The sequence below is a fragment of the Capnocytophaga sp. oral taxon 878 genome (assembly GCF_002999135.1).
Classification (GTDB): Bacteria; Bacteroidota; Bacteroidia; order Flavobacteriales; family Flavobacteriaceae; genus Capnocytophaga.
The window spans coordinates 57672-288357 of the sequence record NZ_CP027229.1 but is presented as its reverse complement, the minus strand read 5'-3'; the positions used below and the strand labels follow the sequence as shown (position 1 = coordinate 288357).

Here is a 230686-nt window from a genome sequence, read left to right as displayed (position 1 = left end):
ATGATTTGGAAATAGAAACTTGTATCACAACCTGAGTTGGTGAGCTTTAAACGGTATAACCCTGCTGTGTTAAACGAGTAATTGCGATCGGTACTAAATGTAGTCCAGCAATCATCACTGGTTACTCGACAATCCGGATCTGTTACTTGGTTCTGACAGCTGCTGTTGAACATTTGCCACTCAAATGGTGTGTTCTGATAGTTTACTGTAAGCTGCTTAGCGCCGCCTTGACACAAATAGAACTGGCTTGTCCAACTTCCATCGGATGGACATACAACCCCTATGTTTTGTGCTTGTGCTCGAATGGGATCGGTAGTGCTGCTTACCGTTTGGTAGTTGATGGTCTCTGTTACTGTAAACTGTACCCCATGACAAGAAATAGTTTTTACTACTTTATATATGCCTGCTGATGTAGGGGCGTATTGCTGTGTATTGCCCACTACATTACCATTAGGATCATACCACTGATAGGTGGTGAAACCGCCTATAGCCTTAAAGGTTACTTGACCGGTACCACAGAACATCTCCTGACGATTACAATCGGAGGTGTTAATGGTGGTTGTTAATGAGGCTGTATGGCTCATCTCGGCCAGTGGACAGCCTGCTGGACCTCCCTTGTAGGTGGCTGTAAGCTCGGTATATACAAAGTTCTGACATGGAGCAAATAACGCTTCACAGTCTCCTTGTACTTTTAATGGTATGCGGATCACTCGCTCGGGATCACCTAACCTTAATGTGGAATTATTATTATTGGCTCCTATCTCAAATCGCCAAGACTTCGTTACTGAATTATACGAAGAGGTAGGCTGCGGATGCTGCCATGATCCATCTCCCGCTCCACTCAAATCAGGAGCTCCATTGGATACTATAGTAGTGGCGTCGGGCATCTTAACATCTAAGGTAGCACGATTGATGTTCTCCGATCCATCGTTCTGATACCTCAACTCGTAATAAAACTGCTGATTGGGCTGTAACTGTGTAATGGTATTGCCAGAGGCATCGGTGTAACGCTGCTGGGTCTTGAGTTTTAAGGCATTTGATTTGACAGTTATATTGAATGAACACGAAGCCGTATTACCTGCCACATCGGTAAAGGTGTAAATAACCTTTGTAGTACCTATAGGGAAAATATCGCCAGGAGCGTGTGTGCTAGTACGATTGACTAGACCTAAGCACGAAGGTTCGGCTGTAGGTTCTATCCACGATACTGAAGCATCGCATCTACCTATAGAGGCATTAACTGTGATATCATTAGGACAACCATTAGTAATTCTAGGCTTATCGGTAGGAGGCATTACCACAGTAGCGGTTTTGGTATACCAAGTATAATTGGCACAACCTATACCTGGGCGGATGCGATATTCGGCCATATATGAAGTAGTTTCATAAATAGGCTCGGAAAACTTGCTTCCTGTTTTATAAGGAGCTGCTGTAGTTTTGTTGCCATTGGCATCGAGCTTGAACCATCGTATATCAAAGATACTTTCGGGTATACCCAGTAGTTGTACTGTAGCCGTATTACCTTTACAGAAAGGTACGGGACGGTCGATGACTAAAGCAGGATCAAAGGTAGCAGAAGGATCCAAACTGATATACTTAGGTACTGTTTGGCAAACGTGTACTGTTTCGACCAAATAATGTTTGCCTGATGCTAATCCATCAAAGACGTGATAGTAAGTATTATCACTTTCTTGATAGGTGTGTGTTTTAATAGGTGTGGAGGTAGTAGTTCCGGTGGATGTAGCGTTAGGTCTTTCGTAAAGATTAAAAGTAAGAGGGAAAACTACACTTTGCCCTGTAACATCGGCGGCTATCATATAAGTACCTGTACCGGGATCGCACACCAAAGGACTTAAAGTAGGGTTGAGTTTTTCAATAGGTTCTACAACTATATCTTTTTCAAACTCGGTTACTGCTGGGCCAGGTTCTGAAATCCAGTAATAGAGCCAAGTTTTTGAAGTGGTATAGGTTTTTCCTTGAAGAATACTAAGGTTGGCTACTAATTTAACTTTATATTTACCAGGTAGTAAATTGAGGAATGAGCCATTGAAAGGGTTGGCATTCCTGATTAAAGGTTGGCCTAAGGTACCATTAGCATTATATTTTTGTAACGTAATATTGATATATGGGTTATTAAAGCCTCCTTTGCTTTTGTATATCATTTCGGCAACGTTACAGTCTTTTTTAAAGGCTAGTTCCTCGGGTTGATAGTCTGTGCTTAAGAAGTCGAGTTCTTTAGTAGTAGTTTGCCCACACCCATCGGTTACAGTTATTCGGTAACGGCCTGAGGGTAAATTGGTATAACCTGCAATATCATAAGTATCGGTTGCGCTACTAAAGACTTTTTTATTGATAAGTGGGAAAGTGATAGTACGAGGCTGAGCAGCTTCTAAAAATCCTATTTTGGGTGTATAGGTAATAGATTTAGAGCCATCGGCTGGTTCTACTTTTACTTCGAGAGGGCTTACATAGTTTCTGGTATTGAAACGTATCATAAAAGCTCCTGTTTCCTGATGTAGCCCGTAGAGTAGGCTCATATCTTTCCATATATTTTCTAATGAAGGTAAAGAGCCTTGGGGGTATTTAATTTCAATTACTTTTGAGCAAGTTTCAAAGCAGTTGTTGGTATTTTTGTAGGTAAGCCTATAAAATCCTTCGCCGGCATTATCTAGGTAAATGCGGCGGTTCGTCCATCGTGCTTGTCCAGGACCGGCTGTAGCGGCATTGGTCATAGGGACGGTAGTCCAAGGGCCTGAAGCTGAAGGGCCTTTTTCTAACTTAAAATGTTCTATTTTTTCGACATCTATTTTATTATCGTCGTGCCATCTTACAAAGTAGCGATGGGTACCTCCTTGGGTAACATTAGGCATATCTCGGTACTGGCCATAAGGAATTTCATAATAAAGGATTAATTCCTTGGTAGTACTAGAAGAGCAGCCTGCGGGGATGCCCATATTATAGGAATGATTTTTAACGAATAATAACTTGGTATTACAAGTAAGAGGGTCTATTTGATCATTAAAACGTACGGTTTCTTTGATAGTATTTTTACCGCCTTTAATGGTTATTTCTACCACATCGCCTTTTTCGATAATATAATCTTTGAGCCAGAAGCCATAATAGTCAAAAGAACTTGAAATATCAATTACTTTACCAACTTTGGAGGGTGTTGGTGAATTTAAAAAGCGAACTACTGCGGTACCTGGGAGAGTGAAGTAATTATATAAGGCTTGGGCATTAGAAACTCCTTCCTGAACGTACTTACCATCTTCGACCCTTACAATTCTGAATCGAGCTTGATGCTTACCGCAATCGGTATTACTTACGATGAGCTCTCTGAAGTTGTACATTTTGATATTGATACACTCGGGAGTTTGTATTTCGGGAGGTATTGTGATTGGCAAGCGGCGAGTTTCGCCACAGTTAGGGCCAGTGGTGGTTACGTCTTTAATTTGGAGCCTTACTTCTTGATTAGGACTAAGAGGATGTGCTGCTGTACCACGTACCTCGATATAATTATTACCGGTAGGGCGATTAAACCTTTGGGTAGGTACTAGGACGGTATTACCGGTTTCGTCGAGTATTGTTACATCAAAGGGGCCATTACCTCCGCTAGGAATACGGAAACGTACGCCTCCTTGCTTAGTACAAGTAGGAGCTACGCCTTCTAAGCCAAATATGTTCATAGGCACATAACTATTGGTAATAGTTACTGAGCGCTCGACAATGGCTCCTGTTTTAGCGTCACGTACTATGACTTGATAGGTACCTGATTCTAAGTTATTAAGCGTGTATTCGGCTGTACCTCCTGCTGCCACAGGATAGGGTGACATTTTGAAAACATCATCTTTATTTTTGCCCTTAAATTGAATTATAAATTCACCACTTGAGGGCTTACAAACTGCGGGGTACGGTGATGCATCTTTAGCAGTTACTTTAATAGCATTATCGGCATAACAACTTCCTACGATGGGAGTTATCTGCACGTCGATACACTCGATTTGAGCCCAACTGAGCCCAGAGAAGATTAAAAATGTAATTGCTGTAAGAAACTTTTTCATTATTATTTATCCTTAAAAAGTTATATTATTTTGGAGGCTTTTTAGCTACCAAACATAATTAGTGCCACAAAAGTACATCTTTTTTTCTGAGGCAACAAAAGTTATTAAAGTCGGTTTTTATTAGTTGATTAAAAAAGTAATGTAACACATTTATTTTCAATATATTACAATATAGTTAAATTATTGTTAAAGTTAATAATATTATAGTTATTTTAGATTTGGCTTTAGGGAGATGCTTGGCTGCTGGAGCTTACAACTATCCTTCGTTTATAGTTCGTTTATCCTTCGTTTATCGTTCGTTCAAGGTTGGTGGTGTAGTGAAGTACTGTGGGGGAAGAATTATCCTTTGTTATTTGTTGGTTTATCTTTCAAAATAGCTTAGAGAAGCTTGTGATAGAGTTTCGTAAAAATTTTTTTTCTTTTTCATTGTTATTTAGTTTTTATTTCGTATCTTTGCCGCGCTAATGAATACTTAGGGATTCGTGTTAGCCTTATTATCAACATTTAAGATTTTCTTATATTATATGACAACATTAGTAATTTTGGCGGCTGGATTAGGTAGTCGCTTTGGCTCTGACAAACAATTGGAGGATATTCACAATGGCAATGCGCTATTTGATTATGGGATTTATGATGCTATAGAGGCTGGATTTGACAATGTGGTACTTATCATTCGTCACGAAATTGATGATTTGGCACGCCAACACCTACAAAATCGTTTCCCCGGAGTGCCTATCAGCTATGTATATCAAGATGATTTCAATCCTAAAGGAATAGAACGCAAGAAACCTTGGGGTACTGGGCACGCTATGCTATGTGTGAAAGAAGTGGTGAAGAATCCTTTTTTGATTATCAATGCTGATGATTACTACGGTAAAGAAGGATTTAAACTAATGTATAATGCGCTAAATTCGGGTAAAGAAAAGACCTTTTACTCTGGCGGTTACCTACTAAAAAACACTCTTAGTGAGAATGGTACTGTTTCACGAGGTATCTGTGAGGTAGATGATAATCACCATCTGTTATCAATTAACGAAGCTACTAAATTACGCAAAATAAATGATACTACTGCGGTAGATGAAGCTACAGGAATAGAGTACCCTCTAAATACGTTTGTATCAATGAATTTCTGGGGATTTACACACGATGTGCTTGATATAGCTGAACGTTATTTTACTGACTTTGTTATTGAAAACAAAAATGATCCTAAAGCAGAGTTTTACATTCCATTAGTAGTTCAGCACGCTATTAAAGATTATGGGTACAAATTGGAAGTGTTACCTAACCACGATACTTGGTTTGGTATGACTTATCGTGAAGACCTTGCTATGGTGCAGACTGAAATGCAGAAACTTATAGATAGAGGTTGTTATCCTGATAGATTTTAGATAAAATGAAAGTTATGAGCTTTGCCAAAAAGAGCTTTGGCAAAGCTCGTAATTTTAAAATATGTATACCAAGAACTAATTAATAACTAAATAAAATGAAAGAAATAGCTAATCAATTCGATTTAAAAGGAGATATCCTTTCTATTGAACCTTTTGGCAACGGACACATCAACCGTACCTTTTTGGTGAAAACTACCGACGCTAACTATGTATTACAAGGCATTAATGGTAATATTTTTAAAACACCAGATAGCATTATCCAAAATATTGAATTGCTATGGGAAACAGAACCTAACAACCACGTTATATTGCCAATGGTAGCTACTAAAGCAGGAGGCTATTCGGTTACTGCTGATAATGTATTGTGGCGTGTAGTGCCTTTTGCTGAAGGTTTTACCTCATACGAGTTTATTGAAGAGCCTTGGCAGGCAGAAAAAGCTGCTGTAGCATTTGCTACATTTATGAAAACCTTTGCTAATATTGACACTTCTAGGTTAAAGGCTACCATTCCTAACTTCCATGATGGGTACTTGCGCTACCAACAATTAGAAGATGCTTATGCGCAAGCAAGTGCTATACGCAAAGATAAAGCTAAAGACCTATACGCTTTTGCGCAGAGCCATAAGGTAATTTTTGATATTATACAAAAAGAAGTTGATGCACAACGTATTCCTATCCGCGTAACTCACAATGACACTAAAATTAATAATGTACTTATAAACAAGGCTAATCCTGATGATTTTAGAGTGATTGACCTTGATACTGTTATGCAAGGTATCTTGTTGTATGACTTTGGTGATATGGTACGCACTTCAGTAAGTCCTACAGAAGAAAATGAAGCTGATGAAAGCAAAATTATATTCAATACAGACTTTTTTGAAGCTTTGTGCAAGGGCTATTCGGTAATGAATCCTGTAATGACGCAATCTGAAAAAGAAAACATTGTGAATGGTGCTAAATATATGATTTTTATTATTGGTATCCGTTTCCTTGCTGATTATTACAACAATGATGTGTATTACAAAATATCATTCCCTGAAGAAAACTATATACGTGCTCGTAATCAGTTTGCCCTCTTAAAACGCTTAGAAGAAAAAGAAGAAGAACTAAAAGCTATTGCTAAAAAATATTTTAAATAGATATAAGTCGGGAGGTATTAGAGCTAACGACTAAAAACTAATAACTAATAACTAAAAAGAATATGAAACAGTTAGAACAAAAGTTTCAAGAAGTATTCGGTGCTCCTGCCGAAAAACAATTTTTTGCACCTGGACGTGTGAACCTTATTGGCGAACATACTGACTATAATGGCGGTAATGTATTTCCTTGTGCTATTGACAAAGGTACTTATGGTTTGGTTAAAAAACGTACTGACCGCAAATTCCGTATGTACTCTGAAAACTTTGCGAACCTTGGCGTAATGGAATTTACCCTTGATGAGCTTACTAATGACAAAAAACATGATTGGGCAAACTACCCTAAAGGAGTGATTAAAATGTTTTTAGAAGCTGGGTACAAAATAGATAGCGGATTTGAAATTCTTTTCTGTGGTAATATTCCTAATGGAGCAGGACTTTCATCTTCAGCTTCTATAGAGATGCTTACTGGTATAGTACTAAAAGACCTATTTAACCTTTCAATTGATCCTGTAGAGATGGCTCAGTTAGGGAAGAAAACTGAGAATCTATTTATTGGAGTAAATTCAGGTATTATGGACCAATTTGCTGTAGCTATGGGTAAAAAAGACAATGCTATATTATTAGATTGCAACACCCTTAAATACGCATACGTACCTGTAGTGCTAAAAGATGAGGTTATTGTAATTGCTAACACTAACAAACGTCGTGGATTGGCTGACTCGAAATACAACGAACGTCGTGCAGAATGCGATGAAGCTTTGGCTGAGTTACAAACTAAATTACCTATTAAAGCTTTAGGAGAGCTATCTATTGAAGAATTTGAAGCAAATAAAGATCTTATTAAGAGTCCTATTCGCCAAAAAAGAGCTAAACACGCTGTATACGAAAACCAACGCACCCTTAAAGCACAAAAAGAACTATCAGCTGGTAACTTAAGTGAATTTGGACAACTAATGAATCAATCTCACATCTCTTTACGTGACGATTATGAAGTAACTGGAGTAGAATTGGACACCTTGGCTGCTCTTGCTTGGGAACAACCTGGTGTAGTAGGCTCACGTATGACAGGTGCTGGCTTTGGTGGTTGTACTGTAAGCATTGTAAAAAGAGACAAAGTAGATGATTTCATCAAAAATGTAGGTGAGGCCTACAAAAATAAAATAGGATATGCTGCTGATTTTTATATTGCAGCTGTTAGCGATGGTGCTAAAAAACTATAAACCAAAAAAATATGATTAACATCAACAAAAGCCTGTCCGGAACACATAACGGACAGGCTGTCTACGAATATACATTACAGAATGCTAATGGATTTAGCGTATCTGTATTGAACTTAGGTGGTACTATTACCCAAATAGCCGTGAAAGACAAACATGGTACACTAAAAAATGTAGTATTAGGGTACAAAAATTGGGAAGATTATGTAGGTAATGGTGCTTACAATGGGGCTACTATAGGGCGTACTTCAGGGCGGATACACAATGCTGCTTTTACTATTGACGGAAAAACCTATCATCTATTTAAAAACAATGGAGAAAACTCATTGCATGGTGGTAAAGAAGGCTTTAGTAGTAAGATTTTCAGCGTAAAAGAGTTACCTAATGGTTTGGAGATGCTCTATATCAGTCCTGATGGTGAAGAAGGCTACCCTGCAACTGTCAATTTCAAAGTAATATATACCATTACTGATGATAACAGCTTGCACATTGCTTATGAAGCTATTGCTGATGCTAAAACTTATCTTAATATCACTAACCATAGTTATTTTAACCTTGCTGGTGATATGGAAGTAAATGGCGATGCACAAGTATTAAAAATAGAAGCTGATAACATTTGCGAGCTAGCTGAAGGACTTATCCCTACTGGTAACTACCTTGCTGTTGAAGGAACTACTTTTGATCTTCGCAAAGGTAAAGTAATAGCTGAAGGCATAGCTGAAGGACACCCTCAGTTCGAAATTACACGTGCTTATGACCATCCTTTTGTGCTCAATCATAGTGGGCTTAGTGGAGCACCTCAGTTAGTATTACACTCACCCCATAGTGGCATTACTATGGAAGCCTATACTACGCAGCGCGTAGCTGTTGTCTACACTGGTAATTTCTTAGATGAGGTTCTTGTATTTGACAAAGTATGTACTCCTAAAGAAAAACCTACTAAAAACCCACGTTTTGTAGGGGTAGCTATCGAAATGCAAGATTTCCCTGATGGTATTAACCAACCTAAGTTTGGTGTAAAACCATTAGAAAAGGGAGAAGTATATAAACACGAAACCATTTATAAGTTTCGTACTAAATAGTTTTATTTGTTAATTGATAATTATTAATTGTGAAGGAGTCTATCTATTCTGAAGTAGAAAAACTTATTAGTTATGCCGTACAGCACAGCTTGGTAAGCGATGACGACCGCATATTGGTTACCAATACGGTACTTGAGTGTATTGGTTGTGATAGCTATGCCGAATTTACAAAAGAAGAAAAAATACATATAGAAAAAGAAGCTGCCAAAATCATCTATCCCACCGAAGTACTTGATAACTTAGTAGAATGGGCAGCCAAAAACGGTACACTCACTACCGATACTCTTACTTTCCGCGATTTGCTGAACTCTAAAATTATGGGACAGGTACTGCCTCGCACTTCAGCTATTCGCAATAACTTTTGGCAAACCTACCAAACCGATCGTGAGAAAGCTACTAATCAGTTTTATGAGCTAAACAAGCAAAGCAACTATATACGTACCGATAGAATTGCTAAAAACTTTGGTTGGGAACACTATTGCCAATATGGTAACTTAGAAATTACCATCAATCTTTCTAAACCAGAGAAAGACCCTCGCGATATTGCAGCCCAACGTGATGTAGTTGCTACTAACTACCCCAAGTGCTTGCTTTGCAAAGAGAATGAAGGTTATATGGGACGCGTAAATCATGCCGGAAGGCAAAATTTGCGCACCATTAAGCTTGATTTAGCTAATGAAGATTGGTATTTCCAGTATTCGCCATACATCTATTACAATGAGCATTGCATCGTTTTCTCAGGCAACCATCGCCCTATGAAAATAGATAGAGCTTGCTTTGAGCATATATTAGGCTTTGTAGCTTTATTTCCTCATTATTTCTTGAGCTCTAATGCCGACCTACCTATTGTAGGAGGATCCATCCTTTCCCACGACCATTTCCAAGGAGGACGACATATATTCCCAATGGAAAAGGCTACTATAAAAGAATGGGTAACCTTCAAAGGTTTTGAAGATATAAAAGCTGGTATAGTAAATTGGCCTATATCCGTATTACGCTTGCGTGGTGATAAAGATCGCCTCATTAATTTGGCTGACACTATCCTACAATCGTGGATAAACTATAACGATGAGGCTCTCGGCATCATTTCACACAGCAAAGGTGTTCGCCACAATACAATAAACCCCGTAGCACGTTTTAAAGATGGTCAATATGAGCTTGATTTAGCTCTGCGTAACAACCGCACCGATGCCCAGCACCCAATGGGTATCTTCCATCCTTATGAACACCTCCATAACATCAAAAAAGAGAATATAGGGATTATTGAAGTAATGGGATTGGCTATTTTACCCGGCCGACTTAAATCCGAAATGGCAAGTATTAAAACTTTACTTTCCGAAGCCATTCAGGCTGGTAATAACTTTGCCGATGTATACAAAAAAATGGAAGCCGATACCACCTTGCAAAAGCACACCCAATGGTTACAACGCTATATAAACAGCACCGATACACATCTCACCATCAATGGGTTAGATAGTTTTATCGAACGCATTATAGGCGATACATTCTGTGAAGTGCTTGAACACTGTGGTGTATTTAAAAACACTCCAGAAGGTGATAAAGGCTTCAAACGATTTATCGACCAAGTAAATAAATAAGAAAAGGTCTCATACAATCTACATTTCAAAAAATCGTATAGTTTTTATAGCTATACGATTTTTTTATCCATCCTCTTAGCCTCATCTCACAAAAACCCATTTCACTTCTACCTTTAAAAAAGATGAATAACAAACAGAAAAAATCTTACCATACCTATCTTAAAATACAGATAAAAGTTAATTAGCAAGCTGGCACAACTAAGCATAGTTACCTCCCCAATACAGTCCAACACACCACAAATGCCGAACGAACGAATAACGAACTATAAACGAACTATAAACGAAGGATAGTTGGTAAACTAAAATAATTAAGCATACCATACCCCATAAGTCCCTCCTCAATTTTTTGTTTATTTGCTAATTAATTTGTACATTTGCACCTTAAAATGATACTATATGACAAGGAAACACCTTTTACTATTCTTCTTTTTAGCACTTTTTTACAGTATTTCAGCACTTTCACAAACACACGTTTCAGGTAAAGTGATTGATGAAAACGGTAATCCAGTGCCCTATGCCAACGTACTTTTTACTAAAACTACTATCGGAGGATATACTGACGAAGAAGGACGTTTTTCACTCTATTCAGAAAAAAAACAACGCGAATTAGAAGTATCACTCATAGGCTTTACCACAAAAAAAATACATCTAGATAAAGACAACACCAAAGGATTAGTAATAGTACTCCCCGAAGGTGAACAACTTAGCGAGGTAGTTATCATTGCCAAACCCAAAAAAGCCTTGCCCAAAAAAGAAAATCCAGCATATACCGTGCTACAAGGCATTTGGAAAAACAAAAGCAAACGAGGGCTCCATAATGCCACCGCTTATCAATATAAAGTACATAGTACCAAAGAGTTAGGAGTAAATAACCTCGATACTCTCTTCTTGAAAAAAACTTTAGGAAAGGAGTACGATACCATTAGGAATATCCTCTCCGAAAAGAAATACAAGGAAACCTTCTCTCTGCCAATGTACTTAACCGAAAAAATTGAAGTAGTATATGGCAATAACCTGCTGAACAAAAAACGAGTAGATATAGAGGCCGAACGCTCTGAAGGCATTGTGCAACAAGGCTTTGGACTGGAACGCGTAAGCCAGTCTTTCGATGATTTCGACATTTACGACAGCACCTATATGATACTAAATAAACCCTTTGTAAGCCCCCTCGCCGAGTTCGGTTATGGGGTATACCTTTACGTGCTGAACGATACTATACAAGTTGACGACAGAAAATTCTATCAAATACATTTCTTCCCTCGTGACGACCAAGATTTAGCCTTAGAAGGAAAGTTTGAAGTCGATGCCAAAACCTTTATTGTCAAATCAATACAGATGCGCACTACCGCCAAAACAAATATCAACTTAGTACGCGGACTCTCATTTGAAAAATATTTCACCATTGCCAATGATAGCATCTACCTTCCCGAACGCGAAATTCAAGAAGGCGACTTTACATTATTTACCAAAAAAGATGAAGAAAAAGGACTTTATATCAGAAATTACATCACCTATTCCAATATAGAACTCAACAAACCTCTCCCGGATACTTTTTATGAACAACAAGTAGTAAAAATAGCTAAAAATCAGTTTTACAAAGACGATAATTACTGGAATACCAATACTTTAGGCGGAACAGACCTTAGTAAAACCAAACGTCTTATAAGCGAAGTAGGTAGCAACCGTCGTATCAAAATGATAGGCGATGTAACCGATGTAGTTACATCAGGCTACATCCCTTTGGGCAATTATATGCAGTTTGGTAAGTTCTGGCAGACTTTTTCTCATAATAATGTCGAAGGAATACGAGTAAGAGCAGGCATAAGGTCATTCATTTCTACCGACGACCGCTTCCGCACCTATGTTTATGGAGCTTACGGACTGAAAGATAAGGAGTTTAAGTACGGAGTAAGCGGAAAATACCTACTCTCGCATAGTCCACGCATCACAATAGGCGCCGGATTACAAAACGATAACCTCCAATTAGGTACCTTTGTAATGCACGATGATACCGAACTCAATTTCGAAAAAAACACTAACTTTATCATCGCACGTGGCGAAAATTACTACCTCACACGCAATAAAAAAATACAAGGAGTAATAAATTATGACTTAGCACCTAATGTCCGCTTTTCAGCATTTGGTACTTATCAAAGTCTCACCTCTGCCAGTGAAGAGCATTTCTCAATAGCCTACCGCGACCCAAAAAACAATGATTTATTATACAAATACGGCAACTTCTACACTGGTGCCGAACTTACCCTCACCCCTCACCGAAAAGTGTTTGGTTACGGAGTAGAACGACGTTATGGCAAAAAACTATTCTCAACCTACACATTAAAATACACCAAAGGTGTATCAGGCATTCATAATAGCAAGTTTGATTATGACAAACTACAATTCTTAGCCAGCAAGCCTATTCCAATGTTTGGTTACGGTATTTTGCACGCCACTCTTGAGGGCGGAAAAGTATTTGGAACAGCCCCACTAATAGCCCTTGCCCCTACCCCAGCCAACCAATCATATTCATCAGCACCACATACTTTTGCACTCTTAGATTACTACGATTTTATTACCGATACTTATCTTAACGGCTATTTTGAACACCACTTCGATGGGTTCCTGTTCAATCGTATTCCAGGCATACAGAAAACCCGCTTTAAAAGCGTATTATTTGCCCGCTTTGCCTACGGAACTATTTCCGACAAAAACAAAGAAGCCAACCACACAAATATCATATTCAATTCACCCGAAAAGCTATATTGGGAATACGGTTTTGGGATCGAAAACATAGGCTTAGGTAACTTCCGTTTCATAAGGGTAGATTTTGTATGGCGTAATGATTTTAACGATGTAAACGGGGTTCGCAACCCTAAATTCGGCATACGGTTAGGGATTGTACCCTCTTTCTAGTTAGCCTAAAAAGAAAATATAATCTCACAATACAATTACTTATACCATAAAAGGCTAAAAGGCTGTATCAAGTATATTGATACAGCCTTTTAGCTTTTTTATAATTATTAAATAGATAGTTTTATATAATGATTTAGCTATTCAATACCTTTCATCTTTTCGTCCAAATCATTATTATAAATATTATTGATACGAGCTATAATACTATTAAAAGTATGCTCTATTAATTTAATATTGCTTTTAAGCTCTTCTTCCTTAAAATCAGGATTATTCTTTATGTTATCAGCCAACACTTTTATTTGAGTTTGAAAAAGCCTAAAACGAGCCTTTACAGTTGAAGTATTTATAGGTTCAGGAAAAGAGTCATTAGTTAAGAGTTCTTTCATTGCATCTTCTATTTGCATTAACCAAAAGAAAACAGAGTAATATGAACTTTGAACTTCCGAGTGTGCTCCAACAATCTTATCAGAATATTTACTCACTTGATTAAAATACTTAGCAGGTATCTCAAGCACCGAACGATATAAAATTACATTATCATTTACCTTAGCATCTTCATCAAAAGAAAGTTTAATAAGGTAATTACTTGTTTTTTTAGGCGAAAAAGTAACCTCAAATTTATACCATTCATCAGATAGATTATTTCTTTTTACATTAGAAGCCAAAGGGCTAAGCGTATCCAATGAAAGAGTTGTTTTAAGAACTTGAGAAGATTCATCTTCAAAATACAAATCTATTTGAGGGTAGTTTACTTTTTTAGAGATTAGAGAAAAAGTATAAGGGATATTAGCTATTAAAAAACGTTGCCATTGCACAAATGAATATTGTTCATTCTTTGTTTTTTCTATCCTAAATACAGTATCTCGGCTACCATTAGCAGGAGTCCTCCAATCTTGTTCTACAGCAGTATTTATCTTTTCTGTTTTAGAGTTTTTAGGGTATAATCTGCTATACAATAACAAGCTATCAGGATTAGAAAGTACCAAATCATCAGTATTTTTAATCTTGGTAGGAGCCATTGATACTATAACCTGCATCAGCGATTGAAAGTTTTTCCAATCACGTAGATCATTTTTAGCTTTATCATTAATATCATCAATTTTAAATTCTTCAAAATCAATGGTTTTTACTTTATGTTCTTTAGGAGCTTGCTGTTTATTAGGATTTGTATCACAAGAGACAAAAGACACCAAAAGAAACAGAAACAAGAGCTTTATTACTATTTTTCTCATATACATAAGTTATAAAACACCAAAGCCAGACTTACATAATATAAATCTGGCTATCAGTGATAAATCTAAAACCTAAATGACTACTTAGCTAATTTGTTTAAATGTTTAGCTAAACTACTTTTTAAATTCGCCGCTTTGTTAGCGTGAATGATATTTTTCTTAGCTAATTTATCAATCATAGAAACTACTTTAGGGAAAAGAGCTTTAGCTTCTTCCTGATTCTCTAAAGCACGTAGCTTTCTAACAGCATTACGAGCTGTTTTGTGTTGATATCTGTTACGTAAACGAGCTGCTTCGTTTCTTCTGATTCTTTTTAAAGCTGATTTATGGTTTGCCATTTTTCTTTAACTATTTTTATTTTATAAGTAGTACCTTAGGTACTTTTTTCAAATTGTGTTTTTTAGTAGTCCGTAGGGGAATCGAACCCCTGTTACAAGGATGAAAACCTTGCGTCCTAACCCCTAGACGAACGGACCTTGTTTAACTTTAAACCTTTTTAACTATGATACCTTAAAATTTTCTTAGTAGTCCGTAGGGGAATCGAACCCCTGTTACAAGGATGAAAACCTTGCGTCCTAACCCCTAGACGAACGGACCTTTTTACTTTATTTAAGCATTGTTTCTCTCTCAATGCGGTTGCAAAAGTACAACATTTTTTTATTCCTGCAATTTTTTTTGCAACTTTTTTAAAAAAAAAATGCAACTTTTTTTTCAACCTCCTTATTTTCAATATTTTGTATTTACACTTTTAAAAGCTTAATTTTCAACTTCTATTATTTTTTTATGCTAATTCTAATAAGAATTTGAGAGTATCTACCTCATCAGCATAGTCCCATAGCTGTGGTATTTGGGTTTGTCCAAAAGCTATTTCGCCCTCTTTAAAGTTATGAGCTACTATACATTGTACTTTATCAGCATCAGTAGTTAAGCGTTGCTTAAGACTTGCTACATCACTGTAATACTCATAAAAAAGAGTTGCAATAGGTGAGCCATAGTCCTCATCTTCTTTAAGCATTAAAAAACCATTTTCTAATAGTTTGTATAAACTCATCAGGTATACAGCCTTGTTATAATCGTAATTATTAGCATACTTTTGCTCATTAATAATAGTATGATACGGATAAATAGCCTCAAAGAATTTGTCAAAATTATAATCTTGTGGCACAAATAACTTAGCTACACTTCTGCACCCTAACCCATAATATTGAAAAACATCTTTTCCTAAAGCAAAAAGAGTTTCTGAAGTTTCATCACCTGTTAATATAGCTATAGAATGTCGGTTCTTTCGGATGATATGTGGCTTTTTACCAAAATAGTACTCAAAGTAGCGTGCTGTGTTATTACTACCTGTAGCTATTACTGCATCATAATCGGTTACTTTCTCATCAGTAAAAGTTACTGCAGCAGCCCAATCAGGAGCAAAACTTTTAAATTGTTCTACTAAATAAGGTAATAGTACACTATCATTACTAGACAGCTTTACTATTGCTTGATGTCCTGCCACAAGCACACATAGCAAGTCGTGAAACCCTACTAAAGGGATATTTCCAGCCATTACTATCAGTATTTTTTTTGATACCTTAGCTTTTGGTATTACATAAGAGTGTAACCATTGTTGTATTTTGCTTGAAGTAAGAGTTTCGCTCCATGTTTTAAAAGCAAAATATAAGTTATCAGGGGTAAACCAACTATTTTGTTGTTCAGCTTGCCTAAAAAGGTCACCAAACCTATCTGTATCACCCAACAAGGTTCCTAATTCAACTAATTTTTCTATACTTTCCATTACTATTCAGAAAAGACTGATTATACAGTCTGATAAGACTATAACACAATATGAGAACACAAAATGCATTATACTCTCTGTTACAACTGCTCATACTAATTATGTGTTTTACTTTTGATATAAATTCAAATATTCTTTTACAATATTAAAATCATCAAAAGAGTGTTTAACTCCTTTTATTTCTTGATATGTCTCGTGTCCTTTTCCAGCGATAAGAATAATATCACCCTTTTTAGCATTTTTACAAGCTGATTGTATAGCCTGGCGACGGTCAGTAATAGTTTGGAGCTTATAGAAATGTTGGGGCTGTACACCTTGTTCCATTTCTGCTAAAATAGTTTCAGGATCTTCATTACGAGGATTATCAGAAGTGAGAATAACATTATCACTAAGAGTGGTCGCTATGTCTGCCATTATAGGGCGTTTACCAGCATCACGATTACCACCGCAGCCCACCACAGTAGTAAGTATTTCGTTATGGGTACGTATATCGTTAATTGTTTTCAATACATTTTCTAACGCATCAGGAGTATGTGCGTAATCAACAATGGTAATAACTCCTGTAGGTGACACAGCGTACTGAAAACGTCCTGTTACTGGCTCTATAGCGCTGATTAGGGTAAGCGCATCAAGCTCACTCAATCCCAAGAGTATAGCTGTAGCATATACAGCCAAAAGATTATAAGCATTGAATTCTCCTATAAGCTTTGTCCATACCTCATGTTGTCCTACACGTAACTGTAGTCCATCAAAACGGCTTTCAATAATATGCGCTTTATAGTCTGCGTGAGTTTTAAGGGCGTATGTTTTCTTTTTTGCTTTGGTATTTTGTAGCATAAAAATCCCATTCTTATCATCGCTATTTACCAAAGCAAAAGCTGTAGGGGGCAGATTATCAAAAAAGCGTTTCTTCACATCTCGATAGGCAGCAAAAGTTTTATGATAATCCAAGTGGTCACGAGTAAGATTAGTAAAAATACCTCCTGCAAACTGCAACCCTTCTGTACGATGCTGATCTATCCCATGAGAACTAACCTCCATAAAGCAATACTGCACCCCTTCTTGTATCATCAAGTAAAGATAATAATTCAATTGCAAAGGGTCAGGAGTGGTATGAGTAGCATCAAAACGTTGGTCAGCCACATATACCGCCACTGTAGAAAGCAGCCCTGTTTTATAGCCCGCTTTATTAAAAAGCTGATAGAGGAGAGTTGCAATAGTTGTTTTACCATTGGTACCTGTCACTCCTACCAATGTAAGCTTTTCAGAAGGATTATCATAGAAGTTAGCAGCTATAAGGGCTAAAGCACTATGGCTATTCTCTACCTGTATATAGCACACATTAGGGGCAATATTCTCTGGTAAAATCTCACATACTACAGCCGTAGCTCCTTGTTCTATAGCTTTACCTATAAAGGCGTGTCCATCAGATAGTGTGCCTGCTATAGCTACAAAAAGACTATTTGGCTCAGCTTTACGTGAGTCAAAACAAACAGAACTAATATTTTTATCTTCCTCATTTAAGAAGGCTTTTACAGTAATATTTTTAAGTAACGCTTTTAAGTTCATAATGATAATGTCTCAATTTGTTAATATCATTTCTAAAAAAAGTAGAGTATTCAAAAACTTTTTCAGGAAACTCCTATCCAAAAACTTGATTCTACTTTGCTAATTCTAATACCACAGTAGTATTACGGGCTATTTTAGTGTTTTTAGGTATAGATTGTGTTATTACTTTTCCTTGCCCCGAGAACTTAACCCGTAAGCCCATATTTTCCAGCAAAGCTATGGCATCCATAGCACTCATACCAGTAAGGTCAGGCATTATAGTTTTGTATTTAGCTGCTTTGTCATAATAATTCTGGTAACTTTGTGAAGTTGTTACCGATACTTCATCTACATCCTCTACAGTATCCATCAGTAATGAGTTAGTATATATTTTATGTGCTATACTTTTGAATACAGGCCCCGATACATCCGCTCCATAAATACCAACACTTCTATCTGGTTCGTGAATAACTACTATGCAAGAATACTTAGGATTTTCCACAGGAAAGAACCCCGCAAACGATGATATATAACTTAATTTACTTTGGTCATTCTTAGCGTAGTTCTTACGGGCTGTACCTGTTTTCCCTGCCATTGAAAAGTCTGATGAATAGAGCCTGTGCCCACTACCATATGAGCGTTGCACTACATCTGCTAGCATTCCTTTAGCTAAGTCTGCCGTTTTTTTAGAGCAAATCTTCCCATTAACTATTTCTACATTAAATTTTTCAATGGTTTTATTCCATTCTTTCACCTCTTTTATAAGGCGGGGTTTTACCATTACCCCTCCATTAGCAATAGCATTATAGAATGCCAAACTTTGCAAAGGCGTTATCTTAACAGCATAACCTATCGACATTGATTCCAAAGTCACCCCACTCCATATTTTATCACGAGGGGTGGGTATAAAAGGCTCTCCCTCTCCTAATATTGGCAATCCCAATGGCTGATTAAGATTCATATCCAGCAATTTAGATGTAAAGTCAGAGGGTGTTTTGTTATAAAGGGTATGTACAAGCTCGGTCATACCTACGTTAGATGATACCGAAAAAGCTTTATTAATACTAATGCGTCCTTCAAATTTGTGTTGTGAGTCTTCAAAAGTCCGGTCATAGTATTGTTTTTTCCTTTCTTTAATATCTACTATGTAGGTAGTATCTATTTTGCGGGTTTCCATAGCAGCCACTACAGTCATCAGTTTGAAAATAGAACCTGGTTCGTGAGCTTCCCCTATGGCAAAATTATACCGTTCGGAATAGGTATTGTTCTTGGAGTTAAGTTCAAGGTTAGATATAGCTTTTATCTCCCCTGTATTCACCTCCATTACTATTACACAGCCGTGCTGTGCCTTATACTTTTTAAGTTGTGTAAGAAGTGCGTGATGGGCTATATCTTGAATATTGATATTAATGGTCGATACTACATCATATCCGTCCTTTGGCTCTATGATATTAAACCCACTAGCTAGTTTCCACTGCCCTTTAGCTATCTTTTGTTCCATACGCCTCCCGTAAGTACCAAGTAGGTAGTTAGCATACGCTCCTTCCAGTCCTACGCGTGTGGTATAACCTGTTTCATCTGTTCGGGCATATCCTATACTACGGTGGGCAATACCTCCCAACGGATATTCCCGCTTTATATTCCTTTCAATTATAATACCTCCTTTATAAGGACCTTTATTGAAAAGAGGAAATTTCTTTATACGGGCATATTCGGTATAGCCTAAGTTAGTAGCTACAAGCATATATCGGTTTTTAAGGCTGCGCTCTTTCCTAAACATATTTTGATAGTAGCTACTTGGTTTACCAAACATTTTTGAAAGAGAGTCACTAAGGGGTTTTACCTCCTTGTTAAAATTCTTCTGTGAGGGGGCTATAGCATCCCAACGTATATCATATCTGGTAACCGAGGTCGCAAGTATACTACCGTCGTCAGAATATAAGTTACCTTGATTGGGTACTATTTCAGCTTCGCGCAAGGTAGTTTCATCTACTTTTGCCCGATATTCGTCCCCTTCTATTTGTATTTTTATCAGTTTCCCTACAATTACAAGTATCATCGAAAGCATTAATATAGCTACTATGTAAGTGCGGGTCGTGATTTTTTTATCGTTCTTCTCCATTTTATTTATCAACAATCACCTTTATTTTTTGAGGTGGCTTTTGTGGTTGTTTAAGCCCTTTACTCTCCAGCTGTTCAAGCAAAGCCGATTCCAATCGTACTCGCTGAAGCCTAGATCGCACATCTACAAATTCGCTTTTAAGCTCATTTACTTGTTCATTCAGTACCGCTATCTCGTACACTTTCCTATCTATAGCATGTGAGCTGGCTATCATTATAACTGCTAAGCTAACCAAAAAGCATATAAAAATCCAAGAGCGGGCGGCTTCTTTCCCTTCTGTCAAGAATTTCCCGTGTATTATATTCTTTATTTCCTGAGTTGCTTTCCCCATTTCCTAATTATTTATACGTTCTGCTACACGTAATTTAGCGCTTCGTGCCCTACTGTTTTGGGCTATTTCACTATCATCAGGCACTATAAGCCCTCCTATTTTCTTAAAAGGTACACTAATGTTCCCATACCAATCTTTTTCAGGACTACCTTCCAATTGCCCATCACGTATAAATCGCTTCACGGCTCTGTCTTCCAATGAATGATAGCTAATAAGACTTATCCTACCCCCTACCTTCACCACAGCAGGAAGTTGTAACAAGAAGCTTTCAAGGGCTTCTATCTCTCCGTTTACTTCTATCCTAATAGCCTGATATATTTGCGCCAATATTTTATTCTCTTTGTGTTTGGGCAATAGTGCCTGCAAGGCTGCTTGCAGTTGGCTCCCTAAGGTAATAGGCGCATTTTGCCTATACCCCACAATAGCTCGGGCTATAGCACGCGCATTTTTCAACTCTCCATACCGAAAGAAAATATTAGCAAGCGCCTGCTCATCATACTCATTCACCACTTGCTGGGCGCTAAGAGGTGCATTTTGGTTCATACGCATATCCAACGCCCCTTCAAAACGGGTTGAAAACCCCCGCTCTGCTACATCAAATTGGTGCGACGATACCCCAAAATCTCCCAATACCCCGTCTACCTCTGTAACGCCATAAAACCGGAGGTACTGTCGCAAAAACTTGAAGTTTTGTTGTATCAAGGTGAACCTACTATCATCAATTGTATTATTTTGCGCATCCACATCTTGATCAAATGCATAAAGCCTACCCTGCGCACTTAAATGCTTGAGTATTTCTCGTGAGTGACCTCCCCCACCAAAGGTAACATCTACATACGTTCCATCAGGATTAGTAATCAGGTTTTCAACGCTTTGGCGCAGTAATACGGGGATATGATATGGGGTTGCTGAAGGCATATTTATAGTATTTTTTTATCGGGGCAAAAGTACGATTTTTTTTTTACATAGCAAAAAAGCCCTTGCCGTTTCCCCTCTCTCCCCCACCCTCCCCCGCTGGTCTTACCTCCTACCTCTTATCTCTTACCTAATTGCGAATAACGCAAAAATCACCCACTTCCTCCCTATCCCCTATCTCCTAACTCCTCTTCCCTAATAATCAGCCCTTTCAGCCCCCACCCTCTTACCTCTTATCTCTTATCTATTACCTACTTTAAACGAACCTATAACGAAGGATAAACGAACTATAAACGAAGGATAAACATTACTTCCTTGATTATCAGCCACCTTATCCTCAACTCCTCTCTTTGCAAAATCTGCAACAAAATCCCCCAATCATTGCATTATTCTCACTCTTTTCCCCTTTTTCCCCTCTCTATTACCTCTTATCTCTTACCTATCTCCTCCCTCCCTCTTACTTTTCACCCACCTGAAAACCAAAAGCTGAAAACTAACACCTAAAATCCTTTATAATCAAAAAATATTTGTATATTTGCCCCAAAATACTCAATATGACAACAAAACACTCTGAACGCGTGCAAGATGCCCTACAATTTTTTGCACAAAATGATACCGATTTGGCTTTCCGCAAACTCTTAGATTGCGCTGCCGATACCCAATCTATGCCCATCTATCAAAAGGCTATCGCTCTTACCGATTGGAAAGAAAATCACCCCAATGAGCTACAATCCTTTACCGAAAAAGCTACTGCTCTGCTCAATGAAATAGCCCAATGCCAAGTAACCGAAGTCCCTACCTCAAGCCCAGTTTTAGAAGCTAAAAACTTACAAAAAACCTACCGCTCCGGTATGTTCTCTTTAGGGCCTATCGATCTTACCATTTGCAAAAAACAAGTATACGGATTAGTGGGCGAAAACGGCAACGGTAAAACTACCCTATTGCGCATCCTAGCCCACGACTTGTCCTACACCACAGGAAACATCAGCTATTTCTTTGCCGAAAAACCTAAAAACGACTATGACTTGCGCACCAAGCTGGCCTATATACCTCAGCGAACCGACAAATGGCAAGGCAGCCTGATCGATAATCTTAAGTTCACCCTAGCCTGCTATGGCACCCCACCCGAAGAAAATGAACCGCGCACCCTACTGATGATTGCCCGCTTAGGACTCTGGAAATACAAAAATTTAAACTGGGAGGCACTCTCTTCTGGATACAAAATGCGCTTTGAGCTCGCACGCACACTCTTGCGCAAACCCGAATTACTCTTACTCGATGAGCCTCTGGGCAACTTAGACGTGCTCGCCCAGCAAGTAATACTGGAAGACCTCAAGATGATAGCCAACTCTGTGAACAACCCCATAGCCCTCATACTAAGCTCACAACAGCTGTTCGAGGTAGAAAAAGTATCCGATAAGGTTATCTTCTTGAAAAATGGTAAATACCGCGACAATGCCGAAACCGAAACCCAGAACACCCCTACCCAGCTTATTATCGAGCTCGATACTACCAACAGCAGGGAAGAGTTGTTGGCTGTACTACAAACATTTAATTTAGAGAAGTTACAATACAATGGCGGAATCTACATTGCCTACTTCGCTACCAATACCGATTACTCTGCGGTACTCGAAGCTCTCGGCAAAGCAAAAATTACACTCACCTACATCAGGAACATATCCGCTTCCACCCGCCGTTTTTTTGTTAGCTAATAAAAGCAAAATATGAAAAAATATTTATTAGAGCGCTTCCCTACTTTATGGAACACACAGCTGGTATGGATGCTGCCTTTAGCTTTAATAGCACATGCACTGTGCTTTATATTGGGGTATAACCACCTTACAATAACCAATTTTGATTGGGAATGGTACGGTGCCGATGTATATTTAGACAATAACGCAGGCATTTTACTATTACTCTTTATACCTACAGTCCTACTGTTATTGGTATGGTCATTACACTTGGTACGGCACAATGCCTTTAAGGTGTTCTACCCACTGAGTCGCTGGCAGCTAATAGGGCAATTTCTAAGCTATTTTGTAATCATAACAGCAAGTATCACCTTAGTGTTTAGCTTCTTTTTTGGGGCAAAAACAAAAATGGACTCCTACTGCGAAAATTCCTTTTTCTCATCAGCTTTAGTCGAATATAATAAAAATGAAGCCTATCAGGAAAGTATCTATAATAACGATGATACAAGAATAAGCGAAGCAATAACAGAGACCATAGAAGAGCCTATTGAGAGCTTTTTAACCTCTGTCAAAAGTTTTTATTATAGCTTAGAAAGAGACCTTTATGATTACGGCTTATTAGCACTGTACTTTGCCTTGGCAGCAGCCTCGTTGTTATTGTGTTTCCGTTTAACAAGTTTGCGCATCGGTATTATTACAGTGCTAAGTGCAGCTGTACTTATGCTATTTTTCATCTTGATTAAACAAGTATTTTCACCATATATAATAACCACCTTATACTCAATACGGAGCCTATTTATCATTGCCTTTTTAGGCTATGTTTTCGCTCTGATATCTTTAGTATTCTTTATGAGGAAAATGAGTAAGCTGGTAGCAGGCGTACTAATGAACTTATTGTTACTATTAGCGCCCTTTATGTTATTTTATATACTATTAGAAATTACAATATTAATCATTGAGCCTATATTGCTTAGTTATTTTAATAACTATAATAGTATAACGGCTAATGAACAAAAATACATATTTTTGGATTGGTTATTAAATGCTTGGTATATCTTTGTTAGGGTATCGGGTTTGGTACTGATAATACCTTTTTTGGCATTGTACACCAAGGTAATATTCAAATGGAAAGCTATGCCTGAATAGATTTAAAAACTTTAAAATTAAGGTAAGAAATGAACAATTTAAAAAAATACTTATTAGAAAGATATCCTACTGTATGGAATACTCATATAATATGGATATTACCATTGGCAATAATAGCACACTTTTTCTTTTTTGGTATGGGCTTTTTAGGTCTTACCGATAATGTATTGGCTGACGATTATTATTACAGATGGGCAGAAAACTTTGAAGGCTTACCCTTACTGCTCAACTTTGTAATTAGCACCCTACTGATAGTAGTATGGCTTATATTTGTTTTCAAAAATAATGCTTTTAAGCACTTTTACCCTATAAAGAGGAGACAACTCTTAGGGCAGTTTGTAGCCTACTTTGTAATTGTGCTAAGCTGTATAAGCTTTTTTATATCATTCTCGGCGGGTGAGCAAGTAAAAGTAATTACCAAATACACTGATAGCTATATTGAAGCCGCATTAGAACAATGTAGCCAAATTAATGATGATAGCTATAACCACTCTGATAATTACAATAATTATGATGAGTTTACACGTGATTGCCATATAGCAGAAAACGCCTACAACATTAAGAACAAAGAGTTTTTTAAAGATTATTATATCTTTACAATTGCATTTATGATTGCTGCTTATATTGTTACTTTGCTTATTTTTGCGGTAAAAATAACAGGGCTACGTACTACCTTGCTATCAATAATTACGGGGGGGATATTAATAATATTTCTTTGTATATTGTTGTTCTTTATAACTTCATTAGTAAGCTTTAGGTATGAAGAGAGGGTAGCAATGAGTGTGTTTTCGTTATTTTACTTACTTATACTGTTCTGTTCTGTAAGGATGCAACAACACTTTGGCAAATTAATATCGGGGATACTGCTTAATATAACAATGTTTTTCTTTTTACCTATCCTGCTTATAGTAGGTATATTGCTTTTTGATTTTCTGGAATACCTCTCTTACCATTTTGATCTTTATGGTCTAGAAAATGTATTATATGATATAGAGTATTACACTAATGATGATTTCAAGATACCTTTCCTTCTGTTAAACATTACAATAATACTTTGTGTAATAGGCTTTATGGGACTTTATAGCACTGTTATGAAACAGTGGAAGTCATTAAGCACTTAGATTATATCATTAAAATTATGAAGAAGTATCTGTTAGAAAGATTTCCTATCCTTTGGAATACACAGCTTCTGTGGATATTGCCTTTGGCGTTGTTGGGGCATTGTTTCTTTTTTGGGCTAGGCTTCTTTGGGCTTACTTATAGTGATGTTACAGACTATTACTACTGGGGAGAGAACTTTGAAAAGCTTTTAAAAGCATTGAACCTTATGGTAAGCTCATTACTGCTGATAGTGTGGGTAATGAGGCTATCACGGCATAATGCTTTTAAGCATTTTTACCCTATAAAAGGGCGACACTTACTGGGGGAGTTTTTAGTTTTTTGTTTTATTACATTGGTTTGCATCAGTTTTTATATTTCATTTTTGGCTGGTGAGCATCTGAAGGCTTTTTTGGAATTTCCTGACCTCTACTTTGTTTCGGAGGGATGGGACAAATATTATTTAAAGACACATCCTTTTATTGTTTTAGCGTATATTATATCTTTATTGATATTCTCGGTAAGGATTACTGGTATGCGTATTACGCTGCTATCGGTAGTATCTGGGGCTATTGTGCTGTTGCTGCTATTTATAAGTTACTTTTTTATAAGAATGGAAAGTAGTAAAGGTCATGAGAATATAATGCTTGTGGGAATGTATACTTATATATTGCTGTTGGTACTATTGGTGGTAATGCTAAAGCGACTACCGAAGAGGGTATCGGGGGTGTTGCTAAATCTTATTATGTTCTTCTTTCTGCCTGCATTTCTGATACTCATTTTATACTTATTTTCGTTGGTAATGAGGAGTTTATACGGTGAAGAATGGCAAGTAATTGTAGAGAACTTTTTCAACACTTATTTGAATTTAAGTTTTAATCAATGGACTTTTGTTATAATACTTTGTGTAATAGGCTTTATGGGGCTTTATACTAAAATTATAAAGCGATGGAAAGCTATGCCCGATTAGTGACATACTTACCCTTTGCAGGCTACTGAACTACAACTACTTTTATATTTTTCTTCGCTTATTTTTCACTTATTTATTACCCCTTGCGTTATAGGAATTAGCCGAATATATTCGGGAATTAAAAAAAATAGGGCGTTTGGGGCGTTTTGTTGTGTTTTTGGCAAAAAGAAAGTTCGATATTAAAACGGCTGATTACCAGCAAAGTAATGTTTATCCTTCGTTTATAGTTCGTTTATCCTTCGTTATAGGTTCGTTTAAAGTAGGTGAGAGATAAGGGATAAGAGGTAAGAGGGTGGGGCATAAAAAGGCTGATTATTAGGGTATTATATTTTTAATGAAAGAGTGAGGTAGGTGTTGGATTTTTTTGAAATATTGGCAATAAAAATGCGAAATAGATGCGAATTTTTTATTTTGTAAGGAAGGGTAAGAGGGTTGCTGGTAATTAGATGCTTTTTAAATACTAAAACTATGTGTTATAAATTTGCTAATTCGCTAATTATTTGTATCTTTGCCCCCTGTAAGATACTTAAAAAATAAATTAAAAAATGACAAAACACAAGTACACTCGTACGCAAACAAGTTTGCACCCTGAGATTATTGACCTGTTGAATGACCAAGTGAGCAAAGAAGCTGAGGCTAGTTCTTTGTATTTGGCTATGGCTTCATGGTCTGAATACAATGGTTACTCACGCAGCGCTGAGTTTTTTTATGATCATGCTGTAGAGGAGAGAGACCATATGATGAAGATTTTCCGTTTCTTGAATGAGAATGGAGCGCGTGCTTTTGCGCCTAAAGTAGGTGAAGTGCAGCAAGAATTTGCTTCGCTAAAAGAAGTATATGAGAAGACTTTGGAGCACGAGATAAAAGTAACACAGTCTATTTTTTCTATTTTCAAGAAGGCACGCCAGGTGGATGATTACGCTTCGGAGAACTTTTTACAGTGGTTTGTACAAGAGCAGCTTGAAGAAGAGCGCTTGATACACTCTATCTTAGACTTATTTGAGTTTTACAACGAAAGTGATTCGCCTATAGCACTAAAACTTATAGATGAACGCATTCCATTAGAGGAGAAAGCATAATGATTTTAGTAACTGGCGGAACGGGGCTGATAGGGAGCCACTTACTTTTGGAACTCACACAGAATAAGGAGCATAAGGTAAGGGCTACGTATAGAAATGCCCATTCGTTAGAGAAAATAAGAGATTTTTTTGCCCAGCGATTGGTTAAAGACCGCTTTGAAAAGATTGAATGGGTGAAAGCAGACCTAAGTAACATCCCTGCGCTTGAAAAGGCGTTTGAGGGTGTTACTTTTGTTTTTCACTGTGCGGGATTTATATCATTTGAGCCTAAAGATTTTAACAATCTTATCAAGATAAATGTAGAAGGGACGGCGAATATTGTAAACTTGTGTATTGATTTTAAAGTGCAGAAGTTATGCTATGTGAGCTCGGTAGCTACCCTATCGACCCTGCCCCATAATCCTATTGATGAGGAAAACGACTGGAACAGGGAGGATAGCAATACCGATTATGCCATCAGTAAGCACGGTGGTGAGATGGAGGTGTGGCGTGGCTCGCAGGAAGGACTGCCGGTGGTGGTGGTAAACCCTTCGGTAGTGATAGGAGATGGTTTTTATGAACAAGGGTCGGGCTTACTATTTAAGAAAGTAGCCGATGGGCTGAAGTATTACCCCACAGGAGGCACTGGCTTTGTAACAGTAGATGATGTGGTGCGAGCTATGATAGGACTGCAATTTTCTGCAGTAGTAGGCGAACGCTTTGTACTGAACACTGCTAACCTTACCTACCAGTGGGTGCTTGAGAAGATAGCCAAAGGCTTAGGGGTGAAAGCTCCTACCCGAAAGGTAGGTCATAAGCTATTGCGCACTATGGCACGCCTTGATGGGGTGGTTAGCTTTTTTGGACTTAAAAAACGTACACTCACCTTACAAAGTGCCGATGCCTTAGGACTTATAACTACCTACAATGGCGATAAGATAAAGAGATTTATTGACTTCCAATACAGTGATATTGAGAAGGAGATAGAGGAAATTTGTGAGATGATAGGATGAAACTGTTAAGATTTATACTATTGCCTTTGGCAGTGCTTTACGGGCTGATAGTGCGGTTGCGGCATTGGTGTTACAAGGTAGGTATTTTCAAAGAACATACTTTTGCAGTACCTACTATTTGCGTAGGTAATGTAGCTGTAGGAGGAACAGGGAAGAGCCCTATGGTGGAATACTTAATTAGGCAGCTAAAAACTACACAGCGCGTGGGGGTACTAAGCAGAGGCTATAAACGCAAAACAAAAGGTTTTGTGCTGGCTGATGGAAATAGTATGGTATACGATTTGGGCGATGAGCCTTTTCAGTTTTGGAAGAAGTTTAAAGATGATATTATACTGGCTGTATGTGGCTGCAGGGTGGAAGGTATAGAGCAAATGCTTGCCCTGCCGAAACCTCCAGAAGTAATCATCTTGGATGACGCTTTCCAGCATAGAGCTGTAAAAGCCCAAACGAATATAGTACTTACCGCTTACGGGCATCTGTTCACTAACGATTGGTTACTGCCTGTGGGACATTTGCGTGATGTAGTAAGCCGTGTGCGACAAGCCGATATAGTGGTAGTAACTAAATGCCCTCGTACTCTACCCCAAGAAGAACGCAAACGGATAGCAGGAAGACTGCAACAGTATTGTAATTGCCCTATTGTTTTTGCAAGTATAGCCTACGATAAGGATGTATTCACAGATGATGGGAATACCAGCTTAGGTGATTTTATACAAAAACCTTTTACATTGGTAACAGGCATAGCTAATCCGGCGCCATTGGTGAAGTATTTGAAAGAGCAAGGAGCGGTATTTGAGCATTTGGCTTTTGCTGACCATCATCACTTCAGCCCTAATGAAATAAAGCTATTGAAAGGGAAGCGTATACTTACCACTGAGAAGGATTATGTGCGCTTGCAGCCCGAATTAGGAGGCTTGTATTACTTACCTATTACAATCAATTTTATAACCCCAACTGATGCTCATATATTTGGCACGGTTTTTGGGAAGGCATTTAATGATAAAAATAATAAAACAGTATGATAAAAAAACTCATTGCTATGGTAGCTTTTGTTTTGGCAGCTACCGCTACACTAGAAGCCCAAGAAATTAAATGGATGACTTTTGACGAGGCTATAGCAGCACAAAAGAAAAAACCTAAAAAGATATTCATCGACGTATACACCAACTGGTGTGGACCGTGCAAGATGCTAGCTAACAACACCTTTACCAACAAGGATTTAGCTAAGTATGTGAACGAGAATTATTACCCTGTAAAATTTAATGGAGAGGGTAATGAAGTGGTGAACTATCAAGGACAAAAGTTTGAGAATAAGGGGTATGACCCATCTAAAGCTAACACACGTAACTCGACACACCCACTTACTGCTTATATGCAAGTGCAAGCGTACCCTACTATGATGTTTTTAGATGAAAAATCAGACTTAATTACCTCTATCACCAGCTATATGTCGCCTACACAATTAGAGTTGTATTTAAAGATGTTTGCAACTAATGATTATCAAAAAATCAAGACACAAGACGAATTTCAGATATATCAATCTAAGTTCAAACCTACATTTAAGAACTAATAAATACACTTTTTCATAAACACACGTAAAAAACTCTTGACAAATGTCGGGAGTTTTTTTATTTTTTATTATCTTTGCAGCCGGATATATTAGTCTCTTTGCAAGATAAGCAAATAGGCAAACCGACAAATTAACAGATTGAATTTATGGCAAAAATACTAATTATAGAAGACGAATCGGCTATTAGACGAGTACTTACCAAGATATTGGTAGAAGAGAGTAAAGAATATGAAGTAGAAGAAGCTGCCGATGGTATTGAAGGTGTAGAAAAGCTAAAAAAAGAAGAGTATGACTTAGTACTATGCGACATCAAAATGCCTAAAATGGATGGTATGGAAGTGCTTTCTGAAATAAAGAAAATAAAGCCTGAAATACCTTTTGTAATGATTTCGGGGCATGGTGACCTTGAAACCGCTGTAAATGCTATGCGCTTAGGAGCTTATGATTATATATCAAAACCACCTGATTTGAATCGCTTGCTCAATACTGTACGCAATGCCTTAGACAAGAAAAAATTGGTGGTAGAAAACAAACACCTGAAGAAGAAAGTGAGCAAGCAGTACGAAATGATAGGCGAGAGTGAGCCTCTGCAACAAATACGGCAAATGATAGAAAAGGTAGCTCCTACTGAGGCAAGGGTACTTATAACAGGCTCTAACGGTACTGGTAAAGAGCTGGTGGCACATGCTATTCACTACCAAAGTGAGCGCAGTGATGCCCCTATGATTGAAGTTAATTGTGCTGCTATACCTTCTGAACTGATAGAAAGTGAGCTTTTTGGGCATATTAAAGGAGCCTTTACCTCGGCAGTGAAAGATCGTGCCGGTAAGTTTGAAGCTGCTAATAATGGTACTATATTCTTGGATGAGATAGGAGATATGAGCCTATCGGCCCAAGCTAAAGTTTTGCGCGCTTTGCAAGAGAACAAGATTAGCCGTGTGGGTAGCGATAAAGACATTAATGTAGATGTACGAGTAATAGCCGCTACTAATAAAGACTTGAAGAAAGAAATAGCTGAAGGACGTTTTCGTGAGGACTTGTATCACCGCTTAGCTGTAATCCTTATTAGAGTACCCTCGCTGAATGAACGCCGTGACGATATTCCGCTGCTGATAGAGTATTTTTCAACTAAAATAGCTGAAGAACAAGGCACTACTGTTAAGAAATTTGGCAAAAAAGCAATAGAAATATTGCAAAAACAAGACTGGACAGGTAATATTCGTGAATTGCGTAATGTAGTAGAGCGACTTATCATTTTGGGAGGCAAAGAAATCTCGGAAGAGGATGTGAAGGCTTTTGCTGGAAAATAGGCGTTAGTTTAAAATTAGTGCACTTATATACCTTGGGATGAGGGGATTCCTATCGCTATAAAAATCTTTAACAAGCGTATAGAAAGAGTTATGAGAGCTATTTTTATATACGCTAATACAGAGTAAAATATGAAGAAAATAAAATTTCTTTTTAAGTTTTTTAGAAACAAATATTTTTGGCGAGGGACTGCTTTAATATCGGTATGGCTACTGCTAGTTATTATTGCTTGTAATGTACAGGTAACCAAAGAAACTAAAAAACTATTATACAATGACATAGCTGCTGTACCCTCTCATAAAGTAGGGTTATTATTAGGTACTAATCCGTACCTAAAAAATGGGAATCCTAATAAATACTTTACTTACCGAATAGAGGCTGCTGTAGCCTTATATGAAGCAGGGAAGATAGAATACATTTTAGTAAGTGGTGATAATCACACCAGAGGTTATAACGAACCAGAAGAAATGAAACAAGCCCTTATAGGCAAAGGTATACCCGAAAAACGTATTATATTGGATTATGCTGGATTTAGAACTTTAGACTCGGTAGTGAGAGCTAAAGATGTATTTGGCTATGAGCAGTTTATCATCATATCGCAGCAATTTCACAATGAGCGAGCTCTCTTTTTAGCACGACATAACAACATAGAAGCAGTAGGCTTTAACGCTGAAGATGTTACCGCCTACTACGGATTAAAAACACGGATACGTGAGTATTTGGCACGTACCAAGCTATTTTTAGATTTACAGTGGGGTGTAAAGCCTAAATTTAGGAATTAGTTTTTGAAGGTTGGGTTAAAAAACATTGCTAATTGAAAAATATTTTATATTTTTGCAGCACTAATCATTAATCACTAACCATTAATCATTGTAATGAATTTTTTAAGAAAGATATTTAAACGAAATACAGAGCCACCAGTACAACTAACTGCTGATGAGTTATTTGCACAACAATTCACTAAAAAGGGTGGAAAATTTCTCTATTGTACTACTGAAATAGAAGTACAAGAGGCTTTTCGCGCTATTATTAATGAATTGGGCTTGTATATAAAGATGAGCAGTAATGCTTCACCCTCAATAATGGAAATGTTTGAAGAGCATAGCACTCTTTTTAACAATCCTGCTGAGGAGGCAAATGTATATTTATCAGATTGTGAGTATTTGATTACCTCAATAGGAGGAATTATGCTATCATCACACCAAATGAGACATAAGCCTATACGTGAGTTACCTGAAACATTTATTATCTTTGCCAAGACGAGTCAAATGGTGCAGGATATTAGTGAGGGGATGCGAGGATTAAACAAGAAATATCCTGTAAACCAAAAACCTACTGGCTTACTTACTCTGCAAAACTTTAATGATGACCCTGAAAAAGGCACAGTAGCTACCTATGGTACTAGTGCTAAAAAAACTTATTTGATATTATTAGAAGATTTACCTATCGAGAAATAATTATGAACGAGCTATTTAAAAGAGCTATTACTGGCTTTATTTACATATTTCTACTATTATCGGCAATAATGCTTAATGCTGATGCTTTTGATTTTCTGTTTCTTTCCTTTGGTATTATATGTTTGTTTGAGTTTAAAATGCTGATACGATTAAAGGAATTACATATATTTTTGATATTCTTATTATGCTGGTGGCTTTTTATTCACCTAAAACTATCTGATTTTTCAACATATATGTTACTTTTGGCTGTATTGCTAACAGATATATATTTAGGTTTACTTCTTTTTTATGAAAAAATACCTTTAAGAAAGCAGAAAAACAACACTAAACTACTAATTAGTTTATTGTATATAGGAGGAGGTTGTATTTTTGTCCCATTGATATACAAATACGAAGATAATGTAAATGTAAATTACTATTTTCAGTATTTATTTAGTAATGAATCACAAATAACAATGATAGGTTTGTTATGCATTATTTGGGCTAGCGATACCTTTGCTTACCTTACAGGAAAAGCTTTTGGCAAGCATAAACTATTTGAACGTATTTCACCTAAAAAGACTATTGAAGGTTTTATAGGAGGAATGATAGGAGCTATTATTATTTCAATTATCATTGATATTTATAGTGCACGCCCTGTATGGCAATGGGTTATTTTGGCTATAGTATTGGTAATAGCTGGCACCTTTGGAGACTTAGTTGAATCAAGCTTTAAACGAGCTGCCAAAGTAAAGGATAGTGGCACTATTTTGCCAGGACATGGAGGTCTGCTAGATAGACTTGATAGCCTTATATTTACTTCACCTTTTGCCTATTTAATGCTTTTAGTTTTTGACTTATTTTAACTATGGAATTTTATAAATATCAGGGAACAGGCAATGACTTTGTAATGATAGATAACCGACAAAGTACTTTTCCTAAGAATGATAAAAATTTAGTTGCTACCTTATGTAACCGCCGTTTTGGCATAGGTGCTGATGGTTTGATACTGTTAGAAAAAGCTGATGGATATGACTTTGCTATGGTGTACTACAATGCAGATGGATGCGAGAGTACAATGTGTGGTAATGGCGGCAGATGTGTAGTTGCTTTTGCCAAACAGTTAGGAATCATTACTAATAAAGCTACTTTTATAGCCATAGATGGAGAACACAAAGCTACTATTAACATTAATAACTATGTGCAATTACAGATGAAAGATGTAACTGAAATAACTGTACATAAAGGATATACATTTTTGAACACTGGTTCTCCTCACCACGTGCAGTGGGTATCAAACATAGAAAATATAGATGTAAAAACAGAAGGAGCTGCCTTACGTTATGGAAGTTTATATGCTGATAAGGGCGGAAGTAACATTAATTTTGTATCGGCTACTGAAAACGGATTTGCAGTGCGTACTTATGAACGAGGAGTGGAAGATGAAACCCTTTCATGTGGTACAGGAGTAACTGCTGTAGCTATAGCACTTTATGAAACAAAACAGATAAAAGAAACAAATATTACACTACATACAAAAGGAGGTGATTTAACAGTTACATTTAATCCTATAAATAGACATTACAAAGACATTTTTCTTTCTGGTAGTGCAACTTTAGTTTTTAAAGGTGAAATTTAAACCTCATAAATAATACAATTAAAATAAAACATCACTATGAAATTAAGAGCTTTAGAGCCTGAAGATATTGACTTTTTGTATCATTTAGAAAACCAAGAATCCCTTTGGGAAGTGAGTGATACACAGCTACCTTTTGCACGACATCTTCTACAAGATTATTTGCAAAATGCTAAGCAGGATATTTATGAAGCTAAACAATATCGTTATGTAATATCTCTTGATGATGGAACTGCTTTAGGATGTATTGATCTATATGATTTTTCACCCAAACACAGACGTGCTACAGTAGGTATAGCCTTACTTGAAGAACATCAGGGAAAGGGTTATGGAGCTAGAGCTTTGACTATGCTTATTAGACAGAGTCAACTGCACTTAGACCTCCACCAGCTGATAGCCTATATTCCTGCTGACAATGCTGTAAGTATCTACTTATTTGAAAAAGCAGGTTTTGTATGCAATGGTATGCTTAAAGATTGGATTTACTCAGAAGGTGTCTACAAAAACGTAGGAGTATACCAACTATTATTTTAGTACCAACTTATTTTTAAATTCGTAAATTATGATTAAAGAATCTGAACTTATTTTGAACGCCGATGGTAGTATTTACCACATCAATTTGCGACCCGAACAAGTCGCCGATACTATTATTTTAGTAGGTGATCCTAACCGTGTGCCTCGTGTGAGTGCTTATTTCGACAATATAGAATTTAGCACCCAAAAACGCGAATTTTGTACCCATACAGGTTCTTATAAAGGCAAACGCCTTACTGTAATTTCCACTGGTATAGGTCCTGATAATATCGATATTGTGATCAATGAACTCGATGCACTTGTGAATATCGATTTGCATACGCGCCAGCCTAAAGAGCAACTCACTTCGCTTAATATAGTGCGTTTTGGTACTTCGGGCTCTCTACAAGCCGATATACCCGTAGATAGTTTTGTGCTTTCTTCTCACGGATTAGGTATGGACAATATGTTTCATTCGTATAAGGATAGTCCTAAGGTGCGTGAAATCGCTATGGAAGAGGCTTTTATCGCTCATACAAGTTGGAATCCTCTCAAAGGTCGCCCTTATATCATAGCTTGCGGACAAGAACTTAAAAAACGCCTCCTCACCGATAAAGTATTTGAGGGAATTACGGGTACTGCTCCAGGTTTTTATGGTCCTCAAGGACGCGTATTGCGCTTACCAGTGCAAGACCCTGAGCTCAATGATAAACTACACAGTTTCAATCATAATGGGCATCGTATGACGAACCTCGAAATGGAAACCTCTGCCATCTATGGGCTTTCTAAACTTTTAGGACATCAAGCTGTTTCGCTCAATGCTATCATTGCCAATCGCCCTACAGGTACTTTCACTAAGGATACTAAAAAAGTAGTAGAAGATTTGATAGTATATGGTTTAGAACAATTGGCAAAATAGTTATTACTATATTTTAATAAAATTGATAATCAATAATTTATTAGTTGTGAACTTATGAAAGCACTTTATTTTTTAGCTATGTTATGGCTAGTCAATTGTCATAATACTACTTCCATTGATAGAGATGATACTTCAGTAGAAAAAGATACAATAGTTGTATGTACTGAGGAAGATTTATCAGTGAGAAAAGATCCTTCTGAAGATAGTGAATTTGTAAGTCGTTATGATTTGCATCTCCCTGATGAAAATAAGAATTTAATCTTTTTGCCAGATAAAAAAGAAGCTTTTTTGTTAGGAGATTCAATTCCTATTTATAACCATAAAGGTTTTCTAAAAGAAAAACGTACTGATCTTGATACAAAGTGGGTAGCAATAATGGGAGTTTCGGATACCTTATACAATTTCACAAAAGATAATTGTACAGCCTTTCATTATATAAAAATAGTGTTGAATAATACTGATTCTCTCATTGTAGATGGAAGAAATGTATTTAGAACAACTGATAAACTGATTGATAAAACCTTTGACAACGGTGAACGCATACAATTTTTTAGAACTGCCTATTATGGTACACCTGTATCAGATGATGATGGATTAACTTTTTGCGGTGAACCTTATGAACCTGCCATATTAATTACAAATACAGGTTTTAAGGGATTAGTACCAATAGTGGAAAATAAGTTTTCTGTAAAACTTAATTCACTTGGTATTAATAGAAAAATATTTCAATTTTTTCAACTATGTGACAATGATGGTTTTTTAGATGAGGTGATGAATGCTGTAAAAACGTCAAAAGGTACTATACTTAAAATTTATAGAGAATTTCAAGAAGGGTATACTAACTATGAAGTACTATTAGAGAAAACAACAGAAGGGTATAAGGCTACCTATTTAAATTATCCTGAAACAAAATATGAACAACCTTATATAAAGAAAAAGTGAATATGACGCCCCTTACAGGTCAAGAACTCCACAATTTAGCGATGAATATTGTAGGGGAAGCCTTACAAAAGGAACTACAATGGGAATTCCTATTGGTGAATAGTGAACTCAAGCGCGACCCTCAGTTTGTATGTGTAGACAAGAACAACCAAAAATACTTTATCATTGTGCGGGCAGTACCCTATGGCGACGACCCTACTCAGTACGATATGGTATTTATGGAAGTGGTGCGCAAACACGCCGAAAAACATAACACTCGCACTTTCTATGCAGGTGTAGGGCTTAGCAATGTAACAGATGAAACCCTCCCTCTATATAAAGATGAACCTTATAAACTCAACTTTCAAGGGCTCATTGAAATTTGATAATTGACAAATTTGCTAATTGACAAATTATTCGTACTTTTGCCACTCAAAAATAAAGCAAGTAACCAATGAAAATAAACGAATCATTGAACGTACATAGCAGCTTACTACAACTCATTGGCAATACACCTCTATTGGAATTGCACAAAATTACCAAAAATCTTAAAGGTCGCTATTTTGCTAAACTCGAAGCCTTTAACGCAGGTCATTCTGCCAAGGACAGAGTAGCCAAATATATCGTTGAAGATGCCGAACGCAAAGGACTTCTCAAACCAGGATATACTATTGTAGAAACTAGTTCGGGTAATACGGGCTACAGTTTGGCGATGATAAGTGCTCTAAGAGGCTACCGCTGTATCATTGCAATTAGCGATAAATCTTCTCACGACAAAGTGGAAATGCTACAAGCTTTAGGAGCTGAAGTGCATTTGTGTCCTTCAAATGTTGCTCCCGATGACCCTCGTTCTTACTACGAAGTAGCCAAACGCATCCACAACGAAACTCCTAATTCTATCTATATCAATCAGTATTTCAATCCACTAAACCCTGAGGCTCATTACCTTTCTACCGGTCGTGAAATATGGGAACAAACCCAAGGAGAAATCACTCACGTAGTAGTATGTAGTGGTACAGGAGGTACCATTTCGGGGATTGCGCGCTATCTCAAAGAACAAAATCCTAACGTACAAGTATTGGGGGTAGACGCCTATGGTTCAGCTATCAAAAAATACCACGACACTCGTCAGTTTGACCCTGCCGAAGTATATCCATACAAAATAGAAGGAATGGGTAAAAACCTAATTCCTACCGCTACTAATTTTGATGTTATTGATGAGTTCATCAAAGTAACTGATAAAGATGCGGCACTCACCGCTCGTGAATTGGCACGTACTGAAGGACTTTTTATGGGTTACACCAGTGGGGCTGCTATGCAAGCCGTAAAACAATATGCCGAGGCAGGTAAGTTTGATGAAAACAGCATTGTAGTTGCCCTTCTCGCCGACCACGGTTCGCGCTATATGAACAAAATTTATAGTGACGATTGGATGAAAAAGCAAGGATTTATTAGTTAACAATTGACAATTATCAATTAATAAAATAAATAAAAAAGAAGAATGAAAGATTTATTTGAGCATATTTATGCAAATAAAGGAAGTATAGGGCGCTGGTCAGACCACGCCGAGGGGTATTATGTATTCCCTAAATTAGAAGGTGAATTAGGTCCTCATATGAAATTCCAAGGAAAAGAAATCCTCAACTGGAGTATCAACGATTATTTAGGACTTGCAAACCACCCCGAAGTGCGCAAAGTAGATGCCGAAGCAGCTGCTGAATATGGTGCGGCTTACCCTATGGGAGCTCGTATGATGAGTGGGCATACTACAATGCACGAAGAACTCGAAAAACGTTTGGCTAAGTTTGTTCACAAAGAAGCCTCTTATTTGCTCAACTTTGGTTACCAAGGAATGGTATCTATCATTGATGCTTTGGTTACCAAAAACGATGTGATTGTATATGATGTTGATGCACACGCTTGTATCATCGATGGGGTACGCTTGCACTTTGGCAAACGCTATACCTATCAGCACAACGATATGGAGAGCTTTGAAAAAAACTTAGAACGTGCTGCCAAATTAGCTGAAACTACAGGAGGCGGTATCTTGGTGATTTCAGAAGGTGTTTTCGGGATGCGTGGCGAACAAGGCAAACTTAAAGAGATTGTAGCCCTTAAAAAGAAATATCCTTTCCGCCTTTTGGTAGACGATGCACACGGTTTTGGTACCTTGGGTCCTCGTGGAGAAGGAACTGGTGTTCATCAAGGCGTACAAGATGAAATTGATGTCTATTTCTCTACTTTTGCCAAATCAATGGCTGGTATTGGGGCTTTCGTAGCTGGAAATACCAAAGTAGTAGATTATCTTAAATATAACCTCCGCTCTCAAATGTTTGCTAAATCACTTCCAATGATTTATGTAAAAGGTGCTTTGAAACGTTTGGAAATGATGGAAACAATGCCTGAACTACAACAAAAGTTATGGGATAACGTAAATCGTTTGCAAAACGGACTTAAAGAGCGTGGATTCAATATCGGTAATACCAATACTTGCGTAACGCCTGTATTCTTGCACGGTAGTATTCCTGAAGCAATGGCGATGGTAAACGACCTACGCGAGCACTATGGTATTTTCCTTTCTATTGTAGTTTATCCAGTGATTCCAAAAGGAATGATACTCTTGCGCATTATTCCTACCGCTTCACATAGTAAAGAAGATATCGACCGTACTTTGGAAGCATTTTCAGCGATTCGTGAAAAACTCGAAACAGGCGTATACCGCGCTATGAATGCTGAGCTTACTAAAGAAATGGGAGATATGTAATTAATTATTAATTGAAAAAAAATACTTTGCCAAAGTGAGATAGCTTATTGTGCTACAACCAACTTTGGCAAAGTTTTTGTGTATCTCCACCTTGTTCATTATTAATTGCTAATCGTTAATCGTTAATTGTTAATTGTCATCCCTACATATAATGAAATTGAAAATATAGAAGCTATCATAAAGGCAGTATTTGCCCAAAGTGATAAGTTTCATATCCTCATTGTAGACGACAATTCTCCTGATGGTACCGCCGATAAGGTACGCGAATTACAAAATATTTACCCTAACCGACTCTTTTTAGAGGTACGCACCGAGAAAAAAGGTTTAGGAACCGCTTATATTCACGGATTTCAGTGGGCATTGACACATAACTATGAATATATTTTTGAGATGGACGCCGATTTCTCTCATAACCCTGCTGACCTCTTGCGACTTTATGAGGCTTGCCAGCAAGGAGCTGATGTTGCAATAGGGTCGCGTTATGTAAAAGGGGTGAATGTAGTGAACTGGCCCCTGCAACGCATTTTGTTATCCTATGGGGCTTCTATCTATGTGAGGGTGATTACGGGAATGAAAATTAAAGATCCTACTGCTGGTTTTGTGTGTTATCATCGAAGAGTATTAGAGCATATCAACCTCAAAACTATTAGATTTGTGGGCTATGCTTTTCAAATAGAAATGAAGTATCGCGCTTATCTCAAGAAGTTTAAAATTACAGAAGTACCTATTATCTTTACAGATAGAACTAAAGGAAAATCAAAAATGAATAAAAGCATTATCCGTGAAGCTATCTTTGGCGTTATCGGAATGCGATTTAAAAAATAAATCAGCATACAAAATTATGGAATTTATAAGAAAAAGACTCAAAAGCTTACAATATGTATTTCAAGGTTTGTTTTATTTAATAAAGAATGAACCTCCTGTGATGGTACATATTGTCATCTCTTTAGTATGGGTGATTTTAGGCTTTTGTTTCGGCATTACTACCAATGAATGGATTGTACAACTATTGTGTATTGCTATAGTACTGTCAGTCGAAGGTCTCAATACAGCTGTCGAGAAACTCTGTGACTTCATCCACCCCGATCATCATAAAACTATCGGGATTATCAAAGATGTTGCTGCTGGAAGTGTAGGCTTTGCTGTGATACCTGTAAGCGTCGTGCTCTGTATCATCTATTATCCTTATGTAATGAAACTCTTTTAAATTTTACTATGAAAGATATAGTAAAAGGGTATTTAGCAGCTTTTATTTCAGCGGTTACTTATGGTATGATTCCGCTGTTTATGATTCCTATCAAACAGCAAGGTTTTTCAGTAGATGCGGCACTTTTCTATCGTTTCATTACTACAAGTCTCTTTATTATGGGGTATCTTTTCTACCGAAAGGAAACACTGCATATTACCCCGCGCGAAGTATTTATCTTTCTTGTATTAGGATTGCTGTACGCCCTTTCAGCAGAATTTCTCTTCCTTGCCTACGATTTACTCTCCCCAGGAATTGCTTCTACTATATTTTTTATGTATCCGCTAATAGTAGCACTTGCTTTAGGTATTTTCTTTAAAGAACATATCACCTTTCGCACAATGATAGCCCTTATTGTTGTACTGATAGGTGTTTTCTTACTCAGTGTAAAAGATGTAACAAACTTTTCAATCAACTATATAGGGGCAGGCGTATCACTACTTGGGGCAATTTCGTATGCACTCTATATGCTCATTGTCAATAAGTCAAAAATATCGGCTTCAGGAATAAAAGTATCGTTTTATTCTACCTTATTTTCTTCAGTTTATTTTCTTGTAAAATTATGGGTTATAGGTACTCCTCTTCCTATCCCCGAAGTAAAGATGAGTTTACTACTCACAAGTTTCGGTATAGTAACTACCCTGTTTTCTATCATCACCCTTATTTATGCTATCAGAATAATAGGTTCTACCCCTACAGCTATCATTGGGGTAATGGAACCCATTGTAGCAGTAGCTATCAGTATTTGGATATTCCAGCAAGAAAGTCTTACAACAAATCTTATTATAGGAGTGCTACTCATTATCATTGCAGTAATGATAGATATTTTGAAGCCTAAGAAACATTGATAGTTATAAAAAAACGAGGTATTTACACCTCGTTTTTTTTATTAGTTATGGTTCGAACTGCTTCTTTCAGTTGTATCAATGCTTGTTTTACTACACTTCTTGGACAAGCTAAATTAATTCGCATATAGCCAGTACCTTCCTCTCCATAGATAGATCCGTCGTTTAGGGCTAAGTGTGCCTTATTGGTACACAAAGCTACAATTTCTTCTTGGTTGAGCTGCAATGCGTTAAAATCTATAAATACCAAATAAGAAGCTTGGGGCACAATTACTTTTAATTGTGGTATGTATCTTTCGATGTAATGTATTACTTCATCAATATTTCCTTGTACATAGTTGAGCATTTGTTGTAGCCATTTCTCACCTTTGTGATAAGCTGCTACTACAGTATTGAACGCAAAAACATTTCCTGCGGCTAATTCATTTCCCTCTACATAACTCTCAAAACGGCGACGCAAGGTAGGGTTAGTAATTACAGCGTACGAAGTAGCTAATCCAGCCATATTAAATGCTTTACTTGGAGAGGCAAATACTACCGAGTTTTGTGCAGCTTCTTCACTTACTGTAGCAAAAGGGATGTGCTGATATGGAGGTAAGGTAAGGTCGGCGTGGATTTCATCAGCTACTATAATTACATTATTCTTAGCGCAGATTGCAGCTACTTTTTGTAATTCTTCACGTGTCCATACACGCCCACCAGGGTTATGAGGATGGCAGAAGAGGAAGAGCTTACATCCTTTTATTTTCTCTTCAAACACTTCAAAATTGATGTGATATTGCCCATCTTTTAATTCTAAAGGGCAGTTCACTAATTCGCGATGATTGTTACGAACTACTTGTGCAAAAGGATTGTATACAGGCTGCTGAATCATCACTTTTTCACCGTGTTCGGTAAAGCTTTGCACAGCCATTGCTAAGGCAGGAACTACCCCAGGTACAAATGAAATCATCTCTTTGGTAATTGTCCATTGGTGGCGGCGTGCTTGCCAACTGATAATAGCTTCATACCAACTCTCAGGTCTGGCTGTATAGCCAAACACTTCGCATTCCATACGTTTTTTCATCACCTCTACAATGAATGGAGGTGTTTTGAAATCCATATCGGCTACCCACATTGGTAGCAAATCAGTACGTCCCCAGCGAGGAGCTAATGCCTCTAACTTCAAGGCATCTGTGTGTTTTCTACAAACTACTTCGTCAAAATTGTAATCCACTTTATCTAATGATTAATGGTTAATGATTAATTTTTTATTACGTATGTACCAACTAATTGTTAGGTTGTACCTATCAATTATCGTTACTAATTTACTCTCACAATATTGGCTCCTAAAGCTTTAAGCCTTCCATCTATATTCTCATACCCTCTATCTATCTGTTCTATATTGTAAATCGTAGAAGTACCTTTTGCTGATAAAGCAGCTATAAGCAATGCTATACCTGCACGTATATCAGGTGAAGTCATTAAAGTTGCTCTCAGTGGCGACCTAAAATCATTACCAATAACTGTAGCTCGGTGTGGGTCACACAATATAATTTTAGCTCCCATATCTATCAGCTTATCAATAAAAAAGAGGCGGCTTTCAAACATCTTTTGGTGAATAAGCACCTCACCACGTGCTTGAGTAGCTACTACGAGCACTATACTCAATAAGTCAGGTGTAAAACCAGGCCAAGGAGCATCAGCTACTGTAAGGATAGAACCATCAATATAATTCTGTATCTCATAACCATTAGTATGAGCTGGGATATAAATATCATCATTCCTATTTTCAAAACTAATACCTAATTTTTGAAAGATAGCAGGAATAATGCCTAAATGTTTCCATCCCACATTCTTAATTGTTATTTCGCTGCGAGTCATTGCTGCCAAACCTATCCAGCTGCCTATTTCAATCATATCGGGCAAAATGGCATGGGTACAACCATTTAAGTGTTCTACTCCATTGATAGTAATAAGGTTAGATCCTATACCTTGAATATCTGCTCCCATGCTATTCAGCATACGGCAGAGCTGTTGTACATAGGGTTCACAAGCTGCATTATAGATAGTTGTAGTACCTTCAGCTAATACTGCTGCCATAATAATGTTAGAGGTTCCCGTTACCGAGGCTTCTTCCAAGAGCATATAGTTCCCTTTCAGCTTATCAGCTACTACACTATAAGTAAACTTATCTTCATCATACTTAAAATGAGCTCCTAATTTAATAAAGCCGTCAAAATGAGTATCAAGTCTACGTCTTCCTATCTTATCTCCTCCTGGTTTAGGAATATATCCCACCCCAAAACGTGTAAGCAAAGGTCCTACTACCATAATAGAGCCTCTTAAGGCTTGCCCTTCGGTATGAAATGACTCCGATTTCAGATACTCCACATTTACCTCATCTGCCTGAAAGCTATATGACCCCTTACCTATCTTCTGGATTTTCACTCCTAAATTCTCAAGCAAAGAAATTAGTTTATTCACATCCTGAATATCAGGAATATTATGAATAGTAACCTTTTGGTCGGTGAGTAGAACAGCACAAAGCACTTGTAAAGCCTCATTCTTAGCTCCCTGAGGCGTAATCTCACCTTTCAGCGGAATACCTCCTTCTATTTTAAATACGCCCATTATTTTTCTTATTAAATTTATTGTTGAATCCTTTTTTGTTCTGTGTATGTTGGTACACCTGTGGCTGATTCTTTCTAGTTAAATTCATCTTAGTTCGTATAAGTGACTGACTATCCAAAAGGTCTTCCCGTCTCCTTCTAAGATCTATCTCTCCATTACTCAACTCATATAAGTGCTGAAAAACCACACTATCATCAACAGCTTCCTTATTCCAAGTAAGAAAACTCTTTTTCATATGGTTGGCTATAGAATATTCTAAGGCTTCACGTAATTCTCCCTTTTCCCAAGTAAGACAAGTACTAATAAGCCTTAAAATAATATTGCCATAAAAACGATATTTTAGTCTATGTTGGGGGTACTGCAAGTGGTCAGGATGCTTATGTAACGTAGTAGGCGTAGGCTTTTCATAAGGTGAATCAACATCCAGCTGAAACCCCGACATTATAAAAAGCTGATCCCATAGCTTATGCTGAAAATCTGGCACATCTCTTAAGTGAGGAAACAAGTTCCCCATCACTGCTACAATACTACGTGCTGTACGATTGCGCTCTTCTCTATCTTCCAGCAATACTGCCTTCTCAATCATCTTTTGTATATGCCGTCCATATTCTGGAATATGCAAGTGTGGGCGCTCCGTATTATATTCTAAAGTCGTCATAATGATAATATCCCTTCCACTTTCCCTGCTTCTTTATAAAAAGCAATTACTTCTTCAGGGTTCTTAACTATAAGGCTTACCGAAACTCCTGTATATTTATCACTTGATGAAGGCCGCGTAGTAATCTCAGCCTCTTTATCTCTAAAAACCTCCTTTAACTGAGCTAATTTAGCATCATCCGTAGGAATTATGAATTTATAAAGATAACGAGTAGGCCACAAGCTCGTTTCCAACAATTCATTTTTAAGCCGCTCATAAAACTCTGCCAATTCTTGTTCTGTTCTCATTTCTAATTTAAATATTCTTTGAGTGCAAAAGTACAAATAATTTGCTAATTAACCAAATTACAAAACTATAAAAACACCCTTAATAATTTCACTACAAAAATAATAAATACTTTCTAAAAACCAGAATTTCTTTTCTATCTTTTCTCTAATTAAAAACTCATTAAATTACAAAACCCCACCACAAAGGTAGGGCTTTATTTAAGGCAAACCTAGTTGTTTACAGTTCTTCTTTACATTATTTACCAAAACAAAAAAGGTAACACCTTATAAAATGGTGTTACCTTCTTGTGACCTCGACAGGATTCAAACCTGTAACCTTCTGAGCCGTAATCAGATGCGCTATTCAGTTGCGCCACGAGGCCAATGTTGTTCCTTATTTACGGGTGCAAAAGTACAACATTTTTTGAAACCTGCAAATTTTTTAACAACTTTTTTTGTATTTTTTTTCGCTACTTAACTTGTACTCTCCAGCCAAAAGGATCTAACCCCTTGTTATACTGAATATTAAGTATAGCTTCTTTAATCTTATCTGTATACAATTCAGCAGGACGATTCACAGTATAATCCTTGCCTTTATAACCAAATCCTGATATAGGGCTTATAACTGCTGCTGTTCCACATCCAAAAGCCTCTTTCAATGTTCCATTTTCTGCAGCTTCAATAAGTTCACTCACTCTCACAGGGCGCACTTCTGTCTTAATACCCAAATGTTCAGCCATAGCAATGATACTCTTACGGGTAACCCCATCCAAAATACGCTCACTAGTAGGACAAGTAACCAAAGTATCCCCAAAACGGAACCACAAGTTCATTGTTCCTGCTTCTTCCAAAAACTCGTGTGTAGCATCATCAGTCCACATCACTTGCTGGTAACCTTCATTAGCAGCCTCACGAGTAGGGAAAAACTGCCCTGCATAGTTACCTGCAGCCTTTGCAAAACCAAAACCTCCATTAGCCGCACGGCTATAGTAATCAGCTATTTTTACCTTTACATCGCCCGAATAGTACGCCTGTACCGGAGCAGTAATAATAATAAACAAATATTCTTTCGAAGGTGATGCTTGCACACCTGCTGATGTAGCTATTACAAACGGACGCAAATATAACGCATTACCAAAACCTGGTTTTACCCAATCACTATCAATATCTACCAATGTCTTAAGCGCTTTGTCAAACCACTCTTCCGGAAACTCAGGCATTGCCAAACGCGCACATGACTTGTTAATACGCTTGTAATTCTCCTCAGGGCGAAACAAAAACACATGTCCTTCTTCGTCTTTATAAGCCTTCATCCCCTCAAAAACTGCCTGCCCATAGTGAAACACACTTGCCGATGGCTCAAGCGTAATAGGCGCATAAGGTTTAATGGTAGGGTTTTGCCACTGCCCGTCTTTGTACTCACAAATAAACATGTGGTCAGCAAAAGTCTTACCAAAACTCAACTTTGAAAAGTCCACTTCGTTAATACGACTCTCCTTTACTTTTTCAATTTTTAAATTCATATTGTTTTAGTTTTAGATGTTAAGAATCAGGATTTTAATAATTCCAACCCCAATTCTATTATTTTTCAATTTACTAATTTTTTTATTTCTTCTCTAATTAATTCCTCAAGTTATCTTAAGCCTCTCCCCTACTCTTAGCCCACCACTTCATCACCTTCCACATAAGCCACCCCCATTATATTTCATACAAAATGCTCAACTTGTTATAAGCATTCCAAGCACAAAATCTATATAAGATTTTACCAAGTCAAACTCTCAATTTTTGCTGAAACAACTAAGCTAAAACTCATATCCCAACCACACTTACTCATTCCCCTACTTCAAACGAACGAATAACGAAGGATAAACGAACTATAAACGAAGGATAGTTGCTCAGTAGGTACCGCTAAGCATATCACTAAAGATAATCTTAACTTTGTTAATTAAATTTTCGTCAAAGGTACGAATTATTTTTTAACTTTGCCCCATAAAAACAAAAAACTTTTCCCCTATTTCATAAAACATTAATAATTAAATAATTACAATATACATAAACAAATAAGAGGTAATAAGTAACCATCCCAACACAGCTCTTTTACCTCTTGTTATTTTCCCTTTTACCCAAATATGATTGAACTTATAAAAACCTCCGATGGCTCCACCAGCCTTTACCTCCCCGAACTAAATGAAACTTACCACTCCAAACACGGCGCTCTGCAAGAAACCCAACACGTTTTTATCCATAACGGACTACAATTATTTCATTCTCAATCCCTTGCTATTCTCGAAATAGGCTTTGGCACAGGGCTCAATGCCTTAGTTACCTATCAGCAACACAATAACTTACAGCTCAACATACATTATGAAACAACAGAGGCTTACCCCCTACAATGGGAGCAAGCCTCTATGATGAATTATCCCGAAATGCTCAGCGCACCTCTATTACACACTGTTTTCAAGCAAATACACACTTGCCCTTGGGGCGAAAACATCACCCTCTCGCCTACTTTCACTTTCAAAAAACGACTACAACGTTTTGAAACAATTACCGATAAACAGCAGTTTGACCTCATCTATTTCGATGCCTTTGGAGCACAAGTACAACCCGAATTATGGGAAGAAGACATTTTCAAACGAATGTACAATGCCCTTAAAAAAAACGGAATATTAGTAACTTATGCAGCTAAAGGAAGTGTACGCCGTGCAATGCAAGCCTGTGGCTTCACCGTTGAACGCCTTCCCGGACCTCCTATGAAAAGGGAAATGTTACGGGCTCGGAAGGATTAAAATGTAACTGTCCCCCACCTACCGAAAGCGGAAAAGGAATATTATTAGTATACAAAGCCCCTGTACCCAAGCCTTGAGGCATTGGGTTATGAAGGGTGTACGTCCATTGGGCAATAGCATTAAGTCCTATATTACTCTCCAAAGCAGAAGTTACCCACCAACCAATACGATGCCGTTCAGCAATATCTATCCACTGCTCACTCCCCCTATAACCTCCTATTAACGAGGGTTTTAAAATAATATATTGCGGTTTTATAGCATTAATAAGCTGCTCTTTAGCCTCCAAAGTAAAAACACCTATCAGTTCCTCATCCAGCGCTATAGGCAAAGGAGTATTAGCACACAGCTGTGCCATAGCCTCCCACTGTCCTGCTTTAATAGGTTGCTCAATCGAGTGTAGCTCTAAGGCAGCCAATCGTTCCAAATATTCAGGAGCTTTTTCTGCAGAAAAAGCTCCATTAGCATCTACACGTATTTCAATATCAGTAGCAGAAAACTCTTTACGCAAAGCTTTTAGCAAGTTGTATTCCTCTTCAAAATCAATAGCACCAATCTTCATTTTAATACAGCGGAACCCTTGTGCCAACTTTTCTTGTATTTGTTCTTTCATAAAAGCAGGAGTCCCCATCCAAATAAGTCCATTAATAGGAATAGCAGCCTTACCTTGTGTAAACTCCGAAGGAAAGAGTTCATACCATTGAGTAGCTGCAACTGAGCGGAAAAGCTGTTCCACCCCAAATTGTATTGAAGGAAAATTAGTAAGTTCTTGCAACAATGCCCTTTCACCCAAATGAATATGTACTGCTGTCCATTGTAACTTTTCTTCGTATTCAGGCACATCATCAGCACTCAACCCTCGAAAGAGATTACACTCACCTATAGCTTTTTTGCCATTATTTTCGGCAATTAAAAAATAAGTTTCTTTAGAAGTCAACACCCCTCTGGAAGTACCTGCGGGGCGTTTAAAATGAAGAAGATATTTCATAATTTATCAATAAAAAAACTTTGCCAAAGTACAAAACTTATGGCAAAGTTTATTTCTTATTCTTTTTTTAATCAATTACAACCTTTCTAGTATTTTCATCAATATATACTATTTCAAGTGTAGTATATTGGTCGGGCAAGTACTTAGCTACACGTTCTGCCCACTCAATAAAACACCAATTGCCAGAGTAAAGATATTCTTCAAAACCTATATCAAAGGCTTCTTGCTCATTTTTAATGCGATAAAAATCAAAATGATAAATATGGCAATTGGTACCTTCATAAGGGTTTACCAAACCAAAGGTAGGACTGCTCACAGTATCATCCGAACCCAAAACCCGCACTAAAGCTTTGATAAGAGTAGTTTTTCCCAAGCCCATTCCTCCCTTAAAAACCACTACTTTATGAGTAAGATAAGGGAGGATTGTCTCGGCAACGGTTGCTATTTCAGGCAATCGATAGGTTATTTCCATATAAACTTATAGTTCTAAGGCTTGAGCAGGATTACCATTCATAAGGAGTTCTACAGGGTTTTCCAATGCTTCTTTTACTGCCACCAAGAATCCTACCGACTCACGTCCATCTATAATACGATGATCATACGATAAGGCTACATACATCACAGGGGCAATAACTATTTGTCCATCACGTACTATAGCACGATCTACAATGTTATGCATACCTAAAATTCCTGACTGCGGTGGATTGATAATAGGAGTAGAGAGCATAGAACCAAATACACCTCCATTGGTAATGGTAAAAGTACCTCCAGTCATTTCATCTACCGTTATTTGTCCGTCACGGGCACGGGTAGCCAAGCGTTTTACTTCGGCTTCTACTCCACGGAAAGATAGATTTTCAGCATTGCGTATTACTGGCACCATTAAGCCTTTAGGTCCTGATACAGCTATTGAAATATCACAGAAATCATAAGTTACTTTATCTTGCCCATCAATCATTGAATTAACATCAGGGAAAAGTTTCAAAGCACGCACTACTGCCAAAGTAAAGAATGACATAAAGCCTAAGCCTACATTATGACGCTCTTTAAAAGCATCTTTGTATTGAGCTCGTAGCTGGAAGATAGCAGTCATATCTACCTCATTAAAGGTAGTAAGCATAGCTGTTTCATTCTTAGCACTCACCAAGCGTTCTGCTACTTTACGACGTAACATACTCATCTTAGTTCGCACTTCGCGACGTACACTACCTACAGGTGTACCCATTGAAGGTTTAGAGGCTGTTAAAGCATCGTTTTTAGTAATGCGCCCTGCTTTACCTGTTCCATTTACTGCAGATGTAGGGATTTCACGCTCAGCTAATATTTTACGTGCTGCAGGACTTGGTGTTTGCACTGTTGGTGCTTGCACTACTGGAGCTTCTACTTTAGTAGTTTCTACTTTGGTTGTAGGAGCTTCTTGCTTAGTTTCCTCTTGTTTAACCGCTGGTGCAGTAGCAGGAGCTTGCGCATTAGTATCAATTAAACATACTACTTGTCCTACCTTTACAGCTTCTCCTTCTTCAGCTTGTAGGGTAATGATACCTGCTGCTTCAGCAGGAAGTTCAAGAGTAGCCTTATCGGAATCTACTTCGGCTATAGCTTGATCTTTGGTTACATAATCACCCGTTTTTACTAACCAACGGGCTATTTCTACTTCGGTTATTGATTCCCCTGGTGAGGGAACTTTCATTTCTAACATAAGGTATATTTTTTAGTTTTTAGGTATATAGATATTAATTATTCTGTTCTGAGAAGATTTTTCAATTTTGCAAATAATCCTCTGCTTTCTTGCTTATTGTTTTCTAAAAGAGCTTGAAGCTCTTTTCGGTTAAGTGTTATAAACATATAGTGACCATCAAGCTTTTGGATTTTATTTTGAGGTAAACGCTCTAAAAAAGTTTTGTAATCAAGTTCATCAAGTACCTCATAAGCATTAGGGTCGTTTTCATCACCATTGATGACAACTAAACTGATTCGCCATAGTTTTACGTCGTCCTGACTGAGGTTTACTTGCGTAAAATCTACAAAAGGTGGATATTCATAAGGCAAGACAGTAGGTACTCCTTGTGTAAGGGCATAAACTCCCATCACTTCCTCTTTGTCGTTACTAAAAAACTGTTGGTGTGCAATATATACATTGGGGTGTTCATATAGTTGTTTTTCTACGAGCTGACTAAATGCTTTTACTTTATCTTCGGCTTCTAATAGTTCGTTTATCATTTGCTTAGATAAACATATAGGGCGATAAACACTGAAAATATAAGCACCTTCTTCTTTATCTTCATAGCATCTGACGCCAAAGTTAATATCGTGTCTATAATCGTACGTAATAGCATTGGGTTCATAGGTCTCACCTTCTTCATCAACTACATTGGTAGCCAAAGCTGTAGCTACTTTGCCAATGAATTCTATAGCTCCTAACCAATCATTTTCGGTGCTAGGGGTGAACACACGCACTCCATACTCTTGCGTTTCGGAGTCATAAGAGACTTCAAAACCACGACCGCTAATGCCTTTTTGTCCCATTATCATACACCCCCATTCACTGATAGGGCTATGCATCACTTGGGAGTAATGCTCATCATCTTCATCAATGTTGTACTGTGTAAAACCCTCACGTTGGAGCTCAAGCAACTGCTGAGGGGACATTTCCTCAGGTGCTTGGGTGTTTTTAATGTAAAAAGTTCGACTCATATTTAATTAGCTTTTTTAATAGAAGGTGTAGAACATAAACTACAAAATCACAGTAACATGAGACTATATTCTTTTATAATATATGTTTAACTATTATTTTTTCAGATTTATAAAAAGTACCCCATTCTTCCCTTTATCTCCATATTTAGCAAGAGCAGCAGGATCTTTCAACACAGTAACACTTTGAATATTTTCAGGAAGCAGTTTTTTCATAAACTGAGCTGCTTCATCAGCATTAGGTATTTCTTTACCATCTACTATTACTAAAGGATGTGCTGCTAACGATGCTCCTGTTACTGACAAGCTTTCTTTTTCAGCAGCGACATTATTAGATTGATTTTTTTTCAAAGTAATAATAACTGCTCCGTTTCGAGCACTGTTACCATATATAGCAGTAGCTTCAGCTTCTTTTAACACTGTTATGCTCTCAACATCATCGGGTTTAAGAGCTTTTTCCACTATCTCACTTACTTTTTCATCGGTAAGAACTATGTTGTTCACCACCCACAAAGGTCTATCATTAAGGTTGATTGAAGGTGCACACTTAATTACTGTTTGCGCTGAAGCTAGGTAAGTAAACATCAGCAACACTAATGTAATAATTCTTTTCATAAGATAACAAATAAGTATATTAATTAATAAATATACTTTGCCAAAGTTATAGGCTTTGGCAAAGTATGTATAAATTCTTACTCTTCAAAAACTCTTGCTATGGCTTCATTATGTCTTTTACGGTCACGGGTATGACTACCTGAAGCAGGAGCTGCATACGCAGGCGTACCCACATAACGCCAAGGCACTAAGTTAAAATTCATTAGCATATAGCCATAAGCTCCCATATTTTTAGGTTCTTCTTGAGCCCAAATAAAATCGGTAGCATTAGTATATTTGGCAATTACTTCTTTTAATCGTTCAACTGGTAAAGGGAATAGCTGCTCAATACGTACTAAAGCAACATCATCTCTGCCCAATTTTTCACGCTGAGCATAAAGATCATAATAATAACGTCCTGAACAGAATACTACATGTTTTACTTTTCCAGCCTCAATAATAGGATCATCTAATACTTCTTGGAAGTAACCTTCTGCCAAATCCTCTATTTTTGAAATTACTTGAGGGTGACGTAACAAGCTTTTAGGTGTGAATACTACCAAAGGCTTGCGGAAAGTAGTTTTCATTTGGCGACGCAATAGGTGGAAAAAGTTAGCAGGGGTAGTACAATTAGTTACGTACATATTATTTTCAGCACATAACTGTAAATATCGTTCTACACGTGCTGATGAGTGTTCTGCTCCTTGTCCTTCATAGCCGTGAGGTAGTAACATTACTAAACCATCTTGCACTTTCCACTTATCTTCACCACAACAAACATACTGGTCAAGCATTATTTGCGCACCGTTGGAGAAGTCGCCAAATTGAGCTTCCCAAATAGTAAGAGTACGTGGACTTGCCATAGCATAACCATATTCATAACCTAACACCCCATACTCTGACAATAGTGAGTTGTAAATATGGAAAGTACCTGTAGAAGGTTGTTTAGCTTTAAGTTCTTTTAAGAAACATACTTCTTCTTCGGTATCATCTGTTTTGAGCACAGCATGACGATGTGAGAAAGTACCACGTTGCACATCTTCACCTGTAATACGTACATCAAAACCTTCAGTAAGCAATGAACCATAGGCTAAAAGTTCTGCCATACCCCAGTCGATATGATTGTTAGCTAAAGCCTCTTTACGATCGGCAACTACTTTTTTCACCTTGTTAATAAATGATTTACCTTCAGGCATTTCGGTAAGTGCAGTTGCTAGATCTATTAGTTTTTCTTTACTAACAGAAGTATTAACCTTTTGTAGCATTTGTTCAGGAGATGCAATTTCAAAGCCTTCCCATTCGGTTTGCATAAAAGGTTTAAGTATGGTTAAAGGTTCACGACGTGAAGCCTCAAGATCTGCATCTAGCTTTGCTTTATAGGCATTTTCTATCTCGGTAACATACGCTTGTTGGATAACTCCCTCACCTATCAGTTTTTGAGTATAGATATGGCTAGGATTATCATGATTACCAATTATTTTGTACAAAAGCGGCTGTGTGAATCGAGGTTCATCGCCTTCATTATGTCCATATTTACGATAGCCAAAAAGATTAATATATACATCTTTACCAAATGTTTGGCGGTAATCAAGAGCAAAGAGGAAAGTGTGTACCACAGCTTCGGCATCATCAGCATTAACATGAAGCACTGGTGAATCATTAATCTTGGCTATATCGGTACAATATACTGATGAACGTGAATCGGAAAAATTGGCAGTAAAGCCTACTTGATTATTTATCACTATATGTACGGTACCCGCATTGGTAAAGCCTTTTAGTCCACACATTTGTACAGTTTCATATACTATACCTTGTCCTGATGCTGCTGCATCACCATGAATAATAATAGGCAATGCTTTACGAGCATCATCTTGGCAGTAACGGTCTTGTTTAGCACGAGTAATACCTGCTACCACAGCATTAACGGCTTCAAGGTGTGATGGGTTGGGCACTAAGTTCATATCTATAGTTTTGCCCGTGCGGGAGATACGTTGCGTAGTAATACCTAAGTGATATTTCACATCACCATCGAACCAATCATCCATTTCGTAATCTTTACCATCAAACTCTGAAAAGATGTCTTGGGGATTTTTATGGAAGATATTAGCAAGTACATTAAGCCTTCCGCGGTGTGCCATACCAAGCACTAAGTGTGTAACTCCGTACTGAGCGGCAGCTTCTACCATAAAATCAAGTCCTGGGATAAGACTATCATTTCCTTCTAAAGAGAAGCGTTTTTGCCCTACATACTTGGTATGCAAAAAGTTCTCAAACGAGGTAGCTTGGTTTAATTTTTCAAGAATCTGTAATTTTTGTTCTTTTGTAAAAGGAGTAGTATTGTGGTTTAGTTGTAATCGTTGGGTAATCCAAGCGCGTTCTTCCTCACTTTGGATGTGCTGATATTGAACTCCTACTGATTTGCAATACGTAGCTTGTAATGTTTCAATTATTTTACTTAGGGGTGAAGGATTTAAACCTATTTCGGCAGCTGCATCGAATACTGTATTAAGGTCGGCAGAAGATAGCCCATATTTTTCAATTTCTAAAGTAGGAGTATGGGGTTCGCGAGGGCGCAGTGGATTTATCTGAGCGAATAAGTGTCCGTAAGTACGATAACCATTGATAAGATTGAGTACGGCAAACTCTTTTTTAACTTTATCTAAAAGAGCAGGATTATCGTTATTAACCACCCTTTCAACTACTATTGGGGTGGTATCGTCATCGGTTATTCCGTATTGTTCTTGGGCAAAGTCAAAGCCCTGAAAGAAAGCCCTCCAGCTAGGTTCTACAGCGTCGGGGTTTTGCTGATACTTATCGTACAAATCACCAAAAAAAGCGGTACTTGCGGCATTCAAGAAAGAATACTTATCCATAGATAGTTATTATTTGTTTATTTTTTCATTAATGATAGGCAAAGGTAGTAATTAATTTTGAAATAACCAGCGTTTTTTATTAATATTTTTTATTTATTTTCACAATACTCTCATTTCCAGAATCTAAGTGTTATAATTTGAGTGGTTGAGAAACAAGAATTAATTAGTTTTCTGCCATTTTGAAGTAAAAAAGAAATATTTTCTGTTTTTGAGAGGTTTTGTAGATATTGAGAATTCAGAAAAAGTATGCTAATCCTCCGGTAAAGCTCCAAGGTTCCTCTATGGTAGCTCCAAGATAGCTTCAGTAGAAAATTTTTCTGTTTGGGTGGTTTTAAAATAGAAAAAGGCTGCTAAGCTTATATTGCTTAGCAGCCTTTAATTAAGGTTTATTAATTAGATTTAAATGCCTATCGGTAGAGGGTGAAGTGACCCATATATTGCTGATCACCTTCTTCCTCGTGTGTACGGAGAATATACCAATAGTCGCCTGAAGGCATTTCTCTACCATTATAACGTCCGTCCCATACTTGGCCTGACTTAAGGGTTGTGATATAGCGTCCGTATCGGTCATATATATCAACTGTTAAGTTAGGATAGCTACGGAACTTATCAGGATCCCATCCGTCATTTTCACCATCACCATTAGGAGTAAAGAAATCAGGTGGTACAGATTTCATATACTCTTTTTCTATGGTTAAGGTACTCTTACATCCGTTTTCATCTGTAGCTTCAACAACTACGAGCTTATAGATGCGTCCGTTTACCACACGGCTAGTTGGGTCGGTAGGTTTAAGCATATATTCATACGTACCATCGAACACACCATTAAAGGTTACGCTATAAGGAGTATCTCCTGGACGAGGGTTACCGCCTACTACTTTAACCCTTACTTTATTAATTTCGCGTGGATCGGTCTTATCAAGTATTTCTAAGCCTGGATAACGGGTAGTGCTTACTGTTCCGTTCCATACTTGGCTACATACATTGCTCATACCCTCACCTTTATAATGTATTGTAAGGCTGTAGACACCTTGTTCGATGTTGGAAGTTTTACCTATAACACCATCGAAGGATACGAATGGTTTGATAGTAATACCACCATCTAATGAGTATGAAGTGGTGGTACTGCTTAGCTTACCACGTGCACTTTCTGGGAATGTAACATTCAAGTAGCTTGTAGTGTAAGTAGTGGATTCTGTAGAACAGTTAAATCCTAACTTAACATCTTCAGGGGCTATACTTGGTGCTGATGCCACTTCTATTTCTAAGGTTTGGCTACAATTACCGTCATTGTACTCTAAGTTGTAACGTCCTGGTACTAATCCGGTATAACTTACTATAGTACCTGTAGCTACATTAGTTGCTGTGGCATAAGTAGTTCCATCAGGTTTTTTCAAGTTATAATTATAAGGAGCACGACCACCTTCTATCACGAAGCGCATTTGACCATCATTTTGTCCGTAACAAGTTTCGGTTACTGTTTCGGCTTTAGCAATGAGCAGATCAGGCTCAATGATATTGATTGTTTGGCTTAACTCGCAAGCAGGATTTCCTATAGCCATTACCTTTATAGTGTACTGGCCTTTTGGTAATTCAGTATACTCAGTAGTAGCTTCATCAAATTGTCCTGCTTGTGGACTGATAGTATATGTATAACTATTAGTTGCTCCTGTTACTGTAAGTTTAACCTTACCATCGTTTTTACCATAACAAGTAATATCTGTTTTGCTTGCTACTACTGATAGAGGAGCAAAAGATTCTACATTTACAGTAAGTGTTTTAGTACAACCATTGATATTACGTACTGTAATAGTATGTACCCCTGCTAATATAGGTGTACCCGCCGCTGTTTGTGTAAAGTATCCGCTAGATTGAGGAGTACCACCATCAAGAGCAAAAGTAGTTTGTGCTAAGTGGTCGGCAGCTACACTTACTCTAATTGCGTTACTTACATTATTGCCAGGGCAAGTATACTCTACTGTTGCAGTTTCTTGTAACTGAACCCCTGCGCCTATAGTTACTATTGCTTCAGTAGTACAAGAATGAGCATCTCGTACCATTATGGTATAATCACCAGGTGCTAAATTGGTATATAGAGTTTTACCTGCTATCCAATTGGTACCATCAATTGTTGTGCTGTACGATTGGGTACCTCCAGTAATAGTAAGTGAGATAGTACCATCATTAGCCCCATAACATACTTCATCTGTTTTAACAGCTTTAACCTCTAATTGATCAGGTTCATCAATTATAAAGGTTGTATCAGTATAACAGCCATATTCATCTTGAGCACGTACTAAATAAGTGTCCTTAACAAGATTATCAAAGTATCCTGTTTCTACAAAGCGGTCTAAACGAGGATTTGAAGCTGAACTTATAGCGTACTTAATAGTACCTGTGCCACCTGTTACAGTAATTGAGATTACACCATTACGAGCATTAAAGCAAGTAATATTAGTAGTTTGACTTGCTACCACAAGAGCTGGACGCTCTTTGATTTCAATATGTGTAGAGGTGTATACACAATCATTACTACTTGCTACTACATAGTAAGTACCAGAGTACAAACCTGAGAATGCCCAATCAGTAGGACTTATTTGTGTAGCTGTAGCTGTAAGTGCTGGACTTGTTAGGCCACCCTTGTATAGCTTGTATTGGTTATTACCCATACCACCAGTAGCTGAGAAGGTAATGCGACCTGTAGCTTCACCATTACATCTTACTATTGCATCATCAGTATTGAAGTGCAAGGTTAAATCTTCAGGGCGTACAATATCCAAACGATTAGATACTTTAGATTCACAACTATTACCATCTATCACATAGAATTCGTAAGTGCCTACACCTACTGAGAAAGTATTAGCAGCTTGTGGTGTACCTCCTACACCTTGCTTATACTGATAAGGAGGAACCCCTCCAGTTACAGTTACTGAGATAGTTGCATTAGTATGACAAGTTATTGCCTTCGCAATAGAAGCTGTTACACGCATTTCATCAGGTTCATGAACTGTTACTGGTATTTCTATATCACAGTTCCAACCATCAACTATCTTCACTTTATATTCACGAGCATCTAAGCCTGTAAAGGTAGTTTCGGTTTGAGTACCACGTATTTGGCTACCTCCTACTTCCCACAACTCATAAGTGTAGTTTCCGCTACCACCAGTAGTATTACTTACTGTAATTACACCATTATTATCACTGAAGCACAATACATTACTTGCAGTTACATTGGCATTGATAGGATCGGGCACTGCCATTATTTGAGTAGTGGTAGTAACACAACCTTGCTCATCTTTTACTTCTACTATATAAGTATTGGCTGTTAAACCTTCAAACGATGAGGTAGAGGTATAAGTACCATACACTGCATGAGGAGTCGCTCCTACTAACAAGCGGTACTGATAATTACCCCATCCTCCTGCTGCACTCACTGCAAAGCTACCTGTAGCACCTGTACCACACTTAATAAGATCGGTAATTGTTGTGCTTGCGGTTAAGGCATTTGCAGGGCCAGATACATTAACTACAGTTGTAGTTTTAGTACAGTTAGGAAGTTGTGTTTCGGTAAGTTCTACTAAGTAACTACCTTCGGCTAGGCCTGTTATTACAACATTTCGTACACCTGCTAAACCAGCTACTGGGGTAGAAGGTTTCACTACTGTGGCTGGGTTGGTAGCATCAAGGACACGATAATTAAATGTTCCTTGATAGCCACTTACTGTAAGAGTAATTTCTCCATCATTACCTGTTTTACAAGTTACCGGCTTGCTTTGTGCAGCACTATAGTCGATATTATCATAAGGTGCCACAAAGTAAGTAGTAGTAAAGTAACAACCTGTTTCGGAATCGGTAATAGTAATCTCATAGTTAGCAGGCTGAGTAAAGCTAATTTGAGCTACATTAGTACCTGCTGTGAGTGTTTGAGTACTTGGAATTGCTACTCCATCGGTATTGGTTACTGCTACTACATACCCCTTATTATTGCCACCTACTATAGTAAAGCTTACTGTTTCGGCACTTATACAGCTTATATTTGTTAGCTTAACTGGCGTAACTGCTGTAATGCGCTTAAGTGGTGGTATTATTATTGGACTAATAGTATTAGTTGTACAACCATTAGCATCTCTTATATAAGCCATTACTGTTTGAGTATGAGTGCCATTGCTGGTTATACTAAATACACCTGTAGTATTTACAAAACCAGTAGTAGTGGTAGTAGTACCATCAAATAGTTCAAAGTTATAAGTATAAGAAGGTGTTCCTCCATTTGCTACTACCTGAACAACTGCTTCCTGAGCATCGTTTGTTGCATTACACTTAAAGTGTGTAGTAACAGTTGTAGTACTTACTACTAAAGCTTGAGGTTCACTCACTATAATAGTTTCTGTAGCTACACAACTACGTGATGAAGTAACTGTTACAGTATAAACACCAGCTTTCAAGGCTTCAAAAGTAAAATCTTTAGGAGTGGTATTTACTGTTTCACTACGAGTAGCAAAACCTCCTGTACCTTCTATCTTAATAATATAATCTGTTTGTTGTTGATCTCCTGGTATAGTTACTTTTACCCTACCATTATTACCTCCGTTACAAGTTACACTAGTAGTAGTGTAAGTAAAGGTTACTACATCAGCTTTAGTTACATCAAAAGGACCATAGGTGACTGTTGGGCAACCTGTAGTAAGATCGACAACACTTACACTATAAGTACCTGAAGCTACCCCTGTGAATAGTGGATTATTAAGTTGTATCATTGTACCACCACCTTGTGATGTTAAGATATAGTTCAAGTTACTAGAATTACCTCCTTGGTGAGTTACTGAGATAGTTGCCCCTTGAGGTACACTACAAGTTACTTCTTTCACTATATTGGCTACTAAACCTGTTACAGGCTCATAAAGAGTTACCGAAGTAAGAGTAGCTGTACAGCCCCAAATATCGGTTACTACTACATTGTAAACACCTGCTGATAGGTTAGAGAACAAGGTTGTGTTTTGAGTAGTACCTTGCAGAGCTCCGTCTTTTACTAACTGATAAGTATAACCCGTACCTGCACCTCCTGTTACACTGCGTACCTCTACAACACCAGTACCTGGGGTACAATTTTGTAGAGTAATAGTAAGCGTACCAGTAATAGTAGTTGGATTTGCTAAAGTAATAGGTGATAAAGTAATCATACAATCATTACTATCACGTACACCTATTTGATAGGTACCTGGTGCTAAGCTTTCAAATACATTAGTTGTTGTCCAAGCAGCACTGGTTAGTGTTGGTGCTAATGAGTTACTTAAATAATATTTGTAACCACCCCAACCACCATCAGCATTTTCAATGGTAATTACACCATTATTACCTGCACAAGTAATAGAGCGTACTGAGGTAGTAGCTGTTAAACTTACTGCTGGCTCAGTAATACTAAAGTTATATGTTTGTTCACAGCCTGTGCCATTATCTTTTACTGTTACAGTATAAGTACTTGATGACAAGCCACTAATAGTAAAGTTTGTAACACCTGCTGCTATAGGCGAAGGTACTGATGCCCCTGCTGTCATTGGTGACAGAGTGATAGTATAACCATTAGTACCTATATCAGCTAGAGTGAAAGTAGCTATACCATTATTATTACCTTTACAAGTAACATTCTTTATTTGTGGTGCTAGTATCTTAAAGGTATTAGGATCTGGAGCTAGATATGGATAAGAAATCATACAACCAGTATCAGAATGTCCTATCCAAACTGTAGTGGTAGTAGCTACTGCTACATTTAGTATACCAGTAGTATTTGTCCACGTGCTTGGATGTCCTGCAGGAGGTGTAGTTCCTATGCCAAAACGCAATTTAGTTGCTGTTACATTTGGTGAGCTATTAGCTACTGTTATTTGCATTGGTGCATTACAATTAGCAGGACCTGGAGTAACTGTAATATCGGCAGGATCTAATCGTTCAAAACGAGCAATTGTAACTGTAGTAGAGGTATAACAACCACTGCTATCGGTAACAGTAATTGTAATTATGCCACCTGCTGCATCACCATAGGTAAAGGTATTACCTGAAGCTGTATTCCCGTTAGGGGCTGTATACGTAATAGTTTTGCTACCTACCCCACCAGATATAGCTCCATCGGGAACTGTTACTTTGGCTTGCAAGCCATTATTAGTATTAGTAGCACAAGCAAATTGGGTTACACTTATTTGTGTTTGGCTTACAGTAATAGCTGTAGGCTCATATACCATTACAGTAGTAACTGTTTGACAACCATTAGCACCCGTAGCAGTAATGGTATACACCCCTCCTACTGTAGCTATTGCTGTTTTATCTATTGGATTCACACCTGGCGCTGTACCCGATGGTGGTGTGATTACATAAGTATTAGTACCATTTTTCTCTACTATAGCTATACGACCATTCGCAGCGCCATGACAAGTAATAGATACTGTGCTTACTTCAATATCAGGAAGAGCAGCAGGATTCATTACTACGTTTATAGTAGTTGTATTACAAGTAGAAGGTTGACCACTATCGGTAACTTCAATAGTATAAGTACCAGTACCATTTGCAGGTGGTATTTGTATATCGGTTTTTGAAGCTGTACTACCTACTACTGCAGTATTAATTACACCTGTAGCAAACTGAACGCCCATAGGGTTCTTTATTTTGTAGGTATAGTTAGCTGATCCTGAACCATTATCTACTTTAACAGTAATAACTCCGTTAGGTGCTGGTGAGCCACAAGCAAATGGAGTGGTGACTTCAGCGCTTGCTTCTAATAATCCATTTACTACTGCTGTAGCTGTAGCTGTACAGCCAGATGAACGGTCTTTTATTACTATATCATAAGTACCTGGCACTAAGCCACCAAATACATTAGATGCCTGATAGGTTAAGCCTCCATCACGTGAATATTCATAGCCAGGAATCTCAGTAGCTGGAGCATCACCTCCAGGAGTTGTTCTTGCTACTGGATTAACAGTAAGTGTAATTTGCCCACTTATGCAACCTGTTATTGGCATACTATTTACTTTAGGTGTTGGTTGTACTTGTAGGGTTACAGTACCAAAACTAGATGAACAACCGTATTGATCAGACACACTTACATTTACAGTGATAGTAGGTGTAGCTGTAGGATATACAGGCGCTGGGTGTCCTGATATTTGCTCTCTAAGTATTTGGATACGGTTATTAGCTACTGCTATTGGAGCCACCAATGAAGGTGATGTTAAAGTATAAGTATACTGACCGCCACCACCTTTGGCTGTTACTTCGACAACCCCTGGTGTACTACAATTAATCACATTGGTATTAGATACAGAGATACTAATAGGAAGTAATTTCTTAACTTCTATATCTCGACTACCCCAAGTACAAGTACCTTCTTTCACTTCAACATAATAAGTCTTATTAGGTAATACATTTTGTGTTGGAATTGTAAGAGCTGTTTGTCCTAAAGGTATTGTGAAATTTTGGATACTTCCTACTGATGAACCAGTTCTTTTAGCTCCTGGTGTAGAGGTAAGTTCAAACAATTGCCAAGTACCTGAAATAGGTAAAGCAGATTTATAGCTAGGACGACGCTTAATGGTAATATCTAACTTACCATGAGAATCTGTTGAACAAGCTGGTGTTGGTTTAATTTCTAGATATAGTGCAGGGCTTACTACACCTCCATAAATATCCCCAGTATATTCTGCTGTACAGCCAGAAGCGTCTCTGACATAAAACTTATATGTTCTACCTGGTGTTAACTCTGAAAAAACATAAGTTCTTGAATCAGTACCTGCTGCTGGTTCCCAATTATGATTATCTAATGAATATTGAAATTTAGGAGTTCCTCCTGTTTGAATAGTAACTGTAGCTGTAAAGCCTAATGGAGAACTAGTGCAACCTCCATTAAAATCAGCCAAATTAGTAGTTACTGTGACATCTTTCAATCGGTGAGGAATAGTTTTTTCCACTGAATTAGTAGTACAGATGGTAGCTGTACCACCTTTAACTACAGTTTTATAAGTAATACTTATTGTATTACCTGGAATAAAGCTTGGATGTGCTCCTAAAGAGAATGGATTAGAAGTTACTTTAGTCCAAGTACTACCATTTAAGCTATAATAGATATCTGATGTAGCATTATATATATTATAAGTAGTATTACTGAAAGTTAATTTTAAAGTTGTAGGATTACCTACACCTGGACAAGGTATATTTGTATCTACATCTAACTCTGCATCAGTAAGTTTAGGCATATCTTGCAAGGTTACTGTACGTACTGAGTTACAACCTAAAGCATCACGAAGGGTAATGGTATAAAGACCTCCTATTGCATTTTCTATAGTATATGCTGCAGTTACGCCAGTTACTGTACGAGTAGCTCCCGTAGGTGGAGTAATACCTATAGTAAATGGTGAAGCTCCTGTAAGGTTACCTAATATAATCTTACCTGTACCTGTACCTGAACAAGTAGGCGTTACTGTTTGCGGAGTAAATGAGGCATAATCAAAAGCTTTAAGGGTTACTACCTCTTTTTTCACACAACGGTCTGATTTGACAAATACTTCTATTTGTTTAGTACCTGAAAAGTTTGGTACAGTATACAATGGGTTGGTTCCATAATTAGGCGTTACTGTACCTGGTGTATCAAAAGCATAGCTTATATTACCTGTACCGCCAGTAGCTGTAACTTGTATAGTAGCAGCAGATCCGGCACAAGCACCTTGATCAGTAGTTTTGATTCTTACATTTAATGATGGACGTATTATAATACTTCCTGCTGCCTGACAACCATAAGCATCGGTTACTGTTACTGAATAGCTACCCTGACGTAACCCTGTAAAGGTATGAGTTACACTATTAGTACTTGGTGCCACTGCAGTTGCCCCATTAAGGCTTAGTTTATAACCTCCATTACCATTGGTAATTTTCACTGTTACCTTACCTTGATTGTCATTCTCATAACAATCGGTAGCTTCTAAAGTAAATGATACTGTTTTAGGAGCTGGTATTGGCAATGAAACTAAAGGCAAATAAGCAAGACAATTCTTACTATCGGTTACAGCAAACTGAGCTGTTCCAGTTTTTACCCCTGTAAATACATTACTAGAATGTGATGATTGTGTTGCTGTACCTATTAAATAATGATATGTATAAGGCGGTGTTCCTCCATTTGCAGCAAGTTTTACCGTTGCAAAGCCTCCGTTAGAACACATTGCGGGCTGAGTAATAGTACCTGAAAGTGTTAAGGCAACTGGCTGTGTAATAGTTACTGGCACCTCTATATCACAAGTATTACCTGCTACCGGTCCAGTATAAGCTACAGTAAGGGTATAGACACCTGCACGTAATTGACCTACTTCAAAAGTAGATGTTGTTATAGGAGTTGCATATCCTGCACCTGGACGTTGCCCAAGAGGATTGATATTTGCTATACGATAGCTACCTCCATATAAGTTTTCTACTTTAAGAGTTACCTTACCATCATCACCTCCATTACAACTTACATTGGTTTGGCTTTGTACACTTGCTTTAAACTGATGTCCTTGTGGAATTATAACTGTTTTTTGTATAGTTTGTGGACAAGATTTCGTTCCTTGAGATACAGTTGCATCTGTATATTCAATAGTTACTGTATAACTTCCTGGAGCTAAATTAGTAACTGTAGCAGTTCTACCTGTAAAAGTTTGTCCGTTAATAATATACTTATAATTATAGGTAGTAGGTACACCTGTAAATACTATTGTAGCCTTACCATCACATTTGTAAGAAGCTATAGTATAGGAAGTACCAGTAGGAGGTGCTATACGTGCTGGTACAATAACTTTGATAGGCAACTCACACCCGCTACTATCTTTTACAGTAACTGTATGTGTGCCTGCTGGTAAAAAGCCTACTGAATTAGTAGTATAATTACCGTCATATTTGTATTGATAGCCACCATGGCCGCCTGTTACATTAACAAAAGTTATTTTTGCCTTATCTTTATTAACTCCATCTGAGCAACCTATGAGTTCTGAGACCACAGCTGATCCTGTTAAAGGAGTTGCTGGGCCTGGTACATTTATACTATATTGATTACTACAATTATTAGCTCCATATACTAAGAGAATATGTGCTCCTGGTGTTAAACCTGTAAATACTTTTTGATTACCTGTTACCGCTTGTATTGCACCGCTATCTAACTTAATGCGGTAAGGTGCTTTACCACCAGTAATATTTACTGAAAGAGTACCATCATTGGCACCATAACAGTTGACCTTAGTAATAGTATAGGTAGCTGTAGGTGCTGCAGCTGTTGCTAATGTACCTGAAGCGGATACTTTACAACCTTTGCTATCGGTAATTTCAAAAGTATAAGTACCTGCTACATTAGTTTCATACTCGGCAGTAAGATTAGCTGGAAGGTTACCATTAGCAGCTATAGTTCCATTACTACGTTTTACTACATAAGTGTAAGGTGCATAACCATCTTTTATCTTGAAGGTAAGCTTACCATTACCAGCTGCACCAGCATCACAAGTAATATCTTTGGCTACTACAGCAACAGTACTGCCATCAGCAGTAATTAGTTTCTTAATTTCGGTTACATAACTTGCTGTACAGCCATATTTATCGGTTACAGTAAAGGTATGAGTACCTACTGTTAAACCACTAAAGGTATAAGTATTACCTGATTGTGATACTTTTCTTGTTCCGTTATGGAAGAAAGTATAAGGTTGTGTATTACCACTTGAAGGGGTTACTTTTACTTCTACCTTACCAGCTGTAGCTGAATTCATACAGTAATTGGTTTTAGCTGTATTATTTGTAGCTGCTAGGGTAAGAGTAGGTGCTTGTACTATAGTGAATGGTACATCTTTGGTACAACCATTAGCATCAGTTACGCGAATAGTATAAGATCCTATTTGAGTAACTGTGAAATTAGGAGTTGCCTGAGTACGAATTAGAGTTGTACCTTTTAATAAGGTGTACTGGTAAGTACCTGTACCACCAGTAGCTGTAACTGCTACTTGAGCTTGTGCAGGGTTACAAGCTAAACTCAAATCGGTATTGGCAGCGAGTTGAGCATTTAGCTGAGCTGGATTGGTTATTGTGAAATTATCAGTAAATTCACAAGAAGGATTATTAAGCTCACCACGGAATTTGATAGTATGAGCCCCAGGTGTAATGCCTGTCCATTTAAACAGCGTATTGGCAGGAACAGCTACAAAAGTAGCTCCATCTTTACTTACATAATAAGTTACATTTTGAGGGTTCTTTATTGTAATTTGGTATTCACCTGTACCATTATGACACTTAGGTGCTATAACTTTTTTAGTAGCGGTATCAATACCAAAGCCTTGATTAGGAGCTATAGTAATAGTTCTTGTTACAGTTGTAGGACAGGTTTCGGGCTCTTGGTACAAGTAAATATCGTCCATAGCAAGGTCGTTACCGTTTGTTTCCAAACTGAAAGAGCGGATAACTGCTATAAGCTCTCGATTATTACCTGGGTTAAGAGATTTTTCATATACAAACCAATCATCATTATTTTTTGCACCACGGAAACGAGGGATACGCTCTGATACTAATGGTGTATTTGCAGTTACTGCTGCTTGGTTAGCATATAACTCAATAGCAAGATCGGGAGCCCCACTTGGGTAACGAGAATCATTAAAATCTAACAAGTTCATTAATGCTACTGAGAATTTCACTTCTTTATTAGGAATGATATCCTTCATTGGGCGCTGATACAATATAGCGCCTGCAGAACCTAATATATTACCTATGTTCACAAAGAACATACGTCCGTTAGGTATTTTAGCTCCTGAAAGAGTTCTTGAGTGGTCATTAGGTGCTTTCCAAGCACCATTATTAGGATCTTGCTTTTTAGTTACAATATACTCACCATCGGCTAAGTATTTGCCTGCCCAGTTACCTGATGGTTGTGAAACACCATTACCATTTTTAGGCATAGAGCCATCTTGTAATTCAAGATAGTAAGCCTTATTAATATAAGGGTTACCTGTATTATTACCTGCACCAAAATCTTCTAAGAATAGAACATTCTTGGCAGGTGGATTGGCTTGCGCATAAGTAATAGTAATGGTATAGGTACCAGGTGCTAAGTTAGTAAACACATTATTAGTAGTAGGAGTACCTCCATTAACTTGATAAGTATATTTATAGTTTGTTTTATCAGTAGTTACAGTAACAGTACCTTTACCCTCACAATTATATGTAATGGCAGTATTACCTAACACAGGTGCTGGTATTTTATTGTCTACTTTAACAGTAAGACCTGTACGGCTACATCCAATAGCATCTTCCACTGAAAGGTTATAGGTACCTGGAGTTAACCATTTATCTTTCCTAGTTGTCCAACCTTGTCCATCTCCAAAATTATATTTATAAGGTTCTTGACCTCCTTGTACGTTTGAGAAACGTACTAGAGCTTTACCTGGGTTACCTTCACTATCACCACATTCTACCAATTTCTCAACTCCTGCTGATGCAATAAGAATGTTAGCACCATACGATTGTATAGTAATAGCTGGTAGTGTTATTGTACAAGAAGCTGTATTATTATAGGTGTATTGCAACACAGGATTATAGGTATTACCTGGGGCTACTTCTATTTCACGAGATGTTTTGAAAGTAGTACCTCCATCTACACTATATTGATAAGTATAAGCTGTTGCACTAGTAGGAACAGCAAAGGTTATTTTGGCCTTTGCCCCACAATCATACACTGTAGCTGAAGCAGTAGTAGTAGGTGCTGTAAGTTGTGTGATAGCAACTGATGCTGTAGCCCTACAACCATTTTTATCAATCACAGCAAACTGATGTGTACCTGGTGTAGTAACATCAAAATCATAATAATTAGCTGTAAAGTTTGTAGCATTATTTATAGTACCATCACTAAAGAAATATGAAGTTCCTTTAGTACCATCAATACCTGTTACACGTACTTTACCTGCACCACAAGGCATAATGGGTTTCAGCACTGTAGCTGTAGCTTTTAGCTGTTTGGGTTCTACTATTTTAATACCACCTTTATTAATAGTACAACCATAGTTATTTTGGACTTCTACATAATAAGTACCAGCCTTGAAATAGTTACCAAGGGTGAGCTGTTCAAGATTAGTTTGAGTAGAACGATATAACTCGGCACCTGAAGCATTATCTTTTTTCACCACTATATTATAAGGTGGATAAGGAGCATCGGTAAGCTGTATGGTCATAGTAGCGACACCACCATAGCAAAGAGGACTAGTAGGAGTAACTGTAAGCTGAGGAGTGCGTTTTTTTACAAACAAACCAGAAATCTCAAATACACAAGGTACTATATTACTTTTTGCTTTTTGCTTGATAAGCACACGATAGGTACCTTGATTAGTAATTGTGAATTCATTACTGTCTTGGTAATTTCTAACTTGGTTAGTACCTTCATACAAAGCAAACTGATAACTTGTAGGTGACGGACCTATTATGGTTATCTTACCTGGAGTAGTACAAACAATATCAGTTACTTTGGCAGTAGCATCCAAGTTATTTTTAGTAATACGGAAATAATAGGTAGAAACACAATCACCTTGTGCCCCTCCATCAAAAGTAACTGTAAGTCTATAATCACCTTGTTGATCAAAAGTACGACGAGATTGTGTACCATTATCAGTATAAACTGGTGCCCATGCAGTATTGGTAGGTGGACAATTCACATCACCAGTACGATTACCTACAATTTTTTCCCACCTATATTGTTTACCATTAGAAAAAGTTATATCAAAGGTTACTGATGAACCATTACCACACAAATATACTTGTGGGTATTTGCGTCCATCTGCAGTACAAGTATATACCTCACCATTAATTTGCTTTGCAGCAATCATTTTCTCTATAGGGTGTTTTTCATCATAAGCATTTTCAAGAACTGTATACTCTTCATACATAGTAGGACACCCTGTTTTTGATTTAGTCACCCTATAAGTACCTGGTTCTGAAACAACAAGGTTTTGTCCAGTTTTGTTGAAACTTGCATCGCCTACTTTTGTCCACTTATAAGTAGTGAAACCTGCAGCTGCTGAAAGGGTAGTTGTGGGCTGGCAAAGAGAAATATCGTTAGGCTTGTAGACACATTTAGTAAAATCGGTAGTAACAATAAAGTTTGAAGGGCCTGTTACTTCACCACCACAAGCTGAGAATTTTGAACTAAAGCTACCAGGTGTAAGGGTAGCGGGGTTTTTATCGCCTGTGTAGGTAGCAAAAGCCTGATTTTTAATTTCGTTGGAACAAGGGTCTCGCCATTCATTACAAGATGCTAGTACTTTTACCCCAAAAGATATTTCTTGTTCAGGAGCTCCTTTTTTGACTAAAGTATTGGGTATAGTAACTTTTAGGGTACGATTATTATAGGTATAAGTTGCTCCAGAAGGAACATTAATTCCTGTAATATTATTTTGTAAATTAGCTGGAAGAACATCGGTAATTACGAGATTTTTAGCATCATCATTACCTATGTTTTTAAATTTAATTTTATAGCGTAATTCTTGCCCCAAAACAATATTGTTTTGTCCTGTAATATCGGTAGTACCATCGGACTTATATACACGTTTTTCCATTACCACATTGGGGGTAATAACTTCGACGTTAAAAGCGAACATAAATGGATAGAAAACGTCTTGCGTAGTAGTTGGGTAAAAACTTGCTGAAGTGGTATCATTACCCAAAATGGTATTACCATTATTTGGAAGATCAAAAATACCGGCATCAAAACCGAGCATATTTTTAGAAGAAGGTGTACGATCGGTATTTACACCTTGTTCATTAGTAATCGAACTATTGAAGAAATTACTTTTAACTCTTTCATTACAAGTAACTTTTATTGGATAAGGGTTCCAATAACAGCCATCTTGCACCAAACCATCTTCACGTCCTGGTGCTGTAATCTTAACTTTATTTCCTCCTGTTTTATTGGTTTGTATTTTAAGCTCATCACCTCCCAAATATGATTCGCCTTCCAAAGCAGCAAAACCTATCTTAGCATTTACAGGTAAAGGAGAAGGTACTGTGGTAAAGCCTGAAATAGTAATTGCTTGACTATAATTTTTTGTTACTGCTGCAAAACCATCAAACAAAGCTATCTTGCGAGCAGGCTGAGTGACATCTTCATAAATAATATAAAGAGTCCAACCAGCAGCATACCCATTCCCGTTGGTTTCATTACCATAGGGAGCTTGCATATCTGCGACAGTAAAAGTTTCATTATTGATATTTGTTACATATTGGGTAACATCGGCCACACATACATAAGCACTTTGGCTACGGCCATCAGCTGGATTTTGACTACCATCACTATGTAATATTGTACCTGTAATGTTGTGGTAGCTTCCATTACCCTGACGCAAACGTACCTTATTGAACTTATTAGGGTCTAAAACTGGATTAGTAAGCCTATCAGCTCCTACTACATTATCGCGTTTGTAAGCAGCAGCCCAATACAAGTAGGCTTTTTTAACCACAAGCCCACAAGTAGAAGTAGGGTTAGGATTTTTTACCCTTGCTGAACTTGAGTTGATAGTATTAGCTGGATCTACATTAGTATACTCCAAATTTCTTTGAGAGTTATCAGCCTTCAAGTCATTAAAAGGTGTATTAGCAGGACGACTATCCCCACGGTTGAGAATAGAGTTCCCTACCACTATCATATTACCTTTAATAGTAAGATTATAGCGCTCACTAAAACTTTGCGCTGTAGCGGTAAAGAAAGTTGCTAAAAAGAAACATTGTAAAAATAAAAACTTTTTCATTGGGAGTTATAGTTTTTAATTGTTAGTCGTTAGATATTATTGGTGTTGTTGGCTAATGGTTACAATTAGCTTTTCAACCGCAAAAGTACAACTTTTATTTCATATAACAAGTAACTGTGAAATAATTAACACGAATTTAACACAGAGGTTACACTTGTCATTTTTTAAGAGGTAAAAGGCGGATGCTGGATGATGAAATGGAAAAACAGAGATTACTATTTTTTATATCAAAAATAGGATATTTTTCTGTTTTTAGGCCGTTTGGCAGAAACTCGGAGTTTGTAAATCCTTAGGTGAAGCTCTATGGTTCCTCTATGCTTCCTCTATGGTAGCTCTAAGATAGCTCTAACAGAAAATTTTTCTGTTGGACAGGTAGTAAGATATAAGATGTAAAAAAGAGACTACTGCTGGGGGCTCAAGTGTTAATTTTCTGGTTTTGAAAAGGAGGAAAAAGCTAACAACTTAGTGCATAAATCAATGGGTATGATTTATTAGTTGCTAATTGAAAAAAAATTTGTATTTTTGCGGCAATAATAATATTTCATTACGAAAGAATGAACTCTATACTATCATATAACTATAAAGTGTATTTTCAAGAGAAAGGAACTGATTTTTTGAATAGTTACCTTGCTAATACACAGCCTTCAAAAATATTTCTGCTTACTGATAGTAATACAAACCCAAACTGCTTACCTGTTTTTCTGCCTTCATTGGCTACTAATGTTCCTATTGAAATCATTGAAATAGAAGCTGGTGAACCGCATAAAAATATTGATACTTGTACGCAAGTGTGGTATGCCCTCTCGGAACTGGGAGCTGACCGCCATTCGCTTCTTATTAATATAGGCGGTGGGGTGGTTACTGACCTTGGTGGCTTTGTAGCTTCTACTTATATGCGAGGCATACCTTTTATAAATGTGCCTACGAGCCTTTTGGCTATGGTAGACGCCTCGGTAGGTGGTAAAACAGGAGTTGACTTGGGCTCTCTTAAAAACCTTATAGGGGTAATAAATACACCACAAGGGGTAATCATAAATACTGATTACCTGATGACTCTTCCTGCTAATGAACTGCGCAGCGGTATGGCTGAAATGTTTAAACACGGACTTATAAATTCTGCCTCATATTGGGAGAAGATGTGTAGGCTAAGTGAGTATGATAGCGAATACTTAAGCACCTTAATTTATGAGTCGGTATTAATTAAAAATGAAATTGTAATTCAAGACCCTACAGAGAAAGGCTTACGCAAAACTTTAAATTACGGGCATACTCTTGGGCATGCTATTGAGAGTTATTGCTTACAAAACCCTAATAGAAAACGCCTTATACACGGGGAAGCTATAGCTATAGGGATGGTATTGGCCTCGTATCTTTCGGCAACACAATTAGGTTTTAGCTTAGATGATTGCAATAAAATAAAAGCTGTATTGGGTGAATATTTTACTAAAGAATATTTTAGCAAAGAAGAAATAACTGAAATATGCGAACTAATGCGCTTTGATAAGAAGAATATAGGGGGTAATATACTTTTTGTATTATTGGAAGCAATAGGGAAACCTAAAATAGATTGTATAGTGCCTTTTGAAGAGATTCACAAAGCATTTGAGTATTACCATAACAATTAAAATAATTGACAATGAATAAAGCCTTACATATCCTAATATGGGTAGGTATAATGGGAATCAGTTTTGCAAAAGCCCAAAATATAGACCCTGCATACATTTTCACTCATCAACATCAAAACTTGGTTAACCCTGCTGCTGTAGGGTTGGAACTAGGGCACACTGTGTCGGTAAACATACGGAATCAGTTTCGTGATATGATTGAAGCCCCTCTGACACAGACCTTTTTCACTACTCACCGACTTACTGATAGGGTGGCGATAGGAGCTTCAATAGCTAACAACAAAGTATTTATACAAAAACAAGCTGGTATTTACCTTGATGCTTCATATAGCATCCCTATTACTTACAACTCAAACCTTATAGGAGGGGTAAAGTTTGGTGGTGATTTTTTTAATATAGATGCTGGAGAAATGAGCCAATATAATTATCTTTACAATCAATACTACGCCAATGGCGACCGCATGCACCCTACTTACTATTACAGTTCGTATTTACAGAGCATTTCGGGTAAGTTTCAAACTAATTTTGGTGCTGGACTTTTTTATGACCATCCTTATTTTTATTTAGGCTTCTCTATTCCTAATATGTTAGCTTCGGATAAAGTACGTGTAGATAATGATGTTATGACCTCTGTTGCAGAAAATAAATACTACTATATATTAGGTGGTTACTATTGGCGCCCTACCCCAGAGTTTACCGTAAAACCACGCATACAACTACGCTTAGCAGAAGGCAAAACTCCTCTCTCTGATCTGACCTTGGCTGGTAACTTTGTAGAACGTGCTGAACTTGGACTTACCTATCGTACTGATAAAGCGGCTAATGTTTATGTTCTTTTTAACATTCCTGATTATTATGTAAGTATAGGTTACGGATTTGAGAGTTATTTCCAAACGCATCTAAACCTACAATCACGTAACTCACACGAATTTTTAGTGCAGTTTAAATGGTAAGAAAAGAAATGAAAATAGTGAAGGCTGCTTAGCATAAAACTAAGCAGCCTTCCTTTTTTACCCGTTATTATTACCAATTTTGTTTATTAATAGCCAGGATTTTGTTTCATTCCAGAGTTTTTATTTTTATCTAAAGCTGTAGTTGGGAAAGGAAGATACATTAAACGTTCTGCCCATGTTTTTTTAGCCCCTGGGTTACCTACTACATCGTGTATTTGTCCGGTCATTACTACACTAGCTGCCTCAGTACCTTTAAATCCTCCATTGCGGGTATCGTCTTCATACAAACGAATATCTAAGAAACGAAGACCTTCACCAGCCATTTCGATACGACGCTCTTTACGAATAAAATCAAGAGCATCATTTTTAGAAAGCCCTGTAGGTACATTAGGCATGCCTGCACGGGTACGAAGCTTATTGAGTTCAGTTTCGACAGTACCATCGTAACCTGTATTTTGAGTGTGAGCTTCTGCATAGATAAGAAGCATTTCGGCCAAACGAATTACAGGAAAATCGACCCCTGTAGTGTAATAAGTATTGTCCCAAATAGTAGCGACATCATCAGCTCCACTCATTTTCCTAAAAGCATAACCACTTTTCCCATAGTTTACAATATCAGGGATATATTGATGATATTCCCCCATACGATATTTACTAATAGAAGAGAAAGGAAATACAATGGAAGCATACAAACGACTATCACGGTTTTTAAATTGTTGCATATAAGCTTTATTAGGCAAACTACTTGCTATAGTACCCACAGCTTGACTGTAAGTTGACTTATTAGCGGCTTGGATAGTTTTTATCTCTGTATCTAATGTTTTATATTGTTGTATACGCTGTTCCATAGTAGCCAAAGTGGGTTTAGTTTTCCCGTCTGTTGTCCAATAAGCATCAACCAATTCTTGTATAGGTACTATAGTAGCCCAAGCGCGTTTAGAGACTAAGTTAGGGGTTAGCAAGGCTGTTACCCTAAGCCAACTTCCTTCTCGTTGATTAGCAATATATTCTTTAGCAATGATAGTTTCTGGACTATTATCAGCTTTCCAAATATCTTGGTAATTAAACAAGCCCTTAATAAAATCTTGCTCACTTATACCATAAGTACTAAAATCTACAAATTGTTTAAAATAATTACCATCCTTTACCATATCTTCAGTAAGAGCTGATATTTGATGCAAACGGTAACCTCCATTATCAATTACGTAGCGAGCTGCAGCTTCAGCTTGTTGATAATTACCAAAAAAGTAAGCCATACGTGCCTTGATAGCATAAGCTTTTCCTTTATTAAAACAGCCTTTATCATTAGTTATAGGTAAAGTAGCTATAGCTTCATCTAATTCTTTTAATACCCACGTTCTGATTTCAGTAGCTGATGTTTGTGCAAGTCCCTCAGGATAATCATTAGCTATAGATGTTACAAAAGGTACATTATTAAAGTAAAGTGTAAGATTACCATAAAGCCAAGCTCGCATTACTCGAGCTTCAGCCTTATACTTAATACGTAAATCAGTAGGTAGTTTTTCAAATGTATCTACTTGTTCAATCACCTGATTACAAATACGAATACCAGAGTAATAACCTGCATAACCATAATCTTGAGTTGCATCAAGAGTATTAGCTTGCACTGAGCTCCCATTGCTATCCCAAGCATTACGTGAATAGCCATTATCAGCAAAGCCATCTTCAAAAATATTACCATAACCACCAGGTATTTGGGTATAAATACTATTACGCATTCCTACAAAAAGGTCTGCATCAATTTTTGAGGGGTCTAAAGAGTTCTGAGGCGTTTTTTCAAAAAAATCGTCACTACAGCTCATCACCCCCATTAGTGCCAAGGCAACGAATGATTTATGTATGATATTTTTCATTGTTTTAATATTTAATGGTTATTGGTTAAAAAGTAAATGACAAGCCTGCTGTATAGCTTTTCAATACTATTGAATAGCCACGAGAAGTAGCTACTTCTGGATCGAAGTCTTTCATACGTTTATCTCCCCTAAAAGTAAAGAGATTATCACCTGAGAAGAATACACGTGCATTGGTTACTCCTATACTCTTAGCTACTTTATCAGGCAAATTATAAGCCAACGTAATATTCTTTATACGAAAATAAGAAGCATCAAACAACCAAAATGAAGAATGAGTTGAATTATATGAAAAACGTTTATCGGAAGGTACAAATAACTTAGGATAAATAGCTCCTTGGTTAGTAGTCGTCCAATTATCACGTTGCCACTCACGTGGTACTGATTGATCAAAGAAAGCTTGTGCAGCTTCGTTTTCCAAATATACCTTTACTCCATACACACCTTGTCCTAATACTGAAAGAGTCCAATTTTTGTAACTAAGATCTAAGTTAATACCATAAGTATATTTAGGGACATCATTACCTGTAACCACACGATCATTATCATCAATATTTTTATCTCCATTTTGGTCTACAAAACGAATCATACCAGCTTCGGGCGCTTGCGCTCCTTTCTTCACATAATTACCACTTTCAATATCTTTAATTGAATATAAACCATTAGCTTCAATCATATAAAAATCGCCTATAGATCCTCCTTTACGATATATCCAGTGACCACTTGGTGGTAATTGGTTTACTTTATCTCCCAAATCAACTATTTCATTATGGTTATAAGTACCATTTACAGATACATTATACTCAAAATCACCAAAGTTTTTATGGTGAGAAAGTACTAACTCTATACCTTTGTTACGCACCTTACCTACATTGCGAGCTGGTATCTGGCCTGATGACAAACCTGTTTCAGTCATAATATCATTGGCACGAATCAAAATACCTTTAGTAAGACGGTTATATACATCAGCAGTAAGGCTAAATAACCCTTTACCAAGACTTAAATCAATACCTAAATTCGTTGAAGCAGTTGTCTCCCAAGTAAGATTAGGGTTACCTATACGTCCTTCATAAAGAATTGGAGTACTTACACCTCCTAATACAGTAGTACTACCACTACTGTAAGTAGAATAAGTATCATATAGACCTATATTATTGATATTACCATTTTCCCCCCAAGAAGCACGTACTTTAAGAGCATCAAGCCAAGAAATATTTTTCATAAATTCTTCCTGTTCCAAACGCCAAGCAGCAGAAAAAGAAGGAAAATAACCCCAACGACCTTTCTTAGCAAAACGTGAAGAAGCATCTGCACGTAGGTTAGCTTCAAACAAATATTTATTGGCGTATGTATAGCCTAACCTACCAAAATAAGAATTAATACTTTCTTCCTCATAATAATTTACATTATCACTATCAGTTACAACTTGGTCTGCTTCTTTAACTGAACCTCCTGAAAAATCATTCATCTCATTGCTAGCAAAATTTTTACGCCCTACAATAAGACGACGAAATGAATAAGCATCAGTATGAGTACCTAACATAAAGGTAACATCATGAAGATCATTATAAGTTTTGTCATAGTTAAGCCAACCGTCATACACAAATTTATCAGAGTAATACCAATCCATCTTCATTTGGTTATCTGTAGAAGCTGTACCTGGTATGATACCACTAGAAGGAGTTAAGAAACTTGGTACTCCTTTTTTGCGGTTAGAAAATGAAAAGTTACGAGTGTCAAAATAACTATAAGCAAATTGATTAGTAATCTTCATACCTTCTAAAGGGCGTACTTCAGCAGCTACTGTTCCTAAAATACGGCGTTGGGTATAGTTAGAACGTCCATCTTCAGTCAACAAACGAAGAGGGTTACGATTAATCTCTGCTCCTGTATTTTGTCGTCCATTACGTACACTTCCCCATTCTCCGTTAGAGTGTTTAGCCACTTGTGTAGGTGGTATACGCAAAGCCTCTACTAAGTTAGCTCCTCCTCGATCATTGTTATACTTGGTATAAATAACGTTCATATTAGTGGTAAGAGTAAGCCATTTTTTAATATCAGAAGAGGTTTTGGTATTAAAGTTATAGCGGTTTGTCTTACTACCTATAGTATTACCTTCTTCTTGTAGAAAACCTGTATCTACAAGATACTTGAATTTATCAACTCCTCCTGATAACTGCAAGTTATGTTTAGTAATAAAGCTTTGTTTTCTAAGAATAAGATCAAACCAATTGGTATTAGGATAACGGTCCGGATCCGATCCATCACGGTATTTTTGAACCATTTCATTTGTAAAGGTAAGATTATCTTCCCTTACCCCTCCATTTCTTTCAGCAGTCCTATACATTTCAGCATATTCAGCCGAATTAACTACTTTAGGCAAATAAGTAGGCATTTGTACGCCTGTTGAGCCATTATAACTAATTTGCATTACCCCTGCCTTAGCTGTTTTAGTAGTTACAAGCACTACCCCATAGGCTGCCTTAGCACCGTAAATAGCTGCTGATGATGCGTCCTTTAAGAAAGAGATATTCTCAATATTATTAGGATCAATAGCATTGAAAAATCCACTACTCACCTCAATACCATCTACGATATATAAAGGATCAGAACTACCTAAATTACCTCGTCCACGAATATTAAGACTTGTGCCTCCAGGACGCGAAATAATAGTTACCCCAGCTACGGCTCCTTGTAAGGCTTTGGTAATGTTAGATGACGGACGAGTATTCAGCTTCCTCGTATCTACTGAAGCTACCGCACCCGAAAGGTTCTCTTTCTTTTTAGTACCATACCCTACTACAATTACTTCCGAAAGCTCTTGGGTATCTTCCTTCAGTACCACATTAATTACAACAGATTTACCTGTGCTTGTCACTTTCTTTTCCTGTGAGGCAAATCCTACCGAACTAAACAGCAATACTCCTCCTTGAGGCACATTTATGCTGTACTTACCATCAAAATCAGTAGCTACCCCTTGGGTAGTACCTTTTACCTGCACACTCACACTACCTAGCGGAGTGCCATTCTCATCTGTTACAGTTCCTGTAACTTGCTTTGTCTGTGCAAATAGTTGGAAGGTGAAGCCCCAAAATACTATTAGCAATAAGAAGAATTTTCTTTCCATACTTCTAAAACTTTCTATTGGTTATTAGACACCGCAAATATAGAAATAAAATACAATATAATGCAAATATTATTAGAAGTTTTTTAAAAGAAAAATGTTATAAATTTAACATTTGTTTATTCTTTATTGATTATCAGCAACTAAAAGCAAATATTAGAAACCATAATCTTATTTCCCCGGAAAGAAAAATACACTCGGACGAGCTTTAAAGGCATTCCACACACAACGTATCAGATAGCGCAACTCCGAAAATGGCACCTCTCGTGATCGCAAAGCTATCCATAACGAAAGGCCAAAACTTACAATAAAATTACCCAATCCTATAATTCCTATACCTAATACACACCACATTACATTCTCTAAACTAATCATAAAATCCATACCATACAAGCCATAAGCAAAATTACCACTTGCAAAAGTAATATGGCGTATATCAATAGGTAAACCAAAAAATTCTCCTACTGCCCACGCACTACCCATAAAAACACCAAACCATATATTCGATACCACACTCGGCCATTTTCGCTGCATCCAGCTTGCTACCCTCTGCATACGTACTTTCCCAAAAAATCCTTTTAGAAAAGGGTGCTCCGAAAGCCTGTAATAAAAATTATTAAAGTTATTCACACTTGCCACATTACCTGCTATTATACCCGAAAGGAATAAAAATACCCCAGCAATACAAGCATGCAAAAATACCGGTGTATGCCATATATTTAGGTCTTTTAGCAGATGCAAACTCTTCTCAGTCGCAATATTATAACCATTCAAATAACTTAGCCCTATTACCAATAATAACGATATAGGAAACGCCCCAAATACATTCCCCACAAAAGCTATGAATTGCGACCTAAAAAGCCGTGTAAATAGGGCTGTAAACTCATGGTAATACTTCATCTTATCCTTACCATCATTTACATTCAGGTTTTCCAAAGTTTTTGCAATAGTCGATGCCGTCATAGCGGGCTGTTTCGTCGCCAAAGTAGAGCCCGTTAGGTAAATAAGTACAAATCCCACAGCATAGTTCATACTATAGTTCAAAGCACGAAAAAAACTACTTTGGTCAGGCTGCATACTCATATAAAGCTTTATGAGGCACATAAAAGCCACTATCACCCCTCCCCATAAAGCTGTTTTCAGCATCTTAAAATACTCACTCCTTGTCGATGTGATATAATGTTCCCCCGTTTTACCAGTATAATTAGTAATTTCATAAGTAATATTATACACACTATCGTTAATAAGTTTGCGTACATTATTCTTTTTAGAGTTGGTTTTCACCATATCTAAGTAAAAAGCAATAACTTTTTCCCGCTTATCCACTTCTTTTTCTATAAAAAGATAGTTGTATAACCGCCTAATGCGTTTCACCTGCTGCCTTATAAGCAAAAGCGTTTGGTTTACACTAAAAGTAACCCCATATTTACCCGCATTAGCATCCGCCTTATTCACAAAATCCTCACATTGCCCAGCCAAAATATTCAGTTGCTTATAATCTTGCTCATATTCCTGAATATAAAGGTAAGGCCTTTCCTCCTTAGCAAGAATTCTAGCAAGGTTATTTAATTCATCATCCAAAGCAATAAAAGGACTGTTTAACTGCGCATATTCAGGCACCATACGGTGTACATCCGTTTGCAAAGCCAGCCCCCCCATACGTTGTGAAAGTATCATTATCGCCAACAATATCTCCTGCGAGGTACTTTTTAACTCATTATCCTCATAAAAAGTCTCAACAGCAAGAATATCAAAAAGTTCCTTCCAATTCTCTAAAGGAATCCGCTGTACCCATTTCACATCCGAAGGCTTATAAAAAAGCTGATTAAGCACATACTGAATATTCTCTTGTGAAGGCTGATCCGGAACCAACTGATGCCCTATACGCCTGCGCAGTTCCTTAAAAAAAGAAACACTATTTAGTAACCCCGCATCTGTAAAAAGAATCACTTTCCCTTTATTAGCAAATACACTATGAAGCTTTTCCTTAAAAAAAGCAATATGCTCTTCATTGTGCTTTAACTCCGAAAGTAATTCTCCAATAGTAAGTGGTACCTTTTTATCTTTACTTTTTTGGCGGAAATAATTCACTATATCAAATACAAAGTCAATATCTTCATATCCCGATACCGCCTTATAAGTCTCAAAGATTTCATAAACCGATTTATATGTCTTCATTTCTCTTTTCCTTTAGATTTTTAGATTATACACTTCAAGTCCTAGAATGCAAAGATACAAATAATTCACCAAATTACCAATTCTCTATTCTCCCAATAACTCAACCAAAGCTTGAACGAACGAATAACGAAGGATAAACGAACTATAAACGAAGGATAGTCAGTAAGCTAATGCCACCCCAATACCACCTATCATCCCAATTTACCAACAAAAAAAAGAGGCCGCCCTTTATCAGGCAGCCTCTTCCTTATTTCTTAGTTATTATCTCATTAAAAGTTGTAGCGTACACCAAAGCTAAAGGTACGTCCCGCACCAAAGTACACATTGTTTTTCACACTAATACCTTGGTAAGTTTTCACTCCATTTTCAACATGTTTACTTGAATAAGACTCTGCTATATAATAAGTGTCTAACACATTATAAGCACGAGCTGAAAATGTAAGTCTTTGTTTATCAGTTAATGATAATTTATAAGAAACTCCTAAATCAAATAAATTATAACTTGGCAATTTCAAAGCTCCCAATTCAGCCTTTGCTTTTGAAGTAAAATCAACGATATTTAGATTAGCATAAAGATTATTTACATATTGCCAATCAACATCTATTTTTAGCCCCTTAATTGAAGGAAAAATAGTAGCTCCTAATGAAGCAGTAGTTTGAGCCGTTTCACCTACTTTCACTCTATCTAAGTAAGTAATGTAAGGTGCAACATCACCTCTGATTACATTTCCTTGATTATCCACATTCTCATTATTATTATTAATAAGATAACTATTTGCATTACCTTTGTAAAACCAATCTCCCAAAGAAAGTGAACCATTTAACTTCAAATATTGATTAATAGTAGCTGTTGCTTCAAATTCTACTCCTTGGTGTACTTCTTCTATACCGAAAATATTAGCATAAGCCGTAAGTGTACCACCTGAAGGAAGTATTATATTGTTTCGCTTAGATTCATAACGATCTTTCCAAGAAGTACGATATACGTTCATATTAGCATTAACATATTCTGATTTAAAACCATAACCTGCCTCTACTCCAAAAATCTTCTCATTTGTCAATTCTTGATTTAAGAAATTTTTATTATTAGGAAATACTGCATTAAAAAATGGTTGCTTAGAGTAATAACCTATATTAGCAAAAACATTATGTTGCTCATTAATATTATAGTTCACTCCACCTTTAATATTATAACCTATGATATTTTTAAATCCTGTTTCCTTATCCATCTTTGTATTAGGGTTAGTCCTAATAGCTAAAGTACCAGGTTTTAAAAAGTTATCAATTCGTTGATATGACTGCATTGAAGTAGAACCTTGCAAAAATGCCGAAAACTTATCATCTGAATATTCAAATTGTGAGAACAGACCAAACCATTTTACCTCACCATCATTACTCCAGCCTGTTTGATTTTCAAGAGGCGTTACACTCGAAAAAGGATTGAAAGAAGGCTTATCCGAAACTGTTGCCCTAATAATATTAGGTGTTGTAAGGTTTCTATTGCTTGTTGTAGCATAGCCTGAAGCTCCTAATAAGTCAGTAACTACCCGATGGTGATAACCATAATAATAACGACCATCTATCCCTAAGTTTAATGTGAAATTCTTATTAATTTCGTGTTTTAAATTAGTAAGAAACCCATACCAATCATGAGAGTTTACAGAACCTATATTTGTAAAGCCTTCACTGATATAATGTTTATTTCCTAAAGGATCAACTACTTGTAAAGTATTTCCTGTTATACCTGGTGTTCTAATTTGTTGAAGACCAGAAACAGCCTCACCTTTATTGTAGCGTACTGCTGCTTCTACATCTACCAAACCTTCAGGTGTACGAAGTCCATCAAATGTAGTTTCATTAGGCACATAATAAACTACACCATCTTTTGTTGTTCTTCTAATTAAGTTCCCTTTATAAGCTTTTCCATCACCACTAATACCCATACCTCTACCAAATGAAGCGTATAACACTGTACTTAATGATGTTTGTTCATTCATTTTCCAATCCCAATTAAGCATAGCCACAGGCTTGTGATATAAATTTCTTTTCAATGAAAAAACCTCTCCATTTAAATACCCCCAATCAGCATTATAGCGTCTATTAGGTTTATCCTCAGTACCTCCATTTTTCTGAGCAGCCTCAATTGAAGGACTGTTATAACGTTGGTTATGCCATTGGGCTGCTCCTGTAAACATTAACTGAAAACTATGCTTTTTAGAAGGTTCATAACCCAATGCTATATAGTAATTATATGCATCAAATTGAGTTGCATCTACATATTTACGACCTACATTTTTACCAAATAGTACTGAAGCTGACCAGCCTGTTGTAGTTTTACCCGTATTGTATGATACTGTACCTTTATACTCTTGATTACTTCCATAGTTAAAAGCTATATTACCTCCTTCTGCCATATCAGATGCTCGTAATATGAAGTTAAGGGTACCCCCTACCGAAGCTATTGCCAATTTCGATGCCCCTAAACCACGCTGTACTTGCATAGCCGAAGTAACATCCGATAATCCTGTCCAGTTACTAAAATAAACAGTACCACCTTCCATATCATTCACTGGCATACCATTCACCATTACTGCTACGTTTTTAGAAGAAAAACCTCGCATACTTACTTTAGAGTCTCCAAATCCTCCCCCTCCTTTAGTAGCATATACCGAAGGCGTACGGTTCAAAATTTCAGGCAGCTCTCTTGTTCCTAATTTCTCAACAATCTCAGTAGCTTGAATAGTCGATACCGCTACCGGTGTCTTACGTTCTTGAGCAATATCCAACAAAGTACTTTTGCCGGTTACTATCACCTCACTAAGATGTTCTTGGTCGCTCACAAGTTTAACCCTAATGTGTGCTTTACCATTCACCAACTTATACGCAACAGACTGAGTTACATACCCAAGGTATGAAACCTCAAGAGTCCCAGTATTGGCACTCACTCCAAGGCTAAACTTACCATCCATATCAGTGGTAACGCCATGGGTAGTCCCCTTCACCAACACATTAGCAGCCATCAAAGGCACATTACTATCGTCAATAACCTCACCCGTTACTGTTCCATTTTGGGCATACAGCATTGCCGTAAGTAAGAAAACTGCTACATTTAAAAACCAGCTTTTCATCGTTAATTATAGTTTATTTTAGTTATTAATTATTTGTTCCTATAATAAAAAAGCTACCTCCAACGAAGGATGAACGAAGGATGAGCGAAGGATATACGAAGGATAAACGAAGGATAAACCTTCCCCTCTCCTTACCATTTCCGAGTGCAAAAGTACTACTTTTTTTCATATCTCCTATAACTATGCTATTTTTTTTATAAATATCACCCCTACCAAAAGTATATTTTTACAGCTTAAATTGTTAAAACAGACTTCAAACACTCATTACAAATACTCATTATCAACATATTACAAAAAAGGATTGAAAACACATCAAAAATAAAAAGTTAAATTTTAACGAAATTTTAAAATAATTCCGTACATTTGCGCCGTCAAAAATCAACTTTTTCAACCAATAATTACAAATGAGTAAGTCAAAACAGAGAGTTAAAGCATTTACTTTTGTAGGTCTGTTATTCTTTTTCTTCGGAGCGATAACTGTATTTGTACAATTCTTATTACCATATCTACGCGATATTTTCGAGCTGAATTATACCCATTCAGCAATCTTATTACTTTTCTTTTTCTTACCCTACCTGCTCTTCTCCATACCAGCAGGTTTTGCCCTTAGCCGCATAGGTTACCAGCGCGGCATAGTTTTAGGGCTCGTACTCATCGCTTTAGGAGCACTACTTTTTCACCCTGCTGCCGATGAGCGCTCATTCCCACTATTTATGTCAGCCGTATTCGTATTAGGTACTGGCATCACCTTTTTGCAGGTCGCTGTTAACCCCTATATATCTGCCTTAGGTAGCGAAAGCACTACCCCTAGCCGGCTTACTTACTCACAAGCATTTAATGCCTTAGGCACCTCCTTTGCCCCCATCGCAGCATCTGCATTCTTACTGAAAGACGAAATAAAAAGCAGCGCCGAAATATCCCAAATGGACGAACTCGATAAGCAAATATACCTGCAGTCCGAAGCCCTATCCATACAAATACCTTCTTTATACATTGCCTTTGCAATTATTGTTTTAGCACTCATTTTTTCACTCACCAAGCTACCTTATGCCAATACCGCTATTGAAAAAGTAGAAAAAGAAAACTACATCACTCTCTTAAAAAAACGTTCTCTCCTATTAGGAGCCATAGGAATTTTTCTCTATGTTGGGGCCGAAGTAGTAATAGGCAGCTTTACCATAAACTACCTTGTCGAAATCAATAAAGCTGAAATAATAGAATGCCCCGTAGGAGGTGGTTTATGGGAAAACTTATCCTCTCTCTTTGGCTTCCACACCTCTTCCCTACCCGATCCCAAAGCCATCGTAGGTATTTTCCTTTGCACCTATTGGGGCGGAGCTATGGTAGGGCGCTTCATTGGGGCGCATCTAAGTAATAAGTTTGCACCCTCCAAAATGCTTATGATAGCAGCTCTTTGTGCCATATCACTCATTCTACTTTCTATCAATACCGAAGGATTATTTTCTATGATAAGCCTATTAGCCATAGGGCTCTTTAACTCTATAATGTTCCCTACTATCTTTGCTTTAGCCAATGAAGGTATTGATGAACTAAAAACACAAGCCTCAGGAATTCTTTGCTCTATGATTGTTGGCGGCGGACTCATACCTGTTCTTTACGGCTTCCTTACCGATTATATAGGATTTAGGCTAGCGTTCTTTATTTTAGTAGTATGTTATAGCTACATATTATTTTACGGCTTTTACAAAAGCAACAGATAGTCATCTACAAACAATAAACAATCTATAATTAACAAAAAAAATCAGCGAATTTGCTTTCACAAATTCGCTGATTTTTTTATTTAAGTTTCTACAAAAATGTACTTATAAGTTCATTTCTCAGTGATATCAACTCATCTCTATTAATCTATAAGAAAAAGAAAATGCCAAAGAATATAATACAACCTTTGGCATCTATAATTTACTAATCGAAAAATTGACTAATTTGTTAATTCTACAAACAGTTCTTCTCCTTCTTTTACTACTTTAGCAACTTTCTTGCTGGTAAGCCCTTTGATAGCTTTATCCCATTTCTTGTTAGAGAAAGCAGTTTGTGTTTTAAGAGTTTCTAAAAGAAGCTTTTCTGAAGTTTTTAGTAGTTCGAACACTACTTTTTCATCTTCTGACAACTCTACCGCTTTCTTCTCTGGTCGCATTTGTGGGAAGAAAAGTACTTCTTGTATACTCTCATTATTGGTGAGGAACATAATCAATCTATCCATACCGATACCCAAACCCGAGGTAGGAGGCATACCATATTCAAGAGCTCTCAAAAAGTCTTGATCTATAAACATCGCCTCATCATCACCTTTTTCCGAAAGTCGTAATTGCTCTTCAAAACGCTCACGTTGGTCTATAGGGTCATTAAGCTCAGAGTATGCATTAGCTATTTCTTTACCACATACCATTAGCTCAAAACGCTCCGTAAGGTCAGGATTATCGCGATGTTCTTTGGTAAGTGGCGACATCTCTTTAGGATAATCAGTGATGAAAGTAGGCTGAATGAAGTTACCTTCGCATTTCTCACCAAATATCTCATCTATAAGCTTACCTTTACCCATAGTCTCATCTACTGCAATACCAATAGAATGTGCAAAAGCTCTTAATTCTTCTTCTGTTTTCCCAGTAATATCAAAACCTGTAAACTGTTTGATAGCATCGGTCATAGTAACTCTCGGATAAGGAGCTTTAAAGTCTACTTCGTGTTTGCCAAAAGTAGCTTTAGTAGTACCATTCACTGCGATAGCACAATGCTCAAGCAAACGCTCAGTAAAGTCCATCATCCAGTGGTAATCTTTATAAGCCACATAAATTTCCATTGCAGTAAATTCTGGGTTATGAGTTCTATCCATACCTTCATTACGGAAGTTCTTTGAAAACTCATACACCCCATCAAAACCACCTACAATAAGACGTTTTAAGTACAACTCATTAGCAATACGCATATACAATGGAATATCCAATGCATTGTGATGAGTGATAAACGGACGTGCGCTAGCTCCCCCCGGGATAGCTTGCAATATAGGTGTTTCTACTTCCAAATAACCTGCATCGTTAAAAAACTGACGCATTGCATTGAACAGTTTTGTACGTTTCAAGAACACCTCTTTTACTTGTGGGTTCACTACCAAATCCACATATCGCATACGGTAGCGTTGCTCAGGGTCAGTAAAAGCATCGTGTACTTTGCCTTCTGCATCTACTTTAGGCATAGGTAATGGGCGTAATACTTTTGAAAGAAGAGTAAAGTTCTTAACAGCTACAGTTTTTTCTCCCATCTTAGTGATGAACAAATAGCCTTCTACACCTATAAAGTCGCCTAAGTCAAGAAGCTTTTTAAACACCTCATTGTAGAGCGTTTTATCCTCATTAGGACACATCTCATCACGATTAAAGTACAATTGCATTGTACCTTCACTATCTTGCAATGTAGCAAATGAAGCTTTTCCTTGTACGCGCAACGACATCAATCGCCCAGCTACAACCACTTGTTTACCTTCTTCATAATGATCTGCTACATCCTTAGAAGTAGTATCAACCGGATATAATGGAGCAGGATAAGGATTTATCCCTAATTCTTTTAATTTCGTTAGTTTTTCTCTACGAATTATTTCTTGTTCTGATAACATCTTTTTAATGATTAATATTCAATGATTAATAGTTAGTGGTCAGTTAAAAGCGTTCAGCTTCATAATTTTGCTAATCCTCTAATCTGTTAATTATACTCATACGTATAAACTGTTTTCTCTTTTCCTTCAGTAATCACAATTTTGCTAATACGCTGGTTGTTATCCCAATGATACTCTGTTTTTTCTCCTTCAAAAATATTTCCCCAAAGAGTGGGTTGCTTTGCTATTATTTTACCTTCCTTATTTTTGTATTTATAAGTGATTGGTAAATAATTCTTAGTCCTTGAAAGATGAATAGTAAGATCTAATTCTTTATTAACAATTAGATTTCCTTGCTTGATAATAGCTGCTCTTTCATTTACTGAATAATCAAAAGTTGAAAAGTGTACTATATATAAATCTAAAAAATCTTCTTTGAGTTGTGCGTAATTACAATTGTAATAATTCCCAAAAGGTGGATTATCTTTGGATATAGCTCTTACAAAAATCTCATTATCAGTATAAGCATACAAAGTTTCATCTATAGTACCCTTATTTGATTTTTCTATCTTTTTGCGCAATAATCCATTTTCATAAACATATTCATCTATTGATGACTCCTCACCATCTTCAAAGAAAGACCTTGTTTTAATAAGCTGCCCCTTTTCATTAAGATAGATAGTTCGACTATTTTTTCCATTGCATTTTACTTGAATCATCTTAATTCCTTTTGTATTAATGGGCAAAAGTTCATAAGAACTCATAAAATTACTATAGTCTATTTTTCTAACAAGTTCATAATAAACAATTCTATCAGAAACTTCTTTAGAATGAGAAGTGATTTTCTCTTCTTTGTTCTTATACTGCTCCAATTTACTCAAGAAATAAGTGTAATAATTAGATTGTAGTTTCTTTTTAAGCAGTTTAGGAGAAAAATATTCTGTTGAAAGATAAAGTCCTTTATAAACAATAGGGTCAGAAGTAGATTTTCCATCCCAAAAGATAACTTTAGTACAGTTATCTCCCAAATTATTATCTCCTTCTATATAAACAGTTGTATGTGCTTCATTTTCGAACTGTATCCCCTCACCTTTTTTCAATGAAAGAACTTCACGTACTTCTACATTTAGGAACTTAAAGTTTGTTTCTAGTTCGGTTTTCTCACGATCAATATTTTCTGATAATATCCTACAGTTATTCCTTTTTGCTATCACAAATACAGGTTTCCCTGCTTTGATGTAGTTCTCACTATCTTTTTGCCCATATACAGATACAGACAATAAGATGCTACATAAAAGAAATAAGTATTTCATAGTAATATTGATTATTATGATTATTAGCCAATAGTTAATTGACTAATTACTCTTTATACACCCCCATATTGAGGTATTTATCCATACGCTTCTCTACTAGCCTATCGGCAGGTAGTTTCTTCAATTCTTTATAAGCATCAAGAATTACTTTGCGTATAGTAACAAACATAGCCTCACGATCGTGGTGTGCCCCTCCAAGTGGCTCTTTTATAATCTCATCTATCAACTTGAGTTTTTTCATATCAGGAGCAGTAAGTTTCAAGGCTTCAGCAGCCTCTTTTTTATATTCCCAACTACGCCATAAAATAGATGAACAAGATTCAGGCGAAATTACCGAATACCAAGTATTTTCAAGCATGTACACCTTATCGCCAATACCAATACCCAAAGCTCCTCCTGAGGCACCTTCACCTATGATAAACACAATAGTAGGCACTTTTAAGCGAGACATTTCCAAAAGATTACGTGCAATAGCTTCTCCTTGTCCACGCTCTTCAGCTTCAATCCCTGGAAAAGCTCCTGGGGTATCTACAAAGCATACCACTGGTATATTAAACTTCTCAGCTTGTTTCATCAGGCGAAGGGCTTTGCGGTAGCCCTCAGGGTTGGCCATACCAAAATTGCGATATTGGCGCATCTTGGTATTTACCCCTTTCTGCTGACCAATAAAAAGGAAACTCTGGTCATCTATCTTACCAAAGCCTCCTATCATTGCTTTATCATCTTTTACTGTACGGTCTCCGTGTAGTTCAAGAAAAGTATCTCCAGCAAGGGCTTTGATATAATCCAACGTATAAGGACGCTCCAAATGACGTGATATCTGTACCCGTTGCCATGCTGTCAAATTACTGTAAATCTCTTTCTTTACTTGGTTCAGCTTCTTTTCTATCTTTTTGCAAGCATCACTCATATCTACATCACTCTCATCCCCAATGAGCTGACACTTCTGCATTTGTTCTTCTAACTCTTTAATAGGTTGTTCAAAATCTAAATATTCCATATACTAAGTGTTATCTTGATTTTTAAAGTGCAAAGATATAAAACAATTATCAATTAGCAATAAACTATAAACATTTTTTTGCACAGCTTCTGCTTCTTTTAGTAAGTACAGCCCTTATCTCTACTTAAATTTCACCGAGTAATAAAAGCGCACTGCTCTTGGCACACCTTTGTAAATAGCTGGTTTTACAGCTGGCATTGCTTCAAGAAGTTCCCTTGCTCGTTGTTCCAACTCCTTCGTCTTTCCATTTGTTGAAAATAATTGTGTTTGTCCTTTCTCATCTATCTGTACCCCTACAAACACCTTACCTTCTTCAAAATCTCTATTACCATCAAAAGGTATCAATCCCTTACTTTTCAAATACTGATTAAAATGCTCTATAAAGCATTGAAAATCTTTCTCTCGTGATACATACTCACACCCCTCAAACTGCGGACATTTTTCCACATCTTTTAGCCCCACATAAGTATTGTCTTCTTGCAACTTAAAGATGATAGGATATGCAAAAGTTACTATCTTAGGTTCACCATCGCTTTTACCTGGTATCAATATAGGCAGCTGCTCAATCATATATTTTGCAGCTTCCTCCAAACACTCATCATTACCTCGCACCGCCAATACTTTCACTTTACCTTCTTTATCTATACAAAAACTGACATTCACTCGCCCTTGTATACCTGCCTCCTTTGCTTCAGGAGGATAGTAAAAATATTTCTTTATATGCGCATCCAATGCCTGCTTAAAACATTGCAACTGCTCTTCCTGTGGTTTACCTACACACATTGGAAACATAGGTTTCTCCCGTATTACAATATAAGGATACATCTCTTCTTCCTCCTGTGCTATTAAAAGCATTGGGAATAATAAAAATACAAAATAAAATATCTTCATCACTTTTAATTCAAAAAAAAGCCAGTAGTTAGTCTTCCAACCAACTACTGACTCATACAGTTTATTTTTAAGGAATTATTGTTCCAATTTAAAGCTGATAGGATAACCAAATGTAACTGGAGTAGGTTTTCCACGTTGTTTACCTGGTATCAGCTTAGGTAATTTTTCAATGATGCGACGTGCTTCAGCTTCAAGTAATTTATCCGGACCACGTACACCTAAAACGGTAACAGAACCATCTGTATTAATACGGAAACTCACATTCACCCTTCCTTGGGTACCCATTTCCATTGCTGCTTGTGGGTATTGGAATGTTTTAGCCACGTGTTTATCCAAATTCTCTTTAAAGCATTTTGGCTGCTCAGGTTTAGGCACATTCTTACAAGCCTCAAACATAGGTTTATCCTCAATGATAGTAAAAGGAACATCAATAGGAATATCCTCTTCTACTGGGGTTTGAATCTGTTTTACTTCTACTACTTTTTCTTCTTTAGTAGTCTCGTTACTTGCAATAGCTGTTTCTTGAATGTTAGTGTTGTTTTCCACTACTTCCACAGTTTCTACTACAGCTGGAGCTGGTGGTGGTGGCGGTGGCGGTGGCGTATCAGGAAGTTCTATATGTACCTCCTCTACAGTCTCATCCAACACCTTATCCACTTGTGATTCTCGGCCTCCACCCTTTCCTCCGGTACTTACATTTGTTTCAAAGCCCCATAATGAAAGCCCTGATACAATAGCAAAACCTATAGCAAAGAACAAACCACTACTTTTTGCCAAATCGGCACTTGGATTTTTTTTAGGTTGCATAATGATTTTCTTTAAAAGGTTATTAAATTATACTTTTAACAATTATCTAAAAAGCTCTTTATATCTTGTCATAAATAGTAAAGCAACAACTGTGCCAAATGTATTGAACACCATATCTACTGGGTCGGCACTGCGTGTAACTGTAAGCGCTCCTTGCAGTATTTCCATTGTTGCTCCTATCAAAATTGCACTTACAAACGCCCAAACATAACACTTCTTAACATTAGGTATTATTTTTGTTTCTTTCCAAAAAGCCAAAACAAATAATACTGTATACCCAAAATAGAAACCAAAGTGTACCACCTTATCAAGGTAAGGTATCCGAGGCGCTTGTGGCATTTCTTTACCTTCCACAAGGCTAAGTACTACCACAGCCACTACCCATAACACCCATAAAATAGTGTATTTGCGCTGTTTAAGCATCAATAAGGGCATTGTAATCTTCTTCACTCAGTAATTCGTCCCATTCTTGGGGCGCACTAATCTTAATTTTCACCATCCAGCCCTCTCCATAAGGATCCGTATTTACCACCTCTGGGTGCTGGTTAAGTGATTCGTTAAAACTTACTATCTCACCACTCATAGGCATAAATAGGTCTGATACTGTCTTTATAGCCTCAACCGACCCAAAAATAGCATCTTTAGCCACCGTATCGCCTACTGTTTCTACCTCCACATACACTATATCCGATAGTGATTGCTGAGCAAAATCGGTAATTCCCGCGGTAGCTACCTCGCCTTCCAAGCGCACCCACAAATGGTCTTTAGTAAATTTCATCTTCCTATTAACTTTTCAATTAACAAGTGCCAAAAGTAATACGTTTTTTTTAAACCTGCAAATTTTTTCCTAAAAAAGTTTAAATAAAAAATCTTACCCTCTAATTTTCAGCACCTTCCCTTACAGCTTTTTCAAGCCTTCAAAACCCTCAAAAGCACCCCTCTGCACAATTGCATTTTCCGCAACCCTACCACCCCCAATACTCCCCTCTCCCCTCCCCTACCATTCCTGTATCCTCCCGCCCTACACCAATACACATTAAATGTAATATAAGTATATAGAAATCAGCCTTCTAATTAAACTAAATAGATAATCTAAGATCAGCTTAAAATAAAGAAAGGATGAACAAACAAATAACAAAGGATGAACGAACGAATAACGAACTATAAACGAACTATAAACGAAGGATAAGCATTACTTTATTGATTATCAACACCCTAAACATCAAAACACCCCTTTGCCAAATTCACAACAAAATACACAAAACCTTACATTTTTCTCATATATTTACCATTTTACCACTATTTTCATCACTTCCTCATTACGCATTTTCAATCCCCCTCTTATCTCTTACCTCTTACCTCTTACCTCCCCCAAATCCTCCCCACCCTCTTGCTATTTAATAATTATTTTGTACCTTTGCCAAAATTAACAACACCCCTATGAAAATACCCTTCTTCATACTATTTTGCTGTTACTTAAGCACCTACAGCCAAGAAAAAGAATACTATTCCTATAAAAAAGTAGAAGAAAAACCAAAATTTCAGCAATGCGCGCATATATCTAAAGAAGAACAATTAAAATGCTTCAAACAGCAAATCGACAAGCATATTCAAGAAAAGGTAGAAGCCCTATTCCCTAAAGGATATGAACGCCCCCCTTACATAGGAAAGGCAAACATCTCATTCATTATCGAGCCCAACGGCACCATAAAAATACTTAACGTTTCAGCTACCGACGAAAGTTTAAAAAACGAAGCCAAGCGCATCATTCTCAGCCTACCACACTTTATCCCTGCCAAGCACAACGGCACTCCAGTACCCGTAGGCATTATGTACATTATAGATTTCAATCGCCAATATTAAAAAAATAAATAAAATGAAGAAAATACTCTTATTATTCCTGATTTTAACAGCCTACACTCAAAGCTATAGCCAAGAGGAAGAAGAATTCATACCCTATACAGTAATAGAAGAAAAACCTCTATTCCCCGAATGTAAAAACCTACCCAAAGAAGAACAAAACCGCTGCTTTAAAGAGCAGATAGATAAACACATAGCCCAAAACCTACGCTTCCCCAACAACTCCTGCGCACAAGGTAGGGTAATGGTAAGTTTCCGCATCAATACCGATGGCAGCATAACAATATTAGGAGTACGAGGCTTTGATAAAGACTTCGAAGCCGAAGCCAAACGCCTCATCAGTAGCCTCCCACGCCTCATTCCTGGTAAGCACAAAGGAAAGCCTACAGCCGTAACCTACGCCTTTCCTGTAATATTTAAAAGTTGAAAAAAATTAATTGCAATGAAGAAGATACTCTTACTTTTGGCACTCATCACCTACCAAAGTTACAGCCAAAACACCCATACCGATACCTTTATGCTGCCTTATGATTTTGTTGATCAAAAACCAATGTTCTCACAGTGCCAAGACACCCTCAATGAGCGCCAACACCATTGCTTTAAATCACAGTTAGACCAGCACGTAGCCAAATACTTTCATTACCCCGAACCTGCAGTCGAGATGGGTATTACAGGCAAAGTATTACTATACATCCGCATCAATACCGATGGCAGCACCACTGTACTTAGAACACGTGGTACTGATAAGTTTTTAGAAAAAGAAGCTGAGCGCATTATAAAAAAGTTACCCCCTTTTATACCCGCCCAGCACGTCGGAAAGCCCGTAGCAGTACTTTACAAATACTGCATCAGGTTTAAGTTAATTGATTAGATGTTTTAAATAGAAGTTAAGGAATCAGTTCCTCTACAACGCTCCTATCATTGGCCAAGCGTTGCATTTTATTCTGCCCACCAAGTTTGCCTTTTTTCTTCATATAAGCAGCAAAACCGCCTTCAGGCACTTCGGTAATTTTTAGGGTTTGTAACACCCTACCCTGTATGAGGTCATAATAATACATATTTTGAGTTTGCAGGGCTTTATCTATTATCTCAGCCAATAGTTTCATATCAGCCGGTTTTTGTTCAAACTCTACAAACCACTCGTGGTAAGGCAACTCACCAGCAGTAGGATTCACTTGTGGGGCAACGGTAAACTCGGTTATGCGGGCGCCTGTAGCTTCCAGCCCCTCACGCATAGCCTCTTCTACTTCTTTAGCTATTACATGTTCCCCAAAAGCCGATATAAAGTGCTTAATACGCCCGGTAACTACTATGCGGTAAGGTGCCAATGAAGTAAACTGCACCGTATCGCCTATATTATAACCCCAAAGCCCCGCATTAGTACTGATAATAAGAGCGTAATTCACACCCAGCTGTACATCTTTCAAACTGATACGCTTAGGGTTTTCGGTGAAGAAAGTATCAGCTTCTACAAATTCATAAAAGATACCCGCATTAAGCAGCAGTAGCATTCCCTTTTTCTTCTGGCTATCCTGATAAGCAAAAAAGCCCTCACTGGCAGGGTATAGCTCTATGCTATCTACCTTGCGCCCTATAAGGTGTTCAAACTGCTGCCTATAAGGCTCATAGTTCACCCCACCGTATATAAACAAGCTAAAATTAGGGAACAATTTACCTACCTTCAACCCCGAGCGCTGGTATAGCCGCTCAAAGTACATCAGTACCCACGAAGGGATACCGCTAATGAGAGTCATATTTTTAGAGAAGGTTTCGGTTACAATAGCTTCTACTTTAGTTTCCCAATCATCTATGCAGTTAGTTTTGTAGGAAGGCATACGATTGCGCTGCAAGTAAGCAGGCACATAATGAGCTGCTATCCCCGATAGCCTACCAGTTTTGATACCATTCTTCTCACTTAATATAGGGCTACCTTGTAGGAAAATCATTTTCCCTTCTACAAAGTCAGTTTTTTTAGTTTCATTGATATAGCACAATATAGCATCGCGGGCACCTTGTACGTGATAAGGCATTGAGGCTTTGGTAATGGGTATGTACTTCGCCCCACTGGTAGTACCCGATGTTTTGGCAAAATATAGGGGTTTGCCTTTCCATAACACATCTTTTTCGCCTTTCACTACCCTATCAATATAAGGGCGTAGGGCTTCATAATCACGTAGGGGTACGCGTGCTACAAAATCGGCATAGGTTTTAATTTCATTAAAATGATGATCACGCCCGAAAGCTGTATTCTTGGCTTGAGCTATGAGGTTATGGAATAACTTATCCTGTGTAGCTATGGGGTTATTAGCCCATTTATCAATCTTCTTTTTGGCTACAGCAGCTACTATTTTGGATAGAAATGACTTTATCATAACAATTAATGGTTAATGAGTTTCCTAAGCTTATTAAGGTTATGTTTTTTCTTGGAAAGGGGTATGGGGTTAGCCATACGGGCATTGCGCAGTACTGTAGGATTGATATGGCAAGTAACAGAGGGAAATTTCTCTAAATAATCGATATGCCATTCTTCGGCAGGCTGGAATACCTTAAAGGGTTCGCACTCCACTACTACAGGTTCGGTATAGTGGGCAGCCAAGCGGCGTAGGGCTGCTTGTGCTGTTATTTTTTGTGCTGGGGTAAGGTAGTAGATGCCTGTGCGGTACTGGGTGCCTACATCACTGCCTTGCTTATTAAGGCTGGTAGGGTTAATAGTAGTAAAGAAAAGTGTTAAGAGTTTTTTTAGGCTTATTTGTTGGGGGTCATAGGTAATTTTAACGGCTTCGGCATAACCGGTAGTGCCTGTCATTACTTCTTCATAAATAGGCTTATTGGTGTGCCCATTCACATAGCCCGATTGTACTTGTAGCACGCCACGTACGCGCTTATAGAAGTACTCGGTACCCCAAAAGCAGCCTCCTGCCAGATAGATTATCTCATTGGCAGGTTTTACTTGTTGTATTTTACTCATTTCTTTCACACTTTATTTTACCTAAAACGGTACTTCGTCGGGGGTGGAGGGTGGTGGTGCTACTTGCCCGAATGCTTGTGAGGGAGAAGCCATAGGTACAGGATCAAAGACTATGCCTTCATTCATTTTTGAGCCTAACTCTTCAATACCGCCTCCGCTATAGGCATAGCCTTCATCGAGATTGGCAAACCTACCGAACTGCCCTTCAAACTTGAGGCGTATGTTATCCAATCCTCCGTTACGGTGCTTGGCGACGATGAACTCGGCTTGGCCTGCGGTGGGGGTTTGAGACTCATCGTCCCATTCCATAATTTTGTAGTATTCGGGGCGATAGATGAACGACACTATATCGGCATCTTGCTCAATGGCACCAGACTCACGCAGGTCGGACAGCTGAGGGCGTTTTTGTTGCCCTGGGCGGGACTCGACATTACGTGATAGCTGAGAGAGGGCTATTACGGGTATGTTAAGTTCTTTGGCTAAGGCTTTTAGGTTTCGGGAGATGGTTGATATTTCTTGTTCGCGGTTACCTACGCCTTTGCTACCTCCGGCGCTCATCAGTTGTAGGTAATCGATAATGATGAGTTTTATTTGTTTTTGCTGAGAGAGGCGTCGTGCTTTGGCACGGAGGTCGAATATAGAAATAGAGGGGGTATCATCAATATACAAGGGTGCTTTTTCGAGATCTTTGACGCGGGTATTGAGTACATACCATTCGGCTTCTTCGAGCTTACCGGTGCGGAGCTTCTCGGAAGTAAGTCCGGTTTCGGAGGATATGAGACGGGTGATGAGCTGCACTGCGGACATTTCTAACGAGAAGAATGCTACGGGTATGTTTTGCCCTACGGCTATGTTACGAGCCATAGATAGTGTGAGGGCTGTTTTACCCATACCGGGGCGTGCTGCGACGATGATGAGGTCGCTGGCTTGCCATCCGGAGGTGAGGTGGTCGAGCTTGGTAAATCCTGATGGTACGCCGCTAAATCCGTCGGTTTTGTTGGATAGGTCTTGTATATTTTTAAGGGCTTTGACTACTAAATCGCCAGCGGACTCGGCTGTGCGCTTGAGGTTTCCTTGTGTTACTTCATAGAGTTTTTGTTCGGCGGCATCTAAGGAATCGAACACGTCTTGGGTATCGTCATAGGCGTCTTCAATAATTCCTGAAGATATTTCGATGAGCTTGCGCTTGATGAATTTTTGTAGGATGATGCGAGCGTGGAACTCGACGTTGGCGGATGATGATACGCGCTGTGTGAGGTTGATGAGGTATAGTTCGCCACCTACGGCTTCGAGGTTGCCGTTACGGCGCAGCTGTTCGGCTACGGTGAGCAAATCGATAGCTTCGGACTGGTTGAATAGCTGGAAGATAGCCTCGTATATGAGTTGGTTTTGTTTTTTGTAGAATACTTCGGCATTGAGGATATCGATTACGTCATCGACACCTTTTTTATCGATGAGCATAGCGCCGAGTATTGCCTCCTCGAGGTTTAGGTCTTGAGGGGGTATTTTGCCGCGTTCGAGGGTGGGCTGTACGCGTGTAATCCTCTGGTTTTGAGGTATATTATCGGTTACGGGTATATTATCAGTTTCGTTCATAGGCGCAAAGGTACGAATTAATTATCAAATAGCAAGAGGGTGGGGAGGATTTGGGAGAGGTAAGAGGTAAGAGGTAAGAGATATGAAGGGGATTGAGAATGCGTAATGAGAAATTGATAAAAATAGAAGGAAAATGGTAAATATATGAGAAAAATGTAAAGTTTTGTGTATTTTGTTGTGAATTTAGCAAAGGGATGTTTTAAGGTTAATAGTATTGAAAATGAGGGAAGTAATGCTTATCCTTCGTTTATAGTTCGTTTATAGTTCGTTATTCGTTCGTTCATTGTTCGTTCATCTTGGAGGGTGGTTGGGGGAATGATGGGGGCGGAATGGGCTGATTATTAGGTAAGAATAAAAAATAAGAGGTGAGAGAGTGGAGGAAGGGAATTTTTGCATTATTCGCAATTAGGTAATAGATAAAAGTTGAGAAGTAAGAGGGGTGGGAATAAGTGATATGTATGAGGTTGGTGAGAAAAGTGAAAAGCAAAAAATATTGTTATTTGCAAAAAAGTTTGTACTTTTGCGCCCAATAACTCATAATAACAACAAGCGTATGGCTAAGAATGTAGTGATTGTAGAGTCGCCGGCGAAGGCTAAAACTATTGAAAAGTTTTTAGGTAAGGACTATAAAGTGGTGTCCAGCTATGGGCATATTGTAGATTTACCCTCGAACGAGCTGGGGGTGGATATACAGAATGGTTTTAAGCCTAATTATCTGATTTCAAGTGATAAGAAGAACCTTGTAAAGGAACTCAAAGCACTTACATCGACAGCTGAGACGGTATGGTTGGCATCGGATGAGGACCGCGAAGGAGAGGCCATAGCATGGCACTTGGCGGAGACTTTAAAACTGAAGACGGCTAATACTAAGCGCATTGTATTTAACTCGATTACTAAAAGTGCCATTGAAAAGGCTATTAAGAACCCACGTGGTATAGATTACAATTTGGTAAATGCACAGCAAGCAAGGCGTGTGCTGGATAGGTTGGTGGGTTATGAGCTATCGCCTGTGCTATGGAAGAAGATTAAGAGTGGGCTATCGGCAGGGCGTGTGCAATCGGTAGCGGTACGGCTGATAGTGGAACGTGAGCGTGAGATACAAGAATTTAAAACGCAATCGGCATTTAAAATAAGTGCTGAATTTGTTACACAAGAAGGCAAGATAGTAAGAGCTACGCTGCCAAAAGCATTTGACAATGAGCAAGAAGCGGCTTTGTTTTTGCAACAGAATATAGGAGCTAACTTTAAGGTGGCATCGTTAGAGAAGAAGCCAGCGAAGAAGAGTCCGGCACCACCTTTTACAACTTCGACCCTGCAACAAGAAGCAGCGAGGAAGCTATCATTTTCGGTAAGCAAAACGATGACAGTGGCGCAACGCTTATACGAATCGGGATTTATTACCTATATGCGTACCGATAGTGTGAACCTATCACAAGAGGCACTTACTGCTGCTAAAAATGCTATTATACAGCTTTTTGGTGCGCCTTACAGCCAAGTGCGCAATTTCGCCACTAAAACTAAAGGAGCACAAGAGGCACACGAGGCTATACGCCCTACAGATATGGCAAGGACAAGCATACCAGCTGAAGCAGACCAAAACAAGCTGTATGAACTGATATGGAAACGCACTCTTGCCTCGCAAATGGCTGATGCACAAGTAGAACGTACTACTGTAAAGATTGAAGCAGATAAGCATAATGAGTATTTTACGGCATCGGGTGAGGTGGTGCAATTTGACGGCTTTTTGAAAGTATATTTGGAAAGTACTGATGACGAAGATGAAGAACAAGAGGGTATGCTACCTTCTTTGCACAAAGGAGAGGTACTTGGCAACCATCATATTACAGCTACGGAACGCTATACGCGTCCGCAACCGCGTTATACAGAGGCATCACTGGTGAAAAAGTTGGAAGAGCTAGGTATAGGACGCCCTTCGACCTATGCGCCTACCATTTCGACCATTCAGAACAGAAACTATGTGGAACGCAGCAGCTTGGAGGGAGAAGTGCGCCCTTACCAACAGCTTACCCTTGCTAAAGGCGTTATCAAAACAAAGACACTTACTGAAAAAGTAGGAGCAGATAAAGGAAAACTAATGCCTACTGACATAGGAAGTGTAGTGAATGACTTTTTGGTAAACTACTTTGGCACTATAATGGACTATAATTTTACGGCTAAGGTAGAGAATAGCTTTGACGAAATAGCGGAAGGGAATGAGAATTGGACAGAGATGCTAAGCCAGTTCTACACTCATTTTCACCCCATAGTAGAAAATGTAGAGAAGAATACAGGGCGCGAAACCGGTGAACGTGTATTGGGGGTAGACCCTAAGAGCGGAAGGCCTTTAAGTGTGCGCTTAGGACGCTACGGAGCGATGGCACAAATAGGTAACCCTGATGATAAGGAAAAACCTATTTATGCGAGTTTGCTATCGGGGATGTCGATAGAGACGATTACTTTTGAAGAAGCCTTGAAGCTATTTGAATTACCACGCCATTTGGGTGTTGTAGAGGGCAAGAATGTGGAAGTGAATGTGGGACGTTTTGGGCCTTATGTGCATTATGGAGATGCTTATATATCATTAGCCAAGGGTGAAGACGTATTTGGTGTAACCCTTGAACGCGCTAAAGAGCTGATAGGAGAAAAGCAAAAAGCTGATGCCCCTATTGCAAGTTACCAAGGATTGGAAGTGATAAAGGGAGTAGGAAGATTTGGCCCCTTTATTAAGTGGAACAATAATTATATAAACGTTACTAAGAAATACGATTTCAATAATTTAAGCAAGCACGATATTGAAGAACTGATAGAGAGCAAGCTGAAGAAAGAATCGGAAAAAGTAGTGAAACAGTGGGATGAAGGCGAAATGCGCATAGAAAAAGCCCGCTGGGGTAGATTTACTTTGCTAAAAGGAAAAGCTAAAGTGGAACTACCTAAAGACACAAATGTAGAGACACTGACTAAAGAACAAGCTCTTGCTTTATTAGCCGAAAAAGAGCCAAAACCCAAAGCAGTAGCTAAAAAGGCAGTAAGCAAGAAGAAATAATTTCTATTTTTATACGCATATCAAACGGTTTTTAAAAATACTTGGCAAGATTGTAGTAGTAATTCTCATTATATTGGGGATTGCAGTGGCGGCATTGTCTTTTCCTGCCACCCAAACCTTTATTGCTAAGAAAGTAGTGGCTTACCTAAATGAAGATTTTGGTATTAATATTGACATACAGCGTATTCATATCAAATTCAATGGGAAGGTAGATATTAAAGGCACTTTGGTACGTGATCATAAGCAAGATACCCTTATATGGGCTAAGGAGCTTAGCACCTCTATCTTGGATATAAAACAACTTATAGATGGTAATCTTTATTTTGGAAAGATAGAGGCTAATGAGCTGTTTTTGGATATGAAAACCCATAAAGGAGACACCCTTAGTAACCTTGATGTATTCGTAAATAAGTTTGACTCGGGGAAGCCTAGTTCAGGTAAATTTGTTATGAAAACGGGAAAGATAAACCTGAACAACAGCAGGTGTTATATAAGCGACGAGAACAATGCCGACCCTAACCTTTTGCAATTAGACAAACTGAATGCTGAAGTAGGTAACTTCCAAATATTGGGCAGTAATATAGCGCTAAGTGCTAGTGCTAACTTCACCTATAACAAGCAACTAGAAGTAAGCAATTTGGCGGCTGAAAGATTTGAATATACTGATAGCCTGATGCAAACAGGTTTGCTACATCTGCAACTGAAAGGTAATACTTCAACCTCGTTGGTAGCAAACTTAAAAATGTACCCGTATAATGGTAGCTATGGGAACTTTGTAAATAGTGTAGTATGGGATGCTAATGTGTATGAAGGAAAAGTAAATACAAGCCATCTAAACACCTTTTACAATGGTTTTACCCCTGAACGCCTTATCGAACTAAAAAATGTAACCCTTAAAGGTACTTTAAACAACTTCAATATACCTAAAGGAGAGATTAACTACCAAAACTCTTCAATTACAGGTGATTTATCATTCAAGAACTTACTTTCAAACAATAAAGATATTATTATTGAAGGGAAAGGTGTGTATGCACAAACTATCTATAATGATTTGGCATACCTAATGCCTCAAACATTAGGAGAAAACCTACCTGATGTACTACAAAGGTTGGGATTGGTATCAATAGATGGTGATTTTAGCTATAAAACAACTTCATTATTCACGAATTTAATATTGCGAACCCCAGAAGGGAAGGCACATATTAATGGCTCTTTAGAAGACCTTACTCATACAGATAAAACAACTTTTAAAGCAGACCTCAGCACCGAGCAACTACACTTAGGAAAACTACTTGGTGACAATAGTGTAGGAAACTTAACAGCAGACTTGGTAGTGCGCGGACAAGGCTTTGAGCCGAGTACTATGCAACTATTTGCTAATGGGCATATCCATTCGGTTGGTTACAATGGTTATAACTATAAACGCATTGGGGTAAATGGTGAGCTAAAGCAACAAGTATTCAACGGTAAAATAGATGCACGTGATCCTAATCTTACTATGAAATTTGATGGGCTTGCCGATCTATCGGGGAAAAGTAATAAATTTGATTTCCAAGCTGATATAGCGATAGCAGACTTACACGCCTTGAAGTTTATGGAGCTAGATTCTATCTCGCAGTTCTGTGGAAAGATGGTTATAGACATTTCGGGGAACCAGTTAAATGATATAGTAGGAAAAATAGCCTTTAAAAACACTAATTATATCAACTCGGCGGGTAATTTTAATTTTAAGGATTTTGAAATAACATCGACCCTTAATGATGGGGTGAAGGAAATAAGTATCAATTCGCCTGATATTATTAGTGGGAAAGTAGGAGGAAAATTTAAACTTACTGAAATAAAGAAAGTATTGCAGAATGCGGTAGGTAGCATCTATACTCATTACAATCCTTATAAAATAGAGCCTAACCAGTATGTAGATTTTCACTTTAACATTTACAATAAAATAGTAGAAGTTTTTGTACCACAAGTGAAAATAGGCAGCAATACCTTTATCAATGGGAATATTGATGCAGGAAAAGGAAGCTTCAAACTACAAATGAAATCACCGAGTGTGAACGCTTATAGCAATCAGATTGATAGCCTTAGCCTTGAGATAGATAATAAAAACCCCTTATACAACACCTTCTTAGAGGTTAAAAAAGCAGACTTAGGCGTATATGCTATTCACGATTTTAACCTGATTAATACAACCATTAAAGATACCCTTTTCTTCCGTACAGAATTTAGAGGAGGAGAAACAGCTAAAGACAATTATGAGCTTAACTTTTACCATACACTGAACAAGAAACAAGAATCAATCATAGGTATTAAAAAATCTCTTATTGATTTTAAAGGCAATCAGTGGTACATCAATCGTGAAAATGCTATGAATGAGTACAATAAAATTGTACTAAACCGCACTGCGGATAGTTTGAAGATAAGCAACTTTAAAATGGCTCACCAAAACCAATATATGAACCTTAGTGGGCTTATTACTACTGACAATTACAAAAATTTGCATTTGGTAGCCCATAACGTAGCGCTGGATAAGGTTATGCCTGAAATGAAAGGACTGAACCTTACAGGCACACTTAATGGGAATGTATCACTTACCCAAAAAGGAAATTTGTATTATCCTTCGGCTGACTTATTTGTGCAGTATTTCAAGCTAAATGGTTATGATTATGGTGACTTGGAGATGAGTATTTTTGGGAATAACGACTTATCGTCATTTGATGTTGCAGCATTTTTCTCTAACGGGCGGTCATTAGGTTTTGCTACGCGGGGAAAGATAAACTTAGATAAGAAAAAAGGGACCTTACTTGACCTTAAGGCTTATTTTCAAGATTTTGCTCTATCACCTTTCAATCCTTTTGTGGAAGGTATTTTCTATGATTTACGAGGCACAATGAGTGGGATTGTGAATATACAAGGTAGTGTAAGCGACCCACTAATGGATGGTGAACTGACACTTCATAAAGCAGGAGCGGGTATTAGCTACCTAAAACTGAACACTGATATTAATGAAGGAGCCCGCATAAAGGTAAATAATAAAACTTTTGACATTAATAATTGGACTCTTACTGATACCGATTATAAAACACAGGCCTCTTTAAATGGTACTATTAGGCATAATAAATTATTGGATTGGTTCTTAGACCTCCGCCTACAAACGCTAGGCAAGCGGTTTATGGTACTAAACACACCGTATACAGATGATGCCCTTTTTTATGGTACTGCTTTTATGCAAGGAAAGGCTAGTATTAAAGGAGCTTTGGATGAAATTGCTATTAGTGTAAATGCTAAAACTGAAGAAGGAACTTCCTTTAAAATACCTCTTAGTGATGGAGAAAGTGTAGGAGATGACTCATTTATTACCTTTGTAGAAAAAGGTGATAAAAAAGTAAAAGTACAAAGAGATTTAGAGTCGATTAAGGGATTAGAACTAAACTTTGAATTAGACATACTGCCTACTGCTGAAGTAGAAATAGTGATGGATAAGAAAACTGGTAGCAACCTTGTAGGGCGTGGAGCTGGCACTCTGCTTATTGAAATTAACACTAATGGGAAATTTAATATGTGGGGTGACTTTATTACTTATTCGGGATTTTATAACTTCAAGTATGAAAACTTCATTGATAAGCGATTCAATGTATTGCCAGGAGGCTCTATTTCTTGGAGTGGTGACCCTTTAAAAGCTACATTGCGAGACCTGAAAGCTGCTTATAACCTTAGTGCTAACCCGAGCACACTACTAGAAAGCAACCAATATAACCGCAAAGTAAATACTCAAGTAATTATTAAGCTGGAAGGTGAGCTGATGCACCCTGAAACATTGTTTGATATTACCTTCCCTGATAGTAGTCCAAGTTTAGTATCGGAGCTAAACTATAAACTTGAAGATCAAGACCGTAAACAGTTACAAGCTTTCTCACTTTTAGCACAAGGCTCATTTATGAGTGAAAAGAATACTGATAACCGCTTACTTGCCTATAACCTTTTTGAGACTGCAGCTGGCTTGTTTAACCAATTATTATCGGATGAAGATAATAAACTGAATTTGGGAGTATCATACGAGGCAGGTATTAATGATGGGTCATCGGATATTAATAGTGACCGCTTAGGCTTTACTGTATCGACCCAAATTACTGAATGGGCAAGTGTAAATGCTAAAGTAGGAATACCTGTAGGAGGTGTGAGTCGTACTGCTGTAGCAGGTAATGTAGAGGTTCAATTCCGCCTAAATGCTGATGGAAGTTTAACCGCTAAAATATTTAATCGTGAAAATGAGTGGCAACAATATATGCTTGACCGCATAGGTTATGCCCAAGGGGTAGGACTTACCTATACTGTAGATTTTAATACTTTTAAAGGATTGATGCAGAAAATATTTAAAAAAGGTGGCTCCATAGTAAAGTAATTAAAACTATACTTAGGAGCCATTTCTTTATTTATTGCTCTACCTTATCTTCTTCCTTTTATCAAAAATCATAACTACTTGGAAAGAGACAAGAGTTAAAAGATATTTTAAAGTTAATAGATATCATTATCTTACAACTCGTTCTTGCCTATTAATAGACTCTTGATGAATAGCTTTAAACACCTGAATAATTAAATCTTCACTGAGGTTACGCTGTTCACCTTCTAATATCATCTTACCAAGTATTTCATGCCAACGTTGGTTTTGGAGGATAGCTACATTATTAGCTTTTTTTAGCAAGCCTATTGCATCGGCTATTTCCATACGTTTTTTAAGTAAATCCAGAAGTTGGTCATCTAATACATCAATATGAGAGCGAAAATGGCCTAACTGACTTACATAATCTTCTTCAGAAATGGAAGTCTTTCTAATTCGCAAGTCATTCATTATCTGTACAAGGCGTTCAGGGGTAATTTGCTGAGCTGCATCGCTCCAAGCTGCATCAGGATTACAGTGGGTTTCAATCATTAAACCGTCAAAATTGAGGTCAAGAGCTGTTTGTGATACATCAAATATTAAATCACGCTTCCCTGTAATATGTGATGGATCGCAAATGAGAGGTAAGTTAGGAAACTTATTTTGTAGTTCTATCACTAATTGCCATTCGGGTATATTACGGTATTTGGTTTTCTCATAGGTAGAGAACCCTCGGTGTATTACCCCTAAGTTCTTAATATTAGCTCGTTGCAGGCGTTCCAATGCTCCTATCCACAATGGGAGATCGGGGTTCACTGGATTCTTTACTAATATAATTTTATCGGTATCTTTGAGCTCATCGGCTATTTCCTGAATAATAAAGGGACTCACGGTAGAGCGTGCTCCTATCCACAACATATCGATATTATGTTCTAAGGCAAGTTTCACGTGGTCTTTATTTGCTACTTCTGTAGCTGTTTTAAGTCCTGTTTCTTCTTTTACACGTTGCAACCACTTTAATCCTAAAGCTCCTACTCCTTCAAACATACCAGGGCGAGTACGTGGTTTCCAGATGCCTGCACGAAAGAAAGAGACATCAGTATCTTTGAGACTATGAGCTATTTTTAATACTTGTTCTTCAGTTTCGGCACTGCAAGGTCCTGCTATTACTACTGGATGGTTTAGGTTTAAATTATCTAACCACTGGCGGTTTTCTTTTGTTATTTCCATTGTAATTGATTAATTTTCTCTTATTTTTTCAATAATAAAGTCATAGTGTGTGTAATACTTGACAAAATCAAGATCTGTAACATCAATAATAAGTGAGTTAATAGCTGTGTTTTTTTGAATAAAATCCAAATATCCGTAATGTATTTTTTTTAAGTAATCGGGGGATATATTTTGTTCATAATCTCTACCTCGCTTCTTGATATTTTCGATAAGGCGATCGGTATTTTGGTATAAAAACACATACAAATCGGGCTTAATAATCTGGTTATACAGTATATAAAAAAGCTTCCTATACAATACAAACTCATCATCGGTAAGCGTTATCTTAGAGAAGATGAGTGATTTAAATATATCATAATCTGACACTACAAATTCCTTAAACAAATCCATTTGTGCTAGCTGATCACGCATTTGCTGGTAACGCTCTGTAAGAAAAGACATTTCTAATGTAAAACCATATTGTTTAGGATTTTCGTAGAATTTAGGTAAGAATGGATTATCTGAAAACTGCTCTAATATGAGCTTAGCATTAAAATCTTCAGCTATTTTGGTAGCTAATGTTGTTTTTCCTGAGCCTATATTACCTTCAATAGCGATGTACTTATAGTGCAAAAAAGGTGATTTTTGTGCTGGGAATGACAACTGGTCGGTAAGGCGTTGTACAGGCGATGTATCATCAGTAGTGCGCAGTAACTCTGCTACTGTTTTTTTTAATATAGGGTGCTCTTTATGTTCATCAATAGCTGCTAAAGGCTTGAGTACAAATTTGCGACGATGCAACAAAGGATGAGGTACTGTAAGGAGTTCAGTATTGATAATTCTATCATCATAAAACAATATATCAAGATCGATAGTACGTGATTGATAGCCCTTAGAAGGGGTTCGCTCTCGGCCTAATTCATGTTCTATTTGCAAGAGTTGTGCCATTACCTCATCTGGTGACAAGTAGGTGCGAGAGAGCAAGCAAGTGTTCAGGAAAGCCTCACCGGCAAAGCCCCACGAAGGTGTTTCATAAATAGGGGCAATATCAACAATAGTGCCTACCCGCATAGCAATTCCTTCAATGGCCTGTTGCAAGTAGGCTTTGCGATTCCCTAAATTACTTCCTAATGAAATATATACGTCGTGATTCACTGTTCTTTTTTTGTAGTTCTTGTACTTTTAGACAAAAAAGTCTAACTCATCAGACTTATCAGAAAAACTTTGCCAAAGTATAAAACTTTGGCAAAGCGTAATCTGTATTATCTGTATCAGATAATTTTATTGGTTTTGCAAGAAGCGTAGTACATTTTCTTCTATTCGATGTGCTATATCGGTAGTATCGGCAGGGATAAACTTCTCACCCATAATGTGCTCATAAAGTTCGATATAACGATCGGACACTGATTGTACATACTCATCAGTCATTGCTGGTATTTTTTGTCCTTTTTCGCCTTGAAATCCTTGAGAAATGAGCCACTGGCGTACAAATTCTTTTGAAAGTTGTATTTGAGGTTCGCCATTTTCTTGGCGTTCTTCATAACCTTCTTTATAAAAATATCGAGAAGAATCGGGGGTATGAATTTCATCAATAAGTACAATCTCGCCATCACGAGTTTTACCAAATTCGTATTTGGTATCGACTAAAATGAGTCCGTGTTTGGCTGCTATTTCAGTACCTCGTGCAAATAGGGCGTAGGTGTATTTTTCCATCAAGCGGTAATCGGCTTCACTTACTATGCCTTGGCGGATAATATCCTCACGTGAAATATCCTCATCATGTAATCCTTGTTCGGCCTTAGTAGCAGGAGTAATAATAGGATGCTGAGGGAAAATATCGTTTTGGCGTAATCCTTCGGGGAGGGCTACCCCTGACAACATACGCTTACCATCTTTATACAAGCGTGCTGCGTGCCCTGCGAGATAGCCTCGGATTACCATTTCTACTTTTATAGGTTCGCACACTTGGCCTATTGATACGTTAGGATCGGGGGTAGCGATAAGCCAATTAGGTACAATATCTTCGGTTTGTTGTAAAAAGCTCACAGCCATTTGGTTCAATATCTGCCCTTTATACGGAATTCCTTTAGGAAGGATAGCATCGAAAGCCGAAATACGGTCGGTAGCAATCATAATGAGTGTATCATCTTTAAGCTGATACACATCACGTACTTTCCCTTTGTAAAAAGATTGTTGTTTAGGGAATTTAAAGTTTGTTTTTGTTATGGTATTCATCTTCGTAAAAGTTTTATATTCTTTTCTCGGGGCAAAGGTACAAATAATTTATAAAATAGCAAATTTGTAAAAACAGCAATTTGATTAAATATTAATGATTATAGAAGATTTTTTTTGTAGAAGATAGAGATAATTATAAGAAGAGGTATAAAATAAGAAAAGCTCTCCTTAACAAAGGAAAGCTTTCATTGGTTTACTATAAACCCGTGTAAAAATATTTACACAAAACAACACAACTAAATCTTATGAAGCGGTCTGGACGGGACTCGAACCCGCGACCCCATGCGTGACAGGCATGTATTCTAACCAACTGAACTACCAGACCTCATTTTTTATCAGTAAACTGTGCAATTCATTTCTTCATTGCGGGTGCAAAGGTACAACTATTTTCATAACCTGCAAATTTTTCGGCAACTTTTTTTCATTTTTTTTGCACTTTTTTGCAACCATTACTGATAATCAGTAATTTATATGATAACTTTTTTTATGCCCTACTTGCTGTTTTTAGGTGTAATTCGACCGCATTACTATCGGTTAGGCTGGCTATGTAGCAGGTAATGCCCATCACTTTGTTGTATAATGAGCCTTCTTTGCGGTATTTTTCGGGTAACTTTTTAAGTAAAAGTCGGTCGAAGGAGGTTTCTCGTCCGTTTTCTTGATTGATGATTGCGGTAAAAAATATGTCTAACAAGTGCTGTAAAATGACATAGCCTGAGACTTCTTTTTCGACTACCTCATCGGATTGATAGATATTCTGGACGCTGCAATCGATCACATCTTTAATTTGGTGGCGGTATTTACTATTATGTAATAGGGATTGGTGGAACTCACCTGCGAGTATGGCTTGCTCATTCTGTACAAATATATCGGTGGCATCTTGTACCAAAGCGTTTATGGCTACGGCACGTAGGTAGGCTATGCGTTCCTCTTTGGTTTGCAAGCGGGTGTATTTATCGGTGTTGATACGATCGGTAATGATGCCTCCCATATATTCTAAGGCTACATCTTCGCTAATGAGTCCTAAATTAATACCATCTTCAAAATCGATAATGGTATAGCAGATATCATCGGCTGCCTCGACTAAGAATGCTAATGGATGGCGTGCATACCGCAGCTCGCCAGCGGTACTATTATTTTTTAACCCTAAAGTTTCGGCTACTTCTTTAAAGAAATCTTTATCGCCTTGAAAGAATCCGTATTTTTTATCGGCAATCCTATCGGTAGGGCGTATGGGCAGTGATTCTTTGGGGTACTTGGTGAAAGCGCCCAAGGTGGCGTAAGTGAGGCGCAAACCTCCTTCTACCCCTAAGCGAGTTTCATTGAGTATACGGAAGCCGTTAGCGTTACCTTCGAAATTACATAGGTCGGCATACTGGGCATCGGTAAGGAGGTGCTTGATGGCTGTTCCTTTTTTGAACTGAAAGAACTCGCCTATGGCTTTCTCGCCGCTATGCCCAAAAGGAGGGTTGCCGATATCATGGGCTACTGCGGCTGCGGCTACTATTGCGCCGAAATCGTTTGTTTGGTAGCCTAATTCGCGCAAGTATGGGTATTTGGTGAGGAGGTGCTTGCCTATGGAGCGCCCCAAACTTCGGCCTACGACTGACACCTCGATACTATGGGTGAGGCGGGTATGTACGAAACCTGTTTTGGAGAGGGGAATTACTTGTGTTTTGTCCTGCAAACTGCGGAAGGCACTGGAGAAGACCACTCGGTCATAATCCATATCAAAGCTTAGGCGTGTTTCGTCCTCATTGAGGCGAGGTCGTGGTGTAATATCGCCGTATTTATTAAGAGATAATAATTTTTCCCAGATCATATTTTTTTATTTACATAGTATTGGATGTGCAAAAGTACAAATAATTTGGAAATTGGCAATTTATAAGGAGCTGAGGTGTAATGAGAATAATGCAATGGTTTGGGGATTTTGTTGTGTTTTTCGCAATGAGAAGTTTGCGGTATGATGTAGCTGATACCCAGCAAAGTAAGGGTTATCCTTCGTTTATAGTTCGTTTATCCTTCGTTATAAGTTCGTTCATCCTAAGGTATAGCTATAAGCTGCTTAGGGCAAGAATAAGTATAAAACATATTGATTATTAAGAAATTACATTTTTAAGCTAAAAACAAAATAGAAGTGATAGCCTTTTGAAGTATTGGCAATAAAAATGAGATATGGATGAGAATTTCACATTTCAATTAGTGAATAGTTATTATGAGTTGGTTACTTTTCCGTTGAAATCAATGTGATATTCGTGATAATTGAAATCAATGAGGTGAATTCCTTTGGGGGTGAGGGTAAAAGAGGGGGTGCGCTCTGTGGGTGAAACGAAAATATCTTTCCCACTGAACTGCCAGAGGATTTTGCCTTGCTTGTTAAGACGTGATATCTCGACCTCGCCGTGGGTAATGTAATCGTCTTGATAAGGGGCTATCTCAAAGCAAGTAGCCATATCGACCTGCGTATGCCAAAGGAGTTCTAATGTAGGCAAGAGAAGACAAAATACCTCATTGCCACAGGCTACCAGAAGTTGGTCGTGATTTAGAAGTGTATTTTTCTGACTGATGGCATTGGCTGTGCCTGCCCCTGAGAGTAATATATGGTTAAGTTCTTCTTCAGCCTCATAGAGATAAACTGCTATTTGAGGAGGGTATGATGCTTTTTCTGTTATTTCTATCTGATAAGGATTTTTATAAAGCCAAAGGGTGTTTTTCATAGTTTTGATTTTCTTTTGAATATAATAAATAGTATAAAACTCAAACTTACTGCTATATTAATTATAAAATTTAGTAGTGGAGCGTGTTCTAAAAGAGTTTTATCTAATACGAATTCGGCTCCATCTTGCTGCTTAAAAGGTTCGGTAACTACAAACTCATAGAGCGTAAATAACAGCAATCCTAAACTCAGTAGAAACAATACTCTTTTATAGAGTTTATTTTTGTATATGAGCAAGAAAAGGATGTTAAAAACTAAAAGGAAAAACGCAAAAAATAGGGGTACAGGATACCATTCTATAAGATCTAACTCCCAATAGGGAATTATTGGTCGCACACACCGGAATAAAAAGATTCCTACAGCTATATTATAGACCATTATGCCCAATGCTAATAAGATTTCAATTAGAGAGGAGATAGATTTATTCTCTACTTTTTTTGCCACGAAAGCGATTAAGTGAAAAACTAACAAAGGAATTATGAGTTTTCCTGCCAGTTCCAACTCTGAAGATATAGAAGGATATAAGTTCATAATAACTTCTTTTTAAGGTTTTATAATTGTTCTTTAATAGTGTCTATCAACTCCTCTACTTTCTTGAGTTTCCCTCCAAAGTATTTTTTGTCTTCTATGATTTTTTCAAAGATATCCTCTATGCTATGAGCGGGTGAGAGTGTCCATAAACTATAAGGTTTCAACTGTACTGTCCCTATTTTTTTAAGGGAAGGCAGTATCGTTCCTAAATCTTTATGGTTGAACCAGCAATCAGTTTTGAGGGCAAAATCTTGGTTGTTTTTCCCACAGGCGAGTTCGCTTTGCAGAAAGTCGGTCATTGTAGGATAAGTAGGGGCTAAATATCGAGTAGGAGCAAGATGATACTCTATTTTTCGGGGAGTAACCTCTACAGCTGACACAAAGCAGATGCCATAACGATCACTAATGGTTATTGCCAACACATCTCCTACTTCAAAATAAGGTGTTTTAGGTTTCTTGGGAGTAGGTTTCACAAGAGGCTTGGGGTTGTCCTCTTGCAATTGTAGTTTGAGCTTGTCGAGTGCTTTCTGTCGTTGTTTTTGGGCTTTGCTGTCTATCTCATTCCAGAGCGGTGTTGCTCCTCGTTCTATGAGTTGCAAAGCTTTGGTGCGCACTTCATCTTTTGGATAGCCTATTTTCCAAAGGGAATACGCAAAAGCCGTCCAATAGATTTCAGTATACAATTCATCAATACAGAAATTAACTTCCTCATTGAGCCAATCTTGTCTGATTTTCTCTACATCCTCACCATCTTTATAACGCTCGGTGATGTTGTTGTAAATGTCGTAGCCACTATCGCTATCTATGATTTTCACGCCGTCTATTGCCATAGTATTGTGTTTTTAAGGTCGTATAATTGTTTCTTCTACTTTGCCTTTGATCATATTTTCAATAGCGGTATAGAGGTCACCTCCATAGAAATAGTGATAGGTTTTGCGAGGCGTCCAAGAGGAAAGGTCAAGCACACCCCATACACTACCTACACTATCGATACAGAGAACTTCATCGGCATTGACATCGCCAAAGGGAATAAGCTCGGTAACTCCTGCATCGGATTCGTAGTATAGCATCTCTTGGCGAGTAGGGAGGTTTTGTGAGTATATAAAAGCCATATAGCCGTCGTTGCGCTTGATATCCTTGCCGTCGAATATGGTAAGGAAAGTGACGAGTTCGTGAGGCAAATCGTCATAACCTGCCTCGCGATAGCGCGCTTTGATAGTTTCGGTACGAGCGCGTCGCTCTTCTTTAGAGAGAGTATTGAGTAAGGTAATACCTTGCTTTTCTAAAAGGTTTTCTAATGATTTTTTCATTGTTTCTTTATTTTTTTTACCACTCGCAAAGGTACGAGCCGTACGGGCAAGAGAGCTGGGGGTAGGCACGAGCTACAAGCTCGCGCCAGCTGGGAAAAGTAGTGTGTTTATATGAATACTTTCCGCTTGGAACTCTTTTGCCAAAACATTTAATAATATTGGTTTGTCTCCTTGATCATTTACGAATATTTTGTAATACATTTATTTTATCAATTTCTTAAACAAACTCACTAACCAAAGAACGAGTAGCAACACCGGTAGTATAGGTAGCAAGAGCAGAAAAAACAATAAAAGCAAAAAGCAACCCAAGTGCTCGTTATAGGTAAAGGCTTTGTTAAACCCCTCAACGAGGAGTTTAGTAATCCAAAGCTTCTCTATGGTCTTTTTTAGTTCCATCTTCTTATTTTCTTGCTTCTTCAATGGTGAGACCAAAAGAAGCTAAGCGGTATTCTAAGTTAGAGAGGACATAGTCTTTCTCTTCAGGGAAATGTTTGGCTATTGCTTTGTAATAGGGTAATAAGCGTTTGTCTTCCACCCCAGAAAGGGCTTGCATAACTGTGCAAAGGACACCGGTATCGGTCTCTTGTAGCCCTTTGATAAAGGTATCGAGGTATTGTTCTTTCTTCTTGCTTTTGCCGAGGGTATAGTAGGCAGTGCTACGTATTTGGAGATTCTCATTATCGGTGAAGGGCAGGATCACTTCCTCGAAATTGTCATCTCCTTCCGTAAGGAGGTAGGTAGCAAAATCAAAGGTTCTTTCGTCGGTAATGGTAGGCAATAGCTCTTTTACAACAGACACCCAGTCGGCACAATGGTCTTTTGCATACCACCATACGAACTGAAATACCTTTTTAGGATCATTGGTTACCAAATCTTGCAAGTAAGGTTTGGCTCGCTCATAAGACGATTGGCTTAGAATTTCAATTAAGAAATCTCTATCGTCGTTGTTTAAGGCAATGAGCTTTTCTATCTTGTCTAATAGAGCAGGTTCTAAAGGTGGTTTTTTATGATATACCCCCTCGAGGCAGTCGGTTTGAGTTTTGCGGTCGGTAGTGTGTTCATATTCATTGAGGAGCACCTCAGCGGGTTCGCCCCGATGGTAGCCAAACCACGTAGGGCGGTCGTCTATTAGTTGCCCCGAAATGACCTCATCGAGGTAGCGTTCGTACCAATCTAAGAAGTTGGTTTCGAAAGCAAATTTGGGTTGCGCGAGGTCTAAATCTACATTCACTACACGACCGGCATATTTGCCATTGAGCACCAAGGCGTGTTCATAGGTACAGCCCTGACTCCCCAGAGGCAGAAGCCCACCAAAGACTTTTGCTCGTTCGGCAAAATACTTATCATCGTCTTCTTCTTCCTCTTCTTCAGAAGGCAATAGTGGATCGGAGAGCGTTTCCCATTCTTCTTGAGTCATATCAGGAGAAAGGTTGCAAGGTGCTTTGAGGTAGGTTTCTATTTTTTCGTAGAGTAGGCTATCTAAAGAAGTGCCAAAGGCATACAGGCCGTAATAAGGTCCGGCTATAAAGTCTGATTTTTTAGCTTTAGCATCGCCTACAGTAAGCATAAAGGCACGATAGCATTCGGGGAGTTGTACGCCGTATTTCTTTTCAAAGGCAAGGACTTCCGCCTCGCTTACGGGCGGGTTGAGGTGGTACTTATGAGCATCGGCTCCAAATACTTGTAAATCTTTATCGGCGGCTTTGGCTTGGGCAAGCTTTTGCTGAATGCGGTGGAGTTGTTCTTTCATTTGTTTATTTTTATATATTCCCATAGACCTCTATATAGGCGCAGGTGAGGAGTTTTTCTTCTAAATTGGCAATGACTTTCTGTATAAAAATCTTTACTTTATCATCGGTAAATGTATGTTGGCGCAGTTGTGCAATGATTTTTCGGCACGTGGTAGAGTCAAAGACATTGCTGGTTGTACAATTGAAATAGTTTTCGACTTTGTTACACTGGGGTTGGTATAGGGGAAATACGGACTTGAAATTTTTTAAAAGATACTTATCAAAATCTTCTATTGGGATGAAGATAGAACGCTTGGACAGATTGTTCAAATTGGCATCTAAGGCACTGATGAGATAGCCCATACCTCTTTCGGTGGTATCTCTTTTATCTTCAACACTTATAGTTAGTGAAGTGCTAAAAATGTGTTTTACAGCCTTTTCGACATTCTGACTGAAACGCTCATATACATTTTCGGCTTCCCAATGTTCGCACTCGGTTTCTGCCATTATAGTGGCTATATTTTCTTGGTGATAGAGGGCTATGGCGGCGGGGATATCACCTGCAGTTTGCTCTAATAGGGTTTTGGCTTTCTGCAAGGGAAGGGCAAGTTGGGTTTTGAGGGTTTGTATTTGTTTTGGGTATTGCATTACTTGAGTGTAAAGTGTTATGAGGGATGTGGATTTATAGTTTTATATGTGGCAAAAGTACAATTTTTTTGGTAATAAGCAAGAGGTTATTTAGGTAAGAGGTAAGAGACTATGGAGAGAGTTGGGGGTACCTGCTGGCTGACTATCCTTCGCGACATACTCAGCTGCGCCAGCTCGCTGACTATCCTTCACGACATACTCAGCTGCGCCAGCTCGCTGACTATCCTTCGTTTATCCTTCGTTTATCCTTCGTTATTCGTTCGTTCGGGGTTAAGGTGAACTGGAGGGTAGTATTTTTCTGGTTGAGGGGCAAAGGATAATGGAATGGAGGTGGAATGGAGGTGAAACAAAAAAATATGATATGCTTTTTTGGTTATTAGGAAATTATTCGTACTTTTGCATTTGGAAATTTAAATAATTTATAAAAAATGAAAAAATACTTTTTTACTATTACATCTCTTTTGGTGTCGAGCGTAATTACGGCTCAGGTGAAGGATATTAGCTTTGCGGTAGCGCCTACAGCAGACTATGTGTGGTGGCACAAACAGGCTGGTATTACTAATGGGTTTATGGCTGGCGGTTCGGTAGGCTTTGGTTTTGGCAGGAATATTGAATTGCTAGGGTCATACAGACAGTCGATAGGTTTGAAATCAAAGATAGATGGATTTTCGGCTCCTGATGCTATTGCATCGGTTTTTGAAGCTACGAATGTAAATGTACACCGTTGGGGAGGTGAACTGAAAGGGAATATTCCGTTGGCTTATTCATTCCAGCCTTATGTTACTCTGGGCTCGGGAGTGCAAACAGTTAAAGCTAACAACCTAAGTGAAGAGCAGGTGTTTTTTGGTTTGGGATTGGGAGCTAAATTTAACTTGACTAGAAGACTTACCTTGAACTTAGAGGCTAAGGCTACACGCTTTAACTTTGATGCTTCGAACCTGCTGCACAAATCATCGGAGGCACGCACTAGTGCTTACAACCAATGGGTGAGCAACAATGTAAATGAGAAGGATATGTTCGCATGGAGTGTGGGTGCTGGCTTACAACTGTACTTAGGAGGGCGCAACCCTAATGAGCTAACAGAATTAGATCACTCATACACTAACTTAAAGAGCTTTAAAGTGGTATTGGAACCGTCTTTGGGTTATTTGAACTTTAGTGGTGATAGCAATTTGCGTGACACTTACTTGGGCGGGGTATCGGCTGGATTTGATTTCACTGAATATATTGGTATCCGTGGTTATTATTATCAGGCTATGGAAAATGAAAAGATAAGCACTAACTTTGATAAACTATCATTATATGGAGGTGACTTTTTGGCGCGCTTAAATATATCAAACGGTGTAGTTCCTTACGTATCGGTAGGGGCTGGCTATATGAATGTAGGTAGCAACTATGTAGGAAGAACTAGCACTGGAAGCAACAAATCGGGTATTTTTGCTAAAGGAGGGGTAGGTTTGGCTATTCCGTTGGGTAAGCATGTTGAATTATTTGGGGTAGCTAACTTGCTTTTCAGCACTCAATCGGACGATGCTACAGCGGCTCTTAAATCGGCTAATAAACTTCAAAAGAATACTTTTTACCAAGCTGGTATCCGTATTAAATTGGCTAAAAGTAATCACACTGAAGTATATACTCCTTACACTGATGTAACAGAAACAGCAAGCACTACTACCGTAGCTGCAAATAATATTAATAAAACTACTACCCCTTTGACACAAAAACAAAAAACTTTGGCTTACTACAATGAGCAAATAACAGGAGTAGAGAAACAAATACAATTGGCATTGCAGAATGGCGATAACGCTAATGCACAACGCTTGCTAAAAGAAAAACAACAGTGGGAAACTTTGCGCAACCAATATGCTGCTGAGAACATCCCTTATATGTCGGTAGAACAAGTGCGCTTGGTACGTATGACTCCTGAAGAATTGCAAACACTGATAGATAATGTAGTGAAAAGTGTAAAAGAAGGAGAAGGTAAAAGTACTGACCAACGTATAGATCGTCTTGAAAAATTATTGTTAGAGTTAAAACAGCCAGCTGTTCAACCAGTAATAACGTTACCTGCTACAACAGGGACTATTAGCACTACTACTCAACCTTAAATTTTCTAACAGATGATAAAACAAACGTATCAAATAGTATTATTATTATTACTGTTGGTGGGTAACTATGGGTTGGCGCAGGTAAAACCTACGCCAACCAAAACAGAAATAGTAATGACTACTGATGAACTGAAGTACCTTTTGGAGCAGATAGCGCGAGCAGAAATACAATCAATTAGAGATAAGAAATTGGATAGCTTACTGAAAGGTACTGAAAGTACAACTCAAGAGGGCATTATTAGACAAGAGGTGCTACATAAATATATTACCACACAATATATTAGCACTGCTACCCCCACTGTAGTGATGTACCCACCTAACGCTAAACAAGGTGTGCAAACACAAACTGTATATTCGCCTACAAGCGTTATAGTACAAAACATCCCTGCACAAAATACAACTGCCTTACAACAGCAGTTGGCAGATTTATCGGCATCTATTCAGCAATTAAGACAACAACAGCAAGCACTTATGGCAGCCTTGGCGGTAGGTACTGGAGCTGTTTTGGCTAAAAACTCACAAAAAGAGGTGCCTAATGCTGGGGTTAATACAACTACTGTAAGCAGTATAGCTACAGGAGTAAGGACAGCAGTTGTAGCACAACCTACAACTACTCCTACCGTAATTTCACCTGAAAGACGTATGGAGTTAGAGCTTATTCTTGCTAATAGAAAGTATAAGACAAGTTTTATCTATTTTGCTAATAACTCGGCTACTCCACAACCTCAAAATATAGAAGGGATAGACGAAGCGGTAGCATTACTTAAAGCTCATCCAGAACTTTCAGTACTTTTGGAAGGGTATGCTAGTAACGTAGGTGGCGCAGATTATAACAATTACCTTTCGATGCAACGATCCATAAACGTATCAAAATTATTGCAAGCAAAAGGAATTGAAGCTGAACGTATACTAACAGCTTTTAAAGGAATAGATAAAAATGCAAATGCTTCGACAGCAAGAAGGGTAGAGATTTTGGTTATTATTAAATAAATATAATATGGAATACACTGTAGAAGGTATGGGCTGCTCCGGATGTGCTACTACTGTACAAAACAAATTGGCTACTGTTCAAGGAGTAACAGCTGTTTCAGTTAGTTTTGACACTAAAAAGGCAATTATTGAAGCAGAGACCGAAATTCCTTTAGAAATTTTACAAAAAGCGTTGGAGGGTACTCATTACAGTATAGGAGACCCCTCCAACCTAGAAAAAAAAGATCATAAAGAAAGTATAACTATAGCTAACACCCCCACTGAGGGACACTCTAAGATTGGTGTGTTTTACTGCCCTATGCACTGCGAGGGTGATAAAACTTATAACCATCCTGGTGATTGCCCTGTATGTGGTATGGACTTGGTAGAAGTGCCTACCTCATCTTCAGAACAAGAAGGAAAAACTGAAGACATAAAACGTACAAAACTACGTAAACACTTCTGGGGGGCTGTAGCTTTCACACTACCTATTTTTATCATTGCTATGAGCGGAATGTGGCATAACAATCCGCTATACAGACTAATGCCCGTAAAAGGGTGGAACTGGGTGCAGTTTGCCCTATCGGTTCCTGTAGTATTTTATTTTTGTAACATATTTTTTATAAGAGCGTGGCGTAGTATTAAAACGCTGCGCTTTAATATGTTTACCCTAATAGGTATAGGAGCTGGAGTAGCGTGGGGTTTTAGCGTAATAGCGTTATTGGTTCCTGATATGTTCCCTGAACAGTTCAAAGAACACGGGAATGTACACCTCTATTTTGAGGCTGCTACTGTTATTCTTACCTTAGTCCTCTTAGGACAAGTTATGGAAGCTGATGCTCATAACAAAACACAAGGAGCTATTAAACTACTGCTGAACTTAGCCCCTAATAAAGCTACTAAAATTACACATAACAATGAGGTAGAAGTACCAGTGGAAGATGTTGTTATTGGTGACTTACTACGTGTAAAGCCTGGAGAGAAAATACCAGTGGATGGAGTAATTACCGAAGGTGTAACTACCATAGATGAAAGTATGATTACAGGAGAGCCTATTCCTGTTGATAAAGAAGTAGGTAGCCAAGTGTCGGCAGGCACACTGAATGGTAGTCATACCTTTGTAATGCGAGCTGAAAAGGTGGGCAGAGATACGCTTTTATCTCAAATAGTACAATTAGTACAAGAAGCTAGCAACAGCCGTGCTCCTATACAACAATTAGCAGACCGTATAGCAGCCTATTTTGTGCCTATAGTGATAGGAATTTCAGCACTTACCTTTGTATTATGGATAATTTTTGGAGGTGAAAATGCTTATGTATACGCACTACTGAATGCTGTAGCCGTCCTTATCATAGCTTGTCCTTGTGCGTTGGGCTTAGCCACCCCTATGTCGGTTATGGTTGGAGTGGGTAAAGGAGCACAGCATGGTATCCTTATTAAAAATGCTGAAGCCCTTGAAGTAATGAGTCAAGTAGATACTTTAGTGATAGATAAAACAGGAACACTTACCGAAGGGAAACCTACAGTAAGTGATATATACACTTTTGGCAATACTACTGAAAAAGAACTTTTGAATATTCTTTATAACCTTAATAGATATAGTGAGCACCCTCTTGCAAAAGCTACTAATGCATACACAAAGGCACTAGATGCTACTCCCCTACCCTTTACTGAATTTCAATCGGTTGCTGGTAAAGGAGTAAAAGCAAATTATGAAAAAAAGACTTACTATTTTGGTAATGAGCAGCTATTAAAAGAAGTAGGAATTACTATTCTGGGTGAAATAGAAGAGAAAGTAAATGCTATGCGGCAGGAAGGCAAAACGGTTTCTTTAGTAGCTGATAATGAAACTATAATAGGAGCTGTTGGTATTGCTGATAGGGTAAAATCTACTACCATAGAAGCTTTAAGTGAATTGCACAACTTAGGGGTTGAAATAGTAATGCTTACTGGTGATAATGCCTTAACAGCTGCTGCTGTGGCTAAAGAAATAGGCCTAGATAATTACAAAGCTGCTATGTTGCCACAACAGAAACAAGAAGAAATTACCCGCCTACAGAGTGAAGGAAAAATAGTAGCAATGGCAGGAGATGGAATGAATGATGCACCTGCCTTAGCAAAAGCCAATGTGGGAATTGCTATGGGTACTGGCACAGATATAGCCATTGAAAGTGCTGGAATTACCTTAGTAAAAGGAGACCTTAAGGGTATTGTAAAAGCAAAAAAACTAAGTTATGCTGTGATGAAGAATATACGTCAGAACCTTTTCTTCGCCTTAGTGTACAACACAGTAGGTATACCAATAGCTGCTGGAGTATTATACCCTATATTTGGTATACTTCTATCACCCATGATAGGAGCTTTGGCTATGAGTTTCAGCTCAGTGAGCGTTATTAGTAATGCTTTGCGATTGAGGCGACTAAAGCTGTAATTTGCTCCTTAGTGTTAAAACTATGTAGACATATACGCAAACGTTCTTGCCCTACGGGTACTGTGGGGGCTAAAATAGGAAGAACCCCAAAACCTTCAGTTTGCAGCTGTTGTGCTAGTGCTTTTACACGTTCATTACCAGCTACTATTATAGCTTGTATAGCTGACTGTGAGCTAATAAAGCCTTGTAGCTGATATTTTTCTACTTCCTTAGTAAAATGTTTAATATTGCAATGTAAAAATCCAATAGCTTCTGTGTGTTGTAACTGCTCATAGCCAGCCCTAATAGTAGCTACACTATGAGGACTCATAGCTGTAGTATAGATAAAAGAACGTGAAAAGTTTACTAAATAATTAATCACTTCGGGGGCTGCTAATACTGCTGCTCCATGTGCTCCTAACCCTTTGCCAAAAGTAACAATACGAGCAAATACTTCTTTTTCTAATCCTAAAGCCTGTACTAAACCACATCCATGAGTACCCAATACTCCTATAGCATGGGCTTCATCTACAGCTACATAAGCATTATGACGCTTTGCTAAGAGTACTAACTGTTGTAAATCGGGACTATCACCATCCATAGAGAAGACTGTTTCAGTAACTATTAAAATTGTTTTATCAGGTGAAGCAAAGCGTTGTAGTAACTTTTCTAAATCATCTAAATCATTATGTCTAAACTTATAAGCTGTGGCTAAACTAAGTGAAATACCATCACGTATAGAAGCATGACTATAACTATCATACAAAATAATATCACCTCTACCAACTATACAAGAAAAGAAACCTACATTGGCATCATAGCCGGAGTTATAAAGCAGTGCAGCAGGTGAATGATGAAATTTAGCGATATAGGTTTCTGTTTCAGTAAAAATAGCCAAATTACCAGATAATAAACGTGATCCTGTTGCGCCATAAAGTTGAGGTTGAGTACTAAGTAACTGTTCTATACTGCTGCCTATTTTCGAGTTATTACTAAAACCAATATAATCGTTGGAATAGAAATCAATAGCAAAGGAACGCATTGCAAGACTACGCAATGCGTTCTTTTTTTGTCGTTCTGATAATTTTTGCAAAATATGTTTCATCATAAAAACAATACTATCTTTTGAAAATGAGCGGCAAAGATAAAAAAGAATGATAAATATAAAAAAGTTTTTTATTTTTATTTTTTACTTTTAAGATTTTTCACTACCTTTGTCGCATTAATAATCAACCTTTAAAAAAGTATTTCTTATTATGTTAAAAAGAATTTATCAAGTAGCCTTAGGCATTGTTGTATGTTTAGGCTTTGTGGCTTGTAATTCTAATCAAGCCTCATCCTCAAGCACTAGAAAAGACTCAAGTGCTTACCAAATTAAGGTGCCTACACCACCTCGTCCTGCAGGACAAAAAGATGTACTAAACCTTACTACTCCTAAAATGGAAACTGTACGTGTAGGTATTATTGGTTTGGGTATGCGTGGGCATGATGCTGTAAGACGTTTGAATCACGTACCTGGAGCTAAAATTACTGCTTTGTGCGACATTCGTCCTGAGATGGTAGAGCGTTCACAAAAAATTCTTGAAAAAGAAGGATTAGCTCGTGTAGATCAATACACAGGATCAGAAGATGCTTGGAAAGCCCTATGTGAAAACAAAAATGTAGACCTTGTTTATATTGTTTCAGACTGGAAACACCACGCTCCTATGGCTCTTTATGCTATGCAACATGGAAAACATGTAGCTATAGAAGTACCTTCTGCTCTTACTATGGAAGAGATTTGGGCTCTTATTGATATGAGTGAAAAAACTCGCCTACATTGTATGATGCTTGAAAATTGCGTATATGACTATTTTGAAATTACAACCCTAAATATGGCACAACAAGGACTTTTGGGTGAAGTTATTCACGGAGAAGGTGCTTATATTCATAACTTAGATGATTTCTGGACTTATTATTGGAATAACTGGCGTTTAGATTATAATGCCAAAAACCGTGGTGATGTATACCCTACTCATGGTATAGGACCCGTTTGCCAAGCTCTTAATATTCACCGTGGTGATAAAATGAACTATATAGTTTCATTTGACACACATCCTTTTAGAGGAAAAGAAGTGTACAAACGCGTAATGGGTAAAGAAGATCCTAACTTCCAAAACGGAGACCTTACCATTAGTATGATTAAAACAGAAAATGGTAAAACTATCCAAATACAACATGATGTAGTTACACCTCGCCCTTACTCTCGTATGTACCAACTAACTGGTACTAATGGTTTTGCTAATAAATACCCTATACAAGGCTACCTTATTCAGCCTGAAAGCATAGCTAAAGACGAAGTTCCTGATCATCAAAATTTATCAGCACATAACTTTATGCCTGAAGCTGCTAAAAAAGCTTTAATGGAGAAATACAAACCTCGTATTCTTAAAGACCTAGAAGCTCGTGCTAAAGAAGTAGGTGGACATGGTGGTATGGATTTCATTATGGACTATCGCCTTATCTACTGTTTACGTAATGGTTTACCTTTGGATATGGATGTATACGACCTTGCTGAATGGTGCTGTGTGGCACCTCTTTCTAAGTTATCATTAGAAAATGGTAGTGCTCCTGTAGAAATCCCTGATTTTACTCGTGGTGCTTGGAAAAAAATTAAAGGTTATAAACATGCTTTTGCTGACTAATACAAATTCATAAACACTCATAAAAAAGGGTATCTAGAAATTATCATTATTCTCTGGATACCCTTATTATTTATATTTAACAATTAATCTCTATCAAATATGTCAGATGTATTAAGACTTCCTGCCGAGCAGCTCTACTCTAATGAGTTGGAGGCGCTTAAAGAAGAAGATAAAAAACAAGAAAAACCTATAGGCTGGCAACTATCACCTAAAGCTGTACTTAAATTTATTACTGGAGGCTCTGCTAGTGGTATAACTATCACCCCTAAGTATATAGGCCACAATCGGCTTGTAGAAATAGCTATTGCCACTCTTCTTACTGACCGTTCTTTGTTACTTATAGGTGAGCCTGGAACTGCTAAATCATGGCTTTCAGAAAATCTTACAGCTGCTATTAGTGGTGATTCACAAAAAGTAATTCAGGGTACTGCAGGTACTAGTGAAGAACATATACGCTATTCATGGAATTATGCTATGTTACTAGCTAACGGACCTTCACATGAAGCTTTGCTAAAATCACCTATTTATCGTGCTATGGAGAGTGGTTCGATAACACGATTTGAAGAAATATCACGTTGTGCCTCAGAAGTGCAAGACGCTCTCATTTCTATTCTCTCAGAGAAAACTATCGCTATCCCTGAGCTTAGTGAAGAACAAGCAGCCAAACGCGGTTTTTCAATCATTGCAACTGCCAATACACGTGACCGTGGCGTAAATGAAATGTCATCAGCACTCAAACGCCGTTTCAATATTATTGTATTACCTGCTCCAGCTACCTTAGAAACAGAAGTATCTATCGTAACTAAGCGTGTAGCGGAAATATCAAATAACTACAAGCTAAAAGCTCATTTACCAAAGAACGAAGCTATTGAAAAAATAGTAACAATATTCAGAGAATTGAGGAAAGGAACTACTTTAGATGAGAAACAAAAACTAAAATCTCCTAGTGGAGTTATCTCAACAGCAGAAGCTATATCACTTATCACTAATAGTATGGCATTAGCAGGTAGTTTTGGTAATGGAACTGTTACCGATGAAGATCTTGCTTCAGGCTTACAAGGAGCTGTAGTAAAAGATGAGGATAAAGATAAAATAGTATGGAAAGAATACCTTGAAAATGTAATGAAGAAAAGAGGAACTAGTTGGCGTGAACTTTACAACCAATGTTCTATAATGAATAGCTAAGAATTAAATAATTTATAATAAAAAAGAAATCCGCAAGGTTAGAAAACTTTCGCGGATTTCTTTTTTATTATAATAAACAATTATTTTTATTTATTATTAAGTGGAGAACCTTGATGTACAATATAAGTAAGTTTCAAAGCATTTACATCTTGTAATTTCTCACGAATATCACTTACAAGTCCCATATTGGTATCAGCATCTACTTTCAAGGCTGTAATAAAGATATCACGTAAACCTTCACGTAAGCCTTCTCTGTAGTTGAGAATGTAGTGACCTACTTCAGACACATCAATAAATTTATCATTTACCTGAATTTTGGCATTTACACCAAATTTAGACTGATACTTAGGAAGAGGTTTCCCTGCGTACATATAAACAACGGGGTCTTTCTTATCCAACTTTTGTACCTGATCAGCTACAGGCAACTTATTCTGAACCATCAAATCACTATCTTTTGATTCTGTTACAGTCATAAAGAAAAACAAAAGCATAAAAATAATGTCAGGCAAAGAAGCCGTTGAGATAGGAGGCGTATCGCCACTTTTCTTTTTTGTGAATTTTGACATAGTCTTTAATTTTAGTGTTTTTTAGGTGCAGTTTCCAAGAGCTTTCTTGGGTAAAGTTCCTGCAATTTCAATATTACGGGCTCTAACTGTGCTTTACGCTCTTTTGGCGTACGAGCAGCGTTAAACTCCTCTTCAATTTGTTCGTAAGGTACTTCATTAGGATACAAACGTTGGCGTTGCCGCTCACGTAATTCATTATAAGCTTTGATAAGCTCATTTTGTACAGCTACGTAAGTTTTGTATGATGTTTCTCGGTCATTACGCAAAGTAATGATAGCCTTATCAGGGTTGTCTGATGAAGTTGCTAATTTATCACCTTTGCAGTAAGCGCAAGTTCCATCGCCGTTGTTATCCAAAAAATCGAGGGCAGTTTGCTTAACATCCTTTAGTTCTTTTATCTGGTTATTGATAAGCAACTGGTTATTTTTATTTACAACTACTACCAATACGTTTTTCTCTTTTACCACTGGTGGTTCTGGAGCGTCGGCAGGTTGTTTAGGAGGCAATTTTACAGTAATCCCTGAATTGCTTTCAATGGTTGTTGTTACCAAAAAGAATATCAACAGCAGGAAAGCAATGTCAGCCATTGACCCTGCATTTACCTCAGGTATTGAACGTTTTGCCATAGTTTTTTGTTATTTCATTAGTGCTTTTTTCACGTTAGAGGCAACGAGAGCTACAACAGCTACTGCTACCAATAAGTACAAAGCTATTAAACCGGTGCTTACCCCTTTACGTACAGATTCACTTGCTTTTTTCACTTCTTCACTAGCATTAGCTTCTACACTTCCTGATGAGAAAATGTAAGCTACAAGAAGAACAAGAACAAAAGCACCTGTATAGATAAGCGTTTTTTTCAGTGCTTTAGGTGATGAGGCTATGCTAAGAGAAGCTGATACTATTACAGATACAAGCACAATAGCTACTATAAAGTAAGTAAAGTAAAGAGTAAAGCTTAGCAAACCTTGAAAGCTAACAGCACCCCAAAGATTCCAGAAGTTATTTTTCACTTCCTCAACAGGAGTTCCTGCAGGAGTATATAGTACGGATAACCATATCCATAGTAATATACCTAGCACTCCTAATGCTATTGATGCGTATTTTGCTATTTTATACATACTTAAAAGTTTTTTTTTAAAGTAGGGTGAGTAAATTATTTTATTTTTCTTGCTACTAATAGGTCGATAAGTGAGATAGAAGCATCTTCCATATCATTTACAATAGCATCGATTTTAGCGATAATGTAGTTATAGAAAATTTGTAGAATCATCGCAACTATCAAACCGAATACAGTAGTAAGCAAGGCAACCTTAATATCACCAGCAATAAGTGAAGCATCCAAACCACCAGCAGAACTAATCTTATCGAACGCCTCAATCATACCAATTACGGTTCCCATAAACCCTAACATTGGTGCAATAGAGATAAAGAGCGAAATCCAAGAAACATTCTTTTCTAATTGTCCCATTTGTACACCACCATAAGATACTACTGATTTTTCAACCATATCAATACCTTCAGATGCACGGTCTAATCCTTGATAGAAGATAGACGCTACAGGGCCTTTAGTGTTACGGCATACTTCTTTTGCAGCTTCAACACCTTTGCTATCCAAAGCTTCTTCAATATCAGTAATAAGTTTTTTAGAGTTTGTCGTTGCCATATTGAGGTAAATAATCCTCTCAATAGCTACTGCTAAACCGATAATTAAGCAGAGCAAGATAGGAGCCATATACATAGGTCCTCCCTCAATGAAACGTTCTTTGAATACTTGGTGGAAGCTTTTGCTTTGTTGAGCCGCATCTGATACTTCCTGTGCACTAACCATTGCTACGTTTAGAACTAGCATTGCTACTAAAAGTAGCTTAGATGACATTTTTTTCATTTGATTAATCTTTTTAAATTGTTAGTTAATAATTCAATTTTTAATTAATGTTATAAATTTGAAAGAAGCAGAGAGGAAGGGATTCGAACCCTCGATACACTTTTGATGTATATACACTTTCCAGGCGTACTCCTTCAACCTCTCGGACACCTCTCTATTTCTGAACGCCAAAGTAACAAAATATTTTTGTAACTGACAAATTTTTTTCTTAATTTTTTATTAAACTTCCCCAACTATACTTTCTTCAAATTTGATTTTGAACAAGTTAGGAGAAATATTTTTTTTCAATAAAATCATCATTTTAGTAATAGCCGACTCTGTTGTAATATCTTTTCCATCTATTATTCCCATTGTTTTGAGGGCTTCACTAGCGGCATACTTGCCCATAATCACACTTCCACCACTACATTGGGTTACATTCACAATGTGTATTCCTTTACCAATGGCTTTTCGCAAGCATTCCAAAAACCATTCATCAGTGGGAGCATTACCCGAACCGTAGGTTTCTAACACCACTCCTTTTAATCCTTCAATACTAAAAAAAGCATTTAGTAGTTGTGGTGTTATGCCTGGAAACATTTTGAGTATAGCTACCTTTTGTTCAAACTCTTTCCATACTTTTAGAATAGTATGAGGTTTAGGTTTAAACAAATTCTCTTTCATTACCTTTAAATGTACTCCACTTTCAACCAACAAAGGGTAATTAGGAGAGGTAAAAGCCTGAAAGCGTTCTGCATTTACCTTAGTAGTACGATTACCTCTATATAGCTTATATTCAAAATAAAGTCCCACCTCACGTATTACCGATTGTCCTTCCTCTTTTAAGGCTGCAAGCTGTATAGAGGTTATTAGATTTTCCTTAGCATCAGTGCGTAAATCGCCAATAGGGAGTTGTGAGCCTGTGAATATTACAGGTTTTGACAAACCTTCTAACATAAAGCTAAGAGCTGAAGCAGAATAACTCATCGTATCACTGCCATGTAGTACTACAAAACCATCATAATTAGTATATTCCTTTTCTATAACTTCAGCTATAGCTACCCAATGTCGTGGATTCATATCAGATGAATCAATAACTTTTTCAAAGGAATGTACCGATATTTGGCAATCTAAATGTGATAACTCAGGGATACGCTTATAAAGGTTGTCAAACTCAAAAGCACGTAATGCTCCTGTTTGATAATCTTTTATCATCCCGATGGTACCACCAGTGTAGATAAGCAATACTTTTGAATTATTAGTTTCCATTCACTTTATTTTTTACAGGGTTGGCATACATTTCCAAAAACTTAGTACGTGAGATATCATCTTCAGCTAACTTATTCATCCGAAGCTGAAACTGTTGTTTTTCTTCATTCGTGTAATGCTTATTATATATATAGGTGCCATCTTGCAAGTCAGCTGCAATATAGTTAGGAGGGAACAGCTGGTATTGCTTATGAATAGCAGCATCCAAACACTCTGCAACTGCTTGTAATTGTTTATTTAGGTGCTGATGTTCAGCTTCAATAATATCTAACTCTTTACTTAAGGGTTCTCCTACTGCAATATGTACACGCCCTTTTTTCCCTATAAGCCCTTGAATAATATTCTCAAAATCTTCCTTATTAGTTTTTACATAGGCTTCTCCTTTGTGTTGAGCTATAAGAGCTGGTATTTTAAGAGCATCAGTAGGATCAAACTCATAAGAAATAGCCATAGGCACTATATGTAGGCTCTTGAGATATTGCAAAGGCGAGAGTCCTTCAATAGCATTTAGAGTAAGCATTTTTAGTACTCCCTGCTGGGTACGATCATCACCATTTTTGGTACGTCCCTCACGTTGTGCTAGCCATACACTGCGATGATTCTCGGTAATGCAATCATAAATATATTCAGACACTAGCTTAGAATGTTCCAAAGCCTCTCGAGGAGGCAAACTTCTGTATATTATGATATTGCGGTTAAGCATCGCCAGTATTTTTAAATACTTTTTGCGCAAAAGGTTATCGCCCATAGCCGAAGCCGTCATTTCAAGTCCATTATTATGCAAGGCTACATTCAGCAGTGAAGTATCTAAAATAATATCACGGTGATTAGAGATAAAAACATAAGACTTTTCAGGATCAAGATTTTCAAAACCTTCATAAGTAAATTTTGAAATACTCTTTTCTATTGCTTTAACAACCACCTGATACATTATATCAATTTGAAAATCACTTACTTTTTGGCACGATAGCAATTTTCGTTCGCGTTCCTCAGGAGTGCTTTCAGGAAAAGCATAAGCCAACATAGCCTTAATCAAAGAATTGTCTTTAATTTGGCGCAGTGCTTCAGGCACCTCGTTATCATAAAAAGGGCGTATTGACTTGTAATAATCTTCCATTTGAGTTTTTCTTTGTTATGCGTAACAAGAGGCAAAGTAACAAAAAATTTTTGATAATATACAATTAAATGTTAAATATTTTTTTTGCATTCACTGTAGTTTGCTGAATTACATTGGTTAAGGACTGACAATAAATATCAGAAATCTTATCAGCCACTTGCAAAATATAAGCTGTTTCATTACGCTTTCCTCGGTAAGGTACCGGAGCTAAATAAGGAGAGTCTGTTTCTAAAACTATATGCTCTAAAGGTATATTTTTTAAAAACTGATCTATTTTCCCGTTCTTAAAAGTTACTACTCCTCCTATGCCCAAGTGCAAACCGTAGCTTATAGCGCGATGGGCTTGCTCTTCAGTTCCCGTAAAGCAGTGAAAAACGCCAAAAAGCCCCTCCCCTTTTTCTGTTTCTAAAACTTCAAAAACCTCATCAAAGGCATCTCTACAGTGTATTACTATGGGAAGCTGATGTTTTTTTGCCAGCTGTATTTGCCAAGCAAAAGCCTCTTGCTGTTCTTTTAGGAAAGTTTTATCCCAATAGAGGTCAATCCCTATTTCGCCAATGGCACAGAAAGGATGTGTAGGCATTAAAGCTTCTACGTGAGCTAGTTCCTCTTTATAATTTTCTTTCACACTACAAGGATGTAGTCCATTCATAAGTGACACAAAATCTGGATAATTAGCTTTGAGCTGAAACATCTGCTGGGTGTAGGTACTATCAATAGCGGGAATGCAGCAATGTTTTATCCCTGCTGTTTGGGCACGTGCTATCATCTCAGCACGGTCATTATCAAATTCTTCCGAATATAAATGTGTATGGGTATCTATCATTTAATTTATTTTTTCTTCCACTGTTTGCCATAGATGGCATAGTAAATCTCCTCTTCGTAATATTTGTAGAAACCAGGTTCTTTGTTGGCAATAAAAAAGGCTTCTTTTTCTTTGAGGAATTTCGCAAGTAACTCCTTGTTCTCTGGCTTTTCCATTTCTTTTTCCAAATTCTTAAACACCATATCAAACTGTGCTGAGGTGATTCCTTGGCAGATAAGCGGTAAGGATTTTTCATTCACTCCATAACGATCGATAAGGGCGCTCACAAAGTATTTGTGTATCATTTGGTGTTCGTCGTCCAATAGTGCAAAGTATTTGCTAACCAAAGGAAAATACTCCTCTCCTATCAAACCCAAACCAAAGACGGCATAACTACCCGGCATACAGCTTTTCTCGCCTTCTTCTACATCATTATACCACTGAAATTCTTTCATAGCCACCTCAGCATAAGCTACTAATTTAGGGCGCAACTCCTCGTATTGCAGTGCTTGGGCAAAAAAGCGATGGGTAGGCGATTTGGCAATGCCTTTAATGTCTAAAAACTGTTTAGGGGCTTTACTGCTGATCTTGATATAGTAACTGACAGGAAAATCAGCTTTGAGCAGAGCAATGATAAAATCTAAAGCCTTGTCATAAGCCGTGGCTGACTCTTGTTTGATTTTCACACTGATCTGAGCAAAAACATCATTCGCATCACATTCCACTTCACTATCCTTGTAATGGATAAGTTCGTTAGGCAAGATACCTGTCCCCTCTTTGAGGTACATCGCTGCTTTTTTAGAGCCTAATTCCTTAGCGGCACGCTCTAAATCCTCACAAGCAAACTCTACATCCCAACTATATTTTTTGTATTTGATACGCCAAAGAGCTTGTGCCACAAATAGGTTTAGTTTGGCATTATCTATATCTTTTGCTTGCAAACCTTCCTTGAGTGTATATTTCTTTGACCAATCACTTCCTTCTACTTTGTAATATAGTTTCATAAAAACCTTTTCTTTCCACTCTCGTGTATGGTAAAGCAAGCTCCATTGATATTCTTCTAAAGTCTTTTTCCACTTAGGATCTATGAGGGTAATCCCTTTGTTGAGGATTTCAATTACCTTGTCCTCACTATAGCCTGTGAGTTCAAAATCAAAAAGTTTATCAAAGAAAGTATGCACTTCTTTCTCTTTCACTTTCTGGGTAGCCTCATAAATAACCTTTTGTATATAGATATCCAAACGCTCTTTGAGTTCAGCTTTGCGCTCGGGGTGTTCCAATCGCACTTGTTTGCGGGCGTGATGCCCAGTGGCGGTAAGAAAATCAAATACTAAGGTAAGTTTGTACTGAAAGCGATAATAAAACTCAGGGTTGAAGAACATTTGAGTAAATTGTTCTTCCAAAGCAGGAAGCAACTCATTGTCTATAAAATCGTCAGGAAGCTGCTCAAAGTCTTTAATGGTAATAGAAGGACAAGTATATTCTTCCTCATTATTATGAAACTCTATTTTGTTCTTTCTCTGTTTTATTTTGAAATAATCGGTGATACCTTCCCAGAGTTCATTTCTGCCATAAGGCTTTTTAGGAAGATCTAATTCGTCAAAGGCAGTAGCTATTCCTGTTAAGATTTCTTTGATGATGCTTTCTGTGTTCATTATTAATTAGTTATATTTAGTTGTTTTTCTATTTCTTCAATACTTGGCAAAGATGATTTATAATCTTTTGATAACTCATCAAATAATTTATAGGAAGAAATACCTATCGGATTATGTATATCATCTAAAGTATACTGGGCTACTACATCATTTTTATCTTTACAGATTAACAAGCCAATAGTAGGATTATCAGCTTCAGTACGCAACTGTTTATTTATTGCTGTTACATAGAATTTCAATTGCCCTATATGTTCAGGCTTAAACTTGGTTGTTTTGAGTTCTACTACTACATAACAGTGCAATTGCACATTATAAAAAAGCAAATCAATATAAAAATCATCTCCTCCTACATTTATATGCACTTGTTTCCCATAGAAACAAAAGCCCTTTCCAAGCTCTAATAGAAACTTTGTCATATTATCTTCCAAATATTGTTGAAGTTCTTTTTCAGTACATTTTTCGGTTATTGAAAGAAAATCAAACACATAAGGATCTTTAGTAAGCTCTTGGGCTAACTCAGAAGCAGCTATAGGCAGTTCTTGCTGAAAATTAGTAATCGCTTTCCCCTGCCGCTCATATAAATTCAACTCTATTTGATGTTCCAATACCGACCTACTCCAATGGTTTTCTATTGTTTTATAAACGTAGAAAATAGCCTCTTGCATATCCCTACAACGTTGCATAATCATTATATGATGCCCCCAAGGCACTCTAAACAAAGAAACTTCTAATTGGGAAACAAGTTGTTTCCCAATTACATCTTGCTGATTATAAAACAAATACCATTGTCGTATCATCTTTAGGTTCCTATAAGAAAACCCTTTCATCATAGGAAACATCTCACACAAATCAGCACTAAGGGTTTGCAAAAAACCATCACCCCACTTAGCCTGTTCTTGTTTTTCCACTATATCTTTCCCCATTTGCCAATAGAGGCGTAACAACTCACTATTTACTTGTATTGCTGCCTTTATTTGGCTTTGCTGTCATTTCTCCTACAACCACCCTCCAATCTCACGCTTCTCCTACCTCCTATCTATTATAAAACTCCGCTGCCGATGCTACAAAGCGCTCAAAAGCTTCAGTTACTTGTGGGGCGTTTTTAGTAGTAAGGGCAAAGGGGTTCATATGAGAGTAAGGATAAGGAAAATCATCTACTTCAACCTCTATATTAATATTCCGGTAGCCACCTTTCAGGGTATTAAGTGCCTCAACAGGGGGTGTTACCTCATCCTTTTCTAGCACAAAGGCTTTAATCTGTTTCTCCAACTGAGAAAAGCGCTTTTCTCGTTCTTTCTGATAGTAATTATAGCGCAACATTGTTTTAAACCACCCCTCTTCAAAATGTAAGTTACTATCCTGATAATGCTGCAAGCGCGTATCGTTCTTGAAGTTCGTACTAAGCAGCTCCGCAAAGGTCTTTTGCATAGATATAGCCGCTCGCCCATCCATTATATATTTGGAGATAGGAAACATCCTATCAATAGTCATTCCTCCACAGAAACAAAACAATTTGGCATTCGTAAAATACCCCTTAGGGTTGGCCATCATCAAAATTACCGATAAAAAAGAGCCTATCGAGTACCCAAATAAGTTAATTTCGGCATTAGCAGCAATATTCTCCAGCCCTCCTGCCTTAATATCGGTTATAAGCTGTACTATATCGTTATAAGTCTGTAAGCCCGACCAGAATAGGCGTTGCGGGAAGGCATCCAAACGCGTAGAAGTCGCTGCATTCACATAAGATGTATCCGAGTTATCAGCAAATTCACTCATACGTTTTTGAGCAATAGCATACATCTCTTGCCTAGAACTCCAACGCTCGGGCGCACGCCCCATATGGAAGGCTATTGGGAACAGCACTACCGCCTTCCCCGTCCGCTTCGTCAAGGCGTATGCCCAAGGCAGGTACTTATCCCACTTCTTTTCGTTCAAACCGTGAAAAACAATAATTACACCTTCGGCCAATTTTTGCTCCAAAGGCTGCACTATATGATACTGAAAATGAATATTGCACTCTATTTCATAATCAACCCTATCAAGATCATCTTGCGCACGAACACTCTGTGATGAAAACGCAAGATTATGGTCTTTACAAAATAAATGCTCACTCCCTGGCAGGTAATACTTAGCCCCTTCCGAAAAGAAACTATTATGAAAAATACTAATGCCTAGTTCGGGCAAATCACTGTTCTTTCCGGTATCAAAGGCGGTCCTTAGTTTGTTGTACAATTCGTAATATTCCATAGTTGTTAAATGTTTTATATAGGGTGAATAGTTCAAAACCATATCTGCGGGCAAAGATACAAAATAATTAGGAAAATACAATTTACTAAGTCCAAGTTCACAGTAGCTTCTCCCCCTCTTTCTCCTTCCTTAACTCCTTCTTATGCGAAAAATTCATCTATTCCGCCTTTTTATTGCCAATATTTCAAAAAAATCCATTCCCAATTTCACTTCTCCTTCAAAAACACAATTCCTTAATAATCAATCCTTTCCACTACCAAGCCCACCCCAAGCAACCTAAACAATGAACGAACTTATAACGAACTATAAACGAAGGATAAACGAACTATAAACGAAGGATAAGCGTATCTCTCTCTTTCTCAGCATCTTCTCCCCTCAATCCTCTCTTTGCCAAATTCGCAACAAAATCCCTAAAACAATACATTTTCCTCATTTGCTAATTCTCTCATTTGCCAATTTCCTCATTTGCTAATTTGCTAATTCCCTAATTTCCTCATTTGCTAATTCAAAAAATATTCGTACCTTTGCCAAAAATTGAATTTTATCTGAAATGAATATATTACGTTTTATTACCGCCGGTAGTGTCGACGACGGCAAAAGCACCCTCATAGGGCGATTGCTTTACGATAGCAAAAGTATCTTGGCCGACCAGCTTGAAGCGCTTGAACAACAATCAAAAAACAAGAACGACGATGGTATCGACCTTGCCATTCTTACCGATGGACTACGTGCCGAACGTGAGCAAGGTATCACTATCGATGTCGCTTACAGGTACTTCGCTACCCCAAAACGCAAATTCATCATCGCCGATGCTCCTGGGCACACCCAATACACACGCAATATGATTACAGGAGCCTCTAATTCAGAGCTCATTATCATATTAGTCGATGCCCGCAACGGTGTAACCGAACAAACCCGTAGGCACTCCATTATTGCTTCATTGCTCAATATCCGCGAAGTAGTCGTGGCGGTAAACAAAATGGACTTGGTAGGCTATAACGAAGAGGTATTCAAAAACATCCAACAAGAATACGAACAGATAGCCAAGCGTCTGGGAATAAAAAGCGTACATTACTTCCCCATTTCAGCTTTCGTAGGCGATAATATAGTGAATACCACCAATGCAATGCCTTGGTACAAAGGTAATTCCCTTCTAGATTTCTTGGAAAGTATCGAAATAAAAAAAGACAACTACCAGCAGCCTCGCTTTCAAGTACAGTACGTAATCCGCCCACAAACAGAAGCCCTACATGATTACCGTGGCTATGCAGGCGAAATCATTTCCGGTACATATCACAAAGGAGATAAAATCATTATTGAACCCGAAGGAATAAGTACCGAACTTACCAAAATAGAACACAACGGCACCGAAGTAACCCAAGCTCAAGCCGGCGAGCCTGTAGTACTACATATTAAAGACGATATCGACATCTCTCGCGGCGATTACTTCGTAAAAGAAGATACCGAACCTCAAAAAGGACAAGATATAGAAGCCGTAGTATGCTGGATGGATAAACGCGAATTACGTGAGGGTAACAAATACTTGTTACAACAACGCAGCAAAATCGTAAAGGCTATAGTCAAAGAAATAGAGTACAAAATAGATGTAAATACCCTCAACCAAACACCCGATGTTGAAGGAGTAAAACTCAACGAAATAGCCAAAATAAGACTTAAAACAGCCTCTCCTTTGGTCTATGACGCCTTTCAAGAAAACCCTCCTATGGGCAGCGCCATTCTTATCGACGAGACCAGCAACGCCACAGTAGCAGCCCTAATGATAAGTTAAAACTCTTACCACTCAAAAAAGGTATGAAAATGCTACAAGGTGTGAGAAGAAAAGGTATTTTATAGCTTAAAAACAATAAATAACATACAATATGACAACACAAAAATTAACCTCAGAACAAGCTATGGCTCTGGAAAATCAGTACGGAGCCCATAACTATCACCCACTGCCTGTGGTGCTTAGCAAAGGCGAAGGCGTATACGTGTGGGATGCCGAAGGAAAGCGCTATTACGACTTTCTTTCCTCATACTCTGCCGTCAATCAAGGGCATTGTCACCCCCGTATTATAAAAGCCTTAACCCAGCAAGCCCATACCCTTACCCTTACCTCCCGAGCCTTTTATAATGATAAGTTAGGAGCGTACGAAAAGTATATTACACAGTACTTCGGCTTTGAAAAAGTACTACCTATGAACACAGGAGCCGAAGCCGTCGAAACAGCTATTAAAATATGTCGCAAATGGGCTTACGAGCAAAAAGGTGTCCCCGAAAGCGCCGCTACTATCATAGTATGCGATAAGAACTTTCACGGCCGCACCACTACCGTAGTCTCTTTCTCATCCGATAAAAACGCACGCAAAAACTTCGGACCATATACACCTGGTTTCATTTCAATACCCTATGACGATTTAGCAGCTTTAGAACAAGTCCTTGCCGATAACGCTGCTACTGTGGCAGGATTTTTGGTAGAGCCTATACAAGGTGAAGCAGGCGTATACGTCCCAGCCGAAGGCTATTTAAGCAGCGCCAAAGCCCTATGCGAAAAATATAACGCCCTCTTCATTGCCGATGAAGTACAAACAGGCGTAGCCCGTACCGGCAAGCGTTTAGCGGTAGACCACGAACAGGTAAAACCCGATATATTAGTATTAGGAAAAGCCCTTAGCGGAGGTGTATATCCCGTAAGTGCCGTCTTGGCCGATGATCGTATTATGCACGTCATTAAGCCCGGCCAGCACGGTAGTACCTTTGGCGGAAACCCCTTAGCAGCTGCAGTCGCTATCGAAGCCCTACAAGTAGTAAAAGATGAAAATCTAGCCGATAATGCTGCCCGATTAGGAGAAATTTTCCGACAAGAAATAGGCACATATATTAAAAACTCAAAAATAGCATCACTAGTACGTGGTAAAGGACTCCTAAATGCTATTGTAATTAACGATACTGAAGATAGTGATACTGCGTGGGATATATGTCTAAGAATGCGCGATAAAGGCTTATTGGCAAAACCTACTCACGGTAATATTATTAGGTTTGCCCCTCCCTTGGTAATGAACGAAACAGAACTAAGAGAGTGTATCAATATTATTATCAGCACCTTAAAAGAATTTGAAAAGTAAAACATACAATATAACCTCAGGGATAATATCACTCCCTAGTAGTTTTGAGTATACAGAAAATAATTAGAGACTAATAACTAAAGACTTAAAAAATGTACAATTTATTAAAAGGAAAAAGAGGCATCATCTTTGGTGCTTTAGATGAAAACTCTATTGCTTGGAAAACAGCAGAACGCGTACACGCCGAAGGCGGTAAGTTTGTACTTACCAATGCCCCTGTAGCAATGCGCTTAGGACAAATAAAAAACTTAGCCGAAAAAACAGGCTCCGAAATAATCCCTGCCGATGCTACTAATATGGACGACCTTCAAAATTTAGTAACCAAAGCAATGGAAATATTAGGTGGTAAGTTAGATTTCGTATTACACTCTATCGGTATGTCCGTAAATGTACGCAAAAATATCCCTTACACCGAGTCTAACTATGCTAATACCGAAAAAGGTTGGGATGTATCAGCCCTTTCTTTTCATAAAGTTTGTCAGGTATTGTACAAAAACGATGCTATGAATGAGTGGGGCAGCATCGTAGCCCTTACCTATATGGCAGCACAACGTACCTTCCCCGATTATAACGATATGGCCGATAACAAAGCATACTTAGAGTCTATAGCACGTAGCTTTGGCTATTTCTTTGGTAAAGACAAAAAAGTACGTGTGAACACCATCTCTCAATCACCTACCCCTACTACTGCTGGGCAAGGTGTTAAAGGCTTTGACGGTTTTATTGCCTATGCCGATGCTATGTCTCCTCTGGGTAACGCTACAGCTCAAGATTGTGCTGACTATACTGTGAGCCTATTCTCCGATCTTACCCGCAAGGTAACAATGCAAAACCTCTATCACGATGGAGGCTTCTCCAATACAGGAGTAAGCCAAGAAGTAGTTGAACGCTTTTCTAAATGAAATATCTCTTCATCTACCTTGTGCGCTTCTACCAAGTAGCCATTTCGCCTCTCAAACCACCTACATGTAGGTACACCCCTACCTGCTCACAATACACCTTAGAAGCCCTACAAAAACACGGACTACTAAAAGGCGGATGGCTCGCTATAAAGCGTATATGCAGCTGTCACCCTTGGGGTGGTAGCGGTTACGATCCCGTACCTTAAATAATTAGAAATTATATTCGGCACAACCTATAAACAATCCCACTGCGGTTACTATCAGTACACCTCAGTGGGATTACCTATTTCCTATCACCCAGCTTCACAAATACTACACCTCCCCTCCCCTAATCGTCTCCAACTAATCTCAGTTTTCTCATTAAAAAACAACACTTACAGCCACCTCTTCTCCTTAAAAAAACTTAATGTCTTTGCTGTCAAAAGATATTATGAATAGTTGTTTTATAGAATCATTTAAAGGTCTAGAAGATCATAAATGAACTAATAAAGGTAACTTCAGACACAGTTTACAAGAAATTATATTACCGACTATCAGCGCACTATTATGCGGATTTCAGACTTATGAACTAATAGAATATTTTGGAAAAAACAAAAAAATATATTTTTTTAGTGATTGTACATCAACGTTTTATATATTTTAAAAATATTTTTTAAGAAAACATTTTATTCCAAAAAATATTATTACTTTTGTAGCAGAATCTTTAAAAAAACATTTTTCACGAGTACAAAAAATAAGCAAAGAGCTTAATTGGCACTTGCCGAGCTTGAAAAAGAAACAGAGTACAGGTTCCCGATATTTTCACGAAAGAAGTGTTTTATATGAAGTTATTAAAAAATAGTAGGCTATGAGTAGGATATTATTATTTTTAGGTATTTTATTGTGTTTTTTACCCTCTGCCTTTTCGCAAGAACTTCCAGATGTAGTAATGGTAGGAGAAACAGACCATAAGCATTTAAAAGAAACAAATGATAATTATTTTTTAAACGCTATTAGGCGTATGGAAATAACTTACATCCCTTCTCAAAGATTTGTAGACACAGACTGTGAACGGTTATGTTTACCTACCAGTAAGCTTTTTACTTGTTTTTCAGAGGGGAATTGGAGTTTTGGTTGCTCCTATCCGTTTTTAACATCACAAGATGATGAGATAATAATTTTTTCTAATTTTCGTTTTGATAATTCTATCAAAAAACAAGAAGAACAAATAAAAAAACTCCTAAAAGATAATTTTCAATATTTAGGAAAAGATGTCAAGGATTGGAAAAAACTCGTTTCTTTTTATCCTAAAAAAACGGCAAAAAAACAATTCAATACCGATATGGTTTTCAGATATACCATTCCGCTTTTTCCAGAAGATGTCATAAATAGAAACGGCAAAGAATTCAAATATACCGAGAAATTTTTCATCTGGAATAAAAAAGTCGGGTTTATTGATTTAACTTGTTTTTACACCGAAAAAGCTAAGCAGAGCTTTAATGAATATTGGTATGAAGTAGAAAAAATGTTTGAGTATCGAGGGAAATAATTCTGGATAATAAAAAAACTTTAAAATACAAAATAAAATCCGCCAATAAGGCAGGTATTTAATAATACGAATATGCAAAATCACATCTAGTTAACAGACTTTCATAACCTATTGCAAAACAATGGGTTATATTCTTATGTTACCCAGCTAATAAAACAACTTGCCTTACAAAAAAATATTCAACAATAAAAATGTTCATATTATGAAAAACTTGTTATTCTTTATTTTCGTAGGAGTGGTATGCTCTTGCAACAATACACAAAATCAAGAAATAAAAAAGGAAGAAGCCAAAAAACTTTCTAAATTAGAAATATTATATATGCTCCCCAAAGATTCTATTTATGAATTTTATGACTTGTCAAATGATAGTATCAAAGAATTTCCTGATTTATCGGAATATTCTATTAAGAAATTGGATTTGTCTCGTAATATGATACAAGAAATGGAATATAAAAAAATGCCTAAAAGCATTGTAGAATTGAACCTCTCCCATAACTTTTTTTTGAAAAGTTTTTTTCTTAGCAACAAAACACCTAAAACTTTAAAAAACTTGAATTTGTCATACAATAATATTTCGAGTTACAATACAGTTATTTCGTTAAAACGGCTTGCTATAAATAACAACAATTTAGAAAGTATTTCATTAGGAAATGAAAAAATGGACTTTTTAGACATCTCAAATAATCCAAAATTGAGTAATGAAATGTTTTTTGACCCAAAATATGTAGATACAATCATTCATAACAACATAGCTAATAATAAGCCTCTGGTTTTTTACTTCAAAAAAAGTTTTATCATCGAGTAATATTATGAACCCCTTAAAAACCTCCATCCTTTTTTGCTAATTCAAAAAATATTCGTACCTTTGCCCCCAGAAATCCTCAAGAGAGTTGTTTGAGGATTTTTTATTTTTTATATGAACGTAACAACATTAAATGAACATTATGAAGAAAGTATCATATTACACTGCCGAAGGACTTAAAAAGCTCCGCGACGAACTAAATCAACTGAAAGATGTAGAACGCCCTCGCGCTTCACAAGCTATAGCCGAAGCCCGCGATAAAGGTGACCTTTCCGAAAATGCCGAATACGACGCTGCCAAAGAAGCTCAAGGTTTGTTAGAAATGAAAATCGCTAAATTAGAAGAATTAGTAGCCAATGCTCGCATCATCGATGAGTCTCAACTCGATGTGAGCAAAGTATTAGTTCTTTCTACCGTAAAGCTAAAAAACTTAGCCAATAAAATGGAAATTACCTATACCCTAGTAGCCGAAAGTGAAGCCGATCTAAAAGCTGGTAAAATATCAGTAAGCTCACCTATCGGTAAAGGCTTATTAGGCAAATCAGTAGGCGAAATAGCCGAAATTAAGGTACCTAATGGCACTCTTAAACTGGAAATATTGGAAATAAGCAGATAAAAAAAATGAGTATATTTACCAAAATTATCAACGGAGAGATTCCTTGCTACAAAATATGTGAAGATAAGGATTTCATTGCTTTTTTAGACATTAACCCTAATGCCAAAGGACATACCCTTTGTGTGCCTAAAGAAGAAATTAGCTACATTTTTGATATGGACGATGCTCAATACCTCAAGCTGATGCAATTCAGCAAGCGTGTAGCATTGGCTTTGCAGCAAGTAGTACCTTGCAAGCGTATAGGGGTAGCTGTTGTAGGCTTAGAAGTGCCTCACACTCACGTTCACCTCATCCCTATCAGTGAGATGAGCGAAATGACTTTTCAGCAGAAAGTCCAAATGACTGATGAAGAGTTTAAAGAATTAGCTGCAAAGGTACATCAGGCTTTTATAGCATTACCTTCTGCCAATTAATCTTCCTCCTTTCAGGAGCATACAAAAAAGGCTATCAACAACTATATAATTGTTGATAGCCTTTTTTGTTTGTAGTATTGCATTACTGTCCTAATAAGCCATCAAGGGCATCAGTATAAGTCTTCTTAGGAGCAACACCTACTTGTCTACCTACTACTTCTCCATTTTGGAATACCAATACAGTAGGAATGTTACGAATACCATATTTAGCAGCAAACTCTTGGTTGTTATCTACATCCACTTTACCTACTACTACTTTACCTTCGTATTCCTTTGATATTTCCTCCACTACAGGAGCAAGCATACGGCAAGGACCGCACCATACTGCCCAAAAATCTACCAATACTGGTTGAGTGCTTTTAAGCACCAATTCTTCAAAATTTGCGTCTGTTATTTCTAAAGCCATATTCAATATGTTTTAAATGTTATGTGTTATATTTTTATAAGTGTGGTGCAAAAGTACGACTATTTTGTGATATTCATACTATTTACTAATAGTTTTTTGTTATACTCCTATAATCTCACAAAAAAGCCCTTTCAAATGCTGATTTTCTATCTTTTTAACTTACATAAATTATCGTTGCATTGATTGTAAAAATGCTTTAAATTCATCCTTTTCCGAGTTAAAAGTAAACTTATCCAATAACAGGTAGTAGTTATAAGGGTCTGCTACTCGTGAATAGGCTTCTCTTGCAAGAGCTAGTTTATTATCACCAAACGATATAGAATTCATTAGCTGTCCTACTTGCTCAGTAGTAAGTACTATTAAATTCTTCTGCATACGGAAAAAAGATAACTTATCATCATCAAAAGTTTGTTTTTTGTACATTCTAAGGAACTTGTCATACTCAGCAGGAGGCATTGCTTGTAACACTATTACAGGCTGCTGGGGGTTATATGCACCATTCCCACCGTATGATTTATTCCATACATCGTTCCACTGTCTACCTTGGTAGGTAGGTAGGTTATTATTAAGTATTACTTCCTCAAGCAAATAGAGTCCTTCTCGCGAAAAGAAATCCATTACCATTCGGGTATTGTTATGAGGTGATAAGGTAACACGATAAATAAGATTTCTCCCTTGCCAGATGCTAAGAGGTTGTGATATGGCTGGCACATCAAAAAAACGATACATACCATTAGCATTAGTTATTTCTTGGTCACCTATATTCACTGTAAATCTACCTCCTTCAGGAATCCGAATAAAAACTTCAGCATAGCCCTCATTGTAATCTAACTCCCAATGATAGTCAATATGTATAGAAGGATTAGCAACACGCCCTATTACGACACGATTTTGTTTATTGTTTTGTCTGTATTCATTTTGAAGTAAACGTCCTGCCGAACCCACTTGTTGTGCCCAGCTCACTGAGGCAAAAGCCCCTAAACATAATAAGATTAACCTTTTCATAAGTATAATTTTTAATTAAATATAAGATTATATCGTAAGTGTAGCCAAATTCGTGCCAAAGAATAATACTTTTTCGCCAAACTGTTGGGCAGCCTCCTTTAAAAGATCAGACAAAACATCTTGAATGAAGTTTAACATTTCTTGCGGATTTTGTTGTTCGTGATGGATAGCATAGTGAGGTTCTGGCATATCCATTATCTTGAAAACTCTTACATTCTCCACCAAATTACTTCTGTTTACTGTTGGTAAATAAACATTTTTTAACCATTCATTCCAGGTAGCAAGTTCCTCATTGTTTACTACTACTGTTAAGTTATATACATACATAATTATTATTTTTTGCAAAGATAAAAAATATTGCGTACATTTGCCGAAAATTACAAAAAATTAGATATTATGGCAAGTATACGCAATTTAAAAAAAGACATCAACTATGTATTAGGTGATATTATTGATGCTGTGTATTTTAGCGGAAAAATGCAATCTGAAGGAGGCAAATCCTTAGTTGCCGAAATCCTTAATGAGTTTGATACACTTATCGATAAAGTTGCTGATAAGAATGTTGAGAATAGAGGCGCACACCTCAAACAAGTAAGAAGAGATTTTGAACAAAAAGCCGCTGTGTTTATTGAGAAACTTAACACTCTTTAATTAGCAAAAAAGAAATAGCCAATTAGCAAATTCAAACATTCACTAATTGGCTATTTTTTTATTACTTTATCTCTTTACTTCACTCCATTTTTATCTGCCCATTTTATATATTCACTTCTTCCTTGTAGGTGTTGCAGATAGGTTCGTGAAAACTTATGATAACCATAGTTTTGAGGGTCAGCTACAAAGTATAGATAGTCGTGTTTTTCAGGGTTTAACACAGCCTCTATACTTGATATATCAGGCATTGTAATAATCCCTATTGGCAAGCCATACTTTTGATAAGTATTATAGGGGTTTTCTAAGCTAGTATGCAAATTAGTAACTCGCTTTATCACCATAGTATAATCACCAGTATGGTTTTTCATTGCAAAAATAGCTGTTGGGTCTGCTTGTAACATCATATTACTATGAAGACGATTTAGATATACCCCTGCAATACGAGGGCGCTCATCTACTTTAGCTGTTTCTTTTTGTACTACCGAGGCCAACACACATACTTCTACAGGTGTAAGTCCTTGTGCTTTTGCTTTTGCTTTTCGCTCATCTGTCCAAAAACGCTGATACTCTTTTAACATACGATCACGAAAATCCTCTGCTGATGTATTCCAATAAAATTCGTATGTATTAGGAAGATACATTGCCAATGCTGTAGCATCTGTAAAACCATTATTTTTAAGAAATGTAGGTTCCAAAAAAGCCCTAAGCAAAGTAGTGCTATCAGCTTCTATTTGCTTACTAATGCGTCCTGCCAAATCTTCTATCCTTTCTTGATTGTTAAACTTTAGTTTTACAGGTATATTTCTATTACGCAAGGTACGTACAATATCAATATTGTTTGCCCCCTTTTTTATGATGTATTTTCCTGCTTTCACATTTTGGGTATATCCCATACGATGTGCTATTTGTTCAAAAGCTGCAGGATTCTTTAATAGCGGATTTAAGCGGTGCTGTACATCGCTAAAATCAGATCCTGTAGCTATATACACCGCTACTTCTTTCTCATCAAAAGCAGTGTTAGGAGCAAAAATAAAGCGGTAGCCTAAAAAAGCTATTACAGCTACTAACACTACTATTGCCAATGTTATCCATTTTAGTTTCTTTTTCATTTATTATAAAATTGAAAAGGTGTATCTTATTGTTTTATATTCTATTGTGCTAAAAGAATGTTCTTTCTCAAAAAAATATGAATTAGTAAAGACTTTAATAAACATCAGTAGTTTCATTGTACTTATCCAAACATACTTCATCAGCAATTCCATAAAGGATTTCATCACTATTACTTCCAGTTATATTATAAGGAATTTGCTCAGGCTGATTAAGAATCTTCTGATAATATTCTTTACCTTTACTCACAACCCAATGAGATATATCTTCTCTCCCATCTTCAGATTCTTCCATATAGTCGGTAAAAGGTTCATATTGCAATTCAGCAGCCAAATCTACAAAAATCTCTTGAAAAGCAATAATATCTTCCTTACTATACTCCATAAGGATAGCTCGTAATTGCTCTCTATCTTCTTTAGCTTTAGTTATAATATCCCAAAACCATTCTTCTTTGTCTATATAAGTCATATTTTTACTTCTATTGAAATTAGTATTGATAAACTCACTTTATCAATAAAGTTTCATATCTTTATAGGTTAAATTAAATATTCATATCACTTATTCCTAAATAGCAAAAATCCCCATTTAGGAATAAGATAAATACCCATAAGGCAGGTTACCATCACAGGAGAATAAGAATGAGTAAAATAGCTTATCAAAATATGCCATACCAAAAAGAAACTCAATCCTGCAAGATATAATCCAAGAGCAATTCTTGTAGCTTTCTCACTCTTCCTACACAAAAAAGCTATAAGTGCCACAAAACTAAGCTGTCCTACCGAAGCCCATACAAAATACTCAGGATTTGCATTTGCTAAATGCGCATTCTCTAAAATCCTTGAAACCTTTAGCCATTCAGGTATCTTATCCACAAAGTCAATATACCATTGCCAAAAACTAATACTTTCTTCCACTTGGTGTAATGCGTGCAGTCCCATTATAGGCAACCACAAGTATATGTACTTATTGCCACTCATAAGCTATTCTTCTTTACCTTTCCTATATAAATCTCGCACAACCTTATATCGGTTAGGTTTTAAATAGGGGTCTTTATGGGACTCAAATTCATCCCAAAGGTAATCTCTAAATTTAGGTGTTATACCTTTTTTAGCCTCCTCGTAATCCATTTTTTGCAATATCTCACAAGCTGTGGGATACAAATTATCACAAGCTTCTATTAAATATTTAAGTCCTAAGTAGATATGCTCCTCCTCTTCAGATGTAACCCAAAAATCTGCCAAAGCCATTAAGGCTGGTATATAATCGTGTTTGGCTGCTTTTTCATAATATGTAAGGGCTACCTCCAAATCTTTTTTAAGTCCATTAGGTTTGTTTCTCAAAAGATATTCAGCATATTTATACATATCTTTAGGCTGCCCTTTCTTAGCTAGCTTTTTTAACTTTATAGGGTCTTCTTTATATGCTTGTGCAAATACCCCTACTGTTACCAAAAAACACAAGAAAAATAATATCCTTTTAACCATCTCATCATTATTATTCTAAAGGCAAAAGTACTTCATTTTTTTGAATTACCAATAAAAAAAGACCGAAAACTTTGTAACTAGTTTTCGGTCTAAATAATTTATTAATCATGAACTAACTATCATAACAAACTCATACGCCTATTCTTCTCGTGATTTTTGCTGATTGTTATATCCTTTATTACGATCATTACGTGGTTTGCCATTAAAAGGTTTATCCGTTCTTGGGCGGTCTTCTCTCGCTGGGCGGTCTTCACGTGGCGGACGTGGTAATAAAGCCTTGCGTGATACTCTCGTCTTCTTAGTTTTAGGATCTATACCAAGATATTTCACCTCTATAATATCACCTTCTTTAAGGGCATCTTCTATTTTCTCTACTCTATCCCACGATACTTCCGAGATATGAAGCAATGAGTCTTTACCTGGTACAAACTCTACAAAAGCACCAAACTCTACCAAGCGCACTACTTTCACAGTATAAGTTTCTCCTTCTACAGGCTCAAATTTCACTGCATTTACTGCGTCTATGGCTTCTTGTATGCCAGCTGCATCAGTACCTAAAATCTCTACAATACCTAGTTCACCTACCTCTTCTACCACAATAGTAGTGTTAGTACGTGCTTGTAAGTCTTGAATATTTTTACCACCAGTTCCTATGAATGCTCCAATGTATTCTTTAGGCATATCCATCTTCACAATCTTAGGAGCGTGAGGTTTCACTGTTGGGTTAGGTTCTGCTATAGTATCAGTTATTCTACCCAAAATATGCATACGCCCTTCACGTGCTTGGTTCAAGGCTTTTTCTAATATTTCGTATGACAGACCTTTAATTTTTATATCCATTTGGCAAGCGGTAATACCATCAGCAGTACCAGTAACCTTAAAGTCCATATCACCAAGGTGGTCTTCATCACCCAAAATATCCGAAAGCACTGCATAGCGCTCACCATCACTTATAAGCCCCATAGCAATCCCCGATACTGGTTTTACCATTTGCACCCCAGCATCCATTAGTGCCAAAGTACCAGCACATACCGTAGCCATTGATGATGAACCGTTAGATTCCAATATCTCCGATACCACACGCACTGTATATGGGCAATCCTCTGGTATCATACGCTTAAGAGCGCGTTGTGCTAAGTTCCCGTGTCCTATCTCACGGCGTGAAGTACCTCTTAACGGACGTGCCTCACCAGTCGAGAATGGAGGGAAGTTATAATGCAAGTAGAAACGCTCTTCCCCTTGTTCCGAAGGAAGGTCAATAACATTAGCCTCACGTGAGGTACCCAAAGTAACAGTAGTAAGTGATTGGGTCTCACCTCGTGTAAATATTGATGAACCATGTGCCGATGGTAAGTAACCTACCTCACACCAGATAGGGCGTATTTGGGTTGTATTACGACCATCCAAACGAATATTTTCATCCAAAATAAGGTTGCGCACCGCTTCTTTCTCAGCATCCTCAAAATAACGAGTAATGATAGGCGTTAGCTCTTCCAACTCCTCTTCACTGAAAAGTGCCAAACACTCCTCTTTCACTGCGCTGAATTTCTCACCGCGTTCTTGTTTTGTAGTATTCTCTTTAGCTATTGCATAGCATTTGGTATAAGCCAAATTGTACACTTTAGCTTTTACTTCTTCATTTTCTACTTCTGGCTCATAAGTACGTTTTTCTGTCTTACCTACCTTTTCTGCCAAACGTAATTGTGCCTCAATATGTGGTTTGATAGCTTCGTGAGCAAATTTAATAGCCTCTGCCATATCCTTTTCGCTCACCTCATCCATCTCTCCCTCTACCATCGCTACGAAGTCTTTTGAAGCTCCTACCATAATATCTATGTCCGATACTTCCAACTGCTCACGGCTTGGGTTTATGATAAACTTACCATCCACACGCCCTACTCGCACTTCCGAAATAGGTCCATCAAACGGAATGTCCGATACCGCCAAACAAGCCGAAGCCGCAAGCCCCGCCAAAGCATCTGGCATCACATTCTCATCGTGCGAAATAAGCTGAATCATCACCTGTGTCTCAGCGTGATAATCCTTAGGAAACAACGGACGCAATACTCGGTCTACCAAGCGCATCGTAAGGATTTCTTGATCACTAGGGCGCGCTTCACGTTTAAAAAAGCCACCAGGAAAACGCCCCGCAGCCGCAAACTTTTCACGATAATCTACCGTAAGAGGCAAAAAGTCAGTTTCTGGATTGATTTCTCGAGCCGATACTACCGTCGCCAATAGCATAGCCTTGCCCATTTGCACCACAACAGCACCGTCAGCTTGCTTTGCCAACTTGCCTGTTTCAATAGTGATGGTACGACCATCACCTAATTCAATGATTTCTTTTTTTACTTCTGGAATCATTCTCTTAATTCTTATTTATTTAATCAATATTTGTTGTGTTGTTGTGGGCTGTGGGGGGTAACCAATGAAAAACTGCTGTAATAAACAAAAGGAGGCACAAAGCCTCCTTGTATCTGCTTATTTTCTGATGTTTAGCTCTTTGATAATAGCACGATATCTTTCAATATCCGTATTTTTCAAATAATCAAGCAAACGACGACGTTTACCTACCAATCTCACCAATGAACGCTCCGTATTAAAATCTTTACGATTTACCTTTAGGTGCTGTGTAAGGTGATTAATTCTGAAGGTAAACAGAGCTATTTGCCCTTCTGCTGAACCTGTGTTCGTCTCCGAACCTGCGTGTTTCTTAAAGATATCCGCTTTTACTTCTTTTGTTAAATACATTCCAATATTAATTTAATGATTATTATGTACGAGTTTTTCGGCTGCAAAAGTACAACCTTTTTTTTAAGTGTGCAAATTTATTTTTACTTTTCTCTCTCCCTCTACTCCCAAAACCCACCCCCTCACTACAAAAAAATTCTCACCCTTTTCCCTTTTTCATTGCCAATATCTCAAAAACACCCATCCTCTCTCTCCTACCTCTCACCTCTTATCTCTTACCTAATAATCAGTCTATTACACCCCCACCCTCTTACCTCTTATCCCTTATCTCTCACCTACTTTAAACGAACCTATAACGAAGGATAAACGAACTATAAACGAACTATAAGAGTTACTTCACTGATAATCAACCCTTCCTCCCCTAAACTTTCTCTTTGCGAAATTCACAACAAAATCCCCAAAACACTACATTTTCCTCATCACCTCCCCTCCTCTCCCTCTTGCCCTTGCATATAAACAAAAAAAAGAACACCACCTCAATTCCTTAGTAGGCAAATACCACCCTCCTTTTTCATTGAGCCGATAATTCTTTTTAAATTATAAATGCTAAAAAGCAACTACTATTCCTATTTTATCCAATCCCCCATAACAACACCTCCACATCAATCAATAAGCCCCTCCCCTAAATTTCATCTTCAGGAGCCGTTACAATATCGTTAAAAAGAGCGCAGAAGCGTATTCCTTCGTGAAACCGCATCCATTCCTCGCGTGTAACACTACCTTTTTTAAGTTCTACTACTTTATCCGATTTTAAAAACTTACGCAACCACAACCGCTTAGGCTCATAACCCTCTGCCACAAACTGTATATAACTATTATCAGTCACTTTCGTAGTATCTAAACAAAAAGAAAACAACCCATCAAAATCAGCAAACGAAGGTTCACAATAAGTACTATCTACAGCTATTTTTATTGATACCCGCAAAGGCTTCCCCTTATACACTGTTTTCCCTACAAATGAGCAATCTTTCCCTTTAAAGTAAGCTTCACTGTCATACACATAGTTGTATACTACAGGGTATTCCGGAAAAGTTCTACAAGAAAACACCCCCAAAAACAAAAATATTAAAAACACATATCTCATAGCTAAAAAAAAACTTTGCTAAAGTATCAGTAACTTTAGCAAAGTATCCAATTTAATTTATCACTTAATTTGTTTCTCGTTCACGGCGTTTGCGTTCATTCTCATCCAAGTATATTTTGCGCAAGCGCATATTCTTAGGCGTTACCTCCACATACTCATCCTTCTGAATATATTCCAAAGCCTCCTCAAGTGAGAATTTAATAGGCGGAGCCAATTTCACTTTCTCGTCCGAGCCCGCAGCACGTACGTTCGTCAGCTTTTTGGTCTTAGTCACATTCACCACTATATCACCACTACGCGAGTTTTCACCTATCACTTGTCCAGTATAAATATCCTCACCAGGGAAGATGAAGAACTTACCTCGGTCTTGCAGTTTATCAAGTGAGTAAGGTATCGCAGTACCCTGTTCCATTGATATAAGCGAACCATTAATACGTCCTGCTATTTCTCCTTTATAAGGCTGAAACTCCAAGAAACGATGGTGTATAATAGCCTCACCTGCTGTAGCAGTAAGTAGTTGGTTGCGCAATCCTATAATACCACGTGAAGGGATTAAGAACTTAATAAGCATGCGCTCCCCTTTAGGTTCCATACTTAGCATTTCTCCTTTGCGTAGGGTTACCAAATCCACAGCCTTACCGCTTACGTTTTCGGGCAAGTCTATAGTCAGTTCCTCTACCGGCTCGCATTTCACTCCGTCTATTTCTTTTATAATTACCTGCGGCTGACCTATTTGAAGTTCATACCCTTCTCGGCGCATCGTTTCTATAAGTACTGAAAGGTGTAACACCCCTCTACCGTACACTACAAATTTATCAGCACTATCAGTAGCCTCTACTCTCAATGCAAGGTTCTTTTCCAACTCTCGCTCCAAGCGCTCTTTTATATGGCGCGAAGTAACAAACTTACCATCTTTACCAAAGAAAGGCGAATCGTTAATAGTAAAAAGCATACTCATCGTAGGCTCATCAATAGCAATAGTAGGTAAGGCTTCAGGGTTTTCGTAGTCTGCTATAGTATCACCTATCTCAAAACCTTCCAAGCCTGCAATAGCACAAATATCACCAGCCTGTACTTCTTCCACTTTCTTCCTGCCCAAGCCGTCAAAAGTATGCAGTTCTTTTATTTTTGATTTTACTACTGTTCCATCTCGTTTCACAAGCGATATATTCATACCTGCTCTTAAAGTCCCACGATGCAATCTACCTATAGCTATACGCCCTGTAAAAGTCGAGTAGTCCAATGAAGTAATAAGCATCTGTAAGCTACCTTCTTCCACCTTAGGTGCCGGAATATGTTCTACCACCATATCTAGCAACGGCGATATACTCTCAGTCTTCTTACGCCAATCATCCGACATCCAGTTCTGTTTAGCCGAACCATACACTGTAGGGAAGTCTAATTGCCAATCCTCAGCACCAAGCTCAAACATCAAGTCAAATACAGCCTCGTGTACCTCTTCAGGGGTACAGTTTTCTTTATCTACTTTATTAATAACCACTATAGGTTTAAGTTTCATCTCTATAGCTTTCTGCAGCACGAAGCGTGTTTGTGGCATTGGACCCTCAAAGGCATCTACCAGTAGCAATACCCCATCAGCCATATTAAGTACGCGTTCTACCTCACCCCCAAAGTCAGCGTGGCCTGGCGTATCTATAATATTAATTTTGATGTCTTTATAAACAACCGACACGTTTTTGGAGAGAATGGTAATACCGCGTTCGCGTTCTAAGTCGTTGTTATCCAAAATAAGCTCTCCCGATTCTTGGTTATCGCGGAAGAGGGCGCAATGATGTAATATTTTATCTACAAGGGTAGTTTTGCCGTGGTCAACGTGTGCAATAATAGCTATATTCCTAATAGCAGTCATATAAAAAATGTATTTTAATAAATTGAGGGCGCAAAAGTACGAAAAATTTGATAACTGACAAATTTGTCTAAAAGCATATTACCCACATTTACAGCCTGTACCCCCGTTACAACTCTTATTTTTTCTACTGAAAAACAGTTTTTTAACCAAAAAAACAACAGCTACAATTACTAAGCCATAAGCTATAATTTCTTGTACACTCATATTCTCTAACTTTATTTCAATTCAAAATCTATTGTTACTTGCGCCCTCACTGTCATAGAGCCTTCAGCTATACTAGGCGCATTTTTAGGAGCTGCCCCTCTAATCTGAAAATTAGCTGTCGTCATTCCCGAATAGGAAGCCCCTTCTTTTATCTGGATAGCCTTCCCTATGCTTTGATTTAGTGCCGAAGCGTATAAAGTAGCCTTCGCTTTCGCATCTCCCACTGCCAATAGGCGTGCCTCTTGCGTGTGTTTATCCCTATTTTTCACATCAAAACTCACATTATTAATATTATTCACTCCTGCTTCAAAAATCTTTTCCATCAGGGTTTCATATTTTGTCAGGTCATCTATCCTAATTTGTATTTCTTGTGAAATGTGATAATTCGTCTTTTTCGCATCATTACTCTCGTTGTAATTGTAGTTATAATTTTTGTGTAATGATATATAAGTCGTCTTGTAACTGCTTTTGGGCAGCTTCTCTTTGCTTAGTATTTCAAGCACTTTAGCCACTGTAGCAGCATTGCGTTCTCGTAGTATTTTAGGGTCATCCCCTTCGTGCTCTACACTTACCGATATATTTACCACATCAGGAGTTACATATACCACCCCTTCACCCACTACTGTTACCGAGGGGCTTTGCGCTACTGCCACAGTTGTAAGCAGTGAAAAAAGTATAAACCAATGTTTCATAATAATGTATATTTATTTGTTTTGTTTCCAAAAACAAAACTCAAATAATATGCCAAACTCCCCTCCCTACCCCCCTACAACCACCCTCCTCTCCCCTACCTCCTGTTTAATATCATTTTCTCAATCTTTTCCTATTTTTATTGCCGATTTGTCAAAAATCTATCCCCATACCCTTCCTCTTTCTACAAAAACACAACCCACTAAAAACCAAACAACTAATTTTTATCTCAATCAAAATACACCCCAATTATCACCCCAGTTTGATCGAACTAATAACGAACTATAAACGAACTATAAACGAAGGATAAACGTAACCCTCCTGATTTTCAATCATTCCCCATTCATCACTTATTTTACATTTTCCGCAACAATTTTCCCATAACATTGCTTTTTTCTCTTTCGCCTCTCCCTCTTAGCCCTTAAGCCTTAGCCCCTGCCTACCTAAACTTTGGCACAATAATTGTGCTTTATTTTATAAGGTATTAGCAGGCAGGTACTCAGTGGCGCATCTCACCCCAAAACCTGAAACCCAAAACCTAACACCCCAAAAACAATACGAACGTTGTGTGCACAATAGCTATCAGGGCATATATCTCACCCCGATACCTCACACCCAACAACTAACACCTAAAAAATTATTACTATGAAAAAACTTTTAACTATCAGCAAAATAATGATGCGAGCTGCCTTTTTGGCAGCACTGCCATTAGCATTAGTGTCTTGCGGAGGCTATTATTATTACTCCGACGGCATCTACGGCGACCCTATCCCCGAACGCCCTGCGTATCTCGAGATTGTCGAAAACCCCGTAGCCGACCGCTATTATGTCGAGAATTTCTACTCCTCTACCCCCAACAAGTATAAGGACTATTTTAGCGAAAAAGCAGAACAGTACAAGCAAAAACCCGATACTACCTTCTCACATTTCACCGATGTGAATAGCTATCGCTCTCAAGCCTATACAGGTGGTAACACCCCTTCCTATGGCAGTTGGGGCTCCAACCAAGGGCAAGTCAATGTCAATGTGTACAACAGAAGTCCTTGGGCTTCCCCCTACTACGGCTGGGGATATTATGACGACCCTTTCTATTACCGTAATCGCTCTCACTTTAGTATCCAATTAGGCTGGGGCTGGGCTAACTATTACAACAGTTATTACGACCCTTATTGGGATAATTACTACTATCGCCCTTATGGCTATAACCCATACTATGGCTATAATCCATACTATGGCTATAACCCATACTACTATAGCCCATACTATTACGGCTATGGCTATTACCCCTACCGAGGATATTACTATTACGACGATTACTACTATTACCGCCCTCGGGTAAGAGATTATTATTATGAACCTGGGCGCTCTTATAGCTCCGAGTATGGTGGCTCTCGCGGCCGCGCTATCATCAGAGACGATAACCGCCGTGGCGACCCTAACCGATATAATGATTACAACAGGGGCAACTATAACCGCTCAGGCTATAACAACAATAATTACAATAACAACAACTATTCAAGACAGCAACAGCCTTCTGGCTATGAGCTAAGACGTCAATATGAATCAAGCAATTCACATTCCGACTCAGGCCGAAGCTCAAACTATGGTAACTCAGGCGGAAATTACAGTAGCGGCAGCAGTAATAGCGGCTCTTCCAACGGAGGAGGGGGTTACAAAAGTTCTAACCGTGATTAAACACCGAATAATATGAGAAAAGTCAAATATATTTTATTTTGGAGTACTTTGTTAGTAAGCGCAAGCATACAAGCTCAAAACTATAACGATGCAATGCGCTACAGCACCGAAGAACTCACCGGTACAGCTCGCTTTAAAGGAATGAGCGGTGCCTTCGGAGCATTAGGAGGCGATTTGTCTGCCTTTAACATCAACCCAGCAGGAAGTGCCGTATTTAACACTTCCGAAATATCAGTCTCTCTCAATAGCAATCGCCAAAAAAGAGATATCACTTTCTTTGATAGAAATAACACCATCACCAATAATGATTTTAATGTAAATCACTTTGGCTTCGTAATTCCTATCACCGATGTCTCTCCTACTGTCAAAAAAATTAGCTTAGGCTTTAATTACCTTTTAAGCAAAACATTGGATAACGATAAGTTTAGCTATTCCGCTTTTACTAACAAAGGCTTGGATAACTACTTCTCCTACTATGCCACTCAAGGCAATGCAGGTAATCCTTTCTCCTTTGATACTTTTGCCACTGGATATAATTATAAGCCCGAGTATCAACAACAGGAAATAGGTGAATACTATGCCAGATTAGGACGTACAAATGGTTATGCCGCTCAAATGGCATACTTGGGTATGATGGCAAACCTTATCACCCCTTCAAATACCACCCCCAATAACACCAGTTATGATGTAAGTGGTAATAACTTGGAGCGTTTAGAAACTTACAGGGTCGATCGTACTGGCTATGTAAATAAGTACAACTTTAACATCTCCTCTCAGTTAGGTGATTATATTTACCTTGGCTTAAACCTAAACGGGCATAATATCAATGAAAAAGCCTTGTATAGCGTCAAAGACGATAACTTCCAAGGCACCAACCCTTTCCTAACTTATGCCAATCATAAGCAGTACATCAACACCACAGGCGAAGGATTTTCTTTACAACTCGGTAGTATTATCAAAGTAAATGACGATTTCCGCGTAGGGGTAAGTTATCAATCACCCACTTGGTACAGTCTTAAAGAAGAATCTCGCCAAGTACTTTATGGCACAGTAGTAGCCTCTGGCAAAGAGTACAATAGTGATATAGAACTCGTTAACCGATACAACGACCCTATTTGGTACGAACGTGAATATAAGTTCCGTACTCCAAGTGCTTGGACAGCCAGTGCAGCATACATCATTAAAAAAAGAGCTATACTTAGTGCCGATTATACATATAGGGCTTATGACAATTTAAAGTTCCGAAGCGCTAATATGCAAGCTGAAAACAACATTATCCAAAATGAGTTAGGCGATACCTCTACCCTACGCTTAGGTGCCGAATATCGTATCCCATTCAAATTATTAAAAGAAGAACCTTCTTCTAAAAACTTTGTAAGCCTTCGTGCCGGATATCGTTATGAGCAAAGCCCATACCGCAAAGCCATCGCTACCGTAGGCGATTTGAATGGCTACTCTTTTGGTGGCGGGGTTAGTTTAGGTGGCATACGTTTAGACCTCTCTTATGATATAGCTAAACAAACCAACCTATTCCAAATGTACGAAACAGTCCTTACCGATAACGCAAAAATCAATTCTAAGTATGGTAACTTCTTGCTTACCTTCACAGCTCAATTGTTTTAAGCAAATAACAGATAATAAATAAGAAGAGACGGCGATGAAAAATGCGCCGTCTCATTTTTGGTATAATAAAACGCCTGCCGTGCTACGGCTTTAATTGAATGAAATTACACAGAAACTTAGTCGATGCCCTCATCGAGGGGCTTTCCTTCATCTTTAACGATGGCCAGTACGCCGATAAAGTTGTTGAAAAACAACTCAAAAAAGACAAGCGTTGGGGCGCCCGCGACAGAGCCTTTATTGCCGAAACTATGTATGACATAGTCCGCTGGAAACGCCTTTATGCCGAAATAGCCGAAGTTCATTCCCCCTATAATGTACACAAACTGCGCCGCCTATTTGCCGTATGGGCTACCCTTAAAGGTATCTCCTTGCCCGATTGGGGTAACTATTTTGAAGATACTCCCCTAAGGCGTATTAAGGGGCGCTTTGACGAACTCTCCAAAACAAGAAAACTGCGCGAGTCCGTACCCGATTGGTTAGATGATTTAGGTGCTGCCGAGCTGGGCGAAACCTTATGGACTAATGAATTACACGCCCTTAACCAGTTAGCCCCTGTGGTATTGCGCGTTAATACCCTAAAAACAAACAAAGAGCGTCTACAAATATTCCTAAAACAAGAGGGGTATGATAGCTTCCCTCTACATAACTACCCCGATGCCTTACAGCTGGCCGAACGTGGTAACGTATTCAAAACTCAAGCCTTTAATGATGGCTTGTTCGAGGTGCAAGACGCTTCTTCTCAAAAAGTAGCCCCCTTTATGCTCATTGATAGCAGTGTGAAACGTGTTATCGATACTTGTGCAGGGGCAGGAGGCAAAACCCTACACTTAGCTACTCTGATGCAAAACAAAGGGCAGATTATAGCGATGGACATTTATGAGCAAAAACTACAAGAACTCAAGCGCCGTGCCCGTCGCAATAACATCTACAATGTCGAAACCAAACTGATAGATCCTAAGCAACTCAAGCGTATGCAAGGCACTGCCGATAGGGTACTTATCGATGCCCCTTGTAGCGGGTTAGGGGTACTACGCCGCAACCCCGATGCCAAGTGGAAATTGCGCCCCGAGTTTCTCGATGAGATACACGCTACCCAGCAAGAAATATTACAACAGTACAGTAAGCTCCTTAAAAAAGGTGGTAAGCTCGTATATGCTACTTGCTCAATATTGCCAAGTGAAAACCAAAAACAAGTAGCTGCCTTTTTAGCTTCAGAGGCTGGCAAAGATTTTAAGTTAGAGGCTGAAGAGATTATATTAGCACACCAATCAGGATATGATGGGTTCTATATGGCAAGGCTTTCCCTTTAATACATTGATATGGAAAATACAAAGAAACCAGAAATAGGTGATATATATTCCCTCTACTTAAAGAGATGGGATTTTTATGTGTCAGCACAAATAGTTGTAAAAGATGATAGCAGAGGAACCATTGCTGTTCTTTTAGATATTTTCAGCAAAGAAGTTCCCACACTTGATGCTTTAAAAAGGGCTAAACCTTTTGTTTTAGACCACCACTATTGGAATACAACAAATTTTTACCTCTACACAGGTGAGTTATGGGCTTTCAATCCTATTTTTATAGGCAATAGTACACCTATTGACACCCCTACTAATGAGCATTTAAGTACCTTTGGTATAGAGCAATTTTCTTTGCAATACCAATGGAATCAATTGCCTGATGCTTTTAAAAAGAGCTTTAAAGAACAGAGCCCTCGAGACAAAACTATAAAGATTACTCGTAGTGAGAATAAGGATTTTTACACTTCCTTATTACAAGAAAAGCCTCTTGCCTATGAGGTTAAAAGTTGTATTTTTGATGCTCAATTACAGTCTTTCCTAAAAGAAAACCAACAAGTAAGTAAGTTAGAACTTGAAGAAGTCGATGAGGCAATTGTTGATATTTCAGCAAGTGGCATAGACGAGATAGTCATACGAGATAGTCATATAGAAAAAATAGTGCTAAACCGCTATATACAAACGCTTTATACACTTGGTGATTTTTCAACAATCAAAGAAATTGTATGTCCTTTTGAGGGAGAACTTTTGCACCTTGGCTTATCAAATTTTAATAGTGGGTATCTAAAGTTCAAAGGACTTCGAGAAGTTAGATCACTCAGTATATTTTCTGATAAAAATTATAGTGTAGATATAGCCGAAATAGCCAACACATTCCCTAACTTAGAATTCCTAAAGATTAACGGACAGAATGCTTCTTTAAGAAATATAGAGGCTTTGGCTAAGTTACAGCACTTGGAGTCAGTTTGGCTGTCCGATCTTTATGATTTTGATAGCTTTGTAAAGAAAACCGAAATGCCTAATTTGAGATCTATAAGCTTATGGTCTGTACCCAAAGTAGTAGCCGATAAGGTTAAAAAAGAGTTTAAAGGCATTGATGAGCTGGATATTAAGCAAGCCCGTACTGATGAATGGATAAAAGCCAACTTAGATAATCCTTTAAGAAATTGGGATGGCAGAGAGGGGACTAAACCTTCGGTAGCCAAAAAAACTATGAAGGCATATACTGATGCTTACAAAAAACTATCAGGTAATAAGAATAAGGACGAAGCTGTAACTACATTGCAAAATTTCATAGCCATTTTCAATGAGATTGATAAGAAACATCATATCGACACTTTGGAAAGAGAGGAAATTTGGGAGGCTTTCAAAATCTTAGCAGAGCTTACTCCCTTATCAGTAAACGAAATAGAAGATATATTTGAAGACTTAAGAGATTTCTAATGAGGTAGTAGGCAGGTATTAGTCCCCAGCTATCCTTCATTCAGTCATTAACATAGTTAAGCACATAATCTTACTTATTGTGTTCGTTATGAAAGCTTTGTATAAGGCAAGTATAAAGATAATTTTTATGCCTTTAAGCACAGAAAGTACCTTTCGTACACCCAACCTAATTTATTATTAGTTGTTAATTGATTATTGATAATTAATTTGTACTTTTGCGCCCTAAAACAGACACATCACTATAAAAAATAACAGATATATATGAAAAAAATACTTACACTGGCATTAGTATTTTTGGCTGCAATAGCCAGCGCCCAAATACACAACCCTGTAAAATGGACTACAGCGGTTGAAAAAATTAACGACCAAGAGTATACCCTTATCACCACAGCTACTATTGAGGCTGGGTGGAAGTTATATGGGCAGAATATCCCGCCCAATGGGCCTGTTCCTACTACTTTTGAGTATGCCAAATCAGCCGATTTTGAACTGATAGGAAAAACAGAAGAATCACAACCCATAGTAAAACAGGATAAGGTATTTGCTATGGAAATAGCTTATTTTTACAACAAAGCAACATTTAAGCAACGCATAAAAGTACTTAATCCTATACAGACTGTAAAGGCTACGGTAGAGTTTATGTGCTGTAATGACAGTAACTGCCTCCCCCCCGATACTGCCGATCTGGAGTTTTTAATTGGCAACACTAGTTCTACAGGAGTTACCCCTCAGTTTACTTTTGGGGCGGGCAATAATAGTGTAGCTACTGCTACTACAGCCACTACAGTTAGCGCAAGTACAACTACCAAAGCTCCTAGCACTACCCCTATTCATAACCAAGGTATTTGGAGCATATTTTTCTTGTCATTCCTTTCTGGTTTTGCAGCTCTGCTTACTCCTTGCGTATTCCCTATGATACCAATGACGGTGAGCTACTTTACCAAGCAGAGTAAATCAAAAGCTGCTGGTATTAAGAATGCTGTAAGTTATGGTATATCTATCATTGTAATTTATGTATTGTTAGGGTCAGTAATTACAGCCGTTTTTGGTTCAGATGCCTTAAATGCTATGGCAAGTAATTTTTGGTTCAACTTCATATTCTTCCTTATTTTAGTAGTTTTTGCTATCTCATTTTTAGGAGCATTTGAAATTACCTTGCCTAGCTCGTGGAGTACTAAAATTGATGCCCAAGCCGATCGCAGTGGCTTCATCGGCATCTTCTTTATGGCTTTAGCTTTAGCCATCGTATCATTCTCCTGTACAGGGCCTATAGTAGGTTCTTTATTAGTACAAGCTGCCTCACAAGGGGGGATAGCTCCTATTATGGGTATGTTAGGCTTCTCATTGGCAATAGCTTTACCTTTTGCCTTGTTCGCTGCTTTCCCAGGTTGGTTACACTCCTTGCCAAAATCAGGCGGTTGGATGAATACTGTGAAAGTAGTATTAGGATTTTTAGAATTGGCTTTAGCATTCAAATTTCTCTCCATAGCCGATTTGGTTTGGGATTTACATTGGTTAGAGCGTGAGGTGTTCATCGCTATATGGATTGCCGTTTTTGGAGCTTTATCTCTCTACCTTTTTGGCAAAATACGCCTACCTCACGACGATGCTACCGACCGTATTTCAGTAGGCAGACTATTGCTCGGTTTAGTAAGCTTATCTTTTACTGTTTATCTCATCCCTGGTTTATGGGGTGCCCCTTTAAGTATCATCAGCGGGTTCCCTCCTCCACAACATTACAGTGAATCTCCTTATGGTGTGGGGCACAAAGGCAATACTGCCGCTACCGCTACCCCCTTTACCGAATTGCCACAAGGCGCTCACTTATTCCAACCCTATGACATTGTAACCTTTGATGATTACCAACAAGGATTGGAGTACGCCAAGCAGGTAGGCAAACCTGTGTTATTAGACTTTACTGGTAGGTCATGTGTGAACTGCCGCAAGATGGAAGATAATGTATGGGGCAAACCCGAAGTACTGAACATCTTAAAAAATGAAGTAGTACTCATCTCTCTATTAGTGGACGATAAGAATGAACTACCCGAAAACGAAGTAAAACCTTCCAAAATACGAGAAGGAAAAATGATAAAAACAGTAGGACAAAAATGGAGTGAGTTCCAAGCCTTGCGTTACCAATCCAACTCACAACCCCTATACGTGCTAATGGGGCACGACGAGCAAAACTTAGTAGACCCAGTAGGCTATACACCTGCTGTAGATAAGTTTAGCACTTGGCTGCGAAGCGGAGTAAGTGCTTTTCGCAAATAAAACAATAAATGAAAAACAAGTACTACATACTTCCCACTTTTATCGGTTTAGCATTAGCTTTTGGAGTCATATTAGGAAGGCTATTGGCTAATTTCTATATCCCAAAGCCTCCGCCTCCAGTACCATTGCCTATAGTAAGTAATGATACTATACCCGAGAACCCTTATAAAGTAAAACTCGGCAGACTAATTGACTATATAGAAGAAGATTATGTGGACAATGTAAATACCGACAGTATTGTTGATTTAACTATCAACAGCATACTGCGCAAGTTAGACCCACATTCCACCTACATAGCTAGGTCCGACATACAAGAAGTAGCCGAAACAATGAGCGGCAAGTTTGTAGGGGTAGGTATCAGTTTCTATATATATAAAGATACAATAGCCGTAATTCGCCCTATTGAGGGTAGTGATGCTATGCGTAAAGGCATACGTTTTGGCGATCGTATTTTAATGGCTGATAATGATACCCTTTACAAAAAACGTTTAAGCACTGATAAAATAAAGAATATCCTAAAAGGCGAAATGGAATCACGTGTCGATTTGACTATTTACCGCAAACGCACTGATAGCATTTTTAAAGTACCTATTGAAAGGAAATTCATCCCTATCAAGAGTATTGATTGCTTTTACAAAGTGAATGACACTTTGGGGTATATTCGCTTGAACCGCTTTGCCGAAACTACAGTAAGTGAGTTTACAAGTACCCTAAAAGCACTTGAAAAGGAAGGTATTAACAGCTTAGTACTTGATTTGCGTAACAATGTTGGAGGCTTCCTAAATGTAGGCATACAAATAGCCGATGAGTTCCTTCCCAAAAACAAAATGATTGTATTTACTAAAAACAATCGTAAGGAGATAGAAGAAACCTACTCTACTGATGGTGGACTTTTTGAAGACAAACCTGTTTTCATTTTGGTCAATGAAAACACTGCCTCAGCTAGTGAAATTGTAGCAGGTGCTTTGCAAGATAACGACCGCGGCGTGATAGTAGGCAGACGTACTTTTGGTAAAGGATTAGTACAAAGTGAAATGCCCTTGCCCGATGGCTCAGCTGTAAGGCTTACTACAGCACGTTACTACACTCCTACTGGGCGTTCTATACAAAAACCTTATAGCTTAGGACGGAGAAGTTTCCAGATAGATAACGCTACTGTACCCGACTCGCTTAAATTTATGACCCCTAAAGGAAAAATAGTATATGGCGGCGGGGGTATTTATCCTGATGTGTATATACCTGCAGATATGAAGCCCGAAACTTACTTGGTAAATGAAGTCCTTACCTCAGGTCTTACTAACTTCTTTTTGTTTGAGTATTTAGATAAGCACCCTGCGCTAAATAGTCGCCCTCACAAATCGGCTTTCATTAATGACTACAAAGTGCCTAAAGAAATGATAAGTGCTTTTGCTAAGTTCTTAAAGAGCAGACGTATTAATATTGATTTCAGAAAAAACAGCAATGAAGTAGCCAAATACTTAAAAGCTAGCCTAGCCGAAATATGGTTTAATAATAATGTAGCAGGACTGATACGTAATCAGAGTGATTTCTACATTAATGAGTGCTTGCACTACTATCACACCAAAGAACAAAGAACAACTAAAGCAGTAAAAAAAACTGCACGAACCAATAAAAGAGTATAGAAATAAAAGAAATATATGAGCAAGAATCTTACATCGCGAAGTGAAGACTATTCCAAATGGTATAACGAATTAGTAGTAAAAGCTGATTTAGCCGAAAATTCAGGCGTGCGCGGCTGTATGGTAATCAAACCTTACGGCTATGCTATTTGGGAAAAAATGCAGGCTGAGTTAGACCGTATGTTCAAGGAAACAGGTCATACCAATGCTTATTTCCCTCTATTCGTACCCAAAAGTTACTTTGAAGCTGAAGAGCAAAATGCAGAAGGCTTTGCCAAAGAATGTGCCGTAGTAACTCACTACCGCCTTAAAACAGACCCTAATGAAAAGGGTAAGTTAATGGTAGACCCCGAAGCTAAATTAGAAGAAGAGCTAATTGTACGCCCTACCTCAGAGGCTATTATCTGGAGTACTTATAAAAACTGGATACAATCATACCGCGATTTGCCAATACTCATTAACCAATGGGCAAATGTAGTGCGCTGGGAGATGCGTACTCGTTTGTTTTTGCGTACTGCTGAGTTCTTGTGGCAAGAAGGGCACACTGCTCACGCTACCAAAGCGGAAGCTATAGAAGAGTCAGAAAAAATGATGAATGTATATGCTACCTTTGTTGAAAACTTTATGGCTGTACCTGTAATTAAAGGACTAAAAACAGAGAGCGAGCGCTTTGCAGGAGCTGATGAAACTTTCTGTATTGAAGCACTAATGCAAGATGGCAAGGCTCTACAAGCTGGTACTTCACACTTTTTAGGACAAAACTTTGCTAAAGCTTTTGAAGTAAAATATACTACTAAGGAAGGTAAACAAGAATATGTATGGGCAAGTTCTTGGGGTGTATCTACCCGCCTAATGGGTGCGCTCATTATGACCCATAGTGATGATAACGGATTAGTTTTACCTCCTAACTTAGCGCCTATACAAGTGGTAATAGTACCTATCTACAAAGGAGAAACACAACTAGAAAATGTACGCACCCATATACAACCTTTAGTTGAAGAACTTAAAAAACAAGGTATTAGTGTCAAGTTTGATGATCGTGACACTCAGTCTCCTGGATTTAAGTTCCACGAGTATGAGTTAAAAGGCGTACCAGTACGTTTAGCTGTAGGGCAACGTGATATAGAGAACAATACCTTTGAAGTAGCCCGCCGAGACACTCTTACTAAAGAAACCATAGCAGGTGATCAAATAGTAGCTCATATCCAACAGCTATTAAAAGACATTCAAGCAAATATATATAACAAGGCCTTAGCATACCGTAATAGCCATATTACAGAGGTAAACAGCTATACTGAGTTCAAAGAATTATTGGAAACCAAAGGTGGATTTTTCTCTGCTCACTGGGATGGCACCCCCGAAACAGAAGCCCTTATAAAAGAAGAAACCAAAGCAACCATACGTTGTATCCCTTTGGATAGCAAGGAAGAAGCTGGAGTTTGTATGTATTCAGGGAAACCTTCCAAACGACGTGTATTATTTGCAAAAGCCTATTAGACGAAAAAAAAAACGCAATTTATTTGGTAGTTACATTAAAATAGGTTACTTTTGCGGCGTATAATAAAAAAAACATTTATCAAATGAAAAAAATTATTCTATCATTAGTAGCAGTTTTTGCTTTTGGTGCTGCTTCAGCACAAGATTTAGTTTCTTCTAAAGGAGAACAATACCTACCTAAACAAGGTGATTGGTCAATTGGTTTTAACGTTGGAAATGCTTTAACTTACTTAGGACAAGCTTTCAATGGAAGTGCAACTAACAGCGGAAATAATCTTTTCAATGCTAACGCAAACTTACTAGACTTGAGCCAAGGTGTTATTTCTTCTACCAACAGTATCAATTTTGTTGGTAAGAAATTTGACACTGACAACAAAGCAACTCGTTACATCGCAAGCTTTAACCTAAACATCGCAAGCAGCAAAGTAGGTGACGCTCCTAGCGCTTCTACAACTGGTTTTGGTCTAACTGCTGGTTATGGTAAAGAGTGGAGAAAAGGCACTACCCGTCTACAAGGTTACTATGGTGCTGATGCTTTAGTAGGTTTTTCTATTCCTGCTGAAAAACAATTTGGTTTTGGTGTTGGTGCACAAGGCTTTGCTGGCGTTGAGTACTTCATTTTCCCTAAAGTAGCTTTAGGAGCTCAGTACACTTATGGTGTAGCTCTTACTTATGTAAATAATAGCGCTACTAAAGCAAGTAGATTTGGCTTCGACTTAGGAGGTGTTGGTATTCTTTCTGCTACTTTGAATGCTTACTTTTAAGATTTAAATTACTAAAAGTATAAAAAAAGAGGTTGTTTAAAACAACCTCTTTTTTCTTTTTTATTATACTTCTGTAAGATGTACTACCTCAACACCTGCTTTTTCAAGAAATGCCAATCCTTCATTATCACGATAACCTTCTAAATAAACCACTCTCTTAACTCCTGATTGGTAAATGAGCTTACTACATTCTTTACAAGGAGACATTGTAATATAAAGAGTAGCTCCTTCAGAAGATTGTGTGGAGGCAGCTACCTTCATAATGGCATTAGCTTCTGCATGAAGCACATACCAATGAGTATTACCTTCCTCATCTTCACAACAATTATCAAATCCTGTAGGTGCTCCATTATAACCATCCGAGATAATCATACGGTCTTTTACCATAATAGCACCTACTTGTTTGCGCTTAGAGTAGGATAGTTTAGCCCATTCCATAGCCATACGCATATAGGCTTTATCATAGCGCAATTGCTTTGCGAGCTGCTGTTTCGTCATCATTTAATTGTTTTTTAAGAAGTTCAACTGAATCAAACTTTTGTTCAGGACGCAAGTATTGTATAAACTCAATAGTAAGTTGTTGCCCGTAAAGATCTGCTTTAAAATCAAAGAAATAAACTTCGATAGAAGCGCCTTTACCTTTAATAGTAGGATTTTGTCCTATACTCATCATACCATACACTTTTTGCCCATTTATAAAACTATAAACAGCATAAACACCATCTTTAGGAATAAGTTTATAATCTTCAGCTACCTCTATGTTAGCTGTAGGATAACCAAGAGTGCGTCCTAACTTAAGTCCATGCACTACCTTACCTGTTAGAACATAAGGAGCACCCAGATAATGTTGTGCTGTCGTTACATCGCCTTTATTAAGTGCTTCGCGTATTTTGGTAGAACTTATTGAAACTTCATCTACTTCTTGCACTGATATTTCTTGCACCTCAAAGCCGTACTTTTCTCCAAAAAGCCGCATATCATCAATATTAGCAGTGCGGTTCTTTCCAAAACGATGGTCATAACCTATAATTACTTTTTTCACTTTTAAATGTTGTACTAAAATTACAACAAACTCTTCAGCAGTAAGATTAGCAAAAGCCTCATCAAAAGGTTGTATTATCAACAAATCAACCCCTAAGTCTGTAAAACTTTGTCTTTTTTCTGCAAGAGTGTGAATAAGTTTTAATTGATCATCGTGTTGTACTATTTTTCTTGGATGAGGAAAAAAAGTAAAAACGGTAGATAGAAGTTGCTCATTATGAGCAGCTTCCACTACCTTTTTAATAATTTTCTGATGCCCTAAGTGTACCCCATCAAAAGTACCTATGGTAAGTACAGTAGGTTTTGGAGAGGTAAAAGCAGTAATATCAGTTATCTCGATCACTTGTTATAGAACTTGTTATAAATATCAATATATTTTTGTTTAATGATACGTCGTTTTAATTTAAGAGTAGGCGTTAGGTGTCCACCATCAATAGTCCATTCATCAGGAGTAAAGTCAAATAGTTTTACTTGTTCCCATTTACCTAAATGACTATTTACTTTAGCTACTTCTTGCGCTATACGATTGTGTACTATTTCACTCTTAGCAATATCTTCATTAGTGCTACCTATTGTTACTTTATGTCTACGAGCCCATTCCTTTACAAATGGAAAATTAAGCTGAATAATAGCTGCAGGCATTTTTTCTCCTTCACCTACTACCATTGCATTCTCAATAAAACGAGAAAGCTTAAGTTGGTTTTCTATAAGCTGAGGCGATACATATTTACCTCCCGATGTTTTAAAAATCTCTTTCTTACGGTCTGTAATTTTAAGAAACCCTTCACTATCTAATTCACCTATATCCCCTGTATGGAAGAAACCATCAGTTATATTATCTGCTGTTTGGGCTTCATCTTTGTAATAGCCAAGCATTACATTTTCGCCTTTTACAAGTATTTCACCATCTTCAGCTATTTTAACTTCTATATTAATAATAGGTTTCCCTACTGTACCTATTTTCCAATATCTCCCCGACTCTCTGTTTACAGCTATTACAGGTGCAGTTTCTGTAAGTCCATAGCCTTCCATAATTTTAAGACCTGCAGCTGAGAATACTTTGGCCAAACGAGGTGAGAGGGCAGCACTCCCCGAAACAATCATTTCTATACGCCCGCCTAAGGCTTCACGCCATTTGCTAAAAATAAGTTTGCGTGCTATTTTAAGTTTAAACTCATACCAAGCTCCATTAGCTTTATAAGGTTCATATTGGAATCCTAATTCCAACGCCCAGAAGAAAAGCTTGCGTTTTAACCCTTTAAGCTCAGCTCCTTTACTAAAAATTTTATCGTAAATCTTCTCTATTAATCGTGGTACTACTGTAACTATATGTGGTTTCACTTCCCGAAAATTATCACTAATTTTATCAAGTGATTCTGCAAAATAAATATTCAAACAGTCATACTGATATAAGTAAGTAAGCATACGCTCAAATACATGGCATACCGGCAAGAAACTAAGGGCTGTGGAGCCTTCTTTAATAGGCAATCGGTCTTGACAGTTAATAATATTAGAAATTATATTCCAATGAGATAACATTACTCCTTTTGGGCGACTTGTAGTTCCCGAAGTATATATAATAGTAGCTAAATCATCTTTATGGATAGTCTCTTTACGTGCTTCCACCTCTGCTTGATTACTTTCATCAGCTCCTAAAGTAAGTATTTCGTGCCAATGATGAGCATGTTGCACTTCATCAAAAGTAAAAATTGTCTTAAGGAGGGGCAGCTTATCTTTAATAGAGGTTATTTTATCACAAAGCTCTTTGTCCGATACAAAACAGTATTTACATTCAGAGTGATTGAGTATATACTCAAAATCTTCTAAGTTAATAGTAGGATAAATAGGCACATTTTGTGCCCCTATTTGCAAGATACCCATATCCAGTACGTGCCATTCAGTACGATTAGTGCTAGAAATAACAGCTATTTTATCATTCTTTTCTATACCCAAGCGCAATAAGCCTCTACTTACTACATTCAGTTGCTGGATATACTGCTGGGTCGAAGTCTTCTCCCATTTGCCATTGTATTTAGTAACAAAAGCACATTCTAATGGGTGTTTAGATTGTTGGTAATAAGGTATATCAAATAAACGAGTTACGGTATTCATTGGTTTATATTTCTTTTTTGAATATTATTATTCTACAATTACTTGATGCGTGGCTCTTTTAATGGGAATATAGGCTACAATAGCTACTGCCTAAGTAATTTATATCTCCACACATAATAGTTCATTTTTCAAATCACACTCTTACACTGTCAGGCACCAATACTGTATAATCACCATTGTTGCGAATTACATCTCGCACTATCGACGATGATATAAACGAAGTACGGGCTGCCGTGAGCAAAAATACAGTCTCAATTTTTGAAAGTTTTCGGTTAGTATGAGCAATAGCTTTCTCAAACTCAAAATCTGCCGGATTACGCAGTCCTCTCAATATAAATTGAGCATCAATTTCTTTGCAGTAATCAACAGTAAGACCTTGGTAAGTAGTTACTTTTACTTTAGGTTCATCAGCAAAAGCTTTTTCAATAAACTCTTTACGTTGTTCTATAGTGAACATATAGTTTTTATCTCCATTAACTCCAATGGCTACTACTATCTCGTCAAAAAGGTCTAAAGCACGGGTAATAATATCGTGATGTCCCAACGTTATAGGATCAAATGACCCAGGAAATAAAGCTCTCTTCAATGAATTAATTTATTAACGGTTAAGTACTCTTTCTATTTCACTTTCAAATAGTTCACTTAGGCTAATACCTGCTACTTTTGCTTGTTGGGGTAATATACTAGCTTCCGATAAGCCTGGTGTAGTATTCATTTCCAATAAGTAAGGTGTATCATCTACTATAATGAACTCACTACGGCTATAGCCTTCCATTTTCAAAAGCCTATATACGCGTTCAGCCAAAGCATTGATTTTAGCGGTCATTTCAGAAGAAAGTCTTGCCGGTGTAATTTCTTTTGATTTGCCTAAGTATTTAGCTTCATAATCAAAGAACTCATTTTCAGAAACTATTTCAGTAATAGGCAATACTTTTATTTCTCCTTTATAGCCAATTACTCCTACCGATACTTCAGTACCTTTCAAGAAACTTTCTATAAGTATTTCATCATCTACTTCAAAAGCTTTTTCAATAGTTTCTACTAGTTTGCTCTCTTCATTTACTTTAAAAGTTCCAATACTGCTCCCCGATCTATTAGCCTTCACAAAGCAAGGCATACCTACTTTAGCTACTATATCAGAGGTCTTATAATCTTCCCCTTTGTTCAGGTAATAAGAAGGTGCCGAAAGAATACCATAAGGCTTCAATACCGATAGCATATCTCGCTTGTTAAATGTAAGGGCTGAAGCATACATACTACAGCCTGTAAGGGGCAAGCCTATAAGCTGAAAATACGCTTGTAGATAGCCATCTTCCCCTGGTGTCCCGTGAATAGCGTTAAATACGGCACTAAAGGTAATCTTTTCTCCATTCAGTAATAATGAAAAGTCATTCCTATTTACAGGGTATTCATCTCCTTTAGCATCTACATATACCCATTTATCGCGGTCAATACGCACTGGGTAAGGTACATATTTGTCTTGGCCAAGGTGTTTCGCTACTACCGCAGCACTTTTAAGAGAGACTTCTGCTTCTTTGGAGTAGCCTCCCATTAGTATAGCTATATTCTTTTTCACTTTTAAAAGTTTTTGTATATTCTTTTCTAAGAGACTAATATCTCTTGTTATATATTCCCAGTATTAAAATACTTCTCCTATATCATTTAAAGGCATTTTATAAATAAGTCGCTTGCTCAGCACTTCATAATGCCCATTTTTAAATAACCTATACACTACTTCATATAGGTCTTCTACTGATATTTTATAGAAGAGATTCACTATAAAACTTCCTTTTTCTTCTATCACTTCTGTAGGTCGTAACTCAGGTACATACACTTCATAGTAAGCATCTATCTCTTCTTTTTCTCCACTCCAATTTACTTCTATCTTCATCGGATTCTTAATATCCGAAAAATCGTTAATAGGAAATGCATTCTCCATCAAAAAAAGAAAAACTACCGCTTCTTTAGGGGTTGTAATAGGTGTGAGTCTCCTTATTGCCTTTTTCCTAGTCCATTGTTCATATCGTTTACCTCGCTTTTCAATAATTCCAGTAGCCCATATCCTATTCCTATATTCTATTGCATTTTTTAATGATAGCCAATAAGGTTCATCTTCTTTATAAATACCTTCAAGATATTTCAGTGTTTCCATTTGCATAGCAGTCTGAAAAAGCATCCCTTTTCTCTTGCTTTGCCAATAGGCTCTCTTGCTAATTCTTATCCTATTCTTTCTAGCTTTTTCACTAAATTTCACCCCATATTTATCACACAGAACAGTTTCATCTATCAAAAGTGTATCAATAGGTTTCTTTGAAAAAACTTCTATAGGATTTCCCGTCTGCTTTATGATTACTTCCTCTAGCGGAACCCTCTCCGATGCCTTAGGGTACACTCCCGAATGTTTAGGAATATAAGATTGCGCTTGCAATCCAAACGGAATAATTACACTAATAAGTAATAACAATCCTTTCATATTCCTCTTTATTTACACTTCATTACAAAGTCAGATACATATCCCTCTCAGATTATTTCTGCCTGAAATATACATCAATAGGAACTCCGTTAAAATCAAAATTCTCCCGAAGTTTGTTCTCTATAAAACGTCTATAAGGTTCTTTTACATACTGCGGCAAATTAGCAAAGAAAGCAAACTGTGGCATAGGGGTAGGTAATTGGGTGCAGAACTTTATCTTCACATATTTACCCTTAATAGCAGGTGGAGGATAATTCTCTATCAATGGCAACATTACTTCATTCAGCTTCCTTGTCGGTATCCGTTTGCTACGGTTGTTGTACACCGCTACCGCTGTTTCTATAGCTTTGTAAATACGTTGTTTGTTCAATGCCGATACAAACAAAATAGGCACATCAGTAAAAGGCTCTATTTCTTTTCTGATAATCGCCTCATACTGCTTGGCAGTATTATTCTCCTTCTCTACCAAGTCCCACTTGTTCACCAATATCACAATACCTTTGCGATTGCGTTGCGCCAACCAAAATATATTCGCATCTTGGCTCTCAAAGCCTCTGGTAGCATCCAGCATCAAGATACACACATCCGAGTGTTCTATAGCCCTAATAGATCGCATTACCGAGTAAAATTCCAAATCCTCCTTTACCTTAGCCTTACGCCTAATACCAGCCGTATCCACCAAGTTAAACTCAAATCCAAAACGATTGTATTTAGTATCAATAGCATCACGAGTAGTACCCGCTATATCAGTAACTATGTATCTATCTTCACCTATGAGCGCATTAATAAACGACGATTTTCCTGCATTAGGACGCCCTACCACCGCAAAACGTGGTAATTCAGTCTCCTCTTTCTGCTCCTTCTCTGGCAACACCTTTAGCAAGTCATCCAATAACTCCCCAGTACCACTACCATTAATGCTTGATAAGGCATAAAGTTGCCCAAAGCCCAAAGCGTAAAACTCGTGCATATCATTCCTACGGTTATTGCTATCCACCTTATTTACAACCACAAGCACTGGCTTATGGCTCCTGCGTAATAGGGTCGCTACCGATTCATCCATACCCGTAAGCCCATCTTCCACATTTACCATAAACAAGATAACATCAGCCTCTTCTATAGCCAATGCCACTTGCTTATTAATCTCCTTTTCAAATGTGTCGTCACTTCCCGAAAGGTACCCCCCAGTATCAATTACCGAGAATTCCGTACCATTCCAATCCGTTTTACCATAATGGCGGTCTCTGGTTACACCACTCACAGCGTCCACAATCGCCTCACGGCGTTTTATAAGACGGTTAAATAAGGTCGATTTCCCTACATTAGGTCTACCTACTATAGCTACAATAGCACTCATATTTTTCTATTTTATTTTGCAAAGGTAATAAATTATTACCAATTAACAATTAATAATTAATATTTTCTCTTAATCCCCCCTCCTCCCTCACCCTTCATCAATCCATTGTCCTCCCCCACCCCCTCACCTCCTATCCTTACTCTCCCCTACCCCCTAACTCCTATCCCCTACCTCCTATCCCCTACCTCCTCCCCCAGCTATCCCCTAGGTTGAACGAACGATAAACGAACTATAAACGAACTATAAACGAAGGATAAATATTTAATATTGCCCCAAACCCAGAAAAATTTGCCGATTAGCAAATTTATTTGTACTTTTGCCTCAATTTTAAAAATAATTTTTATATGAAAAAGTTTTTTATAGCCTTGATGGCAAGTGTAGCCTTAGTGGGTTGTGGTAAGGGTGACGACAACGATAAAGGCATACAAGAGGGTGCTTTCCCTAAGAAAACAACTATTACTTACCCTAATAGTAACAGGAGTAGTATAGCAACCTATAATATTCAGAACGGCAAGTTGTTGTCAACTACTATTACTGAATATGAAAATGGCGTTCAAACAGGTACGGCTCAGATTATCAAAGCAGAATACTTGGGAGACCGTATAACCCAAGTAAAGTATGGTCAACCTTCTGCAGAAAATTATGCTATTGAAGATTATGTCTACGACGGACAAGGACGAGTGATAAAAGAAACACGCGTAGAGCCTCATAGAACAACAGAATACGGAGATTCTTATACCAAAGAATACCGCTATGAGGGTGAACAGCTAACAAAGATTATCAAACAGAGCGTTTCAAGTACTTGGATTAACGGAGAGCGCAAAAAGGTAAATAGACATTCTGAGAGTGTGTTAGCCTATAGCGGTAATGATATTATTGTAAATGAAACTGTTACCTATCGCGATGGGAATGGAGCAGTGGTATCAGGTACAGAAACTTATACTCATACAGGAACTACTACCTATACTGTAGCAGGGGGCAACCTAATAAAAAAAATAGAAAGAAGGCAAACTACCGAGTATAAATACGATAGCAATACAAACCCTACACCACTGAATGCATTGTTAAAAACAACAGTTCCTGATTATTTTTTACAAAAAAGCTATAGTAAAAATAATTTGATAGAAGAAGTGAAGAGTTATACTGATCTTCAAGGGAAATTAGTTAAGAATATTACCTCTATTGAGCTTACTTATAACAGCAAGGGGTATCCTACTATGAAAAAACATTATACTCAAGAAGGTAATAACGTAAAAACTCTTGAATATATAGAAGAATTTGAATACTAAATAAAGACGAAACACAAAATACGAATTACTATCTTTGCAGAAAACCATATTATTATGAACGAAAAAAGAAATATCAAGCAAAAAATTAATTTGTTTATAGGTTCCATAGGAGCCTTTATAGGAGTGGCGGTATTTGTAGCCTATATTCCTCAAATTATGGCCAACTTAGAGGGGCACAAAGCACAACCTTGGCAACCTTTGTTTGCAGCTGGGTCTTGTCTTATCTGGGTGATGTATGGCTGGACAAAAGAGCCTAAGCCAGATTATATTCTCATTATCCCCAATTTGGTAGGGGTAGTTTTAGGATTCTTAACTTTTATTACTTCACTTTAAAGCTACTGGATGTTTCTGCTTTTCGGCAAAAGCAAAAACGATCACTAATCCCTACATTGGAATAATTTTTGTATCTTTGCCTTACAGAATAAGAATCTTATGTCTATGACCTTTACCATTAATGAGAGTCACCCACAAGCCTCTGCCCTTGTGGAACTTCTTAAAACATTCAGTTTTGTTTCCTTTAAGGAGACCAAAACGAAGACAAAAAAGACTGCTACAAAGGAAAAAGCAGCCCTTGTAGAGGCTGCTTTTGAAGAAGAAAGCCCTGAAGATTATGAATTTATTATGGCACTTTCTAAAGAAGCCAATAGAAATGTAGCCCGTCGTCTGGCTAAGGAAAAAAACATAATACTCCCTTCTCAAAAGAAAAAATAATGATTTAATTTAAGTTTCGCAAGCTCTATAACTTACTGAAATAAAGGCGAAATAGAAAATACGAAAAGACGAAATGCGAGTAACACCCGTATTTCGTCTTTTGTATTTAAACACATATTATTTAAAAATTTTCTACATAAATGCTTGCAATTATTTAGAAAGTTTTTATTTTTGCGCCCGAAAAGTAATAAATAAATGTTTTTATGAAAAACAAATCACTATTTTTGGGCAGTCTGCTGTTAGCTATGATAGCCTCTGAGGTAGCCGAAGCGAAGTCTTCAGCCCTCGAAAACACAAGCGTAACGCGCTTTCAACAAGAAGAAATAGAGGTAGAAGGACAAGTGTTCGATGCCGACGGCTATCCAATGCTAGGAGTCAGCGTAGTTGTAAAAGGCACCCATCGTGGCGTCGCTACTGATGAAAACGGACAGTTTTCTCTTCGTGCCGACGAAAATGCTGTACTCGTCTTCCGCTTCTTAGGATATAAAACTCAAGAAATAGCTCTTAACGGACGCTCTTCTATCACCGTACAGATGGAAATCTCCACTCACGAGCTCAAAGAGGTAACCGTTACTTCTACCGGTATCAAACGCCAAATCAAAGACTTCGCAGGTACCGTGAACGTCATCTCTGCTTCCCAAATTAAAGAATTAGCCATCCCCGCAGTAGGCGATGCCGTACGCTTTATGCCTGGGGTAAACTATATAGACGAAGATGGTCGCGGATTGCGCCCTGGTATCGGGCTACGCGGTATGGAACCCAACCGAAATAGCAATACTTTGGTAGTCATTGATGGTAAAATACCTATCGGGCAAAGCTATTCCGATATGGGTGGTTATTATATGATGCCCGTAGGCGCTATCGAAAGTGTGGAAGTGATAAAAGGTGCCTCTCCTGCTCTTTACGGAAGTGGTAGTATAGGCGGGGTAGTAAATATCATCACCAAAAAAGGAGCCGCTCGCCCTTATACAGGCATCAACCTACAATATGGCAACCATAATGCTCTAAATATAGGGTTAGAAACGGTAGGTAATGCCAATGAAGGAGCAATGAATTACTACGCAGGCTTCCACCGCCGCCAAGGCGATGGCTTCAGAAAGTCACGCAGCCGCTATAATGTGAACGACCTTACTGCCAATGTAACAGCCAAAGTAGGCGACAAAAACGAATGGCGCTTCTTCCTAAATGGCTTTACCGAATATTCCGATACTCCAGGAGGGCTTAGTCAAGCACAATGGGAGCAAGACCCCGAGCAGTCTGTTAATCCACACGACTTTTTCGAGGCAAGACGCTTCAGTACCGCTATCTCATACAAACGCAGTTTTGATGAAACCAATAGACTGACCACTTCTGTATATGGTAGTTACCTAAAAAGAGACTGGTGGTTAGACAACCGCAACGCTACCGCTAGCAAACGCAAATTTGTAGCTGCTTTGCGCGATATCCCTACAGTAGGCTTATTCTCCGACTATGAGCGTACCAACACTCTATTCGACAAAGAAAACAAACTCTTAGCAGGTATCCGCCTACATACCGATGTTACCCACGAAGTATCAGTAGCCGGCGACGAAATGGGCAAAAAAGCAGGTAAAACCACTGCCAATTCAGCCAATACCGTAGCCGTAGTAGAGGGCTATGTGTTCGATGAGTTCCACATCACCGATAAACTTAATATCAACCCTGGTCTGCGCTATACTTTTGTAAATTACGACAAAGAAGATTACTTCCGCAATAGTTGGGATAACCGCAACGAAGATGCTTTCATCTACTCATTAGGGGTATTCTACAAATTCTCCGAGCAGTATCGCGCTTATGCTACTTATTCTAAAGGCTATAAGATGCCGCAGATACGTGTAGCTTTCGAAACCAATGGCGACCTCGATGCCGAAACTTCTAATAACTACGAAATAGGTTTCCGTACCCAACCTACTCAATGGCTCGAAGTAGAGTTAGCAGCCTATATATTAGACTTCAATCATAAAATATTCCGCGAAAGTGGCTTGCTTAATAACGGAGGAAAAGCACTACACCAAGGGATAGAAGTAAATGGTGCTATTTATCCAGTAGAAGGGCTAAAACTCTACGGTAGTGGTGCTATACAAAAAGCTACTATTGAATACGGTATGTACAAAGGCAACCGCATACCTTATGCACCGCGTTACACTGCTACCGCAGGGGCTAAATACCAATGTGCTATAGGCGAGGGCACCCTTACTACCAACGTATACGGTAACTTTGTAAGCTCACAATTTTCAGACCTTGCTAATACTTTTGAAGGCTCTGCTAATGGCAATGTAGGTTTAATACCTAAGTTCTTCTTGCTCAATGCAACCGCTAACTATAGCTATAAGCAATGGAATTTCAACCTTAATGCTCTCAACTTGCTTAACCGCAAATACTTCACTACCCGCCACAATGCTTGGGGAGGTATTATGCCAGCAGCTACTATCAGCATATTAGGAGGTGTAGGCTATCAGTTCTAACCCCTTTTCATACATAAACATAAAAAAAAGCTGTTCAACCAAAAAGTTGAACAGCTTTTTATTTGTATTACAAATTTGCGTAACTACTCTTTATTTTATATTTTTGCCTGCAAAATAACTCTTATGAAAAAACTCTTTCTCTTTATCATACTCAGTGTGATGTTTTTTCTTTCTTGTAGCAGAGATAACAACACTCCAAATCCGGAACTTCCTGCTCCACCTCCATTAGAGCGAAAGATACTCACAGGCACTTTTATCCAACTCTTTGGCAAAGACAATTGGAGTGAAGCACAATGGGATGAGCTTCTCACCGAAATCAAAGATGTAGGGATGAACACTCTTATTGTGCAATATACTGCATTCAAAAATCCTTACAACAATATCACTTGGTTCAATTCAGCAAATACATTCACAGCCACTAAGAGCAAAAACACCTTGCAACAACTTTTAGCCTCTGCCAGCCGAAAAGGGATAGAAGTGCATATAGGGCTACATTTTGATGATACGTATTGGGATCACCAAACCGATGTGGCGTGGCTACAAACACAAGCCAATTATTGTATTGTCATAGCCGAAGAAATACAAGCTCAGTTTGGCACAAATTCAGCCTTCAAAGGCTGGTATATACCTCACGAGCCCGAGCCTAACGCTTATAATACCGATGAGAAAGTTCGCCTTTTTAGAGAGCATTTTGTAGATCGCATTTCCAACCGCCTGCACCAACTGAACAACAAGCCAGTGTCTATTGCTGCCTTTTGGAATAGCTCACTCTCCACACCCCAGCAGCTGCAACACTTTATGGCAGAACTGTCTAAAAGCAATTTGCAAATTATAATGTTACAAGATGGTGTGGGCGCACAACACGTAACCCTTGAGCGCCTTGCCAGCTATTATGAGGCTGCACAACGCGGACTCTTTGAAGAAAATAAAAATTACAAAGGCGTTTTTTGGAGTGATTTAGAAACCTTTGCATCACCCAATGGTAAGTATCCTTATCAGCCTGCCTCTTTTGATAGGGTAAAACAACAATTGCTTACAGCACGTTCTATCCCTAAAGTTAGCAAAATAGTATCTTTCCACTATTTTGATGATATGAGCACTAAAAGTCCTCACAAAGCCCAAGCCGATGCCCTGAGAGAAGCCTATAAAAAGTTTATCAAGTAATCCCCCTACTTTTATTATCTCTTATCTATACCAACCTTAAATACACTAATCTTTTCACTCCCCGACACTACAATAGTCTGCTCATCTACAAAAAGGAAGCTGTAGTAATTACCGTCACCAGTAAGCTGTTGCCAGCTATCCCCCCTATTGTTAGAAAAGAAAATACCATTTGCCGAAGTAGCTATTAATCCATAACCTGCACTGTTAGGAATATACCTCACACAGCTAGCATACCCCATAGCCTTATCAGGGGTAATAGCCTCCCACGTTTTTCCCCCATCAAAGGTAAGGGCAGCACTGCCTTTACGTTCAGTAGGATGTTGGTAGTCTCCTCCTACAACTATACCCTGCTTTTCATCGTAAAAAGCTACCGAAAAAGCGCCTTGCGTAGGGTTACCCTGTACCAGAGGCAAGGTAGCAAGTTCCTGCCATTTATAGCCTTTATTCTCCGAGTAGAACACTCTACTTTTAGTGCCACCAGTCACCACCCATATTTTATTGCCAATATGAGTCAATGCCGAATTGCTCGCAGCAAATACAGCCTCTCCTTCTTCCAATTTAGGAGTCTGTGACCAAGTTTGCTTTTCCCATTGCGCACCTTTATCATGACTTGTTATTACCGACATACGTCCTTCAATAGGGTCGCCCACAGCTATACCAAATTGGTCATCTATAAAGCATATTGCATCGTAAAATACAGCAGGGTGTTCCTCTCGGTACACTTCTTTCATTCCACTTTGTTCAGCTTTATATAGCAGGGCTGGGTTGCCTATCGAAAGTATAAAAACATTCTGTGTAGTAGCTGCTACAGACCTAAAGTCCGAAATCACCCCCCTATTCTTCATATCAGAAACCGCAATAGTATAGTTCTGAGTATTAATAAAGCCAAAAGTAGCATCCGAGCCCGCAAAAGCTACATTCCCATCCGATAGTAATACCATCGCCCTAATGCTTATTTTAGGCAAAGCAAAGCTTTTGATTTCTGTTAGCTTAACAGTTGTTCCCTCATAAGGATTTTTGGGGTTACAAGCCACCAAAATTAAAGTTATTAAAATAATAATAATGTTTTTCATCTGCAAAATACTTGTTTTAAGATTTCACCACTACTCCTTGGTCTAAATACACTAAGTACTTGCCTTTCACCTGCCAGTCCATAGCTTTTAGGTTTGTTTCGTAGTAATGTAATTGTTGGTGATATTTATTGTTAGGGCTACCTGTTTTATAATCAATAATATATACCTCACGGGTCTCTGGCTTATAGGCCAACCTATCAGGACGAAAATAGTTACCTTCATTATCAAGAAACTCACGCTCGGTAAAATACTCATAATCCTTACTGAAGAAAGGGGCTATAGTAGCATCTGTAAGTAGTTGTTCCATTTGGGGTAGTAGCAATTCATATTGTTCAGCAGTAATAGTTCCTTCTTCAAGGGCATCCGCAAGCACTCTTTCAAGGTCAGTAGAGTAGGTAATTTTAGCAAAAAGCTCGTGTATAAGGTTACCGCGTTCTAAGGCTTCTTGCTTATGAGTATCCCATAATAATGATGCCCCAGTAGCTATTTTGTAGTTAGGTACCTGCCAGCCTCTTTGGAAGGGGATAGGCTGTTGTTGGTTTTCTGTTTTGCCTTTCTTTTCTGGGAATATTGGGCTGCCAAAAGCATATTCTACCACATTATCATTCCACCAGCCTTTTTGAGCCAAAAATTGCTGAAAAAGGGTACCATAAGTTTCTCCTCCCTTTTTAGGTAAGGAGGTAATCACATATAAGAAAGATTCAGGACGGGTCATTGCCACATACAGCACATTTATTTGGTCTAAACGGTTTTGCTCGCGTTGTTGCGTAAGCAAAGCAGCAGCCTCTGCACTGTAGTTCTCCAAACTTTTATTGCTACTTATAAGCAGATAGTCAAAACCGTTATATTGGCTTTTATCTACCTTAAACCACAACTTCTCCGAGTGGGGGTCTATGAGTTTACTATCTGCAAAAGCATAAATAATCACCGGTGCCGAAAGCCCTTTACTCTTGTGTATAGTCATTACAGTTATAGCATCCAGCCCTTCTGGCGAACTGATACTAAGGTTTTTTTCTTGTTCATCCCAATACTCCAAAAAGTCAGCTAAGCCTCCTTTTCTAGCATTTTTGAAATCAAAAATAATATCCATAAAATGAGTAAGGTACGCATCCGATGTCCGTGCCAATTCAAAACAGTTCACTGCCAATGCCACTCCCTCATATAATGAATATTGGTTAAACTGTTCCATTGAAAAGTTATACTCAGCAAAGAATGTGTTTATAGGCTCTGGCACGTATTTACTTAAAAATAAATGTGCTTCAGTTATTTTTTTCATCCTGATATAATCAAAGAGCAACTGTACTTTTAACTCTTCACTTTCAGGGTGATATAACAACCGAAGCAATGATACTAGAAACTGTACCGAAGGCACATTCTTCAGTAATAATGAGTCTGGTGAAATTACATTCTTCCCTTTCCCCGATAAGTATGAAGCCACTGCCGCTCCTTCTTTATTGGTACGTACCAGTATGGTAATATCTTTATCTACCGCTCCTGCACTATTAGCGTGTTGTATTTTCTCCCATATTGCATCACAATAGGTTTGTTCTCGTGGGCTAAGTGCTACTGTAAGCTGATTTTCTTCTTGTGCTTCCTCTTCTCCTATTTCAACAAAAGTAACATTCAAATAGCCTTCTGGTAGTTTTTTACTTTCTTTGCTTTTAGGATAGTTTTGAATAGCATTATCATATAATTCTCTGTATTGCTTAGTTTCAAACTGTTCAGCTGCAAACTTAAAAAAGTTATTATTAAAATTTATAATCTCTTCTAAGCTGCGGTAATTATCATCCAAGCTACGGGTCTCCCCTTCTATAAAAAAAGGGTTCTCCACACCCGAATACAAACTCATAAACTGTTCTGCCTTTCCTCCTCTCCATCGGTAGATTGATTGCTTAGCATCCCCTACCAACAGTACCGAGCCTTGTTGTTTAGCTACCTCACTCTGCACAGCATTAAGTATAAGCGGAATAAAATTCTGCCATTGCAATACCGATGTATCTTGAAACTCATCAATAAAATAATGCCGATACCTTTCACCTATACGCTCATAAATAAAAGGAGCAGGCTGGTTACTAAGCTCCGATGATATAACTCCGTTAAATTCCCATATCGGCAAAATATTCTCTTCTTCTTTTATAAGTTCTATCTCTCTTTGTATTCTATTTAGCAATGCCAATGGCACTACATACCTCAAAGCATTACGGGCAAAAGCAAGCTCCCCAAAAGACTCTTGTATGCCCATAAAAAGTCTTATAATATCAGGTTGTAATGAGTCTATAAGGGCTGTATTTAGTTTCTTAGCAGCAGTTTTTCCATATAGAGGTTCTCCGTTTAGCATATTCTCTTGCCAAACCGTACCCCACGAAGGTTCTTTCTGTGGGTCAAATGTTAGTTCATTAAAGAAGTTATACACATACCCTCTATTAAAAGCGTCCTTGCCCAATCCGTGTTGGTCAAGCAGTTGCATAAAGTCATTAGCCAAGCTTTTAATAGTATCAAGGGCTGTGTTACGTTGTTTTAGCAAGGTGTTTTTAAGAGCGTAGAAGTCTGTTAGCTCTTTCCCTTTTAGCAGTTGCAAAGGTTCATAATGATTCTCTTCTGTAAGCATTTGGGCTACTTCTAGTAGCTCTGCAGTAGTATCCCAGTTTTTATCTTCATCTATCTTTTCGTTAGAAAACTGAATAAGCAAATCTGTAAGCTGAGGGTCATTACCTGCTTCACTCATCAGGTTATCTACTGCCCGTTCTAATAAAGCCTGGCTGTCCAACTGTACTTCAAAAAACGGATTCAAATGCAAGTCGTATGAAAATCTACGTATTAGCTGGTGGTTAAAGCCATCTATAGTACTGATGCCAAAAGCAGCATAGTTATGTAATATATGCTCTAAGGTTTTAGCAGCTCGGTCTTGTAGTTCTTTATCTGTCAGCTTCAACTCTTTCCGAAGTTCCACAAACATTGGGTGCGGATCATACAGCATTTTATCATTACTAAACTCTCCCAACAATTCAATAATGCGGTTCTTCATCTCAAAAACCGCCTTATTAGTAAAAGTAATAGCCAGCAAATGCCTAAAAAGATCCGTATGCTTACTGCCCAATATTATTTGTAAATAAGCCTTTACAAGGCTATATGTCTTCCCCGAACCTGCCGATGCATTGTATATAGTATAGTTTGCCATTTTCTCTTTCTTATAACACTATCCTCTTTTTTGCTGTACAACAGTTTTATGATGATTTTTCCTTTGTACATCTACTGTTATATGCCGCAAATATACCGCTTTTTTCTAAAATAACAATTAATTATTCCTTCCCCAAATACACCTTCCTAAAAAGATTTAATTTATCCCAGGAGTAGCGCCCTTGGGTCTGTTCTACCACTGTTTTTAAGCTATCCTCTTCCAAGGCATCTATCAAAGGACTTAGTTCTTCTATCTCTTTCTTACTAAATAGCTTATCAAGGTCAGCCACTATACTTCCTTCTTCTATCAGTTTTATTAAATGCTTATTTATAGTACTTTCTGTTATATTGCGCTCTTCAGCTATTTGTGCAATGCTTTTACCCTCATTCCATAGCAGCAATGTTTTCTCGTAAGTATTAAGCTTTTTAGGAGTTTCTTCTTCCTTATCTTTTGTGAATAGCTGTTCCTGCTTCATCTGTTTATTCACGTTAGTTACTATCTGCATAAATAAGGCTTCAAACCGTTCCGTACTAACCGTTTCTTTACTAAAATCTTTTCCCGTTGCTGCCAGTGCCATCAGTTGTTGTAGTCTGAAGAGTTTTTTCACCACTTCACCCATATTATTGCTCAATTCTTCCAGCTCACCTACAAACTCCTTTACTTTCTTTTGGTAGTACACTTTTTCTAGCACATACATCACTTGGTACCACACCTGCGAAAGCAAAGGTATAAAATACTCTACCGATTTTTCTACCCGCTCGCACACATACTCCACCGAAGCCCCTTGCCTAAAATATCCATCAAGCTGCTTGCTAAATTTAGCTGCGGTAGCCACCAGTTCTTTTACCTTTGCATACTGTTGTTGCGCCCAGTTTTTATATACATTCTTATTGCCTATTTCTCCCGAATAACTACTGGAGTGCTGTAACCAAGCCGTTTCAAGGGTAACCCAATCAAAGGTTCTCATTGCCATTTCTTGCAGAAACTCCAACCTCCCTTGCTCCCATTCTTGCTGTACTTGCCCTTCAGTAGCCTTATTAGCTGCATACTGCAACACCTCTTCATTACTTTCTATACCATTCTGTGGCACAGCCGATAGGAGTCTCAATCCATCTATGGAGCGCAATCGTGAGAACGCCACGTATGCCTGCCCCGATGCAAATACACTCTGTATATCCAAAGCCGCCTTCTCAAAAGTAAGACCCTGACTCTTATGTATCGTTATGGCCCACGCCAGTCGCAGAGGGTATTGTATGAATGAACCCAGCACCTCTTCTTCTATCTCTTTGGTGGTTTCATTCAGCCTGTAGCGCACATTCTTCCACTGGTATCTATCCACCTCTATCACATCAGCATCATCCAGAAGCACCGCTATCCGTTCATCGTTTAAGGACTGTACTGTCCCCATTTTCCCATTAAAAAACCTCCGATTACCCGTCGGGTCGTTTTTAATAAACATCACCCTTGCCCCTTTTTTAAGTTCAATCACCTTATCTATCGGGTACATATATTCTGGAAAATCACTCACTATCTTAGCCTCATACCTATAAACAGGCGTTTTCAAAGCCTCCATCTGTCGGGCATTAATAGCGTCAGCTTTAGCGTTATGCGTTGTCAGGGTAATGTAATTATCATCTGTTTTAGTACCCAAATGAGGCTTTACATAGCGTTGCAACTCAGCCATATCCTTTTCTGTTAGCTTATTTTCACGCAGATGATTCAGCAAAGCAATAAATACAGGGTCTGTTTGTCGGTAAATCTTCTCCAATTCTATATACAGTAGCGGATGCTCTTTCACTACCTTTGATTGGAAGAAGAACATCCCCTCATAGTACTGCTGTAGCACCTCCCATTCTTGCTGCTTCACCACTGGTGGCAGTTGCAATAAGTCTCCTATAAACAGAACCTGCACCCCACCAAAGGGCAGTCTATTCCTGCGTATCTGTTGCAAGCAAAAATCAATAGCATCCAGCATATCCGCACGCAGCATACTCACCTCATCTATAATAAGAAGCTCCATATTGCGTATCAGCTGGATTTTATTCTTATGCATCTGAAAATGCTTTTGCAGCGATGTCCTATTCTCTATCCGTTGCAGCTCATTCGCCAAAGGAACCGACCCATAAGTAGGCAAAAATGAAGCAAAAGGCAACTGAAACAGAGAGTGTAACGTAACCCCTCCTGCATTAAGTGCCGCAATACCCGTAGGCGCAGCCACCACAGTATTCTTATAAGTAGTATCTATAATCTTACGCAGCAGAGTCGTTTTCCCAGTACCAGCCTTACCAGTAAGGAAAATATTCCTATTGGTTTGATTGATAAGTGATAGAATCGTATGTTCCATATTTCTTGGTTCTAACAGAGTGCAAAGATAACAATAAATATCAATTAATAATCTACAAATAACAATAATATCTCACCCCTCTCCCCACCCCCAGCCCATCATCCACCACCCCCCCTACCACCACCACACCACCTCCCAACCCTCCCCTACAATGAACGAACGAATAACGAAGGATAAACGAACTATAAACGAAGGATAGTCTGCGAGCTGACACAGCTGAGTATGCCACCAACAATACCCCTACCCCCTCTCTTACCCCTTACCTCTTACCTAAAAAACTTGCCAATTGAAAAAATATTCGTATCTTTGCCCCTCGTAAAACTATTTTAAATATTTCTATTATGAGAAAAATCATCTTACTTATAGGCTGCATATTCAGCTTAGCAACCGCCTCAGCTCAAATAAACAAAGGCGGTGTACAAATTAACGGAGGCTTAGGAGTTTCTGGCGCAGGCACTATGATCTATAGCGCTGCCGATTTCGGAATCACCAAACAAATATCACTTGGTGGCGAACTATTCTTCCGTTTCGATAGCTACTCAGGCATAGGATATACCAACGTAGGTATATTAGCTACCAGCAACTTCCACTTTGCCGAGTACCTCAGAATCCGCGTACCACTCGACCTTTACGGAGGATTAAGCCTCGGATACTACAACTGGGGTATGAACACCAAAGACGACTGGATTAAATCTTATTACGACTCCGGTATCGCATTCCGATTCCAATCAGGAGCTCGCTATTTCTTTAACAAGCACTTCGCAGGCAACCTCGAGTGGTTCGTTGAAAACAACGCCTTCTCTACCGGCGGAATTAAAGCTGGTATCACTTACTTATTTTAAAATCAACCCATAAGAGGTAACACCCAAGAGGCTTCAACACCCCTACACTGTTACCTCTTATCTTTTTCCCTTAGCTAAAAAATGAGAATCGTATTTATGGGAACGCCCGATTTCGCCTTGGCTTCCCTCCAAGCATTAGTCGAAAACAATTACAATGTAGTGGGCGTAGTAACCGTAGCCGATAAACCTTCCGGACGCGGACAAAAACTAAACGCATCACCCGTAAAAACTTATGCCCTAAGCAAAGGGATACCCGTACTACAACCCCTAAAACTCAAAGACGAAAACTTCTTAACACAACTCAAAGCACTCGCCCCCGATTTACAAATAGTAGTAGCATTCCGTATGCTACCCGAAGTAGTATGGCGCCTGCCCAAATACGGCACCTTTAACCTGCACGCCTCCCTACTGCCCAACTACCGCGGCGCAGCACCCATTAACTGGGCTATTATTAACGGCGAAAAACAAACAGGTGTAACTACCTTCTTTATCGACGAAAAAATCGATACCGGAGCCATCATAGCACAAGCCATAACCCCCATTACCCAGCACGAAACCGCAGGCACCCTACACGATAAGCTAATGGTACAAGGAGCCAAATTAGTATGCGAAACCGTAAACAAAATAGCCGAAGGCAACTGCCCTACCCAACCACAAAACAAAGAAATCACCTTCGCCGAAGCTCCCAAAATATATAAAGAAACCTGTAAAATCAATTGGCATAAAAACGGATTAGCTATAGAACAACTCATACGCGGTATGAGCCCCTACCCCACCGCTTGGACAGAGTTCATCCATAAAGGAGAAACCCTCCCCACCAAAGTCTACGACGCTCTTTTCCAGCCCCATACCCACCAGCTGCCCATAGGCACAATAATAGCCGACAAAAAGCACCTACAAATAGCCGTAACCGATGGCTATATACAACTGCTCGAACTACAACTACCCGCCAAAAAACGTATGAAAACCACCGATTTGCTAAACGGATTTAGCTTTAATGAAACAACAATAGCAATATAGCAAATTAAGTTTGGAACGATAATTGCTATGAGATAAAAAACACTAAATCATTAAAAACACTAAAATGAAAAAGATACTTTGCCTTATAACGCTGCTCCTCAGCGCTTTTATAACCACTCAGGCACAAACAGACAAAGCCAAACAACTCCTCGATGAGGTAAATAGCAAAATGTCTGCTTATAACAATATTTATATCGACTTCAAGTATAATTTAGACAATATGGCTGAAAATATCAACCAAGAAACCAAAGGCAATGTAACCATCGCCAAGGATAAGTACGTGCTAAATTACTTAGGAGCTACCAAAATGTACGACGGCAACAAAACATACACCATAGTACCCGAAAATGAAGAAGTTACTATCGAAAAAAATGCCGGCGACGAAAACACCATAACCCCCTCTCGTATGCTCACCTTCTACAAAAAAGGCTATAAATACAAATGGGATATACAACAAAACGTACGCGGACGCAAAATACAATACATCGAGCTAAAACCACAAAAAGCCAACTCCGAAGTAAAACAAATTCTCTTAGGTATCGATATACAAACCAAGCACATCTATAACCTAATTGAAATAGGTAAAAACGGTACCAAAACCACCATTACCGTCAATACCTTCAAAACCAATCAACCTCTGTCCGATAACATATTTAAGTTCGACAGAGAAAAATATAAAAAAGACGGTTATACCATTAGCGAAATGTAATGAGCATATTAGACCGATACATTCTCACACAATTCCTCAAGAACTTCTTAGGAGCACTATCCATACTCACCCTTATCTTTGTATTCCACACCATTTTTACATACATCGATGAGCTGGCTGGGCGTGGACTTGAGTTATGGATTATCGGTAAGTTCTTAGTATACTTCATACCTCAGCTCATACCAATCATTATGCCCTTAGCAGTAGTAATAGGCTCCATAATGACCTTCGGCTCTTTTGCCGAAAACTATGAGTTCGCAGCTATGAAAGCCTCAGGCATCTCCCTAATGCGCATAATGCGCCCAGTAATAATCCTAATGGCACTGCTAAGCGCCTGTACCTTCTTCCTAGCCAATAACGTAATACCCGTAGCCTCTCGCGAAGTATATAACCTTAGGGCTAATATAGCCAACGTAAAACCAGCAATGGCAATAGCCGAAGGCATATTTTCAAATATAGGCGAAGAGTTCAGCATCAAAGTAAATAAAAAACACGGCGATAACGACCAGTTCTTAGAAAAAGTTCTCATACATAAAAAAAATCCCGACGGGGTAAACCGCACCGTTATCAATGCCGAACGCGGCGAACTAAAAAACCAAGAAGGCAAAGGCAAATTCTTACAACTAATATTAGAGGATGGTACTTATTACGAAGATATTAAAACCAACACCTACGCCTCACAGCAGCGCCTCCCTTTTGCCAAAGTACACTTCAATAAATACGTCATTAACATTGATCTCTCACACCTTAACAATGTCGATTTCAATGAAAAAACCGATGCTACCACCTACCGTATGATGAATGTAAACCAGCTTAGTTACGCTATCGACTCTCTGCACACCGATTTTCAGCAAAACATTGTCGATTATGGTAGCAGTATGTTCCGTCGCACAGGTATATTCATCGCACCACCCCCTCCCCCCGATGAAAAGAAAACAACCGCCACTCCCACCCATATTACTTCAGTAAATCAGTTAGTACAAATGGTTGATGAGCACCAAAAAATGTTCCTGTTTGAAAGTGCTATCAATTATAACAAATCCCAAATGGACAATGTACAGTTCAGAGAAGAATATGTAGAATATGGCTACAAAATATTAAACCTACACATAATTAATCTTAGTGATAAGTTCGCCTTAACAGTGGCGTGCTTTGTACTCTTTTTCGTAGCAGCACCACTGGGGGCATTCATACGCAAAGGCGGTATAGGCTTGCCTTTGGTAGTAGCTATGGTTTTATTCTTGTCCTACCATTTCATAGGTATGTTTATGAAAAACATAGCCGAGAATAACACCATTAACCCTGCCTTAGCCCCTTGGATACCAACTCTTATCCTATTGCCATTAGGCATATACCTTACTCACCGTGTAAACACCGACAAAGAGATGTTTCACTTTCCGCTATCACATAAATTAATGCGTTATGTGGAAGGTAAAATAAATAATTTCAAGCAAAAAAGACAAGCACATAAATAAAAATACTACCTCAAGAACGTTAATTTATTGTTAAAATTTATATTTTGTGTAATAGTATAAGAAAAATACACTATCTTTGCCCCCAGCAATGATTTCTTAACACAATATCCCAAACACACACTATGAATAAGAGGTATTTATTTTTAGTTCTTATCTTTATTTTAAGTACATTTTTGTACTTCAGCAATGCACAAACCAACTTAAGCAAGGAGCGACAATTAGCCCTAAAAAAAGCCGAACTTAACATTAAGGAATTGTATAATGAACTAAACGGAGCTCAGTATGACCTTAGTTTTGCAGCCTTCCGTTACGCATATATAGGCTACCAATCGCTTAAGAAACAAAACCGCTTAAACGGCAAAGAACTCTTCTCTATTATTGATTTCACTAAAGATTGTAATACCAAGCGCTTTTACACTATTGATTTGGAGAAGATGAAAGTAGTGTATTACACTTATGTAGCTCATGGCAAAAAGAGTGGCGACCGCTTAGCAACTTCATTCTCGGATGTAGTTGAATCAAACAAGAGCAGTATAGGCTTTTATATTACAGGTAGCACGTATAATGGTGGGAATGGCTATAGCCTCACCCTTCACGGTGATGAAAAAGGCTATAATAGCAACCTTGCCAAGCGTTCGGTAGTAATACACACCGCCGATTATGCCGATGAGAATTACATAGCTAGAAACGGGCGTATGGGCAGAAGTTTAGGATGCCCTGTATTACCGGAAAGCATCTACAAACAAGTAATTGACGCTATTAAAGACAAAACAATGATATTTGCTTACTACAATGATGCTAAATATCTAAAATCATCTAAATACTTAAATGTGTTAAAACTAATTGATGAAGAAGGAACCCAATCGGTATTTTAATTGTATTTAAAACATAAAAAAGAGGCTGCCCAGAGTTACACTCTGGGCAGCCTCTTTTTTTAAACAATAAAATATGAATGTAATTCCTCTAATCCTGTAGTTTTAATGCTGTACTTCTAACTGAAATACTTCTTGTACCCAACTTATACTCTCTTCCAATGATTGGGTTTCTTTTAAATAATTTACAAATTGGGTAGTTATTTTCTGTATGATCCTACTGCTTAGGGCTTCGGCTTGTAGCTCATTGAAATCGGGGAGCTTTTTGCGATGGAAATCAAGTTCGGACTCTTTAAGGGTTTCGAGCTTGCTTTTTAGTGCCTTAATGGTGGGAGCAAACTTGCGATTGTTAAGCCATTGTACGAATTCTTCTTTTACTTCTTCGATAATTTGTAGGGCTTGTGGGATGGCTTCTTTACGGCGTTCCAATGCCTCGTCTTTGCGTTTGGAAAGTTCATCCATGTGGATGAGGCTTACGTTGGGGAGGCTGCTTACATCATCGGAGACGTTTTTGGGTATGGAAAGATCTAATATTAGGATTGGCTTATGGGTGGGTATTAAATCTTTGGTTATGGTGGGTGTTGAGGCTCCGGTAGCTACGATGAGTACATCGGCTTGGGTTATTTCGGTAGGGAGGGCTTCATAATCTTTTACGATTACATTGAATTTGCCTGCTACCTGCTCGGCTTTGGAGCGGGTGCGGTTAATGAGGGTTATGTGTGTGTTTTGGGTGTGTTTTATTAAGTTTTCGCAGGTGTTTCGTCCTATTTTACCTATGCCGAAAAGTAGTATGTTTTTGTTACATACATCGGAGACTTGCTGCATTATGTACTGTACGGCTGTGAAGGATACGGAGGCGGCTCCTGAGGATAGGATTGTCTCGTTCTTGATACGCTTGCTGGCATTGATTACGCTGTTCATCAGGCGTTCAAGGAAGGCGTTGGCCAGTTGGTATTTGCGTGAGAGGGCGAAGGCTTGTTTTATTTGCCCTATGATTTCAAAATCGCCTAATATTTGGCTATCTAAGCCTGTACCTACTTCGAAGAGGTGTTGTACGGCTTCTCGGCTTTTGTATACGTATCCTACTTTTTGAAAGTCATCGATGGTGCCGTTGGAATAGTCGCAGAGTAGCTGGATGAGCTGGAATGGGTTTTGGGTGTATCCGTATAGCTCGGTACGGTTACAGGTGGATATAAGGAGTACCTCGGTAAAGCCTTTTTGGTGGGCTTCACTAAGGAGTGCTTCTTTGTTGGTGGCTGTAATACTGAATATTCCACGTGTGGTGGCATCGGCTTTTTGGTAGCTGAGCCCTACGCAGTAGAAGTTATTTTTATTCGGTATAGTAGGCTGTTCCATAGATTATTGCATTTAGAACTGTGTTGAGTGGTATTTTTTTGAGAGTGCAAAAATAAGAAGTTCTTGGCAAATAACATAGGATAAAGATAACTTTTATTGAAATATGTAAGGAGTCTAAATAATTAGCAGATTGGTAAATTAGTGAAATGAGGGTGTGTGTTCATTTTCTAATTTACTAATCTGCTGATTATTTATTTGTTAGGATGTTACTCGCGGATGAGTGGGAGTGTGGAGCAGCGTAGGAGTCCTTCTTGTTTGGCTATTTCGGCATAGGGGATTTCTTCGACGGTGATGCCTTGTGAGCGTAGCCAGTTATTGAGGCGGGTAAAGTTTTTCTCGGATACGACTACGTTGGGGGCTATGGAGAAGACATTGCTATTCATATCGTACATTTCGTTACGGTTGATATGGAATAGGTTTTCTTCGCCGAAGATATCGACTAAATATTGGTAATCGGCTTGTGAGCGGAATCCGTCTTTGTAGATGATTGCTTTGTTTTTGCCTACGGGCTGGAAGCAGCAATCGAGGTGAAGTGCGTTATCGCGGGCTTCGGTTTTTGATTTTACTAAATCGAACTCTTTTACTTTTTTGTGTGGGAATAGTTTTTTGATAAACTCGACGCCTGCCATATTGGTGCGTGCGGTGATTTGGTCTTTATAATCGTTGCCTTTATAGGTTCCGATGAAGATGTGTTGGTTCCAAGGCATTACGTCTCCTCCTTCGATGTGTACTTCGGCGGGGGGGGTAATGACTTTTTGGGGGTTGATTTGGTTGACGATGTACTCGATGGCTTGGTACTCGTTTTCACGATCGGGGAGTATATTGGCTTTGATGAATATATCGTCGATGACGAAGCCTATATCGCGTGTGAATATTTGGTTGCAATTTTCAATAATTTGGGGGCGATATACGGTTACGTTGTATTTTTTGAGTACTTGTTCGAAGGCGTTCATTTCGGCGACCATATCGGCTTCGAGGGGGTAGGTTCCTGCTTTGATATGCTCGGCTGACTTGGGGTCGTAGGCTTCTTCGAGCTTTGGGGTGGGGCCGTTATGGGTGGCGGTGCCTAAGATAACGGCTTGTAGGCGATTCGTTTCATTAGGTACATTTACTTTCATAGTGTTAGCAATTAATGATATTTAAAAACGGGGCAAAGATAATAAAAAAATATTAATTTGCAAAGATTTTTTTGGGGGTTAATTGTGGGGTGTTGGGCTTTGGGGGGAGGTGTGGTGTGGGTGGTTGGGAGCGTGAAGAAAATGGGGTGTTTTGGGGATTTTGTTGCGAATTTGGCAAAGGGAGGTGTTGGGGATAAAGGGCCTGATAATCAGGGACGTAAGGCTTATACTTCGTTTATAGTTCGTTTATCCTTCGTTATTAGTTCGTTCATTGTAAGGGATGGGTGGGGGGTGCTTGGGGGGTGTTTTGGGGTGAAATGGATTGATTATTAGGGGTTTGTATTTTCAGATAAAAAGGGGATTGGGGTGGGTGTGTTTTTGCATTATTGGCAATGAAAATGGAAAATGGATGTATTTTTTTAATTTTAGGTGTTGGGTATTGGGTGGGTGATGGGTTGAGGGGGGTAAAGACTGGGGCTAAAACTTGTTAATTGATAATTAATTTGTACCTTTGCACTGTATTATTATGGTTAAACCTTATTTTTGATGGAAGAAACGAATACTATAAAACAATATAATGCTGTAATTGGGCAGTGTAGGAGTCTGTTTATTAACAAGATGAAGGATTACGGGAGTGCGTGGCGTATCCTTAGATTGCCATCACTTACTGACCAAATCTATATCAAAGCGCAACGGATACGAGGGTTGCAGGAGAATGCGGTGCATCTTATTGATGAGGATGAAAGGGCTGAGTTCATAGGGATTATTAACTATGCGCTGATGGCTTTGATTCAGATAGATAAGGGGATTACTACGGTGCCTGATTTAGACCTTGATGAGGCTTTGGCTTTGTATGATGCGAAGGTAGAGGAGGCGCGCTCATTGATGGTGGCTAAGAATCATGATTATGGTGAGGTGTGGCGTGAAATGAGAGTGAGTTCACTTACTGATATTATTTTGCAAAAACTGCTGCGTGTAAAGCAAATAGAGGATAATGAGGGCAAAACCTTAGTGAGTGAAGGCATAGACGCTAACTACCAAGATATGATTAACTATGCTGTATTTGCAATGATACTATTGGGAATTAGAGATTAGCGGTAGTATAAGGCTAATAACTAAGGCTATATACTAATAATTGATGACTAATGAGGGATGATTAATGGGTGAAAGAATTTAATAAAAAGATGGAGACAAAGACTGAAACAAAAACAGATACAGGCAGTAGAATATCGGTGATTGGTGGAGGTAGTTGGGCTACGGCACTGATTAAGATACTTACTGCAAATATAGACCAAGTGTGTTGGTATATGCGCAATGAGCAAGCTATTGAACACATTAGAACAACAAAACACAATCCTAACTACTTAAGTGATGTACACTTAAACGTGAGCAAGCTGCACCTTACTAATGATATTAATGAGGCTGTGACTTTTAGTGATTATATTGTATTTTCAATTCCGTCGGCTTTTTTGAGTAAGGAATTGGATAAGCTAACGGTGAAGTTAAGAGATAAGAATATTTTTTCGGCTATTAAAGGTATAGAACCGCAGAGTGGACTAATAGTGGGAGAGTACTTTAATAAAATACACGAGGTGCCTTACGCACAAATAGGGGTAATAGCAGGCCCTTGCCATGCTGAAGAGGTGGCCTTAGAGCGCCTTTCATACCTTACTATAGCGTGCCTTGATGAGAGAAAAGCGCAGTTTATGGCAGAGGCTATGAAACGACACTATGTGAAGACTAAAATATCGGATGATGTGGTGGGGATAGAGTATGCGGCGATGCTGAAGAACATTTATGCTCTTGCTGCTGGTATTGCACACGGATTGGGGTATGGTGATAACTTCCAGAGTGTGCTGATGAGTAATGCTATTAGAGAAATGCGACGCTATATTAAGCATATTTACAAGATAAAGAGGAATATTAATCACTCGGCTTACTTGGGAGACTTGCTGGTAACGGCTTATTCATTGTTCAGTAGGAATAGGATGTTTGGGACAATGATAGGCAAAGGATACACCGTAAAAAGTACAATGGCAGAGATGAACATGGTGGCAGAAGGGTATTACGCTACTAAAAGCGCTTACCTTATTAACAAAAACCAAGAAAAACCAAGTAGAACACCTATACTTGACGCTGTGTACAAAGTACTATATGAGGGCAAAAGAGCAAGTGTAGTATTTGCTGAATTAACAGGAGAGTTGGATTAAGTGAAAGATAAGCAGCAAACGATAAGACTTATTAATAACCAACAACGGTTAAGAAAGGATACGAGAAAGTACCTAAAGAATTGAAAAATTAATTTATGTTTACAGGAATTATAGAAGAAATAGGGCACGTAGTGCGAGTGGAACGTGAGGGAGCTAACTTACAACTATATGTAAAATGTTCATTTGCTAATGAGCTAAAAGTAGACCAAAGTGTAGCTCATAATGGTGTATGCCTTACTGTTGTGGCTATTGAAGGCGATACATACCAAGTAACAGCTATAGCTGAAACACTGCGCAAAACACACTTAGGAGACTTGCAGGTGGGTGATGAGGTGAATTTAGAACGTGGTATGCTATTGGGTACCCGACTAGATGGGCATATAGTGCAGGGACATATAGACCAAATAGGCACTTGTGTAGCTGTAAAAGAAGAAGGAGGCAGCACACGCTTTACTTTTACTTATGACCCTTCATTAGGGAATGTAGTGATAGAGAAAGGCTCGGTTACGGTGAATGGGGTGAGCCTAACTGTAGTAGATGCTGGGAAGGATTGTTTTAGCATAGCAGTGATACCCTATACCCTGACACATACTAACCTACACAACCTAAAGGTAGGTAGTGTAGTGAACTTAGAATTTGATGTAATAGGGAAATATGTAGCACGGTTAGTTTCGCACTAATACTTGTGAATTTATAAAGTTTAAAACTTTGCCAAAGATTATAGCACTATGGGCTATTGATGTCTTTGGCAAAGTTTTTTTGTGCTTATGGAAAAATAATTGCAAAATTATTTGGTTTATAAAATAAACTTGATTATCTTTGCCCTCGAAATTAACATTTAAATATTTAGTACTATGGAATTACATCCTTCTGAAAGCTTGAAAATTATTCAAGAGATTATTGGGCAGAGAAAGCAAAAGTATGAAGAGAACGGTTTCTTTTTGCTTTTTTGGGGATCTTTGATTGCCCTTGCCGGTATTGTACAATTTGTGATGCTCATCACTTCATATTACCCAAAACAATCGGGGATGGTGTGGGCTATACTAATGCCTTTGGGCTTTGTGTACAACTTTGTAATGCAAGCGAAAAAGAGAAATAAACAACGCAGAGCAGCCTATGCGACAGACTGGTTAGACTGGGCGTGGTTTATAGCAGGAACAGTGGCTATGCTGAGCTTTTTCATTCCTTTGACTTCGTGGAATAGGTTTGAAATAGTTATACTGATGTGCTATATTCCTTTTTCATTTGTGGCTTTGGCTGTGGCTTTGCAGCTAAAGATGCGGTTATGGATAATTACTTCGGTTATGGGGGTGATTGTTACGTATAGTGTTTTGTTTTATCAGTATGGGGTGTATTTGCCTTTGCTATCATCGGGGGTGGCGTGCTTGCTGTTCTTAATTCCTGGTGTGGAACTGTATAAGCAACATAAACAGGAAGTAAAAAGAAGTTAATAATAGGCAAGGACTACTGTAATATTGCTACTGGTGATAGTTGCCACGCTGGCAGCTATCACCTTGCTTCAGGCGAAATTAAAATAGGCTTGGGAGCAAGTGAGAGTGTGCTTATTACAGGTGCTTACTATATTGATACCTAAGTAGAATACAAATCATTTAAAGATTATGTTCAGTGAACTTGACCCTATTTTGCATTCACAACTTCGGTTGGCGATAGTATCGTTGTTAGTATCGGAAGAGAAAGCAGATTTTGTTCGTATTAAGGAGGTTACTAAGGCTACATCGGGAAATATATCGGTACAGATACAGAAACTGGAGGCTGTGGGATACATTACAGTTAAAAAATCGGTTAAGGATAATTATCCTAATACTGAGCTTCGGCTTACTCATAAAGGGCTTATGGCTTTTGAAAGCTATATTGAAGCCTTAAAGAGTTATCTGAAGCTATAAACTATTTAAGATATTAGGGTATGGAGAATAATTTGGTGGACTTCTTCTTTTAGTGTGTTTTTATCATCAAGGGTTTTGCCTTGTGTAGAGACAGGTGGCAGGATGGTTACGCGCATAAGCCCTGGTGAGCCGGCAAAGAAGCGGAAGGGGAAGCGCTTTTTGGTATCGTGCAATACGATGGGCACGATGGGTATTTGGCACTGAAGGGCTATATTGAAAGCGCCGTCTTTGAAGGAATCGAGGATGATGGATTCGTCATCGGGGACACCGCCTTCGGGGAAGATGCAGATGCTTAAATGGGCTTGTACGCGTTTGAGGGCTTGTGTATAGACCTCGCGGCGGCTTTGGGGGCTGCTTCTATCGACCATAATGGCTACGCGCTTGTAGAAATAGCCGAAGAGGGGCAGGCGTGAGAGTTCTTTTTTGCCTACTATCACAAAAGGATTGGGGCTGATATAGAACATTAGCATTATATCCATCATACTGTAATGATTGGCTACGAGCATATAATTTTGGTTTTTATCAAAGTTATATGCTTTTTTTATGCGTGGTATGAAGCCCATTGCGTAGAGGATAGGGGTTGCCCATAGGTGGCGTATTACCCAGTAGAGGGGGCGGTACCATTTTGCTTTATATGTAAGAACAATTAAAATGGGTAACAGTATGATTATCAGGGTGGTTACTAGTATGTAGAACCAGCATTTCCAGAGTAATTGTGCAAGTTTTAGAATCATAAATACGAGGGTTATGTTTTAAGTTTTTTGTGTTAAACTTTTGTTAAACCAAGAATTTATTTTGGTGGTTTGTAGAAAACCTTGTACTTTTGCCGTCGCAATGAGGGTGGTAGCTCATTGTAAAACTTCAAATAATAGTTTTCATAATTTAAAGTTTTGGTTGGTTAATGGAAAAGTCCGATAGCAATATCGGACTTTTTTTTATTTTGTGTTTATGAGAACCACCACAAACGGTATGGAATCATTGAGAGGAGGCAGATGAGTGCTAGGCCGTAGAAGAGGGCTATTTTGGCGAACATTGAGCGTACCTCTTTTTGTTTTTTTAGTTTTGACCATCCTATGGTGATGAGGATGATGGCGATGATGTTCATTACGGGGTGTTCCAGTAGGAGCTGGCGTAGTTCGGCATTTTTCATTACTACTTTGGCGCCTTCGCCCCACATTTCGATTCGTGGGCTTAGGAAGTACACTACGAATCCTAACAGGAGCTGTATGTGTGAGAACACGAGGGCAAAGAGGCTAAGGCGTAGGTCTTTGACTTGAAAATATTGTTTCTTCTTAGCATAGCCTATAAGGGCATTGATAACTGCTGCGATGAGTACTGCTAACGCGATATAGGCAGTTAGTGAATGTAATTGTTTGATTACTTGATACATACGTTTTCTTTTTTAAATTAGGGCGCAAAGATACAAATCTTTTTTGGATAATAGGGTATTTTGGGGAAGATTTGGTTGTGATGGGTGTAGAGGTATGGTCTTTCTATCCTTCGTTTAGAGTTCGTTTATCCTTCGTTATTCATTCGTTCATCTTGGGGTGAGGGTGGGATTGGGTTGGGGGGTGCTTAGTTTTGGGGTGTATGTAGGAGGGGAAAAGGCTGTATATAGGGGGATTGCGTTTTTTTATTGGACAAGTATTTGCACAAGTGAAAAAAAAATTGGAACTTTGCATCGTGATTTTGAAATTAAGAATATGGCATTGAGAGAAGAAGTATTTGCCTTGCAAGTGGCAACAAGAGATAAGTTACTTACTTATTTAGAGAACGTGTCGGCAGAAGGCTTGGCGCAGATTCCGGAAAGGTTTCACAACAATATGTGGTGGAATATAGCGCATTGTGTAGCGCAACAGCAGATATTATGTTATAGGCTATCGGGGGTGAAACCTGCTGTAGATGAGGAATTTATTGAGACTTACAAGAAGGGTACTTACCCTGATGGGCATATTCCTACTGCTGAGGAGATTCAGGAGCTGCGGGCATTGTTAATAAGCAGTGCGAAGCAGCTGCAAGCGGATTATGAGCGTGGGGTATTTGAGAACTTTACTCCTTATACGACCAGTTATGGGTATGCTCTTGGATGTATTGAGGATGCTATTAACTTTAACAATGCTCACGAGGCGATGCATCTGGGGGGGGTGATTGCTTTAAACTATTTTGCTAAATGATAGAAGATAAAAACACTGAACGTACCCAGCTGAGTGACTTGGGTGAGTTTGGGCTGATAGAAAGACTAACGGAGGGTTTTGGGATTAAAAACGCTTCGACCATAGTGGGGGTAGGCGATGATGCTGCTGTGATGGACTTTGGTGGTAAGAAGATGGTAGTATCGACAGACTTACTTATAGAGGGGGTTCATTTTGACCTGACCTATGTGCCACTAAAGCACTTGGGTTACAAGGCGGTAGTGGTAAATGTATCGGACATATATGCGATGAATGCGAAGGCGACGCAGGTAACGGTATCGGTAGCGGTATCGAACAGATTCCCTGTGGAAGCCTTGGACGAACTATACGCTGGGATACGGCTGGCTTGTGAGCGTTATGAGGTAGACTTGGTGGGAGGAGATACGACTTCATCAACCAGAGGGCTTATCATATCGGTAACGGCTATAGGAGAGGCTAATGAAGAGGACTTGGTGTACCGCAGTGGAGCTAAGCCTTTTGACCTTGTGGTACTTACTGGCGATATAGGTGGGGCGTATATGGGGCTACAGATATTGGAGAGAGAAAAGGCTGTTTTTCAAGTAAATCCAAACTCGCAGCCTGATATAGAGATGTACTCATACATACTGGAGCGACAGCTGAAGCCTGAAGCACGCAAGGATATCCCGCCACTGCTGAAAGAATTGGGAGTGAAGCCTACGGCTATGATGGATGTGAGTGATGGGTTATCATCGGAAATATTGCACATCTGCAAGCAATCGGGGGTAGGCTGTAACTTATATGAGGAAAAGATACCTCTTGACCCAGAGGTGATAAGTAGTTGTGAGGAGTTTGATTTGGATAGTACTACTATTGCACTGAGCGGAGGTGAGGACTATGAGCTGCTATTCACCATTAAACAAGAAGATTACGATAAGATAAAAGGGAACCCTAACTTTACAGTGATAGGGTATATTACCGAAAAGAATAACGGGGCGAACCTTATAACACGCGATGGACAACAGATACCAATAATAGCGCGCGGATGGAACGCTCTTTTAAACAATAAAGACAATTAATAATTAAGAATATATGGAAAGAAGATCATTTTTTAAACGTGGTGCGTTGGCAGCCTTAGGAGGCTTGGTGCTACCTCAGTTTGATTTGCAAGCACAAACTCTTGGAGAAGCACATAAAAATAAACGTGCTAAAAATATTATTTTTATGGTGAGTGATGGTATGAGTTTTGGCACCTTGGTGATGGCAGATTTATACTTAAAGCGTAAATTTGGTAGACCATCGGCTTGGATGGGGTTATATGAGAATAATCTTGCCCAAAGAGCTGTGATGGATATGGCATCGGCGAGTTCGGTAGTAACGGACTCTTCGGCAGCGAGCTCATCATGGGGAGGAGGCGTACGTGTGAATAACGGTAGCTTAAATATTAGCCCCAATGGGAAAGAGAATATGCCTATCCTACAAAAGTTCAAGAAAGCTGGCAAAAAAGTAGGTTGTGTGACTACTGTAATGATAAACCACGCAACTCCGGCAGGGTTTTGTACTTGGAGTAAAAGCCGTAATGCTATGGACGAGATAGCATTGAACTACACCGAATTAGGTTTTGATGTAATGCTTGGTGGAGGTAGTAAATACTTTGACCCTAACCATAGGAAAGATAAAAAAGACCTTTTTGAAACCCTAAAAAAGAAAGGCTATACCGTAGCACGTACCAGAGCGGAAATGGAAAAAGCCCCTACTAATAAACCACTTTATGGACTATTTGCAGAAGAGGCTCTCCTCTACTCTATCGACAGAGAACAAAGCAGTGAAGATAAGGCAAAAATGCCTACCATTGCAGAGATGACTGCTAAAGCTATTGAACAAGTAAAGAATCACCCTAAAGGTTTTGTAATACAAGTAGAGGGAGGAAAAGTAGACTGGGCAGCACACGGTAACGATATAGGAGCCTTATTATATGACCAAGTGGCATTTGACGAAGCTGTGAAAGTGGCTATAGACTTTGCTAAAGCTGATGGTAATACCCTTGTGGTAATAACCTCTGACCACGGTAATGCTAACCCAGGACTTATTTACGGTAAAACTTGTAATGATAACTTTGATAGATTACAAAACTTTACTCATAGTAATGATTGGATATTGCAAAACATCAACCCTAATGATTCGGTAGCAAAAGTACGTGAACATATAGCCCAACACTGTGGAGGAATGAACTTAACAGAAGAGCAAGCAAAAGAATTATTGGCTTACTACTCAAAGGCAGAACGCAGTGAAGAAGGCTTGTATAACTACAAGCACTTGCCTTACCGCCTATTTGCTGAGCTTCAGAAAGCGCACACCTCGGTAGGGTGGATAAGTATGGACCACTCATCGGACTACACTGAGCTTGCAATGTATGGACCAGGTAGCGAGAAATTGAAACCTTTTATGCGCAATACTGATATACATAACTTTTTGCTATCGGCAGCAGAAGTAAGTATTTAGTTGCTTAGAAATAAATGAAAAGTTTTCGGTTTCAGCAAATTATTGCTTTTATAGGAGTATTACTTTTTATTGGAAAACTCATAGCGTGGCAGCTTACGGATTCTGATGCTGTTTTCTCGGATGCGATGGAGAGCATTGTGAATATTATAGCTGCCTTTATGGGACTGTACTCATTATATCTATGCAATAAACCTCGTGATGCTGACCATCCTTATGGACACGGCAAAGTAGAATTTGTAACTTCGGCTGTTGAAGGAGCCCTTATAGCTATTGCTGGGGTACTCATTATTATAGAGGCTGTGAGTTCTTTTATAAATGGAATTACCCTAAATCGATTGGATTGGGGGATAACAATTATAGCTTTCACTGCCCTTATGAACTATATAATGGGTTATATTTCGGAACAGAAAGGGAAGAGACAAAACTCATTGGTACTGATAAGTTCGGGCAAACATTTACAATCGGATACAGTTTCGACCATAGGAGTAGTAGTAAGTTTGCTACTGGTGCATTTCACGGGTTGGGTATGGCTTGACCCTTTGGTGGCTTTTATTTTTGGTGGTTATATTATTATAGTAGGAGGCAAGATAGTGCGCAAAGCCCTTAGTGGCATTATGGATGAGAATGATGAAGCACTTTTTGCTGAGTTGGTATCTATTTTGGAAACTAATAGAAAAAAAGAATGGATAGACATTCACAATATGCGCATCCAGCAGTTTGGCGCTCACTTACATATTGATGGTCATATTACCTTGCCTTACTACTACCCACTGAAAGAAGCCCATACCGAAATGGAAAAAGTAATACACCTATTGGCTGAAAAAATAGATAGGACTATAGAATTTAACTTTCATTTGGACTACTGTAAGCCTTTTTCATGTGAGTTATGCGCTATTGATTGTAAGTTTAGGCAGAAGCCATTTGTAAAAACTGTACAATGGGATGTGAAGAACATTGCTGGTGTAGCAAAACATAAAATAAATGATTAACAAATTCAAAATCAACAAATAAAATGAAGAAGATGTTGCTTTTGACAGGATTGGCTTTCAGCACTTTAATAAGTGCACAAGAAGCGCCTAAGGAAATTATAACTACTGTAGATGCAGTAACTGTATTCACTAATGGAGCGCAAATAACCCGTAAAAAGAATATTGCGCTACCTAAAGGGGTAAGTGAACTTAAATTCACTAATCTTTCTCCTTTGATTGCCCCTGAAAGTGTAACAGTGAAAGCTGTTTCAGGAGTAATGATATTATCGGTAAGTACTAAGCCTAATTCTTTAGATAAAAAGGAAGCTTTGCCTGAAGTAGAAGCTTTGGAAAAAGAAATTAAAACGGTAGAAAAGCAGATAGATGATGAGGAAACTTACTTAGAGACTGTAAAAAATAATCTTGAGTTATTACAGAAAAACAAAGACCTCAACGGTAAAAATATGCCTGTACAGCAGACAAATCAGCAACAAGTAGCTGAGTATTACAACAAGCAACTTACAGAGCTGAAGTTTGAACAAAATAGTCGTATTGAGAAAAAAAAGCAGCTTACAAAACACTACAACAAACTGCTGAGCCAGGAACAAACCCTTTTAAGCAAAAACAACACCGAGAAGGGTGAAATATTAGTAAAAGTAACTGCAGAGACAGCTAAAAGTTACCCCATTGAAATACAATATATTGTAGATAACGCCCGCTGGACCCCTTCATACGACCTCCGTGCTATTGATATTACTCTACCCATTAACATTGTATACAAAGCTAATGTACAACAAAACACTAAAAAAGAAGAGAGAAATAATGTAATACTTACTCTTTCATCAGTTGACCCTAATATATCAGATGAAACACCTAAGCAACAGACTTATTTTCTTACCTATGGCAATGTAGATACTAACCTAATGCAAAAGGCTAAAAACCTAAAAGAAACTACAGAAATTATAGAAGGTATTATACTTGATGAAAAAGGAAATCCTCTGCCAGGGGTTGCTGTAGTTGTAAAAGGTACGACTATACGCGCTATGACTGATTTTGATGGTAAATTTAGCCTTGATGCCTCCAGTGCTAAGAATAAAGTGTTAGAAATTTTGTATATGGGTTACAAAATGACTTATGTTTTGGGGCAAAAGACAATGACTATAATACTTGAGGAAGATCTTGAAGCATTAGAGGAGGGGCTAATGGTAGGCTATAGTTCATAGGATATAAGGAAATCTTACAAGCAGCCTTTCAGGAAGTACAAATGGCATTTAAGTAAGAGGTATTAGTAGTGTAAAAAGTGATAGTAACCAAGCTGCCAACCTTATCCAGGTTACTACCTCTCAAAATCAAACTAATGTTCACTTTGAAATTAAAAACCCTTTACAGTATAAAATGAGATAACCAAAGTGTACTTGGTTGATATGCAACAACTCAAAGTGCCTGCCGACTACAAATATTACATAGTACCCAAAATAGAGCAAAGCACTTATCTAATAGACTATGCAACCCACTGGTAGCAATATGACCTTTTGGAGGGTGAAACTAATATCTTTTTTTTGAGGATACTTATGTAGGAAAAACGCCTTACAACCCACTCAAGTAGCAGATACTCTTAAAATACCTTTGAGGCAAGAAAAAAAATATATCAGTAAGTCGTGAAAAAGTAAAAACAATTAGCTTCACGCCTGCTAATAGGCAGCAAGGTAGTGGAGCAGAGTAAGCAATAACTCCAAAAAACACTACTTATTTCATTTTGCGTATTTGACCTAAAAAAGAAAATATTTTTTTGCAGTTTAAAGTATTTTCAGTACTTTTGCTGAAAACTGCTTTATATAATAAATACATCTATGAAAATATTCAACAACAGAACTCCTTGCTTATTTATTAATGTAGGAGGTATTCTCACAAAATTATTAGAAGAATCTGACATATCAAAATCACACAGAATAATCAAGTATGATATTTTAAAAGAAAAAAGAGATATCACTAGTATTGTTAACAAATTAAAAATTAGCATTATTGTAATAGAGACATCAAAAGTTAAAGAATTTCCTGACAATATTATTAGGGAAATCATTGAGTTAAGAACTAAAGGCATTATTGTTTATGAGGCTGAGGAGTTTTATGAAGCTATAAATAAACGTATTCCAATAGTTAAGTTAGAAGCTAAAAAATATATTGGTGATGATATTTTTTCTATAAAACAACGTATTAGACATCGTTTAGTAAAACGTATTTTTGATTTAGCAATTGTTTTTCTTGCTTTTCCTTTTGCTCTTCCTCTCACTATTCTAGGTATAATAGTTACTCTCTTAAGTTCAAAAGGAGGTGTTTTTTTCTCTCAAAAACGTATAGGAAGAAAAGGACAACCTTTTAAAATATATAAGATACGGACTATGGTTATTAATAACGGTGGTTTTACACAAGCTAATGACAGTCGAATTACCCCTATTGGGAAGATACTTCGTTTTACAAAAATAGATGAATTACCACAGCTATATAATGTCCTAAAGGGAGATATGAGCATTATAGGTCCTCGTCCTGAAATACCAGAATATGTAGAGAAATGTGCTGAACAGATGCCTTTCTTCAAGTTAAGACATATGATAAAACCTGGTGTTACGGGATGGGCACAAATCCATATACCAAAAGCTACTCCTGAAGATAACATCAAAAAGTTAGAATATGATTTATATTATATAAAACGATACTCTCTTTTTATTGATATAAAAATAGTTTTTAAAACTGTAAAAATTATTTTAACTTTAAATAGTAATTAATATTTTATATCTTTTTTGTACCTTTGCGCCCTAATTTATAAAAATGTTAAAACAGAATTTACAACTTAAACTCTCACAAAAACTATCTCCTCAGCAAATACAGCTGATGAAACTTGTACAACTCCCGACCCTTGCATTTGAACAACGTGTAAAACAGGAGATGGAAGAAAATCCTGCCTTAGAATCAGGGCGCGAAGAAGATGTATATGATGAGTTTCGCGATGAGTTCGACAATTCATCTGATGAATATAATGACAGCGAAATCATTGATATGAACGACATCAATATTGATGAATACCTTAGTGACGACGAAATACCTGAATACCGCCTACACAGCAATAACTACACTGATGATGAGGAAGATCGCGATGTTCCTTTCAGTGCCGAAATATCTTTCCATCAATCTCTCATCAATCAGCTAAACACCTTTACTCTAACCGATGAGGATTATATGATTGCTGAATTTTTAGTAGGTAGTATAGATGATATGGGCTACATTCGTCGTACTTTACAAGACCTTACCGACGACCTAGCTTTTACACAGAACATCTATACCGATGAAGAGCATGTTGAAGAAATACGGCAGCAAATTATCTTCCAGCTAGACCCCCCTGGTGTTGGTGCTTTCAGTTTACAAGAGTGCCTACTAGTACAGTTACGTCGCAAAAAGCAAACACCTGCAATAAGCCTAGCGATTGATATGCTTACAGAAGCCTTTGAGGCTTTTACTAAAAAACATTATAATAAACTTCAGCAACGTTTTTTAGTAAGTGAAGAAGAACTGAAAGAAGCCGTACAAGAAGTTGAACGCCTTAACCCTAAACCTGGTAGCAGCTATTCGGGTAACAATGTACATATTGAACAAATTATCCCCGATTTTACTGTAAAAGTAGTTGATAATGAGTTAGAACTTTCTCTTAATGGACGTAATGCTCCTGAGTTACACGTATCAAAAGAGTATACTACTATGCTTGACACTTACAAAAAGAGTAAAGAGAAAAGTAACTCACAAAAAGAGGCTGTGTTCTTTATTAAGCAAAAACTCGATTCAGCCAAATGGTTTATTGATGCCATTCGCCAAAGGCAACAAACTCTACTTATTACTATGGAGGCCATTATGGAGCACCAGCGCGAGTATTTCCTTACTGGTGATGAGCTAAAAATCAAGCCTCTTATACTAAAAGATATAGCTGATAAAGTAGGGATGGATATATCTACTGTATCACGGGTAGCAAGTAGCAAATATGTCACTACCCCTTATGGCACAAAACTCATTAAGGATTTCTTTTCTGAAGCTATGAAAAATGATCAGGGTGAAGATGTATCTACTCGTGAAATTAAGCAAATATTGCAACATATTATTGCTAAAGAAGACAAAAGTAAACCTCTACCTGACGATGAGCTTGCTCAATTACTAAAAGAAAAAGGCTACCCTATTGCTCGGAGAACCATTGCCAAATACCGTGAGCAGCTGGATATTCCAGTAGCTCGACTACGTAAAGAATTGTAATAATGATTATACAAATCTCTTCACATAACCCACATCTACTAGATGTGCTGAACAAAAACCCTGATACCGATTTTGGCATCTATGCTAAAGCTCTTCGCAATGGACAATTGGTAGGCAATGCTATAAATGCTCACCAATATGATGTGGTTTTTCAGGACACACGTTATAGTTATCTTCCTGAGGAAAGTAATCAAATTGACTTTCAAAGTTACTGCTCTCCTTTGGTAATTCTGCATTGTTGTAATGAGTTTTTCAAAGACTTATTGCAAGAGAAAGAAGCTTATTTCACACAAGAAATAAAATGGTTAGGGAAATCACGAAGTGAGATAGATAACCAGCCTTGTACTATTGAGGTTAAAAATTTGTATATAAATTCATCATGGTATAAAGATGGAAATTTCCTTTTAGAACGTTACTTCAAAAATTGTCAAATCACCCCTCTTATTGGTAATAATGTGTCCTTAAAAGTAGAAGGCAAAACTATTTTTGAGGCGGTGAACCTACTCAGTTTTATTGCTGTTATCAGCCATATCACCAATGAATATGGTGAATATACTTATATTGATGATTCTTTTGCACAAAAGTACGCTCGTATCCTCACTAATATTAGTGATGTACCTTATTTTGTATTCTACCTTTTTATAAAAAAAGCAGTAAAAAGTGAACGCCAGCTTACCGATATACGTCCATTATTTGAAACTTACTTCAAAGAGAAAGGTCTAAATATTGAATTCCAGTTCACCGATACTCATGGCAGTCGTATGGAGTTTGCTGTGAAAGAATTTGGTTTTGATTATCCTATTTTAGACATTGGCTGTGGCGAAATGAAGTACTATCGTCGCTTTATGCGGAAAAACTATACCTATAACCATCCTTACTTTGCTACAGATACAGACCCTTCAGTAGCTGAATATGCACATTCCCTTCGCTATAAGATGGATACCGAAAACTTAGTTTTTCTAAATAGTTTGAACGATTTTAACTACAATAATCCTGTAAATATTCTACTTACTGAAGTGATAGAACATAATCCGATACCTGATGCAGAAGCCTTAGTAGCTAAGTGTCTTAGTATGAATTTTCACAAAATGATTATCACTACCCCAGACAGTCGATTTAACATCCATTATTTTGATGATCCTGAAAATTCTATACGTCACGAAGATCATCATTTTGAATGGAATGACAGCGAATTTCAATCATTTATAAACAGATTGCTATACTCCTACCCTAATTATCAAGTACGCTTTGTAGGTATAGGAGATCGTATTAATGGGGTATGTCCTACTCAGGCTGCTGTTATTACTAGTACTTAACATTTAATCTATTATCTAAACAAAATCTTCATCAGTAAAACCAATAAGATAAACTTTCTTTTTAGCACGGGTAAGGGCTGTATAAAGCCACCGGTAATAGCTTTCATCTATCACATAGTTTTGAGGCAGGTAGGGTTTCTCAATAAATACTACATCCCACTGCCCACCTTGACTTTTGTGACAGGTAATAGTATATGAAAACTTGACCTGTAATGCATTGTAATATGGGTCTTCCTTAATTTTTTGGTATCGCTGATAAACAGAAGATTCATAAGCATACTCTTCTAAGACTTCTTCATACAAAACTCTGTTTTGCTCATTAGTAAGAGATGAGGTTTCTGAAGTAAGAGTATCAAGCAATATCACAGTGTCAAAAGGAGGTATATTAGGGTAATCTATAAGTTGAGCAGTGATTTTCGCAAAACGAAAACCGTAGTACTCATCAATATGTTGAATACTAAGCACTTCAATAGTATCTCCATTAGCAATAAAGCTAACCTGATTATTATCTTTACACCAATAATAATTATTCTTTACTATCATTAGTAAATCTCCCGCTTCAATTTCATCTTCAGCATCTAAAATAATTCGACGTATTTGTTGGTTCCACACTACAGCACTTTTATTAGAGCGTACAATTACTATTGTTTCTTCACTTCCATACTCATCATAAGCGTCATTAATAGCTTCTTGAATAGCATCGCCATCTAATAGACGAATAAGATCAGGTAACTTTAAGTTAAATTGAAAGTTATTATAATTATAAGGATTAGTAATCACCTTACGAAGGTGGGTTGCATTACGAAGTATACTTGAACGATGGTGTTGGCGCACTACCTCAGTTAGTTCAGTAGCAATCACTTCTTTTTGATACAGACATTCCAAATGTGCTATATTTAAAGCTGGGCTTTCAGTTGTATGTACTGGTGGTAGCTGTGCTGTATCACCTATCAATAAGAGTTTGCAATTGTGCCCCATATACACAAAACGAATTAGGTCAGTAAGCAAAGAGGCTGATCCAAAGGCAGTTTCGTTGTGTGAAATCATTGAAGCTTCATCTACAATGAAGAGTGTGTTATGTAATTTGTTATTTCGAAGAGAAAAAGAAAGCTCTCCGGCACTATTTTTGTGGTAATAAATATATTTATGAATAGTATAAGCTAATCTTTGCGTGAAAGAGGTCATTACCTTAGCTGCGCGCCCTGTAGGGGCAAGTAATACTGCTTGGTGTTCCACTAAATGAAGTGTTTTTATAATTGCATTGGTAATTGATGTTTTCCCTGTACCTGCAAATCCTTTCAAAAGGAAGAGTTTTTCAGAGGCTTTTTTATCAAAAATGTAGCTAGCTATCATTTCTAACGCAACTTCTTGGGAAGGCGTTGGAACGTGTTTAAACCCTTGTAAAAGAGATTGAAAGAAGGTGTTTTTGTCCATTGTAAATCAGCTATATAGGGGCAAAGATATAAAAAAAAGTTAAAATAATTTTTTTGTTTCAAAAAAAGATTGTAGTTTTGCGCAATACCAGTCAAAAAGATTTATTATTAATTATAGTATTAAAACAATGAAAAGAATTGTAACAATTGCATTTTGGGTATTAGGTTTAGTATTTTGCTACCTAATTTACAGGTCAGTTACAGGACCTATTGAGTTCAACAAAATTAAAACTGATCGTTTCACTGAGGTGATAAAGAAATTGAAAGACATCCGTAATGTACAGGATGCTTACCTAAAAATTAATGGTAAGTATGCGGATAATTTCGATCAACTTACTAATTTTGTTGAGAATGCTCAGTTCACTATCACATCACAACGTGATACTAGCTGGACTGAATTTGACAGAAGTTTTAACATTGAAGTAATGCGCCAAGGTGTACGTATTGATACTTTAGGACACGTAAAGGTAAAAGACTCTTTGTTTAAAGATGACTCTCGTTACAAAGACTTACAATGGTTACCTAAATTTGGCAACCTACCTCAGGCTAAATTCACTATGAAAACTGCTGAGATTGAAAAGAACAATGTAAAATCATCTGTATTTTTGGTATTTGTAAAGAAAATGGATGTTATCGGTGATCTTGACAAAGATTTAGTAGCCAAAGAACTAACTAAAAATTCAGTTGAGGATATTAGTGGTGATGAAATTAGAGTGGGCTCACTTGAAGAACTTACTGTAAATGGTAACTGGCCAACTTCGTATGACGCAAAAATTGCAAAAGAATAACGATTTAAATACGTATTTCAAAGAATTGTCCATTCAAATTAACTTGGATGGACTTTCTTTTTGTGTGTTTAACCCAGTAGAACGGTATGTGGAATCTGTTTATAATTTTGCTATTAATTTTAACCATAAATCTCAAAATGAAATAGAGCAACAACTATATGCTATAATTGAGAACGAAAATGACTTACGGCAAGATTTTGATAACATTAGGGTACTTCATAACACTCCTTATTTTGCTCTTATTCCACAACCTCTTTGTAGCGAGAAGGAGAATTTAATTCCTTATATTAAATATAGTGTAGATATAACTGATGTACCTGCTACTGCAGTTGAGGTAGATAAAATTCACTCTATTGAAATATTGAATGCTTATCTGCCAAACAGTGCCATGAATAATGCATTACTACATTATTATGGACGTTTTGATTATCAACATTTTGCCACAGCCTTACTGAAAATGTTTTTAAAGCACTATGCTACTCATGCATATGAAATGATGTATGTATATGCTGAAGTAGGTTCTTTTTACTTTGTAGTATTTAGAGGAAAACGCTTATACTATTTCAACAGATTTAGCTATGAAACTATTGAAGACTTTTTATACTACATTCTTTTTTCTATTGAACAACTTGACATTGATACTGAGCAAGTAGGCTTATATATTGCTGGGGAGGTGGCTCCTACTGCCCTTCTGTACAGTAAAGTTCGCCGTTATATAAAAAATATTTTCTTGCTAAAATACCACAAAGAACGTTTTAGTGTAGGTATGAATGATGATCTCATTCGCCGTAACTTTGTCCTTACACAATCATTTTAAATTTATAATGAATTTTTCAAAAACTATACAAATAGCCCTTAGACTATATATAAGCACTGCCTTACTACACATCATAGCTTCTAGTATCCTTTTTATTGTTATTTCACTATTGTATTGGTGGTTAGCTCCTATTATTTTTGGAATGCCCTTTGAAGAAATTGCTTTACTTACTCAAAAAACTGAAAAGATAGAAGCTTTAGCAGTCAACCCTGCTTTTGGCTTTAAAATATGGCTTTTTATGCTATTGTTAGATAGCATTTTAACTCCTTTCAGTGCAGGATTGTATCACAATTATGCAGCTATCACCAAGGGAGAACCTACTAATTTAAATAATGTTTTTGCTTATTTTCGATCTAACTATACTGCTAACCTTCTTGCTTACATATTTTTGTTAATGGCTTTTAAAACTATTATAGCTATTGTATTAGGCAGTCTAGGCTTGCCAGCCTTTAGTATGGCTACCTTAGTAGTTATTTCATTACTTTTCTCTCTCACAATTCCTATTATTATTTTTGAAAATAAGCCTGTATTAAAAGCAATGGGTGAAAGTTACAAGCGCATAATACCTTTTATTTTTACTGTAATGTTAGTTGTAAGTTCAGCTTTCACTATCAGTTTAAGTGGATTTTTTGCTTTTGGCATAGGAATTGTTGTTACATTTCCTTTATTATTTGCTACTATTTTTGCTCTTTACTACCAGTGGCAACTAAAAGATAAATAATAAGTTTTATCTTACATTGAACTATTGGAGAATTTAGAGCTATGAATTATATAAATAATACTTAATTTTAATATACTTTACAATGAAAAAACTTATGTTATTAAGCCTATTGGTAATAGGCTCTTTTACATTAAACAGTTGCAACGAATTGCAACAAGTATTAGCTAATACTTCACAAGGAGGCAGTGGAAGTATTGCTGCAGGACTTAAACAGGCTTTAGAATTTGGGGTAAGTGCTGGGGTAGATGCACTGAGTCAAAGTGACGGTTATTTTAAAGATCAAACTGTACGTATACTTTTACCTGAAGAATTGCAAAAAGTAGATAAAACTCTTCGTACTATTGGAATGGGATCTCTTGCTGACGAAGGGCTCAAAATATTGAACAAGGCTGCAGAAAATGCAGTAACCCAAGCTAAACCTATTTTCTTATCTGCTATCAAAAATATGACCTTTAGCGATGCTTTAAATATTCTTAAAGGTGATAGTACTGCTGCTACAGCTTACCTGCAACGCACTACTTCAAGTGCTTTACAAGAGGCTTTTGCTCCTAAAATTCAAGAGTCTCTAAGTGCTGTAGGAGCTGATAAAATATGGGAAAACATCATAAATAAATACAATCAAATCCCATTAGTAAAACCAGTAGAAGCAAACCTTACTAATTATGTGACCTCCCAAGCTATTAATGGTTTATTTGTAAAAGTTGGTGATAAAGAAAAAGAAATACGAACTAATATAGCAGCACGTACTACCCCTTTACTACAATCAGTTTTTGCTATGCAAGACAGTAAATAGATGAAAAAAGAACAGCTAAGCATTTCGTTACCAGTATTTGGCACACAGTATGATTCAGTACCTTTTTCTCAATTTTCAACTATTGATTTTAAAGAGGTTATTGAAAAAGCTATAGAAACTAGCTTAAAAGAGGTGACCCTAATAGCTAACAACTACAAACCAGCAACCTTTGAGAATACTATTAAGGCTTTAACTTACAGTCGTTTGCGTGTAGACAGGCTTACCTCTATATTGTTTAACCTAAATAGTGCTGAAAGTACTGATAGACTACAGCAACAAGCACAAGCTGTAAGTCCTTTACTATCTGACTACACAAGTAATATCCGGTTAAATGCTTTGCTTTTTAAGCGTATAAAATTAGTATATAAACAACGTGAGCAGCTTGGCTTAAGCGGTGAGCAGCTCACTTTAGTAGAAAAAACATATAAAGATTTTGTGCGTAATGGTGCTTTATTACGTAATCGAAAAAATCGTTTACGTGAAATAGACAAAGAACTAGCTTTTTTGAAACTAAAGTTTTCAGAAAATTTACTATCTGAAAATCAATTATATATGGAGCATATTACTGACCCTTCAGAAGTAAAAGGGATTCCTCTTTATGCTCTTGAGATGGCTAAAGAAGAAGCTATAAAACGTAATGTTGATGGATGGATATTTACATTGAGCTTTCCCCTTTATACTGCTGTACTAAAATATGCTGATAACAGAAAACTAAGAGAAAAACTATTCATTGCTTATCACAGTCGTTGTACACATAATAATTTGTATAACAATAACAAAATAGTACTACAAATAGCTTCATTAAGACGAGAACGTTCTCGTCTTTTAGGACATGAAAACTATGCTACTTTTGTATTAGAAGAACGCATGGCTGAAACTCCTGAAATAGTACAAGTATTCCTTAACAAGCTTTTAAAAGATACTTTACCTAAAGCTAAAGAAGAATTGGATACCCTAAAGAATTTTGCTGAAAAACACAAAGAAAACACCCCTAATTATGATGGATCTTTTCAGCAATGGGATTTTGCCTATTATGCCGAAAAACTAAAACAACAAGAATACCATATTGATGATAACCTACTAAAACCTTATCTATTTTTAGATAAGGCTGTGCAAGGAATGTTTGCAGTGGCTAATAAGCTATATGGCTTACACTTTCAAGTCACCCATGAGGTAGAAGTATATCATCCAGAAGTAGAAGTATATGTAGTTACTAATACTATAGGCGATTATATAGGGTTACTTTACACTGATTTCTTTCCAAGAGCTGGCAAGCGGAATGGTGCTTGGATGACTACCTATAAAAATCAGTACATCGATTTGGAAGGTTATAACTCACGTCCACACGTATCCATAGTATGTAATTTCACTCGTCCAACTACTACCGAGCCTTCTTTACTTACTTTTAATGAACTTACTACTCTATTTCACGAATTTGGGCACGCTTTGCATGGGTTACTCTCAAATATCACTTACCCTAATCTAAGTGGCACTAATGTAGCTCGTGATTTTGTAGAATTACCTAGCCAACTAATGGAACATTGGTGTTATGAAGAAAAAGCCTTACAGTTATTTGCTTATCATTATCAAACTGGAGAACCTCTACCTATAGAATGGGTTCAAAAAATAAAAGCTGCAGGAAAATTTATGGAAAATATACTTACTCTTAGACAGTTAAACTTTGGATTTCTAGATATGGCTTGGCATAATATTAAAAACAATCACGAAATTAATAGTGTAAAGTATATTGAAGAAACTGTAAGCCTCACTAAAGAGCTGTACCCAACTACTAAAGAAGTGTGTATTTCTAACTCTTTTTCACATATCTTTAGCGGGGGATATGCTGCAGGTTATTATAGTTATAAATGGTCGGAAGTATTAGCTGATCATACTTTCAAGATTTTTAAAGATAGAGGAATATTTAATAAAGAAATAGCACTCCATTTCAAAAATGAAGTGCTAAGTAAAGGTTGTAGTGAGAAAGAAAAGACCTTATATGAACGTTTTATTAATCTATATCCTTAACTTCAAAACGGATACCTATAGAAAATGGATATTCATTGACAGGGTTATTAGTAAAGAGGGGAACAAGACTATAACGTGCATAAAATACAGCTGAGCGATATCCTATATGTGCTGATAGTCCATAGGTCCATTGGTTTACATTAAAATCACGATGTTGTACATCTTTTACAACACTATTTTTTTCATAGTATTTTACTTTTTGCTTGGTAGCAAATAATATCCCCACATAACCTCCAAAACCAAAACGAAAATTATTTTGAGTAGGGTAATAAGTTTCTTCATTTTCCTCATACGATGATCCCAAATCAAATTCAAGGTTTATAGGTAGGATAAAGTAGTTAGTTTTGAATTTAGAACGTACTGTTTCTTTAGGGTAAGGCACTATTTTGGTAATATTACCTTCCTTTACAAAATATTCATCTCCCTTCATTTTCAGTTTATCCATCATCCACGATACACCATAAGTAACATGTAACAAATTACTATTTTTAAATACACGAGTATTAAGCTGATAACCTAACTCAAACGATTTAGATCCCCAAGCTCGGTAACGATTATCTCCAAAATGTAAATCACTATTTAGGTTATGAAAAGCAAAAGCTATTACACCTGCAACTTCTGTACGTTCCCTATAGTATTTACCTTCATCAAACTCCCATATTTCTATCTTTTGTATTGTTTTAGAGTGTTGAGGTTTTTTAGGTTTTTCTTTTTTTGGCTCATTACTTATAGAATCTACTTTCTGCATTACTGTCTTATAATCAACTGTATTAATAGTATCTAATCCTTTTAACAAAGCATGGTTTTCATCAACTTTTTGGCGTAAAGTATAGGACAACTTAGTAGCTACTTCTTTTGTTTTCAACTGGATAGTAGCCCGAGCAGTTTCAGCAGCTTGTAACTTAAGCTCTTTTGCCACTCCAGCAGTAATCTGTCGGCTTTCTACTTGCTTATCAATATCAATAAGTTTTTCTTTTAACAAGGCTTTTTCAGCACTAATAATAGAATCAATAGTACGTTTAGAATGTGCTATTTCAGCATCATAATTAGTTTGTGCTGTGAGGGTTCCTACTGTAAAGAGGAAAAATACTCCTATAAAATTCACTATTTTCATAACATTCTTTTTTAGTAATTATTGTTTGAGAGCAAGTTTTGCTTCATTAAATTTACTTACAATCTTATCTAAGAGACGTTGTACTCGATCTTTAAAAATTTCCACTTCTGTTTCGGACAATATTTTATCGGCATTATATTGACTTTCTACATATTTCTCTAAACTTATCTCGGTACTTGCCATTAGGAGAAGATCGTTAGCTGAGATTTTTTCTAAGTCCTTAAGAAGAATTACTTCAGTAGCATTAGCTTCAGCATACATATCAGCTTCGATATTTTTCATTACTGTAGCTAGCAGTTCATCGGTAGTAATATCTGACAATAAACTATCTACTTCCTTATCTACACTATTTACTGGCTTGGCATTTGGTATAGTCTGTTTAATTATAGGTTTTACAGTTATACTTTTAGGAAGTTCTGCTTGTAAACCATCATTAGAAACTTGCATAGGCTTTACTACTGCTATTGCAAATGTATTAGAATTGGCTGTTATACCTTCTTGTTTCAGCAGGTAAGTAGTGCCTAAAATAAGTAATAAGGAAGCTGCTGCAGTATAATACCAGATATGACGCTTACTCTTGGTAATTTGAGTAGCTTCGTGAGCAGCTAATTGCTTTTCTAACTGATCCCATACATTAGCTGAGGGTTCAATTCTTCTATAGTTAAAGAGGCGTTGTAATTTATCTTTCCACATTTTTAAGCTCTTTTTTTATAAGTTGTTACATAGTCCTTAAGCAGCTTTTTGGCATACGCTAACTGCGACTTAGAAGTACCTTCAGTAATACCTAACTGGGTACTAATTTGCTTGTGTGAATAACTATCAAACACATAGAGATTAAATACAGCACGGCAGGCTGGAGGCAGTTTATCAATGAATGATTGCATAGTTTCTTCATCAATAGGATAAGTGTCGGGGTCGTCATCAGGACTATCATAAGTATCATTCCAGTCGGCAAAAGAGGTTTTTTGTATTTTGCTACGAAGGAAATCAATACACTCATTCACTGTAATACGACGCATCCAAGCATAGAAGTGCTCTTGCTCTTGATATTTATGAATATTAGTAAATATCTTAAAAAAAGATTTTAATAGAGCATCTTCAGCAAACTGCAAATCGGTAATATAAAGGCGACACACAGAGAGTAGAGCAGGTGCATACCGATCGTATAACTGCTTCTGTGCCAAGCGATCATTATGCTTAGCTTTCTCAATAAGACATTGGCTAATTTGCACTTTATTAATGATTAATGATGAGTAGTTTATCTCTTTTGCCCTTATAAACGAAGAAAGTATAAAAAGGTTGGAAAACAATTATTTTTTTTAACAAATTTATCAATCTGCTAATTTTATAATGTCATATCCTTTTACAGTAAAAGGTATACCTAAAGCACTGTTGACTTTACGTATGGTATTATCAGGGAAACGCAACCAACAGGTATTGGTTGTAGCATTGAAGGTGAGTTTAGCTTCATCTTTACCTCTCATCTCGACAAACTGAACACCTACCCATAACTCACCTTTAGGAGCTAATACTGATAACTTATGGGTGAAGACTTGTGGCTTATTAGTAGAAAATAATTCAATATAAATGGGCTCTTTGATGAGTGGAGTGAAGGTTTTGTGCTCTTTGTCAGTTTGATATGCTACTACACGTAGTACTACCATATAGAAAGAACTTTCATTTACCTCTATACTAAACTCGGTGAGCTGTGTATCGTTAGAAAGAGTGATAAAGTCGCCTAATTCGGAAAGTATGCCTCCTTTCTGTTGGAAATGGGATTTCATTTCGCCATAAAGAGTGATAAAAGTAGTTGCTCCTGGGCTTTTTACATTACGTACTTTGGGCTTCTTTACCTTTAGGGTAGTAGTAGGAAGCTGTATAACAGATTCAGTGAGCTGTACTTCTTTTTTTATGTCACGATAGGCCAGTACCCTATGCTTATAGCTAAGATGTGAAAAATAAATGCTATCAGTAGGTTTAGCTCCTAAACTCTCCAAAGAAAAATTTCCATTCTCATCACTGATAATTCCCTTATTGGTACCTACTATGCCTATATTTACATACTCTACAGACTGATGATTACTATTTACTATTCTATTTTGTGCCTTTAAGGGTAGCTCAATAAGTAATAGCAATAAAGAAAGAAGTAATTTTGTCATTGTTTTCTAAAATTTGATACCTACTGAAAATGGATGTATATTGGTTGGACTATTTTGGAAAAGAGGTGATAAGCTATATTTAGCATATAAGTTAATTTTCCCGTAACCTATTTGGGCTGATAGCCCATAAGTAAGTCTGTTCACCTTTAAGTTATTACGTACAAATAGCTTGTAAGTATCATCACCTTCTGTATATTTCAGTTTTTGGTTTGCATCAATAAGAGCTCCTAAATAGGCTCCTACCCCTATACTTATACCTGAATTATATTTTTTTCGTAGTTCAAAAGGTAGTATAAGGTAATTAACACGTAGTTTTGTGCTTTTTAGAGGTTGAGCATAAGGTATTGCTTTGACATCATTTCCTTGAGGTACAAGATAATTATTATCTTTTAGGTTAAACCTATTGCTTTGCCATACTAAACCATAAATAAAAAGTAAGCGTTTTTGTGGGTTCAAACGTGAAATGAATTCAATACCTAAGTCGGTTTCTAAACCTGTTTTAAAATAAGTATCAGCATTAGTAGCTTGTTGCATACCTAAGGCTAATCGGATATTTACTTTTAGAAAGTCATCTTTTTCTATGTGTTTATTTTTTAGGGTATCTATATCTTTTAGTTTTTGATCATACGTTTGTTTTACAGCACTTTTTATCATAAGACTATCAAGTGAAGAGGATGCTAAAGTATCAATCTGCATTTCAGCAGACTTTTTCTTGATAAGTTCGGCTAGGCGCAATCCTTCTTTATAGGTGTGGAGTTGGCTATTGTGTTTGCATGCAGCTTTTATTTCTTTGAGCATCTGCTTGCTCTGTTCTTCTGTGATTTTCTTTTCTTCTAATAACGCATTTACAGCTTTTTCTTTGTTATACATCTGCATACGTTCGGCTGCAACAAGAGAATCAATAGCATACTTAGCTTTTTGAATTTCTTTTTCAAAAGGGTTCTGAGCCAAGAGATTGGCTGTAAATAGTAGGGTGATGATAGATAAAAGAGACTTCATTTTTGATTGTTTTTTTACTTGTAAATATAAACAAAAACTTTGCCAAAGGATATATTTACACCCTTTGGCAAAGCTATTTTTTTCAAGTTATCTTATTCCTTTTCCCAAGAGAAAGGGAAAACTTCTGAACGGGTGTGAGCCTCGTTCATTATTTTTCTTATTTTCTTCACCATTTTAGGATACTGGTTGGCAAGGTTATGTTGCTCGGCAGGGTCGGTGGTAAGGTTATAAAGCTCAATAGGAGCTTCCTTATCTTTATTCACATTTAGGCGTACCCCTTTCCAATTTTTATAACGTACGGCTTGTCTTCCACCCATTTCGTGGAATTCCCAATAAAGGTATTTGTGTTCTTTTTGTTTTTTCTTTCCTAAAAGAGTAGGCAAAAAAGATACTTGATGCCTATTAGGAGCATATTTTTGATTAGTAATTTCAGCAAAAGTAGGCATCATATCCCAGAAAGCTCCTACGTGGTTATTAACAGAACCTGCTGCTACTTTGCCTTTCCAATATACTATATAGGGCGTACGGATACCACCTTCATACAAATCACGTTTGATACCACGTAATCCTCCTGATGAGTTAAAGAAAGCAGGATCGGCACCACCTTCACGATGAGCTCCGTTATCACTTGCAAAGATAATAATAGTATTATCATCCATACCTTTAGCTTTTAGGAGTTTTCGTATATCGCCGAGATACTTATCAAGACGGCTTACCATAGCGGCATAAGTGGCGTGGGTATTGGGTTGTGACATATATCCTGCCCAACCGAAAGGTTTAGAGAGATCTATCTTATCATAATCGACACCTTTAAAAGGTTTTTCAGGAAGGTGTTGATATTGCTGATAGATACTATCATTAGGCACAACTAACTCGGCATGAGGCAATGTGTAGGTAAGCCACATAAAGAAAGGTTTTTGAGAGTTCTGTTTGCCTATATAATCTAATATTTTTTCTTGAATAAGATCTTCGCCATACACTACTTGGCGTTCATAATTACCATTTTCTGGAATAGACACTTTCTCATTATCTTGCCATAAGAAAGCAGGGTAACGGCGGTGAGCACGAAACTGAGAATTATAACCAAAGAAAGTATCAAAACCCTGCTTAAGAGGATTTCCATCGGAAGGGACTATACCTAAGCCCCATTTGCCAAAGCAGCCAGTATTATAGCCTGCTTTTTTGAAGAGTTGTGCAATAGAAGGGTCGTTGGCTAGTAGAGGAGCTTGTCCATCTACAGGTTCGCTTACTTCTTGATTACCACGAATGTGGGTTTCGCCTGTAGTTTGTCCTGTAACAAAGGCTGCACGGGAAGGAGCACAAACAGAAGTACCTGTATAAAACTGAGTGAACTTCATCCCTTCATCGGCTAATTTGTTTAGGTTAGGGGTTTTGATGATTTGTTGCCCATAAGGTTCAATATCGGCATAACCTAAATCATCAGCTAAGATAAAGATTACGTTGGGCAGTTTTTGTTGTGCTTCAAGCCTTATAGTAGCTACGAGGGCTAAAACACTCAATAATAAATATTTCATAATGGTAAAAATAATTAATGATTAACAATAAAAAAGACTTAATACAGTGAGATTAAGTCTTCTTTTGGTACAATTTATCTTTTAGTAAATATTGTGTTAGGTGATTGATTACTTGATATTTGATTATTTGATATTTTGGTAAACACAAAGGAATATTTAGTAGCATTACTCACTAGAAAACTAACACTATAAGTTTTATCGGACACTTGTTCTTTTACATCGGATACTTGATCTACATAAATACCTCGATTAAAACAAAGTTCTTGAGCTGGCAATAGCCAACAGAAGTTATCGGCTTCAAACTTGTATCCTACATTAGCTGCATCAAGCCAAGAGCCTTGAATCCAAGCAGGAGGATTAAACTTTTTTGAGCTATTTGAGCTATTATCATCACCTTTGCCACAAGCTACCATTGCTATGATAGCAACTAATAAAAGAATTGTTTTTTTCATTGTTCTGTCTTTTTTTAATATTAACAGCTGCAAAAGTAGTAAAAATAACAATACCTACAAATTAAAAATTCATTTTCTGTTATAATAAGCCCTATTGCTTCTTGTTTTCTATTTCGCGTTGAAGAGCTGCTTTTAGTCTGGCTAATACATCAGGGTGGTTTTTTGCCACATTGGCCAGTTCCATAGGATCTTCATATAAATCATATAGTTGTTCTTCGGGGAAGTTGGCTAAATGAGTGCGAGTAAGGGGCTGATATGATGAGTGATTAGGAGAGGTAGCTTGAATGTATTTCCAACGCCCATCGGTAATAGTAAGAGCTCCGCCTGAGCCAATTACATATTCACGTCCTTTTTTATCTTTACCCAAGAGTGCTTGTAGGTGGTCTTGACTATCGGTAGTAGTTATTTCGGGGGCATCTTTACCTATAAATTTAGCTAATGATGCGAGCAAATCAATATGAGAGAATAAGGCATCGGTACTACCCTTTTTGACTTTTTTAGGATAATGCACTATGAAAGGCACACGGGTACCAGCTTCATAATTACTATACTTACCACCATGATTATGGAATTGCCCCCAAGGGCGATGCTTGCCTAGCAAGGCTTCGGCTTGGTCTTGATAGCCATCATCAACCACAGGGCCATTATCACTGGTAATAATAATAAGAGTATTATCAAAGAGATTATTTGCTTTGAGGGCTTTTACAATCTCGCCTATTGTCCAGTCAAACTGGAGGATTGCATCGCCACGGAAGCCCATACCACTTTTGCCCCAGAAACGCGGATTGGGATAACGAGGTACGTGTATATCATTAGTACCTACATACAAGAAGAAAGGTTCGGCTTTGTGTTTTTCAATATATTGAACTGTTTTGGCAGCGATAGTATCAGCAAGGTGTTCGTCTTGCCAAAGAGCTTTACCGCCTCCTTTCATATACCCAATACGAGAGATGCCATTGACGATAGCCTGATCATGACCATGGTTAAGAGAAGGTTTTAGCTTGGTAAGGAGTTCGGGATTATTTTTACCTGTGGGTTCACCTTCAATGGGCTTACCATAGCTAACCTCAATAGGAGCTGAAGGATCATAATTGGCTACACGTTGGTTTTCAATCCAGACACAAGGTACACGATCGGCAGTAGCGGCCATTAAGCAAGAGTAATCAAAGCCTATATCGGAAGGACCAGGTGTGATAAAACCATTCCAATTCTGTTTACCACGTTCGCCGCCCATTCCTAAATGCCATTTACCAATAGCACCGGTGGTATAGCCTGCTGTTTTGAATACATCGGCAATGGTAGTTTGCTCGGGGTGGATTACCATAGCAGCATCGCCAGGAGCGATACCTGTATCGGCACGCCTCCAGTTATAAAGCCCTGTAAAGAGAGAGTAGCGAGAAGGGGTGCAGGTAGCAGCAGTAGCATGAGCATTGGTAAATCGTAATCCTTGCTTGGCGAGGGCATCGACCTGAGGAGTATTGATTGTTTTCTCGCCATAACAACTCAAATCGCCATAGCCTAAATCATCAGCAACAATAAGGATAACATTTGGTTTTTGTTTGTTTGAAGTTTGAGCTTGTGTTATAAAGCACAAGAGGCATAAAAGCCAAAACAATTTATTCATAACTGGTATGTTTTAGGGTTCAAGGGTACTAGGTTTCAGTTTTTATATATCGCTGCAAAGGTATAATATTTATTTTGAAGTGCCAAAAAATTTAACATTTAAACTGACATAACTTCGCCTCATCATTTAGTATGATGCTCACGCTTACTTTTTCTTGGTTGAGAACTACTGTCCCTTCATAAGAAGTAGGGGTATTAGAGTCCTGTTTGAAATTGGTAATTTTATATAGTCCCACAACATAAAGTAATCATTTTTAAGGGCAAAAACATAAAATAATTGCTAGAAAAAATGCTTATATGACACCTACTCATAGGAATTCTATTTTCTAATTGGCTAATTTCTGTTTTAATGGTAGTGTGTATATTTTCTTATATCTATTCTCTTTAGATTTGGCATTTCTTCCAAAAATGAAATCTTTCCATCAATAACTTTGGTTTGTTCCCAAATGTTAAGGGTTGTTAGATGTTCTAATTTTGATAACGGAATGATACTATCTAAATTGCCTTGATTCCAAAGAGTTAGTTTTTCTAAGTTATTTTTTTGGGCAAGTGTAGCAATCAAGTTGTCAATTTTTTTGCAGGAACATATTTCAATATCAGTGAGTGTTGGCATACCTAAAATGAAGTTAATATCTTCAATTTTGGGCAAATAAGCTATATATAAACCTTTTAGGGTGGTGAGTTTCTTACAATCGGATAAATCTAGTATATGACTATTGGCAATGCTAAGACTTTCTAAAATATTATTTTCGTTATGTATGTCTAATTTTTTTGTTTTTTTAGGCTCTATGTGTAGCTGTTTCAGTGTAGGGTGGTCAAAAAAACCGTCTATTTTAAGCGTGTCATCGGTAAAGAAATCTGTGAGTTGGGCTATTTTTCTAATATCAAAAGGATTGACAAGATCCGTATTTTCTTCTATACTGATTTTTTTAATGTTACTTAAATGATAAAGAGGGGTTACATCAGTTATGTTTGAGCATTGAATGGTGATTTCTTCAATCACATCTATATCGTTATTAAAGGGAAGAATAGATTTGCTATACCCTAAAAATCCTGAAAAAATAACGCGTGATAGCTTGTTTTCCTTCATAAAAGGTTCTAATTCTTCTATTTTGTCATTATTTTCAAAAACGACATAAGAAATTTTAGAATTTACAGGGAAATACTTTATTTGCATACAAAAGAAGTTATTTTTTTAATTGATTAGTGTAAGAGAAGCTGTGAAAATGTTTCTTTTTAGTATAAGGAATTAGATTTTTTCCAGTGTGTTGAAATATTTTGTAATTTCTTGTTGGCCGTTCTCTGGAAGGCTTTTATATTGAGAGCAAGTAATGATATTTTGATAGGATTCTAATAGATTTTCTTCACTTTTTAATTTGCTTATTACCAATATATTGATGGCATCATAAACATCCATATACTCATTTAAGCTATTCTTTTTCCATAAAACATCCAATATCCCATCCAATGTTTTAAATTTCTCATCTAAGTCAATGATTATTTCTAAGGCTTGTGGAAATGTATTTTTTGTTTTTTCCTCCAATTGTTCAATAGTTTCAATTAAAGTGAACCAACCTAGCATTTCGCGATAGTCATAACCATACAAGGTAAAGATATCTTTCCAATCGGTGATGATAAAGGTGGGTCGCAGAAATTTAAGCGCATTTTCTCCTTCTTCAATATGGATTTGGTTTTCTATATCTATATGTAATTTTCCTGCTTTCAAATCTATATACGAATATACAAGATGCAGGATATTACTGCGTTTAGAAAAAAGAAAACTAACCTCTGATAGATTGTTTTTTGTTTTGATGCTGTATTTGTTTTTCGCTTTATTAGGTTTATAACCATACTTTTCTAAAATAGATCCATATTTAGAATATAAAACCTCCATAATTGCTTTTTCCTTATCCATTTTTTGATGTTTTTATGCCCTGTAACTCCGCTATATAGCGGTTTAACATATAGAAGAATTGTTTAAAAATCCAGACCAATCATCCTCGGTATTGTCATAGCCTATTATTTTTTCTTTGTACTTACTGCCAAAGATGTATTCACTTACAAAAGTATCAAAATCAACATTAATCTTCTCAATACCGTCATAGCTATCGGCAGGGAAAATTACATGTTGGGTGTGTTTGTCAAGAAAAAGAGGTTCATATAACAGCTGCCCAATCTCACACCACGAAGGTTGGTCAGAAGGAACGCGATATTGGTTATCTGGTAGTTCCTCTGTACTCCACAGAATGATATCGCCAAAAGAGCCACCATTGCAAAGTTTTAAAAAAGCACAATGTGCAGGAGCTATGAGTTGCAACACCTCTGGGGAAATATTTTCAGCCCCTTTGGGGATTTCGCCTATAAGTATGGCATCGGGCAATGCCACTAAGCGATTTCTGTAATGGGTAATGATCGTTTCTAAGGTCATTTTCAATCAATTATTCTAACCAAACATTTGGGCATCATTAAAATTCTCACCGTCAAACTCTGAGGCGATAAGCGAGTGCCCGAAGAACATATCGTTGTCATCAAAGAAAACTTCTATATCCTCGCTGTAAAACAAGAGACTTTGCAAACTGAGAGCTTCCATAAATTCCTTTTTAGTAAGCTCAGGTTTATCGGGATCATCCTCGTCATCATCACCAAAACGCCAATTGTCATTGTACAGGTCTAAATATTTCTCGGCAATACATTCTTTGGCTTTGGGCAGAAGGGTATTTATCTCACTGAGAAAGGTATTCATCTGCTGTTCTATCTTTTCAGTTTCGCCTTCATCTTCAAGGATGATGCTCACATCTAATTCTTTTCCGCTAACAACCACCGTCCCTTCGTAAGAAGTAGGGTCATCAGTGTGCTGTGTAAAATCTTTAATTTTGTACTGTTTCATAAGTTTGTTTTAAATAATTATCAAATTTGCTAATTATCATACGGTATGACTTTTATTTGTGCGCTTTCGTATTCTGCTAAAAATACCTCTGACGGACTGTTATAGCCTAATTCTTGTAGCTTCGCAAGCAACCATTCTTCGGTTTTATCTACATCTTCCAATACGCTTTTTTGGATAATACCATCGGTGATGATAGGGTATTTAGGATTTTCTTCACCCGATAATACAATGATGAGCTCGCCATTCTGTTCAAGTACGGCTCTTTTTACATCCCTGATGTAGTAAACCCCTTCTTTGCGGAGCTTGAAAGCGAGTTCGTGTGCTGTAATTTTAGCTTTTTTGCAAGCCGCAATGTCTATCTTGCCACGATTGATAACAATCACGGGGTTACCATCTATAAACTTCCTAAAAGCGTGGTTTTTAGTTTTCAGCTGGCGTAACCCTATGATGAGTGATGCCCAAATAATCAATACAATAGCAAACTGAAAGAGCGTAACCGACGGACTGTAAATCACGCCCCCAATGATACCCCCAAGTACGTAGTTTTGTACTTGATCCATAGCTGAAGTGGGCGCTAAATTACCCTTGCCCGATTTGTTGATAATTAGGGCAATAGCCAACAATCCTAAGAGCAGTTTTAGGAATACATCTAAGTAGAAAAACTCCTCAGATTCAATATAAGGAATTGTAAACATAAAGTTGATTTATTGATGAGACAATTTGTTAATTGACAAATTGATAATTAGAATGAAATATTAAGCCCAACTTCAAGTGAATGATAGTCTTTTTTTATAGGTACAATAGGGGCAGTGTCGTAGATAAGTCGGTAAGTGCCCACAATACCTATGGTAGGGGTGATGTTATAAGTGAGGTCGAGTGCCCCGCCAAAACGCGCTTCTTTGAAGTAAGTGCTATCAGGTTTCCCTTGATGTATAGCAGTGGTGATAAGTTCCCATTTTTCATTTAATCGAAGTTTGTAGCTGAGCGATAAATGGGTTTTGATACTACGACTATAAGCGTGATCAGGGGTATTGGCATCAGGGGCTGGGTGTTGCCATTTTTCATACTCAAAGAACAAACCCGCAGCAGCAAACATCAGTGAGGAATTAGTGTTTACTAATCGATAGCGCGACTGCAAACCCGTAGAAATTTTGTGATTCATCCCCCTGCTCTCTGCCCATTGTGATTCGGCATAAGGGTACACCTCAAAAGCGTGGTCTAACAAGTAGCGATATTCCAAATGTATATATCCACCACTTAAGATTATTTGATTACCATAGGTAGAAAGCTCAAATTTGTTGATTACATTGATAACCCTATTGCGATTGATGAGCAGGTTGAGGTTAGCGGTATTTTTAATTGTGAAAATATTCTCTTTTTCGGTTTTGAAGTTCAAGATAGGCATCAAGCTACCTTGTAAGGTTTTGGTACTGTCTATCGTCATCGTGAGATTTTCCGAAAAAAGCATCTGTGAGTAGGCAGAAGCCGAAGATAATAGTGTTAATAACACATAAAGTAATTTTCTCATTGTACTTAAGTTTTCTTTCCAAGGCGCAAAAGTAAGAATAATTAGATAATTAACAAGTTAGCTAAATAAAAATTTCCCTTGCAGAGTGCCTAGTGCCTGCAAGGGAAATTTTTTAGTTATTGGTTACTTCTGTAGTTACCTCTATATTTCCACGAGTAGAGTTAGAATACGGACAAACTTGATGCGCTTTTGCGGCAAGTTCTTCAGCTTGTTCAAGTGATACATCGGGTATATTTACTTGTAAGGTTACTGCAAAAATAAACCCGCCATTATCGAGCTTCCCTATAGATACGTGTGCCGTTACAGAGGTCTCGCCAGTGGTTATTTTAGCTTGCCTGATAACCAAATTCAGGGCAGTATCAAAACAAGCCGCATAGCCAGCTGCAAAAATCTGCTCAGGATTGGTATAATCGTCATTAGCGCCACCTAAGGCTTTAGGAGAGCGCAGTTCAAGGCTCAACACGCCATTATCGGAAGTTACTTTCCTTTTTTGACCACCGGTAGCGGTAGCCACTGCTGTGTACAATGCTTTCATAATAATTCTTATTTATTTTTTTTTTGACTTTATTTTTGAGAGACAAAGATACAACAAATATTTTAAATAATGTTTCTTTGTGAGTAATTTTCTAAAATAGAATTTACAACAATCAGTGGGGCAATTGATAACTGAAAAATCCCTATGAGGTAAGTGCCTCACAGGGATTTTTTAGTGTTTAAGTTGTTTTTATTCTTTTTCTTAGAACTCTTTGCTTTGCTGTTGAATTCTAAACAGAGTTGTAACCAAAACTGAAAGTCTTCTTTTTGGCTATACCCTGAAGGCTCTACATAACAATAACCGGAGAGTTCTTTTCCTCTCATTACTACTGGTAAGACCCCCTGTCTTTCGGCAATTTCTTCTGTCTGCTCAGGGTCAAACCTACACATTAGGCAATCCTCTCCTATGTTGATGCACATCTTGTCATTCACCAAGAAAGCTAAACCGCCAAACATCGCTTTTTCTTCTACCGTAATATGGGGTATTTCGGCTAAATATTCACGAACTCTATTCGCAAGTGCTATACTATAAGCCATATTATATTAAATTTTTGAGCTAAAATAGTTTAAAGCTACTACAGTTCCCAAATGTCTCGATTCGTGCATATTGTTTACATACATTGCATCTTCTATAGTATCAATAGAAAATAAACCTACCTTAACCGTTGGAAACTCATTGAATAGCCTTGTTTGATAATCTTCTTGTAATTGATTGGCTGTACTGAGTAACAATTCCTTTACTTGGTAGATTTCTTCCTTTGAAGGTGCAATCTTTTGAGGAAAGGTACCACGATTGTATTTCTCTAAAAAATCATTGCTTATTAGCAGTTTATTTCCACTGAGTTGATAACATAAGAATTGCTGTACAGCAATACAATGTGCTATATTCCAAAAGATATTATTAGAAAAACCTATTGGGATATAACCTAATTGTTCAGGAGTAAGATTATCCAAGTAAGTCAATAGGTTTTTGCGAATGGATAAAAGAAAATCAAAGTGTTTTGTTTTTGTCATTTTTAAATACTGTTTAAAATTCGGGGGCAAAAGTACTGCCTTCAAACAAAAAAAATCTTGCCATAAGACAAGATTTTTAGATTTCTTTCCTGATACGACTCAGCGAAGTATCGGTAATACCTAAATAAGTAGCTATATATTTTAAGGGAGCGTGCTTTATAGCACTGGGTTTTTCCTTAATAAACTGCATATAACGTTCTTTGGCGGGGAGTGTAATCATTTCAAGTGATCGTTTCTTTGCCTCAAACAATTTCTCTGTCATAAAGAGTCGCCCCCATTCGGAATATCCTTTCAAACTGTGATAAAGTTCTTGAAAATTGTCATAATCTATATGCCAGCCCTCACAATCGGTAAGGGCTTGGATATTTTCGGCAGAAGGCAAATGCTTAAAAAGAGAGAGTTCTTGCACGATAATTTCACCTTCACAAAAGAAGTCGGTAGTGATATCATTCCCTTCATAGTCATACACAAAGGCACGAACAACTCCCCTCTGCAAGATCAGATAACCACGAGCTATTTCGTCCTTACGCAAGATAAAATCGCCTTTGCGAAAAGCAATAGGCTGATGGGCTTTTTGTATTTGTTGCAGTTCTTGTGTTCCTATAAGAGGATGTTTGTAGATGTTTTGAAATAAGTTATGTATCATTGTTGTTCTTCATATTTGCCTTCGTGAAAGTACTCATAAGCACTCGCTTCCAATTCGCCGCAATGGGAAATAAGATTGCCTTCTTCATCGTATATTTTGTAGGTGTGCTGGGTGTTGCCTATGCTACTTTCGCCGTCTAATCCTAATAGAAGGCTGTAAAACACATCTGTTAAGAGGGTATCTATTACTTCTTTGAGCTGCTCTTGCTGGGTGCTACTAAGTGCCATTTCTTTTATTTTGGCATTTACAGCGCTGGGGCATTGGGGCTGCTCTTCAAAGCAAGATTTTAGAATATTTAGTTTTTCGAGATAAAAGTTCTTTGCAAATTCGTCGGAGGTCATACTGTTATTGAATAAATTTATCAAAATATGATTGAAAAAGTAAAGGCGCCCTTACATAAATTACTCTTGTGGATACTTTATTTCATAAGACAAAACGCATACGTTATTCTTCTTTTTAAGGCTGATTGAAACTATACCTAAGGGGACTTCTTTTTCTATAATAACACTATTTTTCTGTACTATGTAATTAATATAGTGTTTGTTATCATAGAAACTTTTTAGAGGTATTTTTTCCAATAAGTTTTCGGATGCGTAAGGGAAATCGGTTAGGAAGGAATTATATGCGTGTTGGAGATTGGTGAAATTATATTCGCCTTGTACTTTCCAATAATTTCTGTCGTCGCCAGGTATTCCTTCTATATGGAAGTTTTTACTTATGAAATCATTATTGTTTTTCTTTTTAAAATAGAAGAAGTACCCTCGGTTACGGAAAATAATAGTACTATCATTGAGAAATAATGTATTAAAGATATTATCACATTGCAAATCATCTTCAAATCCTTTGATAATACTAATACTATCCTGTTTAGGGTTTAAAATTACAATGTCGCCCTTATTATCTGGTTTTAATTTGGTGGGATATTTGTACTGAAAAACGTATTTAGCACATTGGTTGGGAAGTATTAAAGAGTCTTTTTTAAGTGAAAATTGGGCAAAATGAGAAAATTGCTTAGCGTAGTTCTCACTAAATATTTGATTTTCGGCATCTGTATTCGCGACATCTTTAACGTACTTGAAACATTGCCACTGTGCGTGATATTTTTTATCGATAGGATTGGTATTTATCTTGATATTGTTCCTGTTTTCGGACTCTGATACATACATTTTTTCATTACTCTTCTGACATATTTTTTCTATATTATCTGCCTTGAGTAGTTTTTTATCAAAACGCAGAGCGATAGGGTTTTGTGTATTGAAAGTTATATTATACAATTCTTTTTCCTTGACGCAAAGCAATAGCCAAGCAATGGTATTTTCGGCTACTTGGTGGGTATTGGGCTGATCGGTAATATCCATATCAAAAAAGACTTTGATGAATATACTATCTCCTGAAATGCGGTCTATCCTTGTGAAGGCTTCGGGGTAATGCTTCCAATCTAAAGAGCTTGACTGTACTATTTTTGATATTATCTCTTCACAATCTAAATCTTGCTCTTGCTTATTTTTATTATCATAATTACAAGAGAAAAGTGCTGGTATAAGCAAAAAAAGATAAATTATTTTTTTAGTCATTTTGATTGCTTTTTAATGTTGTTATTTAAATGATTCCTTTTTCAATTTAGGAGAAAGTTTGGCTTGTACTGCCTTGCGTATTTGTTCAAATTGCTGAGGTGCTAACTTTAAGATGGCGTAGAGGAGCTTGCGGTGAAAAGAATAATGATGGTTATACTCCATATAAGGCAGGGAGAGGCTGAAAGCCTTCTGTAAAGTGGCTACATTGGAGGTATTGCCATAAGATTCAATTATATCGACAAGATCTTCGTGGCTGTGGTGCCAATCGGTTAAAAGCAAGTTTTCGTACTGGGGCAACAGCTTTTTTTCCTGACCCAATGCTGCGGCAAGAATGATAGAGGCTTCTATACGGTCGGCATTTTTATGGGTAATGGCATCGGATAGATAGGCTTGGAGCAAATCGGTAAGTGTAGAACCTTCAAGTAGTGGTTCTATATAATAAGGGAGGTGATAGGGTTGTATTTCATCGCCCAAAAGGCGATTGGTAAGGGTATCGAGTTCGTTAAAATTGTACATAGCAAACTGAAAGAGGGTTGATACTTTATTTAAGGGTAAAGTGTTTTGCCTTAGCAGCTTATGTATTTTCTGAATGAAAAGTACTATATAGCTGGCTATTGGCAGCTTTGTGGGTGCAAATATACGTATTTTTATTGAATATTGCTTTAGAGGGAGGAGTTAGGGGAGAGGAGTTAGGGGAGAGGAGATAGGGGATGGGAGTTAGGAGGGAGGAGTTAGGGGGAGGAGATAGGGGATGGGAGTTAGGAGGGAGGAGTTAGGGGGAGGGAGAGATGAAGAAAATGCAATGTTTGGGGAGTTTTGTTGCGAATTATGCAAAAAGAGAGCAGGAAGATAAAGCGACTGAGAATGAATGAAGTAACGTTTATCCTTCGTTTATAGTTCGTTTATCCTT

191 protein-coding genes and 5 tRNA genes (1 of these 196 running past the window's edge) are annotated in these 230686 nt (G+C 37.7%); 87 read left to right on the top strand and 109 right to left on the bottom strand.

Going from position 1 to position 230686, the window contains the following annotated elements; translation table 11 throughout:
- A protein-coding gene (locus C4H12_RS01265; protein ID WP_254424788.1) for a T9SS type B sorting domain-containing protein crosses the window boundary here: on the bottom strand, nt 1-4061 show its 5' end (the start). It extends 7861 nt beyond the left edge of the window; only the first 4061 of its 11922 coding nucleotides appear in the window; it begins with the start codon at nt 4059-4061; its stop codon lies off the left edge, out of view.
- A 524-nt stretch (nt 4062-4585) separates the two neighbouring features.
- Here C4H12_RS01265 and C4H12_RS01260 point away from each other — a divergent pair.
- The 6 genes from C4H12_RS01260 (at nt 4586) to C4H12_RS01235 (ending at nt 13398) form a co-directional block, all read left to right on the top strand.
- Nucleotides 4586-5449 carry an NTP transferase domain-containing protein gene (locus C4H12_RS01260; RefSeq protein WP_106097303.1) on the top strand — a complete coding sequence of 288 codons (864 nt, stop codon included), beginning with the start codon at nt 4586-4588 and terminating at the stop codon, nt 5447-5449.
- A 95-nt stretch (nt 5450-5544) separates the two neighbouring features.
- Nucleotides 5545-6588 (top strand): phosphotransferase enzyme family protein, encoded by a 1044-nt coding sequence (locus C4H12_RS01255; protein ID WP_106097302.1) that lies wholly within the window; start codon nt 5545-5547, stop codon nt 6586-6588.
- A 62-nt stretch (nt 6589-6650) separates the two neighbouring features.
- The gene (locus C4H12_RS01250; RefSeq protein WP_106097301.1) at nt 6651-7808 is read left to right on the top strand and encodes a galactokinase; all 1158 of its coding nucleotides are present in this window, start codon (nt 6651-6653) and stop codon (nt 7806-7808) included.
- An 11-nt stretch (nt 7809-7819) separates the two neighbouring features.
- Nucleotides 7820-8887 (top strand): aldose epimerase family protein, encoded by a 1068-nt coding sequence (locus C4H12_RS01245; protein WP_106097300.1) that lies wholly within the window; start codon nt 7820-7822, stop codon nt 8885-8887.
- A 29-nt stretch (nt 8888-8916) separates the two neighbouring features.
- On the top strand, nt 8917-10485 hold the full coding sequence (locus C4H12_RS01240) for a UDP-glucose--hexose-1-phosphate uridylyltransferase (protein ID WP_371514472.1): 1569 nt from the start codon (nt 8917-8919) through the stop codon (nt 10483-10485).
- Nucleotides 10486-10881: 396 nt separating this feature from the next.
- Entirely contained in the window at nt 10882-13398 is a 2517-nt protein-coding gene (locus tag C4H12_RS01235) for a DUF5686 and carboxypeptidase-like regulatory domain-containing protein (protein ID WP_106097298.1), read from the top strand.
- Nucleotides 13399-13535: 137 nt separating this feature from the next.
- On the opposite strand, the gene C4H12_RS01230 is transcribed toward C4H12_RS01235, so the two are convergent.
- From C4H12_RS01230 to rsmH, 9 genes are all read right to left on the bottom strand, one after another.
- Nucleotides 13536-14621 carry a hypothetical protein gene (locus tag C4H12_RS01230; protein WP_371514502.1) on the bottom strand — a complete coding sequence of 362 codons (1086 nt, stop codon included), beginning with the start codon at nt 14619-14621 and terminating at the stop codon, nt 13536-13538.
- Nucleotides 14622-14710: 89 nt separating this feature from the next.
- Nucleotides 14711-14968 carry a 30S ribosomal protein S20 gene (gene rpsT / locus C4H12_RS01225; RefSeq protein WP_106097297.1) on the bottom strand — a complete coding sequence of 86 codons (258 nt, stop codon included), beginning with the start codon at nt 14966-14968 and terminating at the stop codon, nt 14711-14713.
- 66 nt (nt 14969-15034) lie between these two features.
- Nucleotides 15035-15106: transfer RNA gene (locus C4H12_RS01220), tRNA-Glu, on the bottom strand.
- Between the two features lie 49 nt (nt 15107-15155).
- A tRNA-Glu gene (locus C4H12_RS01215) sits at nt 15156-15227 on the bottom strand.
- Nucleotides 15228-15411: 184 nt separating this feature from the next.
- Nucleotides 15412-16413: an acyl-CoA reductase gene (locus tag C4H12_RS01210; RefSeq protein WP_371514471.1), complete on the bottom strand. Its 1002-nt coding sequence runs from the start codon at nt 16411-16413 to the stop codon at nt 15412-15414.
- 108 nt (nt 16414-16521) lie between these two features.
- Complete coding sequence (locus tag C4H12_RS01205) at nt 16522-17982, bottom strand: UDP-N-acetylmuramoyl-L-alanyl-D-glutamate--2,6-diaminopimelate ligase (protein WP_106097295.1); 1461 nt, start codon at nt 17980-17982, stop codon at nt 16522-16524.
- A gap of 91 nt (nt 17983-18073) precedes the next feature.
- Complete coding sequence (locus C4H12_RS01200; RefSeq protein WP_106097294.1) at nt 18074-20083, bottom strand: penicillin-binding protein; 2010 nt, start codon at nt 20081-20083, stop codon at nt 18074-18076.
- Between the two features lies 1 nt (nt 20084).
- Entirely contained in the window at nt 20085-20414 is a 330-nt protein-coding gene (locus C4H12_RS01195; RefSeq protein WP_106097293.1) for an FtsL-like putative cell division protein, read from the bottom strand.
- Nucleotides 20415-20417: 3 nt separating this feature from the next.
- Nucleotides 20418-21332 (bottom strand): 16S rRNA (cytosine(1402)-N(4))-methyltransferase RsmH, encoded by a 915-nt coding sequence (rsmH, locus tag C4H12_RS01190; protein ID WP_106097292.1) that lies wholly within the window; start codon nt 21330-21332, stop codon nt 20418-20420.
- A 551-nt stretch (nt 21333-21883) separates the two neighbouring features.
- On the opposite strand from rsmH, the gene C4H12_RS01185 reads away from it, so the two are divergent.
- From C4H12_RS01185 to C4H12_RS01080, 22 genes are all read left to right on the top strand, one after another.
- Nucleotides 21884-23041: an ATP-binding cassette domain-containing protein gene (locus tag C4H12_RS01185; RefSeq protein WP_106097291.1), complete on the top strand. Its 1158-nt coding sequence runs from the start codon at nt 21884-21886 to the stop codon at nt 23039-23041.
- A gap of 12 nt (nt 23042-23053) precedes the next feature.
- Nucleotides 23054-24166 carry a hypothetical protein gene (locus C4H12_RS01180; protein WP_106097290.1) on the top strand — a complete coding sequence of 371 codons (1113 nt, stop codon included), beginning with the start codon at nt 23054-23056 and terminating at the stop codon, nt 24164-24166.
- Nucleotides 24167-24195: 29 nt separating this feature from the next.
- A complete protein-coding gene (locus C4H12_RS01175) occupies nt 24196-25287 on the top strand; it encodes a hypothetical protein (RefSeq protein ID WP_106097289.1) in 1092 nt (363 codons plus the stop codon).
- A gap of 17 nt (nt 25288-25304) precedes the next feature.
- Nucleotides 25305-26234 carry a hypothetical protein gene (locus C4H12_RS01170; protein WP_106097288.1) on the top strand — a complete coding sequence of 310 codons (930 nt, stop codon included), beginning with the start codon at nt 25305-25307 and terminating at the stop codon, nt 26232-26234.
- 545 nt (nt 26235-26779) lie between these two features.
- The gene (locus tag C4H12_RS01165; protein ID WP_106097287.1) at nt 26780-27313 is read left to right on the top strand and encodes a ferritin; all 534 of its coding nucleotides are present in this window, start codon (nt 26780-26782) and stop codon (nt 27311-27313) included.
- On the top strand, nt 27313-28305 hold the full coding sequence (locus C4H12_RS01160) for an NAD-dependent epimerase/dehydratase family protein (RefSeq protein ID WP_106097286.1): 993 nt from the start codon (nt 27313-27315) through the stop codon (nt 28303-28305). Before C4H12_RS01165 ends, C4H12_RS01160 begins: the two co-directional genes overlap by 1 nt.
- The gene (gene lpxK / locus C4H12_RS01155) at nt 28302-29327 is read left to right on the top strand and encodes a tetraacyldisaccharide 4'-kinase (protein ID WP_106097285.1); all 1026 of its coding nucleotides are present in this window, start codon (nt 28302-28304) and stop codon (nt 29325-29327) included. The genes C4H12_RS01160 and lpxK overlap by 4 nt, the downstream gene beginning before the upstream one ends.
- Nucleotides 29324-29875, top strand: coding sequence for a thioredoxin fold domain-containing protein (locus tag C4H12_RS01150; protein WP_106097284.1), 552 nt, complete (start codon nt 29324-29326; stop codon nt 29873-29875). The genes lpxK and C4H12_RS01150 overlap by 4 nt, the downstream gene beginning before the upstream one ends.
- 146 nt (nt 29876-30021) lie before the next feature.
- Nucleotides 30022-31185, top strand: a complete 1164-nt coding sequence (locus C4H12_RS01145; RefSeq protein ID WP_106097283.1) for a sigma-54 dependent transcriptional regulator — start codon at nt 30022-30024, stop codon at nt 31183-31185.
- A 129-nt stretch (nt 31186-31314) separates the two neighbouring features.
- On the top strand, nt 31315-31965 hold the full coding sequence (locus C4H12_RS01140; protein WP_106097282.1) for a vancomycin high temperature exclusion protein: 651 nt from the start codon (nt 31315-31317) through the stop codon (nt 31963-31965).
- A 93-nt stretch (nt 31966-32058) separates the two neighbouring features.
- Nucleotides 32059-32640, top strand: coding sequence for an LUD domain-containing protein (locus C4H12_RS01135; protein ID WP_106097281.1), 582 nt, complete (start codon nt 32059-32061; stop codon nt 32638-32640).
- A 2-nt stretch (nt 32641-32642) separates the two neighbouring features.
- The gene (locus tag C4H12_RS01130) at nt 32643-33485 is read left to right on the top strand and encodes a CDP-archaeol synthase (protein WP_106097280.1); all 843 of its coding nucleotides are present in this window, start codon (nt 32643-32645) and stop codon (nt 33483-33485) included.
- A gap of 2 nt (nt 33486-33487) precedes the next feature.
- A complete protein-coding gene (dapF, locus tag C4H12_RS01125) occupies nt 33488-34258 on the top strand; it encodes a diaminopimelate epimerase (protein WP_106097279.1) in 771 nt (256 codons plus the stop codon).
- A 36-nt stretch (nt 34259-34294) separates the two neighbouring features.
- Nucleotides 34295-34789 (top strand): GNAT family N-acetyltransferase, encoded by a 495-nt coding sequence (locus C4H12_RS01120; RefSeq protein WP_106097278.1) that lies wholly within the window; start codon nt 34295-34297, stop codon nt 34787-34789.
- A 28-nt stretch (nt 34790-34817) separates the two neighbouring features.
- Nucleotides 34818-35687 carry a nucleoside phosphorylase gene (locus C4H12_RS01115; protein ID WP_106097277.1) on the top strand — a complete coding sequence of 290 codons (870 nt, stop codon included), beginning with the start codon at nt 34818-34820 and terminating at the stop codon, nt 35685-35687.
- A gap of 54 nt (nt 35688-35741) precedes the next feature.
- On the top strand, nt 35742-36629 hold the full coding sequence (locus C4H12_RS01110) for a hypothetical protein (protein ID WP_106097276.1): 888 nt from the start codon (nt 35742-35744) through the stop codon (nt 36627-36629).
- 2 nt (nt 36630-36631) lie between these two features.
- Nucleotides 36632-36994: a Na(+)-translocating NADH-quinone reductase subunit F gene (locus C4H12_RS01105; protein ID WP_106097275.1), complete on the top strand. Its 363-nt coding sequence runs from the start codon at nt 36632-36634 to the stop codon at nt 36992-36994.
- Between the two features lie 68 nt (nt 36995-37062).
- Nucleotides 37063-38067 (top strand): PLP-dependent cysteine synthase family protein, encoded by a 1005-nt coding sequence (locus C4H12_RS01100; protein WP_095900880.1) that lies wholly within the window; start codon nt 37063-37065, stop codon nt 38065-38067.
- Nucleotides 38068-38109: 42 nt separating this feature from the next.
- The gene (locus C4H12_RS01095) at nt 38110-39372 is read left to right on the top strand and encodes an aminotransferase class I/II-fold pyridoxal phosphate-dependent enzyme (RefSeq protein ID WP_106097274.1); all 1263 of its coding nucleotides are present in this window, start codon (nt 38110-38112) and stop codon (nt 39370-39372) included.
- Nucleotides 39373-39498: 126 nt separating this feature from the next.
- Nucleotides 39499-40197 (top strand): polyprenol monophosphomannose synthase, encoded by a 699-nt coding sequence (locus C4H12_RS01090; protein WP_106097273.1) that lies wholly within the window; start codon nt 39499-39501, stop codon nt 40195-40197.
- A 16-nt stretch (nt 40198-40213) separates the two neighbouring features.
- A complete protein-coding gene (locus C4H12_RS01085) occupies nt 40214-40579 on the top strand; it encodes a diacylglycerol kinase family protein (RefSeq protein WP_002682037.1) in 366 nt (121 codons plus the stop codon).
- Between the two features lie 8 nt (nt 40580-40587).
- The gene (locus C4H12_RS01080) at nt 40588-41466 is read left to right on the top strand and encodes a DMT family transporter (RefSeq protein ID WP_106097272.1); all 879 of its coding nucleotides are present in this window, start codon (nt 40588-40590) and stop codon (nt 41464-41466) included.
- A 22-nt stretch (nt 41467-41488) separates the two neighbouring features.
- Here C4H12_RS01080 and C4H12_RS01075 read toward each other — a convergent pair whose 3' ends face one another.
- The 6 genes from C4H12_RS01075 to C4H12_RS01050 all read right to left on the bottom strand — a co-directional run bounded on the left by C4H12_RS01075 (nt 41489) and on the right by C4H12_RS01050 (nt 46523).
- Nucleotides 41489-42679, bottom strand: a complete 1191-nt coding sequence (locus C4H12_RS01075) for a MalY/PatB family protein (RefSeq protein ID WP_106097271.1) — start codon at nt 42677-42679, stop codon at nt 41489-41491.
- An 86-nt stretch (nt 42680-42765) separates the two neighbouring features.
- The gene (murA, locus tag C4H12_RS01070; RefSeq protein WP_106097270.1) at nt 42766-44076 is read right to left on the bottom strand and encodes a UDP-N-acetylglucosamine 1-carboxyvinyltransferase; all 1311 of its coding nucleotides are present in this window, start codon (nt 44074-44076) and stop codon (nt 42766-42768) included.
- Nucleotides 44063-44734 carry a DUF4290 domain-containing protein gene (locus C4H12_RS01065; RefSeq protein ID WP_106097269.1) on the bottom strand — a complete coding sequence of 224 codons (672 nt, stop codon included), beginning with the start codon at nt 44732-44734 and terminating at the stop codon, nt 44063-44065. Before C4H12_RS01065 ends, murA begins: the two co-directional genes overlap by 14 nt.
- A complete protein-coding gene (locus C4H12_RS01060) occupies nt 44731-45021 on the bottom strand; it encodes a DUF493 family protein (RefSeq protein WP_106097268.1) in 291 nt (96 codons plus the stop codon). Before C4H12_RS01060 ends, C4H12_RS01065 begins: the two co-directional genes overlap by 4 nt.
- 288 nt (nt 45022-45309) lie before the next feature.
- Nucleotides 45310-45383: transfer RNA gene (locus C4H12_RS01055), tRNA-Arg, on the bottom strand.
- Nucleotides 45384-45470: 87 nt separating this feature from the next.
- The gene (locus C4H12_RS01050) at nt 45471-46523 is read right to left on the bottom strand and encodes a branched-chain amino acid aminotransferase (protein WP_106097267.1); all 1053 of its coding nucleotides are present in this window, start codon (nt 46521-46523) and stop codon (nt 45471-45473) included.
- 606 nt (nt 46524-47129) lie between these two features.
- Here C4H12_RS01050 and mnmD point away from each other — a divergent pair.
- Nucleotides 47130-47789 carry a tRNA (5-methylaminomethyl-2-thiouridine)(34)-methyltransferase MnmD gene (gene mnmD / locus C4H12_RS01045; protein ID WP_106097266.1) on the top strand — a complete coding sequence of 220 codons (660 nt, stop codon included), beginning with the start codon at nt 47130-47132 and terminating at the stop codon, nt 47787-47789.
- Here the strand turns inward: mnmD and C4H12_RS01040 are convergent.
- The 7 genes from C4H12_RS01040 to C4H12_RS01010 form a co-directional block, all read right to left on the bottom strand.
- Nucleotides 47752-48774, bottom strand: a complete 1023-nt coding sequence (locus C4H12_RS01040) for an o-succinylbenzoate synthase (protein WP_371514470.1) — start codon at nt 48772-48774, stop codon at nt 47752-47754. The genes mnmD and C4H12_RS01040 overlap by 38 nt on opposite strands.
- A 67-nt stretch (nt 48775-48841) precedes the next feature.
- The gene (gene tsaE, locus C4H12_RS01035) at nt 48842-49246 is read right to left on the bottom strand and encodes a tRNA (adenosine(37)-N6)-threonylcarbamoyltransferase complex ATPase subunit type 1 TsaE (protein ID WP_106097264.1); all 405 of its coding nucleotides are present in this window, start codon (nt 49244-49246) and stop codon (nt 48842-48844) included.
- Between the two features lie 6 nt (nt 49247-49252).
- Nucleotides 49253-50473: a 2-oxoglutarate dehydrogenase complex dihydrolipoyllysine-residue succinyltransferase gene (gene odhB / locus C4H12_RS01030; RefSeq protein WP_106097263.1), complete on the bottom strand. Its 1221-nt coding sequence runs from the start codon at nt 50471-50473 to the stop codon at nt 49253-49255.
- Between the two features lie 38 nt (nt 50474-50511).
- Entirely contained in the window at nt 50512-51468 is a 957-nt protein-coding gene (locus C4H12_RS01025; RefSeq protein WP_106097262.1) for a DUF4299 family protein, read from the bottom strand.
- Nucleotides 51469-51561: 93 nt separating this feature from the next.
- A complete protein-coding gene (locus tag C4H12_RS01020) occupies nt 51562-52080 on the bottom strand; it encodes a TonB-dependent receptor plug domain-containing protein (RefSeq protein ID WP_106097261.1) in 519 nt (172 codons plus the stop codon).
- Between the two features lie 77 nt (nt 52081-52157).
- Nucleotides 52158-54932, bottom strand: coding sequence for a 2-oxoglutarate dehydrogenase E1 component (locus tag C4H12_RS01015; RefSeq protein WP_106097260.1), 2775 nt, complete (start codon nt 54930-54932; stop codon nt 52158-52160).
- Between the two features lie 407 nt (nt 54933-55339).
- Entirely contained in the window at nt 55340-70708 is a 15369-nt protein-coding gene (locus C4H12_RS01010; protein ID WP_106097259.1) for a T9SS type B sorting domain-containing protein, read from the bottom strand.
- Between the two features lie 554 nt (nt 70709-71262).
- Between C4H12_RS01010 and aroB the strand changes: the two genes are divergently transcribed.
- Both aroB and C4H12_RS01000 read left to right on the top strand, forming a co-directional pair.
- Entirely contained in the window at nt 71263-72333 is a 1071-nt protein-coding gene (aroB, locus tag C4H12_RS01005) for a 3-dehydroquinate synthase (RefSeq protein WP_106097258.1), read from the top strand.
- Between the two features lie 11 nt (nt 72334-72344).
- Nucleotides 72345-73286, top strand: coding sequence for a PorP/SprF family type IX secretion system membrane protein (locus tag C4H12_RS01000; RefSeq protein WP_106097257.1), 942 nt, complete (start codon nt 72345-72347; stop codon nt 73284-73286).
- 86 nt (nt 73287-73372) lie between these two features.
- Here C4H12_RS01000 and C4H12_RS00995 read toward each other — a convergent pair whose 3' ends face one another.
- The 4 genes from C4H12_RS00995 to C4H12_RS00980 form a co-directional block, all read right to left on the bottom strand.
- A complete protein-coding gene (locus tag C4H12_RS00995; protein WP_106097256.1) occupies nt 73373-75160 on the bottom strand; it encodes a RagB/SusD family nutrient uptake outer membrane protein in 1788 nt (595 codons plus the stop codon).
- A gap of 25 nt (nt 75161-75185) precedes the next feature.
- Nucleotides 75186-78284 (bottom strand): TonB-dependent receptor, encoded by a 3099-nt coding sequence (locus C4H12_RS00990; RefSeq protein WP_106097255.1) that lies wholly within the window; start codon nt 78282-78284, stop codon nt 75186-75188.
- Nucleotides 78285-78452: 168 nt separating this feature from the next.
- A complete protein-coding gene (locus C4H12_RS00985) occupies nt 78453-80459 on the bottom strand; it encodes a recombinase (RefSeq protein ID WP_106097254.1) in 2007 nt (668 codons plus the stop codon).
- A gap of 269 nt (nt 80460-80728) precedes the next feature.
- Nucleotides 80729-83587, bottom strand: a complete 2859-nt coding sequence (locus C4H12_RS00980) for a carboxypeptidase-like regulatory domain-containing protein (protein ID WP_106097253.1) — start codon at nt 83585-83587, stop codon at nt 80729-80731.
- A gap of 404 nt (nt 83588-83991) precedes the next feature.
- Here C4H12_RS00980 and C4H12_RS00975 point away from each other — a divergent pair, with 404 nt between their 5' ends.
- Nucleotides 83992-85308 carry a sugar MFS transporter gene (locus tag C4H12_RS00975; protein WP_106097252.1) on the top strand — a complete coding sequence of 439 codons (1317 nt, stop codon included), beginning with the start codon at nt 83992-83994 and terminating at the stop codon, nt 85306-85308.
- A gap of 218 nt (nt 85309-85526) precedes the next feature.
- Here the strand turns inward: C4H12_RS00975 and lysS are convergent, their stop codons facing one another.
- From lysS to gcvH, 7 genes are all read right to left on the bottom strand, one after another.
- The gene (gene lysS, locus C4H12_RS00970) at nt 85527-87215 is read right to left on the bottom strand and encodes a lysine--tRNA ligase (RefSeq protein WP_106097251.1); all 1689 of its coding nucleotides are present in this window, start codon (nt 87213-87215) and stop codon (nt 85527-85529) included.
- An 86-nt stretch (nt 87216-87301) separates the two neighbouring features.
- Entirely contained in the window at nt 87302-88507 is a 1206-nt protein-coding gene (locus C4H12_RS00965) for a hypothetical protein (RefSeq protein ID WP_106097250.1), read from the bottom strand.
- A gap of 46 nt (nt 88508-88553) precedes the next feature.
- Complete coding sequence (locus C4H12_RS00960) at nt 88554-89507, bottom strand: acetyl-CoA carboxylase carboxyltransferase subunit alpha (RefSeq protein WP_106097249.1); 954 nt, start codon at nt 89505-89507, stop codon at nt 88554-88556.
- 120 nt (nt 89508-89627) lie between these two features.
- Nucleotides 89628-90398 carry an energy transducer TonB gene (locus C4H12_RS00955; RefSeq protein WP_106097248.1) on the bottom strand — a complete coding sequence of 257 codons (771 nt, stop codon included), beginning with the start codon at nt 90396-90398 and terminating at the stop codon, nt 89628-89630.
- Between the two features lie 75 nt (nt 90399-90473).
- Nucleotides 90474-91205, bottom strand: a complete 732-nt coding sequence (locus C4H12_RS00950) for an energy transducer TonB (protein ID WP_106097247.1) — start codon at nt 91203-91205, stop codon at nt 90474-90476.
- A gap of 42 nt (nt 91206-91247) precedes the next feature.
- The gene (locus C4H12_RS00945; RefSeq protein ID WP_254424787.1) at nt 91248-91655 is read right to left on the bottom strand and encodes a VanZ family protein; all 408 of its coding nucleotides are present in this window, start codon (nt 91653-91655) and stop codon (nt 91248-91250) included.
- A complete protein-coding gene (gene gcvH, locus C4H12_RS00940) occupies nt 91621-91983 on the bottom strand; it encodes a glycine cleavage system protein GcvH (protein ID WP_106097245.1) in 363 nt (120 codons plus the stop codon). The genes C4H12_RS00945 and gcvH overlap by 35 nt, the downstream gene beginning before the upstream one ends.
- 662 nt (nt 91984-92645) lie before the next feature.
- Here gcvH and C4H12_RS00935 point away from each other — a divergent pair.
- Genes C4H12_RS00935 through C4H12_RS00925 form a run of 3 tightly spaced genes read left to right on the top strand, consistent with a single transcriptional unit; the run spans nt 92646 to nt 93936 of the window.
- On the top strand, nt 92646-93068 hold the full coding sequence (locus C4H12_RS00935; protein WP_106097244.1) for an energy transducer TonB: 423 nt from the start codon (nt 92646-92648) through the stop codon (nt 93066-93068).
- Nucleotides 93069-93081: 13 nt separating this feature from the next.
- Nucleotides 93082-93492 carry an energy transducer TonB gene (locus C4H12_RS00930; protein ID WP_106097243.1) on the top strand — a complete coding sequence of 137 codons (411 nt, stop codon included), beginning with the start codon at nt 93082-93084 and terminating at the stop codon, nt 93490-93492.
- Nucleotides 93493-93507: 15 nt separating this feature from the next.
- Nucleotides 93508-93936, top strand: coding sequence for an energy transducer TonB (locus tag C4H12_RS00925; protein ID WP_106097242.1), 429 nt, complete (start codon nt 93508-93510; stop codon nt 93934-93936).
- Nucleotides 93937-93952: 16 nt separating this feature from the next.
- On the opposite strand, the gene C4H12_RS00920 is transcribed toward C4H12_RS00925, so the two are convergent.
- Genes C4H12_RS00920 through dnaB form a run of 3 tightly spaced genes read right to left on the bottom strand, consistent with a single transcriptional unit; the run spans nt 93953 to nt 97629 of the window.
- The gene (locus tag C4H12_RS00920; RefSeq protein ID WP_106097241.1) at nt 93953-95437 is read right to left on the bottom strand and encodes a GH3 auxin-responsive promoter family protein; all 1485 of its coding nucleotides are present in this window, start codon (nt 95435-95437) and stop codon (nt 93953-93955) included.
- Between the two features lie 5 nt (nt 95438-95442).
- On the bottom strand, nt 95443-96033 hold the full coding sequence (gene msrA / locus C4H12_RS00915) for a peptide-methionine (S)-S-oxide reductase MsrA (RefSeq protein WP_106097240.1): 591 nt from the start codon (nt 96031-96033) through the stop codon (nt 95443-95445).
- Between the two features lie 21 nt (nt 96034-96054).
- On the bottom strand, nt 96055-97629 hold the full coding sequence (dnaB, locus tag C4H12_RS00910; RefSeq protein WP_106097239.1) for a replicative DNA helicase: 1575 nt from the start codon (nt 97627-97629) through the stop codon (nt 96055-96057).
- Nucleotides 97630-98182: 553 nt separating this feature from the next.
- Between dnaB and topA the strand changes: the two genes are divergently transcribed.
- Both topA and C4H12_RS00900 read left to right on the top strand, forming a co-directional pair.
- Entirely contained in the window at nt 98183-100672 is a 2490-nt protein-coding gene (topA, locus tag C4H12_RS00905) for a type I DNA topoisomerase (protein ID WP_106099387.1), read from the top strand.
- Between the two features lie 73 nt (nt 100673-100745).
- Nucleotides 100746-105074 (top strand): translocation/assembly module TamB domain-containing protein, encoded by a 4329-nt coding sequence (locus C4H12_RS00900; protein WP_371514467.1) that lies wholly within the window; start codon nt 100746-100748, stop codon nt 105072-105074.
- Between the two features lie 126 nt (nt 105075-105200).
- On the opposite strand, the gene C4H12_RS00895 is transcribed toward C4H12_RS00900, so the two are convergent.
- The 11 genes from C4H12_RS00895 to C4H12_RS00840 form a co-directional block, all read right to left on the bottom strand.
- Nucleotides 105201-106280 (bottom strand): bifunctional 3-deoxy-7-phosphoheptulonate synthase/chorismate mutase type II, encoded by a 1080-nt coding sequence (locus C4H12_RS00895; protein ID WP_106097237.1) that lies wholly within the window; start codon nt 106278-106280, stop codon nt 105201-105203.
- A 9-nt stretch (nt 106281-106289) separates the two neighbouring features.
- On the bottom strand, nt 106290-107414 hold the full coding sequence (gene folK / locus C4H12_RS00890) for a 2-amino-4-hydroxy-6-hydroxymethyldihydropteridine diphosphokinase (RefSeq protein ID WP_106097236.1): 1125 nt from the start codon (nt 107412-107414) through the stop codon (nt 106290-106292).
- Between the two features lie 126 nt (nt 107415-107540).
- Nucleotides 107541-108494 (bottom strand): phosphoribosylaminoimidazolesuccinocarboxamide synthase, encoded by a 954-nt coding sequence (locus C4H12_RS00885; RefSeq protein WP_106097235.1) that lies wholly within the window; start codon nt 108492-108494, stop codon nt 107541-107543.
- 251 nt (nt 108495-108745) lie between these two features.
- A tRNA-Asp gene (locus C4H12_RS00880) sits at nt 108746-108819 on the bottom strand.
- A gap of 159 nt (nt 108820-108978) precedes the next feature.
- On the bottom strand, nt 108979-110313 hold the full coding sequence (dgt, locus tag C4H12_RS00875) for a dGTP triphosphohydrolase (protein WP_106097234.1): 1335 nt from the start codon (nt 110311-110313) through the stop codon (nt 108979-108981).
- A gap of 391 nt (nt 110314-110704) precedes the next feature.
- A complete protein-coding gene (locus C4H12_RS00870) occupies nt 110705-111208 on the bottom strand; it encodes a hypothetical protein (RefSeq protein ID WP_106097233.1) in 504 nt (167 codons plus the stop codon).
- A complete protein-coding gene (locus C4H12_RS00865; protein WP_106097232.1) occupies nt 111205-111738 on the bottom strand; it encodes a hypothetical protein in 534 nt (177 codons plus the stop codon). The genes C4H12_RS00870 and C4H12_RS00865 overlap by 4 nt, the downstream gene beginning before the upstream one ends.
- A gap of 20 nt (nt 111739-111758) precedes the next feature.
- Nucleotides 111759-112568, bottom strand: coding sequence for a hypothetical protein (locus C4H12_RS00860; protein ID WP_106097231.1), 810 nt, complete (start codon nt 112566-112568; stop codon nt 111759-111761).
- Nucleotides 112569-112580: 12 nt separating this feature from the next.
- Nucleotides 112581-113048, bottom strand: coding sequence for an SMI1/KNR4 family protein (locus C4H12_RS00855; protein WP_106099386.1), 468 nt, complete (start codon nt 113046-113048; stop codon nt 112581-112583).
- 400 nt (nt 113049-113448) lie between these two features.
- Nucleotides 113449-114798, bottom strand: coding sequence for an SMI1/KNR4 family protein (locus C4H12_RS00845; RefSeq protein WP_106099385.1), 1350 nt, complete (start codon nt 114796-114798; stop codon nt 113449-113451).
- A 10-nt stretch (nt 114799-114808) separates the two neighbouring features.
- On the bottom strand, nt 114809-115426 hold the full coding sequence (locus C4H12_RS00840; RefSeq protein ID WP_106097229.1) for a hypothetical protein: 618 nt from the start codon (nt 115424-115426) through the stop codon (nt 114809-114811).
- 428 nt (nt 115427-115854) lie between these two features.
- Here C4H12_RS00840 and C4H12_RS00835 point away from each other — a divergent pair, with 428 nt between their 5' ends.
- The 3 genes from C4H12_RS00835 to C4H12_RS00825 are packed head-to-tail and all read left to right on the top strand — an operon-like array spanning nt 115855 to nt 120934.
- Nucleotides 115855-117534: an outer membrane beta-barrel protein gene (locus tag C4H12_RS00835; protein WP_254424786.1), complete on the top strand. Its 1680-nt coding sequence runs from the start codon at nt 115855-115857 to the stop codon at nt 117532-117534.
- Between the two features lie 12 nt (nt 117535-117546).
- A complete protein-coding gene (locus tag C4H12_RS00830) occupies nt 117547-118524 on the top strand; it encodes an OmpA family protein (RefSeq protein WP_254424785.1) in 978 nt (325 codons plus the stop codon).
- Nucleotides 118525-118531: 7 nt separating this feature from the next.
- Entirely contained in the window at nt 118532-120934 is a 2403-nt protein-coding gene (locus C4H12_RS00825) for a heavy metal translocating P-type ATPase (RefSeq protein ID WP_106097228.1), read from the top strand.
- Here the strand turns inward: C4H12_RS00825 and C4H12_RS00820 are convergent.
- Nucleotides 120897-122018 carry an 8-amino-7-oxononanoate synthase gene (locus tag C4H12_RS00820; protein WP_106099383.1) on the bottom strand — a complete coding sequence of 374 codons (1122 nt, stop codon included), beginning with the start codon at nt 122016-122018 and terminating at the stop codon, nt 120897-120899. The genes C4H12_RS00825 and C4H12_RS00820 overlap by 38 nt on opposite strands.
- 151 nt (nt 122019-122169) lie before the next feature.
- On the opposite strand from C4H12_RS00820, the gene C4H12_RS00815 reads away from it, so the two are divergent.
- Nucleotides 122170-123597, top strand: coding sequence for a Gfo/Idh/MocA family protein (locus C4H12_RS00815; RefSeq protein ID WP_106097227.1), 1428 nt, complete (start codon nt 122170-122172; stop codon nt 123595-123597).
- Nucleotides 123598-123696: 99 nt separating this feature from the next.
- Nucleotides 123697-124782 carry an AAA family ATPase gene (locus tag C4H12_RS00810; RefSeq protein ID WP_106097226.1) on the top strand — a complete coding sequence of 362 codons (1086 nt, stop codon included), beginning with the start codon at nt 123697-123699 and terminating at the stop codon, nt 124780-124782.
- An 86-nt stretch (nt 124783-124868) separates the two neighbouring features.
- Here the strand turns inward: C4H12_RS00810 and C4H12_RS00805 are convergent, their stop codons facing one another.
- From C4H12_RS00805 to C4H12_RS00755, 11 genes are all read right to left on the bottom strand, one after another.
- A complete protein-coding gene (locus tag C4H12_RS00805; RefSeq protein WP_106097225.1) occupies nt 124869-125348 on the bottom strand; it encodes a biopolymer transporter ExbD in 480 nt (159 codons plus the stop codon).
- Between the two features lie 11 nt (nt 125349-125359).
- On the bottom strand, nt 125360-125974 hold the full coding sequence (locus C4H12_RS00800) for a biopolymer transporter ExbD (protein WP_106097224.1): 615 nt from the start codon (nt 125972-125974) through the stop codon (nt 125360-125362).
- Between the two features lie 9 nt (nt 125975-125983).
- Entirely contained in the window at nt 125984-126466 is a 483-nt protein-coding gene (locus C4H12_RS00795) for a hypothetical protein (RefSeq protein ID WP_106097223.1), read from the bottom strand.
- A 35-nt stretch (nt 126467-126501) separates the two neighbouring features.
- The gene (locus C4H12_RS00790) at nt 126502-127233 is read right to left on the bottom strand and encodes a MotA/TolQ/ExbB proton channel family protein (protein WP_106097222.1); all 732 of its coding nucleotides are present in this window, start codon (nt 127231-127233) and stop codon (nt 126502-126504) included.
- Nucleotides 127234-127301: 68 nt separating this feature from the next.
- Nucleotides 127302-127389, bottom strand: a tRNA-Ser gene (locus C4H12_RS00785).
- A 63-nt stretch (nt 127390-127452) separates the two neighbouring features.
- Nucleotides 127453-128481: an asparaginase gene (locus tag C4H12_RS00780; RefSeq protein ID WP_106097221.1), complete on the bottom strand. Its 1029-nt coding sequence runs from the start codon at nt 128479-128481 to the stop codon at nt 127453-127455.
- Nucleotides 128471-129598 carry a 1-acyl-sn-glycerol-3-phosphate acyltransferase gene (locus tag C4H12_RS00775; RefSeq protein WP_106097220.1) on the bottom strand — a complete coding sequence of 376 codons (1128 nt, stop codon included), beginning with the start codon at nt 129596-129598 and terminating at the stop codon, nt 128471-128473. The genes C4H12_RS00780 and C4H12_RS00775 overlap by 11 nt, the downstream gene beginning before the upstream one ends.
- A gap of 64 nt (nt 129599-129662) precedes the next feature.
- On the bottom strand, nt 129663-130424 hold the full coding sequence (locus tag C4H12_RS00770) for a TatD family hydrolase (protein WP_106097219.1): 762 nt from the start codon (nt 130422-130424) through the stop codon (nt 129663-129665).
- Between the two features lie 5 nt (nt 130425-130429).
- Nucleotides 130430-132058: a DUF6138 family protein gene (locus tag C4H12_RS00765; RefSeq protein WP_106097218.1), complete on the bottom strand. Its 1629-nt coding sequence runs from the start codon at nt 132056-132058 to the stop codon at nt 130430-130432.
- Between the two features lie 2 nt (nt 132059-132060).
- Entirely contained in the window at nt 132061-133002 is a 942-nt protein-coding gene (locus tag C4H12_RS00760; RefSeq protein ID WP_305764013.1) for a YhcG family protein, read from the bottom strand.
- A gap of 88 nt (nt 133003-133090) precedes the next feature.
- Nucleotides 133091-134305 (bottom strand): DUF6051 family protein, encoded by a 1215-nt coding sequence (locus C4H12_RS00755; RefSeq protein ID WP_106097217.1) that lies wholly within the window; start codon nt 134303-134305, stop codon nt 133091-133093.
- 550 nt (nt 134306-134855) lie between these two features.
- On the opposite strand from C4H12_RS00755, the gene C4H12_RS00750 reads away from it, so the two are divergent.
- From C4H12_RS00750 to C4H12_RS00715, 8 genes are all read left to right on the top strand, one after another.
- Nucleotides 134856-136094 (top strand): sulfate adenylyltransferase subunit 1, encoded by a 1239-nt coding sequence (locus C4H12_RS00750; protein ID WP_106097216.1) that lies wholly within the window; start codon nt 134856-134858, stop codon nt 136092-136094.
- 91 nt (nt 136095-136185) lie between these two features.
- Complete coding sequence (rocD, locus tag C4H12_RS00745; protein WP_106097215.1) at nt 136186-137430, top strand: ornithine--oxo-acid transaminase; 1245 nt, start codon at nt 136186-136188, stop codon at nt 137428-137430.
- 92 nt (nt 137431-137522) lie between these two features.
- Complete coding sequence (locus C4H12_RS00740; protein WP_106097214.1) at nt 137523-138332, top strand: enoyl-ACP reductase; 810 nt, start codon at nt 137523-137525, stop codon at nt 138330-138332.
- Entirely contained in the window at nt 138329-138538 is a 210-nt protein-coding gene (gene yidD / locus C4H12_RS00735; RefSeq protein ID WP_106097213.1) for a membrane protein insertion efficiency factor YidD, read from the top strand. The genes C4H12_RS00740 and yidD overlap by 4 nt, the downstream gene beginning before the upstream one ends.
- A 641-nt stretch (nt 138539-139179) precedes the next feature.
- Entirely contained in the window at nt 139180-139860 is a 681-nt protein-coding gene (locus C4H12_RS00730; protein ID WP_129588193.1) for a hypothetical protein, read from the top strand.
- 202 nt (nt 139861-140062) lie between these two features.
- A complete protein-coding gene (locus C4H12_RS00725; RefSeq protein WP_106097211.1) occupies nt 140063-140665 on the top strand; it encodes a hypothetical protein in 603 nt (200 codons plus the stop codon).
- 139 nt (nt 140666-140804) lie between these two features.
- Nucleotides 140805-141278, top strand: a complete 474-nt coding sequence (gene greA, locus C4H12_RS00720; protein WP_002673366.1) for a transcription elongation factor GreA — start codon at nt 140805-140807, stop codon at nt 141276-141278.
- Nucleotides 141279-141283: 5 nt separating this feature from the next.
- Nucleotides 141284-141691 carry an HIT family protein gene (locus C4H12_RS00715; protein ID WP_106097210.1) on the top strand — a complete coding sequence of 136 codons (408 nt, stop codon included), beginning with the start codon at nt 141284-141286 and terminating at the stop codon, nt 141689-141691.
- Nucleotides 141692-141773: 82 nt separating this feature from the next.
- Here the strand turns inward: C4H12_RS00715 and trxA are convergent, their stop codons facing one another.
- The 3 genes from trxA to C4H12_RS00700 form a co-directional block, all read right to left on the bottom strand.
- Nucleotides 141774-142097 carry a thioredoxin gene (trxA, locus tag C4H12_RS00710; protein WP_106097209.1) on the bottom strand — a complete coding sequence of 108 codons (324 nt, stop codon included), beginning with the start codon at nt 142095-142097 and terminating at the stop codon, nt 141774-141776.
- Between the two features lie 168 nt (nt 142098-142265).
- The gene (locus tag C4H12_RS00705; RefSeq protein WP_106097208.1) at nt 142266-143102 is read right to left on the bottom strand and encodes a DUF4476 domain-containing protein; all 837 of its coding nucleotides are present in this window, start codon (nt 143100-143102) and stop codon (nt 142266-142268) included.
- 27 nt (nt 143103-143129) lie between these two features.
- Nucleotides 143130-143429 (bottom strand): DUF4286 family protein, encoded by a 300-nt coding sequence (locus C4H12_RS00700; protein WP_106097207.1) that lies wholly within the window; start codon nt 143427-143429, stop codon nt 143130-143132.
- A gap of 69 nt (nt 143430-143498) precedes the next feature.
- Between C4H12_RS00700 and C4H12_RS00695 the strand changes: the two genes are divergently transcribed.
- Entirely contained in the window at nt 143499-143753 is a 255-nt protein-coding gene (locus C4H12_RS00695) for a hypothetical protein (protein ID WP_106097206.1), read from the top strand.
- Between the two features lie 74 nt (nt 143754-143827).
- On the opposite strand, the gene mltG is transcribed toward C4H12_RS00695, so the two are convergent.
- The 9 genes from mltG to C4H12_RS00645 form a co-directional block, all read right to left on the bottom strand.
- The gene (gene mltG / locus C4H12_RS00690; RefSeq protein ID WP_106097205.1) at nt 143828-144862 is read right to left on the bottom strand and encodes an endolytic transglycosylase MltG; all 1035 of its coding nucleotides are present in this window, start codon (nt 144860-144862) and stop codon (nt 143828-143830) included.
- Between the two features lie 94 nt (nt 144863-144956).
- Nucleotides 144957-145328: a DUF4240 domain-containing protein gene (locus C4H12_RS00685; RefSeq protein WP_106097204.1), complete on the bottom strand. Its 372-nt coding sequence runs from the start codon at nt 145326-145328 to the stop codon at nt 144957-144959.
- Between the two features lie 86 nt (nt 145329-145414).
- Entirely contained in the window at nt 145415-145837 is a 423-nt protein-coding gene (locus C4H12_RS00680; protein ID WP_106097203.1) for an HXXEE domain-containing protein, read from the bottom strand.
- Between the two features lie 3 nt (nt 145838-145840).
- Nucleotides 145841-146344 carry a sel1 repeat family protein gene (locus C4H12_RS00675; RefSeq protein WP_106097202.1) on the bottom strand — a complete coding sequence of 168 codons (504 nt, stop codon included), beginning with the start codon at nt 146342-146344 and terminating at the stop codon, nt 145841-145843.
- Nucleotides 146345-146482: 138 nt separating this feature from the next.
- On the bottom strand, nt 146483-148708 hold the full coding sequence (locus C4H12_RS00670; protein ID WP_106097201.1) for a polyribonucleotide nucleotidyltransferase: 2226 nt from the start codon (nt 148706-148708) through the stop codon (nt 146483-146485).
- Nucleotides 148709-148825: 117 nt separating this feature from the next.
- Nucleotides 148826-149095, bottom strand: coding sequence for a 30S ribosomal protein S15 (rpsO, locus tag C4H12_RS00665; protein ID WP_106097200.1), 270 nt, complete (start codon nt 149093-149095; stop codon nt 148826-148828).
- A gap of 622 nt (nt 149096-149717) precedes the next feature.
- Nucleotides 149718-150170 carry a hypothetical protein gene (locus C4H12_RS00660; protein ID WP_129588192.1) on the bottom strand — a complete coding sequence of 151 codons (453 nt, stop codon included), beginning with the start codon at nt 150168-150170 and terminating at the stop codon, nt 149718-149720.
- 73 nt (nt 150171-150243) lie between these two features.
- Complete coding sequence (gene typA, locus C4H12_RS00655) at nt 150244-152049, bottom strand: translational GTPase TypA (RefSeq protein WP_106097198.1); 1806 nt, start codon at nt 152047-152049, stop codon at nt 150244-150246.
- Between the two features lie 215 nt (nt 152050-152264).
- The gene (locus tag C4H12_RS00645; RefSeq protein WP_106097196.1) at nt 152265-152945 is read right to left on the bottom strand and encodes an SIMPL domain-containing protein; all 681 of its coding nucleotides are present in this window, start codon (nt 152943-152945) and stop codon (nt 152265-152267) included.
- A gap of 643 nt (nt 152946-153588) precedes the next feature.
- Between C4H12_RS00645 and C4H12_RS00640 the strand changes: the two genes are divergently transcribed.
- The 8 genes from C4H12_RS00640 (at nt 153589) to C4H12_RS00605 (ending at nt 165174) form a co-directional block, all read left to right on the top strand.
- Nucleotides 153589-154638 (top strand): hypothetical protein, encoded by a 1050-nt coding sequence (locus C4H12_RS00640; RefSeq protein ID WP_106097195.1) that lies wholly within the window; start codon nt 153589-153591, stop codon nt 154636-154638.
- A 12-nt stretch (nt 154639-154650) separates the two neighbouring features.
- Nucleotides 154651-156261: an OmpP1/FadL family transporter gene (locus tag C4H12_RS00635; RefSeq protein ID WP_106097194.1), complete on the top strand. Its 1611-nt coding sequence runs from the start codon at nt 154651-154653 to the stop codon at nt 156259-156261.
- Nucleotides 156262-156359: 98 nt separating this feature from the next.
- A complete protein-coding gene (locus C4H12_RS00630; RefSeq protein ID WP_106097193.1) occupies nt 156360-157571 on the top strand; it encodes an RsmB/NOP family class I SAM-dependent RNA methyltransferase in 1212 nt (403 codons plus the stop codon).
- 9 nt (nt 157572-157580) lie between these two features.
- Nucleotides 157581-159002 (top strand): hypothetical protein, encoded by a 1422-nt coding sequence (locus C4H12_RS00625; RefSeq protein WP_106097192.1) that lies wholly within the window; start codon nt 157581-157583, stop codon nt 159000-159002.
- A 261-nt stretch (nt 159003-159263) separates the two neighbouring features.
- A complete protein-coding gene (locus tag C4H12_RS00620; RefSeq protein WP_106097191.1) occupies nt 159264-161273 on the top strand; it encodes a cytochrome c biogenesis protein CcdA in 2010 nt (669 codons plus the stop codon).
- Between the two features lie 8 nt (nt 161274-161281).
- Nucleotides 161282-162916 carry a S41 family peptidase gene (locus C4H12_RS00615; protein WP_106097190.1) on the top strand — a complete coding sequence of 545 codons (1635 nt, stop codon included), beginning with the start codon at nt 161282-161284 and terminating at the stop codon, nt 162914-162916.
- A 15-nt stretch (nt 162917-162931) separates the two neighbouring features.
- Nucleotides 162932-164410: a proline--tRNA ligase gene (gene proS / locus C4H12_RS00610; RefSeq protein ID WP_106097189.1), complete on the top strand. Its 1479-nt coding sequence runs from the start codon at nt 162932-162934 to the stop codon at nt 164408-164410.
- An 83-nt stretch (nt 164411-164493) separates the two neighbouring features.
- Entirely contained in the window at nt 164494-165174 is a 681-nt protein-coding gene (locus C4H12_RS00605) for a hypothetical protein (protein WP_106097188.1), read from the top strand.
- 63 nt (nt 165175-165237) lie between these two features.
- Here the strand turns inward: C4H12_RS00605 and C4H12_RS00600 are convergent, their stop codons facing one another.
- The 7 genes from C4H12_RS00600 to der all read right to left on the bottom strand — a co-directional run bounded on the left by C4H12_RS00600 (nt 165238) and on the right by der (nt 172157).
- On the bottom strand, nt 165238-165672 hold the full coding sequence (locus C4H12_RS00600; RefSeq protein WP_106097187.1) for a dCMP deaminase family protein: 435 nt from the start codon (nt 165670-165672) through the stop codon (nt 165238-165240).
- On the bottom strand, nt 165635-166558 hold the full coding sequence (locus C4H12_RS00595; protein WP_106097186.1) for a bifunctional riboflavin kinase/FAD synthetase: 924 nt from the start codon (nt 166556-166558) through the stop codon (nt 165635-165637). The genes C4H12_RS00600 and C4H12_RS00595 overlap by 38 nt, the downstream gene beginning before the upstream one ends.
- Nucleotides 166555-168327, bottom strand: a complete 1773-nt coding sequence (locus tag C4H12_RS00590) for a long-chain fatty acid--CoA ligase (RefSeq protein ID WP_106097185.1) — start codon at nt 168325-168327, stop codon at nt 166555-166557. Before C4H12_RS00590 ends, C4H12_RS00595 begins: the two co-directional genes overlap by 4 nt.
- A gap of 133 nt (nt 168328-168460) precedes the next feature.
- On the bottom strand, nt 168461-168913 hold the full coding sequence (gene coaD / locus C4H12_RS00585; protein WP_106097184.1) for a pantetheine-phosphate adenylyltransferase: 453 nt from the start codon (nt 168911-168913) through the stop codon (nt 168461-168463).
- Nucleotides 168914-168925: 12 nt separating this feature from the next.
- Nucleotides 168926-169903, bottom strand: coding sequence for a D-alanine--D-alanine ligase (locus tag C4H12_RS00580; protein WP_106097183.1), 978 nt, complete (start codon nt 169901-169903; stop codon nt 168926-168928).
- Between the two features lie 63 nt (nt 169904-169966).
- Nucleotides 169967-170800, bottom strand: a complete 834-nt coding sequence (locus C4H12_RS00575; RefSeq protein ID WP_106097182.1) for a hypothetical protein — start codon at nt 170798-170800, stop codon at nt 169967-169969.
- Nucleotides 170801-170852: 52 nt separating this feature from the next.
- On the bottom strand, nt 170853-172157 hold the full coding sequence (gene der, locus C4H12_RS00570; RefSeq protein ID WP_106097181.1) for a ribosome biogenesis GTPase Der: 1305 nt from the start codon (nt 172155-172157) through the stop codon (nt 170853-170855).
- Between the two features lie 344 nt (nt 172158-172501).
- On the opposite strand from der, the gene C4H12_RS00565 reads away from it, so the two are divergent.
- From C4H12_RS00565 to C4H12_RS00545, 5 genes are all read left to right on the top strand, one after another.
- The gene (locus C4H12_RS00565; RefSeq protein ID WP_106097180.1) at nt 172502-173446 is read left to right on the top strand and encodes a hypothetical protein; all 945 of its coding nucleotides are present in this window, start codon (nt 172502-172504) and stop codon (nt 173444-173446) included.
- A 54-nt stretch (nt 173447-173500) separates the two neighbouring features.
- Nucleotides 173501-173779, top strand: coding sequence for a SemiSWEET family transporter (locus C4H12_RS00560; RefSeq protein WP_106097179.1), 279 nt, complete (start codon nt 173501-173503; stop codon nt 173777-173779).
- 105 nt (nt 173780-173884) lie between these two features.
- Complete coding sequence (locus C4H12_RS00555; RefSeq protein ID WP_311337982.1) at nt 173885-174157, top strand: hypothetical protein; 273 nt, start codon at nt 173885-173887, stop codon at nt 174155-174157.
- A 203-nt stretch (nt 174158-174360) separates the two neighbouring features.
- Nucleotides 174361-176640, top strand: a complete 2280-nt coding sequence (locus tag C4H12_RS00550) for a TonB-dependent receptor (RefSeq protein ID WP_106097178.1) — start codon at nt 174361-174363, stop codon at nt 176638-176640.
- 123 nt (nt 176641-176763) lie between these two features.
- Nucleotides 176764-177804, top strand: a complete 1041-nt coding sequence (locus C4H12_RS00545) for a DUF4434 domain-containing protein (protein WP_106097177.1) — start codon at nt 176764-176766, stop codon at nt 177802-177804.
- A gap of 14 nt (nt 177805-177818) precedes the next feature.
- Here the strand turns inward: C4H12_RS00545 and C4H12_RS00540 are convergent, their stop codons facing one another.
- From C4H12_RS00540 to C4H12_RS00530, 3 genes are all read right to left on the bottom strand, one after another.
- Complete coding sequence (locus C4H12_RS00540; protein ID WP_106097176.1) at nt 177819-178877, bottom strand: hypothetical protein; 1059 nt, start codon at nt 178875-178877, stop codon at nt 177819-177821.
- Nucleotides 178878-178893: 16 nt separating this feature from the next.
- Nucleotides 178894-182055, bottom strand: a complete 3162-nt coding sequence (locus tag C4H12_RS00535; RefSeq protein WP_106097175.1) for an exodeoxyribonuclease V subunit beta — start codon at nt 182053-182055, stop codon at nt 178894-178896.
- A gap of 121 nt (nt 182056-182176) precedes the next feature.
- Complete coding sequence (locus C4H12_RS00530) at nt 182177-184399, bottom strand: helix-turn-helix domain-containing protein (protein WP_106097174.1); 2223 nt, start codon at nt 184397-184399, stop codon at nt 182177-182179.
- Nucleotides 184400-184740: 341 nt separating this feature from the next.
- On the opposite strand from C4H12_RS00530, the gene C4H12_RS00525 reads away from it, so the two are divergent.
- The 5 genes from C4H12_RS00525 to C4H12_RS00505 all read left to right on the top strand — a co-directional run bounded on the left by C4H12_RS00525 (nt 184741) and on the right by C4H12_RS00505 (nt 189320).
- The gene (locus C4H12_RS00525; protein ID WP_106097173.1) at nt 184741-185241 is read left to right on the top strand and encodes a hypothetical protein; all 501 of its coding nucleotides are present in this window, start codon (nt 184741-184743) and stop codon (nt 185239-185241) included.
- Nucleotides 185242-185322: 81 nt separating this feature from the next.
- Nucleotides 185323-186261, top strand: coding sequence for a methionyl-tRNA formyltransferase (gene fmt / locus C4H12_RS00520; RefSeq protein WP_106097172.1), 939 nt, complete (start codon nt 185323-185325; stop codon nt 186259-186261).
- Between the two features lie 64 nt (nt 186262-186325).
- Complete coding sequence (locus tag C4H12_RS00515) at nt 186326-186970, top strand: outer membrane lipoprotein carrier protein LolA (protein WP_106097171.1); 645 nt, start codon at nt 186326-186328, stop codon at nt 186968-186970.
- A complete protein-coding gene (locus tag C4H12_RS00510; RefSeq protein ID WP_106097170.1) occupies nt 186970-188445 on the top strand; it encodes an LptF/LptG family permease in 1476 nt (491 codons plus the stop codon). The genes C4H12_RS00515 and C4H12_RS00510 overlap by 1 nt, the downstream gene beginning before the upstream one ends.
- Nucleotides 188446-188567: 122 nt before the next feature.
- On the top strand, nt 188568-189320 hold the full coding sequence (locus C4H12_RS00505) for a murein L,D-transpeptidase catalytic domain family protein (RefSeq protein ID WP_106097169.1): 753 nt from the start codon (nt 188568-188570) through the stop codon (nt 189318-189320).
- A 102-nt stretch (nt 189321-189422) separates the two neighbouring features.
- On the opposite strand, the gene hemA is transcribed toward C4H12_RS00505, so the two are convergent.
- Both hemA and C4H12_RS00495 read right to left on the bottom strand, forming a co-directional pair.
- Complete coding sequence (hemA, locus tag C4H12_RS00500) at nt 189423-190673, bottom strand: glutamyl-tRNA reductase (RefSeq protein WP_106097168.1); 1251 nt, start codon at nt 190671-190673, stop codon at nt 189423-189425.
- Nucleotides 190674-190879: 206 nt separating this feature from the next.
- Nucleotides 190880-191791, bottom strand: a complete 912-nt coding sequence (locus tag C4H12_RS00495) for a dimethylarginine dimethylaminohydrolase family protein (protein WP_106097167.1) — start codon at nt 191789-191791, stop codon at nt 190880-190882.
- Nucleotides 191792-192337: 546 nt separating this feature from the next.
- On the opposite strand from C4H12_RS00495, the gene C4H12_RS00485 reads away from it, so the two are divergent.
- From C4H12_RS00485 to C4H12_RS00465, 5 genes are all read left to right on the top strand, one after another.
- Nucleotides 192338-192886 (top strand): DUF1599 domain-containing protein, encoded by a 549-nt coding sequence (locus C4H12_RS00485; protein ID WP_106097165.1) that lies wholly within the window; start codon nt 192338-192340, stop codon nt 192884-192886.
- 89 nt (nt 192887-192975) lie between these two features.
- Nucleotides 192976-194001: an NAD(P)H-dependent glycerol-3-phosphate dehydrogenase gene (locus C4H12_RS00480; protein ID WP_106099382.1), complete on the top strand. Its 1026-nt coding sequence runs from the start codon at nt 192976-192978 to the stop codon at nt 193999-194001.
- Between the two features lie 95 nt (nt 194002-194096).
- Nucleotides 194097-194681: a riboflavin synthase gene (locus C4H12_RS00475; RefSeq protein WP_106097164.1), complete on the top strand. Its 585-nt coding sequence runs from the start codon at nt 194097-194099 to the stop codon at nt 194679-194681.
- 174 nt (nt 194682-194855) lie between these two features.
- On the top strand, nt 194856-195452 hold the full coding sequence (locus C4H12_RS00470) for a hypothetical protein (RefSeq protein WP_106097163.1): 597 nt from the start codon (nt 194856-194858) through the stop codon (nt 195450-195452).
- Nucleotides 195453-195620: 168 nt separating this feature from the next.
- The gene (locus C4H12_RS00465; RefSeq protein WP_106097162.1) at nt 195621-195905 is read left to right on the top strand and encodes a transcriptional regulator; all 285 of its coding nucleotides are present in this window, start codon (nt 195621-195623) and stop codon (nt 195903-195905) included.
- Nucleotides 195906-195910: 5 nt separating this feature from the next.
- On the opposite strand, the gene C4H12_RS00460 is transcribed toward C4H12_RS00465, so the two are convergent.
- Both C4H12_RS00460 and C4H12_RS00455 read right to left on the bottom strand, forming a co-directional pair.
- On the bottom strand, nt 195911-196639 hold the full coding sequence (locus tag C4H12_RS00460) for a 1-acyl-sn-glycerol-3-phosphate acyltransferase (protein ID WP_106097161.1): 729 nt from the start codon (nt 196637-196639) through the stop codon (nt 195911-195913).
- Nucleotides 196640-196851: 212 nt separating this feature from the next.
- Complete coding sequence (locus C4H12_RS00455) at nt 196852-197295, bottom strand: hypothetical protein (protein WP_106097160.1); 444 nt, start codon at nt 197293-197295, stop codon at nt 196852-196854.
- Between the two features lie 319 nt (nt 197296-197614).
- On the opposite strand from C4H12_RS00455, the gene C4H12_RS00450 reads away from it, so the two are divergent.
- From C4H12_RS00450 to C4H12_RS00415, 8 genes are all read left to right on the top strand, one after another.
- A complete protein-coding gene (locus C4H12_RS00450; protein WP_106099381.1) occupies nt 197615-198079 on the top strand; it encodes a DinB family protein in 465 nt (154 codons plus the stop codon).
- Complete coding sequence (gene thiL, locus C4H12_RS00445) at nt 198076-199134, top strand: thiamine-phosphate kinase (RefSeq protein ID WP_106097159.1); 1059 nt, start codon at nt 198076-198078, stop codon at nt 199132-199134. The genes C4H12_RS00450 and thiL overlap by 4 nt, the downstream gene beginning before the upstream one ends.
- A gap of 13 nt (nt 199135-199147) precedes the next feature.
- Nucleotides 199148-200557 carry an alkaline phosphatase gene (locus C4H12_RS00440; RefSeq protein ID WP_106097158.1) on the top strand — a complete coding sequence of 470 codons (1410 nt, stop codon included), beginning with the start codon at nt 199148-199150 and terminating at the stop codon, nt 200555-200557.
- Nucleotides 200558-200571: 14 nt separating this feature from the next.
- On the top strand, nt 200572-201546 hold the full coding sequence (locus C4H12_RS00435) for a cation diffusion facilitator family transporter (protein ID WP_106097157.1): 975 nt from the start codon (nt 200572-200574) through the stop codon (nt 201544-201546).
- Between the two features lie 23 nt (nt 201547-201569).
- Nucleotides 201570-202748 (top strand): mucoidy inhibitor MuiA family protein, encoded by a 1179-nt coding sequence (locus C4H12_RS00430; protein WP_106097156.1) that lies wholly within the window; start codon nt 201570-201572, stop codon nt 202746-202748.
- Nucleotides 202749-203375: 627 nt separating this feature from the next.
- On the top strand, nt 203376-204308 hold the full coding sequence (locus C4H12_RS00425; RefSeq protein ID WP_106097155.1) for a sugar transferase: 933 nt from the start codon (nt 203376-203378) through the stop codon (nt 204306-204308).
- Nucleotides 204309-204351: 43 nt separating this feature from the next.
- Nucleotides 204352-205818 (top strand): RNA polymerase factor sigma-54, encoded by a 1467-nt coding sequence (gene rpoN, locus C4H12_RS00420; protein ID WP_106097154.1) that lies wholly within the window; start codon nt 204352-204354, stop codon nt 205816-205818.
- A 2-nt stretch (nt 205819-205820) separates the two neighbouring features.
- Entirely contained in the window at nt 205821-207134 is a 1314-nt protein-coding gene (locus C4H12_RS00415; RefSeq protein WP_106097153.1) for a hypothetical protein, read from the top strand.
- A gap of 15 nt (nt 207135-207149) precedes the next feature.
- Here the strand turns inward: C4H12_RS00415 and C4H12_RS00410 are convergent, their stop codons facing one another.
- Nucleotides 207150-208568, bottom strand: coding sequence for an ATP-dependent RecD-like DNA helicase (locus C4H12_RS00410; protein WP_106097152.1), 1419 nt, complete (start codon nt 208566-208568; stop codon nt 207150-207152).
- A gap of 127 nt (nt 208569-208695) precedes the next feature.
- On the opposite strand from C4H12_RS00410, the gene C4H12_RS00405 reads away from it, so the two are divergent.
- The 5 genes from C4H12_RS00405 (at nt 208696) to C4H12_RS00385 (ending at nt 213711) form a co-directional block, all read left to right on the top strand.
- Nucleotides 208696-209355 carry a hypothetical protein gene (locus tag C4H12_RS00405; protein WP_106097151.1) on the top strand — a complete coding sequence of 220 codons (660 nt, stop codon included), beginning with the start codon at nt 208696-208698 and terminating at the stop codon, nt 209353-209355.
- Nucleotides 209330-210172: a DUF3822 family protein gene (locus C4H12_RS00400; protein WP_106097150.1), complete on the top strand. Its 843-nt coding sequence runs from the start codon at nt 209330-209332 to the stop codon at nt 210170-210172. The genes C4H12_RS00405 and C4H12_RS00400 overlap by 26 nt, the downstream gene beginning before the upstream one ends.
- A 7-nt stretch (nt 210173-210179) precedes the next feature.
- A complete protein-coding gene (locus C4H12_RS00395; protein WP_106097149.1) occupies nt 210180-210893 on the top strand; it encodes a beta-carotene 15,15'-monooxygenase in 714 nt (237 codons plus the stop codon).
- An 82-nt stretch (nt 210894-210975) separates the two neighbouring features.
- Complete coding sequence (locus tag C4H12_RS00390; protein WP_106097148.1) at nt 210976-211686, top strand: DUF4197 domain-containing protein; 711 nt, start codon at nt 210976-210978, stop codon at nt 211684-211686.
- On the top strand, nt 211687-213711 hold the full coding sequence (locus tag C4H12_RS00385; RefSeq protein ID WP_106097147.1) for a M3 family metallopeptidase: 2025 nt from the start codon (nt 211687-211689) through the stop codon (nt 213709-213711).
- Here the strand turns inward: C4H12_RS00385 and C4H12_RS00380 are convergent.
- The 22 genes from C4H12_RS00380 to C4H12_RS00280 all read right to left on the bottom strand — a co-directional run bounded on the left by C4H12_RS00380 (nt 213695) and on the right by C4H12_RS00280 (nt 230292).
- A complete protein-coding gene (locus tag C4H12_RS00380; RefSeq protein WP_106097146.1) occupies nt 213695-214825 on the bottom strand; it encodes a hypothetical protein in 1131 nt (376 codons plus the stop codon). The two genes, C4H12_RS00385 and C4H12_RS00380, sit on opposite strands and share 17 nt — an antisense overlap.
- A gap of 18 nt (nt 214826-214843) precedes the next feature.
- Nucleotides 214844-215518, bottom strand: coding sequence for a hypothetical protein (locus tag C4H12_RS00375; RefSeq protein WP_106097145.1), 675 nt, complete (start codon nt 215516-215518; stop codon nt 214844-214846).
- A 2-nt stretch (nt 215519-215520) separates the two neighbouring features.
- A complete protein-coding gene (locus tag C4H12_RS00370; protein ID WP_106099380.1) occupies nt 215521-216057 on the bottom strand; it encodes an RNA polymerase sigma factor in 537 nt (178 codons plus the stop codon).
- Nucleotides 216058-216156: 99 nt separating this feature from the next.
- Nucleotides 216157-216984 carry a carboxypeptidase-like regulatory domain-containing protein gene (locus C4H12_RS00365; RefSeq protein ID WP_106097144.1) on the bottom strand — a complete coding sequence of 276 codons (828 nt, stop codon included), beginning with the start codon at nt 216982-216984 and terminating at the stop codon, nt 216157-216159.
- A gap of 6 nt (nt 216985-216990) precedes the next feature.
- On the bottom strand, nt 216991-217983 hold the full coding sequence (locus tag C4H12_RS00360) for an outer membrane beta-barrel protein (RefSeq protein ID WP_106097143.1): 993 nt from the start codon (nt 217981-217983) through the stop codon (nt 216991-216993).
- 92 nt (nt 217984-218075) lie between these two features.
- The gene (locus tag C4H12_RS00355; protein WP_106097142.1) at nt 218076-219518 is read right to left on the bottom strand and encodes an arylsulfatase; all 1443 of its coding nucleotides are present in this window, start codon (nt 219516-219518) and stop codon (nt 218076-218078) included.
- 74 nt (nt 219519-219592) lie between these two features.
- On the bottom strand, nt 219593-219970 hold the full coding sequence (locus C4H12_RS00350) for a hypothetical protein (RefSeq protein ID WP_106097141.1): 378 nt from the start codon (nt 219968-219970) through the stop codon (nt 219593-219595).
- Nucleotides 219971-220061: 91 nt separating this feature from the next.
- Nucleotides 220062-221594, bottom strand: a complete 1533-nt coding sequence (locus C4H12_RS00345; RefSeq protein ID WP_106097140.1) for a sulfatase-like hydrolase/transferase — start codon at nt 221592-221594, stop codon at nt 220062-220064.
- 91 nt (nt 221595-221685) lie between these two features.
- Nucleotides 221686-221829 carry a hypothetical protein gene (locus C4H12_RS13660; protein WP_164997580.1) on the bottom strand — a complete coding sequence of 48 codons (144 nt, stop codon included), beginning with the start codon at nt 221827-221829 and terminating at the stop codon, nt 221686-221688.
- Between the two features lie 110 nt (nt 221830-221939).
- Complete coding sequence (locus tag C4H12_RS00340; RefSeq protein WP_106097139.1) at nt 221940-222770, bottom strand: hypothetical protein; 831 nt, start codon at nt 222768-222770, stop codon at nt 221940-221942.
- 72 nt (nt 222771-222842) lie between these two features.
- On the bottom strand, nt 222843-223508 hold the full coding sequence (locus C4H12_RS00335) for a hypothetical protein (protein WP_106097138.1): 666 nt from the start codon (nt 223506-223508) through the stop codon (nt 222843-222845).
- Between the two features lie 42 nt (nt 223509-223550).
- Complete coding sequence (locus C4H12_RS00330; protein ID WP_106097137.1) at nt 223551-224021, bottom strand: hypothetical protein; 471 nt, start codon at nt 224019-224021, stop codon at nt 223551-223553.
- Between the two features lie 15 nt (nt 224022-224036).
- Nucleotides 224037-224480 (bottom strand): DUF2262 domain-containing protein, encoded by a 444-nt coding sequence (locus C4H12_RS00325; protein WP_106097136.1) that lies wholly within the window; start codon nt 224478-224480, stop codon nt 224037-224039.
- Between the two features lie 29 nt (nt 224481-224509).
- Nucleotides 224510-225175: a DUF421 domain-containing protein gene (locus tag C4H12_RS00320; protein ID WP_095898881.1), complete on the bottom strand. Its 666-nt coding sequence runs from the start codon at nt 225173-225175 to the stop codon at nt 224510-224512.
- Nucleotides 225176-225222: 47 nt separating this feature from the next.
- Nucleotides 225223-226008: a DUF481 domain-containing protein gene (locus C4H12_RS00315; RefSeq protein ID WP_106097135.1), complete on the bottom strand. Its 786-nt coding sequence runs from the start codon at nt 226006-226008 to the stop codon at nt 225223-225225.
- 112 nt (nt 226009-226120) lie between these two features.
- Complete coding sequence (locus tag C4H12_RS00310; protein ID WP_106097134.1) at nt 226121-226543, bottom strand: organic hydroperoxide resistance protein; 423 nt, start codon at nt 226541-226543, stop codon at nt 226121-226123.
- A 158-nt stretch (nt 226544-226701) separates the two neighbouring features.
- Complete coding sequence (locus C4H12_RS00305; RefSeq protein WP_106097133.1) at nt 226702-227079, bottom strand: TfoX/Sxy family protein; 378 nt, start codon at nt 227077-227079, stop codon at nt 226702-226704.
- A gap of 6 nt (nt 227080-227085) precedes the next feature.
- The gene (locus C4H12_RS00300; protein ID WP_095901845.1) at nt 227086-227556 is read right to left on the bottom strand and encodes a DinB family protein; all 471 of its coding nucleotides are present in this window, start codon (nt 227554-227556) and stop codon (nt 227086-227088) included.
- 76 nt (nt 227557-227632) lie between these two features.
- The gene (locus tag C4H12_RS00295) at nt 227633-228202 is read right to left on the bottom strand and encodes a Crp/Fnr family transcriptional regulator (RefSeq protein ID WP_106097132.1); all 570 of its coding nucleotides are present in this window, start codon (nt 228200-228202) and stop codon (nt 227633-227635) included.
- Nucleotides 228199-228543, bottom strand: a complete 345-nt coding sequence (locus C4H12_RS00290) for a hypothetical protein (protein WP_106097131.1) — start codon at nt 228541-228543, stop codon at nt 228199-228201. The genes C4H12_RS00295 and C4H12_RS00290 overlap by 4 nt, the downstream gene beginning before the upstream one ends.
- A gap of 60 nt (nt 228544-228603) precedes the next feature.
- Nucleotides 228604-229776 (bottom strand): hypothetical protein, encoded by a 1173-nt coding sequence (locus C4H12_RS00285; protein WP_106097130.1) that lies wholly within the window; start codon nt 229774-229776, stop codon nt 228604-228606.
- Nucleotides 229777-229797: 21 nt separating this feature from the next.
- Nucleotides 229798-230292 (bottom strand): hypothetical protein, encoded by a 495-nt coding sequence (locus C4H12_RS00280; RefSeq protein WP_106097129.1) that lies wholly within the window; start codon nt 230290-230292, stop codon nt 229798-229800.
- Between the last annotated feature and the right edge of the window lie 394 nt (nt 230293-230686).

Bases quoted from the DNA above. Each gene is read 5' to 3' on its own strand.
- C4H12_RS01260 (WP_106097303.1), top strand. From the start codon at position 4,586: ATGACAACATTAGTAATTTTGGCGGCTGGATTAGGTAGTCGCTTTGGC.
- C4H12_RS01255 (WP_106097302.1), top strand. From the start codon at position 5,545: ATGAAAGAAATAGCTAATCAATTCGATTTAAAAGGAGATATCCTTTCT.
- C4H12_RS01250 (WP_106097301.1), top strand. From the start codon at position 6,651: ATGAAACAGTTAGAACAAAAGTTTCAAGAAGTATTCGGTGCTCCTGCC.
- C4H12_RS01245 (WP_106097300.1), top strand. From the start codon at position 7,820: ATGATTAACATCAACAAAAGCCTGTCCGGAACACATAACGGACAGGCT.
- C4H12_RS01235 (WP_106097298.1), top strand. From the start codon at position 10,882: ATGACAAGGAAACACCTTTTACTATTCTTCTTTTTAGCACTTTTTTAC.
- rpsT (WP_106097297.1), bottom strand. From the start codon at position 14,968: ATGGCAAACCATAAATCAGCTTTAAAAAGAATCAGAAGAAACGAAGCA.
- C4H12_RS01210 (WP_371514471.1), bottom strand. From the start codon at position 16,413: ATGGAAAGTATAGAAAAATTAGTTGAATTAGGAACCTTGTTGGGTGAT.
- C4H12_RS01205 (WP_106097295.1), bottom strand. From the start codon at position 17,982: ATGAACTTAAAAGCGTTACTTAAAAATATTACTGTAAAAGCCTTCTTA.
- C4H12_RS01200 (WP_106097294.1), bottom strand. From the start codon at position 20,083: ATGGAGAAGAACGATAAAAAAATCACGACCCGCACTTACATAGTAGCT.
- C4H12_RS01195 (WP_106097293.1), bottom strand. From the start codon at position 20,414: ATGGGGAAAGCAACTCAGGAAATAAAGAATATAATACACGGGAAATTC.
- rsmH (WP_106097292.1), bottom strand. From the start codon at position 21,332: ATGCCTTCAGCAACCCCATATCATATCCCCGTATTACTGCGCCAAAGC.
- C4H12_RS01185 (WP_106097291.1), top strand. From the start codon at position 21,884: ATGACAACAAAACACTCTGAACGCGTGCAAGATGCCCTACAATTTTTT.
- C4H12_RS01180 (WP_106097290.1), top strand. From the start codon at position 23,054: ATGAAAAAATATTTATTAGAGCGCTTCCCTACTTTATGGAACACACAG.
- C4H12_RS01175 (WP_106097289.1), top strand. From the start codon at position 24,196: ATGAACAATTTAAAAAAATACTTATTAGAAAGATATCCTACTGTATGG.
- C4H12_RS01170 (WP_106097288.1), top strand. From the start codon at position 25,305: ATGAAGAAGTATCTGTTAGAAAGATTTCCTATCCTTTGGAATACACAG.
- C4H12_RS01165 (WP_106097287.1), top strand. From the start codon at position 26,780: ATGACAAAACACAAGTACACTCGTACGCAAACAAGTTTGCACCCTGAG.
- C4H12_RS01160 (WP_106097286.1), top strand. From the start codon at position 27,313: ATGATTTTAGTAACTGGCGGAACGGGGCTGATAGGGAGCCACTTACTT.
- lpxK (WP_106097285.1), top strand. From the start codon at position 28,302: ATGAAACTGTTAAGATTTATACTATTGCCTTTGGCAGTGCTTTACGGG.
- C4H12_RS01150 (WP_106097284.1), top strand. From the start codon at position 29,324: ATGATAAAAAAACTCATTGCTATGGTAGCTTTTGTTTTGGCAGCTACC.
- C4H12_RS01145 (WP_106097283.1), top strand. From the start codon at position 30,022: ATGGCAAAAATACTAATTATAGAAGACGAATCGGCTATTAGACGAGTA.
- C4H12_RS01140 (WP_106097282.1), top strand. From the start codon at position 31,315: ATGAAGAAAATAAAATTTCTTTTTAAGTTTTTTAGAAACAAATATTTT.
- C4H12_RS01135 (WP_106097281.1), top strand. From the start codon at position 32,059: ATGAATTTTTTAAGAAAGATATTTAAACGAAATACAGAGCCACCAGTA.
- C4H12_RS01130 (WP_106097280.1), top strand. From the start codon at position 32,643: ATGAACGAGCTATTTAAAAGAGCTATTACTGGCTTTATTTACATATTT.
- dapF (WP_106097279.1), top strand. From the start codon at position 33,488: ATGGAATTTTATAAATATCAGGGAACAGGCAATGACTTTGTAATGATA.
- C4H12_RS01120 (WP_106097278.1), top strand. From the start codon at position 34,295: ATGAAATTAAGAGCTTTAGAGCCTGAAGATATTGACTTTTTGTATCAT.
- C4H12_RS01115 (WP_106097277.1), top strand. From the start codon at position 34,818: ATGATTAAAGAATCTGAACTTATTTTGAACGCCGATGGTAGTATTTAC.
- C4H12_RS01110 (WP_106097276.1), top strand. From the start codon at position 35,742: ATGAAAGCACTTTATTTTTTAGCTATGTTATGGCTAGTCAATTGTCAT.
- C4H12_RS01105 (WP_106097275.1), top strand. From the start codon at position 36,632: ATGACGCCCCTTACAGGTCAAGAACTCCACAATTTAGCGATGAATATT.
- C4H12_RS01100 (WP_095900880.1), top strand. From the start codon at position 37,063: ATGAAAATAAACGAATCATTGAACGTACATAGCAGCTTACTACAACTC.
- C4H12_RS01095 (WP_106097274.1), top strand. From the start codon at position 38,110: ATGAAAGATTTATTTGAGCATATTTATGCAAATAAAGGAAGTATAGGG.
- C4H12_RS01085 (WP_002682037.1), top strand. From the start codon at position 40,214: ATGGAATTTATAAGAAAAAGACTCAAAAGCTTACAATATGTATTTCAA.
- C4H12_RS01080 (WP_106097272.1), top strand. From the start codon at position 40,588: ATGAAAGATATAGTAAAAGGGTATTTAGCAGCTTTTATTTCAGCGGTT.
- murA (WP_106097270.1), bottom strand. From the start codon at position 44,076: ATGGGCGTATTTAAAATAGAAGGAGGTATTCCGCTGAAAGGTGAGATT.
- C4H12_RS01065 (WP_106097269.1), bottom strand. From the start codon at position 44,734: ATGACGACTTTAGAATATAATACGGAGCGCCCACACTTGCATATTCCA.
- C4H12_RS01060 (WP_106097268.1), bottom strand. From the start codon at position 45,021: ATGAGAACAGAACAAGAATTGGCAGAGTTTTATGAGCGGCTTAAAAAT.
- C4H12_RS01050 (WP_106097267.1), bottom strand. From the start codon at position 46,523: ATGAATTTAAAAATTGAAAAAGTAAAGGAGAGTCGTATTAACGAAGTG.
- mnmD (WP_106097266.1), top strand. From the start codon at position 47,130: ATGATTGAACTTATAAAAACCTCCGATGGCTCCACCAGCCTTTACCTC.
- C4H12_RS01040 (WP_371514470.1), bottom strand. From the start codon at position 48,774: ATGAAATATCTTCTTCATTTTAAACGCCCCGCAGGTACTTCCAGAGGG.
- tsaE (WP_106097264.1), bottom strand. From the start codon at position 49,246: ATGGAAATAACCTATCGATTGCCTGAAATAGCAACCGTTGCCGAGACA.
- odhB (WP_106097263.1), bottom strand. From the start codon at position 50,473: ATGTTAGAAATGAAAGTTCCCTCACCAGGGGAATCAATAACCGAAGTA.
- C4H12_RS01025 (WP_106097262.1), bottom strand. From the start codon at position 51,468: ATGAGTCGAACTTTTTACATTAAAAACACCCAAGCACCTGAGGAAATG.
- C4H12_RS01020 (WP_106097261.1), bottom strand. From the start codon at position 52,080: ATGAAAAGAATTATTACATTAGTGTTGCTGATGTTTACTTACCTAGCT.
- C4H12_RS01015 (WP_106097260.1), bottom strand. From the start codon at position 54,932: ATGGATAAGTATTCTTTCTTGAATGCCGCAAGTACCGCTTTTTTTGGT.
- C4H12_RS01010 (WP_106097259.1), bottom strand. From the start codon at position 70,708: ATGAAAAAGTTTTTATTTTTACAATGTTTCTTTTTAGCAACTTTCTTT.
- aroB (WP_106097258.1), top strand. From the start codon at position 71,263: ATGAACTCTATACTATCATATAACTATAAAGTGTATTTTCAAGAGAAA.
- C4H12_RS01000 (WP_106097257.1), top strand. From the start codon at position 72,345: ATGAATAAAGCCTTACATATCCTAATATGGGTAGGTATAATGGGAATC.
- C4H12_RS00995 (WP_106097256.1), bottom strand. From the start codon at position 75,160: ATGAAAAATATCATACATAAATCATTCGTTGCCTTGGCACTAATGGGG.
- C4H12_RS00990 (WP_106097255.1), bottom strand. From the start codon at position 78,284: ATGGAAAGAAAATTCTTCTTATTGCTAATAGTATTTTGGGGCTTCACC.
- C4H12_RS00985 (WP_106097254.1), bottom strand. From the start codon at position 80,459: ATGAAGACATATAAATCGGTTTATGAAATCTTTGAGACTTATAAGGCG.
- C4H12_RS00980 (WP_106097253.1), bottom strand. From the start codon at position 83,587: ATGAAAAGCTGGTTTTTAAATGTAGCAGTTTTCTTACTTACGGCAATG.
- C4H12_RS00975 (WP_106097252.1), top strand. From the start codon at position 83,992: ATGAGTAAGTCAAAACAGAGAGTTAAAGCATTTACTTTTGTAGGTCTG.
- lysS (WP_106097251.1), bottom strand. From the start codon at position 87,215: ATGTTATCAGAACAAGAAATAATTCGTAGAGAAAAACTAACGAAATTA.
- C4H12_RS00965 (WP_106097250.1), bottom strand. From the start codon at position 88,507: ATGAAATACTTATTTCTTTTATGTAGCATCTTATTGTCTGTATCTGTA.
- C4H12_RS00960 (WP_106097249.1), bottom strand. From the start codon at position 89,507: ATGGAATATTTAGATTTTGAACAACCTATTAAAGAGTTAGAAGAACAA.
- C4H12_RS00955 (WP_106097248.1), bottom strand. From the start codon at position 90,398: ATGAAGATATTTTATTTTGTATTTTTATTATTCCCAATGCTTTTAATA.
- C4H12_RS00950 (WP_106097247.1), bottom strand. From the start codon at position 91,205: ATGCAACCTAAAAAAAATCCAAGTGCCGATTTGGCAAAAAGTAGTGGT.
- gcvH (WP_106097245.1), bottom strand. From the start codon at position 91,983: ATGAAATTTACTAAAGACCATTTGTGGGTGCGCTTGGAAGGCGAGGTA.
- C4H12_RS00935 (WP_106097244.1), top strand. From the start codon at position 92,646: ATGAAAATACCCTTCTTCATACTATTTTGCTGTTACTTAAGCACCTAC.
- C4H12_RS00930 (WP_106097243.1), top strand. From the start codon at position 93,082: ATGAAGAAAATACTCTTATTATTCCTGATTTTAACAGCCTACACTCAA.
- C4H12_RS00925 (WP_106097242.1), top strand. From the start codon at position 93,508: ATGAAGAAGATACTCTTACTTTTGGCACTCATCACCTACCAAAGTTAC.
- C4H12_RS00920 (WP_106097241.1), bottom strand. From the start codon at position 95,437: ATGATAAAGTCATTTCTATCCAAAATAGTAGCTGCTGTAGCCAAAAAG.
- msrA (WP_106097240.1), bottom strand. From the start codon at position 96,033: ATGAGTAAAATACAACAAGTAAAACCTGCCAATGAGATAATCTATCTG.
- dnaB (WP_106097239.1), bottom strand. From the start codon at position 97,629: ATGAACGAAACTGATAATATACCCGTAACCGATAATATACCTCAAAAC.
- topA (WP_106099387.1), top strand. From the start codon at position 98,183: ATGGCTAAGAATGTAGTGATTGTAGAGTCGCCGGCGAAGGCTAAAACT.
- C4H12_RS00895 (WP_106097237.1), bottom strand. From the start codon at position 106,280: ATGGAAATAACAAAAGAAAACCGCCAGTGGTTAGATAATTTAAACCTA.
- C4H12_RS00885 (WP_106097235.1), bottom strand. From the start codon at position 108,494: ATGAATACCATAACAAAAACAAACTTTAAATTCCCTAAACAACAATCT.
- dgt (WP_106097234.1), bottom strand. From the start codon at position 110,313: ATGATCTGGGAAAAATTATTATCTCTTAATAAATACGGCGATATTACA.
- C4H12_RS00870 (WP_106097233.1), bottom strand. From the start codon at position 111,208: ATGAAAAACACCCTTTGGCTTTATAAAAATCCTTATCAGATAGAAATA.
- C4H12_RS00865 (WP_106097232.1), bottom strand. From the start codon at position 111,738: ATGAACTTATATCCTTCTATATCTTCAGAGTTGGAACTGGCAGGAAAA.
- C4H12_RS00860 (WP_106097231.1), bottom strand. From the start codon at position 112,568: ATGGCAATAGACGGCGTGAAAATCATAGATAGCGATAGTGGCTACGAC.
- C4H12_RS00855 (WP_106099386.1), bottom strand. From the start codon at position 113,048: ATGAAAAAATCATTAGAAAACCTTTTAGAAAAGCAAGGTATTACCTTA.
- C4H12_RS00845 (WP_106099385.1), bottom strand. From the start codon at position 114,798: ATGAAAGAACAACTCCACCGCATTCAGCAAAAGCTTGCCCAAGCCAAA.
- C4H12_RS00840 (WP_106097229.1), bottom strand. From the start codon at position 115,426: ATGCAATACCCAAAACAAATACAAACCCTCAAAACCCAACTTGCCCTT.
- C4H12_RS00835 (WP_254424786.1), top strand. From the start codon at position 115,855: ATGAAAAAATACTTTTTTACTATTACATCTCTTTTGGTGTCGAGCGTA.
- C4H12_RS00830 (WP_254424785.1), top strand. From the start codon at position 117,547: ATGATAAAACAAACGTATCAAATAGTATTATTATTATTACTGTTGGTG.
- C4H12_RS00825 (WP_106097228.1), top strand. From the start codon at position 118,532: ATGGAATACACTGTAGAAGGTATGGGCTGCTCCGGATGTGCTACTACT.
- C4H12_RS00820 (WP_106099383.1), bottom strand. From the start codon at position 122,018: ATGAAACATATTTTGCAAAAATTATCAGAACGACAAAAAAAGAACGCA.
- C4H12_RS00815 (WP_106097227.1), top strand. From the start codon at position 122,170: ATGTTAAAAAGAATTTATCAAGTAGCCTTAGGCATTGTTGTATGTTTA.
- C4H12_RS00810 (WP_106097226.1), top strand. From the start codon at position 123,697: ATGTCAGATGTATTAAGACTTCCTGCCGAGCAGCTCTACTCTAATGAG.
- C4H12_RS00805 (WP_106097225.1), bottom strand. From the start codon at position 125,348: ATGTCAAAATTCACAAAAAAGAAAAGTGGCGATACGCCTCCTATCTCA.
- C4H12_RS00800 (WP_106097224.1), bottom strand. From the start codon at position 125,974: ATGGCAAAACGTTCAATACCTGAGGTAAATGCAGGGTCAATGGCTGAC.
- C4H12_RS00795 (WP_106097223.1), bottom strand. From the start codon at position 126,466: ATGTATAAAATAGCAAAATACGCATCAATAGCATTAGGAGTGCTAGGT.
- C4H12_RS00790 (WP_106097222.1), bottom strand. From the start codon at position 127,233: ATGAAAAAAATGTCATCTAAGCTACTTTTAGTAGCAATGCTAGTTCTA.
- C4H12_RS00780 (WP_106097221.1), bottom strand. From the start codon at position 128,481: ATGGAAACTAATAATTCAAAAGTATTGCTTATCTACACTGGTGGTACC.
- C4H12_RS00775 (WP_106097220.1), bottom strand. From the start codon at position 129,598: ATGGAAGATTATTACAAGTCAATACGCCCTTTTTATGATAACGAGGTG.
- C4H12_RS00770 (WP_106097219.1), bottom strand. From the start codon at position 130,424: ATGATAGATACCCATACACATTTATATTCGGAAGAATTTGATAATGAC.
- C4H12_RS00765 (WP_106097218.1), bottom strand. From the start codon at position 132,058: ATGAACACAGAAAGCATCATCAAAGAAATCTTAACAGGAATAGCTACT.
- C4H12_RS00755 (WP_106097217.1), bottom strand. From the start codon at position 134,305: ATGGAATATTACGAATTGTACAACAAACTAAGGACCGCCTTTGATACC.
- C4H12_RS00750 (WP_106097216.1), top strand. From the start codon at position 134,856: ATGAATATATTACGTTTTATTACCGCCGGTAGTGTCGACGACGGCAAA.
- rocD (WP_106097215.1), top strand. From the start codon at position 136,186: ATGACAACACAAAAATTAACCTCAGAACAAGCTATGGCTCTGGAAAAT.
- C4H12_RS00740 (WP_106097214.1), top strand. From the start codon at position 137,523: ATGTACAATTTATTAAAAGGAAAAAGAGGCATCATCTTTGGTGCTTTA.
- yidD (WP_106097213.1), top strand. From the start codon at position 138,329: ATGAAATATCTCTTCATCTACCTTGTGCGCTTCTACCAAGTAGCCATT.
- C4H12_RS00730 (WP_129588193.1), top strand. From the start codon at position 139,180: ATGAGTAGGATATTATTATTTTTAGGTATTTTATTGTGTTTTTTACCC.
- C4H12_RS00725 (WP_106097211.1), top strand. From the start codon at position 140,063: ATGAAAAACTTGTTATTCTTTATTTTCGTAGGAGTGGTATGCTCTTGC.
- greA (WP_002673366.1), top strand. From the start codon at position 140,805: ATGAAGAAAGTATCATATTACACTGCCGAAGGACTTAAAAAGCTCCGC.
- C4H12_RS00715 (WP_106097210.1), top strand. From the start codon at position 141,284: ATGAGTATATTTACCAAAATTATCAACGGAGAGATTCCTTGCTACAAA.
- trxA (WP_106097209.1), bottom strand. From the start codon at position 142,097: ATGGCTTTAGAAATAACAGACGCAAATTTTGAAGAATTGGTGCTTAAA.
- C4H12_RS00705 (WP_106097208.1), bottom strand. From the start codon at position 143,102: ATGAAAAGGTTAATCTTATTATGTTTAGGGGCTTTTGCCTCAGTGAGC.
- C4H12_RS00700 (WP_106097207.1), bottom strand. From the start codon at position 143,429: ATGTATGTATATAACTTAACAGTAGTAGTAAACAATGAGGAACTTGCT.
- C4H12_RS00695 (WP_106097206.1), top strand. From the start codon at position 143,499: ATGGCAAGTATACGCAATTTAAAAAAAGACATCAACTATGTATTAGGT.
- mltG (WP_106097205.1), bottom strand. From the start codon at position 144,862: ATGAAAAAGAAACTAAAATGGATAACATTGGCAATAGTAGTGTTAGTA.
- C4H12_RS00685 (WP_106097204.1), bottom strand. From the start codon at position 145,328: ATGACTTATATAGACAAAGAAGAATGGTTTTGGGATATTATAACTAAA.
- C4H12_RS00680 (WP_106097203.1), bottom strand. From the start codon at position 145,837: ATGAGTGGCAATAAGTACATATACTTGTGGTTGCCTATAATGGGACTG.
- C4H12_RS00675 (WP_106097202.1), bottom strand. From the start codon at position 146,344: ATGGTTAAAAGGATATTATTTTTCTTGTGTTTTTTGGTAACAGTAGGG.
- C4H12_RS00670 (WP_106097201.1), bottom strand. From the start codon at position 148,708: ATGATTCCAGAAGTAAAAAAAGAAATCATTGAATTAGGTGATGGTCGT.
- rpsO (WP_106097200.1), bottom strand. From the start codon at position 149,095: ATGTATTTAACAAAAGAAGTAAAAGCGGATATCTTTAAGAAACACGCA.
- typA (WP_106097198.1), bottom strand. From the start codon at position 152,049: ATGACTGCTATTAGGAATATAGCTATTATTGCACACGTTGACCACGGC.
- C4H12_RS00645 (WP_106097196.1), bottom strand. From the start codon at position 152,945: ATGAAACATTGGTTTATACTTTTTTCACTGCTTACAACTGTGGCAGTA.
- C4H12_RS00640 (WP_106097195.1), top strand. From the start codon at position 153,589: ATGAAAAAACTTTTAACTATCAGCAAAATAATGATGCGAGCTGCCTTT.
- C4H12_RS00635 (WP_106097194.1), top strand. From the start codon at position 154,651: ATGAGAAAAGTCAAATATATTTTATTTTGGAGTACTTTGTTAGTAAGC.
- C4H12_RS00630 (WP_106097193.1), top strand. From the start codon at position 156,360: ATGAAATTACACAGAAACTTAGTCGATGCCCTCATCGAGGGGCTTTCC.
- C4H12_RS00625 (WP_106097192.1), top strand. From the start codon at position 157,581: ATGGAAAATACAAAGAAACCAGAAATAGGTGATATATATTCCCTCTAC.
- C4H12_RS00620 (WP_106097191.1), top strand. From the start codon at position 159,264: ATGAAAAAAATACTTACACTGGCATTAGTATTTTTGGCTGCAATAGCC.
- C4H12_RS00615 (WP_106097190.1), top strand. From the start codon at position 161,282: ATGAAAAACAAGTACTACATACTTCCCACTTTTATCGGTTTAGCATTA.
- proS (WP_106097189.1), top strand. From the start codon at position 162,932: ATGAGCAAGAATCTTACATCGCGAAGTGAAGACTATTCCAAATGGTAT.
- C4H12_RS00605 (WP_106097188.1), top strand. From the start codon at position 164,494: ATGAAAAAAATTATTCTATCATTAGTAGCAGTTTTTGCTTTTGGTGCT.
- C4H12_RS00600 (WP_106097187.1), bottom strand. From the start codon at position 165,672: ATGACGAAACAGCAGCTCGCAAAGCAATTGCGCTATGATAAAGCCTAT.
- C4H12_RS00590 (WP_106097185.1), bottom strand. From the start codon at position 168,327: ATGAATACCGTAACTCGTTTATTTGATATACCTTATTACCAACAATCT.
- C4H12_RS00575 (WP_106097182.1), bottom strand. From the start codon at position 170,800: ATGAAAGGATTGTTATTACTTATTAGTGTAATTATTCCGTTTGGATTG.
- der (WP_106097181.1), bottom strand. From the start codon at position 172,157: ATGAGTGCTATTGTAGCTATAGTAGGTAGACCTAATGTAGGGAAATCG.
- C4H12_RS00565 (WP_106097180.1), top strand. From the start codon at position 172,502: ATGAAAAAGTTTTTTATAGCCTTGATGGCAAGTGTAGCCTTAGTGGGT.
- C4H12_RS00560 (WP_106097179.1), top strand. From the start codon at position 173,501: ATGAACGAAAAAAGAAATATCAAGCAAAAAATTAATTTGTTTATAGGT.
- C4H12_RS00555 (WP_311337982.1), top strand. From the start codon at position 173,885: ATGACCTTTACCATTAATGAGAGTCACCCACAAGCCTCTGCCCTTGTG.
- C4H12_RS00550 (WP_106097178.1), top strand. From the start codon at position 174,361: ATGAAAAACAAATCACTATTTTTGGGCAGTCTGCTGTTAGCTATGATA.
- C4H12_RS00545 (WP_106097177.1), top strand. From the start codon at position 176,764: ATGAAAAAACTCTTTCTCTTTATCATACTCAGTGTGATGTTTTTTCTT.
- C4H12_RS00540 (WP_106097176.1), bottom strand. From the start codon at position 178,877: ATGAAAAACATTATTATTATTTTAATAACTTTAATTTTGGTGGCTTGT.
- C4H12_RS00535 (WP_106097175.1), bottom strand. From the start codon at position 182,055: ATGGCAAACTATACTATATACAATGCATCGGCAGGTTCGGGGAAGACA.
- C4H12_RS00530 (WP_106097174.1), bottom strand. From the start codon at position 184,399: ATGGAACATACGATTCTATCACTTATCAATCAAACCAATAGGAATATT.
- C4H12_RS00525 (WP_106097173.1), top strand. From the start codon at position 184,741: ATGAGAAAAATCATCTTACTTATAGGCTGCATATTCAGCTTAGCAACC.
- fmt (WP_106097172.1), top strand. From the start codon at position 185,323: ATGAGAATCGTATTTATGGGAACGCCCGATTTCGCCTTGGCTTCCCTC.
- C4H12_RS00515 (WP_106097171.1), top strand. From the start codon at position 186,326: ATGAAAAAGATACTTTGCCTTATAACGCTGCTCCTCAGCGCTTTTATA.
- C4H12_RS00510 (WP_106097170.1), top strand. From the start codon at position 186,970: ATGAGCATATTAGACCGATACATTCTCACACAATTCCTCAAGAACTTC.
- C4H12_RS00505 (WP_106097169.1), top strand. From the start codon at position 188,568: ATGAATAAGAGGTATTTATTTTTAGTTCTTATCTTTATTTTAAGTACA.
- hemA (WP_106097168.1), bottom strand. From the start codon at position 190,673: ATGGAACAGCCTACTATACCGAATAAAAATAACTTCTACTGCGTAGGG.
- C4H12_RS00495 (WP_106097167.1), bottom strand. From the start codon at position 191,791: ATGAAAGTAAATGTACCTAATGAAACGAATCGCCTACAAGCCGTTATC.
- C4H12_RS00485 (WP_106097165.1), top strand. From the start codon at position 192,338: ATGGAAGAAACGAATACTATAAAACAATATAATGCTGTAATTGGGCAG.
- C4H12_RS00480 (WP_106099382.1), top strand. From the start codon at position 192,976: ATGGAGACAAAGACTGAAACAAAAACAGATACAGGCAGTAGAATATCG.
- C4H12_RS00475 (WP_106097164.1), top strand. From the start codon at position 194,097: ATGTTTACAGGAATTATAGAAGAAATAGGGCACGTAGTGCGAGTGGAA.
- C4H12_RS00470 (WP_106097163.1), top strand. From the start codon at position 194,856: ATGGAATTACATCCTTCTGAAAGCTTGAAAATTATTCAAGAGATTATT.
- C4H12_RS00465 (WP_106097162.1), top strand. From the start codon at position 195,621: ATGTTCAGTGAACTTGACCCTATTTTGCATTCACAACTTCGGTTGGCG.
- C4H12_RS00460 (WP_106097161.1), bottom strand. From the start codon at position 196,639: ATGATTCTAAAACTTGCACAATTACTCTGGAAATGCTGGTTCTACATA.
- C4H12_RS00455 (WP_106097160.1), bottom strand. From the start codon at position 197,295: ATGTATCAAGTAATCAAACAATTACATTCACTAACTGCCTATATCGCG.
- thiL (WP_106097159.1), top strand. From the start codon at position 198,076: ATGATAGAAGATAAAAACACTGAACGTACCCAGCTGAGTGACTTGGGT.
- C4H12_RS00440 (WP_106097158.1), top strand. From the start codon at position 199,148: ATGGAAAGAAGATCATTTTTTAAACGTGGTGCGTTGGCAGCCTTAGGA.
- C4H12_RS00435 (WP_106097157.1), top strand. From the start codon at position 200,572: ATGAAAAGTTTTCGGTTTCAGCAAATTATTGCTTTTATAGGAGTATTA.
- C4H12_RS00430 (WP_106097156.1), top strand. From the start codon at position 201,570: ATGAAGAAGATGTTGCTTTTGACAGGATTGGCTTTCAGCACTTTAATA.
- C4H12_RS00425 (WP_106097155.1), top strand. From the start codon at position 203,376: ATGAAAATATTCAACAACAGAACTCCTTGCTTATTTATTAATGTAGGA.
- rpoN (WP_106097154.1), top strand. From the start codon at position 204,352: ATGTTAAAACAGAATTTACAACTTAAACTCTCACAAAAACTATCTCCT.
- C4H12_RS00415 (WP_106097153.1), top strand. From the start codon at position 205,821: ATGATTATACAAATCTCTTCACATAACCCACATCTACTAGATGTGCTG.
- C4H12_RS00410 (WP_106097152.1), bottom strand. From the start codon at position 208,568: ATGGACAAAAACACCTTCTTTCAATCTCTTTTACAAGGGTTTAAACAC.
- C4H12_RS00405 (WP_106097151.1), top strand. From the start codon at position 208,696: ATGAAAAGAATTGTAACAATTGCATTTTGGGTATTAGGTTTAGTATTT.
- C4H12_RS00400 (WP_106097150.1), top strand. From the start codon at position 209,330: ATGACGCAAAAATTGCAAAAGAATAACGATTTAAATACGTATTTCAAA.
- C4H12_RS00395 (WP_106097149.1), top strand. From the start codon at position 210,180: ATGAATTTTTCAAAAACTATACAAATAGCCCTTAGACTATATATAAGC.
- C4H12_RS00390 (WP_106097148.1), top strand. From the start codon at position 210,976: ATGAAAAAACTTATGTTATTAAGCCTATTGGTAATAGGCTCTTTTACA.
- C4H12_RS00385 (WP_106097147.1), top strand. From the start codon at position 211,687: ATGAAAAAAGAACAGCTAAGCATTTCGTTACCAGTATTTGGCACACAG.
- C4H12_RS00380 (WP_106097146.1), bottom strand. From the start codon at position 214,825: ATGAAAATAGTGAATTTTATAGGAGTATTTTTCCTCTTTACAGTAGGA.
- C4H12_RS00375 (WP_106097145.1), bottom strand. From the start codon at position 215,518: ATGTGGAAAGATAAATTACAACGCCTCTTTAACTATAGAAGAATTGAA.
- C4H12_RS00365 (WP_106097144.1), bottom strand. From the start codon at position 216,984: ATGACAAAATTACTTCTTTCTTTATTGCTATTACTTATTGAGCTACCC.
- C4H12_RS00360 (WP_106097143.1), bottom strand. From the start codon at position 217,983: ATGAAGTCTCTTTTATCTATCATCACCCTACTATTTACAGCCAATCTC.
- C4H12_RS00355 (WP_106097142.1), bottom strand. From the start codon at position 219,518: ATGAAATATTTATTATTGAGTGTTTTAGCCCTCGTAGCTACTATAAGG.
- C4H12_RS00350 (WP_106097141.1), bottom strand. From the start codon at position 219,970: ATGAAAAAAACAATTCTTTTATTAGTTGCTATCATAGCAATGGTAGCT.
- C4H12_RS00345 (WP_106097140.1), bottom strand. From the start codon at position 221,594: ATGAATAAATTGTTTTGGCTTTTATGCCTCTTGTGCTTTATAACACAA.
- C4H12_RS00340 (WP_106097139.1), bottom strand. From the start codon at position 222,770: ATGCAAATAAAGTATTTCCCTGTAAATTCTAAAATTTCTTATGTCGTT.
- C4H12_RS00335 (WP_106097138.1), bottom strand. From the start codon at position 223,508: ATGGATAAGGAAAAAGCAATTATGGAGGTTTTATATTCTAAATATGGA.
- C4H12_RS00330 (WP_106097137.1), bottom strand. From the start codon at position 224,021: ATGACCTTAGAAACGATCATTACCCATTACAGAAATCGCTTAGTGGCA.
- C4H12_RS00325 (WP_106097136.1), bottom strand. From the start codon at position 224,480: ATGAAACAGTACAAAATTAAAGATTTTACACAGCACACTGATGACCCT.
- C4H12_RS00320 (WP_095898881.1), bottom strand. From the start codon at position 225,175: ATGTTTACAATTCCTTATATTGAATCTGAGGAGTTTTTCTACTTAGAT.
- C4H12_RS00315 (WP_106097135.1), bottom strand. From the start codon at position 226,008: ATGAGAAAATTACTTTATGTGTTATTAACACTATTATCTTCGGCTTCT.
- C4H12_RS00310 (WP_106097134.1), bottom strand. From the start codon at position 226,543: ATGAAAGCATTGTACACAGCAGTGGCTACCGCTACCGGTGGTCAAAAA.
- C4H12_RS00305 (WP_106097133.1), bottom strand. From the start codon at position 227,079: ATGGCTTATAGTATAGCACTTGCGAATAGAGTTCGTGAATATTTAGCC.
- C4H12_RS00300 (WP_095901845.1), bottom strand. From the start codon at position 227,556: ATGACAAAAACAAAACACTTTGATTTTCTTTTATCCATTCGCAAAAAC.
- C4H12_RS00295 (WP_106097132.1), bottom strand. From the start codon at position 228,202: ATGATACATAACTTATTTCAAAACATCTACAAACATCCTCTTATAGGA.
- C4H12_RS00290 (WP_106097131.1), bottom strand. From the start codon at position 228,543: ATGACCTCCGACGAATTTGCAAAGAACTTTTATCTCGAAAAACTAAAT.
- C4H12_RS00285 (WP_106097130.1), bottom strand. From the start codon at position 229,776: ATGACTAAAAAAATAATTTATCTTTTTTTGCTTATACCAGCACTTTTC.
- C4H12_RS00280 (WP_106097129.1), bottom strand. From the start codon at position 230,292: ATGTACAATTTTAACGAACTCGATACCCTTACCAATCGCCTTTTGGGC.